Annotated in this window: 212 protein-coding genes, 3 tRNA genes, 1 other RNA gene, 1 pseudogene and 1 riboswitch (2 of these 218 only partly in view); of the genes and pseudogenes, 108 read left to right on the forward strand and 109 right to left on the reverse strand. The window is 52.3% G+C overall.

Annotation, left to right across the window (positions count from 1 at the left end; all coding sequences use genetic code 11):
* Positions 1-808 carry the 3' portion of a glutathionylspermidine synthase family protein gene (locus OGY08_RS13075; protein ID WP_008785828.1) on the forward strand. The gene continues 353 nt to the left of window position 1, outside the view, so the window shows 808 of its 1,161 coding nt (coding positions 354-1,161); its start codon lies off the left edge, out of view; the stop codon is at positions 806-808.
* 85 nt (positions 809-893) lie between these two features.
* Here OGY08_RS13075 and ygiD read toward each other — a convergent pair whose 3' ends face one another.
* Positions 894-1,682 carry a 4,5-DOPA-extradiol-dioxygenase gene (gene ygiD / locus OGY08_RS13080; protein ID WP_020996335.1) on the reverse strand — a complete coding sequence of 263 codons (789 nt, stop codon included), beginning with the start codon at positions 1,680-1,682 and terminating at the stop codon, positions 894-896.
* A 147-nt stretch (positions 1,683-1,829) separates the two neighbouring features.
* Between ygiD and zupT the strand changes: the two genes are divergently transcribed.
* Positions 1,830-2,603 (forward strand): zinc transporter ZupT, encoded by a 774-nt coding sequence (gene zupT, locus OGY08_RS13085; RefSeq protein WP_003024600.1) that lies wholly within the window; start codon positions 1,830-1,832, stop codon positions 2,601-2,603.
* 65 nt (positions 2,604-2,668) lie between these two features.
* On the opposite strand, the gene OGY08_RS13090 is transcribed toward zupT, so the two are convergent.
* Positions 2,669-2,845 carry a hypothetical protein gene (locus OGY08_RS13090; RefSeq protein WP_071446370.1) on the reverse strand — a complete coding sequence of 59 codons (177 nt, stop codon included), beginning with the start codon at positions 2,843-2,845 and terminating at the stop codon, positions 2,669-2,671.
* 397 nt (positions 2,846-3,242) lie between these two features.
* Here OGY08_RS13090 and assT point away from each other — a divergent pair, with 397 nt between their 5' ends.
* The 3 genes from assT to dsbI are packed head-to-tail and all read left to right on the forward strand — an operon-like array spanning position 3,243 to position 6,423.
* A complete protein-coding gene (gene assT / locus OGY08_RS13095) occupies positions 3,243-5,039 on the forward strand; it encodes an arylsulfate sulfotransferase AssT (RefSeq protein WP_125362890.1) in 1,797 nt (598 codons plus the stop codon).
* A gap of 23 nt (positions 5,040-5,062) precedes the next feature.
* Positions 5,063-5,731 carry a thiol:disulfide interchange protein DsbA/DsbL gene (locus OGY08_RS13100; RefSeq protein ID WP_048225557.1) on the forward strand — a complete coding sequence of 223 codons (669 nt, stop codon included), beginning with the start codon at positions 5,063-5,065 and terminating at the stop codon, positions 5,729-5,731.
* A 14-nt stretch (positions 5,732-5,745) separates the two neighbouring features.
* Positions 5,746-6,423: a protein-disulfide oxidoreductase DsbI gene (gene dsbI / locus OGY08_RS13105; protein ID WP_125362889.1), complete on the forward strand. Its 678-nt coding sequence runs from the start codon at positions 5,746-5,748 to the stop codon at positions 6,421-6,423.
* A gap of 84 nt (positions 6,424-6,507) precedes the next feature.
* Here dsbI and ribB read toward each other — a convergent pair whose 3' ends face one another.
* Complete coding sequence (gene ribB, locus OGY08_RS13110) at positions 6,508-7,161, reverse strand: 3,4-dihydroxy-2-butanone-4-phosphate synthase (RefSeq protein WP_003828424.1); 654 nt, start codon at positions 7,159-7,161, stop codon at positions 6,508-6,510.
* A gap of 106 nt (positions 7,162-7,267) precedes the next feature.
* Positions 7,268-7,417, reverse strand: a riboswitch (FMN riboswitch).
* Between the two features lie 132 nt (positions 7,418-7,549).
* Here ribB and ubiK point away from each other — a divergent pair.
* Positions 7,550-7,846, forward strand: a complete 297-nt coding sequence (gene ubiK / locus OGY08_RS13115; RefSeq protein WP_020996337.1) for a ubiquinone biosynthesis accessory factor UbiK — start codon at positions 7,550-7,552, stop codon at positions 7,844-7,846.
* 33 nt (positions 7,847-7,879) lie between these two features.
* On the opposite strand, the gene glgS is transcribed toward ubiK, so the two are convergent.
* A complete protein-coding gene (glgS, locus tag OGY08_RS13120; protein WP_008785836.1) occupies positions 7,880-8,086 on the reverse strand; it encodes a cell surface composition regulator GlgS in 207 nt (68 codons plus the stop codon).
* A gap of 128 nt (positions 8,087-8,214) precedes the next feature.
* Between glgS and OGY08_RS13125 the strand changes: the two are divergent.
* A pseudogene (locus OGY08_RS13125) lies at positions 8,215-8,343 on the forward strand (hypothetical protein); the annotation flags it as partial.
* A 103-nt stretch (positions 8,344-8,446) separates the two neighbouring features.
* Here OGY08_RS13125 and hldE read toward each other — a convergent pair.
* The 3 genes from hldE to OGY08_RS13140 form a co-directional block, all read right to left on the reverse strand.
* Complete coding sequence (gene hldE, locus OGY08_RS13130) at positions 8,447-9,880, reverse strand: bifunctional D-glycero-beta-D-manno-heptose-7-phosphate kinase/D-glycero-beta-D-manno-heptose 1-phosphate adenylyltransferase HldE (RefSeq protein WP_003828429.1); 1,434 nt, start codon at positions 9,878-9,880, stop codon at positions 8,447-8,449.
* A 59-nt stretch (positions 9,881-9,939) separates the two neighbouring features.
* Positions 9,940-12,780 carry a bifunctional [glutamate--ammonia ligase]-adenylyl-L-tyrosine phosphorylase/[glutamate--ammonia-ligase] adenylyltransferase gene (gene glnE, locus OGY08_RS13135; RefSeq protein ID WP_057067202.1) on the reverse strand — a complete coding sequence of 947 codons (2,841 nt, stop codon included), beginning with the start codon at positions 12,778-12,780 and terminating at the stop codon, positions 9,940-9,942.
* A gap of 126 nt (positions 12,781-12,906) precedes the next feature.
* Entirely contained in the window at positions 12,907-14,208 is a 1,302-nt protein-coding gene (locus OGY08_RS13140; protein WP_125362888.1) for a CYTH domain-containing protein, read from the reverse strand.
* A gap of 241 nt (positions 14,209-14,449) precedes the next feature.
* On the opposite strand from OGY08_RS13140, the gene OGY08_RS13145 reads away from it, so the two are divergent.
* The gene (locus OGY08_RS13145; protein WP_286565899.1) at positions 14,450-15,070 is read left to right on the forward strand and encodes a TIGR04211 family SH3 domain-containing protein; all 621 of its coding nucleotides are present in this window, start codon (positions 14,450-14,452) and stop codon (positions 15,068-15,070) included.
* Between the two features lie 62 nt (positions 15,071-15,132).
* Positions 15,133-16,368 carry a multifunctional CCA addition/repair protein gene (locus OGY08_RS13150; RefSeq protein WP_032945041.1) on the forward strand — a complete coding sequence of 412 codons (1,236 nt, stop codon included), beginning with the start codon at positions 15,133-15,135 and terminating at the stop codon, positions 16,366-16,368.
* A gap of 109 nt (positions 16,369-16,477) precedes the next feature.
* Here OGY08_RS13150 and bacA read toward each other — a convergent pair whose 3' ends face one another.
* On the reverse strand, positions 16,478-17,296 hold the full coding sequence (gene bacA, locus OGY08_RS13155; RefSeq protein WP_003828439.1) for an undecaprenyl-diphosphate phosphatase: 819 nt from the start codon (positions 17,294-17,296) through the stop codon (positions 16,478-16,480).
* An 86-nt stretch (positions 17,297-17,382) separates the two neighbouring features.
* Positions 17,383-17,751 (reverse strand): bifunctional dihydroneopterin aldolase/7,8-dihydroneopterin epimerase, encoded by a 369-nt coding sequence (gene folB / locus OGY08_RS13160; protein WP_003024659.1) that lies wholly within the window; start codon positions 17,749-17,751, stop codon positions 17,383-17,385.
* Between the two features lie 106 nt (positions 17,752-17,857).
* On the opposite strand from folB, the gene plsY reads away from it, so the two are divergent.
* Positions 17,858-18,475 carry a glycerol-3-phosphate 1-O-acyltransferase PlsY gene (plsY, locus tag OGY08_RS13165; RefSeq protein ID WP_125362887.1) on the forward strand — a complete coding sequence of 206 codons (618 nt, stop codon included), beginning with the start codon at positions 17,858-17,860 and terminating at the stop codon, positions 18,473-18,475.
* 31 nt (positions 18,476-18,506) lie between these two features.
* Here plsY and ttdR read toward each other — a convergent pair whose 3' ends face one another.
* Complete coding sequence (ttdR, locus tag OGY08_RS13170) at positions 18,507-19,448, reverse strand: L-tartrate utilization transcriptional activator TtdR (RefSeq protein ID WP_032945042.1); 942 nt, start codon at positions 19,446-19,448, stop codon at positions 18,507-18,509.
* 213 nt (positions 19,449-19,661) lie between these two features.
* Between ttdR and ttdA the strand changes: the two genes are divergently transcribed.
* From ttdA to ureG, 10 genes are all read left to right on the forward strand, one after another.
* The gene (ttdA, locus tag OGY08_RS13175) at positions 19,662-20,570 is read left to right on the forward strand and encodes a L(+)-tartrate dehydratase subunit alpha (RefSeq protein ID WP_003828445.1); all 909 of its coding nucleotides are present in this window, start codon (positions 19,662-19,664) and stop codon (positions 20,568-20,570) included.
* A complete protein-coding gene (gene ttdB, locus OGY08_RS13180) occupies positions 20,567-21,172 on the forward strand; it encodes a L(+)-tartrate dehydratase subunit beta (RefSeq protein ID WP_003828447.1) in 606 nt (201 codons plus the stop codon). Before ttdA ends, ttdB begins: the two co-directional genes overlap by 4 nt.
* Before the next feature lie 48 nt (positions 21,173-21,220).
* A complete protein-coding gene (locus tag OGY08_RS13185) occupies positions 21,221-22,684 on the forward strand; it encodes an anion permease (RefSeq protein ID WP_008785842.1) in 1,464 nt (487 codons plus the stop codon).
* A gap of 123 nt (positions 22,685-22,807) precedes the next feature.
* On the forward strand, positions 22,808-23,632 hold the full coding sequence (locus OGY08_RS13190; RefSeq protein ID WP_008785843.1) for an urease accessory protein UreD: 825 nt from the start codon (positions 22,808-22,810) through the stop codon (positions 23,630-23,632).
* Between the two features lie 10 nt (positions 23,633-23,642).
* Complete coding sequence (locus OGY08_RS13195; protein ID WP_003024678.1) at positions 23,643-23,945, forward strand: urease subunit gamma; 303 nt, start codon at positions 23,643-23,645, stop codon at positions 23,943-23,945.
* 9 nt (positions 23,946-23,954) lie between these two features.
* Positions 23,955-24,275, forward strand: a complete 321-nt coding sequence (locus OGY08_RS13200; RefSeq protein ID WP_003828455.1) for an urease subunit beta — start codon at positions 23,955-23,957, stop codon at positions 24,273-24,275.
* Positions 24,268-25,971, forward strand: a complete 1,704-nt coding sequence (gene ureC, locus OGY08_RS13205; RefSeq protein ID WP_048215519.1) for an urease subunit alpha — start codon at positions 24,268-24,270, stop codon at positions 25,969-25,971. Before OGY08_RS13200 ends, ureC begins: the two co-directional genes overlap by 8 nt.
* Positions 25,972-25,980: 9 nt before the next feature.
* The gene (ureE, locus tag OGY08_RS13210) at positions 25,981-26,439 is read left to right on the forward strand and encodes an urease accessory protein UreE (RefSeq protein WP_057067195.1); all 459 of its coding nucleotides are present in this window, start codon (positions 25,981-25,983) and stop codon (positions 26,437-26,439) included.
* Positions 26,439-27,110 (forward strand): urease accessory protein UreF, encoded by a 672-nt coding sequence (locus OGY08_RS13215; RefSeq protein ID WP_003828461.1) that lies wholly within the window; start codon positions 26,439-26,441, stop codon positions 27,108-27,110. Before ureE ends, OGY08_RS13215 begins: the two co-directional genes overlap by 1 nt.
* Positions 27,111-27,119: 9 nt before the next feature.
* Positions 27,120-27,737 (forward strand): urease accessory protein UreG, encoded by a 618-nt coding sequence (ureG, locus tag OGY08_RS13220; protein ID WP_003838095.1) that lies wholly within the window; start codon positions 27,120-27,122, stop codon positions 27,735-27,737.
* 87 nt (positions 27,738-27,824) lie between these two features.
* Here the strand turns inward: ureG and tsaD are convergent, their stop codons facing one another.
* Positions 27,825-28,838 (reverse strand): tRNA (adenosine(37)-N6)-threonylcarbamoyltransferase complex transferase subunit TsaD, encoded by a 1,014-nt coding sequence (tsaD, locus tag OGY08_RS13225; protein ID WP_003024694.1) that lies wholly within the window; start codon positions 28,836-28,838, stop codon positions 27,825-27,827.
* A 236-nt stretch (positions 28,839-29,074) separates the two neighbouring features.
* Between tsaD and rpsU the strand changes: the two genes are divergently transcribed.
* The 3 genes from rpsU to rpoD all read left to right on the forward strand — a co-directional run bounded on the left by rpsU (position 29,075) and on the right by rpoD (position 33,285).
* A complete protein-coding gene (rpsU, locus tag OGY08_RS13230; RefSeq protein WP_001144069.1) occupies positions 29,075-29,290 on the forward strand; it encodes a 30S ribosomal protein S21 in 216 nt (71 codons plus the stop codon).
* Positions 29,291-29,527: 237 nt separating this feature from the next.
* Complete coding sequence (gene dnaG, locus OGY08_RS13235; RefSeq protein ID WP_003828467.1) at positions 29,528-31,273, forward strand: DNA primase; 1,746 nt, start codon at positions 29,528-29,530, stop codon at positions 31,271-31,273.
* Between the two features lie 164 nt (positions 31,274-31,437).
* Positions 31,438-33,285 carry an RNA polymerase sigma factor RpoD gene (gene rpoD, locus OGY08_RS13240; protein ID WP_003024699.1) on the forward strand — a complete coding sequence of 616 codons (1,848 nt, stop codon included), beginning with the start codon at positions 31,438-31,440 and terminating at the stop codon, positions 33,283-33,285.
* Between the two features lie 45 nt (positions 33,286-33,330).
* Here rpoD and mug read toward each other — a convergent pair whose 3' ends face one another.
* Positions 33,331-33,837 carry a G/U mismatch-specific DNA glycosylase gene (mug, locus tag OGY08_RS13245; protein ID WP_008785849.1) on the reverse strand — a complete coding sequence of 169 codons (507 nt, stop codon included), beginning with the start codon at positions 33,835-33,837 and terminating at the stop codon, positions 33,331-33,333.
* Between the two features lie 125 nt (positions 33,838-33,962).
* Here mug and OGY08_RS13250 point away from each other — a divergent pair.
* From OGY08_RS13250 to OGY08_RS13280, 7 genes are all read left to right on the forward strand, one after another.
* A tRNA-Ile gene (locus tag OGY08_RS13250) sits at positions 33,963-34,038 on the forward strand.
* A gap of 116 nt (positions 34,039-34,154) precedes the next feature.
* Positions 34,155-34,949 (forward strand): hypothetical protein, encoded by a 795-nt coding sequence (locus tag OGY08_RS13255; protein WP_234692392.1) that lies wholly within the window; start codon positions 34,155-34,157, stop codon positions 34,947-34,949.
* 189 nt (positions 34,950-35,138) lie between these two features.
* Positions 35,139-35,285 (forward strand): helix-turn-helix transcriptional regulator, encoded by a 147-nt coding sequence (locus tag OGY08_RS13260; RefSeq protein WP_232886636.1) that lies wholly within the window; start codon positions 35,139-35,141, stop codon positions 35,283-35,285.
* Between the two features lie 105 nt (positions 35,286-35,390).
* Entirely contained in the window at positions 35,391-36,707 is a 1,317-nt protein-coding gene (locus tag OGY08_RS13265) for a YagK/YfjJ domain-containing protein (protein WP_286565900.1), read from the forward strand.
* A gap of 661 nt (positions 36,708-37,368) precedes the next feature.
* Positions 37,369-37,575, forward strand: coding sequence for a hypothetical protein (locus tag OGY08_RS13270; protein WP_227028234.1), 207 nt, complete (start codon positions 37,369-37,371; stop codon positions 37,573-37,575).
* Positions 37,576-37,615: 40 nt separating this feature from the next.
* On the forward strand, positions 37,616-39,790 hold the full coding sequence (locus OGY08_RS13275) for an McrB family protein (protein WP_234692393.1): 2,175 nt from the start codon (positions 37,616-37,618) through the stop codon (positions 39,788-39,790).
* Between the two features lie 3 nt (positions 39,791-39,793).
* Positions 39,794-41,026, forward strand: a complete 1,233-nt coding sequence (locus OGY08_RS13280; RefSeq protein WP_119312235.1) for an McrC family protein — start codon at positions 39,794-39,796, stop codon at positions 41,024-41,026.
* 151 nt (positions 41,027-41,177) lie between these two features.
* Here OGY08_RS13280 and OGY08_RS13285 read toward each other — a convergent pair whose 3' ends face one another.
* From OGY08_RS13285 to OGY08_RS13325, 9 genes are all read right to left on the reverse strand, one after another.
* The gene (locus tag OGY08_RS13285) at positions 41,178-44,426 is read right to left on the reverse strand and encodes a type I restriction endonuclease subunit R (RefSeq protein ID WP_234692394.1); all 3,249 of its coding nucleotides are present in this window, start codon (positions 44,424-44,426) and stop codon (positions 41,178-41,180) included.
* The gene (locus tag OGY08_RS13290) at positions 44,423-45,796 is read right to left on the reverse strand and encodes a restriction endonuclease subunit S (RefSeq protein WP_234692395.1); all 1,374 of its coding nucleotides are present in this window, start codon (positions 45,794-45,796) and stop codon (positions 44,423-44,425) included. Before OGY08_RS13290 ends, OGY08_RS13285 begins: the two co-directional genes overlap by 4 nt.
* Positions 45,796-48,156 carry a type I restriction-modification system subunit M gene (locus OGY08_RS13295; protein WP_234692396.1) on the reverse strand — a complete coding sequence of 787 codons (2,361 nt, stop codon included), beginning with the start codon at positions 48,154-48,156 and terminating at the stop codon, positions 45,796-45,798. The genes OGY08_RS13290 and OGY08_RS13295 overlap by 1 nt, the downstream gene beginning before the upstream one ends.
* 583 nt (positions 48,157-48,739) lie before the next feature.
* The gene (locus OGY08_RS13300) at positions 48,740-50,047 is read right to left on the reverse strand and encodes a tyrosine-type recombinase/integrase (RefSeq protein ID WP_234692397.1); all 1,308 of its coding nucleotides are present in this window, start codon (positions 50,045-50,047) and stop codon (positions 48,740-48,742) included.
* Between the two features lie 508 nt (positions 50,048-50,555).
* Complete coding sequence (locus OGY08_RS13305) at positions 50,556-50,879, reverse strand: DUF1889 family protein (protein WP_001573898.1); 324 nt, start codon at positions 50,877-50,879, stop codon at positions 50,556-50,558.
* Positions 50,880-50,988: 109 nt separating this feature from the next.
* On the reverse strand, positions 50,989-52,803 hold the full coding sequence (locus OGY08_RS13310) for a diol dehydratase reactivase subunit alpha (protein WP_219013512.1): 1,815 nt from the start codon (positions 52,801-52,803) through the stop codon (positions 50,989-50,991).
* A gap of 10 nt (positions 52,804-52,813) precedes the next feature.
* Positions 52,814-53,242: a diol dehydratase small subunit gene (locus OGY08_RS13315; protein ID WP_128317111.1), complete on the reverse strand. Its 429-nt coding sequence runs from the start codon at positions 53,240-53,242 to the stop codon at positions 52,814-52,816.
* Positions 53,243-53,244: 2 nt separating this feature from the next.
* The gene (locus tag OGY08_RS13320) at positions 53,245-53,829 is read right to left on the reverse strand and encodes a propanediol/glycerol family dehydratase medium subunit (RefSeq protein WP_071445934.1); all 585 of its coding nucleotides are present in this window, start codon (positions 53,827-53,829) and stop codon (positions 53,245-53,247) included.
* Positions 53,830-53,840: 11 nt separating this feature from the next.
* Entirely contained in the window at positions 53,841-55,508 is a 1,668-nt protein-coding gene (locus OGY08_RS13325; protein ID WP_057067396.1) for a propanediol/glycerol family dehydratase large subunit, read from the reverse strand.
* A gap of 392 nt (positions 55,509-55,900) precedes the next feature.
* Between OGY08_RS13325 and OGY08_RS13330 the strand changes: the two genes are divergently transcribed.
* The 4 genes from OGY08_RS13330 to OGY08_RS13345 are packed head-to-tail and all read left to right on the forward strand — an operon-like array spanning position 55,901 to position 58,416.
* Positions 55,901-56,329 (forward strand): GlcG/HbpS family heme-binding protein, encoded by a 429-nt coding sequence (locus OGY08_RS13330; RefSeq protein WP_125362884.1) that lies wholly within the window; start codon positions 55,901-55,903, stop codon positions 56,327-56,329.
* A 22-nt stretch (positions 56,330-56,351) separates the two neighbouring features.
* Positions 56,352-57,515, forward strand: a complete 1,164-nt coding sequence (dhaT, locus tag OGY08_RS13335; RefSeq protein ID WP_003024734.1) for a 1,3-propanediol dehydrogenase — start codon at positions 56,352-56,354, stop codon at positions 57,513-57,515.
* A gap of 16 nt (positions 57,516-57,531) precedes the next feature.
* The gene (locus tag OGY08_RS13340) at positions 57,532-57,885 is read left to right on the forward strand and encodes a glycerol dehydratase reactivase beta/small subunit family protein (protein WP_125362883.1); all 354 of its coding nucleotides are present in this window, start codon (positions 57,532-57,534) and stop codon (positions 57,883-57,885) included.
* Positions 57,886-58,416 (forward strand): cob(I)yrinic acid a,c-diamide adenosyltransferase, encoded by a 531-nt coding sequence (locus OGY08_RS13345; protein ID WP_008785856.1) that lies wholly within the window; start codon positions 57,886-57,888, stop codon positions 58,414-58,416.
* On the opposite strand, the gene dhaR is transcribed toward OGY08_RS13345, so the two are convergent.
* Positions 58,394-60,319, reverse strand: coding sequence for a dihydroxyacetone kinase operon transcriptional regulator DhaR (dhaR, locus tag OGY08_RS13350; protein ID WP_003828512.1), 1,926 nt, complete (start codon positions 60,317-60,319; stop codon positions 58,394-58,396). The two genes, OGY08_RS13345 and dhaR, sit on opposite strands and share 23 nt — an antisense overlap.
* A gap of 91 nt (positions 60,320-60,410) precedes the next feature.
* A complete protein-coding gene (locus OGY08_RS13355) occupies positions 60,411-61,508 on the reverse strand; it encodes a glycerol dehydrogenase (RefSeq protein WP_125362882.1) in 1,098 nt (365 codons plus the stop codon).
* 562 nt (positions 61,509-62,070) lie between these two features.
* Between OGY08_RS13355 and OGY08_RS13360 the strand changes: the two genes are divergently transcribed.
* Positions 62,071-63,729, forward strand: coding sequence for a glycerone kinase (locus OGY08_RS13360; RefSeq protein WP_100271885.1), 1,659 nt, complete (start codon positions 62,071-62,073; stop codon positions 63,727-63,729).
* Positions 63,730-63,914: 185 nt separating this feature from the next.
* Here OGY08_RS13360 and cfa read toward each other — a convergent pair whose 3' ends face one another.
* Complete coding sequence (cfa, locus tag OGY08_RS13365; RefSeq protein ID WP_125362880.1) at positions 63,915-65,069, reverse strand: cyclopropane fatty acyl phospholipid synthase; 1,155 nt, start codon at positions 65,067-65,069, stop codon at positions 63,915-63,917.
* A gap of 67 nt (positions 65,070-65,136) precedes the next feature.
* Here cfa and OGY08_RS13370 point away from each other — a divergent pair, with 67 nt between their 5' ends.
* Positions 65,137-65,985, forward strand: a complete 849-nt coding sequence (locus tag OGY08_RS13370; RefSeq protein ID WP_125362879.1) for a helix-turn-helix domain-containing protein — start codon at positions 65,137-65,139, stop codon at positions 65,983-65,985.
* On the opposite strand, the gene OGY08_RS13375 is transcribed toward OGY08_RS13370, so the two are convergent.
* Positions 65,986-66,759 (reverse strand): siderophore-interacting protein, encoded by a 774-nt coding sequence (locus OGY08_RS13375; RefSeq protein WP_103284689.1) that lies wholly within the window; start codon positions 66,757-66,759, stop codon positions 65,986-65,988.
* Between the two features lie 234 nt (positions 66,760-66,993).
* Here OGY08_RS13375 and OGY08_RS13380 point away from each other — a divergent pair, with 234 nt between their 5' ends.
* A complete protein-coding gene (locus OGY08_RS13380) occupies positions 66,994-67,677 on the forward strand; it encodes a PadR family transcriptional regulator (protein ID WP_167820709.1) in 684 nt (227 codons plus the stop codon).
* Positions 67,678-67,730: 53 nt separating this feature from the next.
* Here OGY08_RS13380 and OGY08_RS13385 read toward each other — a convergent pair whose 3' ends face one another.
* Positions 67,731-69,251 (reverse strand): methyl-accepting chemotaxis protein, encoded by a 1,521-nt coding sequence (locus OGY08_RS13385; RefSeq protein WP_100271883.1) that lies wholly within the window; start codon positions 69,249-69,251, stop codon positions 67,731-67,733.
* 430 nt (positions 69,252-69,681) lie between these two features.
* Between OGY08_RS13385 and ygjG the strand changes: the two genes are divergently transcribed.
* Positions 69,682-71,061 (forward strand): putrescine aminotransferase, encoded by a 1,380-nt coding sequence (gene ygjG, locus OGY08_RS13390; protein ID WP_057067552.1) that lies wholly within the window; start codon positions 69,682-69,684, stop codon positions 71,059-71,061.
* 202 nt (positions 71,062-71,263) lie between these two features.
* Positions 71,264-73,282, forward strand: a complete 2,019-nt coding sequence (locus OGY08_RS13395) for an oxidoreductase (RefSeq protein ID WP_125362878.1) — start codon at positions 71,264-71,266, stop codon at positions 73,280-73,282.
* 53 nt (positions 73,283-73,335) lie between these two features.
* Here OGY08_RS13395 and rlmG read toward each other — a convergent pair whose 3' ends face one another.
* Entirely contained in the window at positions 73,336-74,472 is a 1,137-nt protein-coding gene (gene rlmG, locus OGY08_RS13400) for a 23S rRNA (guanine(1835)-N(2))-methyltransferase RlmG (RefSeq protein WP_008785866.1), read from the reverse strand.
* Positions 74,473-74,554: 82 nt separating this feature from the next.
* Here rlmG and OGY08_RS13405 point away from each other — a divergent pair, with 82 nt between their 5' ends.
* From OGY08_RS13405 to sstT, 4 genes are all read left to right on the forward strand, one after another.
* Positions 74,555-75,055 carry a M48 metallopeptidase family protein gene (locus OGY08_RS13405; RefSeq protein ID WP_016154609.1) on the forward strand — a complete coding sequence of 167 codons (501 nt, stop codon included), beginning with the start codon at positions 74,555-74,557 and terminating at the stop codon, positions 75,053-75,055.
* A 72-nt stretch (positions 75,056-75,127) separates the two neighbouring features.
* Positions 75,128-76,126 (forward strand): Gfo/Idh/MocA family protein, encoded by a 999-nt coding sequence (locus tag OGY08_RS13410; RefSeq protein ID WP_125362877.1) that lies wholly within the window; start codon positions 75,128-75,130, stop codon positions 76,124-76,126.
* 271 nt (positions 76,127-76,397) lie between these two features.
* Entirely contained in the window at positions 76,398-77,366 is a 969-nt protein-coding gene (locus tag OGY08_RS13415; protein WP_048216385.1) for a TerC family protein, read from the forward strand.
* Positions 77,367-77,608: 242 nt separating this feature from the next.
* Positions 77,609-78,853 carry a serine/threonine transporter SstT gene (gene sstT / locus OGY08_RS13420; RefSeq protein WP_048215489.1) on the forward strand — a complete coding sequence of 415 codons (1,245 nt, stop codon included), beginning with the start codon at positions 77,609-77,611 and terminating at the stop codon, positions 78,851-78,853.
* Between the two features lie 16 nt (positions 78,854-78,869).
* Here sstT and OGY08_RS13425 read toward each other — a convergent pair whose 3' ends face one another.
* The 3 genes from OGY08_RS13425 to uxaC all read right to left on the reverse strand — a co-directional run bounded on the left by OGY08_RS13425 (position 78,870) and on the right by uxaC (position 82,478).
* On the reverse strand, positions 78,870-79,424 hold the full coding sequence (locus tag OGY08_RS13425) for a YgjV family protein (RefSeq protein ID WP_079934940.1): 555 nt from the start codon (positions 79,422-79,424) through the stop codon (positions 78,870-78,872).
* A 138-nt stretch (positions 79,425-79,562) separates the two neighbouring features.
* Positions 79,563-81,050 (reverse strand): UxaA family hydrolase, encoded by a 1,488-nt coding sequence (locus OGY08_RS13430; protein ID WP_032945078.1) that lies wholly within the window; start codon positions 81,048-81,050, stop codon positions 79,563-79,565.
* A 15-nt stretch (positions 81,051-81,065) separates the two neighbouring features.
* Positions 81,066-82,478, reverse strand: a complete 1,413-nt coding sequence (gene uxaC, locus OGY08_RS13435) for a glucuronate isomerase (RefSeq protein WP_003024811.1) — start codon at positions 82,476-82,478, stop codon at positions 81,066-81,068.
* A gap of 471 nt (positions 82,479-82,949) precedes the next feature.
* Between uxaC and OGY08_RS13440 the strand changes: the two genes are divergently transcribed.
* From OGY08_RS13440 to OGY08_RS13490, 11 genes are all read left to right on the forward strand, one after another.
* Entirely contained in the window at positions 82,950-84,251 is a 1,302-nt protein-coding gene (locus OGY08_RS13440) for an MFS transporter (RefSeq protein ID WP_003828557.1), read from the forward strand.
* Positions 84,252-84,385: 134 nt separating this feature from the next.
* Positions 84,386-85,162 carry a transcriptional regulator ExuR gene (exuR, locus tag OGY08_RS13445; protein ID WP_003828559.1) on the forward strand — a complete coding sequence of 259 codons (777 nt, stop codon included), beginning with the start codon at positions 84,386-84,388 and terminating at the stop codon, positions 85,160-85,162.
* A gap of 348 nt (positions 85,163-85,510) precedes the next feature.
* Entirely contained in the window at positions 85,511-86,173 is a 663-nt protein-coding gene (yqjA, locus tag OGY08_RS13450) for a DedA family general envelope maintenance protein YqjA (protein WP_003828561.1), read from the forward strand.
* 18 nt (positions 86,174-86,191) lie between these two features.
* On the forward strand, positions 86,192-86,560 hold the full coding sequence (mzrA, locus tag OGY08_RS13455; protein WP_162623447.1) for an EnvZ/OmpR regulon moderator MzrA: 369 nt from the start codon (positions 86,192-86,194) through the stop codon (positions 86,558-86,560).
* Positions 86,561-86,708: 148 nt separating this feature from the next.
* Entirely contained in the window at positions 86,709-87,077 is a 369-nt protein-coding gene (locus OGY08_RS13460; protein ID WP_103284684.1) for a DUF1090 domain-containing protein, read from the forward strand.
* Between the two features lie 33 nt (positions 87,078-87,110).
* Entirely contained in the window at positions 87,111-87,416 is a 306-nt protein-coding gene (locus tag OGY08_RS13465; protein ID WP_003024832.1) for an ElaB/YgaM/YqjD family protein, read from the forward strand.
* Positions 87,417-87,418: 2 nt separating this feature from the next.
* The gene (locus tag OGY08_RS13470) at positions 87,419-87,814 is read left to right on the forward strand and encodes a phage holin family protein (protein ID WP_003828567.1); all 396 of its coding nucleotides are present in this window, start codon (positions 87,419-87,421) and stop codon (positions 87,812-87,814) included.
* Complete coding sequence (locus OGY08_RS13475) at positions 87,814-88,113, forward strand: YqjK-like family protein (RefSeq protein ID WP_003828569.1); 300 nt, start codon at positions 87,814-87,816, stop codon at positions 88,111-88,113. Before OGY08_RS13470 ends, OGY08_RS13475 begins: the two co-directional genes overlap by 1 nt.
* Positions 88,114-88,286: 173 nt before the next feature.
* Positions 88,287-88,679, forward strand: a complete 393-nt coding sequence (locus tag OGY08_RS13480) for a DoxX family protein (RefSeq protein WP_003024847.1) — start codon at positions 88,287-88,289, stop codon at positions 88,677-88,679.
* A 72-nt stretch (positions 88,680-88,751) separates the two neighbouring features.
* Positions 88,752-89,738, forward strand: coding sequence for a glutathionyl-hydroquinone reductase YqjG (gene yqjG, locus OGY08_RS13485; RefSeq protein ID WP_125362876.1), 987 nt, complete (start codon positions 88,752-88,754; stop codon positions 89,736-89,738).
* An 864-nt stretch (positions 89,739-90,602) separates the two neighbouring features.
* Positions 90,603-90,968 (forward strand): DUF805 domain-containing protein, encoded by a 366-nt coding sequence (locus tag OGY08_RS13490; RefSeq protein WP_008785879.1) that lies wholly within the window; start codon positions 90,603-90,605, stop codon positions 90,966-90,968.
* A gap of 108 nt (positions 90,969-91,076) precedes the next feature.
* Here the strand turns inward: OGY08_RS13490 and yhaJ are convergent, their stop codons facing one another.
* Positions 91,077-91,973, reverse strand: a complete 897-nt coding sequence (gene yhaJ / locus OGY08_RS13495; protein WP_003024855.1) for a DNA-binding transcriptional regulator YhaJ — start codon at positions 91,971-91,973, stop codon at positions 91,077-91,079.
* A 104-nt stretch (positions 91,974-92,077) separates the two neighbouring features.
* On the opposite strand from yhaJ, the gene OGY08_RS13500 reads away from it, so the two are divergent.
* On the forward strand, positions 92,078-92,779 hold the full coding sequence (locus OGY08_RS13500; RefSeq protein ID WP_003024860.1) for a pirin family protein: 702 nt from the start codon (positions 92,078-92,080) through the stop codon (positions 92,777-92,779).
* Between the two features lie 26 nt (positions 92,780-92,805).
* The gene (locus OGY08_RS13505; protein WP_003828578.1) at positions 92,806-92,955 is read left to right on the forward strand and encodes a protein YhaL; all 150 of its coding nucleotides are present in this window, start codon (positions 92,806-92,808) and stop codon (positions 92,953-92,955) included.
* 54 nt (positions 92,956-93,009) lie between these two features.
* Here the strand turns inward: OGY08_RS13505 and OGY08_RS13510 are convergent, their stop codons facing one another.
* The 14 genes from OGY08_RS13510 to garP all read right to left on the reverse strand — a co-directional run bounded on the left by OGY08_RS13510 (position 93,010) and on the right by garP (position 110,679).
* Positions 93,010-94,320, reverse strand: coding sequence for an L-cysteine desulfidase family protein (locus tag OGY08_RS13510; RefSeq protein WP_125362875.1), 1,311 nt, complete (start codon positions 94,318-94,320; stop codon positions 93,010-93,012).
* Between the two features lie 24 nt (positions 94,321-94,344).
* Positions 94,345-95,676: an SLC5/6 family protein gene (locus OGY08_RS13515; protein ID WP_020996346.1), complete on the reverse strand. Its 1,332-nt coding sequence runs from the start codon at positions 95,674-95,676 to the stop codon at positions 94,345-94,347.
* A gap of 569 nt (positions 95,677-96,245) precedes the next feature.
* Positions 96,246-97,610, reverse strand: a complete 1,365-nt coding sequence (tdcG, locus tag OGY08_RS13520) for an L-serine ammonia-lyase (protein ID WP_048215482.1) — start codon at positions 97,608-97,610, stop codon at positions 96,246-96,248.
* 87 nt (positions 97,611-97,697) lie between these two features.
* A complete protein-coding gene (locus tag OGY08_RS13525) occupies positions 97,698-98,093 on the reverse strand; it encodes an enamine/imine deaminase (RefSeq protein ID WP_003828585.1) in 396 nt (131 codons plus the stop codon).
* 13 nt (positions 98,094-98,106) lie between these two features.
* Positions 98,107-100,401: a 2-ketobutyrate formate-lyase/pyruvate formate-lyase gene (gene tdcE, locus OGY08_RS13530; protein ID WP_003828587.1), complete on the reverse strand. Its 2,295-nt coding sequence runs from the start codon at positions 100,399-100,401 to the stop codon at positions 98,107-98,109.
* Positions 100,402-100,429: 28 nt separating this feature from the next.
* Entirely contained in the window at positions 100,430-101,638 is a 1,209-nt protein-coding gene (tdcD, locus tag OGY08_RS13535) for a propionate kinase (protein WP_286565902.1), read from the reverse strand.
* A gap of 31 nt (positions 101,639-101,669) precedes the next feature.
* Positions 101,670-103,001 carry a threonine/serine transporter TdcC gene (gene tdcC, locus OGY08_RS13540; RefSeq protein ID WP_008785886.1) on the reverse strand — a complete coding sequence of 444 codons (1,332 nt, stop codon included), beginning with the start codon at positions 102,999-103,001 and terminating at the stop codon, positions 101,670-101,672.
* A 22-nt stretch (positions 103,002-103,023) separates the two neighbouring features.
* On the reverse strand, positions 103,024-104,013 hold the full coding sequence (tdcB, locus tag OGY08_RS13545) for a bifunctional threonine ammonia-lyase/L-serine ammonia-lyase TdcB (RefSeq protein ID WP_003828594.1): 990 nt from the start codon (positions 104,011-104,013) through the stop codon (positions 103,024-103,026).
* A gap of 98 nt (positions 104,014-104,111) precedes the next feature.
* Entirely contained in the window at positions 104,112-105,050 is a 939-nt protein-coding gene (gene tdcA, locus OGY08_RS13550) for a transcriptional regulator TdcA (RefSeq protein WP_003828596.1), read from the reverse strand.
* A gap of 967 nt (positions 105,051-106,017) precedes the next feature.
* Positions 106,018-106,394: RNase P RNA component class A (gene rnpB / locus OGY08_RS13555), an RNA gene on the reverse strand.
* Positions 106,395-106,426: 32 nt separating this feature from the next.
* Positions 106,427-107,572, reverse strand: coding sequence for a glycerate 2-kinase (gene garK, locus OGY08_RS13560; protein WP_032934186.1), 1,146 nt, complete (start codon positions 107,570-107,572; stop codon positions 106,427-106,429).
* A 65-nt stretch (positions 107,573-107,637) separates the two neighbouring features.
* Positions 107,638-108,528, reverse strand: coding sequence for a 2-hydroxy-3-oxopropionate reductase (garR, locus tag OGY08_RS13565; protein ID WP_003828600.1), 891 nt, complete (start codon positions 108,526-108,528; stop codon positions 107,638-107,640).
* A gap of 30 nt (positions 108,529-108,558) precedes the next feature.
* Positions 108,559-109,329: a 2-dehydro-3-deoxyglucarate aldolase gene (garL, locus tag OGY08_RS13570; RefSeq protein ID WP_008785889.1), complete on the reverse strand. Its 771-nt coding sequence runs from the start codon at positions 109,327-109,329 to the stop codon at positions 108,559-108,561.
* Positions 109,330-109,344: 15 nt separating this feature from the next.
* Positions 109,345-110,679, reverse strand: coding sequence for a galactarate/glucarate/glycerate transporter GarP (gene garP, locus OGY08_RS13575; protein ID WP_008785890.1), 1,335 nt, complete (start codon positions 110,677-110,679; stop codon positions 109,345-109,347).
* Positions 110,680-111,084: 405 nt separating this feature from the next.
* On the opposite strand from garP, the gene garD reads away from it, so the two are divergent.
* The 7 genes from garD (at position 111,085) to OGY08_RS13610 (ending at position 119,478) form a co-directional block, all read left to right on the forward strand.
* Complete coding sequence (gene garD / locus OGY08_RS13580) at positions 111,085-112,656, forward strand: galactarate dehydratase (RefSeq protein ID WP_057067637.1); 1,572 nt, start codon at positions 111,085-111,087, stop codon at positions 112,654-112,656.
* A 355-nt stretch (positions 112,657-113,011) separates the two neighbouring features.
* The gene (locus tag OGY08_RS13585; RefSeq protein ID WP_125362933.1) at positions 113,012-114,271 is read left to right on the forward strand and encodes an ABC transporter substrate-binding protein; all 1,260 of its coding nucleotides are present in this window, start codon (positions 113,012-113,014) and stop codon (positions 114,269-114,271) included.
* A gap of 78 nt (positions 114,272-114,349) precedes the next feature.
* A complete protein-coding gene (locus OGY08_RS13590) occupies positions 114,350-115,294 on the forward strand; it encodes a carbohydrate ABC transporter permease (RefSeq protein ID WP_048236826.1) in 945 nt (314 codons plus the stop codon).
* A 9-nt stretch (positions 115,295-115,303) separates the two neighbouring features.
* Positions 115,304-116,128, forward strand: a complete 825-nt coding sequence (locus OGY08_RS13595; protein WP_003024907.1) for a carbohydrate ABC transporter permease — start codon at positions 115,304-115,306, stop codon at positions 116,126-116,128.
* An 11-nt stretch (positions 116,129-116,139) separates the two neighbouring features.
* Positions 116,140-117,246, forward strand: coding sequence for an ABC transporter ATP-binding protein (locus OGY08_RS13600; protein ID WP_286565903.1), 1,107 nt, complete (start codon positions 116,140-116,142; stop codon positions 117,244-117,246).
* A gap of 36 nt (positions 117,247-117,282) precedes the next feature.
* Positions 117,283-118,539 (forward strand): Gfo/Idh/MocA family protein, encoded by a 1,257-nt coding sequence (locus OGY08_RS13605; protein WP_048236827.1) that lies wholly within the window; start codon positions 117,283-117,285, stop codon positions 118,537-118,539.
* A gap of 18 nt (positions 118,540-118,557) precedes the next feature.
* On the forward strand, positions 118,558-119,478 hold the full coding sequence (locus OGY08_RS13610; protein WP_111464747.1) for an ROK family protein: 921 nt from the start codon (positions 118,558-118,560) through the stop codon (positions 119,476-119,478).
* A gap of 37 nt (positions 119,479-119,515) precedes the next feature.
* Here the strand turns inward: OGY08_RS13610 and agaR are convergent, their stop codons facing one another.
* Positions 119,516-120,286 (reverse strand): transcriptional repressor AgaR, encoded by a 771-nt coding sequence (agaR, locus tag OGY08_RS13615; protein ID WP_003024920.1) that lies wholly within the window; start codon positions 120,284-120,286, stop codon positions 119,516-119,518.
* 324 nt (positions 120,287-120,610) lie between these two features.
* Complete coding sequence (locus OGY08_RS13620; protein WP_003024922.1) at positions 120,611-121,417, reverse strand: DeoR family transcriptional regulator; 807 nt, start codon at positions 121,415-121,417, stop codon at positions 120,611-120,613.
* 249 nt (positions 121,418-121,666) lie between these two features.
* On the opposite strand from OGY08_RS13620, the gene kbaZ reads away from it, so the two are divergent.
* The 8 genes from kbaZ to kbaY all read left to right on the forward strand — a co-directional run bounded on the left by kbaZ (position 121,667) and on the right by kbaY (position 129,044).
* Entirely contained in the window at positions 121,667-122,962 is a 1,296-nt protein-coding gene (gene kbaZ / locus OGY08_RS13625) for a tagatose-bisphosphate aldolase subunit KbaZ (RefSeq protein ID WP_020996349.1), read from the forward strand.
* A 19-nt stretch (positions 122,963-122,981) separates the two neighbouring features.
* Positions 122,982-123,455 carry a PTS N-acetylgalactosamine transporter subunit IIB gene (gene agaV, locus OGY08_RS13630; RefSeq protein WP_003024925.1) on the forward strand — a complete coding sequence of 158 codons (474 nt, stop codon included), beginning with the start codon at positions 122,982-122,984 and terminating at the stop codon, positions 123,453-123,455.
* Positions 123,456-123,465: 10 nt separating this feature from the next.
* Complete coding sequence (gene agaW / locus OGY08_RS13635; protein ID WP_003839998.1) at positions 123,466-124,245, forward strand: PTS N-acetylgalactosamine transporter subunit IIC; 780 nt, start codon at positions 123,466-123,468, stop codon at positions 124,243-124,245.
* Positions 124,235-125,113 carry a PTS N-acetylgalactosamine transporter subunit IID gene (gene agaE / locus OGY08_RS13640; protein WP_003024929.1) on the forward strand — a complete coding sequence of 293 codons (879 nt, stop codon included), beginning with the start codon at positions 124,235-124,237 and terminating at the stop codon, positions 125,111-125,113. The genes agaW and agaE overlap by 11 nt, the downstream gene beginning before the upstream one ends.
* A gap of 16 nt (positions 125,114-125,129) precedes the next feature.
* Entirely contained in the window at positions 125,130-125,564 is a 435-nt protein-coding gene (agaF, locus tag OGY08_RS13645) for a PTS galactosamine/N-acetylgalactosamine transporter subunit IIA (RefSeq protein ID WP_008785899.1), read from the forward strand.
* On the forward strand, positions 125,561-126,694 hold the full coding sequence (gene nagA / locus OGY08_RS13650) for an N-acetylglucosamine-6-phosphate deacetylase (RefSeq protein ID WP_060683142.1): 1,134 nt from the start codon (positions 125,561-125,563) through the stop codon (positions 126,692-126,694). The genes agaF and nagA overlap by 4 nt, the downstream gene beginning before the upstream one ends.
* 301 nt (positions 126,695-126,995) lie before the next feature.
* A complete protein-coding gene (locus OGY08_RS13655) occupies positions 126,996-128,150 on the forward strand; it encodes an AgaS family sugar isomerase (protein ID WP_286565904.1) in 1,155 nt (384 codons plus the stop codon).
* Positions 128,151-128,162: 12 nt separating this feature from the next.
* Entirely contained in the window at positions 128,163-129,044 is an 882-nt protein-coding gene (gene kbaY / locus OGY08_RS13660; protein ID WP_048215473.1) for a tagatose-bisphosphate aldolase subunit KbaY, read from the forward strand.
* 55 nt (positions 129,045-129,099) lie between these two features.
* Here the strand turns inward: kbaY and rsmI are convergent, their stop codons facing one another.
* Positions 129,100-129,963 (reverse strand): 16S rRNA (cytidine(1402)-2'-O)-methyltransferase, encoded by an 864-nt coding sequence (gene rsmI / locus OGY08_RS13665; RefSeq protein ID WP_003024942.1) that lies wholly within the window; start codon positions 129,961-129,963, stop codon positions 129,100-129,102.
* 63 nt (positions 129,964-130,026) lie between these two features.
* Between rsmI and OGY08_RS13670 the strand changes: the two genes are divergently transcribed.
* Genes OGY08_RS13670 through dolP form a run of 4 tightly spaced genes read left to right on the forward strand, consistent with a single transcriptional unit; the run spans position 130,027 to position 133,641 of the window.
* Positions 130,027-132,078 carry a penicillin-binding protein activator gene (locus tag OGY08_RS13670; RefSeq protein WP_286565905.1) on the forward strand — a complete coding sequence of 684 codons (2,052 nt, stop codon included), beginning with the start codon at positions 130,027-130,029 and terminating at the stop codon, positions 132,076-132,078.
* Entirely contained in the window at positions 132,036-132,431 is a 396-nt protein-coding gene (locus OGY08_RS13675; RefSeq protein WP_111464734.1) for a YraN family protein, read from the forward strand. The genes OGY08_RS13670 and OGY08_RS13675 overlap by 43 nt, the downstream gene beginning before the upstream one ends.
* 34 nt (positions 132,432-132,465) lie before the next feature.
* A complete protein-coding gene (gene diaA / locus OGY08_RS13680) occupies positions 132,466-133,056 on the forward strand; it encodes a DnaA initiator-associating protein DiaA (RefSeq protein WP_003024948.1) in 591 nt (196 codons plus the stop codon).
* Between the two features lie 9 nt (positions 133,057-133,065).
* The gene (gene dolP, locus OGY08_RS13685; RefSeq protein ID WP_008785904.1) at positions 133,066-133,641 is read left to right on the forward strand and encodes a division/outer membrane stress-associated lipid-binding lipoprotein; all 576 of its coding nucleotides are present in this window, start codon (positions 133,066-133,068) and stop codon (positions 133,639-133,641) included.
* 83 nt (positions 133,642-133,724) lie between these two features.
* Here the strand turns inward: dolP and OGY08_RS13690 are convergent, their stop codons facing one another.
* A complete protein-coding gene (locus tag OGY08_RS13690) occupies positions 133,725-134,360 on the reverse strand; it encodes an NAD(P)H-binding protein (RefSeq protein ID WP_048236835.1) in 636 nt (211 codons plus the stop codon).
* 36 nt (positions 134,361-134,396) lie between these two features.
* Positions 134,397-134,825: a YhbP family protein gene (locus tag OGY08_RS13695; RefSeq protein WP_003828634.1), complete on the reverse strand. Its 429-nt coding sequence runs from the start codon at positions 134,823-134,825 to the stop codon at positions 134,397-134,399.
* 52 nt (positions 134,826-134,877) lie between these two features.
* On the opposite strand from OGY08_RS13695, the gene OGY08_RS13700 reads away from it, so the two are divergent.
* Entirely contained in the window at positions 134,878-135,168 is a 291-nt protein-coding gene (locus OGY08_RS13700; RefSeq protein ID WP_265639088.1) for a GIY-YIG nuclease family protein, read from the forward strand.
* On the opposite strand, the gene OGY08_RS13705 is transcribed toward OGY08_RS13700, so the two are convergent.
* Positions 135,165-135,668, reverse strand: a complete 504-nt coding sequence (locus OGY08_RS13705) for a GNAT family N-acetyltransferase (protein ID WP_008785907.1) — start codon at positions 135,666-135,668, stop codon at positions 135,165-135,167. The genes OGY08_RS13700 and OGY08_RS13705 overlap by 4 nt on opposite strands.
* Positions 135,662-136,186: a ubiquinone anaerobic biosynthesis accessory factor UbiT gene (ubiT, locus tag OGY08_RS13710; protein ID WP_003828637.1), complete on the reverse strand. Its 525-nt coding sequence runs from the start codon at positions 136,184-136,186 to the stop codon at positions 135,662-135,664. The genes OGY08_RS13705 and ubiT overlap by 7 nt, the downstream gene beginning before the upstream one ends.
* A gap of 220 nt (positions 136,187-136,406) precedes the next feature.
* Between ubiT and ubiU the strand changes: the two genes are divergently transcribed.
* From ubiU to OGY08_RS13725, 3 genes are all read left to right on the forward strand, one after another.
* Positions 136,407-137,402, forward strand: coding sequence for a ubiquinone anaerobic biosynthesis protein UbiU (gene ubiU / locus OGY08_RS13715; protein WP_003024971.1), 996 nt, complete (start codon positions 136,407-136,409; stop codon positions 137,400-137,402).
* Between the two features lie 8 nt (positions 137,403-137,410).
* Entirely contained in the window at positions 137,411-138,289 is an 879-nt protein-coding gene (locus OGY08_RS13720) for a U32 family peptidase (protein WP_502873284.1), read from the forward strand.
* Positions 138,290-138,467: 178 nt separating this feature from the next.
* Positions 138,468-139,475 (forward strand): luciferase-like monooxygenase, encoded by a 1,008-nt coding sequence (locus OGY08_RS13725; RefSeq protein WP_060683136.1) that lies wholly within the window; start codon positions 138,468-138,470, stop codon positions 139,473-139,475.
* A gap of 90 nt (positions 139,476-139,565) precedes the next feature.
* Here the strand turns inward: OGY08_RS13725 and mtr are convergent, their stop codons facing one another.
* The 12 genes from mtr to OGY08_RS13785 all read right to left on the reverse strand — a co-directional run bounded on the left by mtr (position 139,566) and on the right by OGY08_RS13785 (position 153,446).
* Positions 139,566-140,810 (reverse strand): tryptophan permease, encoded by a 1,245-nt coding sequence (gene mtr, locus OGY08_RS13730; RefSeq protein ID WP_003828642.1) that lies wholly within the window; start codon positions 140,808-140,810, stop codon positions 139,566-139,568.
* 146 nt (positions 140,811-140,956) lie between these two features.
* On the reverse strand, positions 140,957-142,885 hold the full coding sequence (locus tag OGY08_RS13735; protein ID WP_057067629.1) for a DEAD/DEAH family ATP-dependent RNA helicase: 1,929 nt from the start codon (positions 142,883-142,885) through the stop codon (positions 140,957-140,959).
* Positions 142,878-142,958 (reverse strand): protein YrbN, encoded by an 81-nt coding sequence (yrbN, locus tag OGY08_RS13740; RefSeq protein WP_010723222.1) that lies wholly within the window; start codon positions 142,956-142,958, stop codon positions 142,878-142,880. The genes OGY08_RS13735 and yrbN overlap by 8 nt, the downstream gene beginning before the upstream one ends.
* Before the next feature lie 106 nt (positions 142,959-143,064).
* Positions 143,065-143,949 carry a lipoprotein NlpI gene (nlpI, locus tag OGY08_RS13745; RefSeq protein WP_003024982.1) on the reverse strand — a complete coding sequence of 295 codons (885 nt, stop codon included), beginning with the start codon at positions 143,947-143,949 and terminating at the stop codon, positions 143,065-143,067.
* A gap of 109 nt (positions 143,950-144,058) precedes the next feature.
* A complete protein-coding gene (gene pnp / locus OGY08_RS13750; RefSeq protein ID WP_008785911.1) occupies positions 144,059-146,191 on the reverse strand; it encodes a polyribonucleotide nucleotidyltransferase in 2,133 nt (710 codons plus the stop codon).
* 246 nt (positions 146,192-146,437) lie between these two features.
* A complete protein-coding gene (gene rpsO, locus OGY08_RS13755; RefSeq protein ID WP_000059465.1) occupies positions 146,438-146,707 on the reverse strand; it encodes a 30S ribosomal protein S15 in 270 nt (89 codons plus the stop codon).
* A gap of 273 nt (positions 146,708-146,980) precedes the next feature.
* Positions 146,981-147,925, reverse strand: coding sequence for a tRNA pseudouridine(55) synthase TruB (truB, locus tag OGY08_RS13760; RefSeq protein ID WP_048225707.1), 945 nt, complete (start codon positions 147,923-147,925; stop codon positions 146,981-146,983).
* Positions 147,925-148,329, reverse strand: coding sequence for a 30S ribosome-binding factor RbfA (gene rbfA / locus OGY08_RS13765; RefSeq protein WP_003024988.1), 405 nt, complete (start codon positions 148,327-148,329; stop codon positions 147,925-147,927). Before rbfA ends, truB begins: the two co-directional genes overlap by 1 nt.
* 149 nt (positions 148,330-148,478) lie before the next feature.
* On the reverse strand, positions 148,479-151,169 hold the full coding sequence (gene infB / locus OGY08_RS13770; RefSeq protein WP_003828710.1) for a translation initiation factor IF-2: 2,691 nt from the start codon (positions 151,167-151,169) through the stop codon (positions 148,479-148,481).
* Positions 151,170-151,193: 24 nt separating this feature from the next.
* The gene (nusA, locus tag OGY08_RS13775) at positions 151,194-152,681 is read right to left on the reverse strand and encodes a transcription termination factor NusA (protein WP_003024992.1); all 1,488 of its coding nucleotides are present in this window, start codon (positions 152,679-152,681) and stop codon (positions 151,194-151,196) included.
* A gap of 28 nt (positions 152,682-152,709) precedes the next feature.
* A complete protein-coding gene (gene rimP / locus OGY08_RS13780; RefSeq protein WP_003024996.1) occupies positions 152,710-153,162 on the reverse strand; it encodes a ribosome maturation factor RimP in 453 nt (150 codons plus the stop codon).
* Positions 153,163-153,369: 207 nt separating this feature from the next.
* Positions 153,370-153,446, reverse strand: a tRNA-Met gene (locus OGY08_RS13785).
* A 333-nt stretch (positions 153,447-153,779) separates the two neighbouring features.
* Here OGY08_RS13785 and argG point away from each other — a divergent pair.
* Entirely contained in the window at positions 153,780-155,123 is a 1,344-nt protein-coding gene (argG, locus tag OGY08_RS13790) for an argininosuccinate synthase (protein ID WP_005131837.1), read from the forward strand.
* A 198-nt stretch (positions 155,124-155,321) separates the two neighbouring features.
* On the opposite strand, the gene OGY08_RS13795 is transcribed toward argG, so the two are convergent.
* The 3 genes from OGY08_RS13795 to OGY08_RS13805 all read right to left on the reverse strand — a co-directional run bounded on the left by OGY08_RS13795 (position 155,322) and on the right by OGY08_RS13805 (position 156,811).
* Positions 155,322-155,408, reverse strand: a tRNA-Leu gene (locus tag OGY08_RS13795).
* A 9-nt stretch (positions 155,409-155,417) separates the two neighbouring features.
* A complete protein-coding gene (gene secG, locus OGY08_RS13800; protein ID WP_003025000.1) occupies positions 155,418-155,750 on the reverse strand; it encodes a preprotein translocase subunit SecG in 333 nt (110 codons plus the stop codon).
* A gap of 167 nt (positions 155,751-155,917) precedes the next feature.
* Positions 155,918-156,811, reverse strand: coding sequence for a LysR family transcriptional regulator (locus tag OGY08_RS13805; protein WP_008785916.1), 894 nt, complete (start codon positions 156,809-156,811; stop codon positions 155,918-155,920).
* A 148-nt stretch (positions 156,812-156,959) separates the two neighbouring features.
* On the opposite strand from OGY08_RS13805, the gene iadA reads away from it, so the two are divergent.
* Positions 156,960-158,093, forward strand: coding sequence for a beta-aspartyl-peptidase (gene iadA / locus OGY08_RS13810; protein WP_125362927.1), 1,134 nt, complete (start codon positions 156,960-156,962; stop codon positions 158,091-158,093).
* A gap of 10 nt (positions 158,094-158,103) precedes the next feature.
* The gene (gene dcuC / locus OGY08_RS13815; RefSeq protein ID WP_003025006.1) at positions 158,104-159,570 is read left to right on the forward strand and encodes a C4-dicarboxylate transporter DcuC; all 1,467 of its coding nucleotides are present in this window, start codon (positions 158,104-158,106) and stop codon (positions 159,568-159,570) included.
* A 44-nt stretch (positions 159,571-159,614) separates the two neighbouring features.
* Here dcuC (OGY08_RS13815) and glmM read toward each other — a convergent pair whose 3' ends face one another.
* The 4 genes from glmM to rlmE all read right to left on the reverse strand — a co-directional run bounded on the left by glmM (position 159,615) and on the right by rlmE (position 164,555).
* Positions 159,615-160,952, reverse strand: coding sequence for a phosphoglucosamine mutase (gene glmM, locus OGY08_RS13820; protein WP_008785919.1), 1,338 nt, complete (start codon positions 160,950-160,952; stop codon positions 159,615-159,617).
* Positions 160,945-161,793: a dihydropteroate synthase gene (folP, locus tag OGY08_RS13825; RefSeq protein ID WP_048225717.1), complete on the reverse strand. Its 849-nt coding sequence runs from the start codon at positions 161,791-161,793 to the stop codon at positions 160,945-160,947. Before folP ends, glmM begins: the two co-directional genes overlap by 8 nt.
* A 98-nt stretch (positions 161,794-161,891) precedes the next feature.
* Positions 161,892-163,826, reverse strand: coding sequence for an ATP-dependent zinc metalloprotease FtsH (gene ftsH / locus OGY08_RS13830; RefSeq protein WP_003025013.1), 1,935 nt, complete (start codon positions 163,824-163,826; stop codon positions 161,892-161,894).
* Between the two features lie 99 nt (positions 163,827-163,925).
* Complete coding sequence (rlmE, locus tag OGY08_RS13835) at positions 163,926-164,555, reverse strand: 23S rRNA (uridine(2552)-2'-O)-methyltransferase RlmE (protein WP_003025015.1); 630 nt, start codon at positions 164,553-164,555, stop codon at positions 163,926-163,928.
* Positions 164,556-164,680: 125 nt separating this feature from the next.
* On the opposite strand from rlmE, the gene yhbY reads away from it, so the two are divergent.
* Entirely contained in the window at positions 164,681-164,974 is a 294-nt protein-coding gene (gene yhbY / locus OGY08_RS13840) for a ribosome assembly RNA-binding protein YhbY (RefSeq protein ID WP_003025016.1), read from the forward strand.
* A 153-nt stretch (positions 164,975-165,127) separates the two neighbouring features.
* Here the strand turns inward: yhbY and greA are convergent, their stop codons facing one another.
* Positions 165,128-165,604: a transcription elongation factor GreA gene (gene greA, locus OGY08_RS13845; RefSeq protein ID WP_003025019.1), complete on the reverse strand. Its 477-nt coding sequence runs from the start codon at positions 165,602-165,604 to the stop codon at positions 165,128-165,130.
* Between the two features lie 248 nt (positions 165,605-165,852).
* On the opposite strand from greA, the gene dacB reads away from it, so the two are divergent.
* The gene (gene dacB, locus OGY08_RS13850) at positions 165,853-167,286 is read left to right on the forward strand and encodes a serine-type D-Ala-D-Ala carboxypeptidase (RefSeq protein ID WP_032945109.1); all 1,434 of its coding nucleotides are present in this window, start codon (positions 165,853-165,855) and stop codon (positions 167,284-167,286) included.
* Positions 167,287-167,391: 105 nt separating this feature from the next.
* Here the strand turns inward: dacB and cgtA are convergent, their stop codons facing one another.
* The 4 genes from cgtA to rplU all read right to left on the reverse strand — a co-directional run bounded on the left by cgtA (position 167,392) and on the right by rplU (position 170,261).
* Positions 167,392-168,564, reverse strand: a complete 1,173-nt coding sequence (gene cgtA, locus OGY08_RS13855; RefSeq protein ID WP_003828732.1) for an Obg family GTPase CgtA — start codon at positions 168,562-168,564, stop codon at positions 167,392-167,394.
* Positions 168,565-168,579: 15 nt separating this feature from the next.
* On the reverse strand, positions 168,580-169,545 hold the full coding sequence (locus OGY08_RS13860; RefSeq protein ID WP_008785922.1) for a DMT family transporter: 966 nt from the start codon (positions 169,543-169,545) through the stop codon (positions 168,580-168,582).
* A gap of 127 nt (positions 169,546-169,672) precedes the next feature.
* The gene (rpmA, locus tag OGY08_RS13865; RefSeq protein WP_003025030.1) at positions 169,673-169,930 is read right to left on the reverse strand and encodes a 50S ribosomal protein L27; all 258 of its coding nucleotides are present in this window, start codon (positions 169,928-169,930) and stop codon (positions 169,673-169,675) included.
* 19 nt (positions 169,931-169,949) lie between these two features.
* Complete coding sequence (gene rplU / locus OGY08_RS13870; protein ID WP_003025032.1) at positions 169,950-170,261, reverse strand: 50S ribosomal protein L21; 312 nt, start codon at positions 170,259-170,261, stop codon at positions 169,950-169,952.
* A 258-nt stretch (positions 170,262-170,519) separates the two neighbouring features.
* Here rplU and ispB point away from each other — a divergent pair, with 258 nt between their 5' ends.
* Together ispB and sfsB are read left to right on the forward strand one after the other, a co-directional pair.
* Entirely contained in the window at positions 170,520-171,491 is a 972-nt protein-coding gene (ispB, locus tag OGY08_RS13875; RefSeq protein ID WP_003839953.1) for an octaprenyl diphosphate synthase, read from the forward strand.
* 220 nt (positions 171,492-171,711) lie between these two features.
* Positions 171,712-171,996, forward strand: a complete 285-nt coding sequence (gene sfsB / locus OGY08_RS13880; RefSeq protein WP_003025035.1) for a DNA-binding transcriptional regulator SfsB — start codon at positions 171,712-171,714, stop codon at positions 171,994-171,996.
* Between the two features lie 56 nt (positions 171,997-172,052).
* On the opposite strand, the gene murA is transcribed toward sfsB, so the two are convergent.
* From murA to mlaF, 7 genes are all read right to left on the reverse strand, one after another.
* Entirely contained in the window at positions 172,053-173,312 is a 1,260-nt protein-coding gene (gene murA, locus OGY08_RS13885) for a UDP-N-acetylglucosamine 1-carboxyvinyltransferase (RefSeq protein ID WP_032945112.1), read from the reverse strand.
* A 53-nt stretch (positions 173,313-173,365) separates the two neighbouring features.
* Complete coding sequence (gene ibaG / locus OGY08_RS13890) at positions 173,366-173,620, reverse strand: BolA family iron metabolism protein IbaG (protein WP_003025040.1); 255 nt, start codon at positions 173,618-173,620, stop codon at positions 173,366-173,368.
* Positions 173,621-173,789: 169 nt separating this feature from the next.
* A complete protein-coding gene (gene mlaB / locus OGY08_RS13895; RefSeq protein WP_071444702.1) occupies positions 173,790-174,083 on the reverse strand; it encodes a lipid asymmetry maintenance protein MlaB in 294 nt (97 codons plus the stop codon).
* Positions 174,083-174,718 (reverse strand): phospholipid-binding protein MlaC, encoded by a 636-nt coding sequence (gene mlaC / locus OGY08_RS13900; protein ID WP_008785928.1) that lies wholly within the window; start codon positions 174,716-174,718, stop codon positions 174,083-174,085. The genes mlaB and mlaC overlap by 1 nt, the downstream gene beginning before the upstream one ends.
* Before the next feature lie 18 nt (positions 174,719-174,736).
* Positions 174,737-175,294: an outer membrane lipid asymmetry maintenance protein MlaD gene (gene mlaD, locus OGY08_RS13905; protein WP_003828747.1), complete on the reverse strand. Its 558-nt coding sequence runs from the start codon at positions 175,292-175,294 to the stop codon at positions 174,737-174,739.
* 4 nt (positions 175,295-175,298) lie between these two features.
* Entirely contained in the window at positions 175,299-176,081 is a 783-nt protein-coding gene (gene mlaE, locus OGY08_RS13910; RefSeq protein WP_003025053.1) for a lipid asymmetry maintenance ABC transporter permease subunit MlaE, read from the reverse strand.
* 7 nt (positions 176,082-176,088) lie between these two features.
* Entirely contained in the window at positions 176,089-176,901 is an 813-nt protein-coding gene (gene mlaF, locus OGY08_RS13915; RefSeq protein WP_003828749.1) for a phospholipid ABC transporter ATP-binding protein MlaF, read from the reverse strand.
* 215 nt (positions 176,902-177,116) lie between these two features.
* Here mlaF and OGY08_RS13920 point away from each other — a divergent pair, with 215 nt between their 5' ends.
* From OGY08_RS13920 to npr, 11 genes are all read left to right on the forward strand, one after another.
* Complete coding sequence (locus OGY08_RS13920) at positions 177,117-178,094, forward strand: calcium/sodium antiporter (RefSeq protein ID WP_003828751.1); 978 nt, start codon at positions 177,117-177,119, stop codon at positions 178,092-178,094.
* A gap of 13 nt (positions 178,095-178,107) precedes the next feature.
* Positions 178,108-179,094, forward strand: coding sequence for an arabinose-5-phosphate isomerase KdsD (gene kdsD, locus OGY08_RS13925; protein ID WP_003025063.1), 987 nt, complete (start codon positions 178,108-178,110; stop codon positions 179,092-179,094).
* Between the two features lie 20 nt (positions 179,095-179,114).
* The gene (kdsC, locus tag OGY08_RS13930) at positions 179,115-179,681 is read left to right on the forward strand and encodes a 3-deoxy-manno-octulosonate-8-phosphatase KdsC (RefSeq protein ID WP_032945113.1); all 567 of its coding nucleotides are present in this window, start codon (positions 179,115-179,117) and stop codon (positions 179,679-179,681) included.
* On the forward strand, positions 179,678-180,253 hold the full coding sequence (lptC, locus tag OGY08_RS13935) for an LPS export ABC transporter periplasmic protein LptC (RefSeq protein ID WP_008785932.1): 576 nt from the start codon (positions 179,678-179,680) through the stop codon (positions 180,251-180,253). The genes kdsC and lptC overlap by 4 nt, the downstream gene beginning before the upstream one ends.
* Complete coding sequence (lptA, locus tag OGY08_RS13940) at positions 180,222-180,770, forward strand: lipopolysaccharide ABC transporter substrate-binding protein LptA (protein ID WP_032945118.1); 549 nt, start codon at positions 180,222-180,224, stop codon at positions 180,768-180,770. The genes lptC and lptA overlap by 32 nt, the downstream gene beginning before the upstream one ends.
* A gap of 6 nt (positions 180,771-180,776) precedes the next feature.
* Entirely contained in the window at positions 180,777-181,502 is a 726-nt protein-coding gene (lptB, locus tag OGY08_RS13945; protein WP_003828761.1) for an LPS export ABC transporter ATP-binding protein, read from the forward strand.
* A gap of 46 nt (positions 181,503-181,548) precedes the next feature.
* On the forward strand, positions 181,549-182,982 hold the full coding sequence (rpoN, locus tag OGY08_RS13950) for an RNA polymerase factor sigma-54 (RefSeq protein WP_008785934.1): 1,434 nt from the start codon (positions 181,549-181,551) through the stop codon (positions 182,980-182,982).
* A gap of 22 nt (positions 182,983-183,004) precedes the next feature.
* Entirely contained in the window at positions 183,005-183,292 is a 288-nt protein-coding gene (gene hpf / locus OGY08_RS13955) for a ribosome hibernation promoting factor (RefSeq protein ID WP_003025078.1), read from the forward strand.
* A gap of 83 nt (positions 183,293-183,375) precedes the next feature.
* A complete protein-coding gene (gene ptsN / locus OGY08_RS13960) occupies positions 183,376-183,867 on the forward strand; it encodes a PTS IIA-like nitrogen regulatory protein PtsN (RefSeq protein WP_003025083.1) in 492 nt (163 codons plus the stop codon).
* 45 nt (positions 183,868-183,912) lie between these two features.
* Positions 183,913-184,767: an RNase adapter RapZ gene (gene rapZ, locus OGY08_RS13965; protein WP_003025085.1), complete on the forward strand. Its 855-nt coding sequence runs from the start codon at positions 183,913-183,915 to the stop codon at positions 184,765-184,767.
* Positions 184,764-185,036 carry a PTS phosphocarrier protein NPr gene (npr, locus tag OGY08_RS13970; RefSeq protein ID WP_003828770.1) on the forward strand — a complete coding sequence of 91 codons (273 nt, stop codon included), beginning with the start codon at positions 184,764-184,766 and terminating at the stop codon, positions 185,034-185,036. Before rapZ ends, npr begins: the two co-directional genes overlap by 4 nt.
* Positions 185,037-185,102: 66 nt before the next feature.
* Here npr and mtgA read toward each other — a convergent pair whose 3' ends face one another.
* The 4 genes from mtgA to mnmL form a co-directional block, all read right to left on the reverse strand.
* On the reverse strand, positions 185,103-185,822 hold the full coding sequence (mtgA, locus tag OGY08_RS13975; protein ID WP_003828772.1) for a monofunctional biosynthetic peptidoglycan transglycosylase: 720 nt from the start codon (positions 185,820-185,822) through the stop codon (positions 185,103-185,105).
* Complete coding sequence (elbB, locus tag OGY08_RS13980) at positions 185,819-186,472, reverse strand: isoprenoid biosynthesis glyoxalase ElbB (protein ID WP_032945124.1); 654 nt, start codon at positions 186,470-186,472, stop codon at positions 185,819-185,821. Before elbB ends, mtgA begins: the two co-directional genes overlap by 4 nt.
* A 230-nt stretch (positions 186,473-186,702) precedes the next feature.
* A complete protein-coding gene (gene arcB, locus OGY08_RS13985) occupies positions 186,703-189,039 on the reverse strand; it encodes an aerobic respiration two-component sensor histidine kinase ArcB (protein ID WP_219013511.1) in 2,337 nt (778 codons plus the stop codon).
* Between the two features lie 201 nt (positions 189,040-189,240).
* A complete protein-coding gene (mnmL, locus tag OGY08_RS13990) occupies positions 189,241-190,170 on the reverse strand; it encodes a tRNA modification radical SAM protein MnmL/YtqA (RefSeq protein ID WP_125362935.1) in 930 nt (309 codons plus the stop codon).
* A gap of 684 nt (positions 190,171-190,854) precedes the next feature.
* Here mnmL and gltB point away from each other — a divergent pair.
* From gltB to OGY08_RS14010, 4 genes are all read left to right on the forward strand, one after another.
* A complete protein-coding gene (gene gltB, locus OGY08_RS13995; RefSeq protein ID WP_125362924.1) occupies positions 190,855-195,315 on the forward strand; it encodes a glutamate synthase large subunit in 4,461 nt (1,486 codons plus the stop codon).
* A gap of 12 nt (positions 195,316-195,327) precedes the next feature.
* Positions 195,328-196,746, forward strand: coding sequence for a glutamate synthase small subunit (locus tag OGY08_RS14000; RefSeq protein WP_008785940.1), 1,419 nt, complete (start codon positions 195,328-195,330; stop codon positions 196,744-196,746).
* Between the two features lie 247 nt (positions 196,747-196,993).
* Positions 196,994-198,244, forward strand: coding sequence for a cytosine permease (codB, locus tag OGY08_RS14005; RefSeq protein ID WP_032945130.1), 1,251 nt, complete (start codon positions 196,994-196,996; stop codon positions 198,242-198,244).
* Positions 198,234-199,514 carry a cytosine deaminase gene (locus OGY08_RS14010; protein ID WP_032945132.1) on the forward strand — a complete coding sequence of 427 codons (1,281 nt, stop codon included), beginning with the start codon at positions 198,234-198,236 and terminating at the stop codon, positions 199,512-199,514. Before codB ends, OGY08_RS14010 begins: the two co-directional genes overlap by 11 nt.
* A gap of 58 nt (positions 199,515-199,572) precedes the next feature.
* On the opposite strand, the gene nanQ is transcribed toward OGY08_RS14010, so the two are convergent.
* The 5 genes from nanQ to nanR form a co-directional block, all read right to left on the reverse strand.
* A complete protein-coding gene (gene nanQ, locus OGY08_RS14015) occupies positions 199,573-200,040 on the reverse strand; it encodes an N-acetylneuraminate anomerase (protein WP_057067638.1) in 468 nt (155 codons plus the stop codon).
* A 2-nt stretch (positions 200,041-200,042) separates the two neighbouring features.
* Positions 200,043-200,912: an N-acetylmannosamine kinase gene (gene nanK / locus OGY08_RS14020; protein ID WP_057067618.1), complete on the reverse strand. Its 870-nt coding sequence runs from the start codon at positions 200,910-200,912 to the stop codon at positions 200,043-200,045.
* A 96-nt stretch (positions 200,913-201,008) separates the two neighbouring features.
* Complete coding sequence (gene nanT, locus OGY08_RS14025) at positions 201,009-202,499, reverse strand: sialic acid transporter NanT (protein WP_048215451.1); 1,491 nt, start codon at positions 202,497-202,499, stop codon at positions 201,009-201,011.
* A 109-nt stretch (positions 202,500-202,608) separates the two neighbouring features.
* On the reverse strand, positions 202,609-203,502 hold the full coding sequence (gene nanA, locus OGY08_RS14030; RefSeq protein WP_003828793.1) for an N-acetylneuraminate lyase: 894 nt from the start codon (positions 203,500-203,502) through the stop codon (positions 202,609-202,611).
* 259 nt (positions 203,503-203,761) lie between these two features.
* The gene (gene nanR, locus OGY08_RS14035; RefSeq protein WP_008785946.1) at positions 203,762-204,553 is read right to left on the reverse strand and encodes a transcriptional regulator NanR; all 792 of its coding nucleotides are present in this window, start codon (positions 204,551-204,553) and stop codon (positions 203,762-203,764) included.
* A 359-nt stretch (positions 204,554-204,912) separates the two neighbouring features.
* Here nanR and dcuC (OGY08_RS14040) point away from each other — a divergent pair, with 359 nt between their 5' ends.
* On the forward strand, positions 204,913-206,280 hold the full coding sequence (gene dcuC / locus OGY08_RS14040) for an anaerobic C4-dicarboxylate transporter DcuC (RefSeq protein ID WP_057067985.1): 1,368 nt from the start codon (positions 204,913-204,915) through the stop codon (positions 206,278-206,280).
* A gap of 55 nt (positions 206,281-206,335) precedes the next feature.
* Here the strand turns inward: dcuC (OGY08_RS14040) and sspB are convergent, their stop codons facing one another.
* The 5 genes from sspB to zapE form a co-directional block, all read right to left on the reverse strand.
* The gene (gene sspB, locus OGY08_RS14045) at positions 206,336-206,839 is read right to left on the reverse strand and encodes a ClpXP protease specificity-enhancing factor (RefSeq protein ID WP_003025130.1); all 504 of its coding nucleotides are present in this window, start codon (positions 206,837-206,839) and stop codon (positions 206,336-206,338) included.
* Between the two features lie 5 nt (positions 206,840-206,844).
* Positions 206,845-207,483 (reverse strand): stringent starvation protein SspA, encoded by a 639-nt coding sequence (gene sspA, locus OGY08_RS14050; RefSeq protein ID WP_003025132.1) that lies wholly within the window; start codon positions 207,481-207,483, stop codon positions 206,845-206,847.
* A gap of 316 nt (positions 207,484-207,799) precedes the next feature.
* Positions 207,800-208,192: a 30S ribosomal protein S9 gene (gene rpsI / locus OGY08_RS14055; protein ID WP_003025138.1), complete on the reverse strand. Its 393-nt coding sequence runs from the start codon at positions 208,190-208,192 to the stop codon at positions 207,800-207,802.
* A 15-nt stretch (positions 208,193-208,207) separates the two neighbouring features.
* On the reverse strand, positions 208,208-208,636 hold the full coding sequence (gene rplM, locus OGY08_RS14060) for a 50S ribosomal protein L13 (RefSeq protein ID WP_003025141.1): 429 nt from the start codon (positions 208,634-208,636) through the stop codon (positions 208,208-208,210).
* 218 nt (positions 208,637-208,854) lie between these two features.
* A complete protein-coding gene (gene zapE, locus OGY08_RS14065; protein ID WP_125362923.1) occupies positions 208,855-209,982 on the reverse strand; it encodes a cell division protein ZapE in 1,128 nt (375 codons plus the stop codon).
* Positions 209,983-210,174: 192 nt separating this feature from the next.
* On the opposite strand from zapE, the gene zapG reads away from it, so the two are divergent.
* From zapG to degS, 3 genes are all read left to right on the forward strand, one after another.
* Positions 210,175-210,573, forward strand: a complete 399-nt coding sequence (gene zapG, locus OGY08_RS14070; protein ID WP_003025147.1) for a Z-ring associated protein ZapG — start codon at positions 210,175-210,177, stop codon at positions 210,571-210,573.
* Between the two features lie 168 nt (positions 210,574-210,741).
* Complete coding sequence (degQ, locus tag OGY08_RS14075) at positions 210,742-212,109, forward strand: serine endoprotease DegQ (protein ID WP_125362922.1); 1,368 nt, start codon at positions 210,742-210,744, stop codon at positions 212,107-212,109.
* A gap of 89 nt (positions 212,110-212,198) precedes the next feature.
* The gene (gene degS, locus OGY08_RS14080) at positions 212,199-213,266 is read left to right on the forward strand and encodes an outer membrane-stress sensor serine endopeptidase DegS (RefSeq protein ID WP_008785952.1); all 1,068 of its coding nucleotides are present in this window, start codon (positions 212,199-212,201) and stop codon (positions 213,264-213,266) included.
* A 146-nt stretch (positions 213,267-213,412) separates the two neighbouring features.
* Here degS and mdh read toward each other — a convergent pair whose 3' ends face one another.
* Positions 213,413-214,348: a malate dehydrogenase gene (gene mdh, locus OGY08_RS14085; RefSeq protein WP_008785953.1), complete on the reverse strand. Its 936-nt coding sequence runs from the start codon at positions 214,346-214,348 to the stop codon at positions 213,413-213,415.
* A gap of 436 nt (positions 214,349-214,784) precedes the next feature.
* Between mdh and argR the strand changes: the two genes are divergently transcribed.
* Both argR and yhcN read left to right on the forward strand, forming a co-directional pair.
* Entirely contained in the window at positions 214,785-215,255 is a 471-nt protein-coding gene (gene argR, locus OGY08_RS14090; protein ID WP_003025162.1) for a transcriptional regulator ArgR, read from the forward strand.
* Positions 215,256-215,631: 376 nt separating this feature from the next.
* Positions 215,632-215,898 carry a peroxide/acid stress response protein YhcN gene (yhcN, locus tag OGY08_RS14095; protein ID WP_079938247.1) on the forward strand — a complete coding sequence of 89 codons (267 nt, stop codon included), beginning with the start codon at positions 215,632-215,634 and terminating at the stop codon, positions 215,896-215,898.
* A gap of 57 nt (positions 215,899-215,955) precedes the next feature.
* On the opposite strand, the gene OGY08_RS14100 is transcribed toward yhcN, so the two are convergent.
* The 4 genes from OGY08_RS14100 to aaeX all read right to left on the reverse strand — a co-directional run bounded on the left by OGY08_RS14100 (position 215,956) and on the right by aaeX (position 219,470).
* Positions 215,956-216,234 (reverse strand): barstar family protein, encoded by a 279-nt coding sequence (locus tag OGY08_RS14100; protein WP_003025168.1) that lies wholly within the window; start codon positions 216,232-216,234, stop codon positions 215,956-215,958.
* Positions 216,235-216,353: 119 nt separating this feature from the next.
* A complete protein-coding gene (gene aaeB / locus OGY08_RS14105; protein ID WP_048236868.1) occupies positions 216,354-218,321 on the reverse strand; it encodes a p-hydroxybenzoic acid efflux pump subunit AaeB in 1,968 nt (655 codons plus the stop codon).
* A gap of 5 nt (positions 218,322-218,326) precedes the next feature.
* Entirely contained in the window at positions 218,327-219,259 is a 933-nt protein-coding gene (aaeA, locus tag OGY08_RS14110) for a p-hydroxybenzoic acid efflux pump subunit AaeA (RefSeq protein ID WP_003828814.1), read from the reverse strand.
* Between the two features lie 7 nt (positions 219,260-219,266).
* Positions 219,267-219,470 carry a p-hydroxybenzoic acid efflux pump operon protein AaeX gene (gene aaeX, locus OGY08_RS14115; protein WP_003828816.1) on the reverse strand — a complete coding sequence of 68 codons (204 nt, stop codon included), beginning with the start codon at positions 219,468-219,470 and terminating at the stop codon, positions 219,267-219,269.
* Between the two features lie 184 nt (positions 219,471-219,654).
* Here aaeX and aaeR point away from each other — a divergent pair, with 184 nt between their 5' ends.
* Positions 219,655-220,584 (forward strand): HTH-type transcriptional activator AaeR, encoded by a 930-nt coding sequence (gene aaeR, locus OGY08_RS14120; protein ID WP_008785957.1) that lies wholly within the window; start codon positions 219,655-219,657, stop codon positions 220,582-220,584.
* Positions 220,585-220,670: 86 nt separating this feature from the next.
* Here the strand turns inward: aaeR and tldD are convergent, their stop codons facing one another.
* The 7 genes from tldD to mreB all read right to left on the reverse strand — a co-directional run.
* Positions 220,671-222,116, reverse strand: coding sequence for a metalloprotease TldD (gene tldD, locus OGY08_RS14125; protein ID WP_003025183.1), 1,446 nt, complete (start codon positions 222,114-222,116; stop codon positions 220,671-220,673).
* 147 nt (positions 222,117-222,263) lie between these two features.
* Complete coding sequence (gene yhdP / locus OGY08_RS14130) at positions 222,264-226,064, reverse strand: AsmA2 domain-containing protein YhdP (RefSeq protein ID WP_125362921.1); 3,801 nt, start codon at positions 226,062-226,064, stop codon at positions 222,264-222,266.
* A 111-nt stretch (positions 226,065-226,175) separates the two neighbouring features.
* Positions 226,176-227,645, reverse strand: coding sequence for a ribonuclease G (rng, locus tag OGY08_RS14135; RefSeq protein WP_003025190.1), 1,470 nt, complete (start codon positions 227,643-227,645; stop codon positions 226,176-226,178).
* Positions 227,635-228,228, reverse strand: a complete 594-nt coding sequence (locus OGY08_RS14140) for a Maf family protein (protein ID WP_057067977.1) — start codon at positions 228,226-228,228, stop codon at positions 227,635-227,637. The genes rng and OGY08_RS14140 overlap by 11 nt, the downstream gene beginning before the upstream one ends.
* Before the next feature lie 7 nt (positions 228,229-228,235).
* Positions 228,236-228,724 (reverse strand): rod shape-determining protein MreD, encoded by a 489-nt coding sequence (gene mreD, locus OGY08_RS14145; protein WP_003025196.1) that lies wholly within the window; start codon positions 228,722-228,724, stop codon positions 228,236-228,238.
* On the reverse strand, positions 228,725-229,747 hold the full coding sequence (gene mreC / locus OGY08_RS14150) for a rod shape-determining protein MreC (RefSeq protein ID WP_008785960.1): 1,023 nt from the start codon (positions 229,745-229,747) through the stop codon (positions 228,725-228,727).
* 66 nt (positions 229,748-229,813) lie between these two features.
* On the reverse strand, positions 229,814-230,686 hold the 3' portion of the coding sequence (gene mreB / locus OGY08_RS14155) for a rod shape-determining protein MreB (protein WP_000913396.1). It continues 171 nt past the right edge of the window; 873 of the gene's 1,044 nt are visible here — the last part of the coding sequence; its start codon lies beyond the right edge, outside the window; its stop codon occupies positions 229,814-229,816.

Genomic DNA, 230,686 nt, shown 5'->3' on the forward strand with positions numbered 1-230,686 from the left:
CGATACGCCAACCTCGCTGTACGAAGCCGCGTTTTTCCAGTGGATCTGGCTGGAAGATCAGCTCAATGCGGGCAACCTGCCGGAAGGCAGCGATCAGTTCAACAGTCTGCAGGAAAAACTGATCGAGCGTTTCACCGAGCTGCGTGAGCAGTATGGTTTTCAACTGCTTCATCTGACCTGCTGTCGTGATACGGTAGAAGATCGCGGTACGATCCAGTATCTGCAGGATTGCGCTGCCGAAGCTGAGATCGCAACAGAATTCCTCTATGTAGAAGATATTGGTCTTGGTGAAAAAGGTCAGTTCACCGACATGCAGGATCAGGTAATTGCTAACCTGTTCAAGCTCTATCCGTGGGAATTCATGCTGCGTGAAATGTTCTCCACCAAGCTGGAAGACGCTGGCGTTCGCTGGCTGGAACCGGCCTGGAAGAGCATTATCTCCAACAAAGCACTGTTGCCGCTGTTATGGGAAATGTTCCCGGACCATCCGAACCTGCTGCCAGCGTACTTCGCCGAAGACGACCATCCGCAGATGGATAAATTCGTCGTCAAACCGATCTTCTCGCGCGAGGGGGCTAACGTCTCCATCGTTGAGAACGGTAAAACGATCGAATCCGTGGAAGGACCGTACGGTGAAGAAGGCATGATCGTGCAGCAGTTCCATCAGCTACCGAAGTTTGGCGACAGCTATATGCTGATTGGCAGCTGGCTGATCAACGATCAACCAGCCGGGATCGGCATTCGTGAAGACCGCGCGTTGATCACGCAGGATCTGTCACGTTTCTATCCGCATATTTTTGTCGAATAATTGAGAGTGCCGGGTGGTGGCTTCGCCTTACCCGGCCTACGGCGCGAACTTAATGCCCGATAAGCGCAGTGCCATCGGGCATTCATCATCCAACCTGCACCGACAACATACTTAAACTTCCCATCTCAATACCATCTACCGGGATAGTGACAGACTCTTTACCATCCCAAGCCCCAAGTACATACAGCAGCGGCAGATAGTGATCCGGCGTCGGGTTCGACAACGATCCACCTTCATGATCGAGATAGTTCACCAATGGGTGCTGCTCAACCGGTCCCTGCCATGTCAGGTTTGCCTTAACATAGTCATTGAATGAAGTCGCCCACGGATAAGGCGTGTTCTCACCGTGCCAACGCGCAGTGCGCAGGTTATGCACCACGTTACCACTGGCCACCAGCATAATGCCCTCATCACGCAGCGCCGCCAGCTTACGGCCCATCTCAAAATGCCATGACGCGGGTTTGGTGCTGTCGATACTCAACTGCACCATCGGAATGTCCGCATTCGGATACATCTTGATCAGAACGCCCCAGGAACCGTGGTCAAAACCCCAGGCTTCTTTGTCCAGGGTAACAGGCACAGGAGCAAGCAAGTCAACCAGATGCTGCGCCAGTTCAGGCGAGCCGGGAGCCGGATAATGAGTGTCATACAATGCTTGCGGAAAACCGCCAAAATCGTGGATCGTTTTTGGGGCTTCCATCGCAGTCACACCCGTTCCACGGGTGAACCAGTGCGCCGAGACCACCACAATGGCTTTCGGACGCGGCAACGTTTCCCCCAGTTGCTGCCAGGTACGGGTATAAACGTTATCTTCCAGAACATTCATCGGGCTACCGTGACCCAAAAACAATGCTGGCATACGAGTTGAAGACATGATGATATCCTTACTGAGGGAGTCATTTTGATACCACCACAATACGCTTATTCGGTTGATGAAGAACTCAGATAACCATGATGAAGATCATCAGTTATTTTGACGATCTAACCCGGATAGCAGATTGATAAGGAGTTTTATTTGTCGATGTCAGTACCTTTACTTCTGACTTTACTGGCAGGTGCCGCCACGTTTATCGGCGCATTTCTCGGCGTGTTAGGGCAAAAACCGTCTAACCGCGTTCTCGCCTTTTCTTTAGGCTTCGCCGCCGGGATTATGCTACTGATCTCCCTTATGGAGATGCTACCTGCTGCGCTGGCCGCTGAAGGTATGTCGCCAGTGCTGGGCTACGGAATGTTTATCGTCGGCTTACTGGGCTACTTTGGCCTGGACCGTCTATTGCCGCACGCGCACCCTCAGGATCTGGTACAAAAAACAACGCAGCCTCTACCCGGCTCTATTAAACGCACCGCGATTTTATTAACGCTCGGCATCAGCCTGCACAACTTTCCTGAAGGGATTGCGACGTTTGTTACCGCCAGTAGCAACCTTGAGCTGGGCTTTGGTATTGCCCTCGCTGTTGCATTGCACAATATTCCTGAAGGATTAGCGGTGGCGGGTCCCGTCTATGCCGCCACAGGCTCCAAACGTACGGCGATATTCTGGGCAGGGATTTCAGGTATGGCAGAAATACTGGGCGGCGTACTGGCGTGGTTAATTCTCGGTAGCCTGATATCACCAGTGGTGATGGCGGCAATAATGGCGGCTGTCGCAGGTATTATGGTGGCGCTGTCCGTCGATGAATTGATGCCGTTGGCAAAAGAGATCGATCCCAATAATAATCCTAGTTATGGGGTGTTATGTGGAATGTCGGTGATGGGATTAAGCCTCGTCATCCTCCAGTCGATGGGAATCGGATAATCCAGAGGGCGGATGCCACCCTGCAAATTTACAGCATCCGCTCATCCATAGCAGAATATGAAGGACTAATCCTGTTCCTTAACCGCGCTGTTATCTTCACCAGAGCGGCGAAAGAGTTTGTTTCGCGCTTCAAGTAAGGCATCTCTGTCCTGGCGGAATGCCCGACAATAACGTTTCATATGGCAATAATACCCCACCGCAACGAGTGCAATTAATACAATCCAATACCAGGCAATAAACATTCTTTTACCCTTAAAATTTAACATCATTAAACATTTAACGTTAAAATTTTACACAAACTTATTCTGACATACTCATATAGTGGCATATTTCAGAAACAAATATATGATTTCGATCATATAAATCAGCGGCTACGCTATTAGCTAAACTTGTTATAAACAATTAAAACAATGTCGACAAGATCACACTACGCAATAATAAATATTGTTCTTAAAATATCTCACTCATACTATCAAAAAAAATAATAAAAATTAGCTCCTGCAGAATAATACATTTCATCAATATTAATTAAGGCATTACAAAAATAGTATTAGCAATGCTGCTTTATTTTATCAAAACAGTAAAAACATAATATATTCAGCAAGATTATATTTATAGGTAATATAAGGAGATATATCCATGTTTACACAATACCGAAAAACACTTCTGGCAGGGACTCTGGCACTGACATTTGGATTAGCAGCAGGAAACTCTCTTGCCGCTGGTTTTCAACCGGCCCAACCTGCAGGAAAATTGGGCGCAATAGTAGTTGACCCTTATGGAAATGCCCCACTTACTGCGCTGGTTGAATTAGATAGCCACGTTATTTCAGATGTTAAAGTTACCGTCCATGGTAAAGGTGAAAAAGGCGTTCCGGTGACTTATACCGTCGGCAAAGAGTCACTCGCCACGTACGATGGCATTCCTATTTTTGGCCTTTATCAAAAGTTCGCAAATAAGGTAACCGTTGAATATAAAGAAAACGGTAAGGCCATGAAAGATGATTATGTGGTGCAAACTTCCGCCATCGTAAATCACTACATGGATAACCGCTCTATATCTGATTTACAGCAAACAAAAGTGATTAAAGTAGCACCGGGTTTTGAAGATCGTCTTTATCTGGTGAATACCCACACCTTTACCCCGCAGGGTGCAGAATTCCACTGGCATGGTGAAAAAGATAAAACTGCCGGCATCCTGGATGCGGGTCCTGCTGGCGGAGCACTCCCCTTTGATATCGCACCCTTTACCTTTGTCGTCGATACGGAAGGTGAATATCGGTGGTGGCTGGATCAGGACACCCTCTATGACGGTCATGACATGGATATCAACAAGCGCGGCTACCTGATGGGTATTCGTGAAACACCGCGAGGCACCTTCACCGCCGTCCAGGGCCAGCACTGGTATGAATTCGATATGCTGGGGCAAGTTCTGGCCGACCATAAGCTGCCACGCGGATTCCTGGATGCTTCACATGAGTCGGTCGAAACAGTGAACGGCACCGTACTGCTACGCGTAGGTAAACGCGATTATCGCAAAGAAGATGGCCTTCACGTACATACCATCCGCGACCAGATTATTGAAGTCGATAAATCTGGACGTGTTGTTGACGTATGGGATCTGACACAAATTCTCGACCCGATGCGTGACGCGCTGCTGGGTGCTCTGGACGCAGGCGCGGTATGCGTCAACGTGGATCTCGCTCATGCAGGCCAACAGGCAAAACTAGAGCCAGATACCCCCTATGGTGACGCCCTCGGCGTTGGTGCGGGCCGTAACTGGGCTCACGTAAACTCCATTGCCTATGACGCTAAAGATGACTCCATCATTCTTTCTTCCCGCCATCAGGGTGTCGTCAAAATCGGTCGTGATAAACAGGTTAAATGGATCCTGGCACCGTCTAAAGGCTGGAATAAGGCGCTGGCAAGCAAACTGTTAAAACCGGTTGATGATAAGGGCAACGCGCTGAAGTGTGATGAAAACGGTAAGTGCGAGAATACTGATTTCGATTTTACCTACACCCAACACACCGCCTGGCTCTCCAGCAAAGGAACGCTAACCATCTTTGACAATGGCGATGGCCGTGGACTCGAACAACCGGCTCTACCAACAATGAAATACTCCCGATTCGTCGAATATAAAATTGACGAGAAAAAAGGAACCGTTCAGCAAGTTTGGGAATACGGGAAAGAGCGTGGTTATGATTTCTACAGTCCTATCACGTCGGTAATTGAATATCAAAAAGACCGCGACACGATGTTTGGATTTGGTGGTTCTATTAATTTATTTGATGTTGGACAGCCTACCATCGGCAAAATCAACGAAATTGACTACAAAACAAAAGAAGTCAAAGTCGAAATTGATGTCCTTTCCGATAAACCAAACCAAACGCACTACCGCGCATTACTGGTTCGCCCACAACAAATGTTTAAATAATTTCGTTAGGTTAAGGATTAATTATGTCATCTAAATGGATTACTTCATTATTTAAAAGCGTGGTATTAACGGCAGCACTGGTATCACCATTTGCAGCATCGGCTTTTACTGAAGGTACTGACTATATGGTGCTGGAGAAACCGATTCCCAATGCTGATAAAACGTTGATCAAAGTATTCAGCTACGCCTGCCCATTCTGCTACAAATATGATAAAGCCGTGACCGGCCCGGTGTCAGATAAAGTTGCCGATCTCGTCGCCTTCACACCGTTTCATCTCGAGACCAAAGGAGAATACGGCAAACAGGCCAGTGAAGTATTTGCAGTAATGATTGCTAAGGATCAGGCCGCAGGAATTTCATTGTTTGATGCCAAATCACAGTTCAAAAAAGCTAAGTTTGCTTACTACACTGCCTACCACGATAAGAAAGAACGCTGGTCTGACGGTAAAGATCCCGCTTCATTCATCAAAACAGGACTGGACGCTGCAGGTATGAGCCAAGCAGATTTCGAGGTCGCCTTAAAAGAACCCGTAGTCCAGGAGACACTGGAAAAATGGAAAGCGGCTTATGATGTTGCCAAAATCCAGGGGGTTCCGGCTTACGTCGTCAATGGTAAGTACCTGATCTACACCAAAAGCATCAAATCGATTGATTCCATGGCTGAGCTTGTCAGAGAGCTGGCGACAAAATAAACAGGGAACCGGCTATGGCTTTTATTAAAGGATTGTGGCGAGACTTATGTACCGCACCGATTGATACCCTGGTGAGATGGCAGGAGCGACGCTTTTTGTGGTTGCTAATGGCTTGTGCCATGGGTGGGTTAATTATTCTGGCGCACTCGTTCTTCCAAATCTATCTCTACATGGCCCCCTGCGAGCAATGTGTATACATCCGCTTTGCCATGTTTGTGATGGTTTTGGGTGGGCTGATCGCGGCAATAAACCCTAAAAACCTTATTCTAAAACTGGTCGGCTGCATTGCGGCATTTTATGGCAGCATTATAGGTATTAAGTTCTCCATCAAACTTAATGGCATTCATTATGCGGTACATAACCCGGACCCGGATTCGCTCTTTGGCGTACAGGGATGTTCCACCGATCCGACATTCCCTTTCAATTTGCCGCTGGCAAACTGGGCTCCAGAATGGTTTAAGCCCACTGGAGATTGCGGCTATGACGCACCTGTCGTTCCTGATGGCGTAGCGCTTAGCAGTGTGCAAAAGTGGTTTGTCGATCTGTACCAGCAGTCCGAAGGCTGGTATCTGCTCCCGCCATGGCATTTTATGAATATGGCGCAGGCCTGCCTGCTCGCTTTTGGTTTGTGTTTAGTGCTGTTGCTGGTAATGAGCGGAGCCTGGGCACTTAAACTGGCCAGAACTAAATAGCCAGGCTGCAATAACAAAAAACCGAAGCCAGAAAACTGACTTCGGTTTTTTTATCCCTACCACGGTTGTCGCGGTAGTCAGCAATTAGCTGGCTTTGCGCTCATGCGCCTGACGGTAGGCCACCAGGTCTTCGATAGTCACTACAGCCATATTATGCTTACCGGCAAATTCGATGCACTCTGGCGCACGGGCCATGGTGCCGTCATCATTAGTCAGTTCGCACAGCACACCGGCTGGTTTAAACCCTGCCAGCGTCATCAGGTCGATGGTTGCTTCAGTATGACCACCGCGGGTCAACACGCCGCCAGCCTGAGCACGCAGCGGGAAAACGTGCCCCGGACGGTTAAGATCGGAAGGTTTTGCGCCATCCTTAATTGCCGCACGCACCGTTGTAACACGGTCTGCTGCGGAAACGCCGGTGGTTACGCCTTCTGCGGCTTCAATGGTCACGGTAAAACCGGTACCGTAAGCGCTGGTGTTATTTTCCACCATCATTGGCAGATCGAGCTGTTTGCGTCGGTCTTCAGTGATGCACAGGCAAACAATACCGCTACCGTGACGGATGGTCAGCGCCATCTGTTCTACGGTCATGGTTTCTGCCGGGAAAATCATATCGCCTTCGTTTTCACGGTCTTCGTCGTCAAGCACCATTACACCGCGTCCTTCACGCAGCGCAGACAGCGCATGTTCAACACGTTCGAAAGGCGTACCAAAAGAGGAAAGTAGCGTCTGATTCATGGTAAAAAAACCTCACTAAAATTATGGTTACCAGAATCAGGGCAGTCTTAGGAGTACCGTCTAAGCGGCAAAAAAATAACGTGAGCGGGTCCATGCCCGACTGGATCGTTACTCTCTCCCATCCGGACTCTAACCGTCGGCCCCGGAATTACACCGGATCTGCTGACCTTTTTGCCGTAACAAAAAGCGCTCGCGGGCTTTCAACATCAGTTGATTTACCGCCGGTGGGGAATTTCGCCCCGCCCTGAGAATAAGCGGGTTAACTATAACGCTATTGATTACCTTCATCAACGCCTTTACTCGTCTTAGCTTCACACAATTCTGGTTTATGCCTGTGCCAGTTCGCACTACAATAGGCAGCAACACGTACCAGTTCAGGGAAACCACAATGATTGACCCGAAAAAAATTGAGCAGATTGCTCGTCAGGTTCACGAGTCGATGCCGAAAGGGATCCGCGAGTTTGGCGAAGACGTCGAGAAGAAAATTCGTCAAACGCTGCAGTCACAGCTGACCCGTCTGGATCTGGTAAGCCGCGAAGAATTCGATGTACAGACTCAGGTTTTATTGCGCACGCGTGAAAAGCTGGCGCTGCTTGAGCAACGTCTGACTGAGCTTGAATCACGTGATAAAACGGCAGACGTTAAGCCTGCCCCCGCGATCCCGTCAGTTGATCCGCAAGAGTAAAAACGACAACGGGCCGCAAGGCCCGTTTTTCTGTTAGTGTTCCAGTTCTAGCTTCCTGGCTTCCGTCGCTTGCTGGCAGTACAGCGCATAGCGTTTGCAAAACCAGCTACGATGTTCTTCATCCATATTCCCGGTTATCGCCTGGATATCAATGGGATGGCCCTCAGCCTGCATCCTGGCAAAACTACGGGCCAGGAAATCGAAATTGTTCAGTGAATACATATTGCTGTTCATGAGCATACCCTCCAGTTATTGAATATCTGCTAAGGCCATATGCTTTTTCTAATTTCAGTATTTCCCTGGATACGAAGTTATTCTGTACATATTGTGCGCAAATCTACTGCGCGGGTTCACAGTTTCCGACAACTCTTCCTTATCGTACACAAGCGCCGCTGATTGACTCGCTGTTAAGTGAAATTGGATTGTCCAGCGGTTCGCTGTCAGCACTGGCCGAGCTGTTAAAATCAGTGGAAAGTAGCGCTGTGGCTCAAGAATAAAACGTAAAAATGCCGGATGGCAACGCTTACGCGTTTTATCCGGCCTACAATCTCGTAGGCCGGATAAGGTGTTTACACCGCCATCCGGCAAACTTTCCAGGTGTTACTTATCGCTGTCTTTCTGGATCTTCTTGATGATATTTGTCGTGGAGCAGCCATCTTCGAAGTTCAGCACCAGCACTTCACCGCCGTTCGCCCACACCTCTTCACTGCCCGCAATCTGCTCCGGCTTATAGTCGCCGCCTTTGACCAGTAGATCCGGCAGAATGCCAGCAATCAGACGCTGCGGCGTATCTTCTTCAAAAGAGACCACCCAGTCGACGGATTCCAGCGCGCCCAGTACGATCATACGCTGTTCCAGCGGGTTGACCGGACGAGTTTCACCTTTCAGACGTTTGGTCGAAGCATCGCTGTTGACCGCCACGATCAGGCGATCGCCCAGCTTGCGCGCATTCGCCAGATAGGAAACATGGCCCGCATGCAGGATGTCAAACACCCCGTTGGTCATTACCACTTTCTCGCCGCGCTTGCGGGCGCTGGCAACGGCCTGTTTCAGCTCAGATTCGCTCATCACGCCAAAACCAGTATCAGCCCGCCCGCGCACGGCGTTTTCCAGTTCAATCGGAGAAACAGTGGAGGTCCCCAGCTTACCAACGACAACACCGGCTGCGGCGTTAGCAAAATAGCACGCCTCTTCCAGTGAGTTACCCGCCGCCAGCGTCGCCGCCAGCACGCCGATAACCGTATCGCCTGCACCGGTCACGTCATACACTTCCTGCGCCTGCGTCGGCATATGCAGCGGCGATTTGCCCGGTTGCAGCAACGTCATCCCCTGCTCGGATCGCGTGATCAGCAGTGCGGAAAGGTCGAAATCAGCAATCACTTTCATGCCGCGTTCAACCAGTTCATCTTCGCTTTTGCACTTGCCCGCCACCGCTTCAAACTCAGACAGGTTCGGCGTCAGCAGCGTTGCGCCACGGTAGCGTTCAAAATCGGTTCCTTTCGGATCGATAAGCACCGGCACCCCAGCCTTACGCGCCAGAGCAATCATCTGCTGCACGCTTGCCAACGCGCCTTTGGCGTAGTCGGAGAGCACCAGAGCACCGATAGAACCCAGCGCCTGGTTAATACGCTCGTGCAGCGGCTGCGGATCCACACCTTCAAAACCTTCTTCGAAATCCAGGCGAATCAGCTGCTGATTGCGGGAAAGCACGCGCAGTTTGGTGATCGTCGGATGGGTCGGCACGGATACGAAATCGCATTTTACGTTTACATCCGTCAGCGTTTTGCTCAGCGCACGCGCCGCGTCGTCAATACCGGTCAGGCCCACCAGGCGCGAATTCGCTCCCAGAGAGGCAATGTTCATCGCCACGTTTGCTGCGCCACCGGGACGTTCTTCGATGGTATCCACTTTTACCACCGGAACAGGCGCTTCAGGTGAAATACGGCTGGTAGGACCGTACCAGTAGCGATCCAGCATCACATCACCGACAACCATGACTCCTGCACGTTCAAACTCTGGCAGAGTTACTTTCATTCCTGTCTCCTAAGAGATTCTCTGAGTGTCTTAAAATTTGCGCGCGATAATAGCACACTTCACTCGGCACCCAGCCACTTCTGCCAGCTGTCACGCACCAGCGTACGTTCAGCGTCGAAGTGCTCCGGCGCCACATGGCCCGGAAGTTCCTGCAATGCAAGATGGTGAAGTTCATCACGCAACGTCGTATAAGCTCGGGTAAGCGCCAACGCTTCCTGCTCGTCCATAATGTCGTTTTGCGCCAGTAATTCCAGAATGCGCACGTTATCCGACCAGCGCGTCAGCTTCGGTTTTTCATGCGCATAGCGCAGCACCAGATACTGCGTAATAAACTCAATGTCTGTGATGCCGCCTTCATCCGCTTTGATATCAAAACGATCGCGATGCTTATTGCCCAAATGGGCACGCATTTTCTCACGCATTTCGCGCACCTCGGTCTGCAAGGTTTTCCCATCGCGGACAAGGGTCATGATATCGCGACGAATCGCATCAAACTGAGAGGTTAACTGCGGGTCGCCGTACACTACACGAGCACGCACCAGCGCCTGATGCTCCCATGTCCAGGCTTCGTTACGCTGATAATCGGCGAAAGCATCAGCCGATGTCACCAGCATTCCCGCCGCCCCTGACGGACGCAAACGCGCATCCACTTCGTACAAAATACCGGACGAAGTACGGGTACTGAAGAGGTGCATAATGCGCTGCGCCAGACGCAGATAGAACTGTCGCCCGTCAATCTCACGCTCACCGTCCGTCATCACGTCCATCGGACAGTCATGCAGGAAGATCAAATCGAGATCCGAGCTGTAACCCAGTTCCCAGCCGCCCAGCTTGCCATAACCGACGACGGCAAAGCCACGCCCTTCGCGTTCGCCAAGATGAGTGGGTTGACCGTAGCGCGCGACCATCTGCGTCCACGCCTGCTGGACTACCGCATCAATAATAGCTTCCGCCAGCCAGGTTAAATGGTCGCTCACCTTCATCACCGGCAGCGTACCGGCGATATCAGCCGCAGCAATACGCAGTAGCTGCGTTTGCTTAAACTGGCGCAGAGCCTCAAGTTGCTGCTCTTCGTCATCTTCCGGCACGCGCAGCAAATACTGGCGCAGCTCATCACGGTAAGCATCCGTCGCGGTGGGTTGATACAGGGTGTTCGGATCCAGCAGTTCATCGAGCAACAGCGGATACCGCGCCAGCTGGCTGGCGACCATCGGCGAGGCCGCACAGAGCGAAATCAGATGCTTCAGCGCCCCGGGGAATTCGCTCAGCAGTTCCAGATAGGTCGTACGGGTAACAATCCCCACCAGCAGAGGGGTAATGCGCGATAGCGGGACTGAGGCGTCGTCACGCGTACAGACATCGCTCAGCAGATGCGGCATTAAATGATCCAGCACCTGGCGTCCGCGTGGACCAATGGTGCGTTTATCCAGCTCTTTGCGGAAATCAGCAATCAGAGACAGCACGCGCCGGCGATCGTCATCCGCCAGATGCGTCAGCACCGGCGTGGTGTCATCTTCCTGTAATGCATCCTGCCACAGTTCGCGCCACTGTTCTGAAAGCGACTCTTCCTGAGTTTCGGCCTCGTCATCGCCAATCAGCTCGTTAAATACCCGGCGCACGTTGTCCATATGATTGGCCAGCACATCAGTTAATTGCTGCCAGTCATCAACGTTCATCCCCCACGCCAGCCGCGCGCGATTCAGTTCATCGCCTGGCAGCGTTTGGGTCTGTTCATCATTGATGCTTTGCAGCAGGTTTTCCAGGCGGCGTAAATAGAGATAGGCTGCTCGCAGTTGTTCCGTATCGGTATCAGACAGCAGGTGCAGCGCATTGATGGCACTCAGCGTCGGTAACAGCGAGCGGGATTGCAGCGACGGTTCACGCCCGCCGCGAATCAGCTGGAATACCTGTACGATAAATTCGATTTCACGAATACCGCCCGCCCCCAGCTTGATGTTGTCTTTCAGGCCACGGCGGCGCACTTCTCGGGCAATCATCCCTTTCATGTTACGCAGCGACTGGATCACGCTGAAATCAATATAGCGACGGAAAACAAAAGGCCGCAGCATGGCACGAAGCTCGCTGACATAAGTGCCGTCGGCATCGCCCATAATGCGGGCTTTGACCATCGCATAGCGTTCCCAGTCGCGCCCTTGCTCCTGGTAATAATCCTCAAGCGCAGAGAAGCTCAGTACCAACGGACCGCTGTCGCCAAACGGGCGTAAACGCATATCCACCCGATAGACAAACCCATCCATTGTGGGCTGATCTAATACCTTGATGAGCCGCTGGCCCAAACGGGTAAAGAACTGGGCGTTATCCAGCTCGCGGCGCCCGCCCTGCGTACTGCCGTGCTCAGGCCAGGCAAAAATCAGGTCGATATCGGAGGAAAAATTCAGCTCGCCGCCGCCCAGTTTCCCCATGCCTAAAATCAGCAGCGGCTGCGCCACACCTTCAGGATTACAGGGCGTACCCCATTCGCGACAGCAGGTGGCGTATAACCAGTCACGCGCGGCGACGATCAACGTTTCAGCCAGATGGCTTAGCTGCTGCAAAATACTCTCTTCGGTCACCAGCGACAGCGTCTGTGCCCAGGCGATACGCACCATAATGCGACGGCGAAACAGGCGTAACTCACGCATCAGCGTGTTTTCATCACTAACGTCAGCCAATGTTTGCTGTAACCAGTCGGCATAGTGTTGCCATTCATCCGCCAGGGGTGGGGTGCTTTCCAGCTCAGCCAGCCATTCAGGATGGGCAATAATGCTGTCACGGACAAAATCACTGAATGTAAGTACTGACTTCGCCTGAACGCTAAGCGAGGACTCAGATATTGCTGCTGGCAGCCGCTCAACAACGGTCGGCCAGTACTGCTGTAACGGTGAAGAGAGCTGCTTCATTTACGGGTTATCCTTTGAATGGTGCCGGATGGCGGCGTTTAGCCTTATCAGGCCTACATGACAGTTACACACATCGCGTAGGCCTGATAAGCGCAGCGCCATCAGGCATCCCGGCCTCGGCCCTGATTATCGTTTTCCGCTGTGCAGCCAGAACGGTTCCAGCGCGATTGCCTCGTTGCGGAAGTGTTCAATTTCAATATATTGGTTGGCCGCAATGGCGTGGCGCAAACCCTGCCAGTTGGCGATCCATTCTGATGCGACATTTTCGTCGTAGTATCCCGCCAGCATCAGCATGCTATCAATGTTGCGCGTCAAACGAGGAAGCTGATCGGCGTACTGATCGCCCAGCGGCTGCGCAAAAGCGGTTTTCAGCTCAGCGGCATGGCGTGAAAGATGGGTATCAGAGAAACGCTTAAAGGAGTCGGCAATTTTTCCCTGCGCCTTCGCATCAAGGAACGGCTGCCATCCTTTGGTCACCAGCCATTCGGTCAGCGCCAGCTTGGCCATTGCCGTTTGCGTGCTGTAAACCGCCGATACAGCAGAAACGTCCGACGAAATGATCGCTTCCGACTGGGTCAACAAATCACGTAAGTGAGCGCTCGCTTTTCGCGGCACATTACCGCCAAACAGCATCAGAATGTGACGCACCAGGCCCATAGCCGCCAGCACCTCGGCTTTCGCCCCTTTAACGCCGCGCACCCACAGCTCTTCATGGTACTGCCACTGTGATAATGCCAGCTCCAGCGCCGCTTCCAGCCCCTGCTCAATACTCGCTTTCGCCGGAACTTTCAAAATGCGTGTCGGTTTGAGTTCGCGCGGCGCATTCCCCTGAGCAAGGTGATAACCGCGCGCTGCTTTGCTCAAGCTACCCTGGCGTAAACCGGTTTGCGAAACCAGCTGGTTTGCCAGCTTCAGTACCGCACGGGTATCGCCGCTTAGCAGTTCAAGTTCAAGCTCACAGATAGGTTCTGCAAACTCGCCCGCTTTCACCTCCCCCAGATCGAGGGCCATTTCAATCCGGCTGCCATCAACATCAACCAACCATTTCTCACGGTAAAAATCGGTGCTGAACAACGGCTGCACTTGAGAAGCAAGTTCAGCGGGCAGCTCGCCATCAGGCCAGACTTCCGTTGGGAGCATGGTGAGGTCCAGCTCAGGCGCGTTTAGCGCAACGTTATATTCCGGCCGCTGGTGCAGTCCGCCCGTCACGCGTCCGGCAATTTTCATGGTCATTTCGTAATGACCATTTTCACCGCGAATACGCAGCCCCATATCGTGACCACGCAACCACGCATCCGGTGTTTCGTAGTAGATATTCAGCAACTGGCTGGGCGCATGGTGCTCTCCCCCCAGCGTATTCAGACGTTCACGTAGCGCATCTACAGCATCACTATTGACGATAAATTTTAATTCGATTTCCTGGGCCATGGTCTTGTACTTATGGGTTATGTCACAGTTGAGAAAACTGACTGCGAACTAAGTTCGTTCTTTATGGTCAGTAGATAGTATTTTGCGCCAAATTGCCATGCAACGAGCAATTTGACGGGCGTAAAAGTTTCGAGTGGTGGCAAAAAGGACACAGATGATTCCGATTGATGTCGAATGCTTTGCGTAGAGACACTGATGCCACTACTATCGTTCCACTTTCTATGACAATAACGACAGCCTGATGCCAAAATTACGCCTGATTGGATTAACTTTACTCGCACTTAGCGCCACTGCAGTCTCTCATGCCGAAGAAAAGCGCTATGTCTCTGACGAACTGAACACCTGGGTCCGCAGCGGTCCGGGAGATAATTATCGCCTCGTGGGTACGGTTAACGCCGGCGAGGAAGTCACGCTATTACAGACCGATGCCAACACTAACTACGGCCAGGTGAAAGACAGCACCGGACGTACCGCCTGGATCCCACTGAAAGAGCTGAACAGTACGCCGAGCCTGCGTACCCGCGTTCCCGACCTGGAAAACCAGGTTAAGACCTTGACCGATAAGCTCAATAATATCAATACCACGTGGAATCAGCGCACCGCTGATATGCAGCAAAAGGTAGCGCAAAGCGACAGCGTGATCGACGGGCTGAAACAAGAAAACCAGAAGCTGAAAAACGAGCTTATCGTGGCGCAAAAGAAGGTCAGCGCAGCCAACCTTCAGCTTGATGACAAACAGCGCACCATCATCATGCAGTGGTTTATGTACGGTGGCGGCGTGTTGGGTCTTGGTCTGCTGCTCGGCCTGGTTCTGCCACACATGATCCCAAGCCGTAAACGCAAAGATCGCTGGATGAACTGAATCGCCTTCTCCGCCACACTGACATATGATTAAGGGATCATAGTTTTCAAAAGGAAAGTGGCGTGAAGATTTATCTGGTCGGTGGTGCTGTTCGGGATGCGTTATTAGGGCTACCGATTAAAGATAAAGATTGGGTTGTTGTTGGCGCCACGCCGCAAGAGATGCTCGACGCGGGCTACCAGCAGGTAGGCCGCGATTTTCCCGTGTTTCTGCATCCGCAAACCCGTGAAGAGTATGCGCTGGCGCGTACCGAACGTAAGTCAGGCTCGGGGTATACCGGATTCACCTGCTATGCCGCCGCAGATGTGACGCTGGAGGCCGATCTTCAGCGTCGTGACCTGACCATCAACGCAATCGCCCGCGATGACGACGGGGAGATTATCGACCCGTATAACGGACGCGACGATCTGGAAAACCGTCTGCTGCGCCATGTTTCATCTGCCTTTAGCGAAGATCCGCTGCGCGTACTGCGCGTGGCACGCTTTGCTGCCCGCTACGCACATCTCGGTTTTCGGATTGCTGACGAAACCATGACGCTAATGCGTGACATGACCGCCGCTGGTGAACTGGAGCATCTGACACCAGAGCGGGTGTGGAAAGAAACCGAAGGCGCATTAACCACCCGTAACCCACAGGTATTTTTCCAGGTCCTGCGCGACTGCGACGCACTGCGCGTCCTGTTTCCGGAAGTGGATGCTTTGTTTGGCGTTCCTGCTCCCGCGCAGTGGCATCCGGAAATCGACACCGGCATTCACACGCTGATGACGCTGTCGATGGCAGCCATGTTAAGTCCGGAGGTCGACGTGCGTTTTGCTACGCTGTGCCACGATCTTGGCAAGGCATTGACGCCTAAAGCGCTGTGGCCGCGCCATCACGGCCACGGTCCGGCAGGTGTTAAGCTTGTCGAACAACTGTGCCAGCGCCTGCGCGTGCCGAATGACATCCGTGATTTAGCCAAACTGGTTTCCGAGTTCCACGACCTCATTCATACCTTCCCGATCCTGCAGCCGAAAACCATCGTTAAGCTGTTTGATTCCATCGATGCCTGGCGCAAACCGCAGCGCGTGGAGCAAATCGCCCTCACCAGCGAGGCCGATGTGCGTGGGCGAACCGGTTTTGAAGCGGCAGATTATCCGCAAGGCAGACTGTTGCGCGAAGCCTGGCAGGTTGCGCAGGCGGTGCCAACGAAAGACGTGGTTGAAGCTGGATTCAAAGGTCAGGCAATTCGTGAAGAACTGACCCGGCGTCGCATCGCGGCGGTAGCCAGTTGGAAGGAGCAGCGTTGCCCGAAAGCGTAGACACTGCGTTGCCGGATGCGCTGTACTTATCCGATCTACAGGTTCGAAACGGATATAACCCGTAGGCCGGATAAGGCAGAACGCCGCCATCCGGCACCACGGTAAGTCATCAGAAGAACACGACGTAAACGGCAGCCGCCACAATAAAGCGGTAAATCGCAAACGGAATGAACGAGATGCGTTTAATCAGTTGCAGGAAGGTTTTGATCGCCACCAGCGCCACGATAAACGCCGTCACAAATCCGACTGCAAACATCGGGATATCTGATGCGCTAAGGAAAGACCAGCTCTTGTAGAGATCCAGCGCCGTCGCGCCCATCATCATCGGCACGGCCAACAGGAAGGAGAATTCCGAGGCCGCGTAACGACTCACGCCCATCAGCATGCCGCCAGAAATCGTCGCCCCGGAGCGAGAAAAACCCGGCCACAGCGCCAGACACTGGAAACAGCCAATCATAAACGCCTGGCGATAGGTCATATCATCCAGACCCGGCGCACGCGGTTCTTTCGGCTTCAGGCATTCTGCGGCAATCAGCAGTACACCACCCACCACCAGCGCATACATCACGTTGATCGGGTTAAACAGCGATTTGATGGTGTCGTGGAAGATTAGTCCCAGTACCACGGCTGGAATCATCCCCAACAGGATATGTCCCAACGTCAGTCGACCTTTGCCAGTGCCTTCATGCGGAGCCTTGCCGAAGTGAATACCGATCAGGCCAAACAGACGTCGCCAGAACATCACCACAACGGCCAGGATAGAACCTAACTGGATAACCACTTCGAATGTTTTCGCAGTGTCACCCTCAAAACCCAATAAGTGGCCAACAATAATCATATGGCCGGTACTGGAAACGGGTAAAAATTCCGTCAATCCTTCGACCACACCCAAAATTGCCGCCACCAGCAGCGAGTGCATATCACTCATTAATAAACCCCTAGATAGAGAAACCACGGCAAAAAAGAGCCGACGAAAGGCCCCTTTTATACCCGTTTGTTTTAGAAATTATTAAATTAATTATTTTCTTTCAGATTATTGCCACGCTCAATGATAACCCCGACGTTCGCCGCACGGGCTACCGCGCCAGGTTTACTGAGTTTGATCCGTACCCAAGGAGAATTAAAGCGGCTAAGCAGCAGATCCGCCACCTCTTCCGCAACCCGTTCTACCAGTGCAAAGCGCCCACCTTCCACATGATTAACAACCGTTTGAGCAATATCAGCATAGCTCAGGCAATCAGCCACATCATCGCTTTTAGCCGATTTGCGGTTATCCCATGCCATTTCGATATCGAACACCAACCGTTGTTCGATCGTTTGTTCCCAGTCGTAAACACCAATAGTGGTGATTACAGAAAGTTGCTCTATAAATACAATATCCATCACGACCTGCCTGCTTTTTGGCTAACCCGGATACCACTTCCGGCGAAATATGCGTATTATCCACAGAAGTAGCGTTTTACACGACATTTTCAAAACGGAACAGCTTATGAGTGCAATCGCGCCTGGAATGATTATCTTCGCGTACCTCTGTGGCTCAATTTCCAGTGCTATTCTGGTATGCCGCCTTGCTGGATTGCCGGACCCGCGCAACAGCGGCTCTGGGAATCCGGGCGCGACAAACGTGCTGCGCATCGGTGGCAAGGGAGCCGCCGTCGCGGTACTGATTTTCGACGTCCTGAAAGGTATGTTACCCGTCTGGGGTGCCTATGCGCTAGGCGTCAGCCCCTTCTGGCTGGGATTGATTGCAATCGCCGCCTGTCTGGGCCACATTTGGCCGGTGTTCTTCGGCTTTAAAGGTGGGAAAGGCGTTGCCACAGCCTTTGGGGCGATTGCGCCGATTGGTTGGGACTTAACTGGCGTGATGGCAGGGACCTGGCTGCTGACCGTCCTGTTGAGCGGCTACTCGTCGTTAGGCGCTATCGTCAGCGCGCTGATCGCCCCTTTTTACGTCTGGTGGTTCAATCCCCAGTTCACTTTCCCGGTGTCCATGCTATCGTGCTTAATTCTGCTTCGTCACCATGACAACATTCAGCGTCTGTGGCGTCGTCAGGAGCCGAAGATCTGGACCAAACTGAAGAAAAAACGCGAACGAGACCCCGAGTGAATTTATTGTCGGATAGCGACGCAACGGCGTCTTATCCGGCGTGGGGGATGTGATACCCCTCCACCGGTTTGCCTAATCGGTTCTGACACCACGTCGCCAGAAATTCCACGCACACGCGCAGCTTCACGCTGCGATACAGCGGCTCCTGATAAACCGCCCAGATATTGGCGCTCTGCGCATAGTCCGGCAGCACACGCACCAGTTCACCGCTGGCCAGAAACGGCTGCACATCCCATTCAGAACGCAGCATGATCCCTTTTCCCTGTAGCGCCCACTGCAACACAATCTCACCGCTGTTAGAGGAAAGATGTCCCGCCACCTTGACCGACTTTTTCTCCTGACCATTGTCCAGTTCCCACACCCCGTGAGTCATATCGCGTTCTTTGGTGACCAGACAATCATGACGACTTAATTCCTGTAACGTCATCGGCTCACCGTATTTTTGTAAATACGGTGGGGCCGCACACAATATTCTTTTGTTTTTCGTTAACAAATGCGCAATATAATAATCCGGTATCTCGTCATTAATACGAATATCCAAATCGATATTATCCTGCGCCAAATCAATTTGCCGATCGTAAAGCTCAAAATGCACCTGTAATTCAGGGTAGCTATGCATCAATTCAGTAATTGCCGGCGCAATATAACTGCGCCCAAAGCCAAAACTACAGCCGATACGAATCATCCCTGCCGGGCGCGTTTTGAGTTGCGTGACGTCATCGACCAGATGCTGATAGCCCGCGAGGATCGCCTGCGCATGTTCATAGCAACGTTGACCACTTTCCGTGAGCGCTACACCACGCGCAGAGCGGCTTAGCAGCGTCGTCCCAAGCGTGGACTCTAGGATCTGAATGCGTTTTGTCACAAACGCCGGCGTTTGCCCCAGCGTCGCGGCGGCGGCGCTGAAGCTGCCGCTATGCACAATTTCAACCAACACCTGCAGGTCTTTCGCCAGGGGATACGTGTTCAGCATGATCGGTCTATCCGTAATGTTGTTCACCGCAGTGTAATTCTCTCATGCGTCTTAAACCCTGCCTTTGCGCAATTTTTATTGCCTTATCCGGACATCATTCACGAACTGTTAATTAGATATTCACAGTGGCAAATAATATTAACCCACATTTTTAGTGGTAGTTTGTGGCGGAGAATTTATTTCCAGATAAATAAAAGAACTGGAGTTAACAAGATGAGCAATCAAAATAACCAAAATGCGATAAATACGCTGACGAACATTGTCGCTGATTTTACCGCCATGATTTCTACCCGCATGCCCGATGACGTCGTGGATAAATTAAAACAGCTGCGTGAAGGCGAAACCTCGCCGATGGGTAAAATCATCTACCACACCATGTTTGACAACATGCAGAAGGCTATCGACCTGAACCGCCCAGCCTGTCAGGACACCGGCGAGATTATGTTCTTCGTGAAGGTCGGTTCCCGTTTTCCGCTCCTCGGCGAACTGCAAAGCATTCTGAAGCAGGCCGTTGAAGACGCCACGGTAAAAGCGCCGCTGCGCCATAACGCGGTCGAGATTTTTGACGAAGTGAATACCGGCAAAAATACAGGTACCGGTGTGCCGTGGGTCACCTGGGACATCATCCCTGATAACGATGACGCGGAAATCGAAGTCTACATGGCAGGCGGCGGCTGTACGCTACCGGGACGCTCGAAAGTGTTAATGCCTTCTGAGGGCTACGAAGGTGTGGTGAAATTTGTTTTTGAAAATATCTCCACGCTGGCAGTCAACGCCTGTCCGCCGGTGCTGGTGGGCGTAGGTATTGCCACCTCCGTAGAAACCGCCGCCGTTCTTTCTCGTAAAGCGGTGCTGCGCCCTATCGGCTCACGTCATCCGAATCCGAAAGCGGCCGAACTGGAACTGCGTCTGGAAGAAGGACTTAACCGTCTGGGCATTGGTCCGCAAGGATTGACCGGTAATAGCTCGGTGATGGGCGTGCATATCGAATCCGCCGCGCGCCACCCGTCGACTATCGGCGTTGCCGTCTCTACCGGCTGCTGGGCCCACCGTCGCGGCACGCTGTTGGTTCATGCTGACCTCTCCTTCGAAAACCTGTCTCACACCCGGAGCGCGTTATGAAAAAGATCCTCACAACCCCGATCAAAGCAGAAGATCTGGCAGACATTCGCGTTGGCGATGTCATTTACCTGACCGGTACGCTGGTGACCTGCCGTGACGTTTGCCACCGCCGCCTGATCGAACTGAAGCGCCCGATTCCTTATGACCTGAACGGCAAAGCCATTTTCCACGCGGGCCCGATCGTACGTAAGAACGGTGAAAAATGGGAAATGGTTTCCGTCGGCCCAACCACCAGCATGCGTATGGAAGCGTTTGAGAAAGACTTTATCGAACAGACTGGCGTCAAACTGGTGGTCGGCAAGGGCGGCATGGGACCGCTGACGGAAGAAGGCTGCAAGCAGTTTAAAGCGCTGCACGTCATCTTCCCGGCAGGCTGCGCAGTCGTGGCGGCAACCCAGGTTGAGGAGATCGAAGAGGTGCACTGGACGGAACTCGGCATGCCGGAGTCCCTGTGGGTGTGTCGGGTAAAAGAGTTCGGCCCGCTGATCGTTTCCATCGATACCCACGGCAATAACCTGATCGCTGAAAACAAAAAGCTGTTCGCTGAACGTCGCGACCCTATCGTCGATGAAATCTGTGAGCACGTGCATTACATCAAATAACCCTCCCGGAGAGGCGCTACGCCTCTCCCCTTTCGTAGGGATACAACAATGGCACCTTTAGCTGGTTGGTGGCGATACCTGGCTCCGCTGGTGGTCATCGCCATTATTGCTGTTCTACCCGTCCCCACCGGTCTTGAGAGCCACACCTGGCTCTATTTTGCCGTCTTTACCGGTGTGATTGTCGGGCTTATTCTGGAACCTGTACCGGGCGCGGTAGTGGCGATGATTGGCATTTCGATCATCGCCGTCCTTTCTCCGTGGCTGCTGTTCAGCCCGGAGCAACTCGCGCAGGACGGTTTTAAATTTACCGCCAAATCGCTGTCGTGGGCGGTATCTGGCTTTTCAAACTCGGTCATCTGGCTGATCTTCGCGGCCTTTATGTTTGGCACGGGCTATGAGAAAACCGGACTCGGTCGGCGAATCGCGCTGATGCTGGTGAAAAAGATGGGGCATAGGACGCTGTTTCTCGGCTATGCGGTGATGTTCTCCGAACTTATCCTCGCTCCCGTCACACCTTCCAACTCCGCCCGTGGGGCCGGAATAATCTACCCGATTATCCGCAACCTGCCGCCGCTGTATAACTCACAACCCAATAGCGCCAGTTCACGCTCTATTGGCTCGTACATCATGTGGATGGGCATTGTCGCTGACTGCGTTACCAGCGCCATTTTCTTAACGGCAATGGCGCCGAACCTGCTGTTGATCGGTCTGATGAAAGGCGCATCCCACACCGCGCTGAGCTGGGGTGACTGGTTCTTAGGCATGCTGCCGCTGAGCATTTTACTGGTGCTGATCGTGCCGTGGCTGGCGTACGTGTTATATCCACCGGAGCTGAAATCCGGCGATCAGGTTCCACGCTGGGCGGATACTGAACTAAAAGCGATGGGACCGCTCTGCGCTCGCGAGAAAAAGATGCTGGTGCTGATGGTCGGCGCGCTGGTGCTGTGGATCTTCGGCGGCGATTATATTGACGCCGCGATGGTCGGATACAGCGTGGTGGCGTTGATGCTGGTACTGCGCATCATTAGCTGGGATGACATCGTCAGCAATAAAGCCGCATGGAACGTCTTTTTCTGGCTGGCCTCGCTGATCACGCTGGCCACCGGGCTCAATAACACCGGTTTTATTACCTGGTTCGGCAAGCTGCTGGCAAACGGGCTGAGCGGTTATTCCCCGATGATGGTGATGGTAGCACTGATCGTGGTGTTCTATCTGCTGCGTTACTTCTTTGCCAGCGCCACAGCCTATACCTCCGCCCTCGCACCGATGATGATTGCCGCCGCGCTGGCGATGCCGGAAATCCCGCTACCGGTCTTCTGCCTGATGGTCGGCGCCGCTATTGGTCTGGGCAGCATTCTGACCCCGTACGCCACCGGCCCTAGCCCTATCTACTACGGCAGCGGCTATTTACCAACGGTAGATTACTGGCGACTCGGTGCTATTTTTGGCCTGATTTTCCTCGTGCTACTGGTGATTACCGGTCTGGTCTGGATGCCCCTCGTTTTACTGTAAAACCCTGGTGGGGCGGCGTATTGTCGCCCCTTTATCCATAAGCTTCTCATATGATCGATTTCCCGACGCGCTGAGGCATACTTTTTTGTATGCAAACACCCTCATGCTGATAGGGGAAACGCTCTGGACACGGTTGCGCACGAGACACTCACACGGGGCTGGCAGGCCGAACTGGATCTGCATTTTACCTGCACCGGGCACAAAACGGTGCTCGCCTCGGCGCGTCATCATGGTCCATTGACGGTTCAACGCCCGTTTTACCCGGAAGAGGACGTTTGCCATCTCTATTTGCTTCATCCACCGGCGGGGATCGTCGGCGGGGATGAGCTCCATATCGCCGTAACGCTCGACGAAAACAGCCACGCGTTAATCACCCAGCCTGGCGCGGGAAAGTTTTACCGCAGCCGTGGACCGCAGGCATTGCTGCGCCAGCATTTTACCCTCGCACCCCACGCGACGCTGGAGTGGCTGCCGCAGGATACGATCCTCTTTCCCGGCGCCAACGCCGCTATTCAGACCGTCTTTCATCTGACATCCGCAAGCCGCCTGCTGGCCTGGGATCTGCTGTGTCTTGGCCGACCGGTTATGCAGGAGACCTTCAGTTACGGCACGCTGCAAAACCGCCAGGAAGTATGGCGAGATGGGCAGCCACTGCTGATAGAACGCTTGCAGTTGCAGGAGGGGAATCTGAGCGGCGTCGCACATCATCCCTGGGTCGGCACGTTGCTGTGTTATCCGGCCAGCGAACATATGCTCGAGGGCACGCGGGAGCGGCTTACGGCGCTTGGCGATTACGCCGGGGCAACGCTTAACGATTCGCTGCTGACAATCCGTTTTCTTGCTAGCGACAACCTGGTTGTCCAGCGCGTTATGCGCGACATCTGGCAATTTCTGCGCCCGCTGCTGACACACAAAGCGCCCGTACTCCCGCGAATCTGGCAAACCTAAGAGAACCCTTATGGAACTGACTCCCAGAGAAAAAGACAAGCTGTTGCTATTTACCGCCGCGCTGGTGGCGGAACGTCGCCTGGCCCGCGGGCTGAAGCTGAACTACCCGGAATCGGTGGCGCTAATTAGCGCTTTCATCATGGAAGGGGCGCGGGACGGGCAAACCGTGGCCGCGCTGATGGAAGACGGGCGTCACGTCCTACGCCGCGATCAGGTGATGGAAGGCGTACCGGAGATGATCCCGGATATTCAGGTTGAAGCCACATTTCCGGACGGATCGAAGCTGGTCACTGTCCACAATCCGATCGTCTAAGGAGCAGCAATGATCCCAGGTGAATATCAGATCGCAAAAGGCAATATTGCGCTTAATCAAGGGCGGGAGATCTGCACGATCGTGGTGGAAAATCATGGCGACAGACCCATCCAGGTGGGATCGCACTATCACTTTTACGAAGTGAACCCAGCGCTGCGCTTTGACAGGCTGGCTGCACGCGGTTTTCGTCTGAACATTGCTGCGGGCACTGCGGTGCGTTTTGAGCCAGGACAAAAACGCGAAGTCGAACTGGTGCGCGTTGCTGGTGCACAAAGGATCGTGGGTTTTCGCAGCGAAGTGATGGGCGCACTGGAGGCAGATAATGAGTGACATTTCCCGGCAGGCGTACGCCGACATGTTTGGCCCAACCACCGGCGATAAAGTGCGCCTGGCGGATACCGACCTGTGGATCGAGGTGGAACAAGACTTCACCACCTACGGCGAAGAGGTCAAATTCGGCGGCGGAAAAGTGATCCGCGACGGCATGGGCCAGGGACAAATGCGCGCCGATGCATGCGTGGATCTGGTGATAACCAACGCGCTGATCGTCGATCACTGGGGGATCGTGAAAGCGGATATCGGCATCAAAAACGGCAGGATCTTCGCCATCGGCAAAGCAGGTAATCCCGATATTCAACCCAACGTCACGATCCCGATAGGCGTGGGAACTGAAGTCATCGCTGGAGAAGGTAAGATCGTCACCGCGGGCGGCGTGGATACGCATATTCACTGGATTTGCCCACAGCAGGCGCAGGAGGCGCTGGTTTCTGGCGTGACGACGATGATCGGCGGCGGCACCGGTCCGGCAGCAGGCACTCACGCCACCACCTGCACGCCGGGCCCGTGGTATATCGCGCGCATGCTGCAGGCGGCAGACACGTTACCGGTTAACATCGGTTTGCTGGGCAAAGGCAATGGCTCAAACCCAGACGCCTTGCGCGAGCAAATCAGCGCGGGCGCAATTGGCCTGAAAATCCATGAAGACTGGGGCGCCACGCCTGCCGCTATCGACTGCGCGCTAACCGTGGCCGACGAAATGGACATCCAGGTCGCGCTGCACAGCGACACGCTCAACGAGTCCGGTTTCGTTGAAGATACGCTGGCGGCGATTGGCGATCGCACCATTCATACTTTTCACACTGAAGGCGCGGGCGGCGGCCATGCGCCGGATATCATCACCGCCTGCGCGCATCCGAATATTCTGCCCTCTTCCACGAATCCGACGCTGCCCTATACCGTCAACACTATCGACGAGCATCTCGACATGCTGATGGTTTGCCACCACCTCGATCCGGATATCGCCGAAGACGTGGCCTTTGCCGAATCCCGCATTCGCCGGGAAACAATCGCTGCCGAAGATGTGCTGCATGACATTGGCGCGTTTTCCCTGACCTCGTCCGATTCACAGGCGATGGGGCGCGTTGGCGAAGTGATCCTGCGTACCTGGCAGGTGGCGCACCGCATGAAGGTTCAGCGTGGCCCGTTGGCAGAAGAAACCGGTGACAACGACAACCTGCGCGTTAAACGCTACGTCGCCAAATACACCATCAACCCGGCATTAACCCACGGTATCGCCCATGAAGTCGGCTCCGTTGAGCCTGGCAAACTGGCCGATCTGGTGCTGTGGTCGCCCGCCTTTTTTGGCGTAAAACCGGCGACGATCGTCAAGGGCGGGATGATTGCCTGCGCGCCAATGGGCGATATCAACGCCTCGATCCCCACCCCGCAGCCGGTGCATTACCGCATGATGTTCGGCGCGCTTGGCGCGGCGCGGCACCACACCCGGCTGACCTTTATTTCGCAGGCCGCTGACGCGCAAAACATCCCGCAGCAGCTCAATCTGCAAAGCGCTATCGCCGTCGTCAAAGGCTGTCGGACGGTGAAAAAGGTCGACATGATCCACAACGGCCTGCAACCCAATATCACCGTCGATGCTCAGACTTACGAGGTGCGTATTGATGGCGAACTTATCACCAGCGAACCGGCAGATGTTTTGCCGATGGCGCAACGCTATTTTCTGTTTTGAGGAGTGACGATGATCTATCTGACCCAACGCCTTGACCACGCTCACCGCGTTACTGCAAGCGTCACGCTGCCCATTGATGTCCGGGTAAAAAGTCGCGCCAGGGTAGCACTGAACGACGGTCGCGAAGCCGGGCTAATGCTACCCCGTGGTTTGCTGCTGCGCGGTGGCGATCTGCTAAGTACCGAAGATGGCAGCGAAGTGATCGAAGTGATCGCCGCACCGGAGTCGGTTTCCGTGGTGCGCTGCACCGATCCTTTCCTGCTCGCCAAAGCCTGTTATCACCTCGGTAATCGCCACGTTCCGCTGCAAATCCTGCCGGATGAACTGCGTTACCATCACGATCATGTGCTGGACGACATGCTGCGCCAGTTCAACCTTGAGGTGACGTTCGCCCAGTTGCCGTTTGAACCTGAAGCAGGCGCTTATGCCAGTGAATCACACGGGCATCACCATGGTCATGCGCACTGATGCATAACAGCCAACAGCTACGTCTGATGCAGCTCGCCAGCAGCGCGCTCCCGGTAGGGTCATTTACCTGGTCCCAGGGTCTGGAGTGGGCGGTGGAAATCGGCTGGGTGAAAAGCGTCGATGACTTCTCTGCCTGGCAAATCCAGCAGATGGAGCAGAACTTTTTTACCGTTGACCTACCGCTGCTGGCGAGACTGTATCGCGCCTGCGAGCTGGACGATCTCGACGCAGCACGCCGCTGGAGCGCTTACCTGCTGGCCTGTCGCGAAACCCGCGAACTGCGGGATGAAGAACGCAGTCGGGGTGCGGCGTTTACGCGGCTGGTCACCGACTGGGAGTCGGATTGCTCGCGAGAATGGCGCACCCTCTTTGTCGACAGCCAACTCTGCGGCATGGCCTGGCTGGGCGTGCGCTGGAAAATTCCGCTGACGGAGCTGGCGTTAAGCCTCGGCTACAGCTGGATTGAGAGCGCTGTCATGGCTGGCGTCAAGCTGGTTCCTTTTGGACAACAGGCGGCCCAGCGTTTGATTATTGCGCTCTGCGATCGCTATGCGCAGGGTTTGGCACAGGCGCTGACGTGTCCTGACACCAGCCTCGGCTCCGCAACGCCGTTGGCCGCTATCGCGTCTGCCCGGCATGAAACCCAATATTCCCGATTATTCCGCTCCTGAGGAGAAAAAATGAGTAACTACAAGCATCCCCTGCGTGTGGGCGTTGGCGGCCCGGTCGGCTCGGGCAAAACGGCGCTGCTGGAAGCGTTATGCAAAGCCATGCGCAGCAGCTATCAGTTGGCGGTGGTGACCAACGATATCTACACCAAAGAAGATCAGCGCATTCTCACCGAGGCGGGCGCACTGGAGCCAGATAGGATCGTCGGCGTGGAAACCGGTGGCTGCCCGCATACCGCCATCCGCGAAGATGCGTCGATGAATCTGGCCGCCGTAGAAGCGCTGAGCGAGAAATTCGGCAATCTGGATCTGATTTTTGTGGAAAGCGGCGGCGATAACCTGAGCGCCACCTTCAGCCCGGAACTCGCGGATCTGACGATCTATGTGATCGATGTTGCTGAAGGCGAGAAGATCCCGCGTAAAGGTGGTCCGGGGATCACCAAATCCGATTTTCTGGTGATCAATAAAACCGATCTGGCCCCTTACGTCGGCGCATCGCTGGAGGTGATGGAGCGCGATACCTTGCGCATGCGCGGCGAGCGTCCATGGACGTTTAGTAATTTAAAATCTGGAGAAGGCCTGGAAAAAATTATCGCGTTTCTGGAAGAGAAAGGAATGTTGCGGATGTAGTGAGAGCTATCGCCGGGCGGCGGATTCGCCTGACCCGGCCTACGGTTTTGTAAGCCCGGTAAACGCAGCTCTACCGGGCAAAAAAACTTATGCTGCCGGTAATTCCGCCAGCGGCCAGCGTGGACGCACGGTCACGCCAAGATCCGCCGTTGCACCCGCTTTAAAGCGCACCATGCCCGCGTAGGCGATCATCGCCCCGTTATCGGTACAAAATTCCGGACGCGCGTAAAACACTTCGCCACGACGTTTTTGCATCATCTCAGCCAGCTTTGCGCGCAGCGTACGGTTCGCACTCACGCCTCCCGCCATCACCAGACGTTTAAAACCGGTTTGATCCAGCGCGCGTTTGCACTTGATCATCAGCGTATCAACTACCGCGTCTTCAAACGCACGGGCGATATCAGCGCGGGTCTGATCGTCATTTTCGTTATTACGAATGGTATTCGCAGCGAAGGTTTTCAGACCTGAGAAGCTGAAATCCAGCCCCGGACGGTCAGTCATCGGACGCGGGAAGACAAAACGTTTTTCAACGCCTTGTGATGCCAGCTTTGACAGCATTGGGCCACCAGGATAATCCAGCCCCAGCAGCTTGGCGGTTTTGTCAAACGCTTCACCGGCAGCATCATCAATCGATTCGCCCAGCAATTCATACTGACCGATACCGGTGACGCTGATCAGCTGCGTGTGGCCGCCGGAAACCAGCAGCGCGACGAACGGGAATGCAGGGGGATTATCTTCCAGCATTGGCGCCAGCAGATGCCCTTCCATGTGGTGCACAGGAATTGCCGGTACGCCCCAGGCGAACGCCAGCGAACGTCCTACGGTTGCGCCAACCAGCAGCGCACCAACCAGACCAGGACCTGCGGTATACGCCACCGCATCGATCTCTTTTGCCGTCAGTCCCGCTTCTTTCAGCGCGGCCTGGATCAACGGTACGGTTTTACGTACGTGATCGCGCGAGGCCAGTTCAGGCACTACGCCGCCGTAGTCAGCATGTAATTTCACCTGACTATACAATTGGTTGGCTAAAAGACCTTTTTCATCGTCGTAAATGGCGATGCCGGTTTCATCGCAGGATGTTTCAATACCCAGTACACGCATGACTTGTTTTACCTCGCTCTATTACCGCGCAGTGTAGGACCAATGCGGGTTGATGTAAAACTTTGTTCGCCCCAGGAGTTTCGCTCGTGTATACTCCTTGTCCTTATAAAAGTCCCTTTCAAAATCGCGTCGGTGCTTTACAAAGCAGCAGCAATTGCAGTAAAATTCCGCACCATTTTGAAATAAGCTGGCGTTGATGCCAGCGGCAAACCGAATTTATTAAAGGTGAGAGTTACATGCCGGTAATTAAAGTACGTGAAAACGAGCCGTTCGACGTAGCATTGCGTCGCTTCAAGCGTTCATGCGAAAAAGCAGGTGTTCTGGCGGAAGTTCGTCGTCGTGAGTTCTATGAAAAACCGACTACCGAACGTAAGCGCGCTAAAGCTTCTGCTGTGAAACGTCACGCGAAGAAACTGGCTCGCGAAAACGCACGCCGTACTCGTCTGTACTAATCCATTGAGAGCCAAAGCTCTCAATTCAGACTGAGTTGTAGTTGTAAGGCCGTGCTTCCGGAAGGAATGCGCGGCTTATTTTCGTTTATACACGTCATCATTCAAGCTGCCTCAGTGTTGGCTGCAGTCGCTCACCCCAGTCACGTACTGCTGTACGCTCCTGAGGATTCGCTTCCTTGCCGCCTTGATGCATCCTGAATGATTTTGTGTATATGAGTCATCAAAAAACAGGGGCTTATGGCTGGACGAATTCCTCGCGTTTTTATCAATGACCTGCTGGCAAGAACCGACATCGTCGATCTCATCGACGCGCGGGTAAAGCTGAAAAAGCAGGGCAAAAATTATCACGCGTGCTGTCCGTTCCATAACGAAAAAACCCCCTCTTTCACCGTAAACGGTGAAAAACAGTTTTATCACTGCTTTGGGTGTGGCGCGCATGGCAACGCCGTCGACTTTCTCATGAACTACGACAAGCTCGAGTTTGTAGAAACCGTCGAAGAACTGGCCGCAATGCACAACCTCGAAGTGCCCTATGAAGCAGGCAGTGGCCCCAGTCAGATAGAGCGCCATCAACGGCAAAGCCTTTATCAATTGATGGACGGCCTGAACACTTTTTATCAACAGTCTTTGATGCAGCCCGCCGCTACCCCTGCGCGCCAGTACCTGGAAAAGCGAGGATTAAGTAGCGACGTTATCACCCGTTTTGCTATTGGTTTTGCGCCCCCCGGCTGGGACAACGTCCTGAAACGGTTTGGCGGCAATGCTGAGAATCGCAAATCGCTGGTCGATGCGGGGATGTTGGTCACCAACGATCAGGGACGCAGTTACGATCGCTTCCGCGAACGGGTGATGTTCCCCATTCGCGACAAACGTGGTCGGGTCATTGGTTTTGGTGGACGCGTGCTGGGCGATGCCCTGCCGAAATATCTGAACTCCCCGGAAACCGATATTTTCCATAAAGGCCGCCAGCTGTATGGCCTTTATGAAGCCCAGCAGGATAACGCCGATCCACAGCGCCTGTTAGTGGTAGAAGGCTATATGGATGTGGTGGCGCTGGCGCAATACGGCATTAACTACGCCGTGGCATCCCTAGGGACGTCAACTACTGCCGATCACATCCAACTGTTGTTCCGCGCGACGAACAACGTAATTTGCTGTTACGACGGCGACCGTGCCGGACGCGACGCAGCATGGCGCGCACTGGAAACCGCACTGCCCTATATGACAGACGGACGCCAGCTACGCTTCATGTTTTTACCTGACGGCGAAGACCCCGATACGCTGGTGCGTAAAGAAGGGAAAGAGGCCTTTGAAGCCCGGATGGAGCAGGCGCTGCCGCTCTCCGCGTTTTTATTTAACAGCCTGCTGCCGCAGGTGGATTTGAGTACCCCGGACGGACGCGCACAGCTCAGTACGCTGGCATTACCTCTGATTACTCAGGTACCAGGCGAAACGTTGCGCATTTACTTGCGACAGGAGTTGGGGAACAAGCTCGGCATTCTGGATGACAGCCAGCTTGAACGTTTAATGCCTAAACTGGCAGAAAATGGGGCTTCCCGCCCTGTTCCACAGCTAAAACGTACGACCATGCGTATACTTATAGGGCTGCTGGTACAGAACCCGGGCCTCGCCCCGCTGGTTCCACCGTTAGGCGCACTGGATAGTAATAAGCTGCCTGGACTTGGCTTATTCAGAGAACTGGTCAACACTTGTCTGGCTCAGCCAGGTCTGACCACCGGGCAACTTTTAGAACACTATCGTGGCACAAATGATGCTGCGACCCTTGAAAAACTGTCGATGTGGGACGATATAGCAGATAAAGATATCGCGGAAAAAACCTTCACCGACTCACTCAACCATATGTTTGATTCGATGCTTGAACTGCGCCAGGAAGAGTTGATAGCTCGTGAGCGCACACACGGTTTAAGCAGCGAAGAACGCCGGGAACTCTGGACACTTAACCAGGAACTGGCCAAGAAATAACAGAAAGACAAAAGTATTTAACGGCTTAACTGCCGAATATCGATCGGGAAGCCCCCGACAGCCGCACGGAGAGGCAGCGGCAAAATATAAGTATGCCCTCGTTTTGCCGTTGGCGGTTTTACCGCCCAACACCAATCAAACGAATTAAGTGTGGATACCGTCTTATGGAGCAAAACCCGCAGTCACAGCTGAAGCTTCTTGTCCAACGTGGTAAGGAGCAAGGCTATCTGACCTATGCCGAGGTCAATGACCATCTGCCGGAAGATATCGTCGATTCAGATCAAATCGAAGACATCATCCAAATGATCAATGACATGGGTATTCAGGTGATGGAAGAAGCACCTGATGCCGATGATCTGCTGCTTGCTGAAACCTCCAACAGCACCGATGAAGACGCGGAAGAAGCGGCTGCCCAGGTTCTGTCCAGCGTTGAGTCCGAAATCGGTCGTACGACTGACCCGGTCCGCATGTACATGCGTGAAATGGGTACCGTTGAACTGTTAACCCGCGAAGGCGAAATCGACATCGCTAAACGCATCGAAGACGGGATTAACCAGGTTCAATGCTCCGTTGCCGAATACCCGGAAGCTATCACCTACCTGCTTGAGCAGTACGATCGCGTAGAAGCTGAAGAAGCACGTCTTTCCGATCTGATCACTGGCTTTGTCGATCCAAACGCGGAAGAAGACATGGCGCCAACGGCGACCCACGTCGGTTCTGAACTCTCTCAGGAAGAGATGGATGACGATGAAGACGAAGATGAAGAAGATGGCGACGACGACAGCAGCGATGATGACAACAGCATCGACCCTGAGTTAGCGCGTGAAAAATTCGGTGAACTGCGTACTCAGTACGAAATCACTCGCGACACCATCAAAGCGAAAGGCCGCAGCCATGCTGCCGCGCAGGAAGAAATTCAGAAGCTGTCCGAAGTGTTCAAACAGTTCCGCCTGGTGCCGAAGCAGTTCGACTACCTGGTAAACAGCATGCGCGTCATGATGGACCGCGTGCGTACTCAGGAACGTCTGATCATGAAGCTCTGCGTTGAGCAGTGCAAAATGCCGAAGAAAAACTTCATCACCCTGTTCACTGGCAACGAAACCAGCGAAACCTGGTTCAACGCGGCAATCGCGATGAACAAACCGTGGTCTGAAAAACTGCACGATGTTGCAGATGACGTTCACCGCGGCCTGCAGAAACTGCAGCAGATTGAAGAAGAAACCGGCCTGACCATCGAACAGGTTAAAGATATCAACCGTCGCATGTCCATCGGTGAAGCGAAAGCCCGCCGTGCGAAAAAAGAGATGGTTGAAGCGAACTTACGTCTGGTTATCTCTATCGCTAAAAAATACACCAACCGTGGCTTGCAGTTCCTGGATCTAATTCAGGAAGGTAACATCGGTCTGATGAAAGCGGTTGATAAGTTTGAATACCGTCGTGGTTACAAGTTCTCCACCTATGCAACCTGGTGGATCCGTCAGGCGATCACCCGTTCGATCGCGGATCAGGCGCGTACCATCCGTATCCCGGTACATATGATTGAGACTATCAACAAGCTCAACCGTATCTCCCGTCAGATGCTGCAAGAGATGGGCCGCGAGCCGACGCCAGAAGAACTGGCTGAGCGCATGCTGATGCCGGAAGACAAGATCCGTAAAGTGCTGAAAATCGCTAAAGAACCTATCTCCATGGAAACGCCGATCGGCGACGATGAAGATTCGCATCTGGGTGATTTCATCGAGGATACCACCCTCGAGCTGCCGCTGGACTCTGCGACCACCGAGAGCCTGCGTGCCGCAACGCACGACGTTCTGGCTGGCCTGACCGCCCGTGAAGCGAAAGTTCTGCGTATGCGTTTCGGTATCGATATGAACACCGACCACACGCTGGAAGAAGTGGGTAAACAGTTCGACGTTACCCGCGAACGTATCCGTCAGATCGAAGCGAAGGCTCTGCGTAAACTGCGCCACCCGAGCCGCTCTGAAGTATTGCGTAGCTTCCTCGACGATTAATCTCGCCGTATAAGTTCAAACGCCACCACAAGGTGGCGTTTTTCTTTACATCCCGCGCATGACCAGCGCGTCATCCAACTCGCGATACGCCTCTACCAGTTTATCCAGCGTGATCCGGCTTAACCCGCTGGGATTCGGCAATACCCATATTTGCGTCGCGCCAATGGTCAGCGTTTGTTTTCCCCACTGCGCCCCACGCTGGCTAAGCCCCTGCTCAAATGCCTGCTTCCCAAGGATAGCGAGCGCGGCTGGCTGATACTCTTCTATTTTCTCAATAAGCAGACGACCGCCGCTACGCATCTCTTGTAGCTTCACTTCATTGGCTTGTACCGTTGGTCTGTCGACAAACTTAGTCACGCCGCAGCGGAAGTCCAGCAGGTGCTGTGCCTCTTCAGGTTTAAGCTGGCGATCGGTGAATCCCGCCTGATGGATAACCTTCCAGAAGCGATTAGCGGGGTGCGCAAAGGGGAATCCTGTACCTGCGGAAGAAAGCCCCGGATTGATACCGCAAAACACCACCCGCAGCTCCGGTGCCAGTATGTCCTTAACCATAATTACTCCGAACAATACATCAGAGGAACCAGTATAACGGACTGAAAATACATTGTTTATAAAAACAGCATCCGTACGCTTATGTCTGGATTGCAACGCGGAGTTACTTTATAATCCACCGCCACGGCCCCTTAGCTCAGTGGTTAGAGCAGGCGACTCATAATCGCTTGGTCGCTGGTTCAAGTCCAGCAGGGGCCACCAAATAAAACAAGGACTTAGACAGGAAACTGGCTAAGTCCTTTTTGTTTTGTTTCAATCTGGGTGACGTAATGGGTGACGTAACTCTACTGTAGGTGTTGTAGCCAGGGAGATTTAGCATGAGCTTTAAGGATAAAGTTGAAGAGAAAAAAAAGCGCCGCATGGCCCGTCCCCCTGAGTTAACGGTAAAGGACTGGATTAGCCTTTATGATCTTCTTCGTTCAGCCAAAGCTCAAGATCCAGAAGCCATGTACGAAGACCTCGCCTCTGTGCTGTTAACTACCCTGTCAGTTGAGCATCATCCGGAACTATACCGCCTGGACGGAAACAAGCTAAACGCTGTTGCCGATGACCATTTTGCCTGGGACCTACTATCCGCCCCAATGAAAGGGAAAATGTCCCCAGAAGAATTGGCGAAACGCCCGAAGACCCTTTCTCAACTTCTGCGTATCTACAATGAAGATATCAGCAACGATGAGCCACTTAGTACACATGGCTTCTTGCGTGAGGCTATTGCCCCTATCCTCGATTTCGAGCTTCTGGATAGCATCGAAGATGAGCCGGACTACAAAGAAAAATATTTCGAGTTGCTAGCAGTGCAAAAGCATTCGACTCCCCCTCCACTAAGAGGGGAAAGTTATGCTATCAAACGAGAAGAGTTGCTGATCGCAGCCCTTGCGGTTATCTCTCAAAATCAAAGAGACGCTAATAAAAAGGTCATCCCAACAGTTACTGAACTTCTGAACCAGATAGAAAAACATGCCTCTGCGTTCTGGCCTCACAGTAAACAACTTCCGATGTCTCGTGAGAATGCATCTAAAGAGCTAGGCTTCGCATTACATCTTTTAGAACAACCAAATCAGAATATTGAATTTCTTCGGGAAGCCAAAAAAGCAAAAAGAAAAAGTGCATAAAAATAAATAGTTACAAAAGGTATCCAGTAACCTTCAGGAAGGTACACGGGAAAGATACAGCGCAATTTGATTAACTCCGTTCAGTTTCAGCTTTCACCACCAGGAGTTATTCCATTGAAAAATAAACCAACCATGTCTGATAAGGTTGTCGCCCTTCATCAGCCCCAACGTCTGATTCGCATTGATACAATGCTTCAGCTCCTCGATTGCAGTCGCACTACCCTCTACCGCTGGGTTAAAGCTGGCATGTTCCCACAGCCGATAATGCATGAGGGTCGAACCGTAGGATGGCCAGCCAATACGTATCAATGCTGGCTTGAGCAAAATAACAAGTAATTCTGTTTGTTAAAGGGCTGAAATATTCAGCCTTTTCTTCATCTGACAATGAAACAAGCTGGAACAAAAACGATTATTTTCACCTATTCTGCGACATGCTAAAACATGAGTAACTCTCTGATTAATCAAGTAACAACCCCCTCACCAGGTCAGGAATTCACCCAGGTATTTAATACTATTACGCCCGATAAGCCTGGCAACCTTGTTGAATATCAGCCAAAGGGAACGTTTGTTTTTAAAGAAGTGATGTGGTCTGTGCTGCCAGAGAAACGCGACCAGGACACGAAGATCATGAAAAGAATCTTCGGGGCAGTTGACAAGGTATCAGCGATGTCTCGCTTTCTTGCGGTCAGATATGATCTTCGACTCCCGACCTACAGTGCGGATAATCGCATAATGGATGATTTCCATAATTTACTTTTCCGCCAGTTAAGCAAGAATTACCCAAAATCGTTTATCAGCTATCTCTGGGTAAGAGAGCAGGGCTCAGGGGAAGCACAGCATTATCACTATTTGCTGATGCTGGATGGCAACTATATCCGTTATCCAAATAAGCTGAATACGATTGTCCGACATTGTTGGGAACAGGTTGCTGGTGGTTCGGTATGGTTCCCGGAAAACGGTTATTACTTTGTGCGCGAAAATGATCTCAAGACCTATACCGAACTGATGCTAAGAGTTAGTTATCTGGGTAAGCGCCGAACAAAAGAGTCAATTGATAAAGGTATTAAACTTGTTGGCTCAGGCATGCGCAAACCGAAACCTGTCGCGCCTTCACGCCAAAAATCTGCAATAACACCCTGCAAGCCAATCAACCAAAAAATGGAGACGAAAACCAACGATCAGGATATGGCGTTGAAATCCACCTACTCAGGAATGTTGGACAAATATTTTCTGGGCAAAGCCCGATTACCCGCCGTTCCGCGTAAACGTTCATCCTATGAACTTTATGACGAAAATAAATGGTGGTGTAATTCACCACGTTGGTCCAACCATCGTCATAACTACATGTTAGAGGCTCTGATTACTGGGATCAGCCTTTCTGATTACGCACGCAAGTACAAGTTGAATCCAGTACGGATATATGCCAACTGTCGCCGTGTTGGGGGGCAAAGCCTTAAAATTATTCACTGGGCATGGCATCGCTATTGCTTCCAGAAAAGCAAATCCACACTGGATGACTACATTAACAATCACCGGCTGAATCATAAAACAGCTAAAAAGCAGTTACGGCGTAAACCAATGAGCTCTCACTGGAGCCAGCATTTTGATCGATATTATCAAAAGTACTGGCCGAAAGGCTGGACTGTTGCCGACTACTGCCGTGAACACAATCTGGTCGCCAGCACTGCCAGACGTTACATAGTCGATTTTCCCTTTATAGGTCTGATCGATCCGTTCCTGTTGAAACCATGGTTATAGAGATGAAAACACCATAACAGTGTCACCTGGTATACTTACTGAGCGCGGCGTAACTTAAATATAAACACTTAGCCGCCATCAGTAAGCAGAGCCTTATCAGGCACTACCAGGGAATTATTGTGCAGCATGAAAACTGAAGTACCTCTCAATTCTTGACGGACATTAACGCACAGACAATGCAGATTACCTCCTGTAAGCCAATTTATATCTGCTTACTGCCACATATCCGCTGGGACTAATCCCCTTTAAATACCTTTTACTTCAAAAAAATGTTTTCCTTCTGATTTATCCCATACGCGAAATAATGAAGATTTTCTTTTAATTACTAATACTTTCAATGAGATAAGATGCATACATTCTTACGCTCATATGATCACTTTTATTTTTACTTTAATATCAATTCGTTATGAAATGATCAGCACAAAAATCACAGACGGGGATTAGCTGATTGAACGTTTCAGTTCGTTTCTGATGGTCACATATAGGTTCACATCAAGAGCCAGCGGTGATCACTGTAAAGTAACAGTGCCCCCACTGCTGAAGAGCAGTGCAATGACAACCTGCACCACATCTAGCAGCAACATCTCGTTCAAATCCATCAGTCAATAGCGATATATGCTGGCTATCAGGAGCACCCTTTTGACTGTTTACTGCGGGGCTCATGTCTCGCAAAAGAAATGTAGCAAGAGCGCCACTCTGCCCGATGGGGTGCAGTACAGGTAACATTTCACAGTTGCAGACTGCGTTAAGAAAAGAAAAAACGGAAGCCAGCGGCGATATTTTGGATACCAGTATCCGCACGATGATTGAAAGAAATGTGGAAACTTATGGTACTAAAATGGAAGATGGCTCATACCACATTAACTAATGTCCATCAGTTGCTTAATTTATAAAAAAGGATCACAAGGATGAGCCGCTATACCGGTGAAGAACAAGCAGAACAAATTTTAAATGCAGCCAGTGAATGGCGTCAGCGCTGCCTGGTCAATGGCATATCGCTTTTCAGCGACAAAAACCTCTGGAACAGCCAGTATCTGGCAGAGATTGAGAGTAATGTGGTTAATAGCCAGTTAGAGCAGGAAGGCAATTTCATGCTTCGGCTTAAAGAACAGTTAGCCAGTGTCTCACCTGAAGCAAAACAACTCACTGCGGAAATGCTTTGGCTACTGTATCTCTGCGCCAGCAATATCAGCGTCAAAACCAAGCGTGAGCAAATAAACACTATTTGGGAATTATCCGGCGAGCAGCTAGATACCCATCACGCTATGCTGCAAAGCACAGTACTTGCTGGTGTCGGCAGCGCTGGAACAGGGTTTAATACTTTTCGCGCGCGCGAATTTGCGTATCTCGCGAATGTGCTTAAGGCGCTATTAGCTCTGCCCTCTGCCGGGCGCGAAGCGCAACTGAGTAACGGTTTCTCGTTTGGAGAGTGGCTTAGCGTTATTCCTGAAAATGCCAGCCGCCAGTTCCGCCATATGCTGATGTTTTTGCTGTTCCCCGATGAATTTGAACGCGTTTTTAGCAGCAGTGATCGCCGTACTATCATCCGTGCCTTCAAGCCACATCAGAAAGAAGAGCTTTCAGCGGTAGCGATGGACAGAGCGCTACTAGAGATTCGTCATGAGCAGGAAGAAAAACAACATACTCAGCAGCTCGATTTCTACATCCCACCATTATCCAAGGTCTGGCAAAAAACCACAGAACCAGTCGAAAAATCTGCGGTAATCGAGCCCACTGATGAATTGCTCGCGCAGCCAAAAATATTAGAGCCATTGAACTTAATTTTGTTCGGCCCGCCGGGAACAGGCAAGACATACGAATTAAATCAATTGAAAGCAAAATATGTCAGCGAAGCGCAGACACTAACGCGCGAACAATGGCTGACCGAACAGCTAGCAGATAAATCATGGTGTGATGTAATTTTTATGGCACTAACCGATTTAGGTGGTAATGCAAAAGTACCAGCTATTCGCGAACATGAATTTGTGAGAACCAAAGCTACAGCCTTAGAAAGAACAAAAAATTTGCATCAAACCATTTGGTCAACCTTGCAAAATCATGCAGCTATTGACTCGAATACAGTGAAACTTGAGCGCCGTACAGCGCCTTACCTTTTTGATAAAAATAGCGATAGCACATGGTTTTTGCTTTCCGAAGCTCGAGAAGAATGTTCTGATTTAGTTAGTTTGGTTTCTTCACTTAAAAAGCCATCTAAAAATAATAAGACTATCAACCGCTACGAGTTCATCACTTTCCATCAAGCTTACAGCTATGAAGACTTCGTAGAAGGTATTCGCCCGGAGTTGAATGAAGAGAACGGTGAATTAAGCTATTCGCCACAGGATGGCGTATTTCGCCGTATCTGCCAGCGTGCCGAAGCTGATCCGGAGCATCGCTACGCCATCTTTATCGATGAAATTAATCGTGGCAACGTAGCAAAAATTTTCGGAGAGTTAATAACTCTGATTGAAACCGACAAACGCACCAGCGGCGAAAAGGGCATGCGCATTACCCTGCCCTATTCTCGCGAGCCATTTGGAGTGCCTAAAAATCTGGATATTTACGGCACGATGAACACCGCTGATCGCTCAATCGCACTATTGGATACCGCTTTACGCCGTCGCTTCCGCTTTAAAGAATTGATGCCGGACAGCAGCAAAATAGCTGGTTCAGATGATGCGGGAAATATTCTTGATGAAGATGGCAACCAGATTAACCTGCGCAAACTGCTGGATGCGATGAACCACCGTATCCGCTTTCTTCTGAGCCGCGATCTCATGCTTGGTCATGCTTATCTTTGCCCGGTGACTAACCTCACACAGCTAAAGACGGTTTTCCTGAACCAGTTAATTCCGCTCCTGCAGGAATACTTCTATGAAGACTGGTACAAAATACAGCTTGTGTTCCGCGATATTGACGCTACCGGCAAGTTGATTGAAGCTCCGCTGATTAGACATGCTAAGTTGACCAGCAAAGATGTTTTTGGCTTTACCCACGATGACTTTGAAGAGGTTGTTGAATATCGGGTTTCAGTTGCACAAGAAATTACTCCCGACTCAATTCGTAAAATTTACGAGGATTAAGCAGTGGCAGAAATTCTGTCGGTGATTGAGCATAGTTCGCTACCAGTGATCACTGAACGAGCAGCCGCCCAGCATGCGCTGGGCATTCATCATGCCCGGCTACTGGAAAAGCTGGCTCCAAATCTTCCTAACGGCGCTTTTAGCTGGGGACATCAGTCGGTGCGGTTTGCACAATTCTGCGGTGTCATCCAACTGGACGACTTAACACTAGAAATCTTGCCAAAAATAAACGGTAAAGAAGAACATCCTGAATCCTGCCGTGAGGCATTGGTGCAAATGCTGTATACCGCCCGAATCATGCGTACACATAAAGGTGCGCAGGCAGGCATCAATACCCACCAACATAGTCTGCTGGATATTTTTATCCAGCACTTTTGCCATGATTTGCATACACAGATCCTTCAAGGCAAGTTGCGAAATTACATAGAACAGGAAGAAAATTTGTCGGTAATGCGTGGTCGTTTGGTTATCCCGCAGCATGTCCGACACAATCTGGTTCACAGAGAGCGGCTGTATTGTCGCTTCGACGATTTCAGCGAAGATATGGTTCTGAATCAAATACTCCGCTTTACCCTGCGTCTGTTAATGCCCTGGACACACTCAGGAAAAACCCAAAAGCGGTTATCCGAACTATTGATGCATTTTGACGGAATTAGCGATGTGCCCATCACTTTGCAGTCATTCAAGTTACTCAAAAGCGATCGTATTAACCAACGGTTCCAGCCTGTCCTTGAACAGTGCCGATTATTTATTTCTGCGATTAAACCGGATGTACTGGCTGGTAGCACACCGCTATTTTCATTGTTGTTTGATATGAATCGCTTATTCGAAGCGTGGGTAGCAGAAAAGTTAAAACCATGGGCCCACCAGCAGGGCTGGCTTCTTCGTACACAGGGACCGCGAAAATATCTGGCGATGCGTGCAGACGACTCCCCGCTGTTTCAATTGCGGCCAGACATTGCCCTTGTCGATGACAAGGGCGTTCCACAATTGATAGCAGACACAAAGTGGAAATTGCTTAATAAAGCAGACCGCAAACTGGGGGTTTCCAGCAGCGATATTTACCAACTTTACGCCTATGCAGGTTGCTATGAGGTTCCTCATTTGCAGCTGATTTATCCAAATCAGGCGGGATTACGCCCCAACTACGGTTACACACTACAAGGAATGCATGCACCGAAATTAGCCGTTAAAACTGTGGCAATAGAAAAAAACCAGATACTAAACTGGTCCTAAAAACTGTCCCTGATACCGCTACACTTTTCCCAGTCCATTTATCCCTACAGGGAATGGGCTGGTGGTTTCGGGTCTGCCACCGCAGATGGGGATACATTTTACCTGCTTTCCATACCAGACAACGCATTCCCACTTCCGGCCTGCTAAAAACTCAAGCCCCTTTCAACATATCAAACACCACGCGGGCAAATCCTTTCGCCAGTTCAGGGTTAGAGAGGTATTGCACCATCATCTCCTGCTGGGCGTCGTTGCTGTCCATCACGGCATCATCAATGGCTTTCGGGAAATCACCCAGCATCGCCTGTTCGCGCGTATTGTTCGCAATCTGGGTCATCACCGCCTGGTTTTCTGACAACTTGTCACGCACCGCGAAGGCATAATTGATCATGTCTTTATCGGTAAGATTATCGGTGACAAACAGCTCATTAAGGCGCGCCAGGATATTCGACAGAAACTCTTCTTTCTTATCCTTCGGCTTCGCGGTACCAACATCATTACCCGGTTTGATTTTGTATTCCGCCGCATCTTCCTGCAGCTTCAGATGCTGTTCGTGAAGCTTAGACAGGCGATAATGGCTCATCTCCACGTTGCTTAAATCAATCTCATCTTCTTCGATACGCTGTTCATGCAGCAACGGACGCAGATGGCGAGCAAACAGGCTCAGCTTTTCCAGGTTCTTGTCGTCGTAATCAACGATTTGCGACATAAACTCGTAAAAGCGGACAAAGCTGCCGAGATCTTTCTTGAAGATATCCAGCTTACTTTTTTCTTTCTCGCACTCTTTGAAGGTGTTTTCCGCATTGGTGATCAGCACAACATCGCCGGTCTTCTTGGTGCGTTCAAACATCTCTTTGGCCAGCACATATGCATCAATCGCCGAGGTGTAACGTTGCTTCCAGCGCTGTACCGCTGGCTTGCAAATATTGCTGATCGCCGCATTGGATTTGTTTTTGCTGAAGAACGCCTCGCAGAACTGCTCCACTTCGTTCCACAGGAAAATGCCGCTGGTACGCAGCTTTTCAAACAGTTCAAAGACGAGTTGCGGATCGCTGACGTCTGTCAGTTCCGCTGTCTGGTAGTACGGCTGGAAAGCACCCAAAATCTCGTCGGGTTCGTTGTAGAAATCGAGTACAAACGTGCCGGACTGCGCCTTCCCAGGATAGGTACGGTTCAGGCGCGACAGCGTCTGTACACACTCAACGCCGCCCAGCTTTTTATCCACATACATGGCACACAGCTTGGGCTGGTCAAAACCGGTCTGGAATTTGTTAGCCACCAGCATCACCTGGTAGTCGTCGGTATCAAACGCTTTGCGCATATCCCGGCCTTTCAGGCCAGGGTTCATATTGATCTCGGTGAACTTCTGGTTAAGCAGCGCAAGGCTGTTTGGGTCACTCTCAAAGAATTCCACTTCCCCGGAGAACGCCACCATCGCGCTGATCTTGTCGTATTTTTGCTCGGCGATGTATTTATCGAATGCCAGCTTATAGCGCACCGCCGCTTTACGCGAACTGGTCACCACCATCGCTTTCGCCTGGCCAGCCAGTAAGTGCATCACATGCTTGCGGAAGTGCTCAACAATTACCTTCACTTTCTGCGACACGTTATGATCGTGCAGCGAAACCCACTGGTTCAGTTTGATCCTGGCTTTTTTGCTGTCCACTTCCCGGTCAGGATCGTCCAGCTTTTGCAGCAGCTTGTACGCCACTTTGTAGTTGGTGTAGTTCTTCAGCACATCAAAAATAAAGCCTTCTTCGATGGCCTGACGCATTGAGTAAACGTGGAACGCTTCCGGCTTATTGGTTTTTGAAGCCGGTTCCTGCGGATTCGGACGACGGCCAAACAGCTCCAGCGTTTTGGCTTTCGGCGTGGCGGTAAAGGCGTAATAGTTGAGGTTGCTGCTGCCTTTACGCGCGGCGATGGTGGCATCCAGAATATCTTCGGAAGACATCTCCACGTCGTCGTCCGTTTCTTCGGTCATCAGCACTTCTTTCAGCTGACGCGCTGTAGATCCGCTCTGCGAGGAGTGCGCTTCATCGGCAATCACCGCGTATTTACGCTGCTTGAGGCTGACGCTGTTTTCAATCGCCTTCAGGACAAACGGGAAGGTCTGGATGGTGACGATAATAATCGGCTGCGAGTTTTCCAGCGCGCTGGCCAGCTTCTCCGATTTAGAGCCGTCGCCTTCTTTGTTATTGATACGCCCGACCACGCCATCCTGATGCTCAAACTGATAGATAGTGTCCTGCAGCTGATCGTCCAGCACGGTACGATCCGTTACCACAATCACCGAGTGGAACTGCTTTTCGCCATTCTCATCGTACAGGCGGGAAAGCTGATGGGCCGTCCAGGCGATAGAGTTCGATTTGCCCGACCCCGCACTGTGCTGAATCAGGTATTTATTACCGGTCCCTTCCAGCGTGGCGGCAGTGATCAGTTTGTTCACCACATCCCACTGGTGATAGCGCGGGAAAATCAGGCTCTCGCTTTTGTACTTCAGGCCAATGGCGTCTTCTTTTTCGACGATTTGCAGATGCACGAAGCTCGCGAGAATTTTCAGCAGATTGTCCGGCAGCAGCACCTCATTCCACAGGTAGCTGGTGGCGTAGTCGTTGGCATCTTCCGGGATGTCGTTCCCCGCGCCGCCGTCATGGGTCCCTTTGTTAAACGGCAGGAAGAAGGTTTTATCGCCATCGAGTTTGGTCGCCATAAACACTTCATACTGGCTGACAGCAAAGTGCACCAGCGCCCCGCGTTTAAAGGTCAGCAACGGCTCAGGTTTGTTGGTACCAGGGTCCTTTGGCAAACGCGTTTTCTTATATTGCGTAATGGCGTTTTGTACCGTCTGCTTAAATTCAGACTTCAGTTCTAGGGTCGCTATCGGCAGGCCATTGACGAACAGCACCAGATCGATACGCCACTTCTTCGCTTTTATACCCGTTTCTTCAAACGCGGCTTTCGACGCATGAGGGCTGTAAACCAGTTCCGGCACAATGCGGCAGATATTATGTTTGTAGCGCGTCAGGGTTTCCGGATTGAGGTTATGTTCCGGCTTAAACTGGCACAGGGAAAAACGTGCATTATGGCTTTTGATACCATGACGCAGCACGCCGAGCGTGCCGTAAGTGCGCGAAAGCATATCGGTAGCGTTGATATCCGCTTTTTTCAGCTGAGCCACCAGCGCATCAAGGAAATGACGCTCGGTATCGGTAGGATAAATTTTGGCAAACTTCTCCCACTCCTGCGGCTGTGTGGTCTGCACAAAGGTCAGCGCATCCTGGGAATACAGCGCACGTTCGCGATCGTAGCCGTCTGTTTTGCCACGAACCCAGCCTCGCTCGATCATCTGAGCAATCATTTCATACTGGAAAATCAGCTCTTTGGTGCTGTCCATGCTCATGCGGTAGCCTCCTCTGGCTCCTCAACATCCTGCGTTTCAGGGGCAACCCAATCGCGGACGTCGATTTTTCCGGTGACGGCGGCGGAGATGAGGGCGGTGCGGCGTTCCTGGAGAGACTCCATTAAAATTAATGAGTTATCCATCAGTGAATCAAATACTTCCATCTGTTTTGTAACTATTTCTATAATAGATTTTTGCTCAGATATTTCTGCCGGGCATGCCACAAGAATATCAGTAACATTACTATTGGAAAGGTTTGCTTGTTTAGTCCCTGATGGTAAAGAATATAGCTGATTTAAGTATGAATCAGACCATAGAATATAAAGCAGAAAGTCTCGGCAAAGTCTGGTTTCATCAGGGGTTATTTTCGCAACACGTTGATTCAACAAAAAAACATCATCTCGATCAACTTTTATAGCGAATCCATAATCACGCTTTCCTAATGTACCAGTGAGCGACATTAAAATATCATCTTTATAAATAGCAAAATCTCTAAATCTATCGAGTTCATTAACATCGAGAAATATAGGTTGTCGTTCAAGCTCAAGGTTATTTTGATAGAGATTACCAATCCTTAAAATTTGGATACCCTCATGAGTAAAAGAGTCACTGCTAAATGCAAAACCACCTTGAATAGAAGCGAAGTATTTTAATTTTGATACTTTCCAATGCGCTGGCACTTCTCCCAACCACTCAACACCAGAATCTTTCATCGGCACATCAGGGTTTAGCCCTTTGGTGACGGCATGGCTAATCACTGCCTGACGTTTTTCTTTCAACAGCTCAATCAGTTGCTGTTGTTTCTCGATCAGGTTGTCGATTTTTACGGTTTCGTGATCGAGGAAAGTTGCGATTATATTTTGTTCCTGAACTGAAGATATTGGCAGGCTGAGTGCACTAAACTGCTCATAGTTAATAGATTTACCATCTCTTAAGCTGTCTGTCGAAGATTGTAATGCTGCAATAAAAGGCGAGCATTTCAAAAGATAACGATAGTAGCTATAGCTTATAGGTTTGGAATTTTTCAGTACAGTATATGCAGGCGACACACAGCCAGTGTACTGGCTATATTCAATACCGCCCTCAAAACTACGTAAACTTATAACAAAATTATTAGCTTCTACATGTCTGAATGATTCCGTCCCTTTTAATGCAAGCATCACTTTTGAGTCATTTAGTTGCATCATTAAGGACTGGGGAATTACACCATACTTTTGGCTTGCAGCGAGCTGCTCATCATTTTTACATGCCGGTGTACGCACGCTTTGAAACATGCGTTTTGCAGATAGGATTTCCCAATGACTGGGAACTTCCCCCAACCACTCAACCCCAGAATCCTTATACTCAGGATACACCTTATACTTAGCCATCAGGAATGGACCTCCTGCAGCAGCTTCATAATCTCGGCGCTGACCGCATCCAGATCGGCATCAATCTCTTCTAACGAGCGCGGCGGCTGATAGACGTAGAAATGGCGGTTAAACGGAATCTCGTAACCGACAATCCCTACCTCGCCATCTTTCGCATCGCGCTTATCAGCGTTGATCCACGCGTCATCCACATGCGGCAGCACTTCTGCTTTGAAGTAGCTTTCAATCAGGTCGCTGGTGGAGACTGCCGGGTTCAGTGGCACGTTTTCGTTATCACGCAGCTCGCCGTCCTGCTCAAACTCGACCACTTTGCCTTTGTACTCAAACGCACCGTACAGCGGCTGAGCGGCTTCTTTCAGCACCTTCTTCACCACCGGCTCGGCATCCGGGTTTTTGGTGGTGATGGCATCGATAAACTGCTTGTTCTCTTTCGCATCCAGCTTCACGCCAGCCGTTTTGATGGCCCCTTTCAGGGTTAGCTGGAACTGGTTGAAGTCATTGCTCACCCGCGTTTTGCCACCCGCCTGCGTACCCAGAGCTGTCTGAATCTGCTGTGCCTTTTCCATTAACCCACGCTGTGCCAGCCACAGTTTGCTGTCGAGCAGGTCTTTAATTTGTTTCTCTTTCAGCTCTGCAAATTCGGCTTTGATGATGGCGCGCGCTTCTGCTTCCAGTTCAGAGAAATCACCATAGCTGTCCTCCTGCCATTGGGATGCGAACTCTTCATAGAGACGTTCCATCGGCGCGTTAAACGGCTTCGGCGCAAAGCGCAGAGTCGCAATCGCCTCATCCGTCACCTGAGCAGATAAACGCAGCGGGCGTTCAATGGTCAGGCGGCGATAGCCAAAGTCGGTGCTGTTAAAGATTTTGCTGGCAAAGGTTTTCGGCGCTTCGGTTTTGGCGGTGGCAGGCTGACGGCCACGGCTGGATTTTTGCTCGGCGGCTTTTTCCAGACCCAGTTCTTCCAGGGTTGTGGTATCCACTACTTCAAAATCACCAAAGGTCTGGGTGATCAGCTTGATATCGTCATCACCCATCAGGTTACGCTTGGAACCCAGCGATTTACGCATTTTGCCGCACAGCTTGGTGCCATCGATCAGCAGTACTTTGCCTTTACGCTCAGGCAATTTCTTGTTGGAGAGGATCCAGACGTAGGTGGCAATGCCGGTGTTGTAGAACATGTCCGTTGGCAGTGCGACAATGCCTTCCAGCAAATCGGCTTCCAGAATGTAGCGTCGAATTTCACTCTCACCGCTGCCCGCACCACCGGTAAACAGTGGCGAGCCGTTAAGGATAATCCCGATACGCCCACCGTTGCTCACGGTGCCATCCACATTGTGGCTGTCGCGCATTTTGCTGATCAGGTGCATCAGGAACAGCAGCGAGCCGTCGGATACACGCGGCAGGCCAGGGCCAAAGCGACCGTTAAAGCCTTTCTGCGTATGTTCGTCGTTAATCTCGCCCTCAATCTTTTTCCAGTCCACGCCAAACGGTGGGTTAGAGAGCATGTAGTCGAACTGATCCAGCGGCAGCTGGTCGTTAGAGAGGGTGTTACCCAGCTTTATGCGGCTGACGTCTTGGCCTTTGATCAGCATGTCGGCTTTACAGATAGCGTAGGATTCCGGGTTCAGCTCCTGGCCAAAGGCACGCATCACCGCGTTAGGGTTCAATTCGTGCACATATTCCATGCCCGAAGAGAGGAAGCCGCCGGTCCCGGCCGTTGGGTCATAAATGGTGCGGATGATACCATCCTGCGTCAGCGCTTCATCATCTTCCATAAACACCAGCGAGGTGGTCAGACGCACGATATCGCGTGGGGTGAAGTGTTCACCGGCTGTCTCGTTGGAGCTTTCCGCAAAACGACGGATAAGCTCTTCAAACACCAGGCCCATCTCATAGTTGGAAATCGCTTTCGGGCTGAGATCGGTGGTGGCGAATTTCTTAACCACTTTAAACAGGAGGTTGGCATCTTCCAGCAGGCCGACAAACTCGCTGAATTTAAAATGCTCGAAGATTTCACGCGCATCGAGCGAGAACGACTGGACGTAATTCTCTAGGTTGGCTTTGATGTCGTTCTGCCCCATCTTGCCCAGATCCATCTTCGAAGTATTGAAGAAGGAAAGCCCGCTGGCGCGCAGCAGAAACTTCTCTTTGGCGTCTTCCGGCAGTGAGCTGGTTTTTAATTCATCGTATTTCGCCACCACCGCATCTTTGGTCTCCGCCAACACACACTCAAGACGGCGCAGCAGCGTAAAGGGCAGGATCACACGCCCGTACTGAGACTGTTTGAAATCACCGCGCAGCAGATCGGCCACCGACCAGATAAACGCAGCCGTTTGAGAAAAGTTAGTGTTAGTCATGAGCGATACCCGAAAAAATGGCATAAAAAAGTGGCAGGATTATACCCCATCAGGCATAAGATGCTTTGACTTATAGCGCATCAGTTTGAAACACAATGGTGAATCAATCCTTATGTTTACAAATATTATCAGCCCCCCCAAAGAAACTTTAAGCATATCGATAAAGCTACCTGCAAGTTCATTGAGGAGAACAACCTGTCAGGTGAGGATATACTGTTATTCTTGTACCCGGTTTCTTCGAAACCAGTCATCTTCTCCCGAGACTTCTCACTCCCCGAAAGTAGGCATCGGTGTAGACAAATAAGGTTGGAAGAACTTAACGCTCTCTGGGAGCAAACTAGGAAAGTGGAAGCAAGTACTGAGCGCGAACCAGAGAAGAAAGCAGTGTTCTTTACCGAGAAAAATATAGGGCTCATTATCCAAGGCGTTTTTACGTTAGCTGGCATTGGCTTAAAAGGCCATATTGATCTTAAGAAACAAGGACCTGTTAGTAGAAAGTAAATTGAGCGACAACTTAAACGCAACCAAATACTGGCGAAGAACGTCGGCCTCGCCAGCAAATCCAGAGATCCGATTTAAGCCTCTATCTCTGCCCAAACAGGTTAACGACATTGTTTTCCTGCTGTTGCTGGTGGTTATTCACCCGAGACTCCCAGATCTCGAGTGCCTTACGCTTTTCAACCAGGTAATCGTAACGATCGTAGTGTTTAGAACTCACATCCTGTAGAGCATGGTTCTGAATGCGGTCACGCAGGTCTTTAGCAATACCCGCTTCGCCCATCAGGGTCTTACAGGTACGACGAATATCACGCGCAATAAAAGATGGGCTCAACGCAAAGTGTTGCCGGTAATAAATGATGGCTTGTGCAAAGCTGTCTGTGCGTAGATGCTGTTCCGGTTTAATACGCTGCGGGAAGATGTAAGGACTCTGATTATGATTCTCAGCTTTCAACTTTTCGAGTATCTCAATGGCTGACTCAGTCAAAGGCACCAGATGATCCCTTTTATTTTTCGACACATCCGCCACTATCAATAACGTTTTTTCTTCCCAGTTAACGGCATCCCAACGGCTGGAAACCAGTTCATGAGGCCGCTGGCCACCCGTATAGACACACAAGTTAAGCAATTGGCTGATTAACGGGCCGACCTTTGGTGCTTTAGGAAAATCCCCCATCAGTTGCTGCAACTCATCCAGCTTCAGCCAGTTTGTCCCTGCCTTCTCCGCTGCAGATTGTTTGGGTATGACACTTACTGGATTCATTTGAAGCCCAAACATCACGTTCTGCTGGTGGTTTGCCGGATCGTTGTCAGCCTTCAACCCATAATTGAATGCAGCCATCAGATAAGAGCGAACACGATTTGCTTCAACTGATGCGCCACGTTTAATAATGGTGGCCAGAATTTGTTTGATATGAGCGGGTGTAACGTCGCGCGCTTTCGTCGCTTTAGGTATAAATGGATAGGTTTCTTTTTCCAGCCGGTACAAAACCTGTTGCCAGGTGCGTTTACCGTCTTCACGCATTTTGGTGGTGTAACCCAAAATGAGTTGCTCAATGCTGCCTTTGAGCTGGTCTTCGCGCTGTTGTTGTTCAGCAGTAAAGAGTTGTTCTGCGATTTCAGCTTTAGGAGCTTTTCCTTCTTTAAGAAGGCCTGCATGCTCTTTGCATTGCTGCCTTGCCTGAGCGAGTGACAACTCCGGGAAACGGCCAAGCAGAATGAATTGCCGTTTTCCTTGCCAAAAATAACGATAGTAAAATACTCGCTGACCCGATGGCTCAACTTTCACCCCTAATCGCCCTGCCCCACGCTCACCGCTTTTATCCCATTCATAATAAGCAGTAGTTTTCGGCTTCAAGCCACTAATCATCGAGACAGTTAAATTATCAGCCATAGTATTTTTCAGTCCTTTGTTCGTTACGTCACCCAGCCTGATTCTGGGTGACGTAGTGGGTGACGTAAGGATGATACTGAAGGTAAAACCACAGAACAACCTGAAACAACAACCAGCAAATAATAGATTGTTATTTATGAAATTTAATCTAATGTGAAAAAAGATGCAAAATCATGAAACATGGTTTTCATATGACTCATAATCGCTTGGTCGCTGGTTCAAGTCCAGCAGGGGCCACCAAATCTTAAGGACTTGCGAGAAATTGCAGGTCCTTTTTTTATGGGTATTCCGTAGAAATTGGCATGTAGCAAAAAAGAGTTTGTCCTGGAAAAATCAATACTTGCTTGCATCAATATGTTGAATGAGTACACGGAAGAACATGGCTGGCGGGGGCTAAAGCTATTTACGCGATACACCTGTTCAGAAAACAGCATGTTAATGGCAACCCCATCTGGACGCCGCCATCCTGGGATGGAAACGTCCGTTAGAGTTTAATTCGATAGTCAGCTCACACTAGCTCTTTGAGCTGCTCCTGCATATAGGTTGAAAAATACTCTGGGTTCTTGATAAGGATGCGGTTACCGGAGGCGACTTTTTCTGCCCATCCGGCCACTTTTTTCGTGAACTCGGGATTCCATCCCTCTTGCTCACCCCGTGCCATCACAACTTCCGGACTTGCTGGCACACCTAAGTCATGCAAATACTTTAAGATTCCCTTAGCGGTACTTTCATCCATTGAATGTGGTACTGACGCCGAAGTGTTCATACCACCAATAAAATCCAATGCTTTCTCAATTGCTGTTGGCATGCTCTTATCCTTAAAATTAACCACGTGAGAGACACATTTATACTATGTACCCAACTCCGCCGGGATATCAAAGAGAACATCGCCTTTATTTGACTTACCCCGCAGCTAAACGCTTGCGCGGCTGTTTTCTGCGCTATTTTTTTGCTTCTCCGGCTAAAACCAGTCCTGTTGCCACCGCATTACGCGGCCCTTCGGTACCTCGAATATTGCCCTGCCCGGCGACAACGCCGTAATGCGCCAGCGCATCGGTGATCATCTGCGGGATTTCAAAATCCAGCGAAGAACCGCCTACCAGCACCACGAACGTCATATCGCGAATAGAGCCACCGGGTGACACCTGGCGTAACGCGCGAAGGCAGTTGGTCACAAAAACCTTCTCTTTAGCCTGTCGGCGCACCAGACGGATTTTTTCCAGCGAAATCTGGTTATCTACCGGGATCAGCTCGCCCTCTTTCAAGTACACCACTTTGGCGAATACTGACGGACTGAGCGGTTCGCGGAAAAACTCCACCGCGCCGTTCTCATGGCGAATGCTGAACAGGCTCTCCACTTTTGCCAGCGGGTATTTTTTTATTTCCTCCGCCAGAAATGCATCACTTAAGCCCAGCTCAGTTTGAATCAACAGGCTGACCATATTCCCCGCGCCGGCCAGATGTACCGCTTTCACTACGCCGTCGCTATTGATGACGGCGGCATCGGTAGATCCTGCGCCTAAGTCGAGGATCGCCAGCGGTGCGGCGCATCCGGGCGTAGTTAACGCCCCCGCCACGGCCATGTTGGCCTCCACGCCGCCAACTTCAACCGGCGTGTTTAACCGGGCGCTCAGCTCACTGGCGATGGCCTGCATCTGTAAGCGATCGGCTTTCACCATCGCCGCAATGCCCACGGCGTTCTCCATTGAACACTCTCCGGCAATGCCGCCCTGCACCTTGCGCGGAATAAATGTATCGACCGCCAACAGATCCTGAATATGCACCGTGTTCATGTCATGATCGGTCAGCGAAGCCATCACCTTTCGCACCCGTTCCAGCATGCCGCCTGCGTGCGTGCCTGCTTCACCGCGAATATCGCACACGGGCGCACAGGCGCTCATCGCCTGCATAATGGCCTGCGCGCCTTGCGCTACGTCGGCTTCACTACTGCGCTTTTCGCCACGGATAACGATCTTGCCTGCCGGGATAATCCTTGAGCGCACATCACCCTGCGGGGTTTTCAGCACCACGGCGGAACGGTTGCCAATCAGCGCTCTGGCGATGGGGACGATAGTTTGCGTTTCCTCAGGGGTCAGGGCAAAGAAGGTCGCGATACCGTAAGGATTCGACAACACCCGCACCACCTGTCCCGGGGCCGCCACTTCCACCGCCGCCAGCACGCCTTCCGGCACCTTCTCCAGCAGAGTGACTTCATCAACCACCGGTATTGGCCGATGCAGGCGATTATTCACCAGCACGCCATCATCTTTTTTCAGGATGGCCGCCACCACGTTGACGCCGCGATCCAGCGCTTCATTGATAAACCAAACCGCCTCAAGGAAATCCATCTCCTCACCCACCAACGGTATCCAGTCCTGGGCAAATCGATCCTCGCTCAACGCCGCCAACTTCTCCACGGCGATGGTGGTTCCCATGCCCACGCCAACGCCGCCGGGCGTTTGCGGGTTATGACCAATCATCGTTGATTCGGTAATGATGGTTTCAGTGATGGTTTCCATCGCCACATCGCCAATCACCGGTGCGGCCTCGTTGATGCAGATTTTTGCCACGTCCTGCAGCGACCACGGCGTTTTATCCAGCGCCTGCTGCAGGGACGCGACCACCCCGGCGATATTCTCCCGCATGCCTTTCATCCCGGTCGTGGCGACAATCCCGCTGGCGATAAACCGGCCATCCTGCGCCAACGCCACTTCGGTGGTGGCGTTGCCGATATCGATCCCTGCAATTAACGGCATGCTGCCTCCGTCACTGACTGCCTTTACGCAGTTTATTTCTCTGCTGGTATACCTCTGCCGATTCGCGGACAAACCCGGCGTTCACCCTGGCGTGCCAGGTGTGCTCCAGTTCATCGGCAATGGCCTGCAACTCGGCGAACGAAGAACGAAACGGCCGTAGCGCGTTGTAGATCTCCAGAATGCGGGCATCCGGGATCGCAATCAGTTCTGCCGCACGACGAAAATTGCGCGCCACGGCATGACGCTGCATCTGCTCGGCAATCTGCGCCTGGTACTCCAGCGTTTGCTGAGAAATACGCACATCCTGCGGTCCTACGTGGCCCGCCAGCACATTCTCAAGGGTAATGTCGGTTAGCGGCTTGCCGCCAGGCGTCCGGATTTTCTCCGGGCAGCGGGTGGCTAATGGGTAATCCTGCGCGGTCATGGTGTTGTCGTTCATGGTCATTCCCTTACCAGTGCAATATGCAACGTGACAGGCGCAGCATCCTGCACCACGTGTTTGGTTTCTTTGATATGAAACAGCGCGGCCTTGGCCATAAATTTAGGGCGCACCATCTGGTCATTGACCACTGGCACCGGCGAAGGCGACTCTTTGCGTGCATATCGCGCGGCGTTTTTACCAATCTGACGATAGGTTTCCAGCGTCAGCAGCGGAGCCTGAGAAAACAGTTCCAGGTTACTTAGCGGCAGCAGATCGCGCTGATGAATCACCGTGGTTCCTTTCGACTGGATACCAATCCCAATGCCTGAGCCGCTGAGATTTGCCGCATCCCATGCCATAAAAGAAACATCCGAGGTGCGCAGGATCCTCACTACTCGCGCATGCAGTCCCTCTTCTTCGATGCCTGCAACCAGCTCTTTCAAAATCGCGTTGTGCGGCATATCAATCAAGGTTTTATGCTGATACTTATCAAAGGCCGGGCCGACGCCAATCACCACCTCATCTACGCGTTCGTCCGCTGTAGCCGCCTCGCCTTCGCTTACCTGCAAGGTGAAAACCGGCTTACGTTCAGTTGTGCATTCCACGGTGTACCGCCTTATTCAATTGAGCCAGGCTGAACCACGCCCGCGATATTTTTAATTTCCGCCCAGCGTTCGGCACTGATGCGATAGCCGGTACCAGGTCCCTGATAATCATTGATGTCGTTGACGGCGCTGACGACGTCGAACTGGCGATCCAGAATGGCCGACGTTTGCAGGTAATCACCGGTAACACGCTGTCTCAGCATGTTGAGGATATTGCTGGCGATATCTTCGAAGCCGCTGCAACTCAACGCGCCGACGATATCCAGCCCGGTGATATTGCGCTTCATCATCTCTTCCACGGCAGCCAGATCTTCCACCACATTGCGCGCGGGCATATCTTTGCTGCCGTGAGCATATGTAGCAGCTTCGACTTCTTCATCGCTAATCAGCGGCAGGCCAAGTTCGCGGAACACCGCCTGAATGGCGCGTGCGGCCTTATTGCGAATGGCGATGGTTTCCTCTTCCGTGACCGGACGCAGACCGCCGTCAACCATCAGATCGCGTTGCAGAATGTTGTAATCATCGAAATCTTCAGCGTCGAAGTTCGACCCGGCAAACATGTTGTCGTAGTTGGGTACCGCGCTGTAACCGGAGAAAATAAAGTCGGTACCCGGCAGCATCTGCATCAGGGTACGGGCAGTACGGCGAATATCGGAGTGGGAAAAGGTCTGGTCATTGGCGGAGGCCACTTCAAGGTCGAGCATTGAGGCAATCAGGTTTTCTGCCAGCACCGCGCGGATCCCTGACGGCACAGCGCCGGTCATGCCGATACAGCTGACCGCACCGTTTTGCAGCCCCTGTACGCCCGCGCCTTTAGTGATAAAAATGCAGCGTGACTCCAGATAAAGCATCGATTTACTTTCGGAATAGCCCATCAGCGCCTCCGAGCCGGTGCCGGAGGTGTAGCGCATCTTCAGGCCACGCGACGCATAGGCCGAGGCGAGAAACGCTTTGGACCACGGCGTATCATCGCCGTCGGTAAACACCGACTCTGTACCGTATACCGATACCGTTTCGGCGTAGCTGGTTAACCCGCGCATCCCCAGCTCCAGCTCCGTGGCCTCTTCAACGGAACATTGCGTCAGCACACCGGGGCGACCGCACTGGGAACCCACCAGCAGCGCCAGGGCGTTAAACGGCGCGTAGCGGGCGATCCCGACCGTCGTTTCCTGCTCGGAAAAGCCGCGGATCCCCGCTTCAGCAGCGTCGGCGGCAATCTGTACCGGGTTATCTTTCAGGTTAGTCACGTGGCACTGGTTGGAGGGAGTGCGTCTGGCGCGCATTTTTTGTAGCGCCATCATCATCTCCACCACGTTCATTTGCGCCATCACTTCCACCGCTTTCGCCGGGGTGATGGCGGTGGTAATGGCAATAATCTCTTCCCGACTGACGTGGATATCCACCAGCATTCTGGCGATTTCCAGCGCGTCGAGCTGCATGGCGCGCTCAGCTTCGGCCACGTTAATGGCATAATCGGCAATGAAACGGTCGATCATGTCGAACTCGGCGCGGCTCTTACCGTCCAGCTCAACAATACGACCATTTTCGACCTTCACCGACGACGCCGGATCGTAGGGGCTTTCCATGGCAATCAGCCCCTCTTCAGGCCATTCGCCAATCAGCCCATCCTGATTTACAGGCCGCTTCGCAAGCACTTCGAATCGTTTTGATCTTCTCATGATTTATTGACTCAAAAGGTAAAAAATAGGGACGCCGGGCCATATTGCCGGGGACATCACACCCGGCATTCGCCTTTCATCAGCAATGGCCGAACTCTAAATGAGCCAAGCAATAAAAAAATAAAATTAATTTCGTTCCAATTTGGCACCTAATAAAAATGCATCGTTCCATATTGAAACGCAATTCAGGAATATCCATCGTGAATTGTGACGAGGTTAAATGATCATTATCAATAAACGCAAAACCAGGGAAATAAATTTAATTTTTATGAAAAATCCACCCTATTGACTTAATAACGTGCGGCGAGAAAATAAGGTAAAGCCAATGATAAAAATAGCTGTTGCGCGATATGTTTCGTGACCTCAGCCCTACAACATTTTCAGGAGAGACTGTGAATAAGAGCCAACAAATTGCCACCATTATGCTGGCGGCTGCAAAAAAAATGGCGCAGGCCGTTGAGGCTAAAGCGCTTGAGATCAACGTTCCGGTGGTCTTTTCTGTGGTGGATCACGGCGGAAATACGCTGCTAATGCAACGCATGGACGATGCGTTTGTCACCAGCTGTGATATCTCTCTTAATAAAGCGTATACCGCCTGTTGCCTGCGTCAGGGTACCCATGAAATTACCGACGCGGTACAACCTGGCGCTTCGCTATATGGTTTGCAGCTTACTAACCAACAGCGCATTGTTATTTTCGGCGGCGGCTTACCTGTCATATTAAACGGTAAATTAATTGGTGCCGTCGGCGTTAGCGGCGGCACCGTCGAACAAGACAGATTATTAGCAGAAACCGCACTGAATTGTTTCTCTGAATTATAATTTAAATCTAAGAAGGTATATTATGAGCTATCGTATGTTTGATTACCTGGTGCCAAATGTGAACTTCTTTGGCCCCAATGCTATTTCCGTTGTCGGCGAACGCTGCAAACTGTTAGGCGGTAAAAAAGCGCTGCTGGTTACTGATAAAGGTCTGCGGGCTATTAAAGACGGTGCGGTAGATAAAACCCTAGCCCATTTACGTGAAGCGGGCATTGACGTGGTGGTTTTTGACGGCGTTGAGCCAAATCCCAAAGACACCAACGTGCGCGATGGCCTGGAGGTCTTTCGCAAAGAGCATTGCGATATCATCGTTACCGTTGGCGGCGGTAGCCCGCATGACTGCGGTAAAGGCATCGGTATCGCGGCAACTCACGAAGGCGATCTCTACAGCTATGCCGGGATTGAAACTCTGACCAACCCGCTGCCGCCTATCGTTGCGGTGAATACCACTGCCGGTACCGCCAGCGAAGTCACCCGCCACTGCGTGCTGACCAATACCAAAACCAAAGTGAAGTTTGTGATTGTCAGCTGGCGCAACCTGCCGTCGGTCTCCATTAACGATCCGCTGCTTATGCTCGGCAAACCCGCTCCGCTGACCGCCGCGACCGGTATGGACGCCCTGACCCACGCCGTAGAAGCCTATATTTCCAAAGATGCCAACCCGGTCACCGACGCCGCCGCTATTCAGGCTATTCGCCTGATCGCACGCAACTTGCGTCAGGCCGTAGCGCTGGGCAGCAACCTGAAAGCTCGCGAGAACATGGCCTACGCCTCTCTGTTGGCGGGTATGGCTTTCAACAACGCCAACCTCGGCTACGTTCACGCAATGGCGCATCAGCTTGGCGGTCTGTACGACATGCCACACGGCGTGGCGAATGCCGTTCTGCTCCCGCACGTGGCGCGCTATAACCTGATCGCTAACCCGGAGAAATTTGCCGATATCGCAGAATTTATGGGCGAAAACACTGACGGACTCTCCACCATGGATGCCGCCGAACTGGCCATTCACGCCATTGCCCGTCTCTCCGCTGACATCGGCATTCCGCAGCATCTGCGCGATCTGGGCGTCAAAGAAGCCGATTTCCCGTACATGGCGGAAATGGCGCTGAAGGACGGCAACGCCTTCTCTAACCCACGCAAAGGGAACGAGAAAGAAATTGCCGAGATCTTCCGTCAGGCATTCTGATAACGCAGGGGGCGCAATGTCACTTTCATCACCGGGTGTACATCTGTTTTATCACTCACGCTGGCAGGATACTCGCGTGCTTGATGAGCTGTGCTGGGGACTGGAAGAGCAAGGCGTCCCTTGCCGGGCAATCTGTTGCGACGAGCATGACTGCGCGCTGGCATTGAGCAAACTTGCGGCCAAAAGCTCAACGCTACGTGTCGGTCTGGGTCTTAACGCCACGGGTGATATTGCTTTAACCCACGCCCAGTTGCCCGAAGATCGGGCGCTGATCCGTGGGCATATCCGCGCCGGAATTGCGCAGATCCGAACGCTTGGCGCCAATGCCGGTCAACTGGTTAAAGCACTTCCCTTCAGCGAGATAAAATAAATGTACCGCATCTACACCCGAACCGGCGATAAAGGCACGACCGCGCTGTTTGGCGGCAGCCGTATCGACAAAGACGACATCCGCGTTGAGGCCTATGGCACGGTGGATGAACTGATTTCCCAGCTTGGCGTCTGCTATGCCAGCACGCACCAGGCTGAACTACGCCAGGATCTGCACGCCATGCAGAAGATGCTGTTTGTACTGGGTGCGGAACTCGCCAGCGATGAGAAAGGACTCGCTCGCTTACAACAGCGTATTGGCGATGAGGATATTCAGGCGCTGGAGCAGCTTATTGACCGCAATATGGCGCAAAGCGGCCCGCTCAAAGAGTTTGTTATTCCGGGGAAAAATCTGCCATCGGCACAGCTACACGTTGCGCGAACTCTGACGCGCCGACTGGAGCGGATCCTTATCGCAATGAGCAGAACGCTGACGTTACGCGATGAACCCAGGCGTTACATCAACCGACTGTCGGACGCGCTGTTCTCGATGGCGAGAATTGAAGAAACTAGTCCAGATGCTTGCGCTTAAACTGGCTGGCATCAATGTCGTATTGCTTCATCTTGCGCCACAAGGTAGTGCGACCAATGTTCAGCAGTTGCGACATCTCCTGTACGCGTCCGCTGGTGACGCGAGCAGCATGGATAATCGCCTCTTTTTCGATAGCGGTAAAGGTCAGACTGGCTGGCAGCAGTGAAGACGCCGTCTCCAGACCAGGACGTTCGGCAAACAGATAATCCGGTAGATTGCTCAGCCGAATATGGCCGTTATCACTGCTGATGGCGATGTTTTCGATAATGCTGTTCAGCTCAAAGTCATTGCCCGGCCACGAATAGGCCACCAGTTGTGCCAGCGCGTCGTCGTCGATCTTCAGACTGGATGAAAAACGTTTTTTCAGGCTATTCAGCCGCGTATAAATCAGCGAGGGAATACTGTTACGCCGCGCCCGCAGCGGGGGGATCACTATCTCAAAAGAGTGCAGCGCGTAATACAGCTGACGGCTAAAGCGGTTTTGCTCCACCAGATTGGCGAGATCAACCGTGGTGGTGGCGATCACTTTGACATCCACCGGAATCAACCGACGGGCATCCAGGCGGGTTAATACCCCCTGCTTGATCACCTGTAACAGCGCGGATTGCAGCTCCGGCGCCAGATATTCAATTTTTTCCAGAAACAGCGTGCCGCCGTTCGCCAGTTCAAGACGGCTCAACCGGCCATTTTCATCGTCGGTTGGCGCACTGCCCATAAAATCCTGCCCCAGCACGCTGTTGGCATAAAGCTGACAGTTCACGGCGATATACGGCCCGCTGGCGCGCTCGCTTTCGTTGTGAATGGCCTGGCTCAGCAGCTCCTTACCAACGCCTTCTTCCCCGCACAGTAGGATCGGGAAACTCCCCCTCGCCGCCTGGCGTCCAAAGTGGATTAAGCGGCGGGTTTCCGGATCGTCAGTCGACATCTGCTCAAAGGTGTGGCTCACCTTGCCGAGCTGGCTGGTCATCAGTTGGCGCATTTGCTCCACCGGATGCAGTAGCAGGATAAAGCTGTTGCCCTGCTCCTCAACAATCGGTTTCAGGGTGATGACGGCATCAACAAACTGATGCTGGCTTTCAAAGGTAACTTCGACGTGATTCAGGCCGCGGGCATGTTTGATCGCCCGGCGCAGCAGCATGGGGAGATTGAGCAGATCGTGAATATTTTTTCCCTGGCTGGCCTGTGCATCGAGATGCAAAAGCAGCGCCGCACGCGCATTGAGGAACTGCAATACGCCCTGTTCGTTCCAGGCCATCACACCATCATCCATACTTTCCAGTAGCCCGTACATCTGGTTCAGATGGCGGTTGGATTCAGCCAGCAGGCTGTCGGTCAGCAAAGAGTTGCCGACTTCTCTGGCTATCGCCAGCGTCAGGGATAAATCAGAAACGCACTCATGCTCCACCAGACAACACAGCGAGATGGAGCCGAACAGTCGACCATGGTTATCGAAGACCGGCGTCGAGCAGAACGACCACGGATGCAGAGCCTGTTTAAAATGCTGATCGCCAGAGGTTTTTGTCGGCTGGCCCGGCATCGTCGCCAGCGACAGGGCACAACTGCCAATGATGCTTTCCGCACAGTAGCTGCCGTCGCGAAACCCAAGCTCCGCCAACTGTTCCACCGTCTGTGGATCGCCGCAACGGCTGAGGATACAGGCTGATTCATCCAGAATCAGCAGCGCGCACGGGCGGCCGTCCATAAACTCCCAGGCATCTTCCAGCGCAGCCTGAGCAATCGTCAGCAACGCCGTCTTGCGACGACAAATCGACTCAAAGGTCAGCCCTTGCGCCTGATGCGGCGCCTGCCAGGTTTCCCGCTGCATAAACTTGCTGCAACGATGCCATGACTGGGCAATGACTGAAGAGACTTCCTTCCCGATGCTATGCGTGTGCGCCGTCATATCCCTTTCCGCTGTTTAACCATAGACAACCCCTCCGGCAGAGACTGTCAGAGGGGGAGAAGATGCCGGATAAAAACCTACCGACGACTGATTAACGCGCCAGCCACTGCTGTCCCAGCAGGTCTGCCGTCAGAATAGCGGCATGTACGCTTTCAGGCGTTACCGGGAACGGCATATTGTGGATGGTTTCACCTTCTGCACAGGTCGCTTTCGCCACCGCCATGATCTTGCCGTCAACGTCTTCTTTCACGCCCATTTCCGCTAACGTTACCGGCAGGCCTACTTTCTGACAGAAATTCAGCACGGTTTCGATCTCTTCCATCGGGCTGTTTTGCAGCACCAGTTGCGCCAGCGTACCAAAGGCGACTTTTTCACCGTGGTACAAATGGTGGCACTCTTCCAGAATCGTAAAGCCGTTGTGGATCGCATGCGCCCCTGCCAGACCGCTGCTTTCAAAACCGATGCCGCTGAGGTAAGTGTTAGCTTCGACAATACGCTCCAGCGCATCGGTCACCACGCCGGCCTGCGCGGCAAAGCGTGCCTTCTCGCCTTCCGCCAGCAGGGTATCATAGCACAATCGCGCCAGGCTCAGCGCCGCCACGGTGGACTGTCCGCCCGCCATGCTGGTCGCTCTGGCGTCATAACAGGCTTTCGCTTCAAACCAGGTCGAGAGCGCATCGCCCATCCCGGCCACCAGCAGACGTACCGGCGCTTTGGCAATGATTGCAGTGTCCATTACCACCATATCCGGGTTTTTCGGGTAGATCAGATACTCTTCAAACTCGCCGGCTTCGGTATAGATAACGGACAGCGCGCTGGTTGGCGCATCGGTAGACGCGATAGTCGGGATCACTACCACCGGCAACTTCTGGTAGTAGCCAATCGCTTTGGCGGTATCCAGCGTTTTCCCACCGCCAATCCCAACCACACCGCGGCAACCGTGCTGTTTCAGAATGGAAATCAGGCGATTAATTTCAACATGGCTACATTCACCGTTAAAGCGTTCCGCATGGCAGCTAATGTCGTGGCTGTGCAGGCCGTTGAGTACCTTCTCTCCCGCCAGCTTCATCACGAAGTCATCCGCAATCACGAAAAAGCTGTCCGCCAGATTTTTAGCGTATTGACCAAACAAGGTGGAAGCGTCAGGGCCCTGGAGATATTTGGCTGGAGATTGAATAACTTTTAGCATTCCTTTCATCCTCAAATAAGTACATGTTTTTACATGGTGAGCCCTGGCGTTAACCTGTTTGGCCTGATGCTGATGGCGAAAACGGGAGGTACCGGAGCGATGCAATAACTGTATGGCGAGGCGTGCACAAAAAAATCTTTCGTCTTTTTGTTCTGATATGAAACAGATAAAAACGACAAATGTTTCATATTGGAACGCTTAACCATAAAAAATATAAGGTTTGCGATCCCGATCCGTTCATTTACCACCAAATCTCCGGCACAGACGAATCTCACTTTCTCTTTTACCCACTCACTTGCCAAAATACCGGTAAAAAAAAGCTGACAGTGCAGTGTGACCTGCATTCATCGCGAGAGGAAAAAGTCGAGCAAGCTCGCATTGTGATCGTTCCCCGTTCTTTTCGGTTTCATTTCGGAACAAAAAAACAATAACAACGTTCCGTAATGAAACTCATTTTAACGTTGTTTTTTTCCACGCTGACTTCGCCAGAATCTCTCTATCGCCTCCGCACCATGACCATGCTTCCGGGGGTTTGTCTTACACTCAACCTCAAGGAGCCGTTATGTCTCAATTCTTTTTTAATCAACGCACCCATCTCGTGAGCGACGTCATCGACGGTACGATTATCGCCAGCCCGTGGAATAATCTGGCGCGTCTGGAAAGCGATCCGGCTATTCGCATCGTGGTCCGCCGTGACCTTAACAAAAATAACGTGGCGGTCATTTCCGGCGGCGGTTCAGGGCACGAACCCGCGCACGTTGGGTTTATCGGTAAAGGTATGCTAACGGCCGCGGTCTGTGGCGACGTGTTCGCTTCCCCGAGCGTAGATGCGGTACTGACCGCCATTCAGGCGGTAACCGGTGAGGCGGGCTGTTTGTTGATCGTGAAAAATTACACCGGTGACCGTCTTAATTTCGGTCTTGCCGCCGAGAAAGCCCGTCGTCTTGGTTATAACGTTGAAATGCTGATTGTCGGCGATGACATCTCCCTGCCGGATAACAAACACCCGCGCGGCATTGCGGGAACCATCCTGGTGCATAAAATCGCGGGCTATTTTGCCGAACGCGGCTACAACCTCGCCACCGTCCTGCGTGAAGCGCAATACGCGGCCAATAACACCTTCAGTCTGGGTGTTGCGCTTTCCAGCTGTCATTTGCCGCAAGAAACCGACGCCGCCCCACGTCATCATCCGGGCCACGCGGAGCTGGGTATGGGCATTCACGGCGAACCAGGCGCCTCGGTCATCGACACCCAGAACAGTGCGCAGGTGGTGAACCTGATGGTGGATAAACTGCTGGCTGCCCTGCCTGAAACCGGCCGTCTGGCGGTGATGATTAACAATCTTGGCGGCGTTTCTGTTGCCGAAATGGCCATCATTACCCGCGAACTGGCCAGCAGCCCGCTGCATCCGCGTATCGACTGGCTGATTGGCCCGGCCTCGCTGGTTACCGCGCTGGATATGAAAGGCTTTTCACTGACGGCTATCGTGCTGGAAGAGAGCATCGAAAAAGCGCTGCTCACAGAGGTGGAAACCAGTAACTGGCCGACGCCGGTCCCACCGCGTGAAATCAGCTGTGTACCGTCATCTCAGCGTAGCGCACGCGTGGAATTCCAGCCTTCGGCGAACGCCCTGGTGGCCGGGATTGTGGAGCTTGTCACCACAACCCTTTCCGATCTGGAGACCCATCTTAATGCGCTGGATGCCAAAGTCGGCGATGGCGATACCGGTTCAACCTTTGCCGCAGGCGCGCGCGAAATTGCCGGTCTGTTGCATCGTCAGCAGTTGCCGCTGGATAACCTTGCCACGCTGTTTGCGCTGATTGGCGAACGTCTGACCGTGGTGATGGGCGGTTCCAGCGGTGTGCTGATGTCTATTTTCTTTACTGCCGCAGGGCAGAAACTGGAACAGGGAGCTAACGTTGCCGAAGCCCTGAATACGGGACTGGCGCAGATGAAGTTTTACGGCGGCGCAGACGAAGGCGATCGCACCATGATTGATGCGCTGCAACCGGCTCTGACTTCGCTGCTCACGCAGCCGCAAAATCTGCAGGCCGCCTTCGACGCCGCGCAAGCCGGAGCCGAACGAACCTGTTTGTCGAGCAAAGCCAATGCGGGTCGCGCATCGTATCTGAGCAGTGAAAGCCTGCTCGGAAATATGGACCCCGGCGCGCACGCCGTCGCGATGGTATTTAAAGCGCTGGCAGAGAGTGAATTGGGCTAAGCCATAAATGCCTGATAAGGCACTTGCGCCGCCATCCTGCGAAGAAGTGCCTGATGCGCTGCGCTTATCAGGCCTACGAGTACAAACCTATGTAGGCCGGATAAGGCTTTTCTACGCTTATCAAGCCTGCGAGTGCAAACCTTTGTAGGCCGGATAAGGCGCTTGCGCCGCCATCCGGCAGAACGTTAACGATAAACGCGGATCCCGCCCTCTACGCCACGGCTAAACAGCACCTGCCAAAGCTCAATATCTCTGGCGCGGAAAGCCCCTGCGCAGGCACATAAATAATAATTAAACATTCTTCTGAAGGTGGCGGAATAACGTGATGACAGCTCCGGCCAGGCCTGATTAAAGCGCTCATGCCAGGCCATCAGCGTTTTATCATAATCGCTGCCGAAGTTATGCCAGTCCTCCATCACAAACCGTGATTCGCTGGCCTCGGCAATGTGGGAAATTGCCGGTAAGCAACCGTTCGGGAAAATGTATTTATTGATCCACGGATCGACGCTCATCCCTTTTTTATTGCTACCAATAGTATGCAGCAGGAACAGTCCGTCCGGTTTTAAACAACGGTCAGCGATGCTGAAATAGGTGTCGTAGTTTTTCGGCCCGACATGTTCAAACATCCCCACGGACACAATGCGATCGTAGTGTTTATCAAGATCGCGATAATCCTGCAGCAGAATGTTAACGTCCAGCCCTTCACAGCGCTGCTGCGCCATTTTCTGCTGCTCTTTGGAAATGGTAACGCCTTCTACCGCCACGCCATAATGACGCGCCGCATATTCTGCCAACCCGCCCCATCCACAACCGATATCGAGTAAACGCATACCCGGCTTAAGCTGCAGCTTCTCGCAGATCATTTTTAATTTGGCATTTTGCGCATCGTCTAAGGTGGTCGCGTCTTTCCAGTAACCGCAGGAATATTGCATATGCGGATCAAGCATCAGCGCAAAGAGATCGTTACCAATATCATAATGTTCTTTACCGACGATCCATGCGCGGCTCCGTGACTGCAAATTAAACAGGCGTGCGCTGGCAATGCGTAAAATATCTTTCAGATTACCTGGCACCTGCTGGTCGAGTTTTGCTTTCAGGATTTTGCAGAACAGAATATCGAGCCGTTCGCAGTCCCACCAGCCTTCCATATAGCTTTCGCCAAGCCCTAATGAGCCTTGTTGCAATACCCGTTTAAAGAAACCGGTATGATGAAGTTGAATGTCCCAGGCGCGCGAGCCATTAATTCTGATATCCGCTTGCGAAAGCAGCTCTTTTCCCATTCGGGTCCAGTTATCATTTGTTTCATTGACGATGACAGCATCTGAACAAAGCGAGTTCATGGTATTTACCAAAAGTGGGCTAAAAATTATTACGCAAGATTATTATGGAAAAAAGAGTGTATGTATTATGATCCGCGGACAAGATCTATCGAGCAGCGGACACACCATCGGGAGCATTGACGATTCATTTATGGAAACTCTCGAGCAAAAACAGTGGAACTCCTTCCCGGATAACTCCATGACCGAACTGCCGCAGGACGTATTCTTTCGCTCTTATGTCCTGGAAGCCAACCACCATGTACCGCAGCATTCACACTCTTTTATGCAGTTTCATTTCGCCCGCAAAGGCAGCATGCGCATTGATGTTGCCGGTAAGTGCTGGATAATCCCCGCGCATTATGGCATTTGGATCCCAAATAATACGGAGCATGCGGTTTGGGCATTAGATGATGTGTATTTAGAAAATCTGGATATTAAACCGGGCTTTCTTGAAGAGAGCATCAATGAATGCAAAGTAGTGGCTATCAGTGATTTCGCCAGAGAGTTTATTCATTACGCCACGAATTCAATTTCAGGCCATTATGATAGTCAGTCAAAAGAGGGCAAGCTGGTTAGTGTGCTGGTCGATATTATTCTGCAACTCCCGGAAGTCGCTTTTGTATTACCCTGGCCGCAGGATCGTGAATTAACCAAAGTCTGCCGAACAATACAAGAATCCCCCGCACTGGAGCATTCGGTTGAATACTGGGCGCAGCATCTGGGTATGTCTGCCCGTACCTTTTCACGCCATTTCAAAAAAGAAACCGGATTGCCTTTCAGCGTCTGGAAGCAAAAAATGCGAATACTTGAATCGGTATTAATGCTGAAGAAAAATAAAAGCGTAACCGCCGTGGCACTCGACGTTGGGTATTCAAGCACCGCGGCATTTAGCTACGCATTCCGCCAGGCGTTTGGCGTTCCGCCCTCTAATTACTGATTAACGGCGTTGATGCCAGTAAGCCGCTGCACGAACCCGTTGCTGATCGAACGCCTCGGTTTCAAAACGAGCACTCAGGTTTTTGACCACCTTGCCTTCGCCGGTGATCCAGATGAAATAATCGTCTGCGGGCACGCTTAGCCGCGATAAGTGTTCATTCACCGCCTGCTCGTCATGGCCGATAAACCACTGAAGAGTAAATCCGTCGAGATGGGCAAAATAGTCCTGGTAGGCTGCATCCTGCACGCTAACCAGCGCCGTGACGTGCGGACGTACCGCCAAACGGCTGAGCGACTCCAGGCGTCGGCGCAACGCGGGCATTCCCGACTCATCACACACGTAAACCTGATACGCATAATCCTCTGGCACCACCAAAGAACCGCGCGGTCCGCCGATCGTCAGCTTGTCACCCTCACGGGCATTCATCGCCCATGTACTTGCCACGCCGCCGTCATGAATATAGAAATCCAGTGCCAGCTCATGGCGCGCTTCGTCATACAACGGCGTGTAGTCACGGGATAACGGACGTACACCGTCAGCCCAGACAATGCCTTCATCGGTGACGACAGGTGGTACAAAGTTGCTGCCCGGTTCAGGGAAAAAGACCTTGGTATGGTCGTCAAAGCCGCGTGAGCTAAAACCGTCCAGAGCGTCACCGCCCAGTACAATACGCTGAAAACCCGCGCTAATACGCTCTACGCGCAGGACAGTAAGTTCTCGAAAACGCAGTTCATTGCGAACGCGCTGTGGGTAGCGTGAGATGTTTTTTGTCATTTTTTCGCCTTGTGAAGATAATACGATATATCTAAATTGATTTTTTAAATGATAATGATTGCTAATCAAAAATATTGCAAGCACTTTTTGATATAGTTAACTTATGATTACCAGTTATCACAGACAAATAAAAATAGATAATAATCATAATGTTATACAACATTTTATTTGTAGACTTGCAAACTGATAGTTTTTAGATATAAATTAGATATATCTAAATAACATCAGGAGACGATGATGCAAAACCATCATGAAGGTTGCTGTAAGCACTCAGAGCACCAACACGAAGGCTGCTGCAAGGGTGAAGGACATCACCATGAAGGCCGCCACAACGAGCACCATGCAGGTTGCTGCAAAGGTGAAGAACATCGCCATGAAGGCTGTAACAAAGAACATCACCACGAGCAGGGTTGCGGACATCGCCACGGTCGTGGTGGCGGCGGAGGGGGTCGTCGTCAGCGGTTCTTCGGCCACGGCGAATTACGCCTGGTGATTCTGGATATCTTGACCCGCGACGCCAGCCACGGCTATGAGCTGATTAAAGCGATTGAAACCCTGACCCAGGGTAATTACACCCCAAGCCCGGGCGTTATCTATCCAACGCTGGATTTCTTGCAGGATCAGGCACTGATCACCGTCAGCGACGAGGAAGGTGGGCGTAAACAGATTGCGATCACGACTCAGGGCCAGCAGTGGCTGGATGAGAACCGTGAACATCTGGAACATATCCACGAACGGATTAAAGCCCGCTGCGTAGGTTTTGAATTACGCAAAAATCCACAGATGAAACGCGCGCTGGAAAACTTCAAAGCCGTGCTGGATCTACGCGTCAATCATGGTGATACCAGCGATGCGCAGATCAAAAAAATCATCGGTATTATCGATCGCGCTGCACTGGATATTACTCAGCTGGATTAATCTGCACAGCAGGCGGAACCCGTATGCCCAACGTTCCGCCTGTATTTTTAGTATTAATGCAGCACCGTAACCGCATCTTCCAGACGACCCGCGCGATGTTTCACCATCGCGGAAATCTGCGCACTCTCTTCAACCAGTTCGGCGTTTTTCTGTGTAATGTTGCTCAGCTCATTCACCGCACGGGTCAGGCTGGAAAGACCATCTGACTGTTCCAGCGTGGAGTGGCTGATTTGGGCGATCAGCTGAGTGACGTTTTGCACCTGCGCCACAATATCGTCCATCGTGCGTCCTGCGGCGTGAACCTGGTCAGATCCGGACTGCACCTTGTCAGCGCTGGCATCAATCAACTTGCGGATATCATTGGCTGCACTGGCGCTACGGCTAGCAAGATGACGTACTTCTCCCGCCACCACGGCGAACCCTTTCCCTTGCTCGCCCGCCCGCGCGGCTTCAACAGCGGCATTCAAAGCCAGAATGTTGGTCTGGAAGGCAATATCGTTAATCAGCGTCGTAATGGTGCCGATCCGCTGGGTGCTGTTGGCGATATCGTCCATGGTTTTGATGACGGTATCCATCGCCTCACCGCCGTGCGTTGCCGCGCTACTGGCGGCAATAGAGAGCTTATCGGCCGCGGCGGCGGTCTCTGAGTTTTGTTTCACCGATGCCGCCATCTGATTCATGGTGGTCACCGTTTCCTGCACATTCTCGACAGTCTGCTGCGTATGCTTGTTTAAATCGTCGCTGCCTTTCGCCAGCGTTTCGCTGTCGCTGCGCACGCAACTCACCTGGCTGGAGACGTCGTGAATGAGCCAGCGACACATTAATCCAAGTTGGCCCACTGCTCGTAGCATCAGGCCCAGTTCATCACTACGGTTAAGATGCGACACGCTGTTCCGCTCACCGGTCGCCACTTTCAGCGCCTGACGGGTGACATTCTCAATAGGACGCACAATTTGCCATTCGAAAATAGCCGTTCCAAAAAGCATCACCAATGCACTCATCAGCTGTAACGGCCATTCGGCGCCCATTTGCTGCAATGCGACCGCTAGCAGGACAAACATGAATGCCATCACGCTGCGCACCCGCCAGCGAATCGGCATCGCCGGCAGTTTACCCAGCCAGCCTTTGCGTACCACCAGCCCTTTATGAATACGTCGGTTGCAACGTCCTTCGTTCAGCGCTTTATATAAAGGCTCTACCGCCGCAATTTCCTCGTCAGTAGCCCGGGTACGAATCGACATATACCCGGTCACGCGTCCTTCCCGCACCATCGGCACCGCATTGGCCCTCACCCAGTAGTGATCGCCATTCTTACGCCGGTTTTTCACAATCCCGCTCCATGGCTCGCCCTGCTTCAGGGTGTACCACATATCCGCAAACGCCGCTTTTGGCATGTCCGGATGACGAACCTGATTGTGCGGCTTATCGAGCAATTCATTCAGCTGATAGCCACTGACCTGGACAAATGTATCGTTCGCATGGGTGATATAGCTTTGTAAATCGGTGGTAGACATGAGGGTGATATCATCATCCAGCGGTGTATTTTGCTGACTAACGTAGGGATGAGAAGACATGATTGCGTCCTGTGCAGGTTATCTGGTTGTTAACTCTTTCGGCTTATGTTATTTCGGCGATAATTTTTTTATCTTTAGTTGTTAAATTTGATTTAGATCGCAATTTGCGATTAAACCTCAAAATCTGTACGCATTCTAATCCATTGATTTAAAATACTTTCATCTAGTAACTATTCAACGTCACTTCTACCAGCGCACCGTCACAGTGCAAATATTGCCCACTTTTAGCGCAAATTTGCGTTTATTCGATCTGTTTTCAGGCTCCTTACTTGGGCAAAATGCCAGCAGATGTTAAATCTCGGCATTAAATGTTGCGTAAATGAGATGTTTCCTGGTGTTTATCCCGATTTTTGCTAAGCGCGCCGGAATGGCGCAATCCCTGCAATACTTAATTCAGTATCATGTGATACGCGAGCTCCGGGAGCATATTTTGAACAGGTTACCTTCCAGCGCATCGGCCCTGGCCTGCAGCGCACACGCACTGAATCTCATTGAAAAGCGCACGCTTGATCATGAGGAAATGAAATCATTGAACAAAGAGGTGATTGAGTACTTCAAGGAGCATGTCAATCCGGGGTTCTTAGAGTATCGAAAATCTGTAACTGCAGGCGGGGATTACGGAGCCGTAGAATGGCAAGCAGGAAGCCTTAATACGCTTGTCGACACCCAGGGGCAGGAGTTCGTCGATTGCCTGGGTGGTTTTGGAATTTTCAACGTGGGGCACCGTAATCCAGTCGTGGTTTCCGCCGTACAGAATCAACTCGCGAAACAACCTCTGCACAGCCAGGAGTTACTTGACCCTCTGCGGGCCATGCTGGCAAAAACCCTCGCCGCACTGGCGCCCGGTAAACTGAAATACAGTTTTTTCTGTAACAGCGGGACCGAGTCGGTTGAAGCCGCCCTGAAGCTGGCGAAAGCATATCAATCGCCGCGCGGTAAATTTACGTTTATTGCCACCAGCGGCGCATTCCACGGTAAATCACTGGGCGCGCTGTCCGCTACGGCTAAATCCACCTTCCGTAAACCTTTTATGCCGCTGCTGCCGGGCTTCCGTCATGTGCCGTTTGGCGATATTAACGCAATGCGCACCATGCTCAGCGAGTGTAAAAAGACCGGTGACGATGTCGCAGCTGTGATCCTCGAACCGATCCAGGGTGAAGGAGGGGTGATCCTGCCGCCGCAAGGTTATTTGACCGCCGTTCGTAAACTTTGCGATGAGTTTGGCGCGCTGATGATCCTTGACGAAGTGCAAACCGGCATGGGGCGTACCGGCAAGATGTTCGCCTGCGAACACGAAAACGTGCAACCCGACATTATGTGCCTGGCCAAAGCGTTGGGCGGCGGTGTGATGCCAATTGGCGCGACCATTGCCACCGAAGAGGTGTTCTCCGTCCTGTTCGACAATCCTTTCCTGCATACCACCACGTTTGGCGGCAACCCGCTCGCTTGTGCAGCTGCGCTGGCCACCATTAACGTCCTGCTGGAGCAAAATTTACCGGCTCAGGCGGAGCAGAAAGGCGATATGTTGCTGGATGGTTTCCGCCAGCTTGCGCGGGAATACCCGGACCTGGTGCATGATGTACGCGGTAAGGGAATGCTGATGGCGATTGAGTTTGTCGATAATGAAATCGGCTACAACTTTGCCAGTGAGATGTTCCGCCAGCGGGTGCTGGTTGCCGGCACGCTTAATAATGCAAAGACGATCCGCATCGAACCACCGTTGACGTTAACGATCGAGCAATGCGATCTGGTATTGCGATCGACGCGCAAAGCCCTGGCAGCATTACGGGTGAGCGTGGAGCAAATGTAACAACCTTACCCGGCCTATAAAAGACACTCTTTTGTAGGCCGGATAAGGCGTAGCCGCCATCCGGCAATTTCGTCCTCTGCCCCCACTCCTTTTTTGAATCCCATCACAATCACGGCATTCCCCTTTTCCCTTTTACGCGGCGACGGCTAAATTATTAACTCATCCGACCACATAACAATAATTTTACATACTGGACACCTTTATGAGCTATCCGTCGCTGTTCGCTCCGCTCGATTTAGGCTTCACCACGCTTAAAAACCGCGTGCTGATGGGTTCAATGCATACCGGGCTGGAAGAGTATCCCGATGGTGCAGAACGGCTGGCCGCGTTCTACGCCGAGCGCGCCCGTCACGGCGTAGCGTTAATTGTGAGTGGAGGCATTGCCCCTGCGCTTTCCGGCGTGGGAATGGAAGGCGGTGCGATGCTGAACGACACCAGCCAGCTTGCTCACCATCGCGTCATTACTGATGCTGTGCATGATGAAGGCGGTAAAATCGCCCTGCAAATCCTGCACACCGGACGTTACAGCTACCAGCCGCATCTGGTGGCACCTTCTGCTATTCAGGCACCCATTAACCGCTTTACGCCACATGAATTAACGCACGATGAAGTGCTGCAGTTGATTGAAGATTTTGCCCACTGCGCACAGCTGGCGCGGGAAGCGGGCTACGATGGCGTGGAAGTGATGGGGTCGGAAGGGTATCTCATCAACGAATTCCTGACACTGCGTACCAACCAGCGCGATGACCAATGGGGCGGTGAGTATGCCAACCGCATGCGGTTTGCCGTTGAGGTGGTGCGAGCGGTACGTCAGCGTGCCGGGAATGACTTTATTATTATCTTCCGCCTGTCGATGCTCGATCTGGTGGAAAACGGCGGAACCTTCGACGAAACCGTTCAGCTGGCGCAGGCTATAGAAGCCGCGGGGGCCACCATTATTAACACCGGTATTGGCTGGCATGAGGCACGTATTCCCACTATCGCTACCCCGGTACCGCGCGGTGCGTTTAGTTGGGTGACGCGTAAGCTGAAAGGGCATGTAACAATCCCACTGGTCACCACCAACCGCATTAACGATCCCCAGGTCGCCGACGACATTCTGGCCCGTGGCGATGCCGATATGGTATCGATGGCCCGTCCGTTCCTCGCCGATGCCGAACTGCTGTCAAAAGCGCAAACCGGACGAGCGGATGAGATCAACACCTGTATCGGCTGTAACCAGGCCTGTCTGGATCAGATCTTCGTCGGCAAAGTCACCTCTTGCCTGGTCAATCCGCGCGCCTGCCATGAAACCAAAATGCCGATTGTTGCGGCAGCTGTGCCAAAGAACCTGGCGGTTGTCGGTGCGGGTCCTGCGGGCCTCGCCTTCGCCATTAATGCCGCAGCGCGCGGGCATCACGTGACGCTGTTTGACGCACATGGCGAGATTGGCGGGCAGTTTAATATCGCCAAACAGATCCCCGGCAAAGAAGAATTCTATGAAACCCTGCGCTACTACCGTCGGATGATCGACGTGACTGGCGTGACCCTGAAGCTGAATCACTTTGTCAGCGAACACGATCTGCACTCCTTCGACGAAGTGATCCTTGCCAGTGGGATCGAGCCACGCATGCCGCCGATCGAGGGGATCGATCATCCTAAAGTGCTGAGCTATCTCGACGTTCTGCGCGATAAGACGCCAGTGGGTAAACGCGTGGCGATCGTGGGCTGCGGCGGGATCGGTTTTGATACCGCAATGTATCTGAGTCAGCCCGGTGAACCCACCAGCCAGAACATTGCGGAGTTCTGCGTGGAATGGGGGATCGACACCAGCCTGCAACAGCCTGGCGGCTTACGCCCGGAAGGCCCGCACTTATCCCGCAGCCCGCGCCAGATAGTGATGCTGCAGCGCAAAGCCAGCAAACCGGGGCAAGGTTTAGGTAAAACGACGGGCTGGATCCATCGCGCCACCCTGCTCTCACGCGGCGTGAAAATGATCCCGTCAGTCAGCTATCAGAAGATTGATGATGATGGGTTACACGTTGTGTTGAACGGTGAACAGGTGATCTTTAACGTGGATAACGTGGTGATTTGTGCCGGACAAGAGCCGCGCCGTGAACTGGTCGATCCGCTGCACGCGGCAGGTAAAACGGTGCATCTGATCGGCGGCTGCGATGTGGCGATGGAACTGGATGCCCGACGCGCTATTGCGCAAGGCACCCGACTGGCACTGGAAATTTAACGTTTTATCTTTCGTAGGCCGGATAAGGCGTTAGCCGCATCCGGCACCCGCTATTACCGACGACGACCGGTTTTGACTGCTTTCAGCACCACGAATTTATTATTGGTAGCGATGGTCACGCAGTTGCCGAATATCTTCTTCAGCTTGTGGAAGTAGTCGAGGTGACGGTTAGCCACAATATACAGCTCACCGTTGATTTTCAGGCAGCGACGGGCGTGGTGGAACATTTCCCAGGCAATGTTATCCGTCAGCGCGTGCTTCTGGTGGAACGGTGGGTTGCACAGCACAGCGTTAAAGCGGAACGGTTCAACGCCAGACAGCGCGTTGTTAATCATAAACTCACAGCGATCCAGCGCTTCAGGCATGTTACTTTCCACGTTCAGGCGGCTTGAAGCCACCGCCATTGGCGATTCATCAACAAATACCACACTGGCTTCTGGATTTTTCGCCAGCAGCGTCATACCGATGACGCCGTTGCCGCAACCGAGATCAACAATCTCCCCTTCAAGGTTTTCCGGCAGATGCTCGATAAAAAAGCGCGCGCCGATATCCAGCCCGGTACGGGAGAAGACGTTGGCGTGGTTATGGATAGTCCAGTCGGTGCCTTCCAGCTTCCAGCTTAGCGTTTGCGAGGCAGCGGCCAGCTCCGGTTTGCTGAACGTACAGTTGATCAATCGGGCTTTTTTCCACGCCAGCGTAGTGGTGGTTGGACCCAACACTTTTTCAAACAGTTCCAGCGTCGAGGTATGTACATCACGCGCTTTTGCCCCGGCGATGATGCGCGTTTCTGGCGTTACCACTTCGCGCAGCGCACGCAGTTGCTGCTCCAGCAGCGCCATGGTTTTTGGCAGCTTAATCAGCACCACGCCCGGCGCCTGCGGATAGTCAGCGGTACTGTCGAGGAACTTGACGCTCGACTCGGCAATATCGTTGTGACGCAGGTTCTCGCGCGTGGCAAGCTCGCTGAGATAGGAATCGCCGATGCTGTACGGCGTATGTTCCGCCAGCGCACAGCCCAGCGCGCCGAAGGTATCATTCAGGATCAGCACCGGGCCGCTAATCTCGGTATCGTCCAGCTGTTGCAGCAGATATTCATCTGCAGCTTCCCACGCCAGCAGCGGGTTAACGTCATCCGTTTCCGGGAAACGTTTAAGTGACAGCGAACGGAAACCGTTGTCTATGTGGCTCATCGGCCCTCCTGAATGGTAAAATTTCGGCGTATCCCTGAAAAGGGTGCGTGAGTATACACTTTTATGATTTGCGTGGACATGAATGAACCAACTAACTTACCTCCAGGGCTACCCGGAACATTTGCTTTCTCAAGTGAGAACGCTGATTGCTGAGCAGCGCCTGGGCGCAGTGCTGGAGAAGCGCTATCCGGGTACGCATGACTTCGCGACTGACAAAGCGCTCTGGCAATATACCCAGGATCTGAAAAATCAGTTTCTGCGCAACGCCCCGCCGCTGAATAAAGTCATGTATGACAGCAAGATCCACGTTCTGAAGAATGCGTTGGGGCTGCATACCGCCGTCTCTCGCGTGCAGGGCGGTAAGCTCAAAGCCAAAGCGGAGATCCGCGTCGCCACCGTGTTTCGCAATGCCCCGGAACCCTTTTTGCGTATGATCGTCGTTCATGAACTGGCGCATCTGAAAGAAAAAGAGCACGACAAAGCGTTTTACCAGCTGTGCTGTCATATGGAGCCTCAGTATCATCAACTGGAGTTCGATACCCGCCTGTGGTTAACGCAACAATCGTTAAAGCAAACTGCGTAGTCGCGCACTGGCTTTGTCTTCAGGGCATGCTAAATTGACGAAAGAATCCCTTTTCGCAGCCTGAAGGCCTTTATGATACGTTTCGCAGTAATTGGCACAAACTGGATCACCCGCCAGTTTGTCGATGCCGCCCATGAAACCGGCAAGTATAAATTAACCGCAGTCTATTCCCGTAGCCTTGAGCAGGCACAGACCTTCGCCAACGATTACCCTGTCGAACATCTGTTTACCTCACTGGAAGCGATGGCGCAAAGCGAGGCAATCGACGCTGTCTATATCGCCAGCCCGAACTCTTTGCATTTCCCGCAGACCGAGCTGTTTTTGCGGCATAAAAAGCATGTTATTTGCGAAAAGCCGCTGGCCTCCAATCTGGCGCAAGCCGAAGCCGCTATCGCCTGCGCGCGTGAGAATCAGGTCGTGCTGTTTGAAGCGTTTAAAACCGCCTACCTGCCTAATTTCCTGTTGTTACAGCAATCACTACCCAGAGTAGGAAAAATCAGGAAAGCGTTTATCAATTACTGCCAGTACTCCTCGCGTTACCAGCGCTATCTGGACGGTGAAAATCCGAACACGTTTAATCCGGCATTCTCCAATGGCTCGATTATGGATATCGGTTTTTACTGCCTGGCCTCAGCGGTTGCGCTGTGGGGCGAACCGCTGAGCGTTCAGGCCAGCGCCAGCCTGCTGGAAAGTGGCGTGGATGCCCACGGCGTGGTGGTGCTGAATTACGGTGATTTCAGCGTTACGCTCCAGCACTCAAAAGTAAGCGACTCGGTATTAGCCAGTGAAATTCAGGGCGAGTCGGGATCGCTGGTCATCGAGCATATCTCCGAATGCCAAAAGGTGTGCTTCGTGCCACGTGGGGGAAAAACGCAGGATCTGACGACGCCTCAGCACATCAATACTATGCTGTATGAGGCAGAGGCTTTTGCCCATTTGGTTGAATCCGGCGAAGTGGATCACCCGGCACTGGCCGTCAGCCGTATTACCGCCAAACTGCAAACGGAGATTCGCCGCCAGACCGACGTGGTTTTCCCGGCAGACGAAGCGGAAACATCGCTGACTGCGTAAAGGTGTGTAAAACGAATGTTGCAGGCCATTGACTGAAAGCATGGCCTGTAATATTTTGTAACCCGCAAAGGGGAGTAACTTCGTTGTCGGTTGATCGTCATTACGATGTGTGAAAAACCACATCCGGTCACCGGGCGATAACAAAGGAATACGCCACCGTATTCCTTTGTTGTTGTAAGTGAGACCTTGCCGAATGGCAAGGTCTATGCATAAAAAGCAGCGGCTAACGTCATTCGGCGTTGGCCGTTTTTTTTATGCATGGGGAAATACAATGAATACTGTCGGCACACCGTTGTTATGGGGTGGCTTCGCTGTCGTAGTGGTAATTATGCTGGCCATCGACCTGCTGTTGCAGGGGCGTCGTGGCGCGCATACGATGTCAATGAAGCAGGCTGCGGCCTGGTCAATCGTCTGGGTAACGCTGTCGTTACTGTTTAACGCTGCCTTCTGGTGGTACCTGGCGGAAACCCAGGGGCGCGCCGTTGCCGACCCACAGGCGCTGGCGTTCCTGACCGGCTATTTGATCGAAAAATCGCTGGCGGTAGATAACGTCTTTGTCTGGTTGATGCTGTTCAGCTACTTCTCCGTACCGCCTGCGTTGCAGCGTCGGGTACTGGTGTATGGCGTGCTGGGTGCGATTGTGCTGCGTACGATCATGATCTTCGCCGGCAGCTGGCTTATCACCCAGTTTGAGTGGCTGTTGTACGTGTTCGGCGCGTTCCTGTTGTTTACCGGCGTGAAGATGGCGCTGGCGAAAGAAGATGCCTCCGGTATTGGCGACAGACCGTTAGTACGCTGGCTGCGCGGTCATTTGCGCATGACCGATACCATCGAAGATGAAAAATTCTTCGTGCGTAAAAACGGCCTGCTGTTTGTTACGCCGCTGATGCTGGTGTTGATTCTGGTTGAGCTGAGCGATGTGATTTTTGCCGTCGACAGTATTCCGGCTATCTTTGCCGTGACCACCGACCCGTTCATCGTGCTGACCTCGAACCTGTTTGCTATTTTGGGTCTGCGTGCGATGTACTTCCTGCTGGCGGGCGTGGCGGAGCGTTTCTCCATGCTGAAGTACGGCTTGTCGGTCATTCTGGTGTTTATCGGTATTAAGATGCTGATCGTCGATTTTTACCATATCCCGATCGCTATCTCGTTAGGCGTGGTATTTGGCATTCTGTTTGTGACGCTGGTTGTTAACGCGTGGGTCAACCACCAGCACGATAAAAAGCAGCAAATCCAGTAAGTTTCATCTGCTAGCTGAAAAGCCCGACAGCACACTTCGTGCGTCGGGCTTTTTGTTTATCATGTCAAAATAATGTTAAGTTAAAGTTATAAAATATGATCTCAACGCGGAATCCAGGATATTTCGCTTCCCGAACCGCGTTCTTTCCTTATACTCAGCCATGCAAACATTTGCCCGATCCTGAAAGATGCGTCAACAGAACGCACAAAGGTAAGGCAACAACACAATGAAAGGATTACTACATGACTACGCAACGTTCATCGGGGCTACTCTCGCGTTTGGCGCAAGGGAGCCTGGTTAAACAAATTTTGATCGGTTTGGTACTGGGGATTTTACTGGCACTGGTGTCAAAACCTGCGGCTGAAGCCGTTGGTCTGCTGGGTACGCTGTTCGTCGGCGCATTAAAAGCCGTCGCGCCAATTCTGGTTCTGATGCTGGTGATGGCTTCTATCGCCAACCACCAGCACGGGCAAAAAACCAATATCCGCCCCATTCTGTTCCTCTACCTGCTCGGAACATTTTCAGCGGCATTAACCGCCGTTGTCTTCAGCTTTGCTTTCCCATCAACACTGCATCTTTCCAGCAGCGCGGGGGATATCGTACCGCCATCCGGGATTGTTGAAGTGATGCGTAGCCTGCTGATGAGCATGGTTTCTAACCCAATTGATGCTCTGCTGAACGCCAACTATATTGGTATTCTGGTATGGGCTGTCGGCCTGGGCTTTGCGCTGCGCCACGGCAATGAAACGACCAAAAATCTGGTCAATGATATGTCCAACGCCGTCACCTTTATGGTGAAGCTGGTGATTCGTTTCGCGCCAATCGGTATCTTTGGTCTGGTCTCCTCCACGCTGGCAACCACCGGTTTCGCCACGCTTTGGGGCTACGCCCAACTGCTGACCGTACTGGTAGGCTGTATGCTGCTGGTGGCATTTGTGGTTAACCCACTGCTGGTCTTCTGGAAAATTCGCCGTAACCCGTACCCGCTGGTGCTGGCCTGTCTGCGTGAAAGCGGCGTGTATGCCTTCTTTACCCGCAGTTCGGCAGCAAATATTCCGGTGAACATGGCACTGTGTGAGAAACTGAATCTGGATCGTGATACCTATTCGGTGTCTATCCCGCTGGGCGCCACCATCAATATGGCTGGCGCGGCGATCACCATTACCGTACTGACGCTGGCGGCGGTGAATACGCTGGGTGTTCCGGTTGATTTACCGACGGCGCTGTTACTGAGCGTGGTGGCTTCGCTGTGTGCCTGTGGTGCATCGGGCGTGGCGGGCGGTTCTCTGCTGCTGATCCCGCTGGCGTGCAACATGTTCGGTATCCCGAATGACATCGCCATGCAGGTTGTTGCCGTTGGCTTTATCATCGGCGTATTGCAGGACTCATGTGAAACGGCGTTGAACTCTTCTACAGACGTCCTGTTTACCGCTGCAGCCTGCCAGGCAGAAGACGAGCGTCTGGCAAATAACGCCCTGCGCGGATAATCTCTAAGCCCCTCCGTCATCGGGCGGAGGGGTTCTTTTCTTGTACGCTTTTTTCAAGTTTGAACGGATCAATTCCGCGTTTTTGCATCCGCCGGAAGCGAATAATGTTCAGGCCGTTCATTACCAGAAAACTCCCTTCGATCATCGTCCCGCCAATCGATCCCAGCCAGAAATTATGGATAACCCAACAGGCGGTTGCGCACCACATGACGCAGCGCACGGTTAACCCTTTGCAGCGAAACAGCGCCCAGGTGCTGGCCAGCGTGCCAATTATCGGCAACAGCTCCATCGCATGCTGTAATTTCGCCAGCCCGAGAACCAGGGTGAGGATAATAAAAACGGTCATTACCCACAGTTTGCGGGTATGCATTGAGACAAGTGTGCGGATGGTGTTGAGTTCTGCGCTCATGCCTGCAGGCCAGGCGCCCATCAGGAAAAAATGCACGCCGATGGTGGCGCTATAGACAGCGAGTTGCAGCCGGAACCGGCGCTCATCGCGATTGAAAAAGGTGGTAATGCCGATCAGAAAGGCGATGACACCTACGCCCTGGGCCAGCCAATACGCGGTCATGCAAGCAACCCCAATTCTATCTCGTAGGCCGGATTAGGCGAGTTCGCCGCCATCCGGCAACGGTTTGTGCCTGATGGCGCTGCGCTTATCAGGCCTACGGTTTGCGCAGACCTGCATGCAGGTACCATCAGGTATTTACTACAACGTTACGCCGCTTTTAAATATCGCTAACTCTCTAAAATCATTCCGCTCGTTGCAGGTTTGCTTGCCGTTGGCGAACTCGACGATGGTATCGACAAATTCTTCCAGTAACTGCGGCATCGCTTTACCATGGATCAACTGTCCAGCGTCAAAGTCGATCCAGTGCTTTTTCTTCGCCGCCAGCTCGCTGTTGGTAGCAATTTTCACCGTCGGCACAAAACCACCGTACGGCGTACCGCGACCGGTACTGAACAGCACCATATGACAGCCCGCGCCCGCCAGGGCACTGGTCGCCACCGCATCGTTACCCGGTGCGCTCAGCAGGTTCAGACCATGCGTCTTCAGACGTTCGCCGTAGCGCAGTACGTCCACCACCTGGCTGGAGCCTGCTTTTTGCGTGCAGCCGAGAGATTTATCTTCCAGCGTGGTGATACCGCCCGCTTTGTTGCCCGGCGATGGGTTCTCGTAGATCGGCTGGTCGTGAGCAATGAAGTACTGCTTGAAGTCATTGACCATGGTGACCAGCTTGCCGAACGTTTCTTCATCGCGGCAGTGGTCCATCAGCAGTTGCTCGGCGCCGAACATTTCCGGTACTTCGGTCAGTACGGTGGTGCCGCCGTTGGCAATCACGTAGTCAGAAAAACGACCCAGCATCGGGTTGGCGGTAATACCAGACAGGCCGTCAGAGCCGCCGCATTCCAGACCAAACTTCAGCTCGCCCAGCTTACCCGGCTCACGCTTATCGTTACGCATCACGTTGTACAACTGGTGAAGATGTTCAATCCCCGCTTCCACTTCGTCTTCCTGATGTTGGCAGACCATGAAGTGAACGCGCTCAGGATCGTACTCGCCTAGGGTTTCGCGGAAGGCATCAACCTGGTTGTTTTCACAACCAAGGCCAACCACCAGCACCGCACCCGCATTCGGGTGACGCACCATGTTTTGCAGCATGGTGCGGGTGTTAATGTGGTCGTCGCCGAGCTGTGAACAGCCGTAGGTGTGGCTGAAGAGATGTACGCCGTCGATTCCTTCGGCATCGTTAGTCTCTTTCAGAAAACGGTTCTGCATCTGGCGCGCCATGGCGTTAACACAGCCAACCGTCGGTAGGATCCACAGTTCGTTGCGCACGCCAACATCGCCGTTGGCACGACGGTAGATCTGCACATCACGATCCGCCGGTTGTGCAACTTCCGCCTGAAAATCAGGGTGGTAGCTATACGTGTCCAGGTCGCTCAGATTGGTGCGCGTGTTGTGAGCATGAATATGCTCACCCGCCGCAACGTCCACCAGCGTATGGCCAATTGGCAAACCGTATTTAATGACGTTTTCGCCTTTCGCAATATCGCGTAAAGCGAATTTATGGCCACGAGAGACCGCCTGACGCAGGGTTACCGCCTGCCCATCAACGGTGACTTCGGTTCCTTCAGCCAAATCAGCGAGCGCTACCGCGACGTTATCCAGCGCATGGATCTTGATGTATTGCATACCTTCACCCGGGCCTTAGTTCAGTTCAATGGCGAAGTAATCACGCGCATTGTTAAAGCAAATATTTCTGACCATTTCACCCAGCAACTGGATATCTGCCGGTGCTTCACCTGCAGCAACCCAACGGCCAATCATCTGGCACAGAATGCGACGGAAGTATTCATGGCGCGTGTATGACAGGAAGCTACGGCTATCGGTCAGCATGCCGACGAAACGGCTCAGCAGGCCGAGCTGGGCCAGCTGCGTCATCTGACGTTCCATCCCGTCTTTCTGATCGTTGAACCACCAACCGGAACCGAACTGCATCTTGCCCGGCATACCTTCGCCCTGGAAGTTACCGATCATGGTGCCCAGCACTTCGTTATCGCGCGGGTTCAGGCAGTACAGAATGGTTTTCGGCAGCAGGTTCTGTTCGTTCTGCTTGCTCAGCAGTTTGGACAGTTCTTCAGCCATCGGACGGTCATTGATGGAGTCGAAGCCAACATCCGCGCCCAACAGTTTGAACTGGCGCAGGTTGTTATTACGCAGCGCGCCGATGTGGTACTGCTGTACCCATTCGCGACGAGCATATTCCGCACCAAGGAACACCAGCACGGCAGTTTTAAACTGGGCAACTTCATGCTCACTCAGGGTTTCACCCGCCAGGCGACGCGCCAGAATGCTATCCAGTTCAGATTCGTTAGATTCGGCAAACAGCACCACGTCCAGCGCGTGGTCAGAAACTTTACAGCCGTGAGCCGCGAAGTGATCCAGACGTTTGGTCAGTGCAGCTTGCAGATCGCTGAAGCGGCGGATATCCGTGTCAGACACTTCACCGAGCTTCGCCATGTAGTCATTAAAGGTCGCCAGCTCAATGTTAAAGGCTTTATCCGGACGCCAGCTCGGCAGCACTTTCACATCAAAGCTTCCGTCTTTAGCAACGGCCGCATGGTGCTCCAGAGAGTCGATCGGGTCATCGGTAGTGCCGACCATTTTCACATTCATCTGCTGCATGATGCCGCGCGCGGAGAATTTATCCTGCGCCAGCAGCTCGTTGCATTGGTTCCAGATTTCATCAGCAGTCGCAGGAGAAAGCAGCTTACCTGTAATACCAAACGGGCGGCGTAATTCGAGGTGGGTCCAGTGGTACAGCGGGTTACCGATAGTGTGCGGAACCGTGGCGGCCCATGCGTCAAACTTCTCGCGATCGGACGCATCGCCGGTACACAAGCGCTCAGCGACGCCATTGGTACGCATCGCACGCCATTTGTAGTGATCACCCTTCAGCCAGATGTCATACAGGTTATTAAAACGGTAGTTTTCAGCGATTTGTTGCGGTGGTAAATGGCAGTGGTAATCGAAGATCGGCTGGTCTTTGGCGTAATCATGGTACAGACGGCGGGCAAATTCGGTGTCCAGCAGGAAATCTTCAGTCATAAACGGGGTCATTATCGTCTTCCTCTCAACGAGTGCGTCAGATTGCTTATGTTTTGATGTTGACAAAGTTATCACACCAATTTCCATACACTGAAGATATTTTCGTGAGTTAGATCAACAAATGGTGACAAAAAAATTACTCTCAAAGAGGTAAATCACGCGTCAAGCCGCGCCAGTGCTGGCTTTGCTGAATCGAAATAATGACCACACGAAGATTCACACTTTTGTGATGGCACTCACCTTTTAAAGCTGTATGACAAGTTATCTTTTGGCCGTCGCGATACATAAGCCGACGGAATGCAAATTACCGATGTATAACCATCGGATTGACCGGTACGGAAACCGAATTAGCACAATTATTGACATGGCAAAGTTCGGGGAGTACCGGCTTTTTTTCGGTCCCCCCTCGTAAAAGAACATCCTCCGCCCTGAACTGGAAGATGACCGCTCGTTCGCGGACATAACAAAACGATGAGGTTTTACATGCGTAAAATTAAAGGGTTACGTTGGTACATGATTGCACTGGTGACGCTTGGCACCGTGCTGGGTTACCTGACACGTAACACTGTGGCGGCAGCTGCGCCAACTCTGATGGAAGAGTTACACATCTCCACTCAACAGTATTCCTATATCATCGCAGCGTATTCTGCTGCTTACACCGTAATGCAACCCGTTGCCGGCTACGTGCTCGATGTGCTCGGCACAAAAGTTGGTTACGCGATGTTCGCCGTTCTGTGGGCCGTCTTCTGTGGCGCGACCGCACTGGCTGGCAGTTGGGGTGGACTGGCGTTGGCGCGTGGCGCGGTAGGTGCCGCTGAAGCCGCAATGATCCCTGCGGGTTTGAAAGCCAGTTCTGAGTGGTTCCCGGCAAAAGAACGTTCAATTGCCGTTGGGTACTTTAACGTCGGCTCTTCTATCGGTGCGATGATTGCTCCGCCGCTGGTCGTCTGGGCAATCGTCATGCACAGCTGGCAGATGGCATTCATTATTTCCGGTGCGCTGAGCTTCATCTGGGCGATGTGCTGGCTTGTGTTCTACAAACACCCGCGCGACCAGAAAAAGCTGTCTGATGAAGAACGTGATTACATTCTGAATGGTCAGGAATCACAGCATAAAAACGCGACCTCGAAAAAAATGTCGCTCGGTCAGATCCTGCGTAACCGCCAGTTCTGGGGCATCGCGCTGCCGCGTTTCCTGGCAGAGCCAGCCTGGGGTACCTTCAACGCCTGGATCCCGCTGTTCATGTTTAAAGTCTACGGCTTTAACCTGAAAGAGATTGCGATGTTTGCCTGGATGCCGATGCTGTTTGCTGACCTGGGCTGTATCGTTGGGGGCTACTTACCGCCGCTGTTCCAGCGCTGGTTCGGCGTTAACCTGATCGTTTCACGTAAAATGGTCGTCACCATGGGCGCATTGCTGATGATTGGCCCAGGGATGATTGGTCTGTTCACCAGCCCGTACATTGCTATCGCCCTGCTGTGCGTCGGCGGCTTTGCTCACCAGGCGCTGTCCGGTGCGCTGATTACGCTTTCTTCTGACGTATTTGGTCGTAATGAAGTGGCAACGGCAAACGGCCTGACCGGTATGTCCGCCTGGCTTGCAAGTACGCTGTTTGCACTGGTTGTTGGCGCACTGGCTGACACCATCGGCTTTAGCCCGCTGTTCGCCGTACTGGCGGTATTCGACCTGCTCGGCGCACTCGTTATCTGGACGGTATTGCAGAACAAATCGGCCAGCGAGGTCGACTCGGGATCACAGACTGGCGATCCTGCTCCGCAAAATTAACCCGCTGCTTTTCATCAAGGGTATATAATGCAAAGCCGCCAGTCATCTGGCGGCTTTTTTATCGCCGCGAGTGGAGCAGTAATCGCAAAAGTGGTATAACAAATATAGTCTGCCGTATCATGCCTGGAGCGCATATGGAAATCACCGAACCACGACGTTTGTACCAACAACTTGCAGCTGATCTGAAAGAACGCATTGAGCAAGGCGTCTATCTGGTGGGTGACAAACTCCCTGCCGAGCGCTTTATCGCAGATGAAAAAAATGTCAGCCGTACCGTGGTTCGTGAAGCAATTATCATGCTCGAGGTAGAGGGTTACGTTGAGGTGCGTAAAGGATCGGGGATCCACGTCATTTCCAACCAACCCAGACATTATGTTGCGCCAGATGAAAACCTGGAATTTGCCAGCTACGGTCCTTTCGAGCTGCTCCAGGCGCGTCAGCTCATTGAGAGTAACATTGCCGAGTTTGCCGCCACCCAGGTGACCAAACAGGACATAATGAAGCTGATGGAGATTCAGGAGAAATCACGAAACGAAAAAAGCTTTCGTGACTCCGAGTGGGATCTCCAGTTCCATGTGCAGGTCGCCCTGGCAACGCAGAACTCGGCTCTGGCCGCGATTGTTGAAAAAATGTGGACTCAGCGTATTCACAACCCCTACTGGAAGAAATTGCACGACCACATCGACCTGCGCACGGTTGATAACTGGTGTGATGACCATGACCAGATCCTTCGGGCGCTGATTCGCAAAGATCCTCATGCCGCCAAACTGGCGATGTGGCAGCATCTTGAGAACACGAAGCAGATGCTGTTTAACGAAACCAGCGATGATTTTGAGTTCAATGCGGACCGTTATCTATTTACCGAAAATCCGGTCGTTCACCTCGATACAGCTGCTAACAGCGCAAAATAAACAATCTTATCAATGCAGGCGCGACCACGCGCCTGTTTCTGACACTTGGTAAGCGTTAGGTATAAAGTGTCAGCCTGTGTAAATCCTCTCGCCTCCCTCCATTGCGATAAGCAAAATCACAGTTCAACAACCGTAATTTCTATAACGGACTACGTTGACCTTTGTTACAATTAGATGCTGTTTGAATTTTTGTGTTTAAGAGCTTGCTAACTTCACAACTTTACAGGGAATAGTTCAGGCCGTGAGTTTGTAACAGACCACAAGTCATGTAAAAAATATTAATAAAATCGTGGTGTTACAAAATCCAGAAAACCGGCATGACGACAACCGATTCTCCAGGAATATTGAATGGAACTACTGACTCAATTACTAAATGCTTTATGGGCTCAGGATTTTGAAACGCTGGCCAATCCTTCCATGATTGGCATGCTCTATTTTGTACTCTTTACTATTTTGTTTCTGGAAAACGGACTGCTGCCAGCAGCCTTTTTACCTGGCGACAGCTTGCTGGTACTGGTCGGCGTACTTATTGCCAAAGGCGCAATGGGTTTTCCGCAAACGGTACTGCTGCTCACCACCGCAGCCAGCCTTGGTTGCTGGCTCAGCTATATACAAGGTCGATGGTTGGGTAATACCCGCACCGTGCAAAACTGGTTATCTCATCTTCCTGCACATTATCATCAGCGTGCGCATCATCTGTTCCATAAGCATGGCTTGTCTGCGCTGCTGGTCGGCCGCTTTATCGCGTTTGTCAGAACATTACTGCCGACCATCGCAGGATTGTCCGGCCTGAACAATGCGCGCTTTCAGTTCTTCAACTGGATGAGCGGACTGCTTTGGGTCCTTATTCTCACATCGCTGGGCTATCTGCTGGGCAAAACACCGGTGTTTCTCAAATATGAAGATCAGCTGATGTCTTGCCTGATGCTGCTTCCTGTGGTGTTACTGGTGTTTGGTCTGGCTGGATCACTGGTTGTTCTTTGGAAAAAGAAATACGGGAACCGAGGGTAAATTATGCTGAAATCATGCATAACGCTCCGACGACTTGCCTGGTCCACCACTTTTATGTTGTTCATCGGCGCGTTGCTCCTGACCTGGTCGGTCATTCGCCAGCAGGAGTCAACGCTTGCCATTCGTGCCGTTAACCAGGGAGCCAGCATGCCTGATGGCTTCTCTATCTGGCATCACCTGGATGCCAACGGCATTCGTTTTAAAAGCATCACTCCGCAAAATGACGCCCTGCTGATTACCTTTGATTCCAGTGCACAGAGCGCAGCGGCGAAGGTCGTACTGGATCGAACGTTACCGCACGGTTTCGTTATCGCTCAGCAGGATGATAATAATCAGGCGGTTCAGTGGTTATCCCGCTTACGTGAGACCCCACACCGTTTTGGTTAATTTCCAGGAATCTGAATTAGATCACTCACTTTGGTGATTTCACCGTTTAGCGCCTATGATTAATAAACTGGGTTTATGACCCAACGCTTTATTATTCTGGAGCATCGACCCTAAACGACGAGGTCGAATCACAATGGAAGGTTCAAGAATGAAATACCGCATCGCTTTGGCAATTAGCCTTTTCGCTCTCAGTGCCGGCAGCTACGCCACCACTCTCTGTCAGGAAAAAGAACAAGACATTCAGCGGGAGATTAGCTATGCCGAAAAACACAACAATCAGAGCCGTATCAATGGGCTGAACAAAGCGCTGAGCGAAGTCAGAGCAAACTGTACTGACAGCAAACTGCGCGCTAACCATCAGAAAAAAATCGCCGAGCAGAAAAATGAGATTGCCGAGCGTCAACGTGACTTAGCCGAAGCTAAGCAAAAAGGCGATGCGGAAAAAATCGCAAAGCGCGAACACAAGCTTGCTGAAGCTCAGCAAGAGCTAAAAGAACTCGAGACCCGCGATTACTAAGTACGGTAACTAGCCACTCAACTGGAGAAAACTATGTCGAAAGATAATGCTACGGAAAACCTGCGCGCTGAGCTGAAATCTCTTGCGGATACGCTTGAAGAAGTACTTAGCTCCTCTGGCGATAAGTCGAAGGAAGAGATGAGTAAAATTCGCAGCAAAGCCGAACATGCGCTGCGCGAGAGCCGCCATCGTCTGAGTGAAACCAGCGATGTAATCGCCAAACAGACCCGTGAGGCCGCGGCTAAAGCCGATAACTACGTGCGCGAAAACCCATGGACAGGCGTCGGCATTGGCGCTGCAGTCGGTGTGGTGCTTGGTGTACTGCTGTCGCGCCGTTAACAATGGCTGATTCTCAACACGCACAAGGTCCAGGCAAAGGCGTACTGGGTATTGGACAGCGGATCCTGACGATTCTCGTTGAGATCGTAGAAACACGGCTGCGGCTGGCCGTCGTTGAGCTGGAAGAGGAAAAAGCCAATCTCATCCAGATCCTGCTGATGCTTGGGCTGACTATGCTGTTCGCGGCGTTTGGCCTGATGAGCCTGATGGTGCTTATCATCTGGGCCATTGACCCTCAATACCGCCTGAACGCCATGATTGCCACCACCGTTGTGCTGTTGCTGTTAGCGCTGATTGGCGGGATATGGACGCTGCGTAAAGCACGTAAAACAACGCTGCTACGCCATACACGCCAGGAACTCGCTAATGACAGGCAAGCCCTGGAGGATGATGCATAATGAGCAGCAAAGTCGAACGTCAAAAGCGTAAGGCGCAACTGCTTGGACAGATCCAGCAGCAACGGCTGGATCTGTCTGCGACTCGCCGCGACTGGCTGGAAGCCACCGAGGTCTACGATCGTGGCTGGAAGACGCTACTGAACCTGCGTGGCTGGGTGTTGGTCGGGAGCAGTATTATGGCGGTTCGCACCATCCGCAACCCAAATCTGCTGGTACGCTGGGCTAAGCGCGGCTTTAGCGTCTGGAGTATCTGGCGTCTGGTGAAATCGACCATCAGACAGCAGCAACTGCGCGGCTAATCCTTTCCTTGCCCCCAACCTCAAAATTTTTGAAAAATACTGACAGTTTTCCTTGCTAACAATTCTCATTAAGCACGTTTATGATTCTCTCCATCGACAGCAACGACGCGCTCTGCAGCGTCGATGCACAAAAAAACACAATAAGCCGCCTGAGTGGTTTCCTGGAGAGTATGATGAAGAAATTAGAAGATGTTGGTGTACTGGTAGCGCGCATTCTGATGCCAATCCTGTTTATTACCGCAGGTTGGGGAAAAATCACCGGATATGCGGGTACCCAACAGTACATGGAAGCCATGGGCGTCCCAGGATTTATGCTGCCGCTGGTGATTCTGCTTGAGTTTGGCGGCGGTCTGGCAATTCTGTTCGGTTTCCTGACCCGTACAACCGCGCTGTTCACCGCAGGCTTCACATTGCTGACGGCGTTCCTCTTCCACAGCAACTTTGCGGAAGGTGTGAACTCTCTGATGTTCATGAAAAACCTGACCATCGCAGGCGGTTTCCTGCTGCTGGCTATCACCGGTCCAGGCGCATTTAGTATTGACCGTGTACTGAATAAAAAGTGGTAAGCAAACTATACTGAACACATCAAAAAGCGAGGAGATATCTCCTCGCTTTTGCTATCTGAGGAGGCGAAAATCATGGGACAACTGATTGACGGCGTCTGGCATGACACCTGGTACGATACCAAATCAACCGGTGGAAAATTTCAACGTTCAGCATCGGCTTTCCGTAACTGGCTCACCGCGGATGGCGCGCCTGGCCCTACCGGTGAAGGTGGCTTTGCTGCCGAAAAAGACCGCTATCATCTGTACGTTTCTCTGGCCTGTCCGTGGGCGCATCGCACGCTGATTTTGCGCAAACTCAAAGGGCTGGAACCGTTTATTTCCGTTTCTGTTGTGCATCCGCTGATGCTGGAAAACGGCTGGACCTTTGACGATAACTTCCCGGCGGCAACCGGCGATGCCCTGTATCAGCACGAATTTCTTTATCAGCTCTATTTACACGCCGATCCGCACTACAGTGGTCGGGTTACCGTTCCGGTGCTGTGGGATAAAAAGAACCACACCATTGTCAGCAACGAATCTGCAGAAATCATCCGCATGTTTAACACCGCGTTTGATGCGCTGGGCGCGAAAGCCGGAGATTACTATCCCCCTGCCCTGCAAAGCAAAATCGACGAGCTGAACGGCTGGATTTATGACAACGTTAATAACGGCGTGTATAAAGCCGGATTTGCCACCAGTCAGGAAGCCTACGACGACGCCGTGGATAACGTCTTTCAATCTCTGGCACGACTGGAGCAGATCCTTGGGCAACATCGCTACCTGACCGGCGACCAGTTAACCGAGGCCGACATTCGCCTGTGGACCACGCTGGTACGCTTTGATCCCGTGTATGTCACCCACTTCAAGTGCGACAAACACCGGATTAGCGACTATCTGAACCTGTACGGTTTCCTGCGTGATATCTACCAGATGCCGGGTATTGCGGAAACCGTCAATTTCGCTCACATCCGCAATCACTACTTCCGTAGCCACAAAACCATTAACCCGACCGGCATTATTTCTGTTGGGCCGTGGCAGGACCTCAACGAACCTCATGGGCGTGACGAGCGTTTCGCATGATATACACGGGTCCACTTTGGGGTTAGGCCGATTAGTTAAGCATGTATGGCGAACATGTGATTTTTGCTCAGGGTTCCGTTCACCTCAGCTGTGTCATTTCTCTGAAACGCCGTTACCCGTGAACGTGCAAGGGAGGCTCACCGCCGCCTCCCTTGCAACCCAGGCTCCCGGCGGGAAAATCGTCGCTACGCGATTCATTCGTCTTATGCCGTCTGCCTGTCGGGTCGGGGCCGAGCCTGCATCCTTGCAGGCCGTCCCCTCTGCCCGCATCCCTGCGGGCAGACCCGGTCAGCCGTCAACGACTCATCGATTTTCAGCCGGACATGGGTCATCGCTTCAACTCTCTGACTTTCAGTTAAATCTCTTATGCTGTTCAGACATATTCAAATAAAAATACCGGTGGTCAGGCGTGGCTGGTCCGGCTGAAAATTGCCGACGTGTTTCCGTAAGGCCGGGAGAACCCGCAGGGATGCGGGTTCAGGGCGCGCTTTACAGGGACGTTACATCGCGCCCGGCCCGAAAGCCTGAAGGAAAAAGCTGAGGGAACCACGAAGTGGCAATTTTCCCGCCGGGAGCCGGGATTGTAAAGGGCGTGGCGGAGAACGCCCTTTACACGTTCACATGAACCAATGCTTAAGAGAAGCGATGAACATAAGGTGAACGGAACCCTTTCTCTGAGAGAGCATATTCATTACTCCCGCCAACACAGGTTGATACTTTCTGAAACTGAGGCGTTCACTGATAAGTATTACCCATCAGAGGACCAAATAATTAACACCGCAAATATTTACCATCATTTCATTCGCAGCTATTCTTAATTTGATTACTTTAAAAACAAGTAATTGAATGCAGAACGAGGCAAAAATGGATTGGTATTTAAACGTATTAAAGAATTACTTTGGTTTTGGTGGCCGCGCACGTCGTAAAGAATACTGGATGTTTGTGCTGGTCAACATCATCTTCACATTCGTGCTGGGTATTCTGGACAGAATGTTTGGCTGGGAGCGCGCCGGTGGAGAAGGCATATTAACGACGATTTACGGGGTTCTGGTCTTTATTCCGTGGTGGGCGGTACAGTTCCGGCGTTTACATGACACCGATCGTTCAGCCTGGTGGCTACTGGTGCTGCTGATCCCGATCGTAGGCTGGCTGGTGATCATCATTTTCAACTGTCAAAACGGGACTCAGGGGAGCAACCGCTTCGGGCCCGATCCCAAACAGTTATCCTGACGTAGCATATGTAGATGCCTGATGGCGCTGCGCTTATCAGGCCTACAACATACTCCGTCTTCCAGGCCGGATAAGGTGCTTCGCACCGCATCCGGCGTAACAGTCAGGCTATTTACCCGCAAACAGCTTGGGGATTTCCCGCAGACACCAGGATTTCGCCTCGCCCATGCTGTCACGACGCCAGGCCATAATAATATCTATCTCGCTTGTCGATTCCGGACTAACGACCCGCAGCCGACCAGCCGCAATATCCTCTTCCACCAGCGGGTACGGCATCGTCGCCACGCCAAGTCCTGCCAACAGCGCCTGACGTTTATCTTCTATCGTACTCACCGTCAGACGCGGCTGCTTATCCAGCAGTTGAACCGTCAGCACCGGACGTTCACGGGCGGTATCCGCCACCGCGATCCCACGGTATTTAACGCGGGTGACTTCCGATAACGGTTCCGGCTCCTGATGAATGGGATGATCCGGGGCCGCTACATAGACGTTCATCAGCGAGTACAGCTTGCGCGAGTTGATTTCTGAGGATGAGCGAAAATGCATATCCGGCGCAATCACGATATCCGCCCGCCCCTGCTCAAGACGCTCCCACGCCCCGGCCAGAACTTCGGTAATAACGGAAAGCTGGGTATTGGCCTTCCCGGCAAGCCTGTCGATCAGCGGGAAAAACGCCGCCGTCGGCACCAGCGCTTCGGTAACGATAGTCAGATGCGTTTCCCAACCGCGAGCCAATGCTTCGGCATCGGTAGTCAGTTTATCCGCAGCTTCCAGCAGTACGCGCCCGCGCTCCAGCAACATACGCCCAACGTTAGTAAATTTTGTGCGGTGGCCTGAGCGGTCAAACAGCACCACGTCCAGCTCTTCCTCCAGCTTCTGCATGGTATAGCTAAGTGCGGAAGGAACGCGTCCCAGTTCGTCTGCCGCAGCAGCAAAACTACCGCGTCTGTCTATTGCGTCCATGACGCGTAACGCTTCAAGCGTTAAAGCCCTTTCTTTGGCCATCTCGTTCTCATTCAGGAAATTTGAACATACCGGGCAGAATATCTGGCTAACAATGCAGCGTCTAGCCATTTAACATAAAAGGAAGTAAAGAGAGGTCAAGAACTATGATTACTACCCGTACAGCCAAACAATGCGGGCAAGCAGACTACGGCTGGCTGCAGGCCCGTTATACCTTCTCCTTTGGACACTATTTTGATCCTAAACTGCTGGGTTATGCCTCGCTGCGTGTTCTGAACCAGGAAGTTCTGGCACCGGGGGCCTCTTTCCAGCCACGGACCTATCCGAAGGTGGATATCGTCAATCTGATCCTCGAAGGGGAAGCGGAGTACCGAGACAGCGAAGGCAACCATATCAAGGCCAAAGCAGGTGAAGTGCTATTGCTCGCGACACAGCCCGGGATCAGCTATAGCGAACACAATATCAGCAAAGATAAGCCGTTAACCAGAATGCAGCTCTGGCTGGACGCCTGCCCGCAGCGTGAAAACGCCTGTGTACAGAAAGCCACGCTGGGCACCGGTAAGCATCAGCTGCTGGCCTCGCCGGACGGTGAACAAGGCAGCCTACATCTGCGCCAACAGGTATGGGTGCACCACGTTGAGCTGCAGCAAGGTGAATCGTTGAGTTTTCAGTTACATGGGCCACGTGCTTATTTACAGTCGATTCACGGCAGATTCCATGCGGTGACGTCTGGCGCCGAAAAAGAAGCGCTCACCTGTGGCGATGGGGCATTTATTCGTGACGAAACTAACATAACGTTAGTCGCCGATACTCCGCTGCGCGCTTTGCTGATAGATTTGCCCGTATAGTCAGGGAAAACAATGGAGTACGACTATTGAGCAAGAAATCATCAAAAAAACGCCAGCCTCAGGTTGAGCCGAAAAAACAGGAAACAGTTACCTTCGGCTATGAAGAAATGCTGACAGAGCTGGAAGCGATTGTGGCCGATGCCGAACTACGGCTGGAAGACGAAGAAGCCGCCTGAACAGGCGGCTTAGACTTATGCCGGGTGGCGTCAACGGCTTACCCGGCTTACAGATTAATGTGCCTTACTGGCCATGATCTCAATAATCTGCTTGTCGGTTTCCTGCATTGAACGACACGCCAGCGCACACAGGTTAGCGATAGATTGTTCCACGTTATGCGCCACAATCCCTTCGTTGCCGGTTACAGCAGTATCATCCAGCGCCATCAGTACCGCTTTCCACGCCGCGGAAGCACTGGTTGAGACTTTCATCGCGCAGCTGTTTGAAGCGCCATCGCATATCATTCCGCTCACGTCGCCAATCATGCTGCTGATCGCCATCGCGATGGTGTTGTAGCGACCATCTACGATCCATGCCATCCCCGCTGCTGCCCCCATCGCCGCCGTAGTTGCCGCACACAGTGCAGACAAACGCGGAAGCTGATGATGGATGTAGATAGCGCTCAGATGAGACAACATTAGCGCACGTGCCAGTTTCTCCTCATCCGCGCCAAAGTGCTCAGCCACCACCATCACCGGAACAGTCGCGGTAATGCCCTGATTACCGGAGCCGGAGTTGCTCATGGCCGGCAGCGTCGCCCCGCCCATTCGCGCATCCGATGCCGCACTGGTGCGGATCAGAATAGAGGTGGAGAGATCGTTCGCCAGCAGGCCACGCGCACACTGCTTCTCAAGCGTAGTTCCGATGTGCAAACCCCAGTTACCGCGCAGCCCTTCCTGAGACAGCGCACCGTTCAGTTTTGCCGCATCGAGAATGAAGCGGATTGACTCAAACGGTACCGCGTTCACGAACGCCAGAATCTCTTCCAGCGAGGTGTGAGACAATACCGCCAGCGGCGACTCCTGCTCCTCTTCCTGAGCGTTCTGTTCTGTGGTGAACACTACGCCCTTATTGGTCTCGATGTGCACAATGTTGGTATGACCGCCCACAATCGTCACGCACGCCCATCCTTCAGCGCTGTAAACCTTCGCGCGGGAAAAGAGGATGTCCTCGCAAGGCTCCTGCAGCATCACCGCAACCTTGCCAGCGCTCAGAATCGCTTTCGCATCGGCGATCGCTTGTGGCGACGCATCTTTCAGTACCTCTAAACCGGCACGGGCATTTCCCCCCAGCGCACCCAGCGCCGCCGCGACAGGTAACCCGACCATTCCGGTACCCGGCACGGTAACGCCCATGCCGTTTTTCATCAGGTTCGGTGAGACCCACGCGTCAATGCGTTCAACCGCGCCGTCCAGCTCAGAGGAGGCAACCGCCGCCGCCAGAGCCAGAGAGATAGGTTCTGTACAGCCCAACGCAGGCTTAACTTCTTCCTGCACCGCGCGGATAAAACTATCCCATAATGGATTCAATGTAGTCTCAAACATAACAACAACCTTTGCTCAAATATCTCAGGAAAATGCCAGGAACGGAGAAACGCACAACAGCAGGCCCGTGAAAATAATCAGATACAGGGAAGCGCCTTTGTATTTGTGCAGTGCAGGAACTTTGTAGACCAGCCAGGCCGGGATCAGACAACCCACCATGCCGAAGATAGGGCTACAAATAGAGGTGAAGCTCAGCACCGGCGCGTTGAGCACAATTGCGCTCCAGGCCAGCAGGATGGCAAAAATCATAATGCCGCGCTGAACAAAGGTTTCGTTGATTTTCTCAGCCGGCATATAGCGGCGCAGAATGTTCATCACGATCCCTTGAGTCGCTTCACGGAAACCTAAGTAGACACCGAAGAAAGCGGTCATAACGGCGAAAATGTTCAGAATAACGCTGACGATTTTCACCCAGCCAGCACCCGCACCATTGATAAATTGCGCGGCAATCGCCAGAGCGGAAATGTTCTGCTCATAAGCTTTAACCGCTTCGTCGTGGCCCATCGCCAACGTGAAGGAAACGGCGTAGAAAAAGACGGTAACAAACAGAATACCGAACGCGATGTTCATGGCACGCAGGGCTTTATGGCGCGCCACTTCGATGGATTTGTTGCGTGAACGGTATGAGATAACCATCGGGCTTAAGGTCTGAATAAACAGAATCGAGGTCAGCGTAAACGGCAGAGTGATGATCGCATTTTTGATCAGCAGCGCCATCGGCGGCAGTGAACCCGCGTTATGCAGATGCCACATCCCTACCATCGACACGCCAAGCGCTGCCACAACCAGCAGCTTGGTCATTACCATGCCGGTGGAGATTTTAAACAGCATTTGTTCCCCGCGTGACGAGATAGCCACCAGGATGCAAATCAATACCAGGCCATAGAACGGGCTGTCGGACAGTAAACCTTCCGTCACACCAAACGTGTGCAGATAGGAGGCGCTATCATTGGTGATGGCGGTGGAATAAACGAACATCCAGATAACCAGCATCACAAAATACAACGCACCTAACAGGATGCCCCAGTTCTTACCCAGATAGCCGCTGATCACGCTCGGGTAGTCTTTACACTCTGGGGACTCAGCCAGCGTGTTGATAAACAGGCGCTGGAACAGGTACATGGCTGGGTAGCCGATGATAGAGGAGAGCAAGAACACCCACAGCCCCATCAATCCTACCTGGACAGGAAGAAAAACAATCCCCGCGCCAATTGCCATACCGATACTCATAATGACCCAGCCGGTGTCCGTGCTGTCGAACTTAATGGCTTCACGCCATTCGCTTTCGGTCATTCCCGCCCGACGTGCCGGAGCAGATGCGTCGAGTATTACGCTACTATTCGTTGCCGTTTCCATAATTTCCCGCTCAATGTGTAGGTAGAGGTTTTTATATTTTTTTCGTACTGCATCAATGCGATACGCAGTACTTAGGTGCAGGTGAGCTATTGGAGTAATGAAGAAATCATACGCGCAGGATCAGAGAAAAACTTCACAAACAAACCCCTGTAATTTCTAAAAGTTAAGAAATATTTTCTCTTTTATATGCATATTTAGGATTTAAATTCTATTTTTGAAGCAGATCACAACAAAAAATGTACACCAAAGTGCTAATGCTGATCAGTTAACACCTCACCTTCTGCATTTTTTGTTAAAACAGCAAAACAGATTTAACTGGAAGTCAGAGGGTTGAAGCGATGACCCCGGTCCGGCTGAAAATCGATGAGGCGTTGACGGCTGACCGGGACTGCCCGCAGGGATGCGGGCAGAGGGGACGGCCTGCATGGATGCAGGCTCGGCCCCGACCCGACAGGCAGACGGAATAAGACGAATAGCTCGCGCAGCGACGATTTTCCCGCCGGGAGCCTTGGATGCAAGGGAGCGGCGGCGCTTACGCCTTATCCGGCCTACAAACGCACCCTTTCATCTCAGGTACAAACTACTTTAATCGCCAGACCACCGCGTGAGGTTTCACGGTATTTGTCGTTCATATCTTTGCCCGTTTCATACATGGTCTCGATCACTTTATCGAGCGAAACGCGTGGCTCAGATGTGCGACGCAGCGCCATGCGTGCGGCGTTGACGGCTTTTACCGCGTTGATCGCATTACGTTCAATACACGGTATTTGCACCTGTCCAGCAACCGGATCGCAGGTCAGCCCCAGGTTATGCTCCATGGCGATTTCCGCCGCAATACAAACCTGCGACGGGCTACCGCCGAGCAACTCGGTCAGCCCGGCTGCCGCCATTGAACAGGCTACGCCAATTTCACCCTGACAGCCGACTTCGGCACCAGAAATAGAGGCGTTCATCTTATACAGCGCCCCTATCGCCCCCGCGGCCAGCAAGTAACGGGCAATGGAGTTTGCATTCACCGGACGGCGGAACTTGTCGTAATAGGCCAATACGGCAGGGATAATTCCACATGCGCCGTTGGTCGGTGCCGTCACAACCCGGCATCCGGCGGCGTTTTCTTCGCTCACGGCCAGCGCGAACATGTTGATCCAGTCAATAACGTTCATCGGGTCGCTGGACAGGTTATCGCTGGAAACCAGCAACCGGCGTAATGCCACGGCGCGGCGCGGGACGTTCAATGGACCCGGCAGGACGCCTTCGGTGTTCATGCCACGCTCAATGCCGGCGTGCATGACGTCCCAGATGGCGGCAAAACCAGCATCGATTTCTTCTTTGCTGCGCATCGCCAGTTCGTTCTGCATCATCAGACCGGAAACGGACAGCCCGTTACGCTCACACAGTTTCAGCAGTTCGCTGGCGGAATGAAAATTGTAGGGCACGTGTGCTTCAACATCATGCGCCTGACCAAATTGCTCCTCTTCAACGATAAAACCGCCGCCGACGGAGTAATAGGTTTTGCTTAATAGCGTCTCGGTGCCGTTCCATGCGGTGATACGCATGCCATTTTCATGGCGCGGCAGCGTTTCGGTGTGAAAGAGGATATTTTTGTCTGGGGAGAAATCGACAATATGCGTGCCCTCTGCAACCGGTAAACGTCCGGTACGGGCCACTTCCTGAGTAAAACCAGCGATAGAATCTATATTAACGTTTTGCGGACTGTTACCGGCCAGTCCCATCATGATGGCGACATCCGTCGCATGACCTTTTCCGGTCAGGGAAAGCGATCCATAAAGATCGACCACAATATGCGTAGCCTTGGGAAGTTCCCCGCTGCTGACCAACAGATCGATAAAGCTTTTACCTGCGTTCATTGGCCCCACGGTATGGGAGCTGGAAGGTCCAATGCCAATCTTAAAAATATCGAATGCGCTAATCATATCCACACCCTCGGATTGCCGTTCAGTGAAGACCAGGTTTCACACTCATTAAGGATCGGGGCGATCCTGAGATCGCCCCGCAAGGGATTACAGCGTGTCGCCACGTACGGCGATGGCTTCAATCTCCAGCTTCACATCCTTTGGTAAGCGGGCGACCTGTACGCAGCTGCGCGTAGGGTAAATTGCCTTATGCTCATCAAAGAACTGCTGGTACACCTGATTAATGGTGGCGAAGTCGTTCAGGTCAGAAACGAAAACGGTCGTCTTCACGATATCGCTCACTTTCAAACCTGCGGACTCGACGATCGCTTTCACGTTTTCCAGGCTTTGACGCGCCTGATCGGCCACGTTTTCAGCCACTTCACCGGTCTGTGGACACACCGGAATTTGACCTGACGTCAACACCATGCTGCCCAGATCCACACCCTGTACGTAAGGCCCAATCGCCCCTGGCGCACATTCGGTTGCAATTACTTTTCTCATAGTCCCTCCGGCGTCAGAGCGCCTGGGTGAAAGTACGTGAAATAACATCCTGCTGCTGTTCGCGGGTCAGCGCGTTGAAGCGCACCGCATAACCAGACACGCGGATCGTCAGGTTCGGATAGTTTTCCGGGTGCTCAATGGCATCCATCAACATTTCACGGTTCATAACGTTAACGTTCAGATGCTGACCACCTTCCACATGTGCTTCATGGTGGAAGTAACCGTCCAGCAGACCGACCAGGTTGGTTTTACGCACTCCATCCTCTTTGCCCAGCGCTGCCGGCACAATGGAGAAGGTGTACGAGATACCGTCTTTGGCATAGGTGAACGGAAGTTTGGCAACCGAGGTTAACGACGCCACCGCACCTTTACGATCGCGGCCGTGCATCGGGTTCGCCCCTGGCGCAAACGGCGTACCTGCGCGACGTCCGTCCGGCGTATTACCGGTTTTCTGTCCGTACACCACGTTGGAGGTAATGGTCAGAATGGACTGCGTCGGCACCGCGTTACGGTAGGTTGGCAACACCTTAATTTTCTTCATAAAGCGTTCGACCAGGTCGCAGGCAATGCTGTCTACGCGCTCGTCGTTGTTGCCGTATTGCGGATAGTCGCCTTCGATTTCGAAATCAACTGCCAGACCATTTTCATCACGAATCGGTTTCACGCGAGCGTATTTGATAGCCGACAGAGAATCCGCCGCCACGGACAGACCCGCCATACCACAGGCCATCGTGCGATAGACATCACGATCGTGCAGCGCCATCAGCGAAGCTTCGTAGCTGTACTTGTCGTGCATGTAGTGGATGATGTTCAGCGCGCTGATGTACTGCACGGCCAGCCAGTCCATAAAGTGGTCCAGGCTCTCCATCACCGTGTCGTAGTCCAGCACGTCATCCATCAGCGGTGCCGTTTTCGGCCCGACCTGGATTTTCAGCTTCTCATCCACGCCGCCGTTGATTGCATACAGCAACGTTTTGGCGAGGTTGGCACGTGCCCCGAAGAACTGCATTTGCTTGCCGATAACCATCGGGCTGACGCAGCAGGCAATGGCATAGTCATCGCTGTCAAAGTCGGCACGCATCAGATCGTCGTTTTCATACTGCAAAGACGAGGTGATGATAGACACCTGGGCGGCGTACTTTTTGAAGGCTATCGGTAGCTGCTCAGACCACAGCACCGTCAGGTTCGGCTCAGGTGCCGGGCCCATGGTGTGCAGCGTATGCAGATAGCGGAACGAGTTTTTGGTCACCAGCGTGCGGCCATCCAGCCCCATACCGCCGATAACTTCGGTCGCCCAGATTGGGTCGCCTGAGAACAGGGTGTCGAATTCCGGCGTACGCAGGAAGCGCACCATACGGATCTTCATAATGAAGTGGTCGATCAGCTCCTGCGCCTGCTGCTCATTTAGCACGCCCGCTTTGAAATCGCGCTCAATGTAGATGTCGAGGAACGATGCGGTACGGCCCAGCGACATAGCGCCACCGTTCTGAGATTTCACCGCAGCCAGGTAAGCAAAGTACACCCACTGCACCGCTTCCTGCGCATTACGCGCCGGACGGGAGATATCGCAGCCGTATTTCGCCGCCATTTCCTGCATTTGCAGCAGAGCGCGACGGTGTTCAGACAGCTCTTCGCGAAGACGAATCGTGGCTTCAAGATTCTGGCCCCACTCCAGGTTCGACTGGAGATCGGCAAACTGCAGTTCACGCTCACGCACCAGATAGCGGATACCGTACAGCGCGACGCGGCGATAATCACCGATGATACGACCACGACCGTAACCATCCGGCAGGCCGGTCAACACGCCGGATTTACGGCAGCGCAGCATATCCGGAGAGTAGGCGTCGAATACGCCCTGGTTATGGGTTTTACGCAGTTCAGTAAACTGGTATTCAAAATCAGCATCCATCTCACGACCATAAGCATCAAAAGAGCTTTTGATCATATTGATGCCGCCAAACGGATGCAGAGCACGCTTGAGCGGCTTATCCGTTTGTAGACCGACGATTTTTTCCAGTTCTTGTTCAATATAACCGGCGTCATGCGCGGTTATCGTGGTAGCAATATTGGTATCGAAATCAACCGGCGCGTGCGTCGAGTTTTCAATACGGATGCCCGCCATGACTTTTTCCCACAATGCAGTGGTCGCAGGCGTTGCTTCGGCGAGGAAAGATTCATCCCCTTCATAAGGCGTATAGTTGTGCTGAATAAAATCACGGACATTAATTTCTTCTTTCCAGTCCGTACCTTTAAAGCCATTCCAGGCTTCGGCATACAGCATATCGCTGGTATCGATATTTACCTTCATGAAAAATAATCTCTCTGCTGAAATTTAATTATGCAAATTCTACTGGTGTATTAATTTTGCCTAAGGCAATGGCATCACGCGCAATCATTTTCTCTTCATTTGTGGGAATAACCGCACAAATAACACGAGCATCTTTATTAGAGATAATTCTTTCGCCATGGGAATTTGGCAGGCTATTCATTTCGCTGTCGATATTCACCCCTAAAACGGCGAGATGTTCAATAACCAGACGACGAATTAATACCGAGTTCTCACCAATTCCGCCGGTGAAAATAATCCCATCAAGACGATGCAGCGATGCGGCATGTCCGGCGATATGGCGTGCAATACGATGCACAAACGTTTTAATCGCCAGCTGCGCACGCTCATGTCCTTCGTGCCAGGCTTTTTCTAACGTACGTAAGTCAGAGGACAAACCGGAAATACCCAGTAAACCGGACTCTTTATTCACTACGCGCTCAAGGTCGCCGAGCGTCTGGTTGGTTTCGCTGGCAATCCACGCCATGGCGCCGAAATCGACGTCGCCACTGCGTGTGCCCATCATCAGCCCTTCCAGCGGCGTCATGCCCATTGAGGTATCAACGCTCTGTCCATTACGTACCGCACAGATTGACGCGCCGTTGCCCAGGTGCGCCACAACCAGACCGGAGTCATCACTCTGCAGTTCGAGAAGCTCATGCGCCCGTTGAGAAACATAGCGGTGAGACGTGCCGTGGAAGCCATAACGACGAACGCCCAACTCCTCATAATATTTCCACGGTAAACCGTACAGATAGGCCTCAGGGGCCATCGTCTGGTGGAAGCTGGTATCAAATACCGCGACCTGCTGCACGCTTGGGAAAAGGTGCTGAGCAGATTCAATCCCGCTCAGGTTCGCATAATTATGTAGCGGTGCTAATGGCGATACCCGGCGAATATTGTCGATAACTTCGTCAGTAATAATTGCTGATTCGGTAAAGATATTTCCGCCGTGGGCAATGCGGTGGCCAATTAAGGCCACGCTGTCCATTAAATTACGTTTCTCCAGTTCAACGGCAATTGCTTTTAATGCGTCTTCGTAGCTGTGGTGAGCCAGATTAGCTGGCTCTCCTCCATTAATTGCTATGAACGCATTTTCAGAGTTAATACCGTCTGCAATTCCCGCCATTAAAACTTCACAGTTTGCTGCATCCAGCACTGAGAATTTAATGGAAGACGAACCACAGTTAATAACCAGTACTACCGGAAACTCATTCATTTCACTACTCCGCTCATCCTGAGCTTAAGGATTAAAACAGTTTGTAGACGATGTTCAGGATGGTCAGCAGACCAATCACGGTAACAAACACGTTATCCAGACGGCCACGGTATTTCGCCAGTGATGGCGCTTTACGGATGGCATACATCGGCAGCAGGCAGAGCAGAGAGGCAATAATCGGCGCGCCCATTGCTTCAATCAGGTCCAGGATGTTCGGGTTGGCGTAAGCCACAACCCAGGTGGAGCCCATGATGAAGATCATGCTGATGGTATTAAGTTTGCCGGCAGAAACTTTCGTTTTATCGCCTTTATAACCAAACTTCAGCACCAGACCGTTCAGACCTTCCAGCGTGCCCAGATAGTGGCCGAAGAAAGATTTGAAGATAGCAACCAGTGCGATGATTGAAGCACCGTACTCCAGAACAGTTGCGAAGGTGGACTTCGTACCGGACAGTGAAGCGAAGTGGTTCGCCAGGTAAGACAGCACAGGAATGTTTTGCGCTTTCGCATCCGCCATGTTTGCCGGAGACAGCGTGAACAGGCAGCTAAAGGCGAAGAACATTACCACCGCAACCATCAGCATACTGGCGCGGGAGATGATTTTGGAACACTTCTGCTCGGTAAATTCACGACCGTAATCTTTCTCATACTCTTCACGTTTAGAGACGACGAAGGAAGAAACGATTGGCGAGAAGTTGAAAGAGAACACCATGATGGAAATACCCAGCCATACGGTAACCAGGATGCCGTCATGGCCAGTCAGGGCGATATTGCTGATATCAACCTGATCGATAACCGCAGAGTTCCAGTAAGGAATCAGTGACAGAGAGATAAGCACCAGGCTGGCAATGAACGGCCATACCAGGTAGCTCATCACTTTAACCATCAGATCTTTACCAAACCAGATGACGAATGCCATCAGCAGCAACAGGAACAATGCCACGAAGCCACGGTTCAGCGCGGGCATCTGCAGCTGGTTTTCCCAGAAGGTCATAAAGGTGTTGGTAATGGTGACGCCATAAATCCACAGCAGCGGACAAATCGCAAAGAAGTAGAGGAACGTGATAACCACGCCGCCCGTTTTACCAAAGTGCTCTTCAACCGTTTCTGTGATGTTGCCGGAAGGGTTAGAACCGGAAAGACACAGGCGTGCCAGCGCACGGTGGCAATAGAAAGCGATGGGGTATGCTAACACCAGCATGATCAGAATGGGGATCAGTCCGCCAAAACCTGCGCGGATAGGGAAGAACAGCACCCCAGCGCCGATGGCTGTACCAAATAAACCCAGTGTCCAGGTGGTGTCCGATTTGCGCCAGGACGACTGTTTTGTCTGGCTGGATACAATGCTATCAGTAGTACTCATATCCTATCCTCAACGAAGTATATTAAGCGTCAACTAAACCAGTAATTTGAGATACACGAGAAAGGTCGATATTACCGCCAGAAATAATGCTGACTGTTTTTCTGTTCTGGATATAGCTATCTAATTTCCCGCTTAATAATGCTGCGCATGCCAGCGCGCCGGCACCTTCAGTCACAACTTTATTTCGCTGAATTAATGCCACCATGCTGTTGCGAATTTCATCTTCGCTGACCAGGACAATGTCATCCACCAACTCACGAACAATTTCATACGTTAAAGTACCCGGGCGGGAAACGTCACAACCATCCGCCAGGGTGCCGGTCGTTCGGTGCGTGGTTATTTCTCCAGCGTGGAAAGAAGCCGCCATGCCGTGAACGTTTTCAGACTGTACGCCAATAATTTTAATGGTCGGGTTAATAGATTTAATTGCCACCGCAATACCAGCAATCAGTCCACCACCGCCAATTGGCACAATCACGTTATCGACATCGTACAAGTCTTCCAGAATTTCCAGACCAATAGTGCCCTGACCAGCAATAACTTTTGGGTCATCATAGGGTGGAATAAAGATGCGGCCTTCAGTTTCCACAATCTCGCTAACCTTAGCGATGGTGTCGTTGAAGTTGTCGCCGTGCAGTACAACTTCTGCGGAATAATCGCAGGTTGCCGCTACTTTAGACTTCGGTGCGCCTTTCGGCATCACCACTTTGCCGTCGATTCCGAGCATAGCGCAGGAGAGAGAAACACCTTGCGCGTGGTTACCTGCAGAGCAAGCCACCACGCCCTTACATCTTTCAGCTTCGGTTAATGAACTGAGCTTGTTAAAAGCACCACGGATTTTAAATGAACCGGTACGCTGCATGTTTTCAAACTTGAGGAAAATTTCCCCTTTGCAACGTTCACTAAAATAGTTAGAGCGAGGCATTCCCGTTTTATAAATTTTCCCCGCAAGTCTTTTTTTCGCTTCGAGGATATCTTCAATTGCAACTGGGAGATCGTATGTAATGTGCATTAGAACCTCTTACCTGGGTATTAAAGTAAATAGATAGCCGTGACCATTGTCAGATATAGACAAATGGCGTTTATTTCGTGTTAAAACAAATTTAATTTTTAATCAATTTCAATTAATTGCCTTCGTCTCCGACAATTATATGATGAATACTCTTTGGCTAATTCCACCAAAATAGATGCTGCTTTTTTAATTCGATAATTTTTCGACCACACGGCGGCATAACGCGCGACGGGTAAGGTTTCTTCTACCGGGATAGTAATAAACTGGTTTGAGCCAAACGGAGTGGTCATATCGCAGGGAATTACTGTTAAGAAATCAGCATTGAGAACAAGATTATAAATCGTAACGACAGAGTCTGTTTTAACGATGTTTTCACTGCTGATGCCATTATTCTGTAACGTGGTAAGAAGTTCGCTGTAGTACCCCATATTCGTTTGTGGCAACACCCACTGTTCGTTTTTCAACGCGCTCAGCGAGGTGATGCCGGTGCATGTTCGGGACTTGCTGGCAACCAGGATAAAGTCTGACTCAAAGAGCGGTTCAACATGCAGATCGTGCAGTTTCATCTCATCACTCAGCGTACCGATGGCGAAATCCAGACGTCCGTCACGGATTGCCGGTAAGAAGGAGGAGAGCTGAGCTTCATACATAGAAACCTGCGCCTTCGGGAACACTTCTTTGAATTTTTTAATCATGCCGGACATGATGGTGAAGGCAATCAGTGAAGGAAAGCCAAACGACACATCAACGACCGCATTGCTCGTCATGCTGTTCATCTCATCAACCATGTTTTTCATTTCACGGGTAATAGATTCAGACCATGAGAGCATCACCTGACCTGCCTGAGTCAATGTCACACCAGTATTTTTACGTACAACTAACTCAATACCAAAATAAGCCTCAACATCATTGATGATTTTACTGACAGCGGGTTGAGTTAAACCTAATTCTTTTGCAGCTGAACCGATAGAACCGCTTCTAATGACTTCCTGAAAGACCACTAAGTGCTGTGTTTTAGGGAGTGTAATAGTATTCATATCGACCTGCGTTAATTACTTTGTTGACGGCAGGAAGTGTACCAAATTAAGCGAACAAGGATATGTGCTACCCCTCACAAATCCCCTTGACTTACATTTTGTAAGACTATCGTTGAAATTTAAATCACTTAATAATCATATAGATATGAATTATCGATCTCACTTTATCCTGATTTTAGTCAAAAAAAGATGGGGGGATAACGATTTTTTATGGCTATAACACCCCCATTTTTTCCACTATTTTTTAAAACCATGAAAGGCTATATTTCAATCAATTACAGAACAATTATCAGGCAATATGGCGCTTAAATTTAATAAACAACTTATCAAATTTAATTATATTTTAATGATTATGGCGATTAAATAACGTTATGCATCACATTTTTTCGCCACATTTGTTTGTAAAGAAACATTGCATTTATTAAAATTCAATCTAAAAAATACAAACAATTATCATATGCAACATTGTATTAACACTGATTTTGTGCGATTTATTAGCAAGTAATTTTGTGATGGCGATCGATTGCGTTCGATTATTCTCGAGAAAAACGCATCTCACAGCGTTTTGTGTTGGTCGTCACAAAATTAGAAATATCCATCGACACATTCCCCTCAGATAAAAGAAATTTGGTGCATAAATAATAGGGATATAAAAATTAGATAGGAAGGAAATAAGCGCCTGCATCCTCGAAAACCAATCTCAATGCTCGCTGTAAAACCTCTGCCGGATGGCGGTGTAAACACCTTATCCGGCCTACAAAACCAGTCTCTCCCCCAGTAGGCCTGATAAGCACAGCGCCATCAGGCATGGCAACCTGCCCAGAAAGCAAAAACCCCGCCGAAGCGGGGTTTTATTAAAGAGTGAAGCTGACCGATAAGCCGCGTTCTTTTGAGCATAGCGTCGTGGACAGTCATTCATCTGGCTTACCCAGAAAGCAAAAACCCCGCCGAAGCGGGGTTTTATAAAGAGTGAAGCTGACCGATAAGCCGGGTTCTGTCGTGGACAGTCATTCATCTAGGCCAGCAATCGCTCACTGGCTCAAGCAGCCTACCCGGGTTCAGTACGGGCCGTACCTTGTGAACCCCTATTTGGCCTTGCTCCGGGTGGAGTTTACCGTGCCACGGACTGTTACCAGCCGCGCGGTGCGCTCTTACCGCACCCTTTCACCCTTACCTGATCCCACTTGCGTGGGCCATCGGCGGTTTGCTCTCTGTTGCACTGGTCGTGGGTTTCCCCCCCAGGCGTTACCTGGCACCCTGCCCTATGGAGCCCGGACTTTCCTCCCCTCCGCCCGTCTCCCCCGAAGAGGACGACGACGAAGCGGCGACTGTCTGGTCAGCTTCGGCGCGCAGTATAGAGGGTTTGCGGGGCAATGTCACCCCGCACTGCGCATTCCTATCGCTAACGTGGCAGCGATGTTTCTTGAGGCGCGATAAATATTATCAAATGCCCCACGGAAGGCCTCTTCCAGCGTGCTGATGCTGGTCAATACGCTAAACACCGCATCGATACCATATTGATGCACTACCTCCACATCGCGCGTCAGGCTGCCACCAATACCAATAACCGGCTTGTGGTACTTCTTCGCGACATTCGCCACGCCTACCGGCACTTTGCCGTGAATGCTCTGGCTGTCGATCCGCCCTTCGCCGGTCACCACCAGCGTACAGTCGTGAATATGCTCTTCCAGATTGAGCGCCTGGGTCACAATCTCGATACCGCTGCGTAGCTCGGCGCCTAAAAAAGCCATTAATGCCGCGCCCATTCCGCCTGCCGCACCGGAGCCTGGCACATCTTTCACATCGACCCGCAGCGATTTTTTAATGATGTCGGCATAGTGAGACAGATTACGGTCCAGTTCGAGAATGCGTTCTTCCGTCGCCCCTTTCTGCGGGCCAAAAATGCGCGAAGCGCCAGAATCGCCGATGAGTGGATTAGTCACATCACAGGCCACGCGAATGGAACAGGTTTTTAAGCGCGGATCCAGACCCGAGATATCGATGGAGTTCAGACTCATCAGGCTTCCACCACCATAGCCAATTTCTGTCCCGTTGGCGTCGCAAAGTTTTGCCCCCAGCGCCTGCACCATACCCGCGCCACCGTCGTTGGTGGCACTGCCGCCGATGCCAATAATGATGCTCTGCGCACCGCTATCCAGCGCCTGCAAAATCAGCTCTCCGGTACCGCGTGACGTAGTGACTAAAGGGTTGCGCTTTTCAGGAGGCACCAACGCCAGACCGCTGGCTGCCGCCATTTCGATAAACGCAGTTTTACCATCTCCAGACATGCCCCAGCAGGCATTCACTTTTTCGCCCAGCGGCCCCGTTACTTGCGCTGAATGTTCACTCCCTTGCGTCGCGGCAATCATGGCTTCAACCGTTCCTTCGCCGCCATCGGCAACCGGAACAGAAACATATTGCGCATCGGGGAAAATTTCCCGAAATCCTTTTTCTATTGCCTGAGCTACCTCGGTGGCAGAAAGGCTTTCTTTATAAGAGTCTGGGGCAATTACGATTTTCATAGTTATGTAGCCTGACTGTGCCGCGCAAGGCAAGAAATACAGGGCGCACATCCGCGCCCTTCTTGTTAGCGAGTGACTTCCACTTTCGCCAGTTTTTCGTAGTAGCATGCGAGCGCACTGTGATCGGCAGTACCCAATCCATCTGCGCGTAGCGCCTGCATCATCTCCATGACTGCTGCAGTCAGCGGCAACTGAGCGCCAACGCCATGAGAGGTATCCAGCGCGTTCGCCAGGTCTTTGATATGCAGGTCAATACGGAAACCTGGTTTAAAGTTGCGATCCATCACCATCGGCGCTTTCGCATCCAGCACGGTGCTGCCTGCCAGCCCGCCACGGATCGCCTGATACACCAGATCCGGATTCACACCCGCTTTGGTCGCTAGCGTCAGCGCTTCAGACATCGCGGCAATGTTCAGCGCCACAATCACCTGATTCGCCAGCTTGGTGACGTTACCCGCGCCAATTTCACCGGTATGTACCACGGAGCCTGCCATCGCTTTCAGCAGATCGTAGTACTTGTCGAAAATCGCTTTATCGCCGCCGACCATCACCGACAACGTGCCGTCAATCGCTTTTGGCTCGCCGCCGCTGACCGGCGCATCCAGCATATCCACGCCTTTCGCTTTCAGCGCATCGCTAATTTCACGGCTGGCTAACGGCGCGATGGAGCTCATGTCGATAAGCACTGTGCCCGGTTTCGCCCCTTCAATAATGCCGCCTTCACCCAGTGCCACTTCCTTAACATGCGGAGAGTTCGGCAGCATGGTGATGATCACATCACACTGCTCAGCGATATCTTTCGCCGTGGCGGCAGTTTCAGCACCTGCGGCAATTACTTCCGCAATGGATTCCGGGTTACGGTCAGCAACCACCAGCGAGTAACCTGCCTTGAGGAGGTTTTTACTCATTGGTTTACCCATAATACCGAGGCCAATAAAACCAACTTTCATTGTCATGTCTTTATCTCTCTCTACTGTCGATGGTGGTTATTTCTTAAAAGAATCAGCCAGTTTCTGCGTGGCTGAACGGAACACGCCAAGGTCGCTGCCAACGGCAACAAACGTCGCGCCCCACTCTAGATAACGACGCGCATCCGCCTCTACCGGGGCCAGAATGCCGCTTGGTTTGCCGTGTGCTTTCGCGCGGGCAAAAATGTGCTGGATAGCTTTCTGCACATCAGGATGTGACGCATTGCCGAGGTGACCTAGCGCCGCGGCCAGATCGCTTGGTCCGACGAAGACACCGTCAACACCTTCTGTCGCCGCGATTGCGTCAACGTTATCAACGCCCTGCTGACTTTCGATCTGCACGATGATGGTGATGTTCTTATTCGACTGCGCAAAGTAGTCCGGTACGGTGCCAAACATATTGGCGCGATGGGATACGGACACGCCGCGAATACCTTCCGGCGGATAGCGGGTCGACGCCACAGCGTTAACCGCTTCTTCTTCCGTCTCAACGAACGGGATCAGGAAGTTGTAAAACCCGATATCCAGCAGACGCTTGATAATTACCGGCTCGTTGGTTGGTACACGCACTACCGCCGCGCTGTCGCTGCCTTTCAGCGCCATCAATTGCGGAATAAACGTCGAGATATCATTCGGCGCATGTTCGCCATCCAGTACCAGCCAGTCAAAACCTGCCAGGCCTAAAACTTCGGTACTGATTGGGCTGGCCAATGCAGACCAGCAGCCAATCTGAATTTGTTGCGCCGCGAGGGCCGCTTTAAACTTATTCGGGAAAATCGTGTTATTCATCGCCTATACCTTTGTTTATTTCTGCAATTCCATACGTTTAATGTCACCGACAATAAACAGGTAGCAAACCATTGCCATCAGCGCCGAGCACCCTACAAACATCAGCGCAGCATTAAATGAGTGCAGCTCGCTCACCAGATACCCAATCACCAGCGGGGTGACGATGGAAGCCACGTTGCCAAATACGTTAAATACCCCACCGCACAGACCGACAATCTCTTTCGGCGCGGTATCGGAAATCACCGGCCAACCCAGCGCGCCGAAACCTTTACCGAAGAACGCCAGCGCCATCAGCGCCACCACAAGAGCGGTATTATCGGTGTAGTTACACAGAATAATGGTCGATGCGAGCAACATGCCGAGCACTATCGGCAGCTTACGCGCTAGGGTAATGCTGAAACCACGTTTAATCAGATAATCAGAGAACACGCCGCCGAGCACGCCACCGAAAAACCCACACAGTGCCGGAATCGAAGCCACCAGGCCCACTTTCAGAATCGACATACCTTTTTCCTGAACCAGGTAAATCGGGAACCAGGTGAGAAAAAACCAGGTAATTGTGTTGATAAAATACTGGCCAAAGAACACACCAAGCATCATACGATTTGTCAGCAACTGCTTGATATAATGCAGTTTAGGACCACCTGACTTCACATCGCCCGGTTTTTTATGGTCCATATCCACGACCGCGCCGTTTTCAGAGATAAACTTCAACTCTTCTTGCGACATGCGCGGGTGATCGGTTGGGTTATGAATAAACTTTACCCACAGTCCGGTAAGCACAAAACCAATCACGCCCATCACGGTAAAGACGTGCTCCCAGCCCCAGGCGAAGGTCAGCCAGCCGAGCAGCGGGGAAAACAGCGCCAGGGAGAAATACTGTGCGGAGTTAAAAATCGCAGATGCCGTGCCGCGCTCTTTCGTTGGGAACCAGGCCGCCACGATACGGGCATTAGCCGGGAAGGATGGCGCTTCCGAGAAGCCCAGCATAAAGCGCATGATGAACATTGAAATACCCGCCCAGGCCAGCGGGAACATGTCCACAAAGCCCTGCAGGAAGGTAAACAGTGACCAGAAGAACAAACTGTAGGTGTAGACTTTCTTCGAGCCGAATTTATCCAGCAGCCAGCCGCCGGGGATTTGCATCAACAGGTAAGCCCAGCCGAAGGCGGAGAAAATGTAACCCATTGAGATGGCGCTGAGATGTAACTCTTTCGCCACTTCAGTTCCGGCAATAGACAGCGTCGCACGGTCCGCATAGTTAACGGCTGTAACAATAAATATTATCAGCAATATTAAATAACGGGTGTGCGTACCTTTCTTTTTCTCGACAACTGTATCCAATATCATTCTATTTACCTCGGGCACATAAAAGGTTTTTATTATTATTTTGTGGGTGTTTCTCGTGATAAATTACCGATAATAAAAATAGATAATAATTTATCAGGCGTTATGAAACCGTGATTTAGTATAATCATCAGCACAACGTTAATCATTGTGCAAACGCTCATTAAATACGCGTTATTAAATTAATGTTTTGGGCATATGCACACAAGCATGGGCGCTAATGCACACATTTACGTATTGCTACTCCTGGTGACTCGGCCTTGCTGAGTTTAAGTGATCATCGTCACATTCTTCACGTTAAACTCCTGACATTCTTATTTCACGATACCGAATCTTTATTACTTACAATTAGATTCAAAATATAAATATCCACACTATTATCACCACCTTGTTGGAGAATACTGGACAATGGCCGACATCGAAATCAGACAAGAATCGCCAACGGCGTTTTATATTAAAGTTCACGAAACAGATAATGTGGCGATAATTGTCAATGACAATGGTCTGAAAGCCGGAACGCGTTTTCCGGACGGACTGGAACTCATTGAACATATTCCCCAGGGTCATAAAGTGGCGCTATTGGATATTCCTGTTCATGGCGAAATCGTGCGTTATGGCGAAGTGATAGGCTATGCCGTTCGCGATATCCCACGCGGCAGCTGGATTGATGAATCAATGGTTGAGCTGCCCAAAGCCCCGCCGCTGGAGACGCTGCCGCTGGCAACTAAAGTACCAGAGCCGCTGCCGCCTCTTGAGGGTTATACCTTTGAAGGTTACCGCAATGCTGACGGTAGCGTAGGTACCAAAAATCTACTCGGTATCTCCACCAGCGTGCACTGCGTAGCGGGCGTGGTGGATTATGTGGTGAAAATCATTGAGCGCGATCTGCTGCCTAAATACCCGAACGTCGACGGTGTGGTGGGACTCAATCATCTGTACGGCTGCGGCGTGGCGATCAATGCTCCAGCCGCCATCGTGCCGATTCGCACCATTCACAATATTGCGCTTAACCCAAATTTTGGCGGTGAAGTGATGGTCATCGGCCTCGGTTGCGAAAAACTGCAGCCTGAGCGGCTGCTGGAAGGTACGCACGATGTGAAAAGTATTCCGGTCGACAGCGCCAGTATCGTCAGCCTGCAGGATGAAAAGCACGTCGGCTTTCAATCGATGGTCACCGATATTCTGCAGGTGGCCGAACGTCATCTGGCAAAACTCAATCAGCGCCAACGTGAAACCTGCCCGGCTTCAGAACTGGTGGTCGGCATGCAGTGCGGCGGTAGCGATGCGTTCTCCGGTGTGACGGCCAACCCGGCGGTGGGTTATGCCTCCGACCTGTTAGTACGCTGCGGCGCGACCGTAATGTTCTCTGAAGTAACCGAAGTGCGCGATGCCATCCACCTTCTGACCCCACGTGCGATTAACGAAGAAGTAGGTAAACGCCTGCTCGAAGAGATGGCCTGGTACGATAACTACCTTGATATGGGCAAAACGGATCGCAGCGCCAACCCTTCTCCGGGCAACAAGAAAGGCGGCCTGGCAAACGTGGTGGAAAAGGCGCTGGGTTCGATTGCCAAGTCTGGCAAGAGCGCGATTGTCGAAGTCTTGTCGCCGGGCCAGCGTCCAACCAAACGTGGCCTGATTTACGCCGCAACCCCCGCCAGTGATTTTGTTTGCGGTACGCAGCAGGTCGCTTCCGGGATCACCGTGCAGGTGTTCACCACCGGTCGCGGTACGCCATATGGCCTGATGGCCGTGCCGGTGATTAAAATGGCGACACGCACCGAGCTGGCCAACCGTTGGTTTGACCTGATGGACATTAACGCGGGCACCATCGCCACCGGAGAAGAAACCATTGAAGACGTGGGTCTGAAACTGTTCGAATTTATTCTCGACGTTGCCAGCGGGCGTAAGAAAACCTTCTCGGATCAGTGGGGACTGCATAACCAGCTGGCGGTGTTTAACCCGGCGCCAGTGACCTGATTATCGAAACGAAAGCCAACGAAAAAACGGGGATTCATCCCCGTTTTTTATGTCTATGTAACAACAAATAAAGTGATAACGTTCGCATTTTAAGAGGTTTTTTTAAACATCTGTTTTTTTCGATTCAAACCCACAAAATGAACCTAACAACATGAAATTAAACGAAATAATATCGCCATTGTTTTATGTTATATTTTCGTTTTGATAAAAGAGAAACCTACCGAAAGACGACCTTGTTTTAATGCGATAATCCCCTATTTTTTACCGCTTTGACTTTCTCCAATGTAAAACAGATTATTCATAGGCTCCTGTAATTTACCTCATAAGCATTCTGACCTGAATAAAGAGGGAAGTTATGTATACCCTGAATAAAAATAATGTCGCATTGGCCTGTCTTATTTCCTGTTTACTGGCAACTCCTGTCGTCGCGAGTGCTGAAGGCCAATCGGACGCAAAGCCTGTTAAATTACGCTACACGTTATGGGACCGTAATCAACTCCCTGGCGAACAACAGCTCGTTAATGAATTCGAAAAAAACAACCCTGGCATCAAAGTCGAAATTGAATTAACACCTTATGACCAATATTTTATCAAGCTAAGTTCAGCAGTCGGTGGAAATGTAGCACCGGATGTATTCTGGATGAATATGCCTAATTTCCAGCAATATGTTAAAAATGGCATGCTGGAACCACTGAGCAATTATCTGAAAGAGAAATCAGCGCCGAAACTGGATAATTTTGTTAAAAGTTCAGTCGATGCCTATCAATACCAGTCGCAGCAATATGCCATCCCAAGGGATATTGATGCAATTGCCGTCTGGTACAACAAAAAAATGTTCGATCAGGCTGGCGTGAGCTATCCCGATAAAAACTGGACATGGGACGATTTAAAACAAAAATCAGCGCAGTTGCGTAAAGGGCTGGATAAACAGTCTTATCCACTGGCAATGGAATTCAGCAGCGGACAGGACAGTTATTTTAACCTGCTATTACAGGCTGGCGATAAGATTGTCCTGCCTGAGGGCAAAACGGATGTTGCCAATGACAAAGCCATCGCCGTCTATCGCGATGTTCAAGGCATGCTGAACGCGGGACTAATCCAACCGCCAGGCGAGATGGAAGCCTCAGATGTCTTCCAGTCCAACCGAGTGGCCATGGTCTACGCTGGCTCATGGTGGGCATTACCCTTCTCTCAAAATGAGCTGATTAAGGATCACATCGGCGTGGTACCAATGCCTAAAATGGCAGAGCAGGCAGGTGTATCCCATAGCCTGGCATTTGCCATGTCAGCAAAAAGTCAGCATAAAGATGCGGCGTGGAAGTTCATTGAGTTCATGAGTTCTGAGCATGCGCAGCAGACGCTGGCTACGGGAAAAGTCGTGATCCCCGCTAACCAAAAAGTGGCCAAAGAGTGGGCTGAAGGCTTTAAGGGTATTGATGTTTCAGCCTATATAGATTCATTGGCTTTCTCACATAAATATCCAACCGCAGGCTCTAATACCGCCAAGTGGAATAGCATCCTGAATGATGGCTTGAAAAAAGTCTGGACGGGTACTGACCCAGAAAAAGTCATGCCTGGTGTTGCAAAACGCGTTGAACGAGAAATGCAGAAATAATCCTGAGGGAGCCATGCTCCCTCTCGCTTTCGCCCACGCAATATATTTTGGTTGCACAGTGAGCATCCCGGAGTCTGTATGAGCTATTCAGATGAAGCTGCATCCCCACAATTACCAGCCAGGGAAGTGCACAAAAAATCCCTGACCAAGCTGGAAAAAGAAGAACGCTTCTGGGGATGGATAATGATTATGCCGTTACTGGCGGGGTTAATTGTTTTTTACTTTACTCCATTCTTCCAGAACGTTTTTTATAGTTTCACCGACCTGGGCGAGTTTCAGATCTGGACGACGATCAGCTTAGATAACTATATTAATTTATTCAGCGATGATGAGTTTCGTTCAGCAATATATAACACCCTGGCCTATGTTTTTATTTGCGTACCGATAATCACCGTTTTGTCATTACTGCTCGCAATTGGCCTGAATCAGGCGATTCGCGGTCAGTGGTTGTTTCGCACGCTGTTATTTCTACCCGCTGTCACTATGCCTGCGGCCATTGCTATGGTCTGGCAGTGGTTGATGAACCGAAACTTCGGCTTAATTAATCAGATCCTGGCTTTTTTCGATCTTCCGGCCATCGGTTGGTTATCCGATCCCGATGTCGTCCGCCTGAGCGCCTCGTTGGTTATCATCTGGTCGGCTATTGCGTTGAAGATGATCATTCTGCTCGCTGGATTGCAGGGGATCCCCAAACAAATTTATGAAGCGATGTCGCTGGATGGCATCAGCAAATTGCGTGGATTCTGGTCTATTACCTTACCGCTAATGATCCCAACGCTGTTTTTCGTACTGGTGATCTCTTTTATCGAAACGCTGCAAATTTTCGATGTGGTTTATCTGCTGTTTGGCAGTTCATCCATGGTGGACGATCAGACGATGACCATCGCCTATCTCTTCTATAAATACGCCTTTATCTACCATGAAAAAGGGTATGCCTCAGCAATCGCCGTGGTGATTTTCGTTATTACGATGGTCCTGACGCTGCTGCAAATATGGATTGGTAAACGACTTAAAGCACAGTGAGGCACCACGATGTTCATGACAAAACGTGAAAAATGGCTAATTTACGGCCTGATGATCCTCGCGACGCTGGTAACGGTGGTTCCGTTTATCTGGATGATCATCACCTCTTTTAAAACCCAGGCAGAAAGCATAGCCTTTCCGCCGATACTGCTACCCGCCAACCCAGGGTTTCAGGCTTACGGTAAAATCTTGCATGAAATGCCTTTTGGCAGCTTTTACTTTAACTCGATCGTCTCCACGCTGGTCATCGTCATTTTGCAGACGCTGATTGCGGCAATGGCAGCGTACGGTTTCTCCCGACTGCGTTTCAAAGGACGAGATGTCCTGTTTATGCTGTGTATTTCAATTCTGATGGTGCCCGGTCAGATCTTTTTAATCCCACAGTTTTTAACCGTTGAAAAAATCGGTTTGCTGAACTCAATTCCTGGACTGGTGTTACCGGGTTTATTCAGCATATATAGCGCCTTTTTATTACGTCAGTTTTTTCTGTCAGTACCTAAAGAACTGGAAGAGGCAGCCATTATGGATGGGTATAACCATCTGACTATTTTCTTCAAAATTATGCTGCCATTAATTAAACCGGGACTGATTGCCTGCGTCATTATTAACGGACTGTGGAGCTGGAATAATTTAATGTGGCCACTGATCGTCAACACCTCCATGGATAAAATGACATTACCAGTAGGATTAGCCTCACTTTCTGGCCGTTCAGGCGTGGAATATCCGATGTTAATGGCGGGCGCATTGCTGGCGATTATCCCGATGTTGTTACTTTATATCTTCTTCCAGCGCTATTTTATTCGCGGCATCGCTGGTGCCGGAATTAAAGGATAAGGGGCAGTGTTATGTCAGGTATTCAATTACAGGCAGTAAGCAAAGTCTATCCCAATGGCTTTCAGGCGATCCATGGCGTTGATCTTGAAATCCACGACGGCGAATTCATGGTGTTTGTCGGGCCATCAGGCTGCGCCAAATCAACGCTGCTACGCATGATTGCAGGTCTGGAAGATATCACTCATGGCCATATCGCAATCGGAGAGAAGTGCGTCAACGACCTGCTACCAAAGGAGCGAGGCGTTGCCATGGTCTTCCAGAATTATGCCCTCTATCCCCACATGACGATTTATAAAAATATGGCATTCAGTCTGTTAGGGAAAATGAGCAAAGAAGAGATTGATATCCGCGTCCGGGAAGCTGCACACAAGCTGGAAATCGAAACATTGCTCGACAAAAAGCCCGGTCAGCTTTCAGGCGGTCAATGCCAGCGAGTAGCCGTTGGCAGGGCCATCGTGCGTAAGCCAGACGTTTTTTTGTTTGATGAGCCGCTGTCCAACCTGGATGCAAAACTGCGTGTTTCAATGCGCGTGCGGCTGACAGAACTGCATCGACAACTGCGTCACGAAGGCGTGAGCGCAACCATGGTGTACGTCACGCACGATCAGATTGAAGCGATGACGATGGGAGACAGGATTTGCGTTCTAAATGGCGGTCGTATTATGCAGGTGGATACCCCAGGGAATATTTACCATCACCCCAGGAATAAAATTGTTGCTGGTTTTATTGGTAATCCGGCAATGAATATTATGCTGCTTGATATTGACCCCAGCACTCGTGGCCTGCGCCTGGCTGATAATTTAATCCTGCCATTAAATACGCGCTTGAGTAACCTACTGGAGCAATATCCGCACTCCAGCGTCTGGTTTGGCATCCGCTCAGAGGCCATTCAGTTAGCCTCGCAGCATGATGCCTCTGCGTTCGATGCGCACATTACCAACGTAGAAAGGATGGGCAACGAAGACCTTCTGCATTTTGATATTGGTGAGCAACATATGATCTTACGTATTAACTCCTCACCCGACTGGACCCCACTTCCCGGTGAATCTATCAAAGTGAAATTTAATCTGGATGCCGCCTTTTTGTTTGATAAAAAACATGAAGAAAATTTGGCCTGACCGTTATTCAGGCTAAGTGAAAAATGAGAGGTTTATATGTGTGCGAATAAAGTGACCGTATTAGTGGTAGGGGCTGGTGCGCGCGGAGAAATATATTCTCGCTATGCGCTTGAACATCCAGACAGAATGCAGGTGGTAGGCGTTGCCGAGCCCAGAGAGGCATACCGCCAGCAGTTTGTCGCACAGCATAAGATTGACCCAAATAACGTGTTTTGCGACTGGCAAGAAGCTGCGGCCCAACCCAAAATGGCCGATGTGGTACTTATTTGCACGCAGGATAATATGCACAAAGATCCTGCCGTAGCGTTTGCTAATCTCGGCTATCACATTCTGCTGGAAAAACCGCTCGCCCCTACGCCAGAAGATTGCCGGATCATTATTGATGCGGTCAAACGCAACAACGTATTACTGGCCGTCGCGCACGTCCTGCGTTACACCCGCTATACGCAAAAGCTGAAATCACTGCTTGATGATGGCGTAATTGGCGATATTGTCAGCATGCAGCATCTCGAACCCGTAGGTTACTGGCATCAGGCGCACTCGTTTGTACGTGGTAACTGGCGCAATGAAGCAGAATCGTCATTTATGTTGTTACAGAAATCCTGTCATGATTTGGACTGGATCCGCTACATCATGAGCGACAACTGCCAGGACGTAGGATCATTTGGTAGCCTGAGTCACTTTGTGAAAGAGAATCAGCCTGCTGGTGCCGCCGACCGCTGCCTTGATTGTCAGGTTGAATCAACCTGTCCCTGGTCTGCCTGCAAAATTTATCTGGGTGAAAACCACAAATGCACTCCACACTTCCGTCGGGTGCTGACTGCAGATCCTAGCGAAGAGAATGTTCGCCAGGCGCTGCGCGATGGGCCTTATGGTCGTTGCGTTTATCGTTGTGATAATGATGTGGTGGATCATCAGGTTGTTAACTTACGTTTTGCCCACCAGCAGACAGTGACCTTTACCATGACCGCGTTTACCAAAATGGAAGATCGAAAAACGCGCCTGTTTGGTACCAGAGGTTATCTGGAAGGCGATGGCGAGCAGATCCGGGTGTTTGATTTCCTGACAGACAAAGAAACAGTGCATCAGATCGAGGAGATCGCCGCTGGCACACAAACCCAGATGGGGGGGCATGGTGGTGGCGATTACTACCTGATGGATCGCTTCATCCACGCAGTGATGGCCAACGATCAAAATATGATCCTTTCTGGCCCGGATGAATCACTGGAAAGTCACTTAATGGTCTTTGCCGCAGAGCGCGCTCGCAAGGAAAACTGTCTGGTTACGCTGTGAAGCCGGAGGAGATGAGGCATGTTTTACGGTGTTGATATTGGTGGAACCAAAACTGAAATTGTCGCTTTTGATAAGGAAATGCAGGTTTGCTGGCGTAAGCGCGTCGCCACGCCAGTGCAGGATTATGAACTCTTTCTTTCGACCTTTACTTCACTTATTGATACCGCCGACTGGGCGACTGGAACGCAAGGAAAAATTGGCATCGGCATGCCCGGTCTTATGGACAGACATACCGGAAAATTACTGTCATCTAACGTGCCTTGCCTCACAGGACGCCAGGTGATGAACGATCTGGCCCACCGCCTCAATCGTTCGGTTGAACTGGACAATGACTGCTGCTGTTTTGCACTCTCGGAAGCCCATACCCAGCAGGCTCGCCAGTTCTCCCGAATTTTTGGTGCCATTATTGGCACCGGCATGGGTGGAGGGTTAGTCATTGACGGTCAGTTGTATCGGGGTCGCAACCGAATGGCCAGTGAGTTCGGCCATTTACCGCTTCCGGCAACGTTTATGCGTCGTTATCACTTGCCGGAGTTGAAGTGCGGCTGTGGCTTACAAGGGTGTCTGGAACGCTATCAATCCGGTCCTGGTTTACTGTGGCTCCACAAACACTTCAGTGGAGAACAAATCAAAATGGAGACCCTGCTGGAGCATTATCGTCATGGCAATGCCAGCGCTGTTACAACCATAGAAGCATGGATTGATATGTTGGGTTGTACGCTGGCGCAATTGCAGTTGATTCTGGATGTCGATGCTTTTGTTCTCGGCGGTGGAGTTTCCAACATCGAGGAAATTTATACGTTGCTGCCGCAGGCCATGTCACGTTACTTGTTCCCAGGATTAGAGCCTGCCCGCGTATTCCCGGCCATCCATGGTGCATCCAGCGGGGTTCGCGGTGCCGCATTGCTGCTGGTTGAACAGGGTACGCTGACCCACTAAAACACTGCTGGCGAGAAAATCTCGCCAGCAATTTCAGTTATTCATCCGCAATCACCACATCCACCCCAAGCTGGATTAACGTCCGGTGATAATTTTCAGGGATACCGCTGTCGGTAATCACCCGGTCAATCCCGCTGATTTCGCTAATCATACAGAAACTTTTGCGGCCAAACTTGCTGGAGTCAGCGACTACCGTGACCTCCTGCGCAACCTCACACATTACCTGATTCAGATGTGCTTCTCCCGGATGTGGCGTGGTAATCCCCGCTTCCAGGCAGAATCCATCAACGCCCAAAAAAAGCTTATCAAACCGGTATTGTCTGAGCTGGTGTTCTGCTGAAGGGCCATACAATGAATAGACGCTTTGCCTGACATTCCCTCCCAGGATCATGACGTCTACGCGCTCAAAATTCGCCAGTTCCCACGCAATGTTGAGCGCATTGGTCATCACCACCAGATCGCGGCGATTCTTTAACATTGGAGGAATGAGCGTGGTGGTCGAACCGGAATCGAGGATTAACGTGTCACCATCTTTCACAAAGCTGGCTGCTTTTTCGGCAATACGCGTTTTCACATCGCGATTCAGCCGGTCCTTATCCTGCAAAGGCCGGTCAAGGGCGAAGTGCTGATTGAGAACCGCACCGCCGTAGGAGCGCATGACGCATCCTTTCTGCTCCAGATAACGTAAGTCGTTGCGGATCGTGACCGATGACACACCAAAATGGACGCTCAGTGGCTCGACACGAACGCTACCCTGATCGCACAGCAGATCAATTATTTGCTCGCGACGTCTTAAGTTATCCAGCATTTCTATTGCTCCATCAAATATTCATGTTGTTTTGTTTTAGCGCTTTAGCACTTTCGTTTTCTTTTGAATATATTACATCAGAAGCAATAAGGTGAATTTGTGCGCACAGACTCAGCGTTTAATTTAACCAAAACTGACTATTTTCTTTCGTTTTAGCAAACCGAAACGAAGAAAACCGAAAAAATGAAAAGACTCAAAGCGGGTAAGATGCGAGAAAGAGACGGGAAGCATGCAAAAAAACGAAAGCGAGCTACTAAAAAAGCTCGCTTATGGTTTGTTTTTGTTTAATTGAATGGGATCACATTTTTGAATTTTAGAGCGGGACTACTCAACAATGATCACTTCAACACCGCTGCGGCGTAGTTCCTGCAAACTCTCCTCTGGGATACCTTCATCAACAATGATGGTATGGATCCTCTGGGTATCAATGATCTTATGCAGGCTGGAGCGGTTAAACTTCGTCGAGTCGGTAACAACAATAATACGTTCAGCCACTTCACACATCCGACGGTTGAGACGCGCTTCATCTTCGTTGTGCGTGCTAACACCACGCTCTAAATCAATAGCATCAACGCCAAGAAACAGCATGTCGAAGTGATAATTTTGTAGCGACTGCTCAGCCTGATCGCCATAAAACGATTGTGACTGACGACGCAAATGACCGCCGGTCATCAGCAGCTCAACCCCTTCGGCTTCCAGTAGCGCATTGGCGACATTCATACCGTTGGTCATAGCAATGACATTAGTATGCTGGCGCATAAGGCGGGCAATTTCATAGGTCGTGGTACCGGAGTCAAGGATCACGCGGTGTCCCGGTTGAATCAACTCTGCGGCGGCTCTGGCAATACTGCGTTTTACTGCCGTATTAAGTGAACTCTTATCTTCAACAGAAGGCTCCACAACAGGTGCATTGCTTTCGCAAATCAGCGCTCCGCCATAGGCACGTACCGCAATCCCCTGCTTTTCCAGAAAAGCGAGGTCGTTGCGAATAGTGACCGTGGAGACGCCAAAAAATAAGGAGAGATCGTTAACCTGAACGCTTCCCTGCTGCCGTAACCGCTGGATGATCTGCTCACGTCTTTCGCTGGTGCCAATAACGCGCTTGTCTGCAGAGGACTCGGTGTTACTCATAAGAAATCCTTTAGTTGAACCTTTCGTTTTATTTCGTTTTGTCTATTAACGCCTTTCTTTTGCGCGAATGCAAGCCCCGCAAGCAGGGAAGAGCCGGACGAACTTACGCTGAAACCTTTCATTGTGTTTCTTTTGTGAAACAGATCGGAAAACTATTATCTTTCGTTTTATTTTTATAACACCATGATGCAGTATTAAATGAAACAAAACGAAAGATTGATGTCGCAGTAATCTGACCTGGAGAGGAAAGTGAAACATCTAACTAAAATGGTCGAGCAGCATAAACGGGGGAAGGCAAATGGGATTTATGCCGTTTGTTCCGCGCATCCAATCGTACTGGAAGCCGCAATACGCTACGCCCATGCAAACCATACACCGCTGTTGATCGAAGCAACCTCTAATCAGGTTGACCAGTTTGGCGGCTATACAGGTATGACGCCAGCCGATTTTCGCAGTTTTGTCTGCCGATTAGCCGACTCGCTTGATTTTTCTCAGGATATGCTGATTCTCGGCGGAGACCATCTCGGGCCAAACCGTTGGCAAAATCTGCCTGCGGAACAGGCAATGGCCAATGCTGACGATCTGATCAAGAGCTATGTCGCCGCAGGCTTTAAAAAAATCCACCTCGATTGCAGCATGTCTTGTGCCAACGACCCGGTTCCACTGACGGATGAAATCGTCGCTGAGCGCGCCGCACGCCTGGCCAAAGTCGCCGAAGAAACCTGTATGGCACATTTTGGCGAGTCTGACCTGGTCTATGTGATTGGCACAGAAGTTCCGGTTCCTGGTGGCGCACACGAAGCGTTAACCGAACTGGCGGTAACAACGCCAGATGCCGCACGTGCAACGCTGCAGGCCCACTATCACGCCTTTGAAAAGCGCGGGCTGGAAGGTATATGGGCACGTATTATCGCCCTGGTCGTGCAACCTGGCGTTGAATTCGACCACACGCACATCATTGATTATCAACCGCAGAAAGCCGTGGCACTCAGCAAAATGGTGGAAGACTACGACACGCTGGTTTTTGAAGCGCATTCTACCGATTACCAAACGCCACAGTCCTTGCGCCAACTGGTGATAGACCACTTCGCTATTCTGAAAGTGGGACCCGCGCTTACCTTCGCCCTGCGCGAAGCGCTGTTTTCGTTAGCTGCCATTGAAGAAGAATTGCTGCCTGCAAAAGCCAGCTCGGGCCTGCGACATGTGCTGGAAAGCGTAATGCTTGATAGACCAGAGTACTGGCAGAGCCATTATCACGGTGATGGCAACGCACGCCGTCTGGCCCGTGGATACAGCTACTCTGATCGGGTTCGTTACTACTGGCCGGACAGCCAGATTGATGAAGCATTTGAACGTCTGGTACGTAACCTGGCGGACGACCCCATTCCACTACCGCTGATTAGCCAGTATTTACCTTTGCAGTACGTAAAAGTGCGCGAGGGAGATCTCAGCGCCACGCCGCGAGAACTCATCATTAACCATATTCAGGACATACTGCAGCAATATCACTGCGCCTGCCTGGGTGCTCCAGATCGTAACGCATAACAAAAAAGAGAAAAATACCATGCCAAACATTGTATTAAGTCGCATTGATGAACGTCTGATTCACGGTCAGGTTGGTGTGCAATGGGTCGGGTTTGCGGGGGCAAACCTGGTGCTGGTCGCTAATGATGAGGTGGCTGAAGATCCAGTGCAGCAAAACCTGATGGAAATGGTACTGGCAGAAGGGATCGCCGTACGCTTCTGGTCACTACAAAAAGTGATCGACAATATTCACCGTGCCGCCGATCGCCAGAAAATTCTGCTGGTCTGCAAATCGCCTGCGGATTTCTTCCGTCTGGTCGAAGGCGGTGTTCCTGTTAACCGTATCAACGTTGGCAATATGCACTACGCCAACGGCAAGCAACAAATCGCCAAAACGGTTTCTGTAGACGCTGCCGATATTACGGCGTTCAACGGGCTCAAAGCCGCTGGAGTGGAATGCTTCGTTCAGGGCGTTCCAACAGAACCCGCCCAGGACCTCTATAAACTTCTCTGAGGGATTCACAATGGAAATCAGTCTGTTGCAGGCTTTTGCGTTGGGTATTCTCGCCTTTATTGCAGGCCTGGATATGTTCAACGGGTTAACGCACATGCACCGCCCGGTTGTTCTCGGGCCGCTGGTCGGCCTGATTCTGGGCGATCTGCATACCGGTATTTTAACAGGTGGTACGCTGGAACTGGTGTGGATGGGTCTTGCCCCACTGGCGGGAGCTCAACCGCCAAACGTGATTATCGGCACTATCGTGGGAACCACGTTTGCCATAACGACCGGAGTGAAACCTGAAGTTGCCGTAGGTGTGGCGGTACCGTTCGCTGTAGCAGTACAGATGGGGATTACCTTCCTGTTCTCTGTGATGTCCGGGGTGATGGCTCGCTGCGATCGCATGGCAGCGAATGCCGATACCGCCGGGATTGAGAGGGTCAACTATCTGGCGTTGCTCGCGTTGGGGACCTTCTACTTTTTATGCGCGTTCCTGCCGATTTACTTTGGCGCGGAACATGCCAAAACCGCGATAGATGTTCTGCCGACGCGTCTGATTGACGGCCTGGGTGTGGCAGGCGGCATCATGCCAGCTATCGGCTTCGCCGTACTGCTGAAAATCATGATGAAAAACGTCTATATCCCCTACTTCATCCTGGGTTTTGTAGCAGCTGCCTGGCTCAAACTCCCTGTGCTGGCGATCGCCGCCGCAGCACTGGCAATGGCGCTGATCGATTTTCTGCGTAAATCACCTGAACCTACAGCTCCCGCAGCACAAAAAGAGGAATTCGAAGATGGCATCTAATCAAACGGCTCTGCCGAACGTTTCCGAAACCGAAGAAACGCTGCTGTCCGGCACCAATGAAAACGTCTACGAAGACCAGAATATCGGTGCCGAGCTGACGAAAAAAGATATCAACCGTGTTGCCTGGCGTTCAATGCTGTTGCAGGCCTCTTTTAACTACGAACGTATGCAGGCATCAGGATGGCTGTACGGCCTGTTACCTGCTCTGAAAAAGATCCATACCAATAAGCGCGATCTGGCGCGTTCGATGAAAGGCCATATGGGCTTCTTCAACACGCACCCGTTCCTGGTCACGTTTGTTATCGGGATTATCCTGGCGATGGAACGCTCCAAGCAGGATGTGAACAGTATTCAAAGCACCAAGATTGCCGTGGGTGCGCCGCTTGGCGGCATCGGCGATGCCATGTTCTGGTTAACGTTACTGCCTATTTGCGGCGGTATCGGGGCCAGCCTGGCGCTGCAAGGCTCTATTCTTGGTGCAGTTGTCTTTATTGTTATGTTCAACGTGGTTCATCTTGGTCTGCGCTTTGGGCTGGCACACTATGCTTATCGAATGGGCGTTGCTGCCATTCCGCTGATTAAAGCTAACACCAAAAAGGTTGGACATGCGGCATCCATCGTTGGGATGACGGTGATTGGTGCGCTGGTAGCGACCTATGTTCGCCTGAGCACTACGCTGGAAATCACTGCTGGCGATGCGGTAGTGAAACTGCAAACAGACGTGATAGACAAGCTGATGCCTGCTTTTTTGCCGCTGGTCTACACATTAACCATGTTCTGGCTGGTCCGCCGTGGCTGGAGTCCTCTGCGCCTTATCGCCATTACCGTGGTGCTCGGCGTCGTAGGTAAGTTCTGTCATTTCCTGTAAATATAAGGGGTTGTAGATGTTAGGTATTATTTTGACGGGTCATGGCGGGTTTGCCAGCGGAATGGAAAAAGCGATGAAACAGATTCTGGGTGAGCAGACTCAGTTCATTGCCATCGACTTTCCGGAAACCTCAACCACTGCCTTGCTCACCTCACAACTTGAACAGGCGGTGGGTGAACTGGATGCGCAGCAAGACATCGTGTTTCTGACTGATTTGTTGGGCGGAACGCCATTTCGCGTCGCTTCCACACTAGCCATGCAAAGGCAAGGTACTGAAGTGATCACCGGTACCAATCTACAACTGCTACTGGAGATGGTGCTGGAGCGCGACGACCTGAGCAGCGAAGCGTTTCGTTTGCAGGCGCTGGAGTGCGGGCACCGGGGTTTAACCAGCCTGGTGGACGAGCTGGGACGCTGCCGTGAGGAAAAGCCCGTTGAGGAAGGGATATGACACTGCTACTGCGCGCCAGACGTCTACTGACCGAACAGGGTTGGCTGGACGATCATCAATTGCATATTGAAGACGGTATCATTGCGGCAATAGAGCCAATTCCTTCCGGCGTTATGGTCCGCGATGCTGAACTGCTCTGTCCGGCATACATTGATACCCACGTACACGGGGGCGCGGGTGCCGATGTGATGGATGAAGCACCGGATACACTCGACAAACTGGCGATGCACAAAGCACGTGAAGGGGTAGCCAACTGGCTACCCACTACCGTCACCGCTCCATTACCGGATATTCACAAGGCGCTTGAGCGTATCGCCCATCGCTACCATTCCGGAGGGCCAGGCGCACAGGTGCTGGGCAGTTATCTTGAAGGCCCGTACTTTACGCCGCAGAACAAAGGGGCGCACCCGCCTGAGCTTTTCAGAGAACTGGAACTCAGTGAACTGGATGAACTGATTGCGATTTCCCAGCAAACATTGCGCGTCGTTGCGCTGGCACCAGAAAAACCCGGTGCATTGCAGGCCATCGAACATCTGAAGCAGCGCAACGTACGGGTGATGCTGGGACACAGCGCAGCTACCTGGGAACAAACCCGCGCAGCCTTTGACGCCGGCGCTGACGGACTGGTTCACTGCTACAACGGTATGACCGGCTTACATCATCGGGAGCCAGGAATGGTTGGCGCAGGGTTAACCGACCCTCGCGCCTGGCTGGAACTTATCGCTGACGGACACCATGTCCACCCGGCAGCCATGAAACTCTGCTGCTGTTGCGCCAAAGACAGGCTGGTGCTGATCACCGATGCCATGCAGGCTGCAGGAATGCCAGACGGACGCTATACACTCTGCGGTGAGGAGGTGGAAATGCACAGTGGTATTGTGCGTACCGCTTCCGGTGGCCTGGCTGGTAGCACGCTCTCGGTTGACGCAGCCGTACGTAATATGGTCGAGCTCACCGGGATAACGGCAGAAGAGGCAATTCATATGGCCTCTCTCCACCCCGCACGTCTGTTGGGTATCGATCGCCAACTGGGATCGTTAGCAGTGGGAAAACGTGCAGACGCGATCGCGCTCAATAGCGGGCTACATTTACAACAGATCTGGATTCAGGGTCAGGCTCTCCCCCTTTGACCTTTCATTTTGTCTCGTGTTGGCCTGCGGTCTTCGATCGCAAGGCCTTTCTTTTCCTTTCGCTTGAGTAAATACCTAACCATCCTACAACAAGCCTACTTCTTATAGATCAATAAGATAGCCACACCTTTCGTTCTCACGATCACAAATTTCGTTTTATTTCCTTTTGGATTATTGCTCTTTCGATTTCTTTCCTATAGATTTTAATCAATCGACAAGATGAACAAGTGAAACGAAACGAAAGATAGCGACATTCTCGCCAGCGTCTTATGTGGAATTTACAAGACTAAGGACTTAAGTTATGCCAGAAACCTATACCCCTGTTACCGCGGTAACGGGCACCTGGACCGAAGAAGAGATCCGTCAACAACCTGCCAGTTGGATCCGTTCCCTTACGAATATCGACAACATTCGATCTGCCATTGACAGCTTTCTCGCACCATTACTGCGCAAAAACGATCTGCGGATCATACTGACCGGGGCTGGAACATCAGCATTCATTGGCGACATCATCGCCCCCTGGCTGGCAAGCTATACCGGTAAAAACATCAGCGCTGTGCCGACCACCGATCTGGTCACCAATCCGATGGATTACCTGAATCCCGCACATCCGCTGCTGCTCATTTCTTTCGCTCGCTCAGGTAACAGCCCTGAAAGCGTTGCGGCAGTGGAACTGGCTAATCAGTTTGTGCCTGAGTGTTATCACATGCCGATCACTTGCAACGAAGCAGGTAGCCTCTATCAAAACGCAGTTGCAAGCGACAATGCCTTTGCTCTGTTAATGCCCGCAGAGACACATGACCGTGGCTTCGCGATGACCAGCAGCATTACCACCATGATGGCCAGCTGCCTGGCAGTATTTGCCCCAGAGAAAATCAACAGCCAGACCTTCCGTGACGTGGCCGATCGGTGCCAGACGATTCTGACTTCGCTGGGCGATTTCAGCGACGGTGTATTTGGCAATGAACCCTGGAAACGGATCGTTTACCTCGGTAGCGGTGGATTACAGGGAGCAGCGCGGGAATCGGCACTGAAAGTCCTGGAGCTGACTGCAGGCAAACTGGCCGCATTCTATGACTCCCCGACAGGCTTTCGTCACGGTCCAAAGTCACTGGTTGATAACGAAACGCTGGTAGTGGTCTTTGTTTCCAGCCATCCGTATACACGTCAATACGATCTCGATCTGCTGGCAGAGTTACGCCGCGATCGGCAGGCATTGCGGGTTGTCGCGATTGCCGCACAAACCCATGAGGTGATTGAAGCAGGCCCACATATTCTGCTGCCGCCAGCACGCTCTTTCATCGATATGGAATTGGCGTTCTGCTTCCTGATCTACGCCCAGGTTTTTGCTTTAACGCAATCCATCAATATCGGCAATACACCGGATACGCCTTCTGCCAGCGGCACTGTGAACCGCGTTGTACAGGGCGTTGTTATTCATCCCTGGAACGCCTAAAAGGATCGTTTTATGAGCATTATTTCCACGAAATACCTCCTGCTGGATGCCCAAAAAAAGGGCTATGCCGTACCCGCCTTTAACATTCATAACGCCGAAACGATCCAGGCGATCCTTGAAGTGTGCAATGAAATGCAATCGCCGGTGATCCTGGCAGGAACGCCGGGTACCTTTAAGCATATCGCGCTGGAAGAGATCTACGCGCTGTGCAGCGCTTATTCCACCAGCTACGGTATACCGCTGGCGCTGCACCTCGATCACCATGAGTCGCTGGACGACATTCGTCGTAAAGTGAATGCAGGAGTGCGCAGCGCAATGATTGACGGCAGCCACTTTCCGTTTGAAGAAAACGTGAAGCTGGTGAAATCCGTTGTGGATTTTTGCCATGCCAAAGATTGCAGCGTGGAAGCTGAGCTGGGTCGCCTCGGTGGCGTAGAAGATGATATGAGTGTGGATGCAGAAAGCGCCTTCCTCACCGATCCACAAGAAGCTAAACGGTTTGTTGAGCGTACTGGCGTAGATAGCCTTGCTGTTGCCATCGGCACAGCACACGGTTTGTACACCAAAACGCCCAAAATCGATTTTCAGCGGCTGGGTGAAATTCGTGAGGTAGTCGACGTTCCGCTGGTGCTGCATGGCGCAAGTGATGTCCCTGACGAATACGTCCGCCGCACGATCGAGCTTGGCGTTTGCAAAGTTAACGTCGCGACCGAACTGAAAATCGCTTTTGCCGATGCGGTCAAAGCGTGGTTTGCGGAGAATCCGCAGGGCAACGATCCCCGCTATTACATGCGGGTCGGTATGGATGCGATGAAAGAAGTGGTGCGTAGCAAAATCACTGTATGCGGGTCAGCAAACCGCTTATTAATCAGTGAAACTGCCGCTCAGTCTTAAGCACTGTGTTAGCTAATGGCCATACCCTTGTCGGTTTGGCCATCAGCAATCGGGCTTACTCTCCCTGCTGTTCCAGCGCGTGCTTATACAACGCATTCTTTTTCACGCCATGGATTTCAGCAGCCAGCGCGGCGGCCTTTTTCAGCGGCAGTTCTGCCTGCAATAAGGCCAATGTACGCAGCGCATCGGCAGGAAGATCGTCTTCCTGCGCTTTATGCCCTTCAACAATCAGCACCATTTCGCCTTTGCGACGGTTTTCATCTTCCTTGACCCACGCCAGCAGTTCACCAACCGGTGCACCGTGAATAGTTTCCCAGGTTTTGGTCAGCTCGCGCGCCAGCACCACGTAGCGGGATTCGCCCCACACAGCAACCATGTCTTCCAGGCTATCCAGCAAGCGGTGGGTAGATTCATAAAAAATAAGCGTACGCGGCTCGGCCTCAATGGCTTTCATCGCATCACGACGCCCTTTCGATTTGGCAGGCAGAAATCCTTCATAGCAAAAACGGTCTGAAGGCAGGCCTGCAGCGCTCAGGGCAGCAATCGCCGCACAAGGACCAGGCAGGGGAACAACGCGGATCCCTGCTTCACGACAGGTACGCACCAGATGGTAGCCAGGATCGTTAATCAGCGGCGTTCCGGCATCGGAAACCAGCGCAATGTTTTGTCCTTCTTTGAGCTTCGCGACCAGCGTTTCAGCCTTTTGCTGCTCGTTGTGGTCATGTAGCGCGAACAGACGCGCGTTAATCGCGAAGTGTTGTAACAATAATCCTGTATGACGAGTGTCTTCAGCGGCAATCAAATCAACGGCTTGTAAAACTTCGAGCGCTCGTTGGGTAATATCAGCCAAATTTCCTATAGGAGTAGGTACAATAAAGAGTTGGCCTTGAGAATTATCCGCCGATTCGTGTTGTTTCATTGTGTCGTCCGTATTGCCGATTTAATATTGAGCATTGAGTAAAAAAATATCACTGGATACAGTATGGTACCCTCAACATTTTCTCGTTTGAAAGCCGCACGCGCGCTACCAGTCATTCTGGCAGCACTGATTTTCGCAGGCTGTGGCACCCAGGCGCCAGACCAGAGTGCAGCCCATATGCAGGGCACTGCGCAGGCTGATTCCGGCTTTTATCTGCAACAAATGCAGCAAAGCTCAGATGATAGCAAGACCAACTGGCAATTACTCGCCATTCGTGCACTGCTGAAAGAAGGCAAGAGCCAGCAGGCTATCGAACTGTTTAACCAGCTACCGCAGAAGCTAAGCGATAACCAGCGTCGTGAGCAGTCACTGCTGGCCGTCGAGATTAAGCTCGCGCAGAAAGATGTCGCTGGCGCACAGGCCCTGCTGGATAAGTTAACTCCCGCCGATTTCGATCAAAACCAACAGGCACGCTACTGGCAGGCGCAAATCGACGTCAACCAGGGTCGCCCGTCTCTGACGCTGCTGCGCGCCCTGATCGCGCAGGAACCGCTGCTGGCCGCGAATGCTAAGCAGAAAAATATGGACGCCACCTGGCAGGCGCTGTCGTCCATGACCCAGGAGCAAGCGCAAGCGCTGGTCATCAATGCTGATGAAAACGTGCTGCAAGGCTGGCTGGATCTCCAGCGCGTCTGGTTCGATAACCGTAACGATCCGGACATGATGAAAGCTGGTATTGCGGACTGGCAGAAACGTTATCCGCAAAACCCAGGAGCAAAACTGTTACCAACACAGTTGGTTAACGTGCAGAGCTTTAAGCCCGCCTCCACCAGCAAAATCGCCCTGCTGTTACCACTGAACGGTCAGGCCGCTGTATTTGGCCGTACTATTCAGCAAGGCTTTGAAGCTGCGAAAAACATGGGCACTCAACCTGTTGCAGCCCCTGTTGCTGTCGCACCTGCCACAGTTCCAGCTGCCGCGACCACCACAGAACAGCCGCAAACGACTGACGGCGTTGCCAGCCCGTCTCAGGCGTCAGTAAGCGATCTGACCAACGAGACGCCGGCTCAGCCAGAAACACCTGCTGTGCAGCCCGCAGCACCCGCTCAGCCAACAACCGCCAGCGCACCGGCGAATCCATCCGCTGAGCTGAAAATCTACGACACTTCATCACAGCCGCTGAACCAGATCCTGACTCAGGTTCAGCAGGATGGCGCCAGCATCGTGGTTGGCCCACTGTTGAAGAACAATGTTGAAGAGCTGATGAAAAGCAACACGCCATTGAACGTCCTGGCGCTTAACCAGCCGGAGTCGGTGAAAAATCTGCCGAACGTCTGCTACTTCGCCCTGTCGCCAGAAGATGAAGCGCGCGACGCCGCACGCCACATCCGCGATCAGGGAAAACAGACGCCGCTGTTGTTGATTCCACGGAGTTCATTAGGCGATCGCGTTGCCAACGCCTTTGCACAGGAATGGCAAAAACTGGGTGGCGGCGTGGTATTGCAGCAGAAGTTCGGCTCCACCGCTGAACTTAAAATGGGCGTCAACGGCGGCTCGGGGATTTCCCTGACAGGCAGCCCGGTGGCCTCCTCTGTGCCAGCCCAACCCGGCGTGACGATTGGCGGTCTGACCATCCCGGCAGCACCTACCGATGCGCAAATCACCGGCGGCAGCGGTCGTGTTGATGCCGTGTATATTCTGGCGACGCCGGAAGAAATTGCATTTATTAAGCCGATGATCGCCATGCGCAACGGCAGCCAGAGCGGAGCAACGCTGTACGCCAGCTCTCGTAGTGCGCAGGGCACTGCCGGCCCGGATTTCCGTCTGGAGATGGAAGGTTTGCAGTACAGCGAAATTCCGATGCTGGCAGGCGCTAATGCGCCTCTTATGCAGCAGGCGCTTGGCGCGGTTCGTAACGACTACTCGCTGGCGCGTATGTATGCCATGGGTGTCGATGCCTGGTCCCTTGCCAACCACTTCTCGCAAATGCGTCAGGTGCAGGGTTTCGAAATTAACGGCAATACCGGGGCCTTAACCGCAACGCAGGATTGTGTGATTAACAGGAAGTTATCATGGCTCAAATACCAGCAAGGACAAGTCGTCCCCGCCAGTTAACGAGTAAACAGACCGGTGACGCGTGGGAATCCATCGCGCGTGACTGGCTGCTGAGCAAGGGACTGCATTTTATCGCCGCCAACGTGCGTGAACGTGGTGGCGAAATCGACCTGATAATGCGTGAAGGCAACACCACCGTATTTGTTGAGGTTCGCTACCGACGCTCAGCACAGTTCGGCGGTGCGGCGGCGAGTGTGACCCGGAGCAAACAACACAAATTATTACAGACCGCCCGCTTGTGGCTTGCGCGCCACAATGGGAGTTTTGATACTGTGGATTGCCGGTTCGATGTGTTAGCCTTCACCGGAAATGATGTTGAGTGGTTTAAGGACGCGTTCAACGACCGCTCATAGTTGAAGATTCAGAGCCTGGTTCTTAAGGATTAGCGTGTTAGATAGAATTAAAGTCTGCTTTACAGAAAGCATTCAAACTCAGATAGCTGCGGCTGAAGCACTTCCAGATGCAATCTCCCGTGCCGCCATGACGCTGGTTCAGTCCCTGCTCAATGGCAACAAAATTCTCTGTTGTGGTAATGGGACGTCCGCTGCCAACGCACAGCATTTTGCTGCCAGCATGATCAATCGTTTTGAAACAGAACGCCCAAGTTTACCTGCGATTGCACTAAATACTGATAATGTGGTCTTAACTGCGATTGCCAACGATCGCCTGCACGACGAAGTTTATGCAAAACAAGTCCGTGCGCTGGGACATGCAGGTGATGTTCTGCTGGCAATCTCTACGCGTGGTAATAGCCGCGATATCGTAAAAGCCGTTGAAGCCGCCGTGACACGCGACATGACAATCGTCGCGCTGACCGGGTATGACGGAGGGGAACTGGCCGGATTACTGGGGCCACAGGATGTTGAAATCCGTATTCCCTCACACCACAGCGCCCGCGTTCAGGAAATGCACATGCTGACGGTCAACTGCCTTTGCGATCTTATCGATAACACGCTTTTCCCTCACCAGGATGATTAAGGAGTACACATGAAGGCATTTTCGCCGCTTGCTGTGATTATCGCTGCACTGCTGCTGCAAGGCTGTGTCGCTGCCGCCGTTGTTGGAACTGCAGCTGTCGGGACTAAAGCCGCGACGGATCCTCGTAGTGTCGGCACCCAGGTTGATGACAGTACCCTGGAATTACGCGTCAATACGGCGTTGTCGAAAGATGCCCAGATCAAGAAAGAAGCGCGAATCAACGTGAGCGCATATCAGGGTAAAGTGCTGCTGGTCGGCCAGTCGCCGAATAGCGAACTGTCTGCGCGAGCAAAACAGATTGCGATGGGCGTAGAAGGTACGACTGAGGTCTTTAATGAGATCCGTCAGGGCCAGCCAATCGGTCTGGGCGATGCGTCCAACGATACCTGGATAACCACCAAAGTACGTTCCCAGTTACTGACCAGCGATCAGGTGAAATCCTCTAACGTGAAAGTAACGACTGAGAACGGGGAAGTGTTCCTGTTAGGTCTGGTGACCGAGCGTGAAGCGAAGGCGGCGGCGGATATCGCCAGCCGGGTAAGCGGCGTGAAACGCGTCACGACAGCCTTTACGTTTATTAAGTAACACGCCTGTAGATGGCATCTTATCCGGCCTACAGAACGTAATCGTTTGTAGGCCGGATAAGCGTCAGCGCCATTCGGCATTTTTTATTTAGCCCTTTCGCGTAGCTCGGAAGAGGTGAGGATCGAAACCCCGTCATGCCCAGGTGCCAGCGCTTCTGCCAGCATTGCCCGCGCAACATCGCGCGCTTCAATCGACTTCCAGTTACCCGGCAGCAACCTGAACAACGGCGCTAAAAACATCTCATTCGTCCGCTGTTTGTCCCTATCACCCAGTAGCATTGAAGGCCGGACAATCGTCAGCCGTGGCCAATTCTGCGCGATCAGCGCCTGCTCCATTTCACCTTTCACCCGATTATAAAAAAACGGTGAATTCGCATTGGCGCCCATCGAACTCACCACCAGCATATGCTGGGCACCTAACCTACGTCCCGTCAGGGCCGTATCTACCACCAGCGTGTAGTCAGCATGGATAAACGCCTCTTTGCTGCCCGCTTCACGCCGGGTTGTCCCCAAACAACAAAAGACAATATCGACCGGATCGGTGACCTGTGCCAAAGCATCGGTTAGCTGCGGATCATGGGGGTTATAGATACCAACCGTATCTGCCAGCGGTCGACGCGTTGGTGCCGTGATGGCATTGACCCGGGGTTCATTGAGCAGCATACGCAGCAAATGTCCGCCCACCAGCCCCGTGGCTCCCGTTATTAACACCTGACTCATCGCTTATCTTCCCAGGGTCTTCAATCACTCTTCTAACTATAGATCACGCAGCCAGTGCATCTTTTTACCGAAGCCCAGCGTGTTGTCCGTAAATTTAACTTCATCCAGTCGAATCTCCCATACGGGCGCTGGCAGCATTCTGGCGACGGGGAAACGGCGGTTGTAGGCTTTACGCGCGTCTTCGCTCTCCTGCCCTTCAAGACGCCGGATTTCCCCTTTAAACTGTACGCCACGAATCAGGGCGACGGTTTTAGGCTGACCGTTTACTGTACCGGCAATCGGCGCGCGTGGTCCAGACATCTGTGCATGCCGCGTTTTCTCTTCGGTCAGCACATAGAACACCATCTTCTGCGCATCAAACAGGTAAAACGCATTGGCGCACCATAATTCACCTTCATGGTGTACGCACCAGGTCACGACGTGCTGTTTTGCCAGCCAGCGAGACACCGCAGTCAGTGTTTCCATTTCTATTCTCTTTTATACTGTAGGCCTGAAAATTATCACGTCGATGGTAACAATGACACCCTGGTATCTGTACCTGATCCGTACCGCAGACAACGCCTTATACACCGGAATAACCACCGATGTGCAGCGCCGCTATAAGCAGCATCAAAATGGGAAAGGCGCGAAGGCGCTACGCGGAAAGGGGGAACTCACGTTGGCATTTGCGGCGCAGGTCGGCGACCGTTCGCTGGCCCTGCGCATAGAGTATCGCGTTAAACAGCTCACCAAGCGGCAGAAAGAGCGCCTTGTCGAAGGCGAAGGGTTTGCGGCGCTATTAAGCAGCCTGCAAACCCCGGAAGCTTAAAAGCGATTGAAGTGGTCGTGGTATTCCACAAGTCCCGTCACGCCATCCAGCGCATCGTCCGCCAGGCGATGAACCTGGAACGCGCTTTCGGTGCCCGGCCAGCGGCAACGCAGGTCATGATGGGCCGCCAGCTCAAAGCCAAAGCGGCTGTACAGGGCCGGATCACCCAGCGTAACCACCGCGGCGTAGCCAAACTCGTTCAGTGAATCGAGTCCTTCATAGACCAGCTGACGCGCCAGGCCCTGCCCCCGGTAATTTTCATCCACCGCGAGCGGCGCCATGCCGACCCATTGCAGATCTTCACCCTGAACATCGACTGGGCTGAACGCGACGTAACCCACTACCTGACCTTCGTCATCGGTAGCAACCAGACCCAGCGTTAAGAAACCATCTTCACGCAGGTCGTGCACTAATTTCGCTTCCGCATCGCTCTCAAATGAACGGCGCAGCAGAGCATCAATACCAGGGGCATCAATGGGAATTTCAACTCGAATCAGCATGGCTCACCTACCGAGGTCTGTTTGGTTTCTGGCGACGTTTTCATCCCCGCCTCAACAAAATCCGCCAACTGCATCAGCATGACGCGCAACGCTTTAGGCATCTGCTCCAGTTCGATGGCATCCATCAGATTTTTTACGTATAGCCCTAATTCTGTATCACCTTCAATCACCAGACGACGCTGGAAGAAAAGCGTATCCGGATCCTGCTTGCGGGCCACGATCATCAGCAGATCGCTGGCATCGGCGCTAAAACTCACATCCGCATCTGCATTCTGGCTGACGATAAGTTTATCGTTCTCAACAGAGGTATACCATTTGAGGTCAATGTCACGCACATGAATGCTCAGCCAGCGACCTTCGAGAAACTCCAGCTCCCCATCGGCCAGCGCCTGACTAAACTGCCAGCTCAGGACCTGCTCCAGAACCTGGCGCTTCAGCGCAAAGGGCGTCAGTTTAACTGGTACACTCATCAGAGAAGGACCAAATTGTACTAAGCGTGAACGCAGTTTATCCAACACGAGCTTTACTCCCTGTTTCAATAGTCCTGCTATTTTGCCATATCAAATAAACGACATAGCGGCATAAATCAACAATTCGATGCGAAATTGTTACCTCTTTATTGGTGTCACCAATACGACTTTAACTGCCTCAAATCAAAAATTGTCTCAGCAAGGTTAACTAAAATCCCCATTCGTTAACATTTCTGCGCCCATCACGGCGCAACGTTCAGGATAAATTATGGAGCTGCTCTGCCCTGCCGGAAACCTACCGGCGCTTAAGGCGGCCATCGAGAACGGCGCTGATGCTGTCTACATCGGGCTGAAAGATGATACCAACGCCCGTCATTTCGCCGGCCTTAATTTTACCGAGAAAAAATTGCAGGAAGCGGTGAGTTTTGTCCATCAGCACCGCCGTAAGCTGCACATTGCGATTAACACCTTTGCGCACCCGGATGGTTACGCGCGCTGGCAACGTGCCGTTGATATGGCTGCGCAACTGGGTGCAGACGCGCTGATCCTTGCCGACCTCGCCATGCTTGAGTATGCCGCAGAGCGCTACCCGCATATTGAGCGCCATGTCTCTGTTCAGGCATCTGCAACCAATGAAGAGGCAATTAATTTCTATCATCGCAATTTTGACGTCGCCCGCGTGGTGCTGCCGCGCGTGCTGTCTATTCATCAGGTGAAGCAGCTCGCTCGCGTCACGCCAGTTCCCCTGGAAGTGTTCGCCTTCGGTAGCCTGTGCATTATGGCGGAAGGCCGTTGCTATCTTTCGTCCTATCTGACGGGTGAGTCTCCTAATACGGTTGGTGCCTGCTCGCCTGCCCGTTTTGTCCGCTGGCAACAGACCCAACAAGGGCTGGAATCCCGTCTTAATGAAGTGCTGATCGACCGCTATCAGGACGGGGAAAACGCCGGTTATCCGACGCTATGCAAAGGCCGCTATCTGGTTGACGGCGAGCGTTACCATGCGCTGGAAGAACCCACCAGCCTGAACACGCTGGAGCTGCTGCCGGAACTACTGGCAGCCAATATTGCCTCGGTGAAAATCGAAGGTCGTCAGCGCAGCCCGGCCTATGTCAGTCAGGTGGCGAAAGTGTGGCGTCAGGCGATCGACCGCTGTATGGCCGACCCGCAAAACTACGTCCCGCAGGCCGCGTGGATGGAAACGCTCGGTTCTATGTCCGAAGGCACGCAGACCACGCTTGGCGCGTATCACCGTAAATGGCAGTGAGAGAAGCAATGAAATATTCCTTAGGGCCGGTGCTGTGGTACTGGCCGAAAGAAACGCTGGAAGATTTTTATCAGCAGGCTGCCGTAAGCCAGGCCGACGTTATCTATCTTGGCGAAGCGGTATGCAGTAAACGCCGCGCCACCAAAGTGGGCGACTGGCTCGATATGGCGAAATCGCTCGCTGGCAGCGGTAAACAGGTTGTGCTGTCAACACTGGCGCTGGTGCAGGCCTCTTCTGAACTGGGAGAGCTGAAGCGCTATGTCGAAAACGGTGACTTTCTGCTGGAAGCCAGCGATCTCGGCGTAGTAAACATGTGCGCCGAGCGTAAGCTGCCGTTTGTCGCCGGGCATGCGCTCAACTGCTACAACGCGGTTACCCTGCGTATCCTGCTCAAACAAGGCATGGTGCGCTGGTGTATACCGGTAGAGCTTTCCCGCGACTGGCTGGCAAACCTGCTCAACCAGTGTGATGAGCTGGGTATTCGCAATCAGTTTGAAGTTGAGGTGCTGAGCTACGGGCATCTGCCGCTGGCGTACTCTGCCCGCTGCTTTACCGCGCGCTCTGAAGACCGTCCAAAAGACGAGTGTGAAACCTGCTGCATCAAATATCCGAACGGGCGCGATGTGCTGTCGCAGGAGAATCAGCAGGTCTTTGTCCTCAACGGGATCCAGACCATGAGCGGCTATGTTTACAACCTCGGCAACGAACTGACATCGATGCAGGGGCTAGTTGATATTGTGCGTCTGTCCCCTTCAGGCACTGAAACATTCGCCATGCTCGACGCCTTCCGCGCCAATGAAAATGGCAGTGCTCCATTACCGCTTGCCGCCCACAGTGACTGTAACGGCTACTGGAAGCGACTGGCTGGACTGGAGCTGCAGGCCTAGCCGGATGCGGCATAAATGCCTTATCGGGCCTACAAATAGCGATCCCGTAGGCCCGATAAGCGCAGCGCCATCGGGCATGTTATATTCGGTGCCCGCCGTATAAAGCTCACTTTGTTAACAACATTCGCTAATCTTTAATGCAGTATTAAAAGATTAACCGGTAACAAAGTGAGCCGTTATGACTGACAAAACTATTCCGTTCTCGGTGCTGGATCTGGCGCCGATCCCTGAAGGATCCTCGGCAAAAGAGGCCTTCACACACTCGCTTGATCTCGCTCAACTGGCCGAAAAACGCGGCTACCACCGCTACTGGCTGGCGGAACATCACAACATGACCGGCATCGCCAGCGCAGCAACCTCAGTGCTGATTGGTTATCTGGCTGCCAATACCACCACGCTGCATCTCGGGTCTGGCGGCGTGATGTTGCCTAACCATTCGCCGCTGGTGATCGCCGAGCAGTTCGGTACCCTGAACACGCTATATCCGGGACGAATCGATCTCGGGCTTGGTCGCGCACCGGGCAGCGATCAACCAACCATGCGCGCACTGCGCCGCCATATGAGCGGTGATATCGATAACTTCCCACGCGACGTCGCTGAACTGGTGGACTGGTTCGACGCCCGCGATCCTAATCCCCATGTACGCCCGGTTCCCGGCTACGGCGAGCAGATCCCGGTCTGGTTATTAGGCTCCAGCCTGTACAGCGCACAACTGGCGGCCCAGCTTGGTCTGCCGTTTGCCTTCGCCTCGCACTTTGCCCCGGATATGCTGCATCAGGCGCTGCATTTGTATCGTACCCAGTTCAAACCCTCGGCGCGGCTGGCAAAACCGTATGCGATGGTGTGCATCAACATTATTGCCGCCGACAGCAATCGCGACGCCGAGTTTCTTTTCACCTCCATGCAGCAGGCATTTATGAAGCTGCGTCGTGGCGAAACCGGCCAGCTACCGCCGCCGGTAGAGAATATGCATCAGCTGTGGTCCGCTTCTGAGCAGTACGGCGTACAACAGGCGCTGAGCATGTCGCTGGTCGGTGATAAGGCAAAAGTGCGGCATGGTCTCGACGCCATTTTGCGTGAAACCCAAGCTGATGAGATTATGGTTAACGGTCAGATTTTTGATCATCAGGCACGCCTACATTCGTTTGATTTGGCGATGGATGTGAAGCAGGAATTATTGGGGTAGTGCGTTGCTTTGCCCGGTGGCGCTTCGCTTACCGGGCCTACTTGACCCTGTAGGCCGGATAAGGCGTAGCCGCCATCCGGCACAACAAAGTTACTGATAAACAGGCAACAGATTCACGCTCGAGAGAATATGGATAACCGCGTTGCCGATACCGAATACCAGGATCAGCGCAATCATCGGCTTACCGCCCCATACACGGAATTTCGGGCTACCGAAACGCTCGCGGGATTTACGTGCCAGCAGTGCCGGAACAATGGCGGCCCAGATGGTTGCCGCGAGTCCTGCATAGCCAATGGCGTACAGGAAACCGTTCGGCCACAGCAAGCCACCGATAATTGGTGGGACAAACGTCAGCAATGCCGTTTTGAAACGTCCCATTGCCGAGTCATCAAAGCCAAACAGATCCGCCAGATAGTCAAACAGACCGAGCGTAACGCCGAGGAATGAACTCGCCACCGCAAAGTTGGAGAACACCACCAGCAGCAGATCCAGACTGCGGCTGTTTAGTACACCGCTCAGCGCCTGTACCAGCACATCTATGTTACCGCCCTGCTGCGCAATACCGATAAACTCCGGACGCGGAATGTTACCCATCGTCCCCAGCAACCATACGGTATACAGCACCAGCGCCAGCAGCGTGCCGTACACCAGACACTTAACGATGGTCTTCGGATCTTTACCGTAGTACTTCATCAGGCTCGGGACGTTGCCGTGATAGCCGAATGAGGCCAGACAGAACGGCAGCGTCATCAGCAGGTACGGCGTATACGAAGCATTGCTTTCCGCCACGTTAAACAACGTTGTGGGCTGAACGTGTCCCAATAAGCTGCCGAAGGTCAGGAAAAAGGTAATCACCTTCGCGCCCAGCACAATTGCCGTCATGCGGCTCACCGCTTTGGTACTTAACCACACCACAAACGCCACCAGTAACGCAAAGCCAAGACCTGCCGCACGCGCCGGAACGTTCAACGACATCTCGGAGAAGGTGTGATGCAGGATCGACCCGCTCGCCGAGATATACGCGTAGGTCAGAATATAGAGAACGAAAGCAATCGAGATGCCGTTCACCACGTTCCAGCCTTTGCCCAGCAGATCTTTGGTAATGGTGTCGAAACTGGAGCCAATGCGGTAATTGAGGTTAGCTTCAAGGATCATCAGCCCGGAGTGCAGCATGCAGAACCAGGTAAAGATCAGCGCCGCCATTGACCAGAAGAACCACGCCCCGGACATGACCACTGGCAGAGAAAACATCCCCGCGCCAATAATGGTGCCGCCGATGATCACCACGCCGCCGAGCAGCGAAGGTGACGTTTGGGTGGTGGTTAGTGTTGCCATTTAGCCATCTCTCCAGTCATTTATATTGTGACTACATCTCAATGTGCTGCACTGTACCAGTACACGAGTACAATTGAAATAAAAAAAGCCCCGATTGTTGAGATCGGGGCCGTATATTTTACTTTACAGCTATAAAGCTAAAAGGCTTATGCATCACCGCCGAAACGACGACGACCAGCAGAGTCATCACGACGCGGAGCAGAAGAATCGTCACGACGCGGACCGCGGTTGCCTTCACGACGTTCGCCGCTGAAACGACGGCCATCGCCACGACCGCCTTCACGACGTTCGCCGCTAAAGTTACGACCTTCACCGCGACCGCCTTCACGACGCTCACCGCTGAAACGACCACCGCCACGACGCTCACCACCGGTGTGCGGAACTGCATCGCCAACCAGCTGCATGTTCATCGGCTTGTTCAGGATGCGAGTACGGGTAAAGTGCTGCAGCACGTCGCCCGGCATACCTTTCGGCAGTTCGATGGTGGAGTGGGAAGCAAACAGCTTGATGTTACCGATGTAACGGCTGCTGATATCACCTTCGTTAGCAATCGCACCAACGATATGACGAACTTCAACACCGTCATCACGGCCCACTTCAATGCGGTACAGCTGCATGTCACCAACGTCACGACGTTCACGACGCGGACGGTCTTCACCACCACGGTCATTACGGTCACGAGGGCCACGATCGTTACGGTCACGCGAACCACGGTCATCACGGTCGCGGAATTCGCGTTTCGGACGCATCGGCGCATCTGGCGGCAGGATCAGAGGACGTTCGCCCTGAGCCATTTTCAGCAGTGCAGCTGCCAGCGTTTCGATATCCAGTTCTTCTTCCGGCTGCATTTTCGCCAGCAGAGCACGGTACTGATCCAGATCGCTGCTTTCCAGCTGCTGCTGTACTTTAGCGGCGAATTTTTCCAGACGGCGTTTGCCCAGCAGATCTGCGTTCGGCAGTTCTACTTCCGGAATAGTCAGCTTCATGGTGCGTTCGATGTTACGCAGCAGACGACGCTCGCGGTTCTCAACGAACAGCAGCGCACGACCCGCACGACCCGCACGACCGGTACGGCCGATACGGTGAACGTAAGACTCGGAATCCATCGGGATGTCGTAGTTAACAACCAGACTGATACGCTCAACGTCCAGGCCACGGGCCGCAACGTCGGTTGCAATCAGAATATCCAGACGGCCATCTTTCAGACGCTCCAGAGTCTGCTCACGCAGGGACTGGTTCATGTCGCCGTTCAGTGCAGCGCTGCTATAACCGCTACGCTCCAGCGCTTCTGCTACTTCCAGGGTCGCATTTTTGGTACGTACGAAGATAATCGCCGCATCAAAGTCTTCTGCTTCCAGGAAACGCACCAGCGCTTCATTTTTACGCATGCCCCACACAGTCCAGTAGCTCTGGCTGATGTCAGGACGGGTAGTAACGCTGGACTGAATACGTACTTCCTGCGGCTCTTTCATAAAGCGGCGGGTAATACGACGAATCGCTTCCGGCATGGTTGCAGAGAACAGAGCGGTCTGATGACCTTCCGGGATCTGCGCCATGATGGTTTCAACGTCTTCGATGAAGCCCATACGCAGCATTTCGTCAGCTTCGTCCAGTACCAGACCGCTCAGTTTGGAAAGGTCCAGAGTACCGCGCTTCAGGTGATCCAGCAGACGACCCGGCGTACCGACGACGATCTGTGGCCCCTGACGCAGGGCACGTAATTGCACGTCATAACGCTGACCGCCGTACAGGGCAACCACGTTCACGCCGCGCATGTGTTTAGAGAAATCCGTCATGGCTTCTGCTACCTGAACCGCCAGTTCGCGGGTCGGTGCCAGCACCAGAATCTGAGGTGCCTTCAGCTCAGGATCAAGATTGTTGAGCAGCGGTAAAGAGAACGCTGCAGTTTTGCCGCTACCTGTCTGGGCCATACCCAGAACATCGCGGCCGCCCAGCAGATGCGGAATGCACTCTGCCTGGATTGGAGATGGTTTTTCGTAACCCAGATCGTTAAGGGCTTCAAGGATAGGAGCCTTCAGGCCCAGATCTGCAAAAGTGGTTTCGAATTCAGCCATGTAGTACGTGTGCCTCAAAATTAATGGCGGCCAGTCTACATAACTCATCATGAAATTGATCTGCAATTTTCATTGAAAAGTGTGAACCGGCTCAAAGTAGGTGTATTAACGAACAACAACGCCCTCACCCGTGAAGGTGATGGCAATCAAAAAAGATTACGGGCTGATGTGTACGTCAGCTATTGCTGGTCCGATTCTGCCAGGTCATCTTGGTCCTGGCCCAGGAGCGATAATTCCAACAATGCGTATCGGTGCTCAACAAAGTTATGAACGTTGTTAGCCACCGCCAGTTTGAACAATGCCGTAGCGTTGTCCAAATCCCCCAGACTTAGGTAGTACTTACCTAAATAGAAGTTGGTTTCACTGAGATGCTCAGCGAGCGAGGTGTTATCCGTTGCGTCCGCCTTCAGGCGTTCCATCAGCGTTGCTTCGCTAATGTTGCCCAGGTAGAACTCGACAATGTTCCATCCCCATTGCTCTTTATCCGATTTCTCAAAGCGTTGCTTCAACGCTTCTTTAGCCTGCTTCTCATCGAGCTTCTGCTCGGCAAGATAAAGCCACAGACTACGGAAAGGATCATTGGGATCGTCTTGATAAAACGCTAGCAGATCATCTTGCGCTAACTTGTCGCGACCGCCGTAATACAATGCGATACCGCGATTTAAGTGCGCGTAGTTGTAAGTTGGATCAAGCTCAAGTACAGAATCAAACGCTTCATAGGCAGCATCAAAATTGCCTGCCTGCGTTAAATATATACCTAAGTAATTGAATACTTCAGGCATATCTGGTCGGATTGCCAGCGCTTGTGAAAAATCATTTCGCGCCAATGCCCTCAGACCGAGACTATCATACAACACTCCGCGCTCATATAAAAGCTGTGCGCGTTCGTCATCGGTTAAAGCCCGACTGGCAAGAATTTGTTCCATACGTGCCAGAATCACTTCCTGCTGCAAAGTCGGTTGCAATGGTACTGCGAGGACTTCACTCTTTCGCCAGGCGGAATTACTGCATCCAGCCAGCGTGAGTGCTGTCGCAACGAAACACCAGCGCAAAAAAGGCTTCATTTCCCACTCCCGAAGACAACGATTGAATGAACGTCCAGGTTCCCCGGTTGCTAACAAGGCATCCTGCCGGGTTAAAGGCCCTCCGCTTTCACGGAGGGCAATGGCAACCTTACTCGCCCTGGCTTGCCGGAGCTTCCGGTTCGCCTGCAGGCTGAGACTGCTCAGTTGCTTCTTTAATGCTCAGACGCACACGGCCCTGGCGATCAACTTCCAGAACTTTGACCGGTACTTCCTGGCCCATCTGCAGGTAGTCGGTCACTTTCTCAACGCGCTTGTCAGCGATCTGAGAGATGTGTACCAGACCTTCTTTACCGCCACCAATGGCAACGAATGCGCCAAAGTCAACGATACGGGTCACTTTACCATTGTAGATACGGCCTACTTCGATCTCTGCGGTGATCTCTTCGATACGACGGATAGCATATTTCGCTTTCTCACCGTCGGTCGCAGCAATCTTCACGGTACCATCATCTTCGATTTCAATGGTGGTGCCGGTTTCTTCGGTCAGAGCACGGATAACAGAACCGCCTTTACCGATAACGTCTTTGATCTTGTCCGGGCTGATCTTGATAGTGTGGATACGCGGAGCGAACTGAGAAATATCGCCACGCGGAGCGTTGATCGCTTGTTCCATCACACCCAGGATGTGCAGACGCGCACCTTTAGCCTGGTTCAGAGCAACCTGCATGATTTCTTTGGTGATACCTTCAATTTTGATATCCATCTGCAGTGCAGAGATACCGTCGCGGGAACCCGCCACTTTGAAGTCCATATCGCCCAGGTGGTCTTCGTCGCCCAGGATGTCAGACAGAACAACAAAGTTGTCGCCTTCTTTCACCAGACCCATCGCGATACCCGCAACGGCTGCTTTGATCGGCACGCCTGCGTCCATCAGCGCCAGGGAAGCACCACATACGGAAGCCATGGAAGAAGAACCGTTAGATTCGGTGATTTCAGAAACCACACGTACGGTGTACGGGAATTTATCCAGTTCCGGCATTACTGCCAGTACGCCACGCTTCGCCAGACGGCCGTGACCAATCTCACGACGCTTCGGAGAACCGACCATACCGGTTTCACCTACGCAGTACGGAGGGAAGTTGTAGTGGAACAGGAAGTTGTCAGTACGCTCGCCCATCAGTTCGTCGAGGTTCTGCGCATCACGAGTGGTGCCCAGGGTCGCAGTAACCAGCGCCTGAGTTTCGCCACGGGTGAACAGTGCGGAACCGTGGGTACGCGGCAGAACGCCAGTACGCACGTCCAGGCCACGGATCATGTCTTTTTCACGGCCATCGATGCGCGGCTCGCCTGCCAGTACGCGGCTACGAACAACGTTTTTCTCGATAGCGTGCAGGATTTCACCCAGTTCGTTAGCGTCCAGGGTTTCGTCTTCAGCCACCAGAGTCGCGATGGTTTCAGATTTGATCACGTCAACCTGAGCATAACGCTCTTGTTTGTCAGTGATACGGTAAGCATCGCTCAGGCGAGCTTCTGCCAGTGCGGCAACGCGTGCGTTCAGCGCTTCGTTGACGGCTTCTGGCTGCCAGTCCCAACGCGGTTTGCCAGCTTCTTTCGCCAGCTCGTTGATCGCCTGAATCACAACCTGCTGCTGTTCGTGACCGAACACAACAGCGCCCAGCATCTGATCTTCGCTCAGCAGTTCAGCTTCGGATTCAACCATCAGTACAGCTGCTTCAGTACCTGCAACAACCAGGTCCAGCTTGCTTTCTTTCAGTTCGTCCTGAGTCGGGTTCAGTACGTACTGGTCATTGATGTAACCAACACGTGCAGCACCGATCGGGCCGTTGAATGGGATACCAGACAGAGTCAGCGCAGCAGATGCACCAATCATTGCCACGATGTCCGGGTTAACCTGCGGGTTAACGGAAACAACGGTCGCGATAACCTGAACTTCGTTAACGAAGCCTTCCGGGAACAGCGGGCGAACCGGGCGGTCAATCAGACGCGCGATCAGGGTTTCGCCTTCGCTCGGACGGCCTTCACGACGGAAGAAGCTACCCGGGATACGGCCAGCAGCGTAGGTACGCTCCTGATAGTTAACGGTCAGCGGGAAAAAGTCCTGGCCTGGTTTCGCTTTTTTCTGACCAACAACGGTAACGAATACCGCGGTGTCATCCATGCTAACCATAACAGCGGCAGTCGCCTGACGCGCCATCATGCCGGTTTCCAGCGTAACGGTATGCTGACCGTACTGGAATTTACGAACGATCGGATTAAGCAAAATAATATCCTTTCTCTATTTTTTGACGGCACATTTTTGCGCCATCGTTAATACCCGATCTTCTGCGCATCCTCGCGACTAATGACAACCCTAACCCATAAGCATGAGTAAAGCCTCTCATTAGCCGCGCGAACCTCTGCAACGGAAGATCATTCATAGCAACAATACATTAGTTTCCAGCGAATTGCTGCCATCTGCTGGAAAAAAGGGGCCATGAAGGCCCCCTCTTTCTGAAACTCGAAAGAATTAGCGACGCAGGCCCAGACGCTCGATCAGCGCGGTGTAACGTGCAACATCTTTACGTTTCAGGTAGTCGAGCAGTTTACGACGCTGAGAAACCATGCGCAGCAGACCACGACGGCTGTGGTGATCTTTTTTGTGCTCTGCAAAGTGGCCCTGCAGGTGGTTAATCTGTGCAGTCAACAGAGCAACCTGAACATCGGTAGAACCGGTGTCGTTTGCATCACGACCAAACTCAGAAACGATTTTAGCGGTAGCTTCAGTACTTAGAGACATTTTAAAACTCCAAAGTGATAAGAATGAAAGGATGCCGATCTCTAATTCAGCTATCCCAGTGTATACACTTTATCCTTCAAACTGACTCTGCGTTGGCTGCGTCCGCTCACCTCAGTCACTTACCTAAGTAAGCTCCTGAGGATCCTCAGACTTGCCGCCTTGATGCAGCTCGAATGATTTTGTGTATACGCCACGCGGATTGTTAAACAATTCACGCGACGTTAAGCGGCAGTATTCTACTCGCAGCGCCCTTTTATCGCAAGACAGAGAGCGCTATGCAGGATACTCAACCACCAGGCGGCGGGGGGCGACACGACCTTCATCGTCCATCTCCCCCATGCCAATAAACTTGTCGTCATCGCCTTCCGTCACGCGTACCAGCCCTTCCAGCGGGGCGCCTGTCGTCCGTACCGGATTACCATTTTTAAAGTAAACCGACGATGTTAAAGGCAAATTAACAACAGGATAGTCCGATGCCGGACTGTCCATTGGCATCAGCAAAGGATCAAGCAACTGAGCCGCCGGAATGTTCTGCTGTTCTGCCTGTTCAACCAGCTCACGCAGGTGTTCCAGTGTGACCATACGATCCACCGGATACTTGCTGACCGTCAGACGACGCAGATACGTTACGTGCGCGCCGCAGCCCAGCTTCTCACCGAGATCGTCAACGATGGTACGAATATAGGTGCCTTTGGAGCAGTGAACTTCCAGCTCCAGTTCGTTACCTTCATGACGGATAAACAGCAGCTCATAGACGGTAATCGGGCGCGCTTCACGCGGCACTTCAATGCCCTGACGCGCATATTCGTACAGCTTCTTACCCTGATACTTCAGCGCCGAATACATCGACGGAATCTGCTCGATATCGCCGCGGAAAGTCTCCAGCGCGCTCGCCAGTTGTTCTGCGGTGAAGGTTACCGGACGCTCCTGTACGATCTGCCCATCGGCATCGGAAGTGTCAGTACGCTGGCCCAGACGGGCAACCACGCGATAGCGTTTGTCAGAATCCAGCAAATACTGTGAAAACTTTGTCGCTTCACCAAGGCAGATAGGCAGCATGCCTGTCGCCAGCGGATCCAACGCGCCGGTATGTCCCGCGCGGTTGGCATTGTAGATGCGCTTTACTTTTTGCAGCACGTCATTGCTGGACATGCCCTGCGGCTTATCCAGCAGCAGGACACCATGAATATCGCGACCACGACGACGAGGACGACTCATCAGTCCTCCTTGCTGTCGTCCGCTGGGTTCACACGACGCTCATCGTCATGTTTCACCACGCTGGTCACCAGGTTGGACATGCGCATCCCTTCAACCAACGAGTTGTCGTAGAAGAAGGTCAGCTCAGGCACGATACGCAGACGCATTGCTTTACCCAGCAGAGAGCGGATAAAACCAGAGGCTTCCTGCAGTGCCTTAATGCCGTTTTTCACGGCAGCTTCGTCCTGATCGTTGAGGAAAGTCACGAATACTTTGGCATATGCCAGATCACGGGACATCTCAACACCCGATACGGTGGTCATCATGCCAACACGCGGGTCTTTGATTTCGCGTTGCAGGATGAGTGCGATTTCTTTCTGCATCTCCTGCGCGACACGCTGCGGGCGACCAAATTCTTTCGCCATAATAAATTCTCCAGACAAAAAAGGGGCATTCAGCCCCTTTTGAAAATAATTCGGTGATTAGGCTGTAGGCCTGATAAGCGTAGCGCCATCAGGCATTACATTGCCGGATGTCGGCGTAAACGCCTTATCCGGCCTACACCCGAACAACCTTAAGCAATTGTACGTTTGATCTCGATGATCTCGAACACTTCGATCATATCGCCAACGCGAACGTCGTTGTAGTTCTTAACGCCGATACCACATTCCATACCGTTACGGACTTCGTTGACGTCATCTTTGAAGCGGCGCAGGGATTCCAGCTCGCCTTCATAGATAACCACGTTGTCGCGCAGTACGCGGATTGGGTTGTGACGTTTAATCGTGCCTTCGGTAACCATACAGCCTGCGATAGCGCCGAATTTCGGTGATTTGAACACATCACGAACTTCAGCCAGACCAATGATCTGCTGTTTCAGTTCCGGAGACAGCATGCCGCTCATCGCTGCTTTCACTTCGTCGATCAGATGATAGATGACGGAGTAGTAACGCAGATCCAGGCTTTCTGATTCGATAACTTTACGTGCAGAGGCATCAGCACGTACGTTGAAGCCAACCAGAATCGCGTTGGATGCCGCAGCCAGGGTCGCGTCGGTTTCGGTGATACCACCTACGCCAGAACCGATGATCTTCACTTTTACTTCGTCGGTAGACAGTTTCAGTAAAGAGTCGGAAATCGCTTCTACAGAACCCTGTACGTCAGCCTTCAGCACGATGTTCACTTCGTGAACTTCGCCTTCGGTCATGTTGGCGAACATGTTCTCAAGTTTAGATTTCTGCTGACGAGCCAGTTTAACTTCACGGAATTTGCCCTGACGGTACAGTGCAACTTCACGCGCTTTCTTCTCGTCACGAACAACAGTAACTTCGTCACCCGCAGCCGGAACACCGGACAGACCGAGGATTTCCACCGGAATGGACGGACCTGCTTCCAGTACTTCCTGACCCAGTTCGTTACGCATCGCACGAACGCGGCCGTATTCGAAACCACACAGAACGATATCGCCCTTGTTCAGGGTACCTTCGCGAACCAGGACGGTAGCAACCGGGCCACGACCTTTATCCAGGAAGGATTCGATAACCGCACCGCTCGCCATACCTTTACGCACAGCTTTCAGTTCCAGTACTTCGGCTTGCAGCAGGATAGCATCCAGCAGTTCGTCGATACCGGTACCCGCTTTCGCAGAAACGTGAACGAACTGGCTCTCGCCGCCCCACTCTTCCGGCATGATGCCGTACTGGGACAGTTCGTTTTTAACGCGATCTGGATCCGCTTCCGGTTTATCGATTTTGTTGACTGCAACAACTACCGGCACACCTGCCGCTTTCGCGTGCTGGATAGCTTCGATAGTCTGCGGCATCACGCCGTCGTCTGCTGCAACAACCAGAACAACGATATCCGTTGCCTGAGCACCACGAGCACGCATGGAGGTAAACGCGGCGTGACCCGGGGTGTCCAGGAAGGTGATCATACCGTTGTCAGTTTCAACGTGGTACGCACCGATGTGCTGAGTAATGCCGCCCGCTTCGCCAGAGGCCACTTTCGTTGAACGAATGTAGTCCAGCAGAGACGTTTTACCGTGGTCAACGTGACCCATGATGGTCACTACCGGTGCGCGCGGTTCAGCCGCAGCGCCGGTGTCACGGTCGCTCATTACTGCTTCTTCCAGCTCGTTTTCACGACGCAGGATAACTTTGTGGCCCATCTCTTCGGCAACCAGCTGTGCGGTTTCCTGGTCGATGACCTGGTTGATGGTCGCCATTGCGCCCAGTTTCATCATTGCTTTGATGACCTGAGAGCCTTTGACCGCCATCTTGTTCGCCAGATCGCCAACGGTGATGGTTTCGCCGATCACAACGTCACGGTTAACGGCCTGAGCTGGCTTCTGGAAGCCCTGCTGCAGAGCGGAACCTTTACGCTGCTTACCGCCTTTACCGCCGCGAACCGCTGCACGTGCTTCTTCACGGTCAGCTTTAGATTCAGCGTGTTTGTTACCTTTCTTCGCCGGACGCGCTGCTTTAGTGCTGCGAGTACGACCACGACCGCCTTCAACTTCACGATCGTTCTCGTCTTCAGCCTGGCGAGCATGCTGAGAGGTGGTGACGTGATAATCACTGGTGTCTTCGACAGGTTCAGCGTTATTCACACCATTTTTCTCGTTTTCTTCCGCCATACGGCGAGCTTCTTCCGCTACGCGGCGCGCTTCTTCTTCAAGCTTGCGACGTGCTTCTTCTTCCGCTTTACGCTTCAGTTCTGCGGCTTCATTTTCACGGCGGGCTTTTTCGGCCTGGGCGGTTTTAGTCATATCGTCGGTCTGTTGATTGCTCACTTTGTCTTTTTCCGCAGCTTCACGTTTCGCTTTATCAGCGGCTTCACGCTTAGCTTGTTCTGCGGCCTCACGTTCGGCTTTTTGTTGCGCCTCGCGTTTGGCAGCTTCTTCTGCCTCACGACGGGCTTGCTCTTCCGCTTCACGCTGCGCCTGCTCTTCCGCGGCAAGGCGTTCAGCCTCTTGCGGATCGCGTTTCACAAAGGTGCGTGTCTTGCGGACTTCGATTTGTACCGATTTGCTTTTTCCACCGGTACCTGGAATATTGAGAGTACTGCGCGTTTTACGCTGCAATGTCAACTTATCCGGCGCTGAGCCGTTTTCACGGTTCAAATGCGCCAGTAAGGTTTGTTTCTCTTGTGCGGACACAGAGTCGTCAGCAGACTTCGGGATACCGGCATCAGCAAATTGCTGTACCAGGCGATCTACGGAAGTCTGTATCTCTGCAGCCAGCGTTTTTACGGTTACATCTGTCATACTGTTCCTTCCTGCTACAGTTTATTACGCTTCGTCGCCGAACCAGCAAATATTACGGGCAGCCATAATCAGCTCACCGGCTTTTTCGTCGGTCAACCCTTCGATATCAGCCAGATCATCAATGCCCTGCTCAGCGAGATCTTCCAGCGTACAAACACCACGGGCCGCCAGTTTGAAGGCCATCTCACGATCCAATCCTTCCAGATTCAGCAGATCGTCAGCCGGTTTGTTATCACCGAGGCTTTCTTCCTGGGCCAGTGCCAGAGTGGTCAGTGCGTTTTTAGCACGCTCGCGCAGCGCTTCAACGGTCTGTTCATCCAGGCCGTCAATTTCCAGCAGTTCTTTCATTGGCACGTAGGCCAGTTCTTCCAGCGTCGCAAAACCTTCTTCCACCAGAACGGTCGCGAAATCTTCATCGATATCGAGATATTTGGTGAAGGTATCGATGGCTGCATGTGCTTCAGCCTGATGCTTCGCTTGCAGGTCATCAACGGTCATCACGTTGAGTTCCCAACCGCTCAGTTGTGAAGCCAGGCGGACGTTCTGACCATTACGTCCAATCGCCTGAGCCAGGTTACCGGCTTCAACCGCGATATCCATGGTGTGTTTGTCTTCATCCACCACGATAGAAGCGACGTCTGCTGGCGCCATTGCGTTAATCACGAACTGCGCCGGGTTATCATCCCACAGGACGATATCGATACGCTCGCCGCCCAGTTCGGTAGAAACCGCCTGAACGCGCGCACCGCGCATACCAACACAGGCGCCGACCGGATCAATACGCTTGTCGTTGGTCTTAACGGCGATTTTCGCGCGCGATCCCGGATCGCGAGCAGCCGCTTTAATTTCGATAACTTCTTCGCCGATTTCCGGCACTTCAATGCGGAACAGCTCAATCAGCATTTCCGGCTTGGAACGGGTTACGAACAGCTGTGCACCGCGCGCTTCCGGGCGAACGGAGTACAGAACACCACGAATACGGTCACCAGGGCGGAAGTTTTCACGCGGCAGCATGTCTTCACGCAGGATCACAGCTTCAGCATTGCTGCCCAGATCCAGAGAAATGTTGTCGCGGTTTACTTTCTTCACCACACCGGTGACGATTTCGCCTTCGTGTTCGCGGAACTGATCAACAACCATTGCGCGTTCAGCTTCACGTACTTTCTGTACGATAACCTGCTTCGCGGTCTGGGTGGTGATACGGTCAAAGGTGACAGATTCAATCTGATCTTCAACATATTCGCCCACGTTCAGACTTTCGTCTTCGAAGCGTGCCGCTTCCAGCGTAATTTCTTTGGTCGGCTGAGTAACTTCTTCTACGATTACCCAACGACGGAAGGTATCGAAATCACCGCTTTTACGATCGATTTCTACGCGAACGTCGATCTCTTGCTCATATTTTTTCTTTGTTGCTGTAGCCAGCGCACTTTCCAGCGCTTCAAAAATTTTCTCGCGTGGCAGCGCTTTTTCGTTGGATACGGCTTCAACAACAGCCAAAATTTCTTTGTTCATCGCGGGCTTTTCACCTCAATCCAGACTGTTAAAAGTGGGGAACCAGGTTCGCCTTCTGGATATTACTCAGCGCGAACACTTCATCTTTGCCTTCGACTGTGACCGTGATCATCTCACCGTCCACCGCTTTGATAACGCCCTGCCATTTACGACGGTTTTGTACCGCCATACGAAGAACCAGCGTGACTTCTTCACCCAGGAAACGCACGTAGTGTTCAGCTGTGAACAGAGGACGGTCGAGACCCGGAGAGGAGACTTCCAGGTTATAGGCAACGGTGATTGGGTCTTCGACATCCATCACGGCGCTTACCTGATGGCTCACATCAGCACAATCATCAACATTGATGCCATCTTCACTATCAATATAGATGCGCAGTGTGGATGTGCGACCACGAATAAATTCGATGCCGACCAGTTCGTAGCCCAGGGCTTCAACTGGCGCTGTAATCATCTCTGTTAATTTTTGCTCTAATGTGGACAAGCCCACCCCCAAGACATAAAAAAAGGGCCTAAAGCCCAGTTATTCTGTAGTCAGATAACAAAAAACCCCGATAAATCGGGGCTTTAGATAACTGAACCCTATAACCGCACCTGCGGTTCGGAGAACCTTCCGAAAGAATTTTTTTCAAATCCAGCTACGAAGGCCTAAGTCTTCACAGTATATTTGAAAAAGAACTCTAAGGGAAAGTGGTTGCGGGGGCCGGATTTGAACCGACGACCTTCGGGTTATGAGCCCGACGAGCTACCAGGCTGCTCCACCCCGCGCCTGAAACGTGGCAAATTTTACTCGTTTTGGGTAAAAAATGCAAATACTGCTGGGATTTGGTACCGAGACGGGACGTAAAATCTGCGCACAGTATATTGATTCACTATGCGTTATGTCAACCTTGTTACGACTATGCAAATCAATGAATGCTGCCCAGCGCTAGCCCAGCAAGATAAATATGCCGCCCACGCCGTTATTTAACGAAATTATCACTAAACTCTTCCTGTCATCCAGAAAAGATGATTAAATGAAAACTCATTTATTTTGCATAAAAATGCAATTAGTATAATAAGCCGACCTCTTCACCAGTCTATCAAGCAGGGTTTTATTTTATGACGACGATTCTCAAGCATCTCCCGGTAGGTCAACGTATTGGTATCGCTTTTTCCGGCGGCCTTGACACCAGCGCAGCACTGCTGTGGATGCGACAAAAAGGGGCTGTCCCATATGCATATACTGCGAATTTGGGCCAGCCGGATGAGGATGACTATGACGCCATTCCTCGCCGTGCAATGGAATATGGTGCTGAGAATGCTCGCCTGGTAGATTGCCGTAAGCAGCTGGTTGCCGAAGGGATCGCTGCCATTCAGTGCGGTGCATTCCACAACACCACTGGCGGACTGACCTATTTCAATACCACCCCGCTGGGCCGTGCCGTGACCGGCACCATGCTGGTTGCCGCCATGAAAGAAGATGGTGTAAACATCTGGGGCGACGGTAGCACCTATAAAGGTAACGATATTGAACGTTTCTATCGTTACGGTCTGCTGACCAACGCCGAACTGCAGATTTACAAACCATGGCTGGATACCGATTTTATCGATGAACTCGGCGGTCGCCATGAGATGTCCGAATTTATGATTGCCTGTGGTTTCGACTACAAAATGTCCGTTGAGAAAGCGTACTCAACAGACTCCAATATGCTCGGTGCGACTCACGAAGCAAAAGATCTGGAATTCCTGAATTCCAGCGTCAAAATCGTCAACCCGATTATGGGCGTGAAGTTCTGGGATGAGAGCGTGAAGATCCCGGCAGAAGAAGTGACCGTGCGTTTTGAACAGGGTCATCCGGTTGCTCTTAACGGTAAAACCTTCAGCGACGACGTTGAGATGATGCTGGAAGCCAACCGTATCGGCGGCCGTCACGGTCTGGGTATGAGCGATCAGATTGAAAACCGTATCATTGAAGCGAAGAGCCGTGGCATCTACGAAGCCCCGGGGATGGCATTGCTGCATATCGCCTACGAGCGTCTGCTGACCGGTATTCACAACGAGGATACCATCGAGCAGTATCACGCGCACGGTCGCCAGCTGGGTCGTCTGCTGTATCAGGGCCGCTGGTTCGACTCTCAGGCGCTGATGCTGCGTGACGGTCTGCAGCGTTGGGTTGCCAGCCAGATTACCGGCGAAGTCACGCTGGAACTGCGTCGTGGTAATGACTACTCAATCCTCAACACCGTGTCTGACAATCTGACGTACAAACCAGAACGTCTGACGATGGAAAAAGGCGACTCCGTATTCTCTCCGGATGACCGTATCGGTCAGTTGACCATGCGTAATCTGGATATCACCGATACCCGCGAGAAGCTGTTCGGCTATGCGCAGTCTGGCCTACTGACAGCCTCTTCCGCAACCGGCCTGCCGCAGGTTGAGAATCTGGAAAATAAGGCGAAGTAAAGATTCACTATCTCAAGGCCGCGAAAGCGGCCTTTTTTGTGCGCGAAATATAAGGTGTCTGTAGGCCTGATAAACGTAGCGCCATCAGGCGTTGTAATAATGTCGGATGGCGGCGTTAACGCCTTATCCGACCTACAGGATAGCCATAAATAACAGACGAAAAAAAAGACGCTTTGCAGCGTCTTTTTTTTTGGAATTTGGTACCGAGGATGGGACTCGAACCCACAAGCCCGTTAGGGCACTACCACCTCAAGGTAGCGTGTCTACCAATTCCACCACCTCGGTACAGAATACTTAGCGTGGGATATCGCTGGTCGGCTGAGCCGGAGCAGCTGGCTGAGTTTGCTCGGTTTTCGCCGGTGCACTCAGATTTTCCCACTCACTTCCTTTATTGGTCTTATTGCTGTTCATGTTACCCAGCACCAGACTGATGATGAAGAACAAGGTTCCCAATACAGCTGTCATACGGGTCATGAAGTTACCAGAACCACTTGAACCAAACAGAGTACCAGAAGCGCCTGCGCCAAAAGAGGCTCCCATATCAGCGCCTTTGCCTTGCTGCAGCATGATCAAGCCTACCAGGCCAATTGCCACAATAAGGAAAACTACTAAAAGAGCTTCGTGCATAATCAACCTGTTCCTTGCGGAGTTGCCGCGTACAATGCTTCGACCATTAAAGCGGGAATATTTACTGTTTCCCACTGAAGCGGGTGTGAATACTAACCAAAGCGAATAACCTTCGCAAGGGCAATTTGTTAGCATTGTATCAACTGCGGAAAAAATCGCCATATCAATCAAAAACGCAGCAACTTCTCCCAGCATCTCTGCATAACGGCACGTTGATCTTCAAGATTCGCCCATACCACAACGGGGATTTCACAAATCAGGTCTGTATTTTCTGGCCAGCAGTGAATAATTTGCTGATTCACCAACTCTTCCGCCACCATCGATTCAGGTAACCAGGCCATTCCCATATGGCGCAGTACCATTTCTCGTATCGTTTCGCTTAAACCACTCTCAAATACTTTTTTTAGCCGTGGGCGGACGCGTTGTTCTGCCGACTCAATAATACGTCTGACAAAGGTGTAGTCGCTATAGCATAGCCACGGAATCGGAGCATGCGGATCATTAAGCGCATCAGCCAACTGGGCGGAAATAACCGGTATAAATCGCTCATACCGCCATAGTGAACGTTTTAACCCTCCGGCGATCTCCAGCCCCGGCTGGGCAGACGGTAAATCGTAGGTTACCAGTAAATCAATTTGCCGGTTCATCAGGGCATTGAAGTGGTTGTCTATCCCCTGGATACTGGCGTTTACCGTAAAGTTTAACTGCGGCTCACTCTGTCGCAGGTAGTTGATCATATCCGGCAGGATATTCACCGACAGCGTATGCAGGCTGACCATCACCAGCGTGTTATCCGTTGCTGGCGTCATCGCCGACAGCTCATGGCGTGCCTCTGTTAACGTGCTGAGAACGTGCCGGGCATAAGGTTCAAAGCGTTCACCATAGCGCGTCAGCGTGACAGGGGTCGTTGTCCGGTCAAACAAAGGCACGCCCAGCACCTCTTCCAGCGCCTTTATACGCCGACTCAACGCAGGTTGAGTAATATGCCGCTGCGCCGCGGCCTGAGAGTAGTTTCCATGCTGGCTCAAGGCCAGAAAATCTTCCAGCCACTTACAATCCACGTTGTGCTCTCCGCCATGCCATAACCGCATCCTCCAATAACAAATCGGTAATAGTCATAGTTATAGTAATGGCTTTATGGTGGGCATCATAACAACAATATTTCGTTTCACCTGCCGACTCTCACCCTCGACGTTTGACAGGACCGCTATGTTTACTTTATTGACCAATGCCCGTGTTTTTTCTCCTGAGGATTTAGGCCTCTGCTCCCTGCTCATTCATGCCGACCGAATTGTGGCGGTAGAAAAAGATATTTCATTGTTTGATGGCATCAACGAGGTCATCGATTGTCGGGGTAAATGGGTTATCCCTGGTATCATCGATCAGCATGTTCATCTTACCGGTGGCGGTGGTGAAGCCGGATTTGCCAGTCGGACGCCCGCCGTCAAGCTGCGCGACCTGATTCAGGCAGGTATTACCACGGTGGTTGGCGTGTTAGGCACCGATGCCATTTCTCGTTCACCCAAAGACCTCTACGCAAAAATGCAGTCTCTCAACCTTGAGGGATTACGCGCGTTTATGCACACGGGAGCCTACGCCGTTCCCAGCCCAACTATTACGCGATCCATCCGCGATGATATGGCCTTCATTCCGGCAATTCTTGGTGTAAAAATCGCCCTCGCCGATCACCGCGGTTCTTACCCCTCTTTCCAGGAGTTGCTGAGGATAGTGAGCGATATTCGCGTCGCTTCCCTGCTGGCTGGGAAAAAAGGCTTGCTGCATGTGCACCTGGGGAATCTGCCGGAAGGGATGTCGCAACTTATTGAGCTGTGTGATGCGGGTATTCCGATTCACCATATTTCACCGACGCATGTTGCGAGAACTGAGCCCTTGTTCGAACAGGCGATTGCTTTCGCCCATCGCGGCGGCCATATCGATGTTACGTCCGGTGGCAGTCGTTTTATGCCTCAGGAGCAAGCGATTCTCCACGCACTCGAAGCACTGGTTCCGGCGGAGCGCATCACGATCAGTTCTGACGGCAATGGCAGCGTTCCGCGCTTTAACGCTCAGGGTATCGTTGAAGGTTTAAGCGCGGCACCGGTCGCAGGCAATCTTAACCTGCTTCCTCGCCTGATTGATGTCGGGATTCCGGCGCCACAGGCCATCGCGATGCTGACGGCAAACGTTGCGCGCTCGCTGGGTATTTCCGGGGGCGTGCTCTGCGCCGGAGAACGTGCCGATATCTGTGTACTCAATGATGACCTCTCGCTGGCCCATCTGTTTGCCGCGGGTAAACCGTTGCTGCGGGATGGCGAGTGCCTGGTTACCGGCAACTTCGAGTAAGGAGGCAAGAATGTCATTGCTACTGGCGCTAATCGCCATCATTTTTGCCGGACGTCTGATCCTCAAAAAATATCACCCCCAGTCGGTACTGTTATTGACCGGGATTGTGCTGTTGCTTATCGCGCATTTTAGCGGAATGACCTCACTCAGTGGCCTGGTGAAAAAGAGCACCGGATTTGGCCCCTTTGACGCCTTTGAGTTTATTCGCGATACCCTGAGCGTGCGTCTCGGCGGCCTCGGACTGCAAATTATGCTGATTGGTGGTTTTGCCACCTACATGTCAGCCATTGGCGCAAGCCAGGTACTGGTTCGGGTGACGTCTCGTCCTTTGCAACGGCTGAACTCGCCATATCTGCTGCTGGGGCTGGCACTGCTATTGGGTCAATTCCTGTCGCTGTTTATCAGCAGCGCCACCGGATTGGGTCTGCTGCTGATGGCGACGCTTTACCCGCTGCTTACCCGTCTTGGCTGTAGCCGCGCCGCGGTTGCCGCCGTTATCGCCAGTACCTGTGCGGTTGAGTTTGGCCCCGGCTCCGGCAACTCTGTTCTCGCCGCCAAAACCGCAGGCATCGAGGTCGTGAACTATTTCGTGCAGGATCAGTTGCCGATCGTTGTGCCCGTCATTCTTTTCATCGCCCTGCTGCATATTGTTGTGCAACGCTTTTTTGACCGTCGGGAAAGTGGCGACAATGCAGCTCAGCAAATGCAGACATTAACGGCGACTGATGAAGCCGACGCACCTATCGCCTGGCTGTTTCTGCCCATGCTGCCGCTGGTATTGATGCTGGTGTGCAGCGATTTAGTATTCAGCTCTCTCAAGATCACGCTGGATACCGCCGTACTGATAAGCCTCGCTATTACGCTGGTTTGTGAGTACTGCCGTCATCGCAAGGCGCGCGAGGTGATGGCTGGCGTACAAAAGGTTTTCGACAGCATGGGCAGCGTTTTTGCCACCGTCGTGACACTGATTATCGCCGGTGAAGTCTTTTCCGCCGGACTGAAAGCCATTGGTGCCGTTGACGCACTGTTGTCGCTTTCCGGTGAATTTGGCCTCAGCGCCGCCTCTATTATCCTGCTGATGACCCTGATCACCTTCGCAATTTCAGCGCTGATGGGCTCCGGGAATGCGGCATTTTTCTCCTTCGCACCCATGGTGCCGGACATCAGCCGTCATATCGGTAGCGATATCGCTGTCATGATGTTGCCTATCCAGATCTCGGCGGGTATTGGTCGTACGCTATCGCCCATCGCCGGCGTAATCATTGCTATCGCAGGGATTGCAGGTGTCTCGCCTGTGGATATTGTTAAGCGTACCGCGATTCCGATGCTGGGCGGTTGGCTACTGATGATTGCGTTAACCTTTGCCCGGTCTGGGCATCTGCTGGCGGTTCTGCCGTGGCTGGCAGTCCTTGTGCTACTGATGGTCGGTGGTTACTTCTGGCAGCGCCGACGTAAACAGCCGCTTGCCGTACAGTAAAAAAAAGCCGGAGTCTCAGACTCCGGCTTTCACTTTCTTCGGAATTACGCCGCTTTCACAGCATCGGCAATACGGTGGGCAAATTCAGTCACCTGCGCTTCGTCTTCACCTTCAACCATCACACGAATTAACGGTTCGGTACCAGACTTACGCAGCAGGACGCGTCCACGGTTACCCAGCGCCGCTTCCACTTCCGCCATCACCGCTTTCACGTTTTCATGTTCCAGTGGATCGCCGCTACCTGCTGTGTATCGTACGTTAACCAGCAGCTGTGGGAACATTTTCATGCCGCTGCACAGGTCGTGCAGGCTCATATGGTTGCGTACCATCGCCGCCAGCACCTGCAGACCCGCCACGATACCGTCACCAGTAGTGGTTTTGTCCAGCAGGATCACATGACCAGAGTTTTCGGCACCGATACGCCAGCCTTTTTCCTGCATTTTTTCCAGCACATAACGGTCGCCAACTTTTGCACGGGCAAACGGAATACCCAGCTGTTTTAGCGCCAGCTCGAGGCCCATGTTGCTCATCAGCGTACCTACCGCGCCACCGCGCAGCTGACCCTGACGCAGGGCTTCACGGGCGATGATGTACATGATCTGATCGCCATCGACCTTATTACCTTCGTGATCAACCATAATGACGCGGTCGCCATCGCCATCCAGCGCAATACCCAGATCGGCTTTTTCCGCAATCACGCGCGCCTGCAGGGCACGGACGTCAGTGGCGCCGACTTCTTCATTGATATTCACACCGTTTGGCTCACAGCCAATGGCAATCACGTTTGCACCCAGTTCACGCAGTACATTTGGCGCAATGTGGTACGTCGCACCGTTAGCGCAATCCACCACAATTTTAAGTTCATTCAGGCTCAGTTCGTTCGGGAAGGTGCCTTTGCAAAACTCGATATAGCGACCGGCAGCATCAACGATACGCGTGGCTTTACCCAGTTCAGCGGAATCCACGCAGGTGATCGCTTTTTCCATCTCGGCTTCAATGGCTTCTTCCACTGCATCCGGCAGTTTAGTCCCGTCGGTAGAGAAGAATTTAATCCCGTTGTCATAGTACGGGTTGTGCGAAGCGGAGATAACAATCCCGGCCTCAGCACGGAAGGCACGCGTCAGATACGCAACGGCGGGTGTTGGCATTGGCCCTGTGAATGAGGCTGAGAGTCCGGCGGCAGCCAGGCCCGCTTCCAGCGCAGACTCCAGCATATAGCCGGAAATACGCGTATCTTTACCGATAATAATTTTACGTGAACCATGACGAGCAAGCACTTTCCCTGCAGCCCAGCCCAGCTTGAGCACAAAGTCAGGAGTAATTGGGGCATCGCCTACGCGACCGCGGATCCCATCAGTGCCAAAATATTTACGATTACTCATAGCGTTTTTTTTCCTTTGCAGACAATGTGGCTTCCACCACACGCATCGCTTCTACGGTTTCTTTGACGTCATGGACACGAACGATCTGCGCCCCCTGCATTGCGGCAATCACCGCGCACGCAAGGCTACCGCTCAGGCGTTCAGATGGCCCCACATTCAGTAACTGGCCAACCATTGATTTTCGTGACATCCCAACCAGCAATGGCAGATTAAAATGATGAAACTCAGACAAACGTGCCAGTAATGTGTAGTTGTGAGTGAGATTTTTACCGAATCCGAATCCAGGGTCGAGCAACAATTTATCTTTTGTGATTCCAGCCCGCTCGCAACGTGCTATTTGCTCAACAAAGTAACGGTTTACCTCAGCAAAAACATCCTCATACTTTGGTGCTTCCTGCATGGTTTTCGGCTGCCCCTGCATATGCATCAGGCAAACCGGCAATCCGGTTTCCGCTGCGGCTTCCAGCGCTCCAGGCTCCGAGAGCGAGCGAATATCATTGATGATATGCGCGCCAACTCTGGCGCATTCGCGAATCACTTCGGGTTTTGAGGTATCGACCGAAATCCACACTTCAAAACGCTGAGCAATCGCCTCGACCACTGGGATCACTCGCTGCAACTCTTCTTCCACACTCACATCAGCCGCGCCCGGACGCGTGGACTCACCGCCCACATCAATGATAGTCGCCCCGGCGTTAATCATCAGGTTTGCGTGTTTTACCGCCTCAACCAGAGAGTTGTGCGCTCCACCATCGGAAAATGAGTCTGGCGTGACGTTCAAAATCCCCATGACGTGCGGATGGCTGAGATCCAGTGAAGAACCCTGAGCAAAGAGTTTCATAGTTTTATCCCTGGTAAAATCTTGAATATGCAGATAAGAAAAACCCCGGAGCAAGCCCCAGGGTTTTCAATTAAAACACGGTCATCATCAACGATAACTTATTTGTCGCCCAGTTGCTCTGACATAGTGCCAGAGTCCGGCGCACGCGGTTCATCAACCGGACGCGGTGCACTCGGTTTGCCGGTGCTGCCAGAGTTATTGTTAGAAGAACCCGGTTCTTCCCAACCCGCTGGCGGACGCACGTCGCGGCGAGCCATCAGATCGTCAATCTGCGGCGCATCGATGGTCTCATATTTCATGAGCGCATCTTTCATCGAGTGCAGAATGTCCATGTTTTCGTTCAGCAAACGACGTGCACGGTCATAGTTACGCTCAATCAGCAGCTTAACTTCCTGATCGATAATGCGAGCGGTTTCATCGGACATGTGTTTCGCTTTCGCCACAGAACGTCCCAGGAACACTTCGCCTTCTTCTTCAGCGTACAGCAACGGACCGAGTTTATCGGAGAAGCCCCACTGAGTAACCATGTTACGCGCCAGGTTAGTCGCGACTTTAATGTCGTTCGACGCACCGGTAGAAACATGTTCAGCACCGTAGATGATCTCTTCCGCCAGACGGCCACCGTACAGTGTGGAGATCTGACTTTCCAGTTTCTGACGGCTGGCGCTGATTGCGTCGCCTTCAGGCAGGAAGAAGGTCACACCCAGCGCACGACCGCGCGGGATAATCGTTACTTTGTGCACCGGATCGTGTTCCGGTACCAGACGACCGATAATCGCGTGGCCAGCTTCGTGATACGCGGTAGATTCTTTCTGCGCTTCCGTCATCACCATGGAGCGACGTTCCGCACCCATCATGATTTTGTCTTTCGCTTTTTCGAACTCAACCATCGACACTACGCGCTTGTTGCCACGAGCAGCAAACAGCGCCGCTTCGTTCACCAGGTTCGCGAGGTCCGCACCGGAGAAGCCAGGCGTGCCACGTGCAATGATTGCCGCATCGATATCCGGAGACAGCGGTACGCGACGCATATGCACTTTCAGGATCTGTTCACGACCGCGAACGTCTGGCAGACCAACCACAACCTGACGGTCGAAACGGCCTGGACGCAGCAGCGCAGGGTCAAGAACGTCCGGACGGTTAGTTGCCGCGATAACGATAATACCTTCGTTACCTTCGAAGCCGTCCATCTCAACCAGCATCTGGTTCAGCGTCTGTTCACGTTCATCGTGACCACCGCCCAGACCTGCGCCACGCTGGCGACCTACGGCGTCGATTTCATCGATGAAGATGATGCACGGTGCCGCTTTCTTGGCTTGTTCGAACATGTCACGCACACGAGATGCACCGACACCCACGAACATTTCCACGAAATCAGAACCGGAAATTGTGAAGAATGGAACCTTCGCTTCACCTGCGATAGCTTTCGCCAGCAGGGTTTTACCCGTACCCGGAGGACCAACCATCAGGACGCCTTTCGGGATTTTACCGCCCAGTTTCTGGAAACGGCTCGGTTCGCGCAGATACTCAACCAGCTCAGCGACTTCTTCTTTTGCTTCGTCACAACCCGCAACGTCAGCAAAAGTCGTTTTGATCTGATCTTCCGTCAGCATGCGCGCTTTGCTCTTGCCGAACGACATGGCACCTTTGCCACCACCGCCCTGCATCTGACGCATGAAGAAGATCCAGACACCAATCAGCAGCAGCATTGGGAACCAGGAAATGAAGATAGAAGCCAGCAGGCTCGGCTCTTCAGGTGGTTCGCCAACAACCTTGACGTTTTTGGTCAGCAGGTTATCAAGCAGCTTCGGATCGTTAACCGGGATGTAGGTCGTGTAACGGTTACTATCTTTCTTGGTAACGTTAATCTCACGTCCGTTGATCTTCGCTTCACGAACCTGGTCCTGATTGACCTCTTGCAGGAAGGTAGAGTAATCAACCTTACGGCCATTAGACTCGCTGGGCCCAAAGCTCTGGAATACTGACATCAGCACAACGGCAATGACCAGCCAGAGAATTAGGTTTTTCGCCATGTCACTCAAGGGATTAACCTCATATTACAACTGTGTTAAAAACAGCGTCAGGATACTCTATATCCAGTTTCTTTCAAACTTTCGTTTGAAATCTGCCGGTTATGGTTTACGCCCGGTCGCTACAATATACACTTCACGCGAACGGGCGCGAGAAGAGTCCGGCTTACGAACTTTGACCTTCGTAAACAGGGAGCGAATCTCTCTTAGATACTCATCGAAGCCTTCGCCCTGGAACACCTTCACTACAAAACTACCACCTGGCGCTAATACATCACGAGCCATTCCAAGCGCCAGCTCTACCAGATACATGGCCCGGGGAATATCCACCGCCGGTGTTCCACACATATTTGGCGCCATATCAGACATGACAACTTGTACTTTACTGTCACCTACGCGTTCAAGTAACGCTTTCAGGACTAATTCATCACGAAAGTCGCCCTGAAGGAAGTCCACACCAACGATTGGATCCATAGGTAAAAGATCGCAAGCGATAATGCGGCCGGTGTTGCCGATCTGCGTAACTGCATATTGCGACCAGCCACCGGGTGCAGCACCGAGATCAACTATTGTCATCCCCGGTTTAAAAATTTTGTCACTTTGCTGTATTTCATCAAGTTTAAACCAGGCACGGGAACGTAACCCCTTTTTCTGCGCCTGTTGAACATATTTATCGCTAAAGTGTTCCTGAAGCCAGCGACTCGAGCTGGCAGAACGCTTTTTACCTGTCATTTCACATTCCCAAAGGGCAGTTCATCGTAACCAATGGTGTAAATTTCTACACAGCTATTTGGTGATATATGGGAGATGGCGGTAGAATGACCCGTTTTCAATCCCAACGTAAGCAAAAATATACGATGAATCTGAGTACTAAACAAAAACAGCACCTGAAAGGTCTGGCACATCCGCTCAAGCCTGTAGTTATGCTTGGCAATAATGGTTTGACCGAAGGGGTACTGGCCGAGATTGAACAAGCGTTAGAGCACCATGAACTTATCAAGGTGAAAATCGCCTCGGAAGATCGCGATACTAAAACCTTGATCGTGGAAGCTATCGTACGCGAAACCGGCGCCTGCAATGTACAGGTCATCGGCAAAACGCTGGTACTGTATCGCCCGACTAAAGAACGTAAAATCTCGCTGCCACGCTAAGAATATCCCAAAGTTGCACACGAAGTTTGTGTAAAACGCGGGGTTTTCCGCTAGCAGGAGAGCAAAATGCCACGCTCTCTTCGTTGATAAAAGGCCGCTATGCGGCCTTTTTCCTTTCTTTACAATGTATCAACATCTTAACCAAGATGCGAATTACAGGTATTCTACCTTCGTCACTTCATATTCCACTTCGCCGCCCGGCGTTTTGATAACTACGACGTCATCCTGCTCTTTACCGATCAGGCCACGAGCGATAGGCGAGTTCACTGAAATCAGGTTCTGTTTAAAATCGGCTTCATCATCGCCGACAATACGCCAGGTCTGCTCTTCATCGTTATCGAGATTCAGAACGGTAACCGTCGCACCGAAAACAACGCGGCCATTGTTCGGCATTTTAGTAACGTCGATTACCTGCGCGTTGGACAGTTTAGCTTCGATATCTTTAATGCGTCCTTCGCAGAAACCCTGCTGTTCGCGCGCCGCGTGATACTCCGCGTTCTCTTTCAGGTCACCGTGCTCACGCGCTTCAGCGATAGCGGCAATAATTTCAGGACGGCGCACAGATTTCAGAAAATCCAGCTCTTCGCGCAGTTTTTCAGCACCACGTAAGGTCATCGGGATAGCTTGCATTTGTTATACCTCTTGAACATTCCTGTAGGGGGTAGTTGCTCTCACCCCGGCTGCTAAGCCCACCCTGGCGTGTGTCATGCCAGAGTCAGAAGCAAAAAAATACCGACCCGGGGCTCAAGGTCCCAGGTCAGCTACAATTCTCTATTTGATGATCATTTTACCCTGGAGTTCCTTATGGGTCATCGTTTACTTTTTGGGGCGTTGCGCCGTAGTATGACGGCCTGTTTCCAGGTTGTTAGCGCGAGATTATGCGATTTTCCAGATTTACCATCGGATTGACTGCCAGTATAGCGTTCAGCGTTCAGGCTGCGAACGTCGACGAGTATATCAATCAGCTCCCTGCCGGGGCCAACCTCGCCCTTATGGTACAGAAGGTTGGCGCACCTGCACCCGCTATTGATTTTCATAGCCAGCAGATGGCGCTGCCCGCCAGTACCCAGAAAGTAATCACCGCGCTGGCGGCATTGATTCAGCTCGGGCCTGACTTTCGTTTTACCACCACACTTGAGACCAAAGGCAGCGTGGAAGGCGGCGTATTGAAAGGTGACTTAGTGGCACGATTTGGTGCCGATCCGACGCTAAAACGCCAGGATATTCGCAATATGGTGGCAACCCTGAAAAAATCAGGTGTGACGCAAATTGCCGGGAATGTCCTGATCGACACCTCTATTTTTGCCAGTCATGATAAAGCGCCCGGTTGGCCCTGGAACGACATGACGCAGTGTTTTAGCGCACCGCCCGCAGCGGCTATTGTCGATAGAAACTGTTTCTCGGTTTCACTCTACAGCGCGCAAAAACCCAACGATCTCGCCTTTATTCGCGTGGCATCTTATTACCCGGTCACCATGTTCAGTCAGGTGCGTACTCTCGCCCGAGGTTCTGCGGAAGCGCAATATTGTGAACTGGATGTAGTTCCCGGCGATCTCAACCGCTATACGCTGACCGGATGCCTGCCACAACGTGCCGATCCGCTGCCGCTGGCGTTCGCCATTCAGGACGGTGCCAGCTATGCCGGGGCAATTATCAAAGATGAGCTAAAACAAGCAGGTATCACCTACAGCGGTACACTGCTGCGCCAGACGTTGGTCAACGAACCAGGAACGGTGGTCGCCAGTAAGCAGTCTGCGCCGCTACATGACCTGCTTAAGATTATGCTGAAAAAATCGGACAACATGATTGCCGATACCGTTTTCCGTATGATTGGTCATGCCCGATTTAACGTGCCGGGCACCTGGCGGGCGGGTTCTGACGCCGTGCGCCAGATTTTGCGTCAGCAGGCAGGCGTCGATATCGGCAACACTATTATTGCCGACGGTTCTGGCCTCTCCCGCCATAACCTGATTGCCCCAGCGACCATGATGCAGGTGCTGCAATATATCGCTCAACACGATAACGAGCTGAACTTTATCACTATGCTGCCACTGGCGGGCCACGACGGCTCTCTGCAATACCGTGCGGGTCTGCATCAGGCTGGTGTGGATGGCAAAGTATCGGCGAAGACAGGCTCGCTGCAGGGGGTTTATAACCTCGCAGGTTTCATCACCACGGCAAGCGGCCAACGCATGGCATTCGTGCAGTATTTATCTGGTTATGCGGTAGAACCAGCTGACCAGCGTAATCGCCGTATTCCGTTGGTGCGCTTCGAGAGCCGGTTGTACAAGGATATTTATCAGAACAACTAAATGGGTAATTTGATTGCCGGATGGCGGCATTAACGTGCCTTATCCGGCCTACGATATGATGCCGTCCGTAGGCCGGATAAGCGCTAGCGCCATCCGGCGACGAGATTAACGCTTGTAGATGAACTCAACGCCTTCTTCGTCGTCTTCGTCCCAATCGTCATCCCAGTCATCTTCCGCTTCGTCTTCGACTTCAGCGAGCTGCTGGCGGTGATAATCATCCCACATGAACTCAACTTTCTCTGGCTGTTTCGCTTCTTCAGCCTGAACAATCGGGTTCTCGATGATAAAGGTCATCACATCCCAGCAGAGATCTTTCACGCCCAGCTGGCTGGCGGCAGAGATCAGGTAATATTTACCTTCCCAACCCAACGCTTCGGCGATCGCTTTCGCTTTCTCTTCCGCTTCAGCCTTGTCCATCAAATCAATTTTGTTGAACACTAACCAGCGCGGTTTAGATGCCAAATCCTGACTGTATTTTTCCAGTTCGCCAATAATGATACGGGCGTTTTCAACTGGATCAGAGCCATCAATCGGATCGATATCGATGAGGTGAAGCAGTACACGGCAACGTTCCAGGTGTTTCAGGAAGCGGATGCCCAGGCCTGCGCCTTCAGCCGCGCCTTCAATCAGTCCCGGAATGTCGGCAACCACGAAGCTCTTTTCGTTGTCCATACGCACCACGCCCAGGCTCGGCACCAGGGTGGTAAACGGATAATCAGCGACTTTCGGCTTCGCCGCGGACACCGCACGGATAAAGGTCGATTTCCCAGCGTTTGGCATGCCCAGCATACCCACGTCCGCCAGCAGCATCAGCTCCAGCATCAGATCGCGCTTATCACCCGGCGTACCCATTGTTTTCTGACGCGGAGTACGGTTAACCGAGGATTTGAAACGGGTGTTGCCCAGACCGTGCCAGCCACCTTTAGCGACCATCAGACGCTGACCGTGTTTGGTCATGTCGCCCATGGTTTCGCCCGTGCCCTGATCGATAACACGCGTACCAACAGGTACTTTAATGGTAACGTCTTTGCCACGCTTACCGGTGCAATCACGGCTCGCGCCATTCTGACCACGTTCCGCACGGAATGATTTTTCAAAACGGTAATCGATCAGCGTGTTCAGGTTTTCGTCGGCTTCCAGCCAAACGTCACCACCGTCACCACCATCACCACCGTCCGGACCGCCTTTTGGGATGTACTTTTCGCGGCGGAAGCTGACGCAACCATTACCGCCATCACCTGCAACGACCAGAATCGATGCTTCATCAACAAACTTCATTTTACTCTCCGTAAATCATTCGCCTGAGCGGGGTTGCGAAACCACCGTTTCATGCTTACGTAAACCGCCCCAAATTCGATGACCAATGGCGGAATACATCGCGCCCGCAACCACGATAAACGCACCGAGATAACCTAATAGGTTTAGCATCGGTCTGGCGAAGAAATCGGGCCAGGCCAGTGATAATAAATCTGAAAATAACAACGTAAACAGCGGTGTGAGCGTGATAAGAGCGCTCACCTGCGCCGCCTGCCAACGCGCCATTGCTTCCGCGAGAGCGCCATATCCTACCAGCGTATTCAGGCCGCAGAATATCAGGCATGCCAGCTGCCAGTCGCTGAGCTGCGTGATGACACCGGGTTTAGCCAGCGGCAACAACGCGATCGTACATAAAGTGTACAGTAAAAACAGGATCTGCGGTGATGCCAGGCGGCGCAATAACACCTTTTGCGCGACCCCATAGCTCACCCAGACCATCGCCGCACCGACACCAAAGATAACGCCCCAGGTGTAATCGGTGAGTCGGGTAAAAATTTCGATCAGGCTGGTATTAAAAAACAGGACCAGTCCGCTCAGAAGCATAATGGCGCCAATCACCTGCGTACCGCGCATCTTTTCTTTCAGGATAAAGACGCTGGCGATCATCATACCAACCGGTGACAGCTGACCGATAACCTGCGAAGCCGTTGGGCTCAAATACTGCAAGGATGAACTAAACAGAATGAAGTTACCGAACAACCCACCGGTTGCGATAGCCAGCAACACCAGCCAACGCGCTTTGCGAAAAATACGCAACGGAGGGAGCTTTTTTTTAACCGCAAGAATAGCGCCAAGGCCAACGCTTGCCATTAAAAAACGGTAGAACACCACGGTAGGAGGCTCCATCACCTCCAGCACTTGCTTCATTGCTATTGGCAAAGCGCCCCAACATACTGCCGTTGTGAGTGCTAACAGAATACCAATGCCTGCCTGCTGCTTCATGCCGTATTCCCTGCAAGGGCTCGTTTCCGGGTTGTCACGGCGCGACGAGCGTATTTACCGGCCGTCGAATGTAAAAAGCCCCGCAACGTGTTGCGGGGCTTTTATCCGTTACCGGGACGCGAAAAACTTATTCAGCAACGATGCTGATGAATTTACGGTTTTTCGGGCCTTTCACTTCAAATTTCACTTTACCGTCTGCTTTAGCAAACAGAGTGTGGTCTTTGCCGCAACCAACGTTGGAGCCAGCGTGGAATTTAGTACCACGTTGACGAACGATGATGCTACCAGCCAGAACTGTTTCACCGCCGAAGCGTTTTACGCCCAGACGTTTAGCTTCTGAATCGCGACCGTTACGAGTCGAGCCGCCAGCCTTTTTATGTGCCATTTAATCTGCTCCCCTTAACTTAAGCGCTGATGCCAGTGATTTTCACATCAGTGAACCACTGACGATGGCCCTGCTGCTTACGGTAGTGTTTACGACGACGAAACTTAACAATTTTAACTTTCTCGCCACGACCGTGAGCAACGACTTCAGCTTTGATAACGCCGCCATCAACGAAAGGAACGCCGATTTTGACTTCTTCACCGTTTGCGATCATCAGAACTTCTGCGAATTCAACAGATTCGCCAGTTGCGATGTCCAGCTTTTCCAGGCGAACGGTCTGACCTTCGCTTACTCGGTGTTGTTTACCACCACTTTGGAAAACCGCGTACATAAAAAACTCCGCTTCCGCGCACACCTTTTTGATGATTCAGAGTGCGCTATAAATATTCACAATAGGGCGCGAATATTACGCAAAACGCGAGCCTTTGACAAGTGCTACCGTCAATACATGAAGAAAAAAAACACAACACGTACGGTAACGTTTATCTACGGCGTTTTTTCAGTACAATCAGCATATATTTATAACCCTAAACCCGACGTTACCTTCCCACACAGTAAGGTAATCGGGGCGAGAAGCCCGGCTTTTGCGATGAATTTAGAAAAAATCAATGAGTTAACCGCGCAAGATATGGCGGGGGTCAATGCGACAATCCTTGAACAGCTCAATTCCGACGTTCAGTTGATCAATCAACTGGGGTACTACATCGTTAGCGGCGGCGGAAAACGCATTCGCCCAATGATCGCCGTCCTCGCCGCGCGGGCCGTTGGCTACCAGGAAAATGCGCACGTTACGATTGCGGCCCTCATCGAGTTTATCCACACAGCGACCCTACTGCACGACGATGTTGTGGATGAGTCAGACATGCGCCGTGGGAAAGCCACAGCAAATGCGGCGTTTGGTAATGCGGCCAGCGTGCTGGTTGGCGATTTTATCTATACCCGTGCATTTCAGATGATGACCAGCCTTGGCTCGTTGAAAGTGCTGGAAGTCATGTCGAAAGCAGTCAACGTCATTGCCGAAGGCGAAGTCTTGCAGTTGATGAACGTCAACGACCCGGACATCACCGAAGAAAACTATATGCGCGTCATCTACAGTAAGACCGCGCGTTTGTTTGAAGCGGCAGCCCAATGTTCAGGTATTCTGGCTGGCTGTAGCGAAGAACAAGAAAAAGGGTTGCAGGATTATGGCCGTTATCTCGGTACCGCTTTCCAGTTAATTGACGATTTGCTGGATTACAGCGCAGATGGCGAGCAGCTGGGTAAAAACGTCGGTGATGACCTCAACGAGGGTAAACCAACGCTGCCACTGCTGCATGCCATGCGCCACGGCACCCCAGAACAAGCGCTAATGATCCGCCAGGCCATTGAGCAAGGTAATGGTCGTCACCTTCTGGAACCGGTTCTGGAAGCGATGAACGCCTGTGGTTCTCTGGAATGGACCCGTCAGCGGGCAGAAGAAGAGGCTGATAAAGCCATCGCTGCGCTGCAGGTGCTGCCTGATACACCGTGGAGAGAAGCGCTGATTGGTCTGGCACATATTGCCGTACAGCGCGACCGTTAATTCCCTACAGCATCCTCCCTCATCCCGTGCCCTGCACGGGATTTTCTTATAAGTTCCAGTAATCATTTCCCCCTTCCAGATAATCACGAAGAACCTTGGCATATTCTGAATATACACACACTTTACATGAACATTTTAGAACATTCGTTCTTCGGGCGTTATAGTGTCGGCACAACCGATCGTGAAACCGTAAGCCGTTAACCAAAGGAGAGATGAATTGATGGAAAGCAAGCTGATTGACTGGCATCCGGCCGACATCATCGCCGGACTGCGCAAGAAAGGGACCTCAATGGCCGCTGAATCACGTAAAAATGGATTGAGTTCATCAACGCTGGCCAATGCGTTAACGAGACCATGGCCAAAAGGTGAGTTGATTATCGCCCGGGCACTGGGAACTGACCCCTGGGTGATTTGGCCGTCACGCTATCACGATGCCAAAACGCATGAGTTCATCGACAGAACGCGGATGATGAGGAGTCGCAGAGAGAAAAAGAATCCGGAATGAACATTGAGCTGTAACCCCCAGCCAACTGAACTGGGGGTTACAAGAGACGTTGACGATTACTCGCCTTTCACGCGCTCAATGTTTGCGCCCAGCGCACGCAGTTTATCTTCGATGCGCTCATAGCCGCGATCGATGTGATAAATACGGTCGACTACCGTCGTACCTTCAGCAATACACCCTGCCAGCACCAGGCTTGCAGATGCGCGCAGATCGGTCGCCATAACCTGTGCGCCAGAGAGCGTTTCCACGCCGTGGCAAATCACGGTATTGCTTTCGATTTCTGCGTGAGCACCCATACGGCTCAGCTCAGGCACGTGCATAAAGCGGTTCTCAAACACGGTTTCCGTGATGAATCCGGTCCCTTCAGCTACCAGGTTCAGCAACGTGAACTGGGCCTGCATGTCGGTAGGGAACGCCGGATGCGGTGCAGTACGCACATTGACCGCTTTCGGACGTTTACCGTGCATATCAAGGCTGATCCAATCATCACCCACTTCAATATCCGCCCCCGCATCACGCAGCTTCGCCAGGACGGCATCCAGCGTGTCCGGCTGTGCATTACGGCAGATAATTTTGCCGCGAGAAATTGCCGCCGCCACCAGGAAGGTACCGGTTTCGATACGATCTGGCAGAACGCGATAAACACCACCGCCAAGACGCTCAACGCCTTCGATGGTAATACGATCGGTGCCCTGACCCGTGATCTTCGCGCCCAGCGCAATCAGGAAGTTCGCGGTATCCACGATCTCCGGCTCGCGCGCGGCGTTTTCGATGATGGTAGTGCCTTCGGCAAGCGTTGCTGCGCACATGATGGTGACCGTCGCGCCGACGCTCACTTTGTCCATGACGATATGCGCGCCTTTCAGACGGCCCTCAACGGACGCCTTCACATAGCCTTCTTCCAGCTTAATAGTCGCGCCTAACTGCTCCAGGCCGGTAATGTGCAGGTCAACCGGACGTGCGCCGATGGTGCAGCCGCCCGGAAGTGAAACCTGGCCCTGACCAAAGCGGGCAACCAGCGGCCCGAGCGCCCAAATGGATGCACGCATGGTTTTCACCAGATCGTACGGCGCACAGAAGACGTTCACATCACGCGCATCGATGTGCACAGAACCATTACGCTCAACTTTCGCACCCAGCTGGCTCAGCAGCTTCATTGATGTGTCAACGTCCTTCAGTTTCGGGACGTTTTGGATCTCTACAGGTTCTTCAGCCAGCAGCGCCGCAAACAGGATCGGCAGTGCGGCGTTTTTAGCGCCTGAAATTGTGACTTCGCCCTGGAGCTTAGTTGGCCCCTGAACACGAAATTTATCCATTATTCTGTTCTCTGTTAAGAATTTATCTTCGCTACCGGCACATCACCCGTAGCTCAAAAACCGTTAAGTTTGCGATCGCGCGCCCATTCCGCTGGGGTAAACGCCTTAATCGACACGGCATGAATGCGGTTGTCCGCAATGTACTCCATCAACGGGCCATAGACCGATTGCTGCTTCTTGACCCGGCTCATGCCTTCAAACATCTCACCCACGGCAATAACCTGAAAGTGACTGCCGTCGCCAGAAACGTGGACTTCCTGGAGGGAGAGTGCATTCATCAGCACGCTCTGAATTTCATTATTTTCCATGGGCTCTTCATTCGTCAGATAGTGAAAACAGCCCAACATCTTAGAGCAAAGTGGCGCTGTCATAAATAAGCAAAAAGCCTCGCTGATAAATCAGACAAGGCTTTAGTGGCAGATCCCCCTCAGGGGTTTTGCCGGATAGCGGCACAAGACCTTATCCGGCCTGGAAAAATTAACGCGGAAGGACGTCGTCAGGCAGATTGTAAAGCTGCGCCAGCGTGTACACTTTATCGTTAACACCAGTGAGCGAAACGCTGTTTCCCTGCTGCTTGCCCTGATTAATCAGATGCAACAGTAACGCCAGACCGCCGGTATCTACCCGGGATACCTGGTTCAGGTCGATGCAGGATACCCCTTTCATCGCCTCAATTCGCGCATCCCATAATGGGTTTAACACGTCCTGATCCAGCTCCCCCACCAGCACCAGCTTGTCACCTTCACGCGACCAGGTGAGTGACTGCGTCATTATTTTTTCTCTTCCAGCGTGATTTTCTGCTGAGCAATAGATTTCAGCTGCGCCGTCAGGCCATCAATACCTTTGGTACGCAGCAGGTCGCTCCACTCATTTTGTTTGGTGGTGATCATACTTACGCCTTCAGCAATCATGTCATAAGCCTGCCAGTTACCGGTCTGGGAGTTTTTACGCCACTGGAAATCCAAACGTACCGGAGGACGACCGTTTGGATCGATGATGGTTACGCGGATAGGCACGATGGTCGCATCACCCAGCGGTTGCTCTGGTGCAATTTCATAAGTCTGGCCATGGTACATCGCCAGAGCCTGGCCGTAGGCCTGCTTCAAATATTCACGAAATGCGGCAAAATAGGCTTCACGCTGAGCAGGGGTCGCATCTTTGTAGTAGCGACCCAGTACCAGCGCACCCGCATATTTAACCTGCACGTATGGCAACAGTTCCTGATCGACAACCTGGCGCAGGTAATCCGGGTTTGCGCGGATTTTAGGTTGTTCATTCTTCAGACGGTCAAATGTCTTCTGCGCCGCCTCATTCATCTGTTTGTACGGGTTCGTTTGGTCGGCTGCAGTTGCTGCGCTAAGTGGAGCAATCACCAGCATAGCCACCATCATCAATCGTTTAAACATACGTCGATTCTCCTGAGATTATTTCGTTGCGCCCGCAGGCGTAGTGGCTTCATTATTGCCGTCAGTTGCGGCTGGCGCATCGCCAGAATTCTTATTGTCATCACCTTTACTGTTGCTGTTGTAAAGGAACTGACCAATCATATCTTCCAGCACCATCGCGGATTTCGTGTCCTGAATCGTACCGCCATCTTTGAGGATAGACGTTCCCAGCTCAGGATCTTCAAAACCCACATTCAATGCCAGATACTGTTCGCCCAGCAGACCGGAAGTACGGATGCTCAGAGAACTGGTGTCAGGAATATGGTTAAAACGCGATTCGATTTCCAGCGTCACGCGCGGCAGGTACGTTTTCGGATCTAACGAGATGTCCGATACGCGTCCAACTACCACTCCGCCAATCCGCACCGGAGAACGCTCTCTCAGGCCGCCGATATTATCAAAGGTCGCATAAATCGTGTAAGTCGGCTCAGTACGCATTGAGGTAACGTTCGCCGCCTTCAGGCAAACAAACAGCGCTGCCAGCAGCGCAACCAACAGGAATAACCCGACCCAAATTTCATTTTTTTTCGTTTGCATGAACTCAATTCCCAAACATCAGTGCGGTCAGCACAAAATCCAGCCCCAGAACGGCAAGAGAGGCGTGCACAACGGTGCGTGTCGTTGCCCGGCTAATCCCAGCAGAGGTCGGGATCGCATCATAACCATTGAACAATGCAATCCAGGTGACCGTAATGGCGAACACCACGCTCTTAATCAGACAGTTGACCAGGTCCAGACGCCAGTCGACGGCATTTTGCATAGCCGACCAGAAGAAGCCTGCATCAATACCCTTCCAGCTTACGCCAACCAGTGAACCACCCCAGATACCCACTGCGACAAAAATAATCGTCAGCAACGGCAATGAAATGACGCCAGCCCAAAAACGTGGGGAAATCACCCGGCGCAGTGGATCGACGGCCATCATCTCCAGACTGGAAAGCTGTTCGGTCGCCCGCATCAGGCCAATTTCTGCGGTTAAGGCCGACCCGGCCCGCCCGGCAAACAGCAGCGCCGCAACAACCGGTCCCAACTCACGTAACAATGACAGTGCCACCAGCATACCGAGGCTGGTTTCCGCGCTGTAGGTGGTCAGCACCAGGTATCCCTGCAACCCCAGCACCATACCGATGAACACGCCAGAAACAATAATGATCAGCATCGATAAGACACCGACATTATAGAGCTGGCGGATCAGCAGCGGCGCATGTTTGCGAAACTCCGGCTTGCCGACAACCGCATTGAACAACATTAATCCGGCTCGCCCGAACGTCCTGAGGGTTTTTATTCCCCGATGTCCGAGTGATGCCAGCGCATTTAACAACATGGGTGGCTTAACTCCCTGTTTTGAGTAAATCGATGTGGTAGTCGCCCGCCGGGTAACGGAACGGAACCGGTCCATCGGCAATGCCGTCAAGGAACTGGCGTACGCGCGGATCGGCATTTTCTTGTAGTGCCTGAGCACTACCGTAGGCCACTATTTTTTTGTCCGCCATTATATAGGCGTAATCCGCAATACTCAGTACCTCAGGCACATCATGGGATACCACCACACAGGTGACGCCCAGCGCGCTGTTCAGTTCTGAAATCAGCTTCACCAGAACGCCCATGGTGATGGGATCCTGACCGACGAACGGCTCATCAAACATGATGAGGTCTGGCTCCAGCGCGATAGCACGTGCTAACGCGGCGCGACGCGCCATCCCACCGGATAATTCAGAAGGCATTAATTTGGCCGCACCCCGCAGGCCGACGGCCTCGAGCTTCATCATCACCGTGCTCTTCAGCAACGGCGCTGGCAACGTCGTATGCTCGCGCAGAGGGTACGCGACGTTGTCAAACACATTCATGTCGGTAAATAGCGCACCAGACTGAAACAGCATACTCATGCGCTTACGCACGGTAAATAAACGCGAACGGGACATGGCCGGGACGTTCTCACCGTCAAACAGGATCTCGCCCTTATCCGGGGGGATCTGTCCGCCAATCAGACGCAACAGCGTCGTTTTGCCGATGCCTGATGGCCCCATGATCGCCGTCACCTTACCGCGCGGTACCGTCAGGGAAATATTATCAAAGATGCAGCGGTCACCCCGGGAAAAGCTGACATCGCGCATATCGACTAGATTCGCCACAGACTGCCCCATTGATTCATCCTTTACTATTGCCTCGTTGATCGAAGAGTTTGGCGCTCAATTTAGCCATGAACTCAACATATTTACAGATTATTGCCTGTCCTGGTTAGCGAAAGCTGGCATTTGTTTTACTTTTTAGCCGCATAAAGTCAAAATTAAGACTTCGTTACGGCTTCCAGAAGATCCTTCAAGTGGACCGGCGAGTATACCTGAAGAAAGGACTTTAGATGCTTTTAGCGACGGCGCTGTTAATAATTGGTTTACTTCTGGTGGTCTACGGTGCCGACCGTCTGGTATTTGCTGCATCCATTTTATGTCGAAACTTCGGTATTCCTCCCATTATCATCGGAATGACCGTGGTCAGCATGGGTACGTCGTTACCCGAGATAATTGTCTCCGTTGCCGCATCGATGAATGGGCAACTCGATCTGGCTGTCGGGACCGCTATAGGTTCTAACATCACCAACATTCTGCTTATTTTAGGCCTGTCGGCGCTGATTCATCCTTTTACCGTGCATTCTGATGTTCTGCGTCGTGAATTACCGCTAATGTTGCTGGTAAGTATTTTAGCTGCATCCGTCCTGTATGACGGGCAGTTAAGCCGCAGCGACGGTTTCTTTCTTCTGCTTCTGGCCGTGCTATGGCTGCTATTCATTGTTAAAATCGCCCGTCTGGCCGAGCGACAAGGCAATGACAGCCTGACACGTGAGCAGATAGCTGAGCTGCCGCGCGAAGGCGGATTACCGGTCGCATTTTTGTGGTTGGGCATTGCGCTGATTATCATGCCAATGGCAACACGTATGGTGGTGGATAACGCTACCGTGCTGGCGAACTATTTCGCCATGAGCGAACTTACTATCGGGCTGACAGTGGTCGCCATTGGTACCAGCCTGCCGGAGCTGGCAACAGCGATTGCGGGTCTGCGTAAAGGTGAAAACGATATTGCCGTCGGTAACATTATCGGCGCAAACATTTTTAATATCGTTATCGTCCTCGGGCTACCGGCGCTGATTACGCCGGGTGAAGTCAATCCGATGGCCTTCACCCGTGACTATAGCGTCATGCTGCTGGTGAGCGTGATTTTTGCACTACTCTGCTGGCGACGTCCGCGCCAGATTGGTCGCGGCGCAGGTGCGCTGCTGACCGGCGGTTTTATCATATGGCTGGCGATGCTGTATTGGTTATCGCCACTTCTCGTTGGATAACTGGAAACGCATTATGTCGCACTTAGAGTTGCAACCGGGTTTTGACTTTCAGCAAGCAGGCAAGGAAGTCCTGGCAATTGAACGTGAAGGCCTGGCGGAGCTTGATCAGTACATCAACCAAAATTTTACCCTCGCATGTGAGAAAATATTCAGCTGCCCAGGCAAAGTGGTGGTGATGGGAATGGGGAAATCCGGCCATATCGGGCGGAAAATGGCAGCCACATTTGCCAGCACCGGCACCCCCTCATTTTTTGTACACCCAGGCGAAGCCGCACATGGCGATCTGGGTATGGTCTCGCCGCAGGATGTGGTCATCGCCATCTCTAACTCCGGTGAATCCAATGAGATAGCGGCGCTGATCCCGGTATTAAAACGTCTTCATGTACCGCTTATCTGCATGACCGGTCGTCCTGAAAGCAGTATGGCGCGTGCGGCAGATGTGCATCTGTGTGTTAAAGTGCCCAAGGAAGCTTGTCCGTTAGGCCTGGCGCCGACCAGCAGTACGACAGCAACACTGGTGATGGGCGATGCCCTAGCGGTGGCATTATTAAAAGCGCGCGGCTTTACCGCGGAAGATTTTGCGTTGTCTCATCCCGGTGGCGCACTGGGCCGTAAGCTTTTACTGCGCGTTAACGATATTATGCATACGGGCGACGAGATCCCGCATGTGACCAAAAACGCCAGCCTGCGTGACGCCTTAATTGAGATCACGCGTAAAAATCTCGGCATGACCGTCATTTGCGATGATGCCATGAAGATTGACGGTATTTTCACCGATGGCGATTTACGTCGTGTCTTCGATATGGGCGTTGATGTACGCCAGTTAGGCATTGCCGATGTGATGACCCCTGGAGGCATTCGCGTGCGTCCGGGTATTCTTGCCGTCGATGCCCTGAACTTAATGCAGTCCCGCCATATCACCTCGGTAATGGTTGCTGATGGCGACCAGTTACTCGGTGTGTTACATATGCATGATCTGCTGCGTGCAGGTGTAGTGTAAGAAACTCAAGGATAACGAAAATGAGTAAAGCAGGTGCGTCGCTTGCGACCTGTTATGGACCCGTCAGCGCAGACGTTATCACCCGGGCAGAAAACATCCGTTTGCTGATCCTGGATGTGGATGGCGTACTGTCTGATGGTCTGATTTATATGGGCAACAACGGTGAAGAGCTGAAGGCTTTTAACGTCCGTGATGGTTACGGAATTCGCTGTGCGCTCACTTCCGGTATTGAGGTTGCCATTATTACCGGACGAAAGGCTAAACTTGTAGAAGATCGCTGTGCCACTTTGGGGATCACCCACCTGTATCAGGGGCAGTCAGACAAACTGGTTGCCTTTGGCGATCTCCTTAGCAAACTGGCGATCGCGCCGGAGAATGTCGCCTACGTTGGCGATGACCTGATCGACTGGCCGGTGATGGCTAAAGTGGGATTAAGCGTCGCGGTGGCAGATGCCCACCCTTTGCTGATCCCGCGAGCTGATTATGTCACCCACATTGATGGGGGACGTGGCGCTGTGCGTGAAGTCTGCGATTTATTACTCCTGGCGCAGGGCAAACTGGACGAGGCCAAAGGGCAATCGATATGAGCAAAACCAGACGTTGGGTTATCATTCTACTGTCGCTGGCTGTCCTTGTGATGATTGGTATTAATCTGGCAGACAAAGATGACACCACTCAGGTCGTCGTCAATAACAACGAGCCAACCTATAAGAGCGAACATACTGATACCGTCGTGTATAGTCCGGAAGGCGCGCTGAGCTATCACTTGATCGCACAACACGTTGAATATTATTCGGAACAAGCGGTTTCGTGGTTTACTCAACCGGTATTAACCACGTTTGATAAGGATAAAGTACCGACCTGGACGATCAAGGCCGACAAAGCCAAATTGACCAACGATCGGATGCTGTATCTGTACGGCCATGTTGAGGTTAACGCCCTGGTGCCTGACTCTCAACTACGCAGAATTACGACCGATAACGCGCAGATTAACCTGGTGACACAAGACGTCACTTCCGATGATCTGGTGACGTTGTATGGCACAACATTTAACTCCAGCGGACTGAAGATGCGCGGCAACTTACGCAGCAAGAACGCCGAGCTGATTGAAAAGGTTAGAACCTCATATGAAATCCAAAACAAACAAACTCAGCCTTAATCTTGTACTTGCCAGCTCACTTCTGGCCGCCAGCATCCCGGCATTGGCCGTCACCGGCGATACCGAGCAGCCGATTCACATTGAGTCGGACCAGCAGTCCCTGGATATGCAGGGCAACGTGGTGACGTTTACTGGTAACGTGATTGTGACTCAGGGCACCATCAAAATTAACGCAGATAAAGTCGTCGTGACCCGCCCTGGCGGTGAAGACGGTAAAGAAGTGATTGATGGTTACGGTGATCCCGCCACCTTTTACCAGATGCAGGACAACGGTAAGCCGGTGAAAGGCCGCGCCTCACACATGCACTATGAACTGGCGAAAGACTTTGTCGTTCTCACCGGCAAGGCATATCTGGAACAACTCGATAGCAACATCACGGGCGATAAGATCACTTATCTGGTAAAAGAGCAGAAAATGCAGGCCTTCAGCGATAAAGGCAAACGCGTCACCACCGTTCTGGTTCCGTCGCAGTTGCAGGACAAAAACAAGGCTCCGGCAGAGAAAAAAGGTAACTGATTCGTTATGGCAACATTAACTGCAAAGAACCTTGCAAAAGCCTATAAAGGCCGTCGTGTGGTTGAAGATGTCAGTCTGACCGTCAACTCCGGGGAGATTGTCGGTCTGCTCGGTCCTAACGGTGCAGGCAAGACAACAACCTTTTACATGGTAGTCGGCATTGTCCCGCGCGATGCGGGCAACATTATCATTGATGACGAAGACATCAGTCTGCTGCCTCTGCATGCGCGCGCGCGTCGCGGCATCGGCTACTTACCGCAGGAAGCGTCGATTTTCCGTCGCCTGAGCGTGTTTGATAACCTGATGGCGGTACTGCAAATTCGTGACGATCTGACCAGCGAGCAGCGGGAAGATCGCGCCAACGAACTGATGGAAGAATTCCACATCGAGCACCTGCGCGACAGCTTAGGTCAGTCGCTCTCCGGTGGTGAACGACGCCGCGTGGAGATCGCTCGCGCACTGGCCGCTAATCCGAAATTTATCCTGCTGGATGAACCGTTTGCCGGTGTTGACCCGATTTCTGTTATTGATATTAAACGGATCATCGAACACCTGCGCGACAGCGGCCTTGGCGTGCTGATTACCGACCATAACGTCCGCGAAACGCTGGCAGTGTGTGAGCGCGCCTATATCGTAAGTCAGGGGCACCTGATCGCGCACGGCACGCCAACAGAAATACTGCAGGATGAGCACGTTAAGCGCGTATACCTTGGGGAAGACTTCAGACTCTGATAGGGTAGAAGACTTCACGTCACTGCAGGAGAAAACAACTCTGAACATGAAGCAAGGTTTGCAACTCAGGCTTAGCCAACAACTGGCGATGACGCCTCAGCTACAACAGGCTATCCGTCTGTTGCAGCTGTCCACGCTGGAACTTCAGCAAGAACTTCAGCAAGCGCTGGAAAGTAACCCACTGCTCGAGCAAACCGATCTTCACGACGAAATTGATACCCAGGAAAAACAGGACAGCGAAACCCTCGACACCGCAGATGCACTCGAACAAAAAGAGATGCCTGAGGAGTTGCCGCTTGACGCCAGTTGGGATGAAATTTACACCGCCGGGACGCCTTCGGGCACCAGCGGAGATTACATCGACGACGAGCTGCCTGTGTATCAGGGTGAGACCACGCAATCACTACAGGATTACCTGATGTGGCAAGTGGAACTGACCCCGTTCTCGGATACCGATCGCGCCATTGCGACATCCATTGTAGATGCGGTAGACGAAACCGGTTATCTCACCGTGACCCTGGACGATATTCTCGAAAGCATGGGCGATGACGACGTCGGTATGGACGAAATCGAAGCTGTGCTTAAACGCGTTCAGCGCTTTGATCCCGTTGGCGTGGCCGCCAAAGATCTCCGCGACTGCTTACTGATCCAACTTTCGCAGTTTGATAAAGCCACGCCGTGGCTGGAAGAAGCGCGCCTGATCATCAGCGATCACCTCGATCTGTTAGCCAACCATGACTTCCGCACCCTGATGCGCGTGACCCGGCTGAAAGAAGACGTGCTGAAAGAAGCCGTCAATCTTATTCAGTCGCTGGATCCAAGACCTGGGCAATCGATCCAGACCGGCGAGCCGGAGTACGTCATTCCGGATGTGCTGGTGCGTAAGCATAACGATCGCTGGGTGGTCGAACTCAACGGCGACAGCATTCCGCGCTTACAGATTAACCAGCACTACGCCGCCATGTGCAATAGCGCGCGTAACGATGCCGACAGCCAGTTTATTCGTAGCAATCTGCAAGATGCGAAGTGGCTGATTAAAAGCCTGGAAAGCCGCAATGATACGTTGCTGCGCGTCAGTCGCTGCATCGTGGAGCAACAGCAAGCCTTCTTTGAGCAAGGCGAAGAGTATATGAAACCGATGGTACTGGCGGATATCGCCCAGGCCGTCGAGATGCACGAATCGACAATTTCCCGTGTGACCACGCAAAAGTATCTGCACAGTCCGCGCGGCATTTTTGAATTGAAGTATTTCTTTTCCAGTCACGTTAACACTGAAGGCGGAGGTGAAGCCTCATCCACAGCTATCCGTGCGCTGGTGAAGAAATTAATTGCTGCGGAAAACCCCGCGAAACCACTGAGTGACAGCAAGTTAACCTCTATGCTGTCAGAACAGGGTATCATGGTGGCGCGCCGCACCGTTGCGAAGTACCGAGAGTCTTTATCCATTCCGCCGTCTAACCAGCGCAAACAGCTGGTGTGACCCAACCGATAAGGAAGACACTATGCAGCTCAACATCACTGGAAATAACGTCGAAATCACTGAAGCCCTGCGCGATTTTGTGAATACAAAATTTGCCAAGCTCGAACAATATTTCGACCGGATTAATCAGGTCTATATTGTGTTGAAAGTGGAGAAGGTTACACATATCTCGGATGCAACACTGCATGTGAACGGTGGCGAAATTCATGCCAGCGCGGAAGGTCAGGATATGTACGCCGCCATTGACGGTTTAATTGATAAACTGGCTCGGCAGTTAACAAAACATAAAGATAAACTGAAACAGCACTAACTTGTCCGGGCAGTTAGCGGGTGCAGGACGGCCTGTTGTGTAGCACAACGGGCCATTTGTACAGTTAGCGCTTAGGTGAAATTATGACAAATAACGATACGACTCTACAACTGAGCACTGTTCTTAACCAGGAATGTACACGCGCAGGCGTTCACTGCCAAAGCAAGAAACGCGCACTGGAAATCATCAGCGAACTTGCGGCAAAACAGCTTAGCCTGCCTTCTCAGGTGGTATTTGAAGCCATTCTGACGCGTGAAAAAATGGGCAGTACCGGCATCGGTAATGGTATTGCTATCCCGCACGGAAAGCTGGAAGAAGACACGATGCGCGCGGTTGGTGTGTTTGTTCAACTCGAAACACCCATCGCCTTCGACGCCATTGATAATCAACCTGTCGATCTGCTTTTCGCCCTGCTGGTCCCGGCAGACCAAACCAAGACGCATTTGCATACGTTGTCACTGGTCGCAAAACGTCTGGCAGATAAAACCATCTGTCGTCGTCTGCGCGCCGCGCAGAGTGACCAGGAGTTGTATCAAATCATCACGGACACCGAAGGTGGACAGGATGAAGCATAACAACCCAATGGCATCCTTTTTTGTCGTTGTGAGGAGAAACAGTACATGGTACTGATGATCGTCAGCGGCCGTTCAGGGTCAGGTAAATCTGTCGCCCTGCGTGCGCTGGAAGATATGGGTTTTTACTGCGTGGATAACCTTCCCGTAGTGCTGTTGCCCGATCTGGCTCGTACACTGGCCGATCGCCAGATTTCTGCGGCCGTCAGCATTGATGTGCGCAACATGCCTGAGTCCCCGGAAATTTTTGAGCAGGCAATGAATAATCTGCCCGAGGGTTTCTCACCACAGCTGCTGTTCCTTGATGCAGACCGTAACACGCTGATTCGTCGCTACAGTGACACGCGCCGTTTACACCCGCTCTCCAGCAAGAACTTGTCTCTGGAAAGCGCTATCGATAAGGAAAGCGATTTGCTGGAGCCACTGCGCTCTCGCGCTGACCTGATCGTTGATACCTCCGAAATGTCCGTACACGAACTGGCGGAAATGTTACGTACCCGACTGCTGGGTAAACGTGAACGTGAATTGACGATGGTATTCGAATCCTTTGGTTTCAAACACGGTATCCCGATTGATGCGGATTACGTCTTTGACGTGCGCTTTCTGCCTAACCCACACTGGGATCCAAAGCTGCGCCCAATGACCGGTCTTGACCGCCCCGTCGCCGCATTCCTCGACAGGCACACAGAAGTACACAATTTTATTTACCAGACTCGCAGCTATCTTGAGCTATGGTTACCCATGCTGGAGACCAACAACCGTAGCTACCTTACCGTAGCCATCGGCTGTACCGGCGGGAAACACCGTTCGGTGTATATTGCTGAGCAGTTGGCAGACTACTTCCGCTCACGCGGTAAAAACGTGCAGTCACGCCATCGTACGCTGGAAAAACGTAAATCATGACCGTGAAGCAAACCGTTGAAATCACCAATAAGCTGGGCATGCATGCCCGCCCAGCGATGAAACTGTTTGAATTGATGCAGGGTTTCGAAGCAGAAGTTTTGCTGCGTAATGATGAAGGAACGGAAGCCGAGGCCAACAGCGTTATCGCTCTGCTGATGCTGGATTCAGCCAAAGGGCGTCAGATAGAAGTCGAAGCCACGGGACCACAGGAAGTAGAAGCCCTGGCCGCAGTGATTGCCCTGTTTAATTCAGGGTTTGATGAAGATTAATCGAGTACACAGAACGTAGCCAGTAGGCCGGATAAGGCGTTTACGCCGCATCCGGCAATAACTACGCTAATACAGCTTATTTTCCCGCATAAACGACTCACCACCTAACTGGCGCATTTGGCGCATAATCCAGGCCTGGCGGTTACGCACATAACCAGAAGGCGCATTCGCCTTAAAACGCAAAGGATTGGGCAATACTGCCGCCAGCAAGGCCGCTTCAGACAGGCTCAACCGACTGGCCGGTTTATGAAAATACCGTTGCGCCGCCGCCTCCACGCCAAATATCCCATCGCCAAACTCGGCGATATTCAAATAGACGGTCAGAATACGTTTCTTACTCCAGACGGTTTCCATACCCAGCGTTAGCCCGGCTTCAAGACCTTTACGCACCCAGCTACGTCCATCCCACAAAAAGAGGTTTTTCGCCGTCTGTTGCGATAACGTCGACGCCCCGCGAATGCGGTTTTCATTGCGTTCATTGTGCGCCAGCGCTTTCTCTATGGCGGTGACGTCAAACCCCCAGTGGTCTGGAAACTTCTGGTCCTCTGCAGCAATCACCGCCAGTCCCATCCACGGTGAGATCTCATCCATACTCACCCAGTCCGAGTGCGCTACATAGCCGAAATCACCGGACAGCCATGCGCCCAGCTGTCGCTCGACCATTACCGCCGAGAAAGGCACAGGCATCACGCTGAAAAGTGCGATGCCCCCGCCCCAGAATACGGCGAGGACAACCACCACCCGCAGAAAAATACGTCGCAGAAAGGCGGTTACTCCTTTTCTCATTCAGTCAGCACCAGCACACGCGATACCAGTTTATCGATGCCACTCGCAGCCTGAGCGATGTCCTGCGCCAGCATATAGGCAGGCGTGGTGACGATTTTGTTGTCTTCATCGACGACAATGTCATCAACCGGACAAGGCACATGCTCAGCGCCCATCTCTTCCAGCACCTCTGCCGTGTCGATATCAGTGCCGATGGTCAGACGCAGCGGGAAGTCAAAAATTTTAGGTAACATGGCAGGCGCAATGCACATAAACCCCAACGGCTTACCCGCCTGATGCATGGCCACCGCCAGCGCGGCTAAATCGCTGTCAACCCGGCATTCGCTGCCCTGACTGGCAAAATTGCTCAGATTTTTGGCCGCACCAAACCCACCCGGCACGATCAACGCATCCAGTTCCGATGAGACTGCCTGCGCAAGTGGGCGAATATCGCCACGTGTGATACGCGCGGCTTCAATCAGCACATTGCGAGTTTCCAGCATCGACTCGCCGGTCAGATGATTAATCACATCCGCTTGTTGTTTATCTGGTGCGAAACAGACAGCCTGAGCGCCGTTGCGGGTAATGGCCAGAAGCGTGAGAACAGTTTCATGGATCTCTGCACCGTCATACACGCCGCATCCGCTGAGCACTACACCCACTTTTTTCATCGCGATACTCCTTTTCTAAGCTGGCTGAAACATATTAGTTATTATGATTTAAATGCTACGCTTCACACATTTAACTGATTCATGTAACAAATTATTTAAGATTTGCTATCTTAACTGCGTGCGGCCTGAAAATTAGGGCTGCGCCCTTGTAAACAATGATAATAATTTACGGCGCAGCCACGATTTCCCTGGTGTTGGCGCAGTATTCGCGCACCCCGGTCAAGCCGGGGTCATTTTTTTTCCACACTCGCCACCCAGGCTTTTAATACTGCCACGTCGTGCTGCCACTCCTGCTTCATCTCTTCAATCCATTCAGCAACGTTATCTTCCCAGGCAGGAAGATCCGGCGACTGGATTTGCTGACCTAGCTGTTGCAGGTGACGCAGCCCCACTGAACCTGCTGCGCCTTTAATTTTATGGCCTTCCTCAACAACACCTTTTTTATCCCGTGCCGTCAGGTTGGACTCCAGCACGCTCAAATATCCCGGCATCATCTTCTCAAACACCGCCAGCCCGTCGGTAATTAACTTCGGTCCCACCAGCTCGAGGTATTGTTCCAACATAGGAATATCTAACAGCGCTTGCGATTTACTGCTTTCTTCAGATGTCACAGTGCTCTCCTCTTCGTTTCGGGTATCCCAGTATTTTTTGATCATGGCGGTTAGCGCCGGAACCGACAGCGGCTTACTCAGCACGTCGTCCATGCCTGCGTCAAGATACTCTTTTTTATCTTTCAGTACGTTGGCGGTGAGTGCAACCAGCGGTGGCAGATCTTCACGGGCGTATTTTTGCGTGAGCTCCCGCGAGATATCCAGACCGGTCATATCCGGTAGCTGAATATCCAACAACACCAGGTCATATTCACCCGGCGTAAACATTTCCAGCGCGGCTTTCCCGGTCATCGCGACATCCACGCTGTTGCCTAATTTTTCCAGCACGGAGCGCGCAACAATAACGTTCAGCTCAATGTCTTCTACCAGCAGCACATTCAGGGCTGGCAGCGGCAGTTCATCGTCTTCAAAAGCATCTTCAATCTCTTCCGCTACCGCAGGCGCATGCACAGTCAGCGTAAAGATGGAACCTTTTCCTGCCTGGCTGGAAACCGTAATATCACCGCCCATGTTTTTCGCCAGACGCTTCGACACGGCCAAACCAATCCCTGTCCCCGTAGCCGGTTTACCGCCGTTACTGTCCTTCACCTGATAATACATAGCGAAGATTTTATCCTGCTCATCCTGCGGAATGCCGATGCCGGAATCTTCAACTTCGAAATGCAGCATATTCCCCTGGTCATAGCGCGCCCGCACAGTCACCTGCCCCTGCTGGGTAAACTTCACGGCGTTGCTGATCAGATTCCATAGGATCTGACGCAGACGCGTTCCGTCGGTAATGACCTTATGCGGCAGCGGTAACGTCGGCTCAAGCACAAAGCGCAGCCCTTTTTGCTGCGCCTGTAGGCCAGAGAGGTTTTCCAGATCCGCCATAAAGCTGGTGAAATCGATTGGCTGGTTATCGAGCTGAACTTTACGTCGTTCCATCTTATCCATGTCGATAATATCGTTGAAAATATTCCCCAGCGTCACAGCAGAGACGTGGATTGTTTTCAGGTATTTTTCCTGCTCCGCGGTCAGATCCGTATCCAGCAGGATCCGGCTTAAGCCGACAATGCCGTTAAGCGGGGTGCGCAACTCGTGGCTGATGGTAGAAATAAAGGTGGTCTTATCGCGGCTGGCGCGCTCAAGCGCGTCCTGATAACGCTTACGCTCGGTAATATCGCGCCCAAAGCCCATCAGACCATGTCGCTTACCTACGCGGTCATAGTAAGGCACTTTGCGAATTTCAAAGCAGGCTTTGCGCCCGTCCGGGTAGTCCAGCCACTGTTCGTAGGTGAGCGAAACATTATGGCGGAACACCTTCTCGTCGGTCTCAATCACCTTTTCAGCCGCTTCAGGAGAGTAAACGTCAGCCGGTTTTAAGTTCACCAGCTGCTTTTCGCTTTTGCCGGTCAGCAGCTCCATGGCACGGTTACAGCCGGAAAACTCCTTATCTTCATTGCGATAAAAAACCAGATCCGGCGAGGCATCAAGGAAAGAGCGTAAAAAGGAAGACTGTTGCTCAAGCTGGATCTGCGCCTCTTCGCGCTCTTTGATTTCAACCTTCAGTTGCTCGAATGTTTCCTGGCGCTCTGTTTCGGCTTTTTCACGCTCAACAATTTCCTGATTGAGCTGGGCAATATTATCTTTCAGCTGCACATTGAGCTTGAGATCGCGCTCGCGCATCTCTTCCAGCTTTTGTACCAGTCGTGACAGGCGTTGCCGGGACTCCTCAAGTTGCTCCACCACCACAGACAAGAAATAGACGGCCCAGGGGGTAATTAACAGACCAAAAAAGATAGAACGGATGACATCAATGCTTTCTACCTGGCCATGCAGCACCATGGTGACAGCCATCTGCACCACAATTGCCAACACGACCAGAGCCAGCGCCAACAGCAGCGAAAAGCGCACCAGACCTAACTTCATCATCAGGTCGACGTAATATTGCGCCAGCATACGGATTTGCTTCATAGAGGGTTCCTTCACGACAACTTGGCACAATAATACTCAATTCTCAGCGTGACGTTGAAGATTGTGCAAGAAATGCGGAGGTTATCGGTGAAATGACCGCGGAGAGGCCATCGTAGGCCTGATAAGCAAAGCGCCATCAGGCAATGTGCGCCGGGCCGCCTGATGGCGCTTCGCTTATCAGGCCTACATGACTACGGAGAGTTAGTTCTCAGGCTGTACCCATGGCGTACCGAGCGCCGAGCCTTGCACACCGTACTTGTTAAGGTACTTATCCAGTTCGACCATCCCGGTCCAGCGGTTTTCACACCATAGCGGTGCCAACAGCGTTGGGCGGCGCGCGCTGGCGGAAATTCGATGATAAATCACCTCTGGCGGCGTATGACGGATCATCTCCCCGGCGGTAACCGTATAGTCGTCCAGTTCAATTCCGTTCAGCCGCCCGGCTTCCCAGGCTTTCGCCATCGTACTGCCTTTCACAATATGCAGCGGGTGCAGCTTAATACCGTCAACACCCGTCTCCACTACACGTTCCATGGTTTGCAGGCATTCTGCATGCCCTTCTCCCGGCAGACCGACAATCAGGTGCGAGCACACTTTCAGCCCACGCTCGCGTGCCAGTCGCGTAGTGCGTTGGTAGTAGGCAAAATCATGGCCACGGTTAATACGATGCAGGGTTTTGTCATGCGCGGTTTGCAAACCGAGTTCCAGCCATACCTCATAGCCGAGGTCTTTATACTCGCAAAGCAGATCGAGTACCGCATCCGGCACGCAGTCGGGGCGCGTCCCAACGCATAACCCGACGATACTGGCCTGGCTAACCGCCTGCTGATACATCGAACGCAGCACCTGCACTTCAGCAAAGGTGCTGGTATAGGCCTGGAAATAGGCCAGATAGCGTTTCGCGCGATTGACCAGATGCGCCTGATGCTCAAGCTGCTCGGCAATAGAATGGTGCTGCTGTGCTTCATCGGCAAACGAGGCGACATTGCAGAAAGTACACCCGCCACGTCCGATGGTGCCATCACGATTTGGACAGCTAAAGCCGCCGTGAAGCGTGAGTTTATGAACCTTTTGCCCGTAACGGCGAGAAAGATCCCCACCAAACATATTGACTAATTTCTGTAACTGCATAATCTGATAGACCGCGCCTTGAAAAGAGGCCAAAGCCTGCCATTTTTTGCCCCAGTCGGCGATGACCTGGATCAATCGCCCTGGCGTGCTTTTATTCATTGCATAACAAATCAAAATAATCGAAATTTCATTCATTCAAAATGAAATTACTTTTCCTTATATCCGACTGTTTTTTTTATCTTCTTATACTCTCAGCATAAAAACAGTATCTTTAAGACGCCAAAACTCCAAAAACCAGCATAAAATGCCAAGCATAGCGATAAACAAAGGGAGGACGGGGGATATACAGCCTTTCTTACAGTGAGACAGATCACACTTCGCTCCCCATCCCCCTTGCGTTAAATCAATGTAAAAAAGCCTTAAATTTCAACATATTCATAAAGTTAATCGCCCTATAGCACATTTTTGCATAAATAAGATTGCCATTTGACCTGTGTGTGGATTCCCGATAACGTGGAAATCCGCTGGAAGCTTTCTGGATGAGCAGCCTGCTCATCATATTTATGCAGTAATTGAGATTCCCTCTGAAGCAAGTCCTCAAACTTGTTTGACCTATGCGAAAAGGATATAGAGGGCGAATGCGAGGTAAGCGTATGACACGCAAACCCCGTCGCCATGCTCTTGGTGTGCCCGTGCGCAACGGTCCAGATGGGAATCCCGCAGAGCCTGGGGAGGTTCACTGATATGTTGTACGATAAATCCCTTGAGAGGGATAACTGTGGTTTCGGCCTGATCGCCCACATAGAAGGCGAACCTAGCCACAAGGTAGTGCGTACCGCCATACACGCACTGGCCCGCATGCAGCACCGTGGCGCAATTCTAGCCGATGGTAAAACCGGCGATGGTTGCGGTTTGCTGTTACAAAAACCTGACCGCTTTTTCCGCATCGTGGCGCAAGAGCGCGGCTGGCGTTTAGCTAAAAACTATGCCGTCGGCATGATCTTTTTAAATAAAGACGCTGAACTGGCTGCAGCTTCTCGTCGCATTGTCGAAGAAGAATTACAGCAGGAGACCCTGTCGATTGTCGGCTGGCGCGACGTGCCGACCAACGAAGGTGTTCTCGGTGAAATCGCCCTCTCCTCCCTGCCTCGTATCGAGCAAATTTTTGTCAACGCCCCTGCGGGCTGGCGTCCGCGTGATATGGAGCGCCGCCTGTTCATCGCGCGCCGTCGCATCGAAAAACGCCTCCAGGACGATAAAGACTTCTACGTCTGTAGCTTGTCGAACCTGGTCAATATCTATAAAGGTCTGTGTATGCCGGCGGATCTGCCGCGCTTTTACCTGGACCTGGCGGATCTGCGTCTGGAATCGGCCATCTGCCTGTTCCACCAGCGCTTCTCCACCAATACCGTACCGCGCTGGCCGCTGGCGCAACCGTTCCGCTACCTGGCGCATAACGGTGAAATCAACACCATCACCGGCAACCGCCAGTGGGCACGCGCACGTACCTATAAATTCCAGACGCCACTGATCCCAGACCTGCACGACGCCGCACCGTTCGTTAACGAAACCGGCTCCGACTCCAGCTCAATGGATAACATGCTGGAACTGCTGCTGGCTGGCGGGATGGACATTATCCGTGCCATGCGTTTACTGGTGCCGCCGGCCTGGCAGAACAACCCGGATATGGACCCGGAGCTGCGCGCGTTCTTTGACTTTAACTCCATGCACATGGAGCCGTGGGATGGCCCGGCGGGCATTGTTATGTCCGACGGCCGTTTTGCCGCCTGTAACCTTGACCGTAACGGCCTGCGTCCGGCGCGCTACGTCATCACCAAAGACAAGCTAATTACCTGTGCCTCTGAAGTTGGGATCTGGGATTATCAGCCGGATGAAGTCGTCGAGAAAGGTCGCGTCGGCCCTGGCGAGCTGATGGTTATCGATACCCGCAGCGGGCGCATTCTGCACTCCGCCGAAACCGATGACGATCTGAAAAGCCGCCATCCGTACAAAGAGTGGATGGAGAAGAACGTCCGCCGTCTGGTGCCGTTCGAAGACCTCGCAGACGATCAGGTCGGCAGCCGCGAACTGGACGATGACACGCTCGCCAGCTATCAGAAACAGTTTAACTACAGTGCCGAAGAGCTGGATTCCGTGATCCGCGTGCTCGGTGAAAACGGTCAGGAAGCGGTCGGCTCAATGGGTGATGATACCCCGTTTGCGGTGCTCTCAAGCCAGCCACGCATCATTTATGACTACTTCCGCCAGCAGTTCGCGCAGGTGACTAACCCGCCGATCGACCCGCTGCGTGAAGCGCATGTTATGTCGCTGGCCACCAGCATCGGTCGTGAGATGAACGTCTTCTGCGAAGCCGAAGGTCAGGCACACCGCCTGAGCTTTAAATCGCCGATCCTGCTGTACTCCGATTTCACCCAGCTCACCACCATGAAAGAGGAGCATTACCGCGCCGACCGCCTGGATATCACCTTCGACGTGACCGAAACCACGCTCGAAGAGACCGTCAAAGCATTGTGCGATAAGGCGGAACAGATGGTGCGTAACGGTACTGTGCTGCTGGTGCTCTCTGACCGTAACATCGCGAAAAACCGCCTGCCGGTTCCTGCACCGATGGCCGTAGGCGCAGTGCAAACGCGTCTGGTAGAACAAAGTCTGCGTTGCGACGCCAACATCATCGTTGAAACCGCCAGTGCCCGCGACCCGCACCATTTTGCTGTCCTGCTCGGCTTTGGCGCGACGGCCATTTATCCGTATCTCGCGTATGAAACGCTGGGACGACTGATCGACACTCAGGCGATTGCCAAAGATTACCGGACCGTGATGCTGAACTACCGTAACGGCATCAACAAAGGTCTGTACAAAATCATGTCCAAAATGGGCATCTCGACCATTGCCTCTTACCGCTGCTCGAAGCTGTTTGAAGCCGTTGGTCTGCACGATGATGTCGTGGCGCTGTGCTTCCAGGGCGTGGTCAGCCGCATCAGCGGCGCAGGGTTTAGCGACTTCCAGCAGGATCTGCTGAACCTCTCCAAACATGCATGGCTGGCACGTAAACCTATCAACCAGGGCGGTTTGCTCAAATACGTCCACGGCGGCGAATACCATGCCTACAACCCGGACGTGGTGCGCACGCTGCAACAGGCGGTACAAAGCGGCGAGTACAGCGACTATCAGGAATATGCCAAGCTGGTCAATGAGCGTCCGGCGGCCACGCTGCGCGATCTGCTGGCGATTACGCCTGGCGATGAAGCCGTAAGCATTAGCGAAGTAGAACCCGCGACCGAACTGTTTAAACGCTTTGATACCGCAGCTATGTCCATCGGCGCATTAAGCCCCGAAGCACACGAAGCGCTGGCCGAAGCCATGAACAGCATCGGCGGCAACTCGAACTCCGGTGAAGGCGGCGAAGACCCGGCGCGCTATGGCACCAATAAAGTGTCGCGCATTAAGCAGGTTGCTTCCGGTCGCTTTGGCGTAACCCCGGCGTATCTTGTCAACGCCGATGTCATCCAGATTAAAGTCGCTCAGGGCGCAAAACCTGGCGAAGGCGGTCAGTTACCGGGTGATAAAGTCACCCCGTACATCGCCAAACTGCGCTATTCGGTACCGGGCGTGACGCTGATCTCCCCGCCGCCGCACCACGATATTTACTCTATCGAAGACTTAGCGCAGCTGATTTTCGACCTCAAACAGGTCAACCCGAAAGCGATGATCTCCGTGAAGCTGGTTTCCGAACCAGGTGTTGGCACCATCGCCACAGGCGTGGCGAAAGCCTATGCGGACCTGATCACCATTGCTGGCTACGATGGCGGTACCGGCGCAAGCCCGCTCTCCTCGGTGAAATATGCGGGCTGCCCGTGGGAACTCGGTCTGGTGGAAACCCAGCAGGCGCTGGTCGCTAACGGTCTGCGTCACAAGATTCGTCTGCAGGTTGATGGCGGTCTGAAAACCGGTGTCGATATCATTAAAGCGGCGATTCTGGGTGCGGAAAGCTTCGGCTTCGGTACCGGTCCAATGGTGGCGCTGGGCTGTAAATACCTGCGTATTTGCCACCTGAACAACTGCGCAACCGGCGTGGCGACTCAGGATGACAAACTGCGTAAGAATCACTATCACGGCCTGCCGTTCAAAGTGACTAACTACTTTGAATTTATCGCCCGCGAAGTCCGTGAGCTGATGGCGCAACTGGGTGTGAAGCGTCTGGTGGATCTGATTGGTCGTACCGACCTGCTCAAAGAGCTGGAAGGGTTTACCGCCAAGCAACAGAAACTGGAACTGTCTCGTCTGCTGGAAACCGCCGAACCGCATCCGGGTAAAGCGCTGCATTGCACCGAGAACAACCCGCCGTTTGATAACGGCGTGCTGAACGCTCAGTTGTTACAGCAAGCGAAACCGTTTGTCGACGAGCGCCAGAGTAAAACCTTCTGGTTCGATATCCGCAACACCGACCGTTCCGTTGGCGCGTCGCTGTCGGGCTATATCGCGCAAACGCATGGCGATCAGGGGCTGGCGTCTGACCCAATCAAAGCGCACTTCAGCGGTACCGCAGGCCAGAGCTTCGGCGTGTGGAACGCGGGCGGCGTGGAGTTGTATCTGACCGGTGATGCCAACGACTATGTCGGTAAAGGTATGGCGGGCGGTCTGCTGGCAGTGCGTCCTCCGGTTGGCTCTGCTTTCCGTAGCCATGAGGCGAGCATCATTGGTAACACCTGTCTGTATGGCGCCACCGGTGGCCGCCTGTTTGCCGCGGGTCGTGCAGGTGAGCGCTTTGCAGTACGTAACTCCGGCGCAATCACCGTGGTTGAAGGTATTGGCGACAACGGCTGCGAATATATGACCGGCGGCATCGTCTGTATTCTCGGAAAAACGGGCGTCAACTTCGGAGCGGGTATGACGGGTGGATTCGCCTACGTGCTCGACGAAGACGGTGAGTTCCGCAAACGCGTGAACCCGGAACTGGTAGAAGTGCTGAACGTGGACTCGCTGGCTATCCACGAGGAACACCTGCGCGGTTTGATTACCGAGCACGTACAGCATACCGGCTCTTCACACGGCGAAGAGATCCTGGCTAACTGGCCAGCATTCTCGGCGAAATTCGCGCTGGTAAAACCAAAATCCAGTGATGTGAAAGCACTGTTGGGTCACCGTAGTCGTAGCGCAGCAGAGCTGCGTGTGCAGGCGCAGTAAGGGGTAGCAGCAATGAGTCAGAACGTATACCAATTTATCGACCTGCAGCGCGTTGATCCGCCTAAGAAGCCGCTGAAGATCCGTAAGATCGAGTTTATCGAGATCTACGAGCCATTTTCCGAAGGCCAGGCCAAAGCACAGGCAGACCGCTGCCTGTCCTGCGGTAACCCGTACTGCGAGTGGAAGTGTCCGGTGCATAACTACATCCCGAACTGGCTGAAACTGGCGAACGAGGGGCGTATTTTTGAAGCGGCAGAACTGTCGCACCAGACCAACACTCTGCCGGAAGTCTGTGGCCGCGTGTGCCCGCAGGATCGTCTGTGTGAAGGATCCTGTACGCTGAACGATGAGTTCGGCGCGGTGACTATCGGTAACATCGAGCGCTATATCAACGATAAAGCATTCGAAATGGGCTGGCGCCCGGATATGACTGGCGTGCGTCAAACCGACAAGCGCGTGGCGATCATCGGTGCCGGTCCGGCAGGCCTGGCCTGTGCTGATGTGCTGACCCGCAACGGCGTGAAGGCGGTGGTATTTGACCGCCACCCGGAAATCGGCGGTCTGCTGACCTTCGGTATTCCAGCCTTCAAACTGGAAAAAGAGGTGATGACCCGCCGTCGTGAAATCTTCACCGGTATGGGCATTGAGTTCAAATTGAACGTGGAAGTGGGCCGCGATGTACAGCTTGACGATCTGCTGAAAGATTATGACGCCGTGTTCCTTGGCGTAGGTACCTATCAGTCGATGCGCGGTGGGCTGGAAAACGAAGACGCTTCCGGTGTGTTTGATGCCCTGCCGTTCCTGATCGCCAATACCAAACAGTTGATGGGCTTTGGCGAAAGCAGCGACGAGCCGTACATCAGCATGGAAGGCAAACGCGTCGTCGTTCTCGGCGGTGGCGATACCGCGATGGACTGCGTGCGCACCTCGGTTCGCCAGAACGCAGCACATGTCATCTGCGCTTATCGTCGTGACGAAGAGAACATGCCGGGTTCCAAACGCGAAGTGAAAAATGCGCGTGAAGAAGGCGTCGAATTCCAGTTCAACGTCCAGCCTTTAGGCGTGGAAGTGAACGCCAACGGTAAGGTATGCGGTGTGAAAATGGCGCGTACCGAAATGGGTGAACCGGATGCGAAGGGCCGTCGCCGTGCGGAGATCGTCGCCGGTTCCGAACACGTTGTTCCGGCAGATGCGGTGGTACTGGCGTTTGGCTTCCGTCCGCACAGTATGGAGTGGCTGGCAAAACACAGCGTCGAACTGGATTCTCAGGGCCGCATTATTGCTCCAGAGCGCAGCGACAACGCCTTCCAGACCAGCAACCCGAAAATCTTCGCCGGTGGCGACATCGTGCGCGGTTCGGATCTGGTAGTCACCGCGATTGCCGAAGGTCGTAAAGCGGCAGACGGTATCCTGAACTACCTGGAAGTGTAATACAGCCTCTTAAGGCATCTCATCTGCCCTGGTGGGTGAGATGCCAAATTCCTGCCGCAATACCGCCAAACCTGCCGATTAAGCCAGTCTGACAACACGTTTAGTAAACAGGGCAAATAACCTTAACACCCCAAACAGATCAACATCATGAATAATAACCATGTAAAAATCAGACGAAAACGTTTGCTTTACGTTGAGAACTGTATATTATGCGGCGGATTTTTTGGGCAAAATTCATGGAGGCGTTGTGTCGCAAGACAACAATTATAGCCAGGGCCCCGTCCCTCTGGCGGCGCGAAAAGGCGTAGTTCCACTAACATTTGTCATGTTGGGACTCACATTCTTTTCCGCCAGTATGTGGACCGGTGGCACACTCGGTACCGGTCTTTCTTATAATGATTTCTTCCTGGCAGTTCTCTTCGGTAATCTTCTCCTCGGTATTTACACTGCATTTCTCGGTTTTATCGGCGCAAAAACAGGGCTCTCAACCCACCTTCTGGCGCGTTACTCATTTGGTGTGAAAGGTTCATGGCTTCCCTCTCTGCTGTTAGGCGGCACACAGGTAGGCTGGTTTGGCGTTGGTGTGGCCATGTTTGCTATCCCGGTTGGCAAAGCGACGGGAATTGACGTCAATATCCTGATTGCGGTTTCCGGTCTGTTGATGACCCTGACCATCTTTTTTGGCATCTCAGCGCTGACCGTTTTATCTATCATCGCCGTGCCTGCCATCGTCGTACTTGGCAGCTACTCCGTCTGGCTGGCAGTGAGCGATGTCGGCGGTTTGGAGCATTTAAAAGCGATAGTGCCGCAAACGCCGCTGGATTTCTCCACCGCACTGGCGCTGGTAGTCGGCTCGTTTGTCAGCGCAGGGACGTTAACCGCTGACTTCGTCCGTTTTGGCCGCAACGCCAAAGGCGCGGTGCTGATCGCCATGGTGGCGTTTTTCCTTGGCAACTCCTTGATGTTCATCTTCGGCGCTGCGGGCGCGGCTGCGGTTGGACAGGCGGATATCTCTGACGTGATGATTGCCCAAGGACTGCTGCTGCCCGCGATCATCGTTCTCGGCCTGAATATCTGGACCACCAACGATAATGCGCTGTACGCATCGGGCCTGGGATTTGCCAATATTACCGGCCTTTCCAGCCGTACGCTGTCGGTGGCTAACGGTATTATTGGCACACTGTGCGCGCTGTGGCTTTACAATAACTTTGTCGGCTGGCTGACATTTCTGTCGGCAGCAATTCCCCCGATTGGCGGGGTGATCATCGCCGACTATCTGCTGAACCATCGCCGCTATGCCGACTTCAGCAAAGCGCAATTTATTTCCGTAAACTGGATAGCGATCCTGTCCGTTGCACTGGGCATCGCCGCTGGTCACTATATTCCCGGCATCGTGCCCGTCAATGCCGTACTCGGCGGCGTATTCAGCTATATCCTGCTGAATCCACTTTTCAATCGCAGCCTTGCTAAATCCCCGGAGGTCAGCCATGCAGAATAATAACATCACCATTCATCAGGCGCGTTTACAGGGACGTGAAGGGTTATGGCAAATCACGATTGAAAACGGGCGCTTTAGCCGTATTGAGCCTCAAGACGCAGCGACGTTACCACAGGGTGAAGTGCTTGATGCTGAAGGCGGTCTGGCTATCCCACCGTTCGTTGAGCCACATATCCATCTGGACACTACGCAAACCGCGGGCGAGCCGAGCTGGAATCAGTCTGGTACGCTGTTTGAGGGCATTGAACGCTGGGCTGAACGTAAGGCAATGCTCACTCACGAAGACGTCAAAGCGCGCGCCATGCAGACCCTGAAGTGGCAGATGGCCAACGGCATCCAGTATGTCCGTACTCACGTTGACGTTTCCGACCCTACGTTGACGGCGCTAAAAGCCATGCTGGAGGTGAAGCAAGAAGTCGCTCCGTGGGTAGAGCTACAGATTGTCGCGTTCCCGCAAGAAGGCATTCTTTCTTATCCCAACGGTGAAGCGCTCCTGGAGGAAGCCGTGCGTCTGGGCGCCGACGTCATTGGCGCGATCCCGCACTTTGAATTCACGCGTGAATATGGCGTAGAGTCGCTGCATAAGATTTTCGCTCTGGCGCAAAAATACGACAAACTTATCGACGTGCACTGTGACGAAATCGATGATGAGCAATCCCGCTTTGTTGAAACCGTTGCGGCGCTGGCGCATCGCTACAATATGGGCGAGCGTGTGACCGCCAGCCATACCACGGCGATGCATTCCTACAACGGCGCGTATGCTTCCCGTCTTTTCCGCCTGTTGAAAATGTCCGGCATTAACTTTGTCGCAAATCCACTGGTGAATATTCACCTGCAAGGGCGCTTTGACACTTATCCTAAGCGTCGTGGTGTTACGCGCGTCAAAGAGATGCTGGAAGCGGAGATCAACGTCTGCTTCGGTCATGATGACGTCTTCGATCCGTGGTACCCGCTGGGCACTGCGAATATGCTGCAGGTGCTGCATATGGGATTACACGTGTGCCAGCTGATGGGATATGGACAAATTAACGATGGGTTGAACCTGGTCACCACCCACAGCGCGAAAACCCTACATCTGCAGGACTATGGTCTGAACGTGGGGAATTCTGCGAATCTGGTGATTTTGCCTGCAGAAAATGGGTTTGACGCGGTTCGTCGCCAGACGCCTGCCCGTTATTCCATTCGTCATGGTCGAGTCATTGCCGAGACGGTCCCAAGCCAAACCACACTGCATCTGACGCAGCCAGAAACGGTGACGTTTAAGCGCTAGGACGTTACATTCCATGTCGGATGGCGTAAGCCTTGCCATCCGACACAGTCTCTCATTCTCAAGCTTGTAATAAGCTGGCGCGGACTTTGATCACCACCTTTTTGATGTCCATCGGGGTCTGCACCACACAACCCGGTTTATGCGGCTCGCCCGGCATAAAAATCACAAATTTTCCCGGCTTCAGTACCATAGCCTGTTCATCGGCAATCTGGCTGCACAGCTGATAATCATCCTCGATGTGCATCTCTTCGCAGTGACGAGCAGAATCGGTCATCCCGAACAGAATCCGTTCTTCGCCGGACAACAGCATCTGAATATCAATGTACTGCTGATGCAGCTCCGCTTTCTTATGCTCTGGGCTCTGCGTTGTAAATTGCATGACATTCATAAAAATATTCTCGCCCTGCAACGTGTAGCGTCCAGGCGTTTTCTCCTGCGGATTCGCCGCAATGGCAAGCGTTAACGCCTGCTGCAAGACCGGATGTAATCCGGCAGAAGGCAGTGAATTCAACGCATCTGATATCATCATCATTCTCCCTGGACCAACAGCGCGGCCCCCAGTAATCCAGCGTCATGACGGCAATGCGCCGCCAGCAATTCAACGTGATAGGCCAAAGGCTCTTGTGCCAGATAATGTTCCACCAGCGCCAGATACCCTTCAGCCAGCCCAACGCTGCCGCCAATCACCACAATCTGGCAATCGGTCGTGGCCTTCACATCGGCAACAAGCCTTGCCAAAGTACGCGCCGAGCGATGGATCAACCGGCTTGCCTGCTCATCCCCCTGCCCGGCACAGCTAAAAATAGTTTTGGCGTCGCATCCGGCTAGCGCGCCTTCGGCAGCCGCCGCTATTCCACGACCGGATGCGATCGCCTCAACGCAGCCCACACGCCCGCAGCCGCACATGGGTCCATGGGGATCGGCCAGCGTATGTCCCAGATGCCCAGCCAGACCGCCGACTCCAGTCAGCAGTTTCCCACCGCTGACGACTCCCCCGCCCACGCCTGTGGAGACGGTAATAAACACCAGATCGCGGTACTCACCACCAAGCGCATGGTACTCAGCCCACGCCGCTGCCTGTGCGTCATTGACGGCCAGCGTCGGCAGGCCGGTGATTTGTTCCAGCGTTTGTGTCAGCGGAAAATGCATCAACCCGCCGAGGTTATGCGGATTCAGCGCCAGTAAAGCCCCCTCACGGATAATCCCCGTCGAGGCGATCGCCACCCGATTAGCACGCCCCTGTAGCGGGGCAACCAGTGTTTGTAACGCGGCGCGCAGCGCTTGCGGCGTTTTACTGGCAGGCGTCGGCAGTTCACGCCGCTCGCGGACTTGCAGATTGTTGTCTATCAGCGCGGCAGCCAATTTGGTGCCGCCAATATCAATCGCCAGTGTGGTCATGACGCCGCCTCATGCATCGTGGTGGCGCTCTGTAGCTCAAAGAACGACATATTCTTCCCTTACGGCTATTGCCCGGTTCAGCACCGGGCAACTGGATTAACTTTTGGATTTCACCATAGTGCTTTTGTCACCGCCGAACGGCACGGCACCGCTAAACGGTCGACCATCAATGGCATCATGCGTACGCAACGCTTCAGGACGCAGCCAGCGCTGTACACGGGACGGCATATCAAGACCAATCAGCAGGATCACTACAAATGTCAGGCCGAAAGAGAGCGATCCCAGCGCGGTACCCAGATCCAGACGTTGGGCAATCAGCGCGCCGATGATCGGTGCCAGAGCCCCGCCCAGTGCGCCTACGTTATAGGTGAAGCCCAGTCCCGCCGCACGCTGATCGGTATCGAAATAGCCACCAATCAGTTTTGGTAAGATCCCGGAGATCCCCTGGCCGAGCATTTGTTGGAAAAACAGCAGCAAACCGAGTACCCAGACGTTTGAACCACCGATCGCAAACACCGGAATAATCAGCAACTGCGAGGCCAGCAGACTGCAGACATAGGCTTTACGCGTGCCCAGCCAGTCACCGAGAAAACCACCGACGCAACAACCGACCGCCGCGCCAAAGCCGCTAAAGAAGAGCACTCTGGCCACCGTGGAAGGATCGTACAGCAGTTCCGTTTTCAGATAGGTTGGCAACAGCGCCTGAATCGGCCACGAGTACAGGAAGGCGAATAGCACGACCACCATCAGCATCACGCCCGTCGGCCAGCGTTTCCCGCTGCTTTGCACCATAAAGCTAATGAAGATAAAGGCGCATATCAGTCCCAGGACCGCCACGATAGCCGCATTTTGCAGGTTGCCAGCAAAGCAGAACCACAGCGCAGTTGCAGCGGCGAGCGTCATCAGAATATTAATTACCCGATGCTCGCCCCGGTAGAGAATGTCCACCATCGTGCGCACTGGCGCTTTGCCTTCGTGTTTCTCTTTCCAGTCTTCCGCTTCCGGAATATTTTTACGCAGCCAGAGGGCGAAGATAATTGGCAGGATGCCGATGAAGAACAGCGCGCGCCATCCCCAGACCGGGACCACCAGACTGTAAACCTGGGCGGCGATCACGGCACCAACGGAAAATCCGGAAATCAGGAAACCACTGGCTTTGTTTCGCAGGTGTTTAGGCCAACTTTCAATAACATAGGTTGCGCTGGAGCCATACTCACCGGCCATTCCCATACCGATAACCAGGCGGGCGATAAACATGGTGGTGTAGCCCGGCGCGAAACCGCAGGCCAGCGTTCCCACAGAGAACAGAATGATGCTGGTGACCATTGCCAGGCGGCGTCCGTAGCGGTCGCCCATTGCCCCCAGCATTAACCCGCCAAACCAACGGGAGATAAAGGCGGCCGAGATCAGGCTGGCAGCCTGCACCGTCGTCAGTCCGAATTCGCCCTGCACTTCTGTCAGCACCAGAGCGATTAACACAAAATCGAAACCATCAAGCAAATATCCCAGCCAGGCGGCGGAAAATGCCCGCCATTGTGCCCGATTGAGATGGCGATACCACGGGATGCTTTGGGTAGAAGTACTCATTTTACTCTCCCGACGATTTTTGTTGTTGTGCCGGGTGGTGGCTTTGCCTTACCCGGCCTACGGTCGAAAATCCAGGCCGGGCAAGCGAAACGCCCCCGGCGACCCGTGATTACGCCTTTTCCGCCAGCAGTTGGTTTGCCAGCGCTTTCAGTTCCGGCAGATAGTGTTCATCTACCGGGGCAAAGGGTTTACGGCACAGTGGGACAGAAACCACATCCATATAGTGCAATACTGTTTTCAGGCCGCGGAACACGCCAACCTTAATAAGCAGATCGATAACCTTATTGCACTCGGTTTGCAGCTTTTGCGCCGTGCGGATGTCACCTTCTTTGAGCGCTTTCACAATTCCCTGATAGCGCCACCCCATGATGTTGTAAGTGCTACCGATACCGCCATCTGCGCCCGCAAGCAGTCCGGAAGCAAAGATCTCGTCATAGCCGTTATAAAGCACCAGATCGGGATGAGCGCGGCGGATCTGTTCCATCTGATAGAGATCGCCCGAAGTTTGCTTCAGTGCGCCAACACCTGGCAGCGTCACCAGTGTGTTGATTTGATCCAGCGTCAGTTTTACGCCACTCAGCGCCGGAATGTTATAGACCACCATCGGTAAACCATCAGCGGAATCAATAATTGCGCGGTAGTGATCGCAATGTTCTTCAAAGCTGAACGGATAGTAAAACGGTGTAACGGCCGAAACGGCATCAAAGCCGTAACGATGTGCCGCGCTCGCCAGCTGTTGGCTTTCTTCAGTACTCACCGTGCCAACATGGGCGATCAGCGTCACCTTACCTTTCGCCTCTTCGGCAACAATTTCCAGTACCTGCTCTCTTTCAACGCGGTTTTGGACAAAGGCCTCACCCGTTGAGCCACCGACATAGAGCCCATCGACACCCTGACCAATGTTGAAACGCACCAGGCGGCGCAGACTCTCGATGTCCAGTCTCTGTTGGTTATCGAATGGGGTTAACAACGCTGGCATTACGCCTTTTAAATCTCTTGCCATAACGACCTCTAACGATGATTAGTGTTATCTAACTGCATACCTTTATACCTGTTATACCAGATCAAATAAGCAGCAATACAATACAGAACGCTTATAGTGCGATCTACTTCACTAAACACTTCATCCTTCGAGCCGCCTCTGCGTTAGCTGCGTTCGCTCACCCCTGTCACATAGTTATCTATGCTCCAGGGAACTCGCTCTCTTGCCGCCTTGATGCAACTTGAATGATTTTGTGTTTAAACGATCGTCGGGATCGCGATCACTTACGCAACTTTTTACTTTTGCTGAAGGCGTGCCAGGTCGCGGAAACGCTATTGAGATGTTCTTGCAGTGCGCGGTCAGCTTCTTCAGGATCGCGCTGGCGAATTGCGTCGACAATAGCGATATGCTGCTGATAACTCACGTTGTTGTGCTCATACAACTCTTGATCGGCGACGGTTGGACGGGCGGCAATCAGCCAATCTAACAGCGCAACATGGATAGCCATAAAGATAGGATTGCCCGGGATCTCAGCCAGTACACGGTGAAAATCAACGTCCGAGCGGATGAACAACGTATTGTCATCGAGCGACTGGCTGTTGATCTCCAGTGCTTTAGCCAGTCTGTCGATTTGCTCATCTGTCGCATGTTCGGCGGCGTATCGTACCAGGCTGGATTCAAAGAACAGTCGCAACTGCTCGAAGTGGGCAATGCCACCGGGATGTGCGAGGAAATCTTTCGCCATGCCAGACAGCTCGCTAATGATAGTATCAGCTGAAGGACGCGAAACGCGGGCGCGCTCGCCGTTGTTGATTTGTACCAGACCTTTGCGTTTTAACGCGGCCAGCGCTTCTCGTACAGAAGGACGGCCCACGTTAAAGAAGGCCATCAGCTCCCGCTCAGACGGCAACTGTTCGCCCTCGCCAAATTCCCGACGACGAATCATCTGCTCCAGTTCTTCTTCAACCATTTCAGACAGTTTTTTACGCGCCAACGGGCGATTGCGTAAGCTACGGCCAATGGTGGATGGAGAGTCTTCAGCTTGCGAATCAAATGCGTTCATAGGGTCCATTCAGCTAAGTCGTGGTGACAAACAACTGCGGGTTTATCCTAACACAGGATCGAAAGCAGGGTGAAATGATGGACGATCTGATCCGGCTGGCCTATTGATAATATACGTAACAGCAATATTATTTTAAGCGAGTATCTTCTGCCTCATTTTAATTGAATGGAGTTAAACGCCTTCATGAAAATTATGAATATGAACGTGATAATTTATCATAACCTTCTATTTTATAACGATAAATAATTACATCATCGAATTAAAAATAAGATATTCACTCCATAAAAAATGCCCAGAAAAATATAACATCCGTTTTGACAACAGCGTTATTACCGGATTTATCTTCTTCTCTGGCATGGAGTGAAACAATGTTCGGCATCATTATCTCTGTCATCGTTTTATTAACGATGGGTTACCTGATCCTCAAAAACTACAAACCGCAGGTCGTGCTGGCCGCCGCCGGGATCTTCCTGATGATCTGCGGCGTCTGGCTGGGCTACGGCGCGTTGGTCGCTAACGACAAAAGCAGTGGCTATCTACTGGTCGATATTTACAACGAAATTTTGCGTATGCTCTCCAACCGCGCGGCCGGACTGGGGTTATCAATCATGGCGGTGGGCGGTTATGCCCGTTATATGGACAGAATGGGGGCCAGCAGAGCGATGGTTAGCCTGTTAAGCCGCCCGCTCAAGCTAATCCGTTCACCCTATGTAGTGCTTGCCGCCACCTATGTGATTGGTCAGATCATGGCGCAGTTCATTACCAGCGCATCCGGGTTAGGTATGTTGCTGATGGTGACGCTGTTCCCAACGCTGGTTAGTCTTGGCGTAAGCCGTTTATCCGCTGTTGCGGTCATTGCCACTTCGATGTCGATTGAGTGGGGCATTCTGGAAACCAACTCTATTTTTGCCGCGCAGGTCGCGGGCATGAAAATCGCCACCTATTTCTTTCAATACCAGTTGCCCGTCGCGTCGTGTGTCATTGTCGCCGTCGCCATTGCGCATTTTTTCGTTCAGCGTCAATTTGATAAAAAAGCCGCACCGGAAAGTAACGGATTTGCGGAACAAAAGGCGCTGGAAAACGTACCCCCGCTCTATTACGCCATTTTGCCGGTGATGCCGCTGATCCTGATGCTGGGCTCGCTTGCCCTTGCACAAATGGGGCTAATGAAAGCAGAGTTGAATCTGGTGGTGGTGATGTTGATGAGCATGACGCTGACTATGTTTGTTGAATTCCTGCATAAACATAATCTGCGCGAAACGATGGATGATGTGCAGGCTTTTTTTGACGGCATGGGGACGCAGTTTGCCAACGTTGTCACCCTGGTGGTCGCCGGTGAAATCTTTGCGAAAGGGTTGACGACTATCGGGACTGTCGATGCCGTAATAAAAGGCGCAGAGCATTCCGGTCTTGGCGGTATCGGCGTGATGATCATCATGGCGGTGGTCATCGCCGCCTGCGCAATCGTCATGGGGTCAGGCAACGCGCCGTTTATGTCTTTTGCCAGCCTCATTCCGGATATTGCCGCCGGGCTGCATATTCCTGCGGTAGTAATGATTATGCCGATGCATTTTGCCACTACGCTTGCCCGCGCGGTGTCACCCATAACCGCTGTAATTGTCGTGACATCGGGTATTGCCGGCGTATCGCCCTTTGAAGTGGTAAAACGTACAGCAATCCCGATGGCAGTAGGATTTGTGGTGAATATGGTAGCCACCATCGCGCTGTTTTATTGATACCAAAGCCAGAAAACAGAACAGGCCCCAAAGGGCCTGTTTTTCATTTCACTACTTATTTCACTACGCGCAGCGCTGGACGCCCACCGCGAGGCGGTGGCGGAGTATCATCCGGATCGTTGTCGTCGCCATTATCAGGTTTATCGCCATCAATGACCGACATGACCGTTTCACTCTCAAAACCAGACGCGTCGTTGTCGTCATCATTTAAGCTGGCAACATCTTCGTCGTAGGCGGCTTCCGGTTCGAACATCGTACCGGCGCCATTTTCACGTGCATAAATTGCCAGAACGGCAGCCAACGGCACAGATACCTGACGCGGCACACCACCGAAGCGCGCGTTAAAGCGCACTTCATCGTTAGCCAGTTCCAGGTTGCCCACCGCACGCGGTGCAATATTCAGAACAATTTGCCCGTCACGCGCATATTCCATTGGAACCTGCACGTCCTGGAGCGTCACATCCACCACCAGATGCGGCGTGAGCTGGTTGTCCAGCAACCACTCATAGAACGCGCGCAGCAGATACGGACGGCGTGGTGTTAGCTGTGGCAAATCCATACAGGTTAACCCCGGCCCAGACGCATTTCACGTTCAGGCTCAGTCAGAGAAGCCAGGAAAGAGTCTCGTTCGAAGACGCGAGTCATATACCCTTTCAGTTCTTTCGAACCTGCACCGTTGAATTCAATACCCAGCTGCGGTAAACGCCACAGCAGCGGCGCCAGATAGCAGTCTACCAGGCTGAACTCATCGCTCAGGAAGTAAGGTTTCTGGCCAAATACTGGCGCGATTGCCAGCAGTTCTTCGCGCAGACGCTTACGCGCGACTTCGGCTTCAGATGCAGAACCGTTCACGATGACGTTCATCAGCGTGTACCAGTCTTTTTCAATACGCTGCATGTACAGGCGGCTTTCACCACGCGCAACCGGGTAAACCGGCATCAGCGGAGGATGCGGGAAGCGCTCATCCAGGTATTCCATAATGATGCGAGATTCCCACAGGGTCAGCTCACGATCCACCAGTGTCGGTACGCTCTGATTCGGGTTGAGGTCGATCAGATCCTGAGGTGGATTGTCCTTCTCCACATGCTCAATCTCGAAACTAACACCTTTCTCAGCCAGCACAATGCGGACCTGATGGCTATAGATGTCAGTAGGACCAGAAAACAGCGTCATTACCGAACGTTTGTTGGCAGCGACAGCCATGAAAACCTCCAGGTATATTCAGAATTTTTACTGCTACCAGCCACTCAGTGGCCAGCCAGAAGTGATGTCACCCAAACTCGGGAAAGTCATTACTGCTCAAAATGCAAACAAAAAATGAACGATACCGGACATTTGGGCAGAAAATTGGATGATAGTTTACCAGATTTTGTGACCTTTGTGGTGAGTCGATTCTTGAAATGGGGAAAAAGAGGTGGCAATCAGCGGATTACCGTGGTTCTGAGGCGAGAAATAACGATAAAAAAACCCGCCGAAGCGGGTTTTTTCGCAAATTGTCGTCTGCCGAAGCAGAGTACAATTAACGTTTGGAGAACTGAGGACGACGACGTGCTTTACGCAGACCGACTTTCTTACGTTCAACCTGACGAGCATCACGGGTAACGAAGCCAGCTTTACGCAGTTCGCCACGCAGGGATTCGTCGTACTCCATCAGAGCGCGGGTGATACCGTGACGGATCGCACCAGCCTGACCAGAGATACCACCACCTTTAACAGTGATGTACAGATCCAGTTTCTCAACCATGTCGACCAGTTCCAGCGGCTGACGAACTACCATGCGGGCAGTTTCACGACCGAAGTACTGTTCCAGAGAACGTTGGTTGATTACGATTTTACCACTGCCCGGTTTGATGAAAACGCGAGCTGCGGAACTTTTGCGGCGACCAGTGCCGTAGTATTGATTTTCAGCCATTGCCTATAATCCCGATTAGATGTCAAGAACTTGCGGTTGCTGTGCCGCGTGGTTGTGCTCGTTGCCAGCGTAAACTTTCAGTTTACGGAACATAGCACGACCCAGCGGGCCTTTTGGCAGCATGCCTTTAACCGCGATTTCAAGCACACGCTCAGGACGGCGAGCAATCATCTCTTCAAAGGTCGCTTGTTTGATACCACCGATGTGGCCGGTGTGGTGATAGTACACTTTGTCAGTACGCTTGTTGCCGGTTACAGCAACTTTGTCAGCGTTCAGAACGATGATGTAATCACCGGTATCTACGTGCGGAGTGTATTCCGCTTTGTGCTTACCGCGCAGGCGCAGAGCCAGTTCGGAAGCCAGACGGCCCAGAGTTTTACCGGTCGCGTCAACAACATACCAGTCGCGTTTTACGGTTTCTGGTTTAGCTGTAAAAGTTTTCATTAAAAGCTTACCCAAATAAATAAGTTACACGTTGGTGAACACCCAAACGTTTTGTCAGTTGAGGTTCACACGACATTGTCCAGCAAACCTACCCCTTCGAATAGCCTATGCCGGCGCATAGAAAGTTTTGGGAAAAAAACTCTCTCGTAACGTGGGGTCGCAAGATTATAGAGAAGTCAGGGTCAAAGATCGACCCCTTTATGTGATTTGCGGCAGGTTTAACCGGCTAAATGTTCCCGCTTCAGATACTCTTCGCTTTGCATCTCCTGCAAACGCGACAAACAACGCTGAAATTCAAACTTCAGACGCTCACCCTGATAAATTTCATAGAGGGGTGATGCCGCACTGACCACCAGCTTGACGTGGCGTTCGTAGAACTCATCCACCAATGCGATAAAGCGTCGCGCTTCACTCTCCATCAGCGGGGTCATGACCGGCACATCAGACAACAGCACCGTGTGAAACAGACGCGACAGCGCAATGTAGTCATGCTGACTCCGGGCATCGACGCAGAGCGTAGTGAACGATACCGCCAGCGTCTGATTTTCTACAGCCAGGGTTTGCATAGGTCGATGATTGATCTCCAGCGTTGGCGCATGTTCACCTTTGGTTCCCGCTAATGCCAGCCAGAGCTTATCCATCTGCTGGCGGGTTTCCTCATTCAATGGCGACAACCACAAATGCGCCTGCGTTAAGGTGCGCAGACGATAATCGACGCCGGCATCGACATTCATGATGTCGCAATGCTGTTTGATCGCATCAATGGCAGGAAGAAAACGCGTGCGTTGCAAACCGTTACGATATAGCTCATCTGGCGGAATATTAGAGGTCGCCACCAGCGTAATACCGCGGGCAAACAGCGCTTTCATCAGGCCGCCGAGCAGCATGGCGTCGGTGATATCAGAAACAAAAAATTCGTCGAAGCACAGCACGTCGGTTTCGGCCTTAAAGCGGTCGGCGATGATTTCCAGCGGATCGCTCTGCCCCTGTAAGGCAGTAAGCTCTTCATGCACGCGCAGCATAAAACGGTGAAAGTGCAAACGCTGTTTACGTTCGCCCGGCAGGCTATGGTAGAACAGATCCATCAGCCAGGTTTTTCCGCGCCCAACTCCGCCCCACATATATAAACCACGCACCGGCGCGTTGATCGGTGACTCACGCTTGCCCAGCAACTTACCAAAACGCGCCATCAGTCCACCCTCCTGCGGCGCAGGACGTGCTGACGTCGTAAGCGCCTGGAAAATGGTTTCCAGTCGATTCACGGCTTCGAGTTGTACGTTGTCGGGTTGATGACTGCCGTCGTTGAGGGCTTGCTGGTAACGCGATGTAGGGGAAAAGCTTTGCATGATGTTATTGTTATTCCTTGAGAATCGATGTGCCGTCGCTCACGGTTGACGAAAAAAAGGCCGTTCTACATTACGTGATATAAACACGGGATTCCACTTCTACGGGATTAGCGGTTATAGTGGCATAATCAGGCGCAGGCATGGAGCCTAAAGCCAACACCCTACGGAAACACAAGACAACGGGAGATGTTCATGACCTGGGAATATGCGCTAATTGGGTTAGTCGTCGGTATCATTATTGGTGCTGTAGCCATGCGTTTTGGTAATCGTAAATTACGCCAACAGCAGGCATTGCAGTACGAACTGGAAAAAAATAAAGCTGAGCTGGAAGAGTACCGCGAAGAGCTGGTGAGCCACTTTGCCCGCAGCGCTGAATTGCTGGATAACATGGCGGACGATTATCGTCAGATTTACCAGCACATGGCGAAAAGCTCCAGCAACCTGCTGCCGGGTATGTCGCCGGAAAACAACCCGTTCCGTAACCGTCTGGCAGAGTCTGAAGCAGGCAACGATCAGGCGCCGGTTCAGATGCCACGTGACTATTCTGAAGGGGCATCCGGCCTGCTGCGTAGCGGCGCAAAGCGCGACTAACCGCACATCGTTAAGAAATTTATTGGGCGCAGCAATTGCGCCCTCCGCTTCTCTTCCTGTCCCAGCTATTATTTAGTCGTTAGCCGCATTGTGACCTAACCGAAAATTCAATAACATCAACCTGTTTTGAATCATCTTCCGTTTACTCAAGGTACGAGAGCAGGATCCATGAAAAAACAAACCCAGCTGTTGAGTGCATTAGCGTTAAGTGTCGGGTTAACTCTCTCGGCGCCATTCCCGGTCGCAGCGTCTATCCCCGGCCAGGTTCCCGGTCAGGCTGCGCTTCCCAGCCTCGCTCCGATGCTGGAGAAAGTGTTACCTGCCGTGGTGAGCGTAAGGGTTGAAGGTACAGCCACTCAGGGGCAGAAAGTCCCGGAAGAGTTCAAAAAGTTTTTTGGTGATGAACTTCCCGATCAACCGTCACAACCCTTTGAAGGGCTGGGTTCAGGGGTCATCATTGACGCAGCCAAAGGCTACGTTCTGACCAATAACCACGTTATTAATCAGGCGCAAAAAATCAGCGTTCAGCTTAATGATGGCCGAGAGTTCGACGCTAAGCTTATCGGCAGCGACGATCAGAGCGATATCGCACTGCTACAAATTCAGCACCCCAGCAACCTGACGCAAATTGCCATTGCTGACTCCGACAAACTCCGCGTGGGTGATTTCGCGGTGGCTGTGGGTAACCCGTTCGGTTTGGGTCAAACAGCCACCTCCGGCATTGTATCTGCCTTGGGTCGCAGTGGGTTGAACCTGGAAGGTCTGGAAAACTTTATTCAGACTGATGCCTCTATCAACCGCGGTAACTCCGGCGGCGCATTGCTCAACCTGAACGGTGAGCTGATCGGTATTAACACCGCGATTCTGGCCCCCGGCGGCGGCAGCATCGGGATTGGTTTTGCAATCCCGAGCAACATGGCGCGCACGCTGGCACAGCAGCTGATGCAGTTTGGTGAAATCAAACGCGGTCTGTTGGGTATCAAAGGCACCGAAATGACCTCGGATATCGCCAAAGCGTTCAAACTGGACGTACAGCGTGGGGCGTTTGTCAGTGAGGTTCTGCCTAACTCCGGCTCCGCAAAAGCGGGAGTGAAATCTGGTGACGTCATTACCAGCCTCAACGGTAAACCGCTCAACAGCTTCGCCGAACTGCGTTCACGCATTGCGACAACTGAACCTGGGACCAAGGTCAAACTGGGCCTGCTGCGTAACGGTAAACCGCTGGAGGTTGAAGTCACCCTCGATACCAGCACATCATCGTCCGCCAGCGCAGAGATGATTGCGCCTGCGTTGCAAGGGGCCACGCTCAGCGATGGTCAGTTAAAAGACGGCACCAAAGGCATCAGAATTGATAACGTAGAAAAAAGCAGCCCTGCAGCACAGGCCGGTCTGCATAAAGATGATGTTATCATTGGCGTTAACCGCGATCGCGTAAACTCAATCGCCGAAATGCGAAAAGTGCTGGAAGCGAAACCGTCGATCATTGCTCTGCAGGTGGTGCGCGGTAACGAGAGTATTTACCTGCTCCTGCGTTAACGCATGCAACCGGACATCAGCCCCTCGTGTGATGTCCGGTAAACTCGTGATATGCTGCTGCCGTTCCCTTTATTAATGACGCCGCCATCATGTTTGTGAAGCTTTTACGTTCGGTCGCGATTGGTTTAATCGTCGGCGCCATCCTGCTGGCCGCGATGCCCTCTCTGCGAAAAATTAATACGCTTACCGCACCGCAGTTCGACAGTGCAGATGAAACGCCCGCTAGCTATAACCCGGCGGTTCGCCGCGCAGCGCCTGCCGTCGTGAACGTTTATAACCGCAGTATGAACAGTACCGCGCACAACCAGCTTGAGATCCGCACGCTCGGCTCAGGCGTTATCATGGATCAGCGCGGCTATATCATTACCAATAAGCACGTCATTAACGATGCTGACCAAATCATCGTCGCATTGCAGGACGGTCGCGTATTTGAAGCGCTGCTTGTGGGGTCTGATACGTTAACCGACCTTGCGGTGCTGAAAATCAACGCCACTGGCGGGCTGCCAACAATCCCAATTAATAACAAACGCGTGCCGCACATTGGTGACGTGGTACTCGCCATCGGTAACCCGTACAACCTTGGGCAAACCATCACTCAGGGGATCATCAGCGCCACCGGTCGAATTGGCCTGAACCCGACAGGACGGCAAAACTTCCTGCAAACAGATGCTTCCATCAACCACGGAAACTCCGGCGGTGCGCTGGTCAACTCACTGGGTGAATTGATGGGGATTAACACGCTGTCATTTGATAAGAGCAACGATGGCGAAACCCCGGAAGGGATCGGCTTTGCCATTCCGTTTCAGTTGGCGACTAAAATCATGGATAAGCTGATTCGTGACGGGCGCGTGATTCGTGGCTACATCGGTATCAGCGGTCGCGAAATTGCACCACTGCACGCTCAGGGCGGCGGGATGGATCAAATTCAGGGGATTGTGGTTAACGAAGTTTCCCCGGATGGTCCGGCAGCACAGGCAGGCATTCAGGTTAACGATCTGATTATCTCGGTCAATAACAAACCGGCGGTGTCTGCGCTGGAAACGATGGACCAGGTGGCAGAGATTCGACCAGGTTCAGTTATCTCCGTTGTCGTGATGCGTGATGACAAACAGTTGACGCTGCAGGTAACGATCCAGGAATACCCTGCCACCAATTAACGTCACGTCTGGCGGCCTACTGACCATAAAAAAACCGGAGCATGTTGGCTCCGGTTTTTATTAGGCGATATCGTAGAGAGTTAGTACGTAATGCCTGATGGCGCTACGCTTATCAGGCCTACAAATACACGCAGGCCTCTCTCGCGTTACTTAACGAACTCTTCGCCCAGAGTAATATCTTTTTTCAGCGTATCCAGCATGCCTTCCAGCGAGCTTTGTTCAAACGCGCTCAGCTTGCCGATAGACTGACGCTCTTCTACGCCGTTTTTACCCAGCAGCAGCGGCTGAGAGAAGAAACGAGCATACTGGCCGTCGCCTTCAACGTAAGCACATTCAACCACACCTTTTTCGCCGCTCAATGCGCGAACCAGGGACAGGCCGAAACGTGCAGCAGCCTGACCCATAGACAGGGTTGCAGAACCGCCACCGGCTTTGGCTTCCACAACTTCAGTACCCGCATTCTGGATACGTTTAGTCAGGTCAGCTGCTTCTTGTTCGGTGAAGCTTACGCCAGGAATTTGTGACAGCAGTGGCAGGATGGTCACGCCAGAATGGCCGCCAATAACCGGAACTTCAACGTCGCCTGGTTGTTTGCCTTTCAGTTCCGCCACAAAGGTGTTGGAGCGGATGATGTCCAGCGTGGTCACGCCAAACAGTTTGTTCTTATCGTATACGCCTGCTTTTTTCAGCACTTCTGCAGCGATAGCAACGGTAGTATTCACCGGGTTGGTGATGATACCGATACACGCTTTCGGGCAGGTTTTAGCAACTTGCTGCACCAGGTTCTTCACGATACCGGCGTTGACGTTGAACAGGTCGGAACGATCCATACCCGGTTTACGTGCGACACCCGCAGAGATCAGTACCACATCAGCACCTTCCAGTGCAGGGGTAGCATCTTCGCCGCTGAAGCCTTTGATTTTCACAGCAGTAGGGATATGGCTCAAATCAACGGCCACACCAGGTGTTACTGGAGCGATGTCGTACAGGGAGAGTTCTGAACCTGAAGGCAGTTGGGTTTTTAACAGTAATGCTAGCGCCTGACCGATACCACCAGCAGCGCCGAGGACTGCAACTTTCATCCTAAACTCCTTATTATATTGATAAGCAAAATGTCTATTGCTCCGCGGCGGCGACCTTAATTCACAAATCCAATGAATACAACAACCACGCGTCAAGAATGCGTAGTCACGCAAATTTGGCTTTTATGCATTTAACTTACGTAAAATAAAACCTAAGTTACGTAATTCAAAACCACCCACACAGTAGAGCAACTTTCCAACAGGTGCTGACAATATACCCTACCCGCCTCTCAAAACAACATCAATTTGATAACATTTAATTTACTTTTAACCTTATTTGCGAGCCGTGACACAGGCATGTTTCTTGATAACGAAATTTGATAAAATTCCGCTCTTTCATAACATTATTTCAGCCTTGAACAAGGCAGACTGTTTGCATAAAAATTCATCTGTATGCACAATAATGTTGTTTCTACCGCCATATTACGGGTGACTTATGCGAAGCTCGGCAAAACAAGAAGAATTAGTAAAGGCGTTTAAAGCGCTGCTTAAAGAAGAAAAGTTCAGCTCTCAAGGCGAAATCGTCCTCGCGTTGCAGGATCAGGGCTTTGATAATATCAATCAGTCCAAGGTTTCACGCATGCTGACCAAATTTGGCGCCGTGCGTACCCGCAATGCGAAAATGGAAATGGTGTACTGCCTTCCGGCGGAACTGGGCGTACCCACGACCTCCAGCCCGCTGAAAAATCTGGTGTTGGATATCGACTATAACGATGCGGTCGTAGTTATTCATACCAGCCCTGGCGCTGCTCAGTTGATTGCACGTCTGCTGGACTCATTGGGGAAAGCGGAAGGTATCCTGGGTACGATTGCCGGTGACGATACCATCTTCACCACCCCAGCTAAGGGTTTTACGGTAAAAGATCTGTACGAAGCCATTCTGGAACTGTTCGAACAAGAACTGTAATACCGCCTCCCCGTCGCCTCGCGGCGGGGGAAAACACTCTCTTTTCATCCCCCTCCTTCTCTTTTCCACTGCTATTGATTTAACAAATGGTGCGTTTAACCATCAAAATACATTCACATGGTGAATGTGCAGCCTTAAAAACGCACATTTTGCAAAATAAAGTATCTGCATGATTTAATTGAATTTATTTTGTACAGGCTGTTTGAAATGCTCTTTTTAATTCCATTGAGTTATAAAAAATAATTTTCTTAACACTCAAAACCCAATGAAACAATTAGCGTGGTATTAATTTATCGAGTGATTAGTGTATACTTGATTTTGTGATGAGGGTCACGAAACACAGACCCCAATAAAAGAATTCGACGAGGTAAATATCATGAAAATCAAAACTACTATTGCAACCTTAAGCCTTCTTTCTGTTCTCTCCTTCGGTGCAAGCGCCGCGGTTACTCAGGTGAACTCACAAGAAGCACAGAATCTGCAATCCATCGGTAGCATCTCCGTCTCTCAGATCGGTAGTTCGCCAATGGACATGCGTCAGGCCATCGCCGCTAAAGCTGAAAAAGCAGGCGCCAGCAGCTATCGCGTCACCGAACTCCGTGAAGGTGCTCACTGGCACGCTACTGCAGAACTCTACAAATAAACCCTCGTCGTCTAAGTCCGACGACTTGCCCCCGCCTGCCGGGGGCTTTTTTATGTCTTACATTGAGTGACGAACATTAAAACGCAACTGCCCTTCCAGCTCTTCTTCCGCTTCATCGAACAGTAAAATCAACGCGCCGTATCGCCTGCGCAGCTTGTCCGGTAAATGGACAAATTCAATCTCCAGCGGCAGCGGTAAGACTTCCCCGATCACCACCTCCCACAGAGAATCCAAATCAACCACCTTTTCCCGGGCCAGACCGAATGTGCGCGTGAACTCGCGGTAGAAATCGCCCTGATCTTCTATCTCGTCAAAATCAAATGTATAGATGTTCATCTATAGCCACCATCCCGACGCCAGCTACTCTACAGACCGCCAATATCCAGGGGTCTCTCGCATTTTCAGGTAAGTATAGCCATAAAAAAACCGACGCTTTTAGCGTCGGTTTACAACTCTTAATTACTGACCAGCGCATGCTGGTATTTGTGCAGCATCCCACTGAGTCGTTTTACCGGCTCGGTCACCTGCGGCGGTGCTTGCCAGATAATTAATTTCTCCTGGTAGACCTCAAGCTCCTCCAGTAACTGGCTAAAGTAGCGTCGGCGCTTGTCGTCATTTCCTGCTGAAATTACGTGATCGGCAGTACGACGAAGCTGGCGATGGAATGCGGATAGATCCTCGTTTACCGGTACCGGTGCATCACGCAGGCGCTGGTGCGCGATGATCATCGTCAGCGCCAGGCGAAACTTCGCCAGATCGCCGGGAAACTTGTTCATCAGCAAAAACAGCTGCTGATAAAGTGCCGGAAGATGATTTTCTTTACGACGGACAACATTGGTGGTCATCGCTGAAACCGCCGCCGAAACAAACTGATTGAGCAATACGCGGCCTGTTCTGTCACGAGAGTTATCACGCACCAGCAGAATGACGATAAACGCCAACACGCAGCCAACAATCTGCCCCAGCGCACTGTCAAGGAACTGGCTAAAGTGGAAGGTCATCGGGTTATCCAGCACAATGATATTAATGGTGCTGGCCAGCGCCCCCATCGATCCCAGCCGTCGTTTCTGTACCTCAATCCCCAGAAAGAATCCCAGCACCGCCAGGCTCAGGCACAGTAACAGCATGCTTTGTTGCGTATTAGGGATAATCACCAGGAAATAGAGCGCTCCGAGCGGTAACGCTGCCAACGTCCCATAGATAAAGTCTATCGCCACCATGCGAGGATTTGGCAAACGCATTGCCAGCGAGGTGACGACCGCAATCATCACCATTGCACCGCTGCCGGAGGTCCATCCGGTCCATAGCCAGAATAAGGTCCCCAGCACACAAGAAAGCGTGGTACGCCAGAAGTTAACCATCGCATGATGACGCTCGGCAGACTCCACTTTCACCACCGGCTCACCTTGCAGGATCTCTTCTTCCGTAGCGCTAATCTTGGTATTACTCACCACACCACGTTTGAGCAGCAGGTAGCGCGTCGCCGCACCTGCCCAGCTATAAATCGTTACCGGTGTTTCACGTTCGCCAGTCCAGACAATCACACGACGCATCCGCTTCAGCTGTTTGTGGACATCCTGCGCCGTTTCAACCGACGTATCGAACAACTCGCGGAAAGTATCAGTGATCAGTTCCGGTCGGGTATTCTGAATAAGATAGGTTTCGCAGGACTGCGTGATAAGCGTGAGCGACAGCGTGTTCAATGCCTTAAGCCTGCGGTTAGCACGCCCCCAGCGTGAAGACTCCATATTCAGGTTACTGCGCATACCTTCCAGCGCTGCCGTACGACGGACTAAATCGCCCCAGGCTTTATCCACAACCTCGCTGTCGCCGTGCTTAATGCACAACTGCATCAGTTGATATTGCGCCACCAGCAGGCTGTCCAGCTCAACATCAATCTCTTGTTTTATCGAACGGGGAGAGAAAAGTAGATCGGCCACAATGGCACAGACAATCCCCATCACAATTTCACTGCAACGTTCGAGCGCAAATTGCGGCGTCAGCAGCGGTTCGGCCTGAATGGTAATGACGATGATCAGCGCCGTATAGCCCGAAAGCCCCCAGGCATAGGAGTTCTCGATCTTCACCAGTGACGAGATCCAGGTACAAAATCCGGCCCAGATACAGCACACCAGGATCATCAATAACGGAGCGCGGATCATACTGATGATAATGATCAGTCCGGCAATACAACCGATAAATGTCCCGACAATACGCAGCATGCCGCGATAGCGAATAGCCCCTGAATAGGGTTCCCCACCGGCAGCAAAGGCCGGGCCTGCCGCCACAATGGCTGCAGTCAGCACCGCCCAACGCGGAGTCTCAAGTTGGAAGTGAAAACCAACGAACAGCGCCAGTACAATCGCGCACGCCAGTTTTACCGCAAAGCGGATATGCTGATTGGCAATGGAGAAAATACCCATCGCGATTAACCAAACTCGCGCAGGCGGTGCGCCATTTTACGGAAGAAGGACTCCTGGCTTGCATCACGGTCCTGCTTACCGGTAATGACAACGGTAGCCGTTGTCCCGGCAGGCCACAGAGTTCCCTGCTGCTCATCAAGGCGGATTCGCACCGGTACACGCTGCGCCAGGCGCACCCATTCCAGATTTGAATCAATGGTCGCCATACCTTTTGCATCCTGCGTACTGCTGGCATTTGTTACCCCCGCCGCCACGCTATCAACGGTACCTTTTAAGACATTATTACTGCCAAGCGGGGTGATCTCAGCGCGATAACCAGGGCGAACGCCTTCTAGTTTGGTTTCTTCCATATAAGCCAGCACATAGAAAGAATGCTGTTTGACCAGTGCCACCGCTGTGGAACCACGCGTAATAAATTCGCCGCTATAAACGTTCAGGTTAGTGACCCAACCGTCTGCTGGTGCGCGAATGACGGTACGTTCCAGATCTAATTTTGCCAGGTCGCGGGTCGCTTGTGCTTTCGCAAGCTGGTGTAATACGGTTTGCAGGACGTTGTTTGACTGGTCAATCTCTTCACGAGACATGGCCTGCACGCCCAGGCGGTTACGACGGCCAGCCTCCTGGCGTTTTTCCTGGGCCAGAACCTGATAATAAGAAACATCAGCTTCGGCCTGCTCAAGGGCTTTCTTATAGCGTGGCTGATCGATGGTGAACAGAATCTGATCCTTTTTCACCAGTTGGTTATCATGGACGTTAACGTTGGAAATAAGACCCGCAACATCCGGCGCAATAGCGACAACTTCCGCGCTGAAACGCGCATCACGTGTCCATGGCGACTCGGTGTAATACACCCATGCGCGAAAAATAGCGATGAAGGCCAGAATGACCAGTACGAGAGTCGTGGCCGTACGGGAGAGTTTTTTTGTTAGTGTTTTCACTTCAACCTCAAACGAACAGGCGCGTTATTAAATAGAACAGGCAGCAATACAGCGCGGTGTTAAACAGAGCCGGATGCCAGACAAAATCATAGATGCCGGTTGGAACCAGCATCCGGCGCACCAGCCAGAAAATCGCCAGTGACAAAAGTAATTCGAAAAAAATCGGTGGGAAGGACAAACCAAACACCACGATAACGGGAAACAGACTCATGTTGACCTTGGTAACTTAAGAGAGTGCAGGTGATAGATTTTCTAGCGTATGTCACCGCAGAGAAGGGCAAGGATGAGCCAGGCGAGAGCGACATAGCTGTTATTTGAATAATAATATATTAACGTAACTGTTATGCTGTTATCTATATTATGTGATCTAAATCACTTTTAAGCCAGAGTGAACAATGGAACGATTAAAACGTATGTCGGTGTTCGCCAAAGTCGTCGAACTGGGCTCCTTCACCGCCGCCGCAAGACAGCTACAAATGAGCGTTTCATCGATAAGCCAGACGGTCTCCAAACTGGAAGATGAGCTACAGGTTAAGCTGCTAAACCGCAGTACACGCAGCATTGGGCTGACCGAAGCCGGTAAAATTTACTACCAGGGCTGCCGGAGAATGCTGCACGAAGCGCAGGATGTTCACGAGCAGCTTTATGCCTTTAACAACACGCCCATCGGCACGCTGCGCATTGGTTGTTCTTCAACCATGGCACAAAATGTCCTCGCCGGATTGACCGCGACCATGCTGAAGGAATACCCCGGTCTGACGGTAAATCTGGTAACAGGCATCCCGGCCCCGGATTTAATCGCCGATGGTCTGGACGTGGTTATCCGCGTCGGTGCGTTGCAGGACTCCAGTCTGTTCTCGCGTCGCCTGGGTGCCATGCCGATGGTAGTCTGCGCGGCTAAAAGCTATCTCGCACAGTTTGGTGCCCCGGAGAAACCCGCCGATCTCAGCAACCACTCGTGGCTGGAATACAGCGTGCGCCCGGATAATGAATTCGAGCTTATCGCTCCGGAAGGAATTTCCACCCGTCTGATACCAGAGGGGCGTTTTGTGACTAACGATCCGATGACATTGGTGCGCTGGCTGGCTGCGGGTGCAGGCATTGCCTATGTGCCGCTAATGTGGGTGATCAATGAGATCAATCGTGGCGAAGTGGAGATCCTGCTCCCCCGCTACCAGTCGGATCCGCGTCCGGTCTATGCGCTGTATACCGAAAAAGACAAACTGCCGCTCAAGGTCCAGGTGGTGATTAACTATTTGACGGAGTATTTTGTCGATGTAGCGCAGCTTTTTCAGGGGATGTACGGCCGGGGAAAAGAGAAATAAAAAGAGTATTGGCCGGATAAGGCGTTGACGCCGCGTCCGGAAAGATGCCCGATAGCGCTGGTGCTTATCGGGCATACATCATGATGTTATGCTGTACCACCCACCGTCAGGTTATCCACCTTCAGTGTCGGCTGGCCCACGCCCACCGGCAGGCTCTGCCCTTCTTTACCGCACACACCAACCCCGTTATCCAGCTTCAGGTCGTTACCTACCATTGAAATCTGCTGCATCGCTTCGATACCAGACCCAATCAGCGTCGCGCCTTTCACCGGTTTGGTTACTTTACCGTTTTCAATCAGATACGCTTCAGACGTCGAGAACACAAATTTCCCGGAGGTGATATCCACCTGGCCGCCGCCGAAGTTAGGCGCATAAATGCCGTATTCAACGGATTCGATGATTTCCTGCGGCGTGGATTTCCCCGGCAGCATGTAGGTGTTGGTCATACGTGGCATCGGCAGGTGCGCGTAAGATTCACGGCGACCGTTACCCGTTGGCGCGACGCCCATCAGGCGTGCATTCAGTTTGTCCTGCATGTAGCCTTTCAGAATACCGTTTTCGATCAGCACGTTGTACTGACCCGGCGTGCCTTCATCATCAATAGCCACAGAGCCACGACGGTCCGCCATTGTGCCATCATCCACAACGGTACACAGTTCCGACGCCACCAGCTCACCCATGTGACCGCTGAAAACCGAGGTACCACGGCGGTTAAAGTCACCTTCCAGACCATGACCGACCGCTTCATGCAGCAGAACGCCAGGCCAGCCAGCGCCGAGTACTACCGGCAGCGTACCAGCAGGCGCTGCTACCGCGGACAAATTAACTAACGCCATGCGTACGGCTTCTTTCGCCCAAGCGTCAGCACGGACTTCACCATCAAGGTCGCCAAGGAAATAGTCATAGCCAAAACGACCGCCACCACCGCTGGCACCGCGCTCGCGCTTACCGTCCTCTTCGACCTGTACGCTTACGGACAGGCGTACCAGCGGACGAACGTCAGCGGCCAACGTACCGTCGGTCGCTGCTACCAGGATCAGTTCATAAACACCGGTCAGGCTGGCGGTTACTTCCTGGACGCGTTTGTCGGCGGCACGGGCCACGCTATCAACGCGACGCAGAATATCCAGTTTCTCTTCGCGGCTCATGCTCTGTAACGGATCAACCGAAGTGTAAAGCGCCTGATGCTCAACCGCTCCCAGCGTTTTTACTTTGCCGTCACCGCTGTCACGCACGATAGTACGGGCAGCATGAGCACTTTGCTCCAGCGCCAGCAGGCTGATCTGGTCTGCATAGGCAAACCCTGTTTTTTCGCCGCTGATGGCACGCACACCAACACCCTGATCGATATTGTAAGAGCCGTCTTTAATGATGCGGTCTTCTAAAACCCAGGATTCGTGATAGCTCGACTGAAAGTAGAGATCGCCGTAGTCAAGACGGCGTTCGGCCAGTTGGCCCAGAATGGCAAACAGATCCTGATGTTTCAGGCCATTCGCCGCTAGCAATTGTTCACTTACCAGGTTCAGACTCATCGTTTTGGTTACTCATTTAATTCTGCCGGATGGCGGCAAAAACGCCTTATCCGGCCTACGTTGTTAGGCTACTGTAGGCCGGATAAGCGCTGCTCCATCCGGCAATACTATGTACTGAGATTGGGGCAATTACTTGCCCCCGTCAAATCATTGCTGGCTTTCTTTACGTGGCTGACGCAGAACTTCGTTAATCTGCGGTTTATCGACCGGACCGGTGATGCGATAGCGCAGAATCGAAACTTTGCTCCATAATGGCCCCAGAACCTTACTGGCAGCAAATACCGCCGCGCCGACAATCGGGTTGACAGCAAACGCAGCGGCAACCCCTACGGTGGCAGAAATTTCAGGCGCGACAATGGCTTCCATATCCAGCTCCCGACGGACCAGGTTCACTGAGCCTTTCATCGCAATGTCTGCCTCCAGACCATCCACCAGCGTGTCGTCGGTATGCATCACACCATCTTTGATCCACGCCGTGCTGCGAATCGAGTCGAAATAGAAACCTTCACTGAAGGTATCGCTAAAATCAAAACGCAGTTTACGTAGCAACGCATCAAAGCTCAGCAGTCGCAACAGTTGCCCCGCATGCCCGGTACTGAGTTCGGTAAGCTCACCTTTGCCCAACCGGGTACGCAAAATCCCATTCAGCGAAGCTTCGTCCGGATCCCATGGCGGGTTACGCCAGTGCAGGTCATACTCCACGTTGAACGAAGAATTACGAATCGGGGTCGATACGCCAAAGAAACTGGCCGCAGAGTCAATTTTATTACCGCTCAGTTTACCCTTCAGTGACGTTCGCTCTTTGCCCGGTGCATTCACCCACACGCCATCGGTGGTCAGTCTGGCAAAGCCCGTATCCAACAGACCGTTGCTCAACGTTAGCGTGTCGCCTTTAATTGCTACATCGGCATCAATGCGCCCATATTTCTGTCCCCACATCCAGCACTCGGCACAGCGTAACTGAAGGTCCGGCCAGCCGCGGAAGCTGAAGTTGTCCACGGCGGAAAACGGCGAGGCTGATGTGTTGCCCGGTGACGCTTTCGCCGCGCTGGGGTTGTAATAAAGATACTTAATATTGGCCAGCCATGGCGCATTATTGCGCATCGCCAGCGTGGCATTAATTTCACGACCCTGCGCCTGCACGATGGAGCCATTGCTCGCAGGCTCAGACACAATACTCAAATTATTCCACTGCTGACCGCCCAGGGATAACGATGGCGTACGCACGGTGATGCGTTGTGGGAAGTTGGCATTAGTGCCAACGTTATCCGCTGCGCCTTTTTGGAACAACGCCAGCCATTGCGCGCCATCCATAGGGGGAAGATTAAGCTCAATGCCTTGCTGATCGGGTAACGCGGGCACAGTACGGCTTTCCGACGTCCAGATAGCGCGGTCAAGCGTCAGTTTCTGATTCAGCAACCAGCGGCTGTTAAAGTGGTTCTTACTGCCAGCATTGCCGGTCAGTTCAAAGCTGCGCAGATTGCCGTTAGCCTTAACGTTTACCGGCAACGCTTCACCGGGCGCTTTATTCAGCGGAGCAGGTAAGTGACTACTTACATTCTTCAGGTCACCCTTTAGCTCAATGTCGTAGGTCGGCCCGGCATGATACGGAAGATCGATACCCACTTTGCCATTCCACGCCATGCTGCCGCTTAAGGCGTCGTTGACCTGCGCCGGTAAAATCCCCATGCGGGTTGGCTGCCAGTCGCCTTGCAGGTTCACGGCTACCTGATAGGCTTTCGCCCCTTCGGTGGTGGAGAAGTCGACGTTCAGCGGCTGATTAAACCAGTTCGCCGTCATCGGCTCGCTCTTCAGATCGCCGTTGATAAAGCTGAATTTACCATTCAAATTCTTCAGCGTGCTGTCGAGTGGTTTAATAAACAAGCTGTTATTACGCAGGTTGACGTCGCCTTTGGCGGTAACCAGCGAGCCGTCTAGCGGAATATCAAGATGTAAGCGAGCATTCACATCACCGTCAATTTGCAACTGTTCCAGCGTGGCACCGAGAGAATCCTTCAACGGAGTCTCATCAAAATAAGGTCCAACCGCCTTGCCTGGCCCGTTGATATCGGCATCAATCAGCAGCTTTTCTTTTGCATAGTCGGGAATATTAGCCGTCAGGTTACTGGCCTTCACGCCGCCTAGATTGACGCTATCCGTCTTCATCCACAGGCCATCGTTAATGAAGTTTAGTTCGATATTAAGATCGGTTAGCGCAGGCCAGTCGGGCTGGAAAGCAAATTTCGCATTGCGTAGCGGCACCAGGACCTGAAACTGCCCTTCATTGTGCAGATACGGGAACAGATTCGGGTTACCGCCATACACCAGCGTGGCGTTATCCGCTTCGCCGCCCTGAATAGCGCCGCTGAGGTAGTCAACCAGATCCTTACCCATCAGGTTTTCCGGGAAATAGCGCCAGGCCTGGGAGCCATCGTCGGTGCTGATACCGGCCAGAATGCCCAACCATGGCTCATCATCAGCCGGTTGCAGATAGCGAAAACCACCGCGCGCATGTACCGCTTTCGCTTTAACATCAATGTTGCGCCCGTCTAACTGGAAGCCTTTATCATTCTTCAGCCAGCTTAGCGTCGCCACGCCGTTCTCTATTTCCAGCGGCGCGCGGAAGACGGTTTCATACGGCATTTTGGCTTGTTTCATGGAGGCGGTAAGCGCCCCATTTTCAACGCTGCCCGCAAGCGTACCGGAGAAATGTTCTGCCCCCGGCAGCAGCTTCCACTGTTTCCAGGCCAAATCGGTCCACGAGGACAGGAAGCGGGTTTTTTCTGTCGCCTGTAACGGGATATCCAGCGCAAGCACATCTATTTTGCCGCTGGGTTGCGTGGCCCGCCAGATATCACCCAGCGCAGGCGATAACCTGGACGCCATCGGACGCAGTCCTTCTAACCCGGCCAATTCCAGATTACTGGCGCGAATGCGTAGCTCATCACTGCGTTTGTTATTCTCGCCACCGACTTCCTGCTCAGGGATCCAGGCCAGCGTTAATGCCCCGCTCGGCCAGGGTTTATCATCCATGGTGATTCGCGTATCGGGAATAGAGAATTGCCAGCCCGGCTCTTCACGGCTGATGTGCGCCGTCAGATTATCGACAGAGAGCGTGTGCGTACGATTTTCACCCAGCCAACTAGCTCCGCCTTTTTTCAGCCAGACATCGCCACCAGAAACGACGCCTTTGCTGATCGTCATCCATGCTTCCAGGCTAAAACGCGCGGTTTGTAGCGCGACATTATCCTGCATCCATTTGCCCAGCCACGGTTTGACGTCGATGTCGTCTGCCTGCAGCCAGACTCGACCGTTATTCAACAGCCCTTCGCCATCACGCAGATCCATACGCACCTGCATAATGCCGTGCTGTCCGGTCAGGCTGGAGAGACTGACCTGACCCTCGGCGCGATGCCGATTTTTACCATTCAACCAGGTAAGCTGTGGGATCGCCAGTTCAGCACGTTGACCTGAGAGGGTTATAAAGCTGATATGGCTGTCGCGTAGATCGAAATGATCAAACTGACGCAGGAAGAGATCGCTGAGATGGCCGGTTTCAATCCCATCTCCGCCTTCGCTGCGCTGGATAGGAGTATTGGTGCGCAACTGCAGTTGCCAGAAGGTGAGATCGCGAAACTGCCAGCGCATGTGCAGCAAACTTTGCCAGACATCCAGCGCCAGCGTGACGCGTTTTACCGAAAATTCTCCCCCATCTTTCAGCTGCGCATGGATATTGCGCGCTTCAAGCGTAGGACCGAAATTTTGCCAGCTGGCAGAAAGCTGGCTGGCGGAAACAGGCAGACCTGTGGCGGATTCAATCTTGCCAAGAATGGCCGGACGCCAGCTATCAAGATGAGGTAACGCAAGGCGCAGTCCACTGACCAGCAGCGCTGCGATGACAACGAATGCGGCTCCAGTGAGCAGTAAAATCCCCGGCAATCGCCTCACGCGCCTCTCCTTGTCTACCAAAAAATATGACTCACACCCCTTGAGTGAATATTGCCGGATAACGGCGCTTGCGCCTTATCCGGCTTACATGCGCGGGTGCCACTACACGATTTACATCATGACGACGTCGAACTGCTCCTGGTTATACAGCGGTTCGATTTGTACTTTGACCTGTTTGCCGACAAAGATCTCAACTTCCGCCAGCGCATGTGACTCTTCACCTTTCAGGGTTTCAGCCACTGCCGGAGAGGCATAAACCAGGAAACGATCGGAGTCATATGCATGGTGTACGCGCACGATTTCGCGCATGATTTCATAGCATACGGTTTCCACCGTTTTCACCGTACCACGCCCATGGCAGGTCGGACACTCGTTGCACAGTACATGTTCCACGCTTTCACGTGTGCGTTTACGCGTCATCTCCACCAGGCCCAGCTGTGAAAAACCGTTAATGCTGGTTTTTACGCGATCCTTGCTCAGAGCCTGCTCCAGGGAGTGCAGCACCCGACGACGGTGATCTTCATTATTCATGTCGATAAAATCGATAATGATAATACCGCCGAGGTTACGCAGACGCAGCTGACGAGCAATGGCCTGCGTTGCTTCAATATTAGTATTAAAGATAGTGTCGTCGAGATTACGATGCCCAACAAACGCGCCGGTATTGATATCGACGGTGGTCATCGCTTCGGTTTGATCGATGATCAGATAACCGCCGGACTTCAGCTCAACTTTGCGTTCCAGCGCGCGCTGGATTTCATTCTCAACGTCAAAGAGATCAAAAATAGGCTGTCGCCCGCTGTAATGTTCCAGCTTGCTGGTCATCTCGGGGATATATTCCGCCGTAAATTCCAGTAACGCCTCATAGGTCAGACGGGAGTCGACGCGGATGCGGTCAAGCTGCGCATCGGCAAAGTCACGCAACACGCGCTGTGCCAGTGCCAACTCACCGTACATCTGGTAGCGCGTTTGCGGGCGCTTTTTACGCTCCATGACTTTCGTCCAGACGCGCTTCAGGTAGGCAGCATCCGAGGCCAGATCCTCTTCGCATACGCCTTCCGCCGCCGTACGAATGATGAAGCCGCCCTGCTCATCGCAGTAATCCGCCACCACTTTTTTCAGGCGTTCGCGTTCGGTTTCGCTTTCGATACGTTGGGATACGCCAACGTGCGAAGCACCCGGCATAAAGACGAGATAACGGGAAGGTAGCGTGATGTCCGTCGTCAGGCGTGCGCCTTTAGTTCCCAACGGATCTTTTACCACCTGCACCATCAGATCCTGACCCTGGCGCACCAGTTCAGAAATGTCGCGTACGGTGAACTGTTTTTGTTCTTCACCCGCCACGCATTCGGTGTGCGGCATGATGTCAGAAGCGTGAAGAAATGCGGCTTTATCCAGTCCAATATCTACAAAAGCCGCCTGCATACCCGGAAGTACACGACTTACACGACCTTTGTAGATATTGCCTACGATTCCGCGTCGCGCCTCACGTTCAATATGAATTTCCTGCAGAATACCACCATCGATGTAAGCCACCCGAGTTTCCGATGGCGTTACGTTTACCAACAATTCAGCCGTCATGTTTATCCCTTTTCTCACGCAGTGCGTTAAAATTGGTCAGCAACTCATACGTTTCTACCAGCGGTAAGCCGACTACGGCGTGATAGCTGCCATTTATCTTCCTGACAAAACAGCCACCCAACCCTTGAATACCGTATGCACCTGCTTTATCCATTGGTTCACCGCTGGCAACATAGCCCGCGATGTCCTCATCGGTTAGTGCTCTGAACGTCACTTCCGTCACAACCAGGCAGTCCAGACTGTGCTGGCGATCGGCCAGTGCCACGGCCGTCATAACTTGATGCGTTTTGCCCGACAGTTTGCGCAGCATTGCTGCGGCATGGTCGGCGTCGTGCGGTTTTTCCAACACTTCGCCATTAAGGATAACGATGGTATCCGCACCCAATACCGGCAAATCGCGCTGTGCCAGCACTACGCCAGCCTGCGCTTTTTCGCGCGCCAGACGGGAAACGTACTGCTGCGCGCTTTCCTGCGGGTGACGCTGTTCTTCAATCCCAGGGACCAGTCGTTCAAACGTAACACCAAGCTGAGCGAGCAACTCCTGACGACGTGGAGAACCTGAAGCAAGATACAGAGTATTCATATCAACCTTATTGCACCGCAAACTGCTGACGGACTTTACGCATCAGTAAGAATAGCCATGGCCAAAGCACACCATTCACTACACTACTCCAGAACACTTCAGGTCTGAAAGAGACGTTGATCACTAAAAACTCGGCCCAGAAAACAATAATATCCACGACCAGTGATAACAACATGACCACCAGCGCCTGTTGCCAGAGCGCGAGGTTTCGGAATAGCTGGAATTTCAACGCGACCAGATAAGCAATGATACTCATCGACAATGCGCGCACGCCAAGCGTGGAGCCGCTGATGAGATCCAGTATGGCACCCACCACAAATCCCGTGCCCACATTTACGCGATGCGGCAGTGCCAGGATCCAATACAACAAGATGAGCAGCACCCAGTTTGGCCGGAAAACCAGAATGTCATCCGGCCAGGGCATGACTTGCAGCAACAGTGCAATAAGGAACGAGAGCCAAATCACCCAACGTCCCTGGCTACGATAGCTTGCCACTTACTGTCCTCCCGGCTTACGCGGAGCAGGTTGTGGCGGCGTGGTATCTGCGGGCGCTGGAGCCACGCCTGTTGCAGGTGCTGGTATTGGCGCAGGCGGTCCCATGGTATCTGGTGCAGGCAGAACTTGCGGCATCATTTGCATCAGACGTTCATTAGCAACGCGGTGTACTTCTTCCGGCGTCATCGGGTTTGCGCCATTACGATCGGCACCCCACAACAGCAGCAGATAGCGCAGACGCTGCAGACCCGCAGTCGGGCGAGCCTGAATCACGGTATAAGCACGCTGAGTGTCCAGCTTAACGGAAGAAACAACAGCAACCGGATAACCTTCAGGGAAACGTCCACCCAGACCCGAGGTGACCAGCACATCGCCAACGCGAATGTCGGTGTTAGCCGGCAGGTGTTCGAGCTGAAGATCGTCGGTGCAGCCGTTACCCGCAGCGATCACGCGGATATCGTTACGCAGTACCTGAATGGGCAGCGCATGCGTCGCATCGCAAATCAGCAGCACGCGGCTGGTCAATTTAGCCACCGCCACGACCTGACCTACTACGCCTTTGTCGCTAATAACCGGCTGGCCTTCGTAGACGCCGTTAACGCTCCCTTTGTCGATCACGACCTGATCGCTGTAAGGGTCATTAACCGTTGAGATGACCTGCGTCACCATCTTTTGTTCGTCCTGACGCAATGGCGATCCCAGCAGCTCACGCAAACGCGCGTTCTCCTGTTTGTATTGCCCCAGCATCAGCAGTTCGCTGTTTTTCAGCAGCAGCTCCTGACGCAACGCCCGGTTTTCAAGTTCGAGTTGGTCACGCGAAGCCAGCGTTTGCGACACGCCGTCGAGTAATTCACGAGGACCATTTGAGATAAAGTAGAAAGGACTGACGGCGGTATCCATGTACGTTCGGATTTGACTAAACGTACCCAGGCGGCTGTCGGCAATAATAACGCCGAGCGCCACCAGCACCGCCAGAATAAGGCGAATCTGTAGCGACGGGCCACGGCTAAAAATTGGCTTCATAGTCTATGCGTATTCTCGTATCAGAGCGGAAGGGCAACCCGCGGGGGCTACCCAACCTGCATCCGATTACTCTTCGCTGAACAGGTCGCCGCCGTGCATGTCGATCATTTCCAGCGCCTTGCCGCCGCCGCGCGCCACGCAGGTCAGCGGATCTTCAGCAACAACAACTGGAATACCGGTTTCTTCCATTAACAGACGGTCAAGGTTACGCAGCAGCGCACCGCCACCGGTCAGCACCATACCGCGTTCGGAGATGTCAGACGCCAGTTCCGGCGGGCACTGTTCCAGTGCAACCATTACTGCGCTTACGATACCGGTCAGTGGTTCCTGCAGAGCTTCCAGAATCTCGTTAGAGTTCAGGGTAAAGCCGCGCGGAACGCCTTCAGCCAGGTTACGACCGCGAACTTCGATTTCGCGCACTTCGTCACCCGGATAAGCGGAACCGATCTCGTGTTTAATACGTTCTGCGGTCGCTTCACCGATCAGTGAACCGTAGTTACGACGAACATAATTAATGATGGCTTCATCGAAGCGGTCGCCGCCAATACGGACAGAAGAGGAGTAAACCACGCCGTTCAGGGAGATAACGGCAACTTCAGTGGTACCACCACCGATATCAACAACCATTGAACCGGTTGCTTCAGAGACTGGCAGACCCGCACCGATCGCGGCCGCCATCGGCTCTTCGATCAGGAACACTTCACGAGCACCTGCGCCCTGAGCGGATTCACGGATCGCACGGCGTTCAACCTGAGTTGCTCCAACCGGTACACACACCAGTACGCGCGGGCTTGGGCGCATGAAGCTATTGCTGTGCACTTGCTTGATAAAGTGCTGGAGCATTTTTTCAGTCACGAAGAAGTCAGCGATAACGCCGTCTTTCATTGGGCGAATTGCAGCGATATTGCCCGGCGTACGACCCAGCATCTGCTTCGCATC

The sequence above is a fragment of the Citrobacter sp. Cpo069 genome, from assembly GCF_030332785.1.
GTDB classification, from domain to species: Bacteria; Pseudomonadota; Gammaproteobacteria; order Enterobacterales; family Enterobacteriaceae; genus Citrobacter; species Citrobacter portucalensis.

What these genes read in the sequence shown, in the direction of transcription:
- ygiD (WP_020996335.1), bottom strand. Translation starts at nt 1,682, where the DNA reads ATGTCTTCAACTCGTATGCCAGCATTGTTTTTGGGTCACGGTAGCCCG.
- zupT (WP_003024600.1), top strand. Translation starts at nt 1,830, where the DNA reads ATGTCAGTACCTTTACTTCTGACTTTACTGGCAGGTGCCGCCACGTTT.
- OGY08_RS13090 (WP_071446370.1), bottom strand. Translation starts at nt 2,845, where the DNA reads ATGTTTATTGCCTGGTATTGGATTGTATTAATTGCACTCGTTGCGGTG.
- assT (WP_125362890.1), top strand. Translation starts at nt 3,243, where the DNA reads ATGTTTACACAATACCGAAAAACACTTCTGGCAGGGACTCTGGCACTG.
- OGY08_RS13100 (WP_048225557.1), top strand. Translation starts at nt 5,063, where the DNA reads ATGTCATCTAAATGGATTACTTCATTATTTAAAAGCGTGGTATTAACG.
- dsbI (WP_125362889.1), top strand. Translation starts at nt 5,746, where the DNA reads ATGGCTTTTATTAAAGGATTGTGGCGAGACTTATGTACCGCACCGATT.
- ribB (WP_003828424.1), bottom strand. Translation starts at nt 7,161, where the DNA reads ATGAATCAGACGCTACTTTCCTCTTTTGGTACGCCTTTCGAACGTGTT.
- ubiK (WP_020996337.1), top strand. Translation starts at nt 7,550, where the DNA reads ATGATTGACCCGAAAAAAATTGAGCAGATTGCTCGTCAGGTTCACGAG.
- glgS (WP_008785836.1), bottom strand. Translation starts at nt 8,086, where the DNA reads ATGCTCATGAACAGCAATATGTATTCACTGAACAATTTCGATTTCCTG.
- hldE (WP_003828429.1), bottom strand. Translation starts at nt 9,880, where the DNA reads ATGAAAGTAACTCTGCCAGAGTTTGAACGTGCAGGAGTCATGGTTGTC.
- glnE (WP_057067202.1), bottom strand. Translation starts at nt 12,780, where the DNA reads ATGAAGCAGCTCTCTTCACCGTTACAGCAGTACTGGCCGACCGTTGTT.
- OGY08_RS13140 (WP_125362888.1), bottom strand. Translation starts at nt 14,208, where the DNA reads ATGGCCCAGGAAATCGAATTAAAATTTATCGTCAATAGTGATGCTGTA.
- OGY08_RS13145 (WP_286565899.1), top strand. Translation starts at nt 14,450, where the DNA reads ATGCCAAAATTACGCCTGATTGGATTAACTTTACTCGCACTTAGCGCC.
- bacA (WP_003828439.1), bottom strand. Translation starts at nt 17,296, where the DNA reads ATGAGTGATATGCACTCGCTGCTGGTGGCGGCAATTTTGGGTGTGGTC.
- folB (WP_003024659.1), bottom strand. Translation starts at nt 17,751, where the DNA reads ATGGATATTGTATTTATAGAGCAACTTTCTGTAATCACCACTATTGGT.
- plsY (WP_125362887.1), top strand. Translation starts at nt 17,858, where the DNA reads ATGAGTGCAATCGCGCCTGGAATGATTATCTTCGCGTACCTCTGTGGC.
- ttdR (WP_032945042.1), bottom strand. Translation starts at nt 19,448, where the DNA reads ATGCTGAACACGTATCCCCTGGCGAAAGACCTGCAGGTGTTGGTTGAA.
- ttdA (WP_003828445.1), top strand. Translation starts at nt 19,662, where the DNA reads ATGAGCAATCAAAATAACCAAAATGCGATAAATACGCTGACGAACATT.
- ttdB (WP_003828447.1), top strand. Translation starts at nt 20,567, where the DNA reads ATGAAAAAGATCCTCACAACCCCGATCAAAGCAGAAGATCTGGCAGAC.
- OGY08_RS13185 (WP_008785842.1), top strand. Translation starts at nt 21,221, where the DNA reads ATGGCACCTTTAGCTGGTTGGTGGCGATACCTGGCTCCGCTGGTGGTC.
- OGY08_RS13195 (WP_003024678.1), top strand. Translation starts at nt 23,643, where the DNA reads ATGGAACTGACTCCCAGAGAAAAAGACAAGCTGTTGCTATTTACCGCC.
- OGY08_RS13200 (WP_003828455.1), top strand. Translation starts at nt 23,955, where the DNA reads ATGATCCCAGGTGAATATCAGATCGCAAAAGGCAATATTGCGCTTAAT.
- ureC (WP_048215519.1), top strand. Translation starts at nt 24,268, where the DNA reads ATGAGTGACATTTCCCGGCAGGCGTACGCCGACATGTTTGGCCCAACC.
- ureE (WP_057067195.1), top strand. Translation starts at nt 25,981, where the DNA reads ATGATCTATCTGACCCAACGCCTTGACCACGCTCACCGCGTTACTGCA.
- OGY08_RS13215 (WP_003828461.1), top strand. Translation starts at nt 26,439, where the DNA reads ATGCATAACAGCCAACAGCTACGTCTGATGCAGCTCGCCAGCAGCGCG.
- ureG (WP_003838095.1), top strand. Translation starts at nt 27,120, where the DNA reads ATGAGTAACTACAAGCATCCCCTGCGTGTGGGCGTTGGCGGCCCGGTC.
- tsaD (WP_003024694.1), bottom strand. Translation starts at nt 28,838, where the DNA reads ATGCGTGTACTGGGTATTGAAACATCCTGCGATGAAACCGGCATCGCC.
- rpsU (WP_001144069.1), top strand. Translation starts at nt 29,075, where the DNA reads ATGCCGGTAATTAAAGTACGTGAAAACGAGCCGTTCGACGTAGCATTG.
- dnaG (WP_003828467.1), top strand. Translation starts at nt 29,528, where the DNA reads ATGGCTGGACGAATTCCTCGCGTTTTTATCAATGACCTGCTGGCAAGA.
- rpoD (WP_003024699.1), top strand. Translation starts at nt 31,438, where the DNA reads ATGGAGCAAAACCCGCAGTCACAGCTGAAGCTTCTTGTCCAACGTGGT.
- mug (WP_008785849.1), bottom strand. Translation starts at nt 33,837, where the DNA reads ATGGTTAAGGACATACTGGCACCGGAGCTGCGGGTGGTGTTTTGCGGT.
- OGY08_RS13255 (WP_234692392.1), top strand. Translation starts at nt 34,155, where the DNA reads ATGAGCTTTAAGGATAAAGTTGAAGAGAAAAAAAAGCGCCGCATGGCC.
- OGY08_RS13260 (WP_232886636.1), top strand. Translation starts at nt 35,139, where the DNA reads ATGCTTCAGCTCCTCGATTGCAGTCGCACTACCCTCTACCGCTGGGTT.
- OGY08_RS13265 (WP_286565900.1), top strand. Translation starts at nt 35,391, where the DNA reads ATGAGTAACTCTCTGATTAATCAAGTAACAACCCCCTCACCAGGTCAG.
- OGY08_RS13270 (WP_227028234.1), top strand. Translation starts at nt 37,369, where the DNA reads ATGTCTCGCAAAAGAAATGTAGCAAGAGCGCCACTCTGCCCGATGGGG.
- OGY08_RS13275 (WP_234692393.1), top strand. Translation starts at nt 37,616, where the DNA reads ATGAGCCGCTATACCGGTGAAGAACAAGCAGAACAAATTTTAAATGCA.
- OGY08_RS13285 (WP_234692394.1), bottom strand. Translation starts at nt 44,426, where the DNA reads ATGAGCATGGACAGCACCAAAGAGCTGATTTTCCAGTATGAAATGATT.
- OGY08_RS13290 (WP_234692395.1), bottom strand. Translation starts at nt 45,796, where the DNA reads ATGGCTAAGTATAAGGTGTATCCTGAGTATAAGGATTCTGGGGTTGAG.
- OGY08_RS13295 (WP_234692396.1), bottom strand. Translation starts at nt 48,156, where the DNA reads ATGACTAACACTAACTTTTCTCAAACGGCTGCGTTTATCTGGTCGGTG.
- OGY08_RS13300 (WP_234692397.1), bottom strand. Translation starts at nt 50,047, where the DNA reads ATGGCTGATAATTTAACTGTCTCGATGATTAGTGGCTTGAAGCCGAAA.
- OGY08_RS13310 (WP_219013512.1), bottom strand. Translation starts at nt 52,803, where the DNA reads ATGCCGTTAATTGCAGGGATCGATATCGGCAACGCCACCACCGAAGTG.
- OGY08_RS13315 (WP_128317111.1), bottom strand. Translation starts at nt 53,242, where the DNA reads ATGAACGACAACACCATGACCGCGCAGGATTACCCATTAGCCACCCGC.
- OGY08_RS13325 (WP_057067396.1), bottom strand. Translation starts at nt 55,508, where the DNA reads ATGAGAAGATCAAAACGATTCGAAGTGCTTGCGAAGCGGCCTGTAAAT.
- dhaT (WP_003024734.1), top strand. Translation starts at nt 56,352, where the DNA reads ATGAGCTATCGTATGTTTGATTACCTGGTGCCAAATGTGAACTTCTTT.
- OGY08_RS13340 (WP_125362883.1), top strand. Translation starts at nt 57,532, where the DNA reads ATGTCACTTTCATCACCGGGTGTACATCTGTTTTATCACTCACGCTGG.
- OGY08_RS13345 (WP_008785856.1), top strand. Translation starts at nt 57,886, where the DNA reads ATGTACCGCATCTACACCCGAACCGGCGATAAAGGCACGACCGCGCTG.
- dhaR (WP_003828512.1), bottom strand. Translation starts at nt 60,319, where the DNA reads ATGACGGCGCACACGCATAGCATCGGGAAGGAAGTCTCTTCAGTCATT.
- OGY08_RS13355 (WP_125362882.1), bottom strand. Translation starts at nt 61,508, where the DNA reads ATGCTAAAAGTTATTCAATCTCCAGCCAAATATCTCCAGGGCCCTGAC.
- OGY08_RS13360 (WP_100271885.1), top strand. Translation starts at nt 62,071, where the DNA reads ATGTCTCAATTCTTTTTTAATCAACGCACCCATCTCGTGAGCGACGTC.
- cfa (WP_125362880.1), bottom strand. Translation starts at nt 65,069, where the DNA reads ATGAACTCGCTTTGTTCAGATGCTGTCATCGTCAATGAAACAAATGAT.
- OGY08_RS13370 (WP_125362879.1), top strand. Translation starts at nt 65,137, where the DNA reads ATGATCCGCGGACAAGATCTATCGAGCAGCGGACACACCATCGGGAGC.
- OGY08_RS13375 (WP_103284689.1), bottom strand. Translation starts at nt 66,759, where the DNA reads ATGACAAAAAACATCTCACGCTACCCACAGCGCGTTCGCAATGAACTG.
- OGY08_RS13380 (WP_167820709.1), top strand. Translation starts at nt 66,994, where the DNA reads ATGATGCAAAACCATCATGAAGGTTGCTGTAAGCACTCAGAGCACCAA.
- OGY08_RS13385 (WP_100271883.1), bottom strand. Translation starts at nt 69,251, where the DNA reads ATGTCTTCTCATCCCTACGTTAGTCAGCAAAATACACCGCTGGATGAT.
- OGY08_RS13395 (WP_125362878.1), top strand. Translation starts at nt 71,264, where the DNA reads ATGAGCTATCCGTCGCTGTTCGCTCCGCTCGATTTAGGCTTCACCACG.
- rlmG (WP_008785866.1), bottom strand. Translation starts at nt 74,472, where the DNA reads ATGAGCCACATAGACAACGGTTTCCGTTCGCTGTCACTTAAACGTTTC.
- OGY08_RS13405 (WP_016154609.1), top strand. Translation starts at nt 74,555, where the DNA reads ATGAACCAACTAACTTACCTCCAGGGCTACCCGGAACATTTGCTTTCT.
- OGY08_RS13410 (WP_125362877.1), top strand. Translation starts at nt 75,128, where the DNA reads ATGATACGTTTCGCAGTAATTGGCACAAACTGGATCACCCGCCAGTTT.
- OGY08_RS13415 (WP_048216385.1), top strand. Translation starts at nt 76,398, where the DNA reads ATGAATACTGTCGGCACACCGTTGTTATGGGGTGGCTTCGCTGTCGTA.
- sstT (WP_048215489.1), top strand. Translation starts at nt 77,609, where the DNA reads ATGACTACGCAACGTTCATCGGGGCTACTCTCGCGTTTGGCGCAAGGG.
- OGY08_RS13425 (WP_079934940.1), bottom strand. Translation starts at nt 79,424, where the DNA reads ATGACCGCGTATTGGCTGGCCCAGGGCGTAGGTGTCATCGCCTTTCTG.
- OGY08_RS13430 (WP_032945078.1), bottom strand. Translation starts at nt 81,050, where the DNA reads ATGCAATACATCAAGATCCATGCGCTGGATAACGTCGCGGTAGCGCTC.
- uxaC (WP_003024811.1), bottom strand. Translation starts at nt 82,478, where the DNA reads ATGACCCCGTTTATGACTGAAGATTTCCTGCTGGACACCGAATTTGCC.
- OGY08_RS13440 (WP_003828557.1), top strand. Translation starts at nt 82,950, where the DNA reads ATGCGTAAAATTAAAGGGTTACGTTGGTACATGATTGCACTGGTGACG.
- exuR (WP_003828559.1), top strand. Translation starts at nt 84,386, where the DNA reads ATGGAAATCACCGAACCACGACGTTTGTACCAACAACTTGCAGCTGAT.
- yqjA (WP_003828561.1), top strand. Translation starts at nt 85,511, where the DNA reads ATGGAACTACTGACTCAATTACTAAATGCTTTATGGGCTCAGGATTTT.
- OGY08_RS13460 (WP_103284684.1), top strand. Translation starts at nt 86,709, where the DNA reads ATGAAATACCGCATCGCTTTGGCAATTAGCCTTTTCGCTCTCAGTGCC.
- OGY08_RS13465 (WP_003024832.1), top strand. Translation starts at nt 87,111, where the DNA reads ATGTCGAAAGATAATGCTACGGAAAACCTGCGCGCTGAGCTGAAATCT.
- OGY08_RS13470 (WP_003828567.1), top strand. Translation starts at nt 87,419, where the DNA reads ATGGCTGATTCTCAACACGCACAAGGTCCAGGCAAAGGCGTACTGGGT.
- OGY08_RS13475 (WP_003828569.1), top strand. Translation starts at nt 87,814, where the DNA reads ATGAGCAGCAAAGTCGAACGTCAAAAGCGTAAGGCGCAACTGCTTGGA.
- OGY08_RS13480 (WP_003024847.1), top strand. Translation starts at nt 88,287, where the DNA reads ATGAAGAAATTAGAAGATGTTGGTGTACTGGTAGCGCGCATTCTGATG.
- yqjG (WP_125362876.1), top strand. Translation starts at nt 88,752, where the DNA reads ATGGGACAACTGATTGACGGCGTCTGGCATGACACCTGGTACGATACC.
- OGY08_RS13490 (WP_008785879.1), top strand. Translation starts at nt 90,603, where the DNA reads ATGGATTGGTATTTAAACGTATTAAAGAATTACTTTGGTTTTGGTGGC.
- yhaJ (WP_003024855.1), bottom strand. Translation starts at nt 91,973, where the DNA reads ATGGCCAAAGAAAGGGCTTTAACGCTTGAAGCGTTACGCGTCATGGAC.
- OGY08_RS13500 (WP_003024860.1), top strand. Translation starts at nt 92,078, where the DNA reads ATGATTACTACCCGTACAGCCAAACAATGCGGGCAAGCAGACTACGGC.
- OGY08_RS13510 (WP_125362875.1), bottom strand. Translation starts at nt 94,320, where the DNA reads ATGTTTGAGACTACATTGAATCCATTATGGGATAGTTTTATCCGCGCG.
- OGY08_RS13515 (WP_020996346.1), bottom strand. Translation starts at nt 95,676, where the DNA reads ATGGAAACGGCAACGAATAGTAGCGTAATACTCGACGCATCTGCTCCG.
- tdcG (WP_048215482.1), bottom strand. Translation starts at nt 97,610, where the DNA reads ATGATTAGCGCATTCGATATTTTTAAGATTGGCATTGGACCTTCCAGC.
- OGY08_RS13525 (WP_003828585.1), bottom strand. Translation starts at nt 98,093, where the DNA reads ATGAGAAAAGTAATTGCAACCGAATGTGCGCCAGGGGCGATTGGGCCT.
- tdcE (WP_003828587.1), bottom strand. Translation starts at nt 100,401, where the DNA reads ATGAAGGTAAATATCGATACCAGCGATATGCTGTATGCCGAAGCCTGG.
- tdcD (WP_286565902.1), bottom strand. Translation starts at nt 101,638, where the DNA reads ATGAATGAGTTTCCGGTAGTACTGGTTATTAACTGTGGTTCGTCTTCC.
- tdcC (WP_008785886.1), bottom strand. Translation starts at nt 103,001, where the DNA reads ATGAGTACTACTGATAGCATTGTATCCAGCCAGACAAAACAGTCGTCC.
- tdcB (WP_003828594.1), bottom strand. Translation starts at nt 104,013, where the DNA reads ATGCACATTACATACGATCTCCCAGTTGCAATTGAAGATATCCTCGAA.
- tdcA (WP_003828596.1), bottom strand. Translation starts at nt 105,050, where the DNA reads ATGAATACTATTACACTCCCTAAAACACAGCACTTAGTGGTCTTTCAG.
- garK (WP_032934186.1), bottom strand. Translation starts at nt 107,572, where the DNA reads ATGAAAATCGTAATTGCCCCAGACTCTTATAAAGAAAGCCTTTCTGCC.
- garR (WP_003828600.1), bottom strand. Translation starts at nt 108,528, where the DNA reads ATGACAATGAAAGTTGGTTTTATTGGCCTCGGTATTATGGGTAAACCA.
- garL (WP_008785889.1), bottom strand. Translation starts at nt 109,329, where the DNA reads ATGAATAACACGATTTTCCCGAATAAGTTTAAAGCGGCCCTCGCGGCG.
- garP (WP_008785890.1), bottom strand. Translation starts at nt 110,679, where the DNA reads ATGATATTGGATACAGTTGTCGAGAAAAAGAAAGGTACGCACACCCGT.
- garD (WP_057067637.1), top strand. Translation starts at nt 111,085, where the DNA reads ATGGCCGACATCGAAATCAGACAAGAATCGCCAACGGCGTTTTATATT.
- OGY08_RS13585 (WP_125362933.1), top strand. Translation starts at nt 113,012, where the DNA reads ATGTATACCCTGAATAAAAATAATGTCGCATTGGCCTGTCTTATTTCC.
- OGY08_RS13590 (WP_048236826.1), top strand. Translation starts at nt 114,350, where the DNA reads ATGAGCTATTCAGATGAAGCTGCATCCCCACAATTACCAGCCAGGGAA.
- OGY08_RS13595 (WP_003024907.1), top strand. Translation starts at nt 115,304, where the DNA reads ATGTTCATGACAAAACGTGAAAAATGGCTAATTTACGGCCTGATGATC.
- OGY08_RS13600 (WP_286565903.1), top strand. Translation starts at nt 116,140, where the DNA reads ATGTCAGGTATTCAATTACAGGCAGTAAGCAAAGTCTATCCCAATGGC.
- OGY08_RS13605 (WP_048236827.1), top strand. Translation starts at nt 117,283, where the DNA reads ATGTGTGCGAATAAAGTGACCGTATTAGTGGTAGGGGCTGGTGCGCGC.
- OGY08_RS13610 (WP_111464747.1), top strand. Translation starts at nt 118,558, where the DNA reads ATGTTTTACGGTGTTGATATTGGTGGAACCAAAACTGAAATTGTCGCT.
- agaR (WP_003024920.1), bottom strand. Translation starts at nt 120,286, where the DNA reads ATGCTGGATAACTTAAGACGTCGCGAGCAAATAATTGATCTGCTGTGC.
- OGY08_RS13620 (WP_003024922.1), bottom strand. Translation starts at nt 121,417, where the DNA reads ATGAGTAACACCGAGTCCTCTGCAGACAAGCGCGTTATTGGCACCAGC.
- agaV (WP_003024925.1), top strand. Translation starts at nt 122,982, where the DNA reads ATGCCAAACATTGTATTAAGTCGCATTGATGAACGTCTGATTCACGGT.
- agaW (WP_003839998.1), top strand. Translation starts at nt 123,466, where the DNA reads ATGGAAATCAGTCTGTTGCAGGCTTTTGCGTTGGGTATTCTCGCCTTT.
- agaE (WP_003024929.1), top strand. Translation starts at nt 124,235, where the DNA reads ATGGCATCTAATCAAACGGCTCTGCCGAACGTTTCCGAAACCGAAGAA.
- agaF (WP_008785899.1), top strand. Translation starts at nt 125,130, where the DNA reads ATGTTAGGTATTATTTTGACGGGTCATGGCGGGTTTGCCAGCGGAATG.
- nagA (WP_060683142.1), top strand. Translation starts at nt 125,561, where the DNA reads ATGACACTGCTACTGCGCGCCAGACGTCTACTGACCGAACAGGGTTGG.
- OGY08_RS13655 (WP_286565904.1), top strand. Translation starts at nt 126,996, where the DNA reads ATGCCAGAAACCTATACCCCTGTTACCGCGGTAACGGGCACCTGGACC.
- kbaY (WP_048215473.1), top strand. Translation starts at nt 128,163, where the DNA reads ATGAGCATTATTTCCACGAAATACCTCCTGCTGGATGCCCAAAAAAAG.
- rsmI (WP_003024942.1), bottom strand. Translation starts at nt 129,963, where the DNA reads ATGAAACAACACGAATCGGCGGATAATTCTCAAGGCCAACTCTTTATT.
- OGY08_RS13670 (WP_286565905.1), top strand. Translation starts at nt 130,027, where the DNA reads ATGGTACCCTCAACATTTTCTCGTTTGAAAGCCGCACGCGCGCTACCA.
- OGY08_RS13675 (WP_111464734.1), top strand. Translation starts at nt 132,036, where the DNA reads ATGGCTCAAATACCAGCAAGGACAAGTCGTCCCCGCCAGTTAACGAGT.
- dolP (WP_008785904.1), top strand. Translation starts at nt 133,066, where the DNA reads ATGAAGGCATTTTCGCCGCTTGCTGTGATTATCGCTGCACTGCTGCTG.
- OGY08_RS13690 (WP_048236835.1), bottom strand. Translation starts at nt 134,360, where the DNA reads ATGAGTCAGGTGTTAATAACGGGAGCCACGGGGCTGGTGGGCGGACAT.
- OGY08_RS13695 (WP_003828634.1), bottom strand. Translation starts at nt 134,825, where the DNA reads ATGGAAACACTGACTGCGGTGTCTCGCTGGCTGGCAAAACAGCACGTC.
- OGY08_RS13700 (WP_265639088.1), top strand. Translation starts at nt 134,878, where the DNA reads ATGACACCCTGGTATCTGTACCTGATCCGTACCGCAGACAACGCCTTA.
- OGY08_RS13705 (WP_008785907.1), bottom strand. Translation starts at nt 135,668, where the DNA reads ATGCTGATTCGAGTTGAAATTCCCATTGATGCCCCTGGTATTGATGCT.
- ubiU (WP_003024971.1), top strand. Translation starts at nt 136,407, where the DNA reads ATGGAGCTGCTCTGCCCTGCCGGAAACCTACCGGCGCTTAAGGCGGCC.
- OGY08_RS13720 (WP_502873284.1), top strand. Translation starts at nt 137,411, where the DNA reads ATGAAATATTCCTTAGGGCCGGTGCTGTGGTACTGGCCGAAAGAAACG.
- OGY08_RS13725 (WP_060683136.1), top strand. Translation starts at nt 138,468, where the DNA reads ATGACTGACAAAACTATTCCGTTCTCGGTGCTGGATCTGGCGCCGATC.
- mtr (WP_003828642.1), bottom strand. Translation starts at nt 140,810, where the DNA reads ATGGCAACACTAACCACCACCCAAACGTCACCTTCGCTGCTCGGCGGC.
- OGY08_RS13735 (WP_057067629.1), bottom strand. Translation starts at nt 142,885, where the DNA reads ATGGCTGAATTCGAAACCACTTTTGCAGATCTGGGCCTGAAGGCTCCT.
- yrbN (WP_010723222.1), bottom strand. Translation starts at nt 142,958, where the DNA reads ATGAAAATTGCAGATCAATTTCATGATGAGTTATGTAGACTGGCCGCC.
- nlpI (WP_003024982.1), bottom strand. Translation starts at nt 143,949, where the DNA reads ATGAAGCCTTTTTTGCGCTGGTGTTTCGTTGCGACAGCACTCACGCTG.
- rpsO (WP_000059465.1), bottom strand. Translation starts at nt 146,707, where the DNA reads ATGTCTCTAAGTACTGAAGCTACCGCTAAAATCGTTTCTGAGTTTGGT.
- truB (WP_048225707.1), bottom strand. Translation starts at nt 147,925, where the DNA reads ATGAGTCGTCCTCGTCGTCGTGGTCGCGATATTCATGGTGTCCTGCTG.
- rbfA (WP_003024988.1), bottom strand. Translation starts at nt 148,329, where the DNA reads ATGGCGAAAGAATTTGGTCGCCCGCAGCGTGTCGCGCAGGAGATGCAG.
- infB (WP_003828710.1), bottom strand. Translation starts at nt 151,169, where the DNA reads ATGACAGATGTAACCGTAAAAACGCTGGCTGCAGAGATACAGACTTCC.
- nusA (WP_003024992.1), bottom strand. Translation starts at nt 152,681, where the DNA reads ATGAACAAAGAAATTTTGGCTGTTGTTGAAGCCGTATCCAACGAAAAA.
- argG (WP_005131837.1), top strand. Translation starts at nt 153,780, where the DNA reads ATGACGACGATTCTCAAGCATCTCCCGGTAGGTCAACGTATTGGTATC.
- secG (WP_003025000.1), bottom strand. Translation starts at nt 155,750, where the DNA reads ATGCACGAAGCTCTTTTAGTAGTTTTCCTTATTGTGGCAATTGGCCTG.
- iadA (WP_125362927.1), top strand. Translation starts at nt 156,960, where the DNA reads ATGTTTACTTTATTGACCAATGCCCGTGTTTTTTCTCCTGAGGATTTA.
- dcuC (WP_003025006.1), top strand. Translation starts at nt 158,104, where the DNA reads ATGTCATTGCTACTGGCGCTAATCGCCATCATTTTTGCCGGACGTCTG.
- glmM (WP_008785919.1), bottom strand. Translation starts at nt 160,952, where the DNA reads ATGAGTAATCGTAAATATTTTGGCACTGATGGGATCCGCGGTCGCGTA.
- folP (WP_048225717.1), bottom strand. Translation starts at nt 161,793, where the DNA reads ATGAAACTCTTTGCTCAGGGTTCTTCACTGGATCTCAGCCATCCGCAC.
- ftsH (WP_003025013.1), bottom strand. Translation starts at nt 163,826, where the DNA reads ATGGCGAAAAACCTAATTCTCTGGCTGGTCATTGCCGTTGTGCTGATG.
- rlmE (WP_003025015.1), bottom strand. Translation starts at nt 164,555, where the DNA reads ATGACAGGTAAAAAGCGTTCTGCCAGCTCGAGTCGCTGGCTTCAGGAA.
- yhbY (WP_003025016.1), top strand. Translation starts at nt 164,681, where the DNA reads ATGAATCTGAGTACTAAACAAAAACAGCACCTGAAAGGTCTGGCACAT.
- greA (WP_003025019.1), bottom strand. Translation starts at nt 165,604, where the DNA reads ATGCAAGCTATCCCGATGACCTTACGTGGTGCTGAAAAACTGCGCGAA.
- dacB (WP_032945109.1), top strand. Translation starts at nt 165,853, where the DNA reads ATGCGATTTTCCAGATTTACCATCGGATTGACTGCCAGTATAGCGTTC.
- cgtA (WP_003828732.1), bottom strand. Translation starts at nt 168,564, where the DNA reads ATGAAGTTTGTTGATGAAGCATCGATTCTGGTCGTTGCAGGTGATGGC.
- OGY08_RS13860 (WP_008785922.1), bottom strand. Translation starts at nt 169,545, where the DNA reads ATGAAGCAGCAGGCAGGCATTGGTATTCTGTTAGCACTCACAACGGCA.
- rpmA (WP_003025030.1), bottom strand. Translation starts at nt 169,930, where the DNA reads ATGGCACATAAAAAGGCTGGCGGCTCGACTCGTAACGGTCGCGATTCA.
- rplU (WP_003025032.1), bottom strand. Translation starts at nt 170,261, where the DNA reads ATGTACGCGGTTTTCCAAAGTGGTGGTAAACAACACCGAGTAAGCGAA.
- ispB (WP_003839953.1), top strand. Translation starts at nt 170,520, where the DNA reads ATGAATTTAGAAAAAATCAATGAGTTAACCGCGCAAGATATGGCGGGG.
- sfsB (WP_003025035.1), top strand. Translation starts at nt 171,712, where the DNA reads ATGGAAAGCAAGCTGATTGACTGGCATCCGGCCGACATCATCGCCGGA.
- murA (WP_032945112.1), bottom strand. Translation starts at nt 173,312, where the DNA reads ATGGATAAATTTCGTGTTCAGGGGCCAACTAAGCTCCAGGGCGAAGTC.
- ibaG (WP_003025040.1), bottom strand. Translation starts at nt 173,620, where the DNA reads ATGGAAAATAATGAAATTCAGAGCGTGCTGATGAATGCACTCTCCCTC.
- mlaB (WP_071444702.1), bottom strand. Translation starts at nt 174,083, where the DNA reads ATGACGCAGTCACTCACCTGGTCGCGTGAAGGTGACAAGCTGGTGCTG.
- mlaC (WP_008785928.1), bottom strand. Translation starts at nt 174,718, where the DNA reads ATGTTTAAACGATTGATGATGGTGGCTATGCTGGTGATTGCTCCACTT.
- mlaD (WP_003828747.1), bottom strand. Translation starts at nt 175,294, where the DNA reads ATGCAAACGAAAAAAAATGAAATTTGGGTCGGGTTATTCCTGTTGGTT.
- mlaE (WP_003025053.1), bottom strand. Translation starts at nt 176,081, where the DNA reads ATGTTGTTAAATGCGCTGGCATCACTCGGACATCGGGGAATAAAAACC.
- mlaF (WP_003828749.1), bottom strand. Translation starts at nt 176,901, where the DNA reads ATGGGGCAGTCTGTGGCGAATCTAGTCGATATGCGCGATGTCAGCTTT.
- OGY08_RS13920 (WP_003828751.1), top strand. Translation starts at nt 177,117, where the DNA reads ATGCTTTTAGCGACGGCGCTGTTAATAATTGGTTTACTTCTGGTGGTC.
- kdsD (WP_003025063.1), top strand. Translation starts at nt 178,108, where the DNA reads ATGTCGCACTTAGAGTTGCAACCGGGTTTTGACTTTCAGCAAGCAGGC.
- kdsC (WP_032945113.1), top strand. Translation starts at nt 179,115, where the DNA reads ATGAGTAAAGCAGGTGCGTCGCTTGCGACCTGTTATGGACCCGTCAGC.
- lptC (WP_008785932.1), top strand. Translation starts at nt 179,678, where the DNA reads ATGAGCAAAACCAGACGTTGGGTTATCATTCTACTGTCGCTGGCTGTC.
- lptA (WP_032945118.1), top strand. Translation starts at nt 180,222, where the DNA reads ATGAAATCCAAAACAAACAAACTCAGCCTTAATCTTGTACTTGCCAGC.
- lptB (WP_003828761.1), top strand. Translation starts at nt 180,777, where the DNA reads ATGGCAACATTAACTGCAAAGAACCTTGCAAAAGCCTATAAAGGCCGT.
- rpoN (WP_008785934.1), top strand. Translation starts at nt 181,549, where the DNA reads ATGAAGCAAGGTTTGCAACTCAGGCTTAGCCAACAACTGGCGATGACG.
- hpf (WP_003025078.1), top strand. Translation starts at nt 183,005, where the DNA reads ATGCAGCTCAACATCACTGGAAATAACGTCGAAATCACTGAAGCCCTG.
- ptsN (WP_003025083.1), top strand. Translation starts at nt 183,376, where the DNA reads ATGACAAATAACGATACGACTCTACAACTGAGCACTGTTCTTAACCAG.
- rapZ (WP_003025085.1), top strand. Translation starts at nt 183,913, where the DNA reads ATGGTACTGATGATCGTCAGCGGCCGTTCAGGGTCAGGTAAATCTGTC.
- npr (WP_003828770.1), top strand. Translation starts at nt 184,764, where the DNA reads ATGACCGTGAAGCAAACCGTTGAAATCACCAATAAGCTGGGCATGCAT.
- mtgA (WP_003828772.1), bottom strand. Translation starts at nt 185,822, where the DNA reads ATGAGAAAAGGAGTAACCGCCTTTCTGCGACGTATTTTTCTGCGGGTG.
- elbB (WP_032945124.1), bottom strand. Translation starts at nt 186,472, where the DNA reads ATGAAAAAAGTGGGTGTAGTGCTCAGCGGATGCGGCGTGTATGACGGT.
- arcB (WP_219013511.1), bottom strand. Translation starts at nt 189,039, where the DNA reads ATGAAGCAAATCCGTATGCTGGCGCAATATTACGTCGACCTGATGATG.
- mnmL (WP_125362935.1), bottom strand. Translation starts at nt 190,170, where the DNA reads ATGCAGTTACAGAAATTAGTCAATATGTTTGGTGGGGATCTTTCTCGC.
- gltB (WP_125362924.1), top strand. Translation starts at nt 190,855, where the DNA reads ATGTTGTACGATAAATCCCTTGAGAGGGATAACTGTGGTTTCGGCCTG.
- OGY08_RS14000 (WP_008785940.1), top strand. Translation starts at nt 195,328, where the DNA reads ATGAGTCAGAACGTATACCAATTTATCGACCTGCAGCGCGTTGATCCG.
- OGY08_RS14010 (WP_032945132.1), top strand. Translation starts at nt 198,234, where the DNA reads ATGCAGAATAATAACATCACCATTCATCAGGCGCGTTTACAGGGACGT.
- nanQ (WP_057067638.1), bottom strand. Translation starts at nt 200,040, where the DNA reads ATGATATCAGATGCGTTGAATTCACTGCCTTCTGCCGGATTACATCCG.
- nanK (WP_057067618.1), bottom strand. Translation starts at nt 200,912, where the DNA reads ATGACCACACTGGCGATTGATATTGGCGGCACCAAATTGGCTGCCGCG.
- nanT (WP_048215451.1), bottom strand. Translation starts at nt 202,499, where the DNA reads ATGAGTACTTCTACCCAAAGCATCCCGTGGTATCGCCATCTCAATCGG.
- nanA (WP_003828793.1), bottom strand. Translation starts at nt 203,502, where the DNA reads ATGGCAAGAGATTTAAAAGGCGTAATGCCAGCGTTGTTAACCCCATTC.
- nanR (WP_008785946.1), bottom strand. Translation starts at nt 204,553, where the DNA reads ATGGACCCTATGAACGCATTTGATTCGCAAGCTGAAGACTCTCCATCC.
- dcuC (WP_057067985.1), top strand. Translation starts at nt 204,913, where the DNA reads ATGTTCGGCATCATTATCTCTGTCATCGTTTTATTAACGATGGGTTAC.
- sspB (WP_003025130.1), bottom strand. Translation starts at nt 206,839, where the DNA reads ATGGATTTGCCACAGCTAACACCACGCCGTCCGTATCTGCTGCGCGCG.
- sspA (WP_003025132.1), bottom strand. Translation starts at nt 207,483, where the DNA reads ATGGCTGTCGCTGCCAACAAACGTTCGGTAATGACGCTGTTTTCTGGT.
- rpsI (WP_003025138.1), bottom strand. Translation starts at nt 208,192, where the DNA reads ATGGCTGAAAATCAATACTACGGCACTGGTCGCCGCAAAAGTTCCGCA.
- rplM (WP_003025141.1), bottom strand. Translation starts at nt 208,636, where the DNA reads ATGAAAACTTTTACAGCTAAACCAGAAACCGTAAAACGCGACTGGTAT.
- zapE (WP_125362923.1), bottom strand. Translation starts at nt 209,982, where the DNA reads ATGCAAAGCTTTTCCCCTACATCGCGTTACCAGCAAGCCCTCAACGAC.
- zapG (WP_003025147.1), top strand. Translation starts at nt 210,175, where the DNA reads ATGACCTGGGAATATGCGCTAATTGGGTTAGTCGTCGGTATCATTATT.
- degQ (WP_125362922.1), top strand. Translation starts at nt 210,742, where the DNA reads ATGAAAAAACAAACCCAGCTGTTGAGTGCATTAGCGTTAAGTGTCGGG.
- degS (WP_008785952.1), top strand. Translation starts at nt 212,199, where the DNA reads ATGTTTGTGAAGCTTTTACGTTCGGTCGCGATTGGTTTAATCGTCGGC.
- mdh (WP_008785953.1), bottom strand. Translation starts at nt 214,348, where the DNA reads ATGAAAGTTGCAGTCCTCGGCGCTGCTGGTGGTATCGGTCAGGCGCTA.
- argR (WP_003025162.1), top strand. Translation starts at nt 214,785, where the DNA reads ATGCGAAGCTCGGCAAAACAAGAAGAATTAGTAAAGGCGTTTAAAGCG.
- yhcN (WP_079938247.1), top strand. Translation starts at nt 215,632, where the DNA reads ATGAAAATCAAAACTACTATTGCAACCTTAAGCCTTCTTTCTGTTCTC.
- OGY08_RS14100 (WP_003025168.1), bottom strand. Translation starts at nt 216,234, where the DNA reads ATGAACATCTATACATTTGATTTTGACGAGATAGAAGATCAGGGCGAT.
- aaeB (WP_048236868.1), bottom strand. Translation starts at nt 218,321, where the DNA reads ATGGGTATTTTCTCCATTGCCAATCAGCATATCCGCTTTGCGGTAAAA.
- aaeX (WP_003828816.1), bottom strand. Translation starts at nt 219,470, where the DNA reads ATGAGTCTGTTTCCCGTTATCGTGGTGTTTGGTTTGTCCTTCCCACCG.
- aaeR (WP_008785957.1), top strand. Translation starts at nt 219,655, where the DNA reads ATGGAACGATTAAAACGTATGTCGGTGTTCGCCAAAGTCGTCGAACTG.
- tldD (WP_003025183.1), bottom strand. Translation starts at nt 222,116, where the DNA reads ATGAGTCTGAACCTGGTAAGTGAACAATTGCTAGCGGCGAATGGCCTG.
- rng (WP_003025190.1), bottom strand. Translation starts at nt 227,645, where the DNA reads ATGACGGCTGAATTGTTGGTAAACGTAACGCCATCGGAAACTCGGGTG.
- OGY08_RS14140 (WP_057067977.1), bottom strand. Translation starts at nt 228,228, where the DNA reads ATGAATACTCTGTATCTTGCTTCAGGTTCTCCACGTCGTCAGGAGTTG.
- mreC (WP_008785960.1), bottom strand. Translation starts at nt 229,747, where the DNA reads ATGAAGCCAATTTTTAGCCGTGGCCCGTCGCTACAGATTCGCCTTATT.